The organism is Pedobacter anseongensis, from assembly GCF_037482965.1.
GTDB classification, from domain to species: Bacteria; Bacteroidota; Bacteroidia; order Sphingobacteriales; family Sphingobacteriaceae; genus Pedobacter; species Pedobacter anseongensis.
Window position 1 is genome coordinate 115344 of the sequence record NZ_JBBHKB010000001.1, and the last position, 230686, is coordinate 346029.

The 230686-nt window shown below is 37.2% G+C and carries 230 protein-coding genes (2 of these 230 only partly in view); 96 read left to right on the plus strand and 134 right to left on the minus strand.

Going from position 1 to position 230686, the window contains the following annotated elements; translation table 11 throughout:
- The 5 genes from WG904_RS00530 to hemA form a co-directional block, all read right to left on the minus strand.
- Nucleotides 1-608, minus strand: partial view of a sensor histidine kinase gene (locus WG904_RS00530; protein ID WP_339577347.1) — the 5' portion only. It extends 259 nt beyond the left edge of the window; only the first 608 of its 867 coding nucleotides appear in the window; its start codon is at nucleotides 606-608; the stop codon falls past the left edge of the window.
- Between the two features lie 29 nt (nucleotides 609-637).
- A complete protein-coding gene (hemL, locus tag WG904_RS00535) occupies nucleotides 638-2008 on the minus strand; it encodes a glutamate-1-semialdehyde 2,1-aminomutase (RefSeq protein ID WP_339577348.1) in 1371 nt (456 codons plus the stop codon).
- A 3-nt stretch (nucleotides 2009-2011) separates the two neighbouring features.
- Nucleotides 2012-2980, minus strand: a complete 969-nt coding sequence (gene hemB / locus WG904_RS00540; RefSeq protein WP_339578600.1) for a porphobilinogen synthase — start codon at nucleotides 2978-2980, stop codon at nucleotides 2012-2014.
- Nucleotides 2981-3079: 99 nt separating this feature from the next.
- The gene (hemC, locus tag WG904_RS00545) at nucleotides 3080-4651 is read right to left on the minus strand and encodes a hydroxymethylbilane synthase (RefSeq protein WP_339577349.1); all 1572 of its coding nucleotides are present in this window, start codon (nucleotides 4649-4651) and stop codon (nucleotides 3080-3082) included.
- Nucleotides 4652-4797: 146 nt separating this feature from the next.
- Nucleotides 4798-6024 carry a glutamyl-tRNA reductase gene (gene hemA / locus WG904_RS00550; RefSeq protein WP_339577350.1) on the minus strand — a complete coding sequence of 409 codons (1227 nt, stop codon included), beginning with the start codon at nucleotides 6022-6024 and terminating at the stop codon, nucleotides 4798-4800.
- A 262-nt stretch (nucleotides 6025-6286) separates the two neighbouring features.
- On the opposite strand from hemA, the gene WG904_RS00555 reads away from it, so the two are divergent.
- The 4 genes from WG904_RS00555 to WG904_RS00570 all read left to right on the plus strand — a co-directional run bounded on the left by WG904_RS00555 (nucleotide 6287) and on the right by WG904_RS00570 (nucleotide 11540).
- Complete coding sequence (locus WG904_RS00555; protein ID WP_339577351.1) at nucleotides 6287-6886, plus strand: GNAT family N-acetyltransferase; 600 nt, start codon at nucleotides 6287-6289, stop codon at nucleotides 6884-6886.
- A gap of 336 nt (nucleotides 6887-7222) precedes the next feature.
- Nucleotides 7223-9538 (plus strand): glycoside hydrolase family 3 N-terminal domain-containing protein, encoded by a 2316-nt coding sequence (locus WG904_RS00560; protein WP_339577352.1) that lies wholly within the window; start codon nucleotides 7223-7225, stop codon nucleotides 9536-9538.
- Between the two features lies 1 nt (nucleotide 9539).
- A complete protein-coding gene (locus tag WG904_RS00565; RefSeq protein WP_339577353.1) occupies nucleotides 9540-10979 on the plus strand; it encodes a glycoside hydrolase family 30 protein in 1440 nt (479 codons plus the stop codon).
- Nucleotides 10980-11087: 108 nt separating this feature from the next.
- Nucleotides 11088-11540, plus strand: coding sequence for a hypothetical protein (locus WG904_RS00570; protein ID WP_339577354.1), 453 nt, complete (start codon nucleotides 11088-11090; stop codon nucleotides 11538-11540).
- 59 nt (nucleotides 11541-11599) lie between these two features.
- On the opposite strand, the gene WG904_RS00575 is transcribed toward WG904_RS00570, so the two are convergent.
- The 3 genes from WG904_RS00575 to panB form a co-directional block, all read right to left on the minus strand.
- Nucleotides 11600-12070, minus strand: a complete 471-nt coding sequence (locus WG904_RS00575; RefSeq protein ID WP_339577355.1) for a hypothetical protein — start codon at nucleotides 12068-12070, stop codon at nucleotides 11600-11602.
- 310 nt (nucleotides 12071-12380) lie between these two features.
- Entirely contained in the window at nucleotides 12381-13067 is a 687-nt protein-coding gene (locus WG904_RS00580; protein ID WP_339577356.1) for an RluA family pseudouridine synthase, read from the minus strand.
- A gap of 55 nt (nucleotides 13068-13122) precedes the next feature.
- The gene (panB, locus tag WG904_RS00585; protein ID WP_339577357.1) at nucleotides 13123-13938 is read right to left on the minus strand and encodes a 3-methyl-2-oxobutanoate hydroxymethyltransferase; all 816 of its coding nucleotides are present in this window, start codon (nucleotides 13936-13938) and stop codon (nucleotides 13123-13125) included.
- A 193-nt stretch (nucleotides 13939-14131) separates the two neighbouring features.
- Between panB and carA the strand changes: the two genes are divergently transcribed.
- From carA to WG904_RS00620, 7 genes are all read left to right on the plus strand, one after another.
- Complete coding sequence (gene carA, locus WG904_RS00590; RefSeq protein ID WP_339577358.1) at nucleotides 14132-15244, plus strand: glutamine-hydrolyzing carbamoyl-phosphate synthase small subunit; 1113 nt, start codon at nucleotides 14132-14134, stop codon at nucleotides 15242-15244.
- 128 nt (nucleotides 15245-15372) lie between these two features.
- Nucleotides 15373-16140, plus strand: a complete 768-nt coding sequence (locus WG904_RS00595) for an ABC transporter ATP-binding protein (RefSeq protein ID WP_339577359.1) — start codon at nucleotides 15373-15375, stop codon at nucleotides 16138-16140.
- Between the two features lie 57 nt (nucleotides 16141-16197).
- Nucleotides 16198-17289 carry an ABC transporter permease gene (locus WG904_RS00600; RefSeq protein ID WP_339577360.1) on the plus strand — a complete coding sequence of 364 codons (1092 nt, stop codon included), beginning with the start codon at nucleotides 16198-16200 and terminating at the stop codon, nucleotides 17287-17289.
- 83 nt (nucleotides 17290-17372) lie between these two features.
- Complete coding sequence (locus tag WG904_RS00605) at nucleotides 17373-17939, plus strand: NADPH-dependent FMN reductase (protein ID WP_339577361.1); 567 nt, start codon at nucleotides 17373-17375, stop codon at nucleotides 17937-17939.
- Between the two features lie 110 nt (nucleotides 17940-18049).
- Entirely contained in the window at nucleotides 18050-19345 is a 1296-nt protein-coding gene (gene eno / locus WG904_RS00610) for a phosphopyruvate hydratase (protein ID WP_339577362.1), read from the plus strand.
- A gap of 90 nt (nucleotides 19346-19435) precedes the next feature.
- A complete protein-coding gene (locus WG904_RS00615) occupies nucleotides 19436-19723 on the plus strand; it encodes an FtsB family cell division protein (RefSeq protein WP_339577363.1) in 288 nt (95 codons plus the stop codon).
- Nucleotides 19724-19730: 7 nt separating this feature from the next.
- Nucleotides 19731-20240, plus strand: a complete 510-nt coding sequence (locus WG904_RS00620; RefSeq protein WP_339577364.1) for a hypothetical protein — start codon at nucleotides 19731-19733, stop codon at nucleotides 20238-20240.
- A gap of 43 nt (nucleotides 20241-20283) precedes the next feature.
- Here WG904_RS00620 and WG904_RS00625 read toward each other — a convergent pair whose 3' ends face one another.
- The 7 genes from WG904_RS00625 to WG904_RS00655 form a co-directional block, all read right to left on the minus strand.
- On the minus strand, nucleotides 20284-20895 hold the full coding sequence (locus WG904_RS00625; RefSeq protein WP_339577365.1) for a trimeric intracellular cation channel family protein: 612 nt from the start codon (nucleotides 20893-20895) through the stop codon (nucleotides 20284-20286).
- On the minus strand, nucleotides 20895-22979 hold the full coding sequence (locus WG904_RS00630) for a hypothetical protein (protein WP_339577366.1): 2085 nt from the start codon (nucleotides 22977-22979) through the stop codon (nucleotides 20895-20897). The genes WG904_RS00625 and WG904_RS00630 overlap by 1 nt, the downstream gene beginning before the upstream one ends.
- A gap of 76 nt (nucleotides 22980-23055) precedes the next feature.
- Nucleotides 23056-23799, minus strand: a complete 744-nt coding sequence (gene fabG, locus WG904_RS00635; protein ID WP_339577367.1) for a 3-oxoacyl-[acyl-carrier-protein] reductase — start codon at nucleotides 23797-23799, stop codon at nucleotides 23056-23058.
- Between the two features lie 128 nt (nucleotides 23800-23927).
- The gene (locus tag WG904_RS00640) at nucleotides 23928-25025 is read right to left on the minus strand and encodes an agmatine deiminase family protein (protein ID WP_339577368.1); all 1098 of its coding nucleotides are present in this window, start codon (nucleotides 25023-25025) and stop codon (nucleotides 23928-23930) included.
- A 92-nt stretch (nucleotides 25026-25117) separates the two neighbouring features.
- Nucleotides 25118-25303, minus strand: a complete 186-nt coding sequence (locus tag WG904_RS00645; protein ID WP_339578601.1) for a four helix bundle protein — start codon at nucleotides 25301-25303, stop codon at nucleotides 25118-25120.
- Between the two features lie 84 nt (nucleotides 25304-25387).
- Nucleotides 25388-26263: a carbon-nitrogen hydrolase gene (locus tag WG904_RS00650; protein WP_339577369.1), complete on the minus strand. Its 876-nt coding sequence runs from the start codon at nucleotides 26261-26263 to the stop codon at nucleotides 25388-25390.
- Between the two features lie 42 nt (nucleotides 26264-26305).
- Nucleotides 26306-26926 (minus strand): response regulator, encoded by a 621-nt coding sequence (locus tag WG904_RS00655; protein ID WP_339577370.1) that lies wholly within the window; start codon nucleotides 26924-26926, stop codon nucleotides 26306-26308.
- Between the two features lie 150 nt (nucleotides 26927-27076).
- On the opposite strand from WG904_RS00655, the gene WG904_RS00660 reads away from it, so the two are divergent.
- A complete protein-coding gene (locus WG904_RS00660; RefSeq protein ID WP_339577371.1) occupies nucleotides 27077-28981 on the plus strand; it encodes a tetratricopeptide repeat-containing sensor histidine kinase in 1905 nt (634 codons plus the stop codon).
- 47 nt (nucleotides 28982-29028) lie between these two features.
- On the opposite strand, the gene WG904_RS00665 is transcribed toward WG904_RS00660, so the two are convergent.
- The 5 genes from WG904_RS00665 to WG904_RS00685 all read right to left on the minus strand — a co-directional run bounded on the left by WG904_RS00665 (nucleotide 29029) and on the right by WG904_RS00685 (nucleotide 35854).
- Nucleotides 29029-30969 (minus strand): SPFH domain-containing protein, encoded by a 1941-nt coding sequence (locus tag WG904_RS00665; protein WP_339577372.1) that lies wholly within the window; start codon nucleotides 30967-30969, stop codon nucleotides 29029-29031.
- A gap of 257 nt (nucleotides 30970-31226) precedes the next feature.
- Entirely contained in the window at nucleotides 31227-31430 is a 204-nt protein-coding gene (locus WG904_RS00670; protein ID WP_339577373.1) for a cysteine-rich CWC family protein, read from the minus strand.
- 184 nt (nucleotides 31431-31614) lie between these two features.
- Nucleotides 31615-33999, minus strand: coding sequence for a ribonucleoside-diphosphate reductase subunit alpha (locus WG904_RS00675; protein ID WP_339577374.1), 2385 nt, complete (start codon nucleotides 33997-33999; stop codon nucleotides 31615-31617).
- Nucleotides 34000-34138: 139 nt separating this feature from the next.
- The gene (locus WG904_RS00680) at nucleotides 34139-35116 is read right to left on the minus strand and encodes a ribonucleoside-diphosphate reductase small subunit (protein WP_339577375.1); all 978 of its coding nucleotides are present in this window, start codon (nucleotides 35114-35116) and stop codon (nucleotides 34139-34141) included.
- A 357-nt stretch (nucleotides 35117-35473) separates the two neighbouring features.
- Nucleotides 35474-35854: a septal ring lytic transglycosylase RlpA family protein gene (locus tag WG904_RS00685; RefSeq protein ID WP_339577376.1), complete on the minus strand. Its 381-nt coding sequence runs from the start codon at nucleotides 35852-35854 to the stop codon at nucleotides 35474-35476.
- Nucleotides 35855-35999: 145 nt separating this feature from the next.
- Between WG904_RS00685 and WG904_RS00690 the strand changes: the two genes are divergently transcribed.
- Nucleotides 36000-37313, plus strand: coding sequence for a hypothetical protein (locus tag WG904_RS00690; protein ID WP_339577377.1), 1314 nt, complete (start codon nucleotides 36000-36002; stop codon nucleotides 37311-37313).
- 62 nt (nucleotides 37314-37375) lie between these two features.
- Here the strand turns inward: WG904_RS00690 and WG904_RS00695 are convergent, their stop codons facing one another.
- From WG904_RS00695 to dctA, 3 genes are all read right to left on the minus strand, one after another.
- Nucleotides 37376-37861, minus strand: a complete 486-nt coding sequence (locus WG904_RS00695) for a methionine-R-sulfoxide reductase (protein ID WP_339577378.1) — start codon at nucleotides 37859-37861, stop codon at nucleotides 37376-37378.
- 460 nt (nucleotides 37862-38321) lie between these two features.
- Complete coding sequence (gene sucD / locus WG904_RS00700) at nucleotides 38322-39194, minus strand: succinate--CoA ligase subunit alpha (RefSeq protein WP_339577379.1); 873 nt, start codon at nucleotides 39192-39194, stop codon at nucleotides 38322-38324.
- A gap of 155 nt (nucleotides 39195-39349) precedes the next feature.
- Nucleotides 39350-40624 (minus strand): C4-dicarboxylate transporter DctA, encoded by a 1275-nt coding sequence (gene dctA / locus WG904_RS00705; protein ID WP_339577380.1) that lies wholly within the window; start codon nucleotides 40622-40624, stop codon nucleotides 39350-39352.
- 174 nt (nucleotides 40625-40798) lie between these two features.
- Between dctA and WG904_RS00710 the strand changes: the two genes are divergently transcribed.
- A complete protein-coding gene (locus WG904_RS00710) occupies nucleotides 40799-41248 on the plus strand; it encodes a hypothetical protein (RefSeq protein WP_339577381.1) in 450 nt (149 codons plus the stop codon).
- Here the strand turns inward: WG904_RS00710 and WG904_RS00715 are convergent, their stop codons facing one another.
- Together WG904_RS00715 and truA are read right to left on the minus strand one after the other, a co-directional pair.
- Entirely contained in the window at nucleotides 41249-43039 is a 1791-nt protein-coding gene (locus WG904_RS00715) for an ABC transporter ATP-binding protein (protein ID WP_339577382.1), read from the minus strand. It abuts the gene before it with no gap.
- Nucleotides 43040-43057: 18 nt separating this feature from the next.
- Nucleotides 43058-43843, minus strand: a complete 786-nt coding sequence (gene truA, locus WG904_RS00720) for a tRNA pseudouridine(38-40) synthase TruA (RefSeq protein ID WP_339577383.1) — start codon at nucleotides 43841-43843, stop codon at nucleotides 43058-43060.
- 61 nt (nucleotides 43844-43904) lie between these two features.
- On the opposite strand from truA, the gene WG904_RS00725 reads away from it, so the two are divergent.
- The 3 genes from WG904_RS00725 (at nucleotide 43905) to WG904_RS00735 (ending at nucleotide 47497) form a co-directional block, all read left to right on the plus strand.
- On the plus strand, nucleotides 43905-44366 hold the full coding sequence (locus WG904_RS00725; protein WP_339577384.1) for a DUF4293 domain-containing protein: 462 nt from the start codon (nucleotides 43905-43907) through the stop codon (nucleotides 44364-44366).
- A gap of 75 nt (nucleotides 44367-44441) precedes the next feature.
- Nucleotides 44442-45140, plus strand: coding sequence for a hypothetical protein (locus tag WG904_RS00730; protein WP_339577385.1), 699 nt, complete (start codon nucleotides 44442-44444; stop codon nucleotides 45138-45140).
- Between the two features lie 428 nt (nucleotides 45141-45568).
- Nucleotides 45569-47497 carry a DEAD/DEAH box helicase gene (locus tag WG904_RS00735; protein ID WP_339577386.1) on the plus strand — a complete coding sequence of 643 codons (1929 nt, stop codon included), beginning with the start codon at nucleotides 45569-45571 and terminating at the stop codon, nucleotides 47495-47497.
- 238 nt (nucleotides 47498-47735) lie between these two features.
- Here the strand turns inward: WG904_RS00735 and WG904_RS00740 are convergent, their stop codons facing one another.
- The 3 genes from WG904_RS00740 to WG904_RS00750 all read right to left on the minus strand — a co-directional run bounded on the left by WG904_RS00740 (nucleotide 47736) and on the right by WG904_RS00750 (nucleotide 51623).
- Nucleotides 47736-48734 carry an NAD(P)H-dependent glycerol-3-phosphate dehydrogenase gene (locus WG904_RS00740; protein ID WP_339577387.1) on the minus strand — a complete coding sequence of 333 codons (999 nt, stop codon included), beginning with the start codon at nucleotides 48732-48734 and terminating at the stop codon, nucleotides 47736-47738.
- A gap of 114 nt (nucleotides 48735-48848) precedes the next feature.
- Nucleotides 48849-50198, minus strand: a complete 1350-nt coding sequence (locus WG904_RS00745) for an efflux RND transporter periplasmic adaptor subunit (RefSeq protein WP_339577388.1) — start codon at nucleotides 50196-50198, stop codon at nucleotides 48849-48851.
- Between the two features lie 63 nt (nucleotides 50199-50261).
- Nucleotides 50262-51623: a TolC family protein gene (locus tag WG904_RS00750; RefSeq protein WP_339577389.1), complete on the minus strand. Its 1362-nt coding sequence runs from the start codon at nucleotides 51621-51623 to the stop codon at nucleotides 50262-50264.
- 82 nt (nucleotides 51624-51705) lie between these two features.
- Here WG904_RS00750 and WG904_RS00755 point away from each other — a divergent pair, with 82 nt between their 5' ends.
- Nucleotides 51706-52362, plus strand: coding sequence for a polysaccharide deacetylase family protein (locus WG904_RS00755; RefSeq protein WP_339577390.1), 657 nt, complete (start codon nucleotides 51706-51708; stop codon nucleotides 52360-52362).
- 160 nt (nucleotides 52363-52522) lie between these two features.
- On the opposite strand, the gene WG904_RS00760 is transcribed toward WG904_RS00755, so the two are convergent.
- On the minus strand, nucleotides 52523-54736 hold the full coding sequence (locus WG904_RS00760) for a glycoside hydrolase family 95 protein (RefSeq protein ID WP_339577391.1): 2214 nt from the start codon (nucleotides 54734-54736) through the stop codon (nucleotides 52523-52525).
- 164 nt (nucleotides 54737-54900) lie between these two features.
- Here WG904_RS00760 and WG904_RS00765 point away from each other — a divergent pair, with 164 nt between their 5' ends.
- The gene (locus WG904_RS00765; RefSeq protein WP_339577392.1) at nucleotides 54901-57183 is read left to right on the plus strand and encodes an aconitate hydratase; all 2283 of its coding nucleotides are present in this window, start codon (nucleotides 54901-54903) and stop codon (nucleotides 57181-57183) included.
- Nucleotides 57184-57304: 121 nt separating this feature from the next.
- A complete protein-coding gene (locus WG904_RS00770) occupies nucleotides 57305-58486 on the plus strand; it encodes an aspartyl protease family protein (RefSeq protein WP_339577393.1) in 1182 nt (393 codons plus the stop codon).
- A gap of 64 nt (nucleotides 58487-58550) precedes the next feature.
- Here WG904_RS00770 and WG904_RS00775 read toward each other — a convergent pair whose 3' ends face one another.
- The 4 genes from WG904_RS00775 to WG904_RS00790 form a co-directional block, all read right to left on the minus strand.
- Entirely contained in the window at nucleotides 58551-58775 is a 225-nt protein-coding gene (locus tag WG904_RS00775) for a putative signal transducing protein (RefSeq protein WP_339577394.1), read from the minus strand.
- Nucleotides 58776-58784: 9 nt separating this feature from the next.
- A complete protein-coding gene (locus tag WG904_RS00780) occupies nucleotides 58785-59174 on the minus strand; it encodes a hypothetical protein (RefSeq protein ID WP_339577395.1) in 390 nt (129 codons plus the stop codon).
- Nucleotides 59175-59236: 62 nt separating this feature from the next.
- Entirely contained in the window at nucleotides 59237-60574 is a 1338-nt protein-coding gene (locus WG904_RS00785) for a GH1 family beta-glucosidase (RefSeq protein ID WP_339577396.1), read from the minus strand.
- 137 nt (nucleotides 60575-60711) lie between these two features.
- Nucleotides 60712-62526 carry a MutS-related protein gene (locus WG904_RS00790; protein WP_339577397.1) on the minus strand — a complete coding sequence of 605 codons (1815 nt, stop codon included), beginning with the start codon at nucleotides 62524-62526 and terminating at the stop codon, nucleotides 60712-60714.
- A gap of 44 nt (nucleotides 62527-62570) precedes the next feature.
- On the opposite strand from WG904_RS00790, the gene rlmH reads away from it, so the two are divergent.
- Nucleotides 62571-63044, plus strand: coding sequence for a 23S rRNA (pseudouridine(1915)-N(3))-methyltransferase RlmH (gene rlmH / locus WG904_RS00795; protein ID WP_339577398.1), 474 nt, complete (start codon nucleotides 62571-62573; stop codon nucleotides 63042-63044).
- A 207-nt stretch (nucleotides 63045-63251) separates the two neighbouring features.
- On the opposite strand, the gene WG904_RS00800 is transcribed toward rlmH, so the two are convergent.
- Both WG904_RS00800 and WG904_RS00805 read right to left on the minus strand, forming a co-directional pair.
- Nucleotides 63252-63791: a DUF5606 family protein gene (locus tag WG904_RS00800; protein WP_339577399.1), complete on the minus strand. Its 540-nt coding sequence runs from the start codon at nucleotides 63789-63791 to the stop codon at nucleotides 63252-63254.
- A 75-nt stretch (nucleotides 63792-63866) separates the two neighbouring features.
- Entirely contained in the window at nucleotides 63867-64328 is a 462-nt protein-coding gene (locus WG904_RS00805) for a peptidylprolyl isomerase (RefSeq protein WP_339577400.1), read from the minus strand.
- Between the two features lie 174 nt (nucleotides 64329-64502).
- Here WG904_RS00805 and WG904_RS00810 point away from each other — a divergent pair, with 174 nt between their 5' ends.
- Nucleotides 64503-65765 (plus strand): asparagine synthetase B, encoded by a 1263-nt coding sequence (locus WG904_RS00810; RefSeq protein WP_431844401.1) that lies wholly within the window; start codon nucleotides 64503-64505, stop codon nucleotides 65763-65765.
- Between the two features lie 91 nt (nucleotides 65766-65856).
- Here WG904_RS00810 and WG904_RS00815 read toward each other — a convergent pair whose 3' ends face one another.
- The 3 genes from WG904_RS00815 to lpxK are packed head-to-tail and all read right to left on the minus strand — an operon-like array spanning nucleotide 65857 to nucleotide 69711.
- Nucleotides 65857-67872: a putative porin gene (locus tag WG904_RS00815; RefSeq protein ID WP_339577401.1), complete on the minus strand. Its 2016-nt coding sequence runs from the start codon at nucleotides 67870-67872 to the stop codon at nucleotides 65857-65859.
- A complete protein-coding gene (locus tag WG904_RS00820) occupies nucleotides 67872-68687 on the minus strand; it encodes a purine-nucleoside phosphorylase (RefSeq protein ID WP_339577402.1) in 816 nt (271 codons plus the stop codon). Before WG904_RS00820 ends, WG904_RS00815 begins: the two co-directional genes overlap by 1 nt.
- Nucleotides 68659-69711: a tetraacyldisaccharide 4'-kinase gene (gene lpxK / locus WG904_RS00825; RefSeq protein ID WP_339577403.1), complete on the minus strand. Its 1053-nt coding sequence runs from the start codon at nucleotides 69709-69711 to the stop codon at nucleotides 68659-68661. The genes WG904_RS00820 and lpxK overlap by 29 nt, the downstream gene beginning before the upstream one ends.
- Before the next feature lie 84 nt (nucleotides 69712-69795).
- On the opposite strand from lpxK, the gene pruA reads away from it, so the two are divergent.
- Nucleotides 69796-71427, plus strand: a complete 1632-nt coding sequence (gene pruA, locus WG904_RS00830) for an L-glutamate gamma-semialdehyde dehydrogenase (protein ID WP_339577404.1) — start codon at nucleotides 69796-69798, stop codon at nucleotides 71425-71427.
- 52 nt (nucleotides 71428-71479) lie between these two features.
- Here pruA and WG904_RS00835 read toward each other — a convergent pair whose 3' ends face one another.
- The 4 genes from WG904_RS00835 to WG904_RS00850 form a co-directional block, all read right to left on the minus strand.
- Nucleotides 71480-72139 carry a carbonic anhydrase gene (locus tag WG904_RS00835; RefSeq protein WP_339577405.1) on the minus strand — a complete coding sequence of 220 codons (660 nt, stop codon included), beginning with the start codon at nucleotides 72137-72139 and terminating at the stop codon, nucleotides 71480-71482.
- Nucleotides 72140-72198: 59 nt separating this feature from the next.
- Nucleotides 72199-72834, minus strand: a complete 636-nt coding sequence (locus tag WG904_RS00840; protein WP_339577406.1) for a carbonic anhydrase — start codon at nucleotides 72832-72834, stop codon at nucleotides 72199-72201.
- A gap of 5 nt (nucleotides 72835-72839) precedes the next feature.
- Entirely contained in the window at nucleotides 72840-74444 is a 1605-nt protein-coding gene (locus WG904_RS00845; RefSeq protein ID WP_339577407.1) for a SulP family inorganic anion transporter, read from the minus strand.
- Nucleotides 74445-74693: 249 nt separating this feature from the next.
- Entirely contained in the window at nucleotides 74694-75032 is a 339-nt protein-coding gene (locus tag WG904_RS00850) for a hypothetical protein (protein WP_339577408.1), read from the minus strand.
- Between the two features lie 149 nt (nucleotides 75033-75181).
- On the opposite strand from WG904_RS00850, the gene WG904_RS00855 reads away from it, so the two are divergent.
- The 16 genes from WG904_RS00855 (at nucleotide 75182) to WG904_RS00925 (ending at nucleotide 88074) form a co-directional block, all read left to right on the plus strand.
- On the plus strand, nucleotides 75182-76420 hold the full coding sequence (locus WG904_RS00855) for a porin (protein WP_339577409.1): 1239 nt from the start codon (nucleotides 75182-75184) through the stop codon (nucleotides 76418-76420).
- 62 nt (nucleotides 76421-76482) lie between these two features.
- Complete coding sequence (locus tag WG904_RS00860; RefSeq protein WP_339577410.1) at nucleotides 76483-76902, plus strand: BRO-N domain-containing protein; 420 nt, start codon at nucleotides 76483-76485, stop codon at nucleotides 76900-76902.
- Between the two features lie 6 nt (nucleotides 76903-76908).
- Nucleotides 76909-77121, plus strand: a complete 213-nt coding sequence (locus WG904_RS00865; protein WP_339577411.1) for a hypothetical protein — start codon at nucleotides 76909-76911, stop codon at nucleotides 77119-77121.
- A gap of 151 nt (nucleotides 77122-77272) precedes the next feature.
- The gene (locus WG904_RS00870) at nucleotides 77273-78814 is read left to right on the plus strand and encodes an acyl-CoA carboxylase subunit beta (RefSeq protein WP_339577412.1); all 1542 of its coding nucleotides are present in this window, start codon (nucleotides 77273-77275) and stop codon (nucleotides 78812-78814) included.
- A 25-nt stretch (nucleotides 78815-78839) separates the two neighbouring features.
- On the plus strand, nucleotides 78840-79280 hold the full coding sequence (locus tag WG904_RS00875) for a GNAT family N-acetyltransferase (RefSeq protein ID WP_339577413.1): 441 nt from the start codon (nucleotides 78840-78842) through the stop codon (nucleotides 79278-79280).
- 68 nt (nucleotides 79281-79348) lie between these two features.
- Entirely contained in the window at nucleotides 79349-80488 is a 1140-nt protein-coding gene (locus tag WG904_RS00880) for a M42 family metallopeptidase (protein ID WP_339577414.1), read from the plus strand.
- Nucleotides 80489-80645: 157 nt separating this feature from the next.
- Nucleotides 80646-80912, plus strand: a complete 267-nt coding sequence (locus WG904_RS00885) for a hypothetical protein (protein WP_339577415.1) — start codon at nucleotides 80646-80648, stop codon at nucleotides 80910-80912.
- 6 nt (nucleotides 80913-80918) lie between these two features.
- Nucleotides 80919-81086 carry a DUF1398 family protein gene (locus WG904_RS19600; RefSeq protein WP_431844402.1) on the plus strand — a complete coding sequence of 56 codons (168 nt, stop codon included), beginning with the start codon at nucleotides 80919-80921 and terminating at the stop codon, nucleotides 81084-81086.
- Nucleotides 81083-81691 carry a CDP-alcohol phosphatidyltransferase family protein gene (locus tag WG904_RS00890; RefSeq protein WP_339577416.1) on the plus strand — a complete coding sequence of 203 codons (609 nt, stop codon included), beginning with the start codon at nucleotides 81083-81085 and terminating at the stop codon, nucleotides 81689-81691. The genes WG904_RS19600 and WG904_RS00890 overlap by 4 nt, the downstream gene beginning before the upstream one ends.
- 118 nt (nucleotides 81692-81809) lie before the next feature.
- Nucleotides 81810-82574, plus strand: coding sequence for a YHYH protein (locus WG904_RS00895; RefSeq protein ID WP_339577417.1), 765 nt, complete (start codon nucleotides 81810-81812; stop codon nucleotides 82572-82574).
- Nucleotides 82546-83136 carry a toxin-antitoxin system YwqK family antitoxin gene (locus tag WG904_RS00900; protein WP_339577418.1) on the plus strand — a complete coding sequence of 197 codons (591 nt, stop codon included), beginning with the start codon at nucleotides 82546-82548 and terminating at the stop codon, nucleotides 83134-83136. Before WG904_RS00895 ends, WG904_RS00900 begins: the two co-directional genes overlap by 29 nt.
- Complete coding sequence (locus tag WG904_RS00905; protein ID WP_339577419.1) at nucleotides 83108-83764, plus strand: SCO family protein; 657 nt, start codon at nucleotides 83108-83110, stop codon at nucleotides 83762-83764. Before WG904_RS00900 ends, WG904_RS00905 begins: the two co-directional genes overlap by 29 nt.
- 41 nt (nucleotides 83765-83805) lie before the next feature.
- Entirely contained in the window at nucleotides 83806-85356 is a 1551-nt protein-coding gene (locus WG904_RS00910) for a helicase HerA-like domain-containing protein (RefSeq protein WP_339577420.1), read from the plus strand.
- A 50-nt stretch (nucleotides 85357-85406) separates the two neighbouring features.
- Nucleotides 85407-86306, plus strand: a complete 900-nt coding sequence (locus WG904_RS00915; RefSeq protein WP_339577421.1) for a nucleotidyltransferase family protein — start codon at nucleotides 85407-85409, stop codon at nucleotides 86304-86306.
- Nucleotides 86297-87376 (plus strand): phosphotransferase enzyme family protein, encoded by a 1080-nt coding sequence (locus tag WG904_RS00920; protein ID WP_339577422.1) that lies wholly within the window; start codon nucleotides 86297-86299, stop codon nucleotides 87374-87376. Before WG904_RS00915 ends, WG904_RS00920 begins: the two co-directional genes overlap by 10 nt.
- An 11-nt stretch (nucleotides 87377-87387) precedes the next feature.
- On the plus strand, nucleotides 87388-88074 hold the full coding sequence (locus WG904_RS00925) for a TMEM175 family protein (protein WP_339577423.1): 687 nt from the start codon (nucleotides 87388-87390) through the stop codon (nucleotides 88072-88074).
- 86 nt (nucleotides 88075-88160) lie between these two features.
- Here the strand turns inward: WG904_RS00925 and dnaK are convergent, their stop codons facing one another.
- Together dnaK and WG904_RS00935 are read right to left on the minus strand one after the other, a co-directional pair.
- The gene (gene dnaK / locus WG904_RS00930; RefSeq protein WP_339577424.1) at nucleotides 88161-90068 is read right to left on the minus strand and encodes a molecular chaperone DnaK; all 1908 of its coding nucleotides are present in this window, start codon (nucleotides 90066-90068) and stop codon (nucleotides 88161-88163) included.
- A 416-nt stretch (nucleotides 90069-90484) separates the two neighbouring features.
- Complete coding sequence (locus tag WG904_RS00935) at nucleotides 90485-91690, minus strand: class I SAM-dependent methyltransferase (protein ID WP_339577425.1); 1206 nt, start codon at nucleotides 91688-91690, stop codon at nucleotides 90485-90487.
- Nucleotides 91691-91808: 118 nt separating this feature from the next.
- Here WG904_RS00935 and WG904_RS00940 point away from each other — a divergent pair, with 118 nt between their 5' ends.
- Genes WG904_RS00940 through WG904_RS00950 form a run of 3 tightly spaced genes read left to right on the plus strand, consistent with a single transcriptional unit; the run spans nucleotide 91809 to nucleotide 94974 of the window.
- Entirely contained in the window at nucleotides 91809-93548 is a 1740-nt protein-coding gene (locus WG904_RS00940; RefSeq protein WP_339577426.1) for a GMC oxidoreductase, read from the plus strand.
- A gap of 1 nt (nucleotide 93549) precedes the next feature.
- Nucleotides 93550-94173 carry a gluconate 2-dehydrogenase subunit 3 family protein gene (locus WG904_RS00945; protein WP_339577427.1) on the plus strand — a complete coding sequence of 208 codons (624 nt, stop codon included), beginning with the start codon at nucleotides 93550-93552 and terminating at the stop codon, nucleotides 94171-94173.
- 9 nt (nucleotides 94174-94182) lie between these two features.
- On the plus strand, nucleotides 94183-94974 hold the full coding sequence (locus WG904_RS00950) for a TIGR00266 family protein (RefSeq protein ID WP_431844403.1): 792 nt from the start codon (nucleotides 94183-94185) through the stop codon (nucleotides 94972-94974).
- Nucleotides 94975-95051: 77 nt separating this feature from the next.
- On the opposite strand, the gene rplQ is transcribed toward WG904_RS00950, so the two are convergent.
- From rplQ to WG904_RS01110, 32 genes are all read right to left on the minus strand, one after another.
- Nucleotides 95052-95657: a 50S ribosomal protein L17 gene (rplQ, locus tag WG904_RS00955; RefSeq protein WP_339577428.1), complete on the minus strand. Its 606-nt coding sequence runs from the start codon at nucleotides 95655-95657 to the stop codon at nucleotides 95052-95054.
- A 99-nt stretch (nucleotides 95658-95756) separates the two neighbouring features.
- Nucleotides 95757-96749 carry a DNA-directed RNA polymerase subunit alpha gene (locus WG904_RS00960; protein ID WP_090992908.1) on the minus strand — a complete coding sequence of 331 codons (993 nt, stop codon included), beginning with the start codon at nucleotides 96747-96749 and terminating at the stop codon, nucleotides 95757-95759.
- A gap of 76 nt (nucleotides 96750-96825) precedes the next feature.
- On the minus strand, nucleotides 96826-97434 hold the full coding sequence (gene rpsD, locus WG904_RS00965) for a 30S ribosomal protein S4 (RefSeq protein WP_339577429.1): 609 nt from the start codon (nucleotides 97432-97434) through the stop codon (nucleotides 96826-96828).
- A 70-nt stretch (nucleotides 97435-97504) separates the two neighbouring features.
- Nucleotides 97505-97894, minus strand: a complete 390-nt coding sequence (gene rpsK / locus WG904_RS00970) for a 30S ribosomal protein S11 (RefSeq protein ID WP_339577430.1) — start codon at nucleotides 97892-97894, stop codon at nucleotides 97505-97507.
- Between the two features lie 117 nt (nucleotides 97895-98011).
- Nucleotides 98012-98389 carry a 30S ribosomal protein S13 gene (rpsM, locus tag WG904_RS00975; protein WP_339577431.1) on the minus strand — a complete coding sequence of 126 codons (378 nt, stop codon included), beginning with the start codon at nucleotides 98387-98389 and terminating at the stop codon, nucleotides 98012-98014.
- Nucleotides 98390-98459: 70 nt separating this feature from the next.
- The gene (ykgO, locus tag WG904_RS00980) at nucleotides 98460-98576 is read right to left on the minus strand and encodes a type B 50S ribosomal protein L36 (protein ID WP_082434884.1); all 117 of its coding nucleotides are present in this window, start codon (nucleotides 98574-98576) and stop codon (nucleotides 98460-98462) included.
- Between the two features lie 8 nt (nucleotides 98577-98584).
- On the minus strand, nucleotides 98585-98803 hold the full coding sequence (infA, locus tag WG904_RS00985; protein WP_008244555.1) for a translation initiation factor IF-1: 219 nt from the start codon (nucleotides 98801-98803) through the stop codon (nucleotides 98585-98587).
- A gap of 139 nt (nucleotides 98804-98942) precedes the next feature.
- Nucleotides 98943-99737: a type I methionyl aminopeptidase gene (map, locus tag WG904_RS00990; protein ID WP_339577432.1), complete on the minus strand. Its 795-nt coding sequence runs from the start codon at nucleotides 99735-99737 to the stop codon at nucleotides 98943-98945.
- Between the two features lie 39 nt (nucleotides 99738-99776).
- Nucleotides 99777-101114, minus strand: a complete 1338-nt coding sequence (gene secY, locus WG904_RS00995; RefSeq protein WP_339577433.1) for a preprotein translocase subunit SecY — start codon at nucleotides 101112-101114, stop codon at nucleotides 99777-99779.
- Between the two features lie 3 nt (nucleotides 101115-101117).
- Complete coding sequence (gene rplO / locus WG904_RS01000) at nucleotides 101118-101564, minus strand: 50S ribosomal protein L15 (RefSeq protein WP_090992914.1); 447 nt, start codon at nucleotides 101562-101564, stop codon at nucleotides 101118-101120.
- Nucleotides 101565-101659: 95 nt separating this feature from the next.
- Nucleotides 101660-101839, minus strand: coding sequence for a 50S ribosomal protein L30 (rpmD, locus tag WG904_RS01005; protein ID WP_339577434.1), 180 nt, complete (start codon nucleotides 101837-101839; stop codon nucleotides 101660-101662).
- Between the two features lie 4 nt (nucleotides 101840-101843).
- Entirely contained in the window at nucleotides 101844-102362 is a 519-nt protein-coding gene (gene rpsE, locus WG904_RS01010; RefSeq protein ID WP_055130468.1) for a 30S ribosomal protein S5, read from the minus strand.
- 16 nt (nucleotides 102363-102378) lie between these two features.
- Nucleotides 102379-102732, minus strand: a complete 354-nt coding sequence (gene rplR / locus WG904_RS01015; RefSeq protein WP_339577435.1) for a 50S ribosomal protein L18 — start codon at nucleotides 102730-102732, stop codon at nucleotides 102379-102381.
- 5 nt (nucleotides 102733-102737) lie between these two features.
- A complete protein-coding gene (gene rplF, locus WG904_RS01020) occupies nucleotides 102738-103295 on the minus strand; it encodes a 50S ribosomal protein L6 (protein ID WP_339577436.1) in 558 nt (185 codons plus the stop codon).
- A gap of 18 nt (nucleotides 103296-103313) precedes the next feature.
- Nucleotides 103314-103712 carry a 30S ribosomal protein S8 gene (gene rpsH / locus WG904_RS01025; protein WP_090992919.1) on the minus strand — a complete coding sequence of 133 codons (399 nt, stop codon included), beginning with the start codon at nucleotides 103710-103712 and terminating at the stop codon, nucleotides 103314-103316.
- Nucleotides 103713-103872: 160 nt separating this feature from the next.
- Nucleotides 103873-104142 carry a 30S ribosomal protein S14 gene (gene rpsN, locus WG904_RS01030; protein ID WP_339577437.1) on the minus strand — a complete coding sequence of 90 codons (270 nt, stop codon included), beginning with the start codon at nucleotides 104140-104142 and terminating at the stop codon, nucleotides 103873-103875.
- Entirely contained in the window at nucleotides 104142-104708 is a 567-nt protein-coding gene (gene rplE, locus WG904_RS01035; protein WP_090992921.1) for a 50S ribosomal protein L5, read from the minus strand. Before rplE ends, rpsN begins: the two co-directional genes overlap by 1 nt.
- Entirely contained in the window at nucleotides 104708-105046 is a 339-nt protein-coding gene (gene rplX, locus WG904_RS01040; RefSeq protein ID WP_339577438.1) for a 50S ribosomal protein L24, read from the minus strand. The genes rplE and rplX overlap by 1 nt, the downstream gene beginning before the upstream one ends.
- A 1-nt stretch (nucleotide 105047) precedes the next feature.
- Nucleotides 105048-105416, minus strand: a complete 369-nt coding sequence (gene rplN, locus WG904_RS01045) for a 50S ribosomal protein L14 (RefSeq protein WP_041878524.1) — start codon at nucleotides 105414-105416, stop codon at nucleotides 105048-105050.
- Nucleotide 105417: 1 nt separating this feature from the next.
- The gene (gene rpsQ / locus WG904_RS01050; RefSeq protein WP_055130475.1) at nucleotides 105418-105672 is read right to left on the minus strand and encodes a 30S ribosomal protein S17; all 255 of its coding nucleotides are present in this window, start codon (nucleotides 105670-105672) and stop codon (nucleotides 105418-105420) included.
- A gap of 13 nt (nucleotides 105673-105685) precedes the next feature.
- Nucleotides 105686-105895, minus strand: coding sequence for a 50S ribosomal protein L29 (gene rpmC / locus WG904_RS01055; RefSeq protein ID WP_339577439.1), 210 nt, complete (start codon nucleotides 105893-105895; stop codon nucleotides 105686-105688).
- A 75-nt stretch (nucleotides 105896-105970) separates the two neighbouring features.
- Nucleotides 105971-106393, minus strand: coding sequence for a 50S ribosomal protein L16 (gene rplP, locus WG904_RS01060; RefSeq protein ID WP_090992924.1), 423 nt, complete (start codon nucleotides 106391-106393; stop codon nucleotides 105971-105973).
- Between the two features lie 34 nt (nucleotides 106394-106427).
- Nucleotides 106428-107273, minus strand: coding sequence for a 30S ribosomal protein S3 (gene rpsC / locus WG904_RS01065; RefSeq protein WP_339577440.1), 846 nt, complete (start codon nucleotides 107271-107273; stop codon nucleotides 106428-106430).
- A 2-nt stretch (nucleotides 107274-107275) separates the two neighbouring features.
- Nucleotides 107276-107641, minus strand: coding sequence for a 50S ribosomal protein L22 (gene rplV / locus WG904_RS01070; protein WP_339577441.1), 366 nt, complete (start codon nucleotides 107639-107641; stop codon nucleotides 107276-107278).
- A 7-nt stretch (nucleotides 107642-107648) separates the two neighbouring features.
- Nucleotides 107649-107915, minus strand: a complete 267-nt coding sequence (gene rpsS, locus WG904_RS01075) for a 30S ribosomal protein S19 (protein ID WP_055130480.1) — start codon at nucleotides 107913-107915, stop codon at nucleotides 107649-107651.
- Nucleotides 107915-108739, minus strand: coding sequence for a 50S ribosomal protein L2 (gene rplB / locus WG904_RS01080; RefSeq protein ID WP_339577442.1), 825 nt, complete (start codon nucleotides 108737-108739; stop codon nucleotides 107915-107917). Before rplB ends, rpsS begins: the two co-directional genes overlap by 1 nt.
- Nucleotides 108740-108758: 19 nt before the next feature.
- On the minus strand, nucleotides 108759-109049 hold the full coding sequence (gene rplW / locus WG904_RS01085) for a 50S ribosomal protein L23 (protein WP_090992928.1): 291 nt from the start codon (nucleotides 109047-109049) through the stop codon (nucleotides 108759-108761).
- Between the two features lies 1 nt (nucleotide 109050).
- On the minus strand, nucleotides 109051-109680 hold the full coding sequence (rplD, locus tag WG904_RS01090; RefSeq protein ID WP_339577443.1) for a 50S ribosomal protein L4: 630 nt from the start codon (nucleotides 109678-109680) through the stop codon (nucleotides 109051-109053).
- A gap of 4 nt (nucleotides 109681-109684) precedes the next feature.
- On the minus strand, nucleotides 109685-110302 hold the full coding sequence (rplC, locus tag WG904_RS01095; RefSeq protein ID WP_339577444.1) for a 50S ribosomal protein L3: 618 nt from the start codon (nucleotides 110300-110302) through the stop codon (nucleotides 109685-109687).
- A 270-nt stretch (nucleotides 110303-110572) separates the two neighbouring features.
- A complete protein-coding gene (locus WG904_RS01100; RefSeq protein WP_339577445.1) occupies nucleotides 110573-110968 on the minus strand; it encodes a DUF1634 domain-containing protein in 396 nt (131 codons plus the stop codon).
- Entirely contained in the window at nucleotides 110965-111801 is an 837-nt protein-coding gene (locus WG904_RS01105; protein WP_339577446.1) for a sulfite exporter TauE/SafE family protein, read from the minus strand. The genes WG904_RS01100 and WG904_RS01105 overlap by 4 nt, the downstream gene beginning before the upstream one ends.
- A 78-nt stretch (nucleotides 111802-111879) precedes the next feature.
- Entirely contained in the window at nucleotides 111880-113139 is a 1260-nt protein-coding gene (locus WG904_RS01110) for a prephenate dehydrogenase/arogenate dehydrogenase family protein (RefSeq protein WP_339577447.1), read from the minus strand.
- A gap of 167 nt (nucleotides 113140-113306) precedes the next feature.
- On the opposite strand from WG904_RS01110, the gene WG904_RS01115 reads away from it, so the two are divergent.
- Complete coding sequence (locus WG904_RS01115) at nucleotides 113307-114002, plus strand: hypothetical protein (RefSeq protein WP_339577448.1); 696 nt, start codon at nucleotides 113307-113309, stop codon at nucleotides 114000-114002.
- A gap of 68 nt (nucleotides 114003-114070) precedes the next feature.
- Here WG904_RS01115 and rpsJ read toward each other — a convergent pair whose 3' ends face one another.
- The 4 genes from rpsJ to rpsL all read right to left on the minus strand — a co-directional run bounded on the left by rpsJ (nucleotide 114071) and on the right by rpsL (nucleotide 117482).
- Entirely contained in the window at nucleotides 114071-114376 is a 306-nt protein-coding gene (gene rpsJ, locus WG904_RS01120; protein ID WP_008244591.1) for a 30S ribosomal protein S10, read from the minus strand.
- Between the two features lie 69 nt (nucleotides 114377-114445).
- Nucleotides 114446-116560, minus strand: a complete 2115-nt coding sequence (gene fusA, locus WG904_RS01125) for an elongation factor G (protein ID WP_339577449.1) — start codon at nucleotides 116558-116560, stop codon at nucleotides 114446-114448.
- A 24-nt stretch (nucleotides 116561-116584) separates the two neighbouring features.
- The gene (gene rpsG / locus WG904_RS01130) at nucleotides 116585-117052 is read right to left on the minus strand and encodes a 30S ribosomal protein S7 (protein WP_339577450.1); all 468 of its coding nucleotides are present in this window, start codon (nucleotides 117050-117052) and stop codon (nucleotides 116585-116587) included.
- A 16-nt stretch (nucleotides 117053-117068) separates the two neighbouring features.
- On the minus strand, nucleotides 117069-117482 hold the full coding sequence (gene rpsL, locus WG904_RS01135; RefSeq protein WP_008244597.1) for a 30S ribosomal protein S12: 414 nt from the start codon (nucleotides 117480-117482) through the stop codon (nucleotides 117069-117071).
- Between the two features lie 314 nt (nucleotides 117483-117796).
- On the opposite strand from rpsL, the gene WG904_RS01140 reads away from it, so the two are divergent.
- Nucleotides 117797-118447, plus strand: coding sequence for a class I SAM-dependent methyltransferase (locus WG904_RS01140; RefSeq protein ID WP_339577451.1), 651 nt, complete (start codon nucleotides 117797-117799; stop codon nucleotides 118445-118447).
- A 9-nt stretch (nucleotides 118448-118456) separates the two neighbouring features.
- Here the strand turns inward: WG904_RS01140 and WG904_RS01145 are convergent, their stop codons facing one another.
- On the minus strand, nucleotides 118457-118915 hold the full coding sequence (locus tag WG904_RS01145; RefSeq protein WP_339577452.1) for a hypothetical protein: 459 nt from the start codon (nucleotides 118913-118915) through the stop codon (nucleotides 118457-118459).
- Nucleotides 118916-119060: 145 nt separating this feature from the next.
- On the opposite strand from WG904_RS01145, the gene WG904_RS01150 reads away from it, so the two are divergent.
- The gene (locus WG904_RS01150; protein WP_339577453.1) at nucleotides 119061-119690 is read left to right on the plus strand and encodes a Pr6Pr family membrane protein; all 630 of its coding nucleotides are present in this window, start codon (nucleotides 119061-119063) and stop codon (nucleotides 119688-119690) included.
- On the opposite strand, the gene WG904_RS01155 is transcribed toward WG904_RS01150, so the two are convergent.
- From WG904_RS01155 to WG904_RS01185, 7 genes are all read right to left on the minus strand, one after another.
- The gene (locus tag WG904_RS01155) at nucleotides 119691-119873 is read right to left on the minus strand and encodes a hypothetical protein (RefSeq protein WP_339577454.1); all 183 of its coding nucleotides are present in this window, start codon (nucleotides 119871-119873) and stop codon (nucleotides 119691-119693) included.
- A 4-nt stretch (nucleotides 119874-119877) separates the two neighbouring features.
- Entirely contained in the window at nucleotides 119878-120615 is a 738-nt protein-coding gene (locus WG904_RS01160) for a ThuA domain-containing protein (RefSeq protein WP_339577455.1), read from the minus strand.
- A 153-nt stretch (nucleotides 120616-120768) separates the two neighbouring features.
- Entirely contained in the window at nucleotides 120769-120990 is a 222-nt protein-coding gene (locus WG904_RS01165) for a VF530 family protein (protein WP_339577456.1), read from the minus strand.
- 102 nt (nucleotides 120991-121092) lie between these two features.
- Nucleotides 121093-123348 carry a M1 family metallopeptidase gene (locus WG904_RS01170; RefSeq protein WP_339577457.1) on the minus strand — a complete coding sequence of 752 codons (2256 nt, stop codon included), beginning with the start codon at nucleotides 123346-123348 and terminating at the stop codon, nucleotides 121093-121095.
- A gap of 157 nt (nucleotides 123349-123505) precedes the next feature.
- Nucleotides 123506-124222 carry a hypothetical protein gene (locus WG904_RS01175; protein WP_339577458.1) on the minus strand — a complete coding sequence of 239 codons (717 nt, stop codon included), beginning with the start codon at nucleotides 124220-124222 and terminating at the stop codon, nucleotides 123506-123508.
- Nucleotides 124223-124292: 70 nt separating this feature from the next.
- Nucleotides 124293-124682, minus strand: a complete 390-nt coding sequence (locus tag WG904_RS01180; protein ID WP_339577459.1) for a response regulator — start codon at nucleotides 124680-124682, stop codon at nucleotides 124293-124295.
- A gap of 159 nt (nucleotides 124683-124841) precedes the next feature.
- Complete coding sequence (locus WG904_RS01185; protein ID WP_339577460.1) at nucleotides 124842-125189, minus strand: Spx/MgsR family RNA polymerase-binding regulatory protein; 348 nt, start codon at nucleotides 125187-125189, stop codon at nucleotides 124842-124844.
- A gap of 217 nt (nucleotides 125190-125406) precedes the next feature.
- Between WG904_RS01185 and WG904_RS01190 the strand changes: the two genes are divergently transcribed.
- From WG904_RS01190 to WG904_RS01215, 6 genes are all read left to right on the plus strand, one after another.
- Nucleotides 125407-126921, plus strand: a complete 1515-nt coding sequence (locus tag WG904_RS01190; protein WP_339577461.1) for a sensor histidine kinase — start codon at nucleotides 125407-125409, stop codon at nucleotides 126919-126921.
- Nucleotides 126922-126925: 4 nt separating this feature from the next.
- Nucleotides 126926-128431 (plus strand): TlpA family protein disulfide reductase, encoded by a 1506-nt coding sequence (locus tag WG904_RS01195; RefSeq protein ID WP_339577462.1) that lies wholly within the window; start codon nucleotides 126926-126928, stop codon nucleotides 128429-128431.
- Between the two features lie 7 nt (nucleotides 128432-128438).
- Entirely contained in the window at nucleotides 128439-129116 is a 678-nt protein-coding gene (locus WG904_RS01200) for a LytR/AlgR family response regulator transcription factor (RefSeq protein WP_339577463.1), read from the plus strand.
- Between the two features lie 82 nt (nucleotides 129117-129198).
- Nucleotides 129199-132663: a response regulator gene (locus WG904_RS01205; RefSeq protein ID WP_339577464.1), complete on the plus strand. Its 3465-nt coding sequence runs from the start codon at nucleotides 129199-129201 to the stop codon at nucleotides 132661-132663.
- Entirely contained in the window at nucleotides 132660-133481 is an 822-nt protein-coding gene (locus WG904_RS01210) for a CheR family methyltransferase (protein ID WP_339577465.1), read from the plus strand. Before WG904_RS01205 ends, WG904_RS01210 begins: the two co-directional genes overlap by 4 nt.
- Before the next feature lie 7 nt (nucleotides 133482-133488).
- Nucleotides 133489-135081 carry a response regulator gene (locus WG904_RS01215; RefSeq protein WP_339577466.1) on the plus strand — a complete coding sequence of 531 codons (1593 nt, stop codon included), beginning with the start codon at nucleotides 133489-133491 and terminating at the stop codon, nucleotides 135079-135081.
- An 85-nt stretch (nucleotides 135082-135166) separates the two neighbouring features.
- Here the strand turns inward: WG904_RS01215 and pth are convergent, their stop codons facing one another.
- From pth to WG904_RS01230, 3 genes are all read right to left on the minus strand, one after another.
- Nucleotides 135167-135727, minus strand: a complete 561-nt coding sequence (gene pth, locus WG904_RS01220; protein ID WP_339577467.1) for an aminoacyl-tRNA hydrolase — start codon at nucleotides 135725-135727, stop codon at nucleotides 135167-135169.
- A gap of 153 nt (nucleotides 135728-135880) precedes the next feature.
- On the minus strand, nucleotides 135881-136462 hold the full coding sequence (locus tag WG904_RS01225) for a 50S ribosomal protein L25/general stress protein Ctc (RefSeq protein ID WP_339577468.1): 582 nt from the start codon (nucleotides 136460-136462) through the stop codon (nucleotides 135881-135883).
- A 65-nt stretch (nucleotides 136463-136527) separates the two neighbouring features.
- Nucleotides 136528-137469 carry a ribose-phosphate pyrophosphokinase gene (locus tag WG904_RS01230; protein ID WP_339577469.1) on the minus strand — a complete coding sequence of 314 codons (942 nt, stop codon included), beginning with the start codon at nucleotides 137467-137469 and terminating at the stop codon, nucleotides 136528-136530.
- Between the two features lie 372 nt (nucleotides 137470-137841).
- Between WG904_RS01230 and WG904_RS01235 the strand changes: the two genes are divergently transcribed.
- The 3 genes from WG904_RS01235 to WG904_RS01245 all read left to right on the plus strand — a co-directional run bounded on the left by WG904_RS01235 (nucleotide 137842) and on the right by WG904_RS01245 (nucleotide 142220).
- The gene (locus WG904_RS01235; protein ID WP_339577470.1) at nucleotides 137842-140946 is read left to right on the plus strand and encodes a glycosyltransferase family 117 protein; all 3105 of its coding nucleotides are present in this window, start codon (nucleotides 137842-137844) and stop codon (nucleotides 140944-140946) included.
- Between the two features lie 121 nt (nucleotides 140947-141067).
- Nucleotides 141068-141664, plus strand: a complete 597-nt coding sequence (locus WG904_RS01240) for a YceI family protein (protein ID WP_339577471.1) — start codon at nucleotides 141068-141070, stop codon at nucleotides 141662-141664.
- A gap of 157 nt (nucleotides 141665-141821) precedes the next feature.
- Entirely contained in the window at nucleotides 141822-142220 is a 399-nt protein-coding gene (locus tag WG904_RS01245) for a response regulator (protein ID WP_339577472.1), read from the plus strand.
- 213 nt (nucleotides 142221-142433) lie between these two features.
- Here the strand turns inward: WG904_RS01245 and WG904_RS01250 are convergent, their stop codons facing one another.
- Entirely contained in the window at nucleotides 142434-143198 is a 765-nt protein-coding gene (locus WG904_RS01250) for an MBL fold metallo-hydrolase (RefSeq protein ID WP_339577473.1), read from the minus strand.
- A 97-nt stretch (nucleotides 143199-143295) separates the two neighbouring features.
- Between WG904_RS01250 and recJ the strand changes: the two genes are divergently transcribed.
- The 4 genes from recJ (at nucleotide 143296) to WG904_RS01270 (ending at nucleotide 147830) form a co-directional block, all read left to right on the plus strand.
- The gene (recJ, locus tag WG904_RS01255) at nucleotides 143296-144993 is read left to right on the plus strand and encodes a single-stranded-DNA-specific exonuclease RecJ (RefSeq protein WP_339578604.1); all 1698 of its coding nucleotides are present in this window, start codon (nucleotides 143296-143298) and stop codon (nucleotides 144991-144993) included.
- A 40-nt stretch (nucleotides 144994-145033) separates the two neighbouring features.
- The gene (lptB, locus tag WG904_RS01260; protein ID WP_339577474.1) at nucleotides 145034-145768 is read left to right on the plus strand and encodes an LPS export ABC transporter ATP-binding protein; all 735 of its coding nucleotides are present in this window, start codon (nucleotides 145034-145036) and stop codon (nucleotides 145766-145768) included.
- Nucleotides 145769-145778: 10 nt separating this feature from the next.
- Nucleotides 145779-147287, plus strand: coding sequence for a GH3 auxin-responsive promoter family protein (locus WG904_RS01265; RefSeq protein ID WP_339577475.1), 1509 nt, complete (start codon nucleotides 145779-145781; stop codon nucleotides 147285-147287).
- Between the two features lie 114 nt (nucleotides 147288-147401).
- The gene (locus WG904_RS01270) at nucleotides 147402-147830 is read left to right on the plus strand and encodes a CBS domain-containing protein (protein WP_339577476.1); all 429 of its coding nucleotides are present in this window, start codon (nucleotides 147402-147404) and stop codon (nucleotides 147828-147830) included.
- A gap of 98 nt (nucleotides 147831-147928) precedes the next feature.
- On the opposite strand, the gene WG904_RS01275 is transcribed toward WG904_RS01270, so the two are convergent.
- The 3 genes from WG904_RS01275 to WG904_RS01285 all read right to left on the minus strand — a co-directional run bounded on the left by WG904_RS01275 (nucleotide 147929) and on the right by WG904_RS01285 (nucleotide 151543).
- Nucleotides 147929-149380 carry a M28 family peptidase gene (locus WG904_RS01275; RefSeq protein ID WP_339577477.1) on the minus strand — a complete coding sequence of 484 codons (1452 nt, stop codon included), beginning with the start codon at nucleotides 149378-149380 and terminating at the stop codon, nucleotides 147929-147931.
- Between the two features lie 139 nt (nucleotides 149381-149519).
- Complete coding sequence (locus tag WG904_RS01280; protein ID WP_339577478.1) at nucleotides 149520-150572, minus strand: TerC family protein; 1053 nt, start codon at nucleotides 150570-150572, stop codon at nucleotides 149520-149522.
- Nucleotides 150572-151543: a polyprenyl synthetase family protein gene (locus WG904_RS01285; RefSeq protein WP_339577479.1), complete on the minus strand. Its 972-nt coding sequence runs from the start codon at nucleotides 151541-151543 to the stop codon at nucleotides 150572-150574. Before WG904_RS01285 ends, WG904_RS01280 begins: the two co-directional genes overlap by 1 nt.
- Before the next feature lie 62 nt (nucleotides 151544-151605).
- Here WG904_RS01285 and WG904_RS01290 point away from each other — a divergent pair, with 62 nt between their 5' ends.
- Complete coding sequence (locus WG904_RS01290) at nucleotides 151606-152604, plus strand: alpha/beta hydrolase (RefSeq protein ID WP_339577480.1); 999 nt, start codon at nucleotides 151606-151608, stop codon at nucleotides 152602-152604.
- On the opposite strand, the gene WG904_RS01295 is transcribed toward WG904_RS01290, so the two are convergent.
- From WG904_RS01295 to WG904_RS01325, 7 genes are all read right to left on the minus strand, one after another.
- Complete coding sequence (locus WG904_RS01295) at nucleotides 152601-154016, minus strand: MBL fold metallo-hydrolase (protein WP_339577481.1); 1416 nt, start codon at nucleotides 154014-154016, stop codon at nucleotides 152601-152603. The two genes, WG904_RS01290 and WG904_RS01295, sit on opposite strands and share 4 nt — an antisense overlap.
- A gap of 167 nt (nucleotides 154017-154183) precedes the next feature.
- On the minus strand, nucleotides 154184-155200 hold the full coding sequence (locus WG904_RS01300; RefSeq protein ID WP_339577482.1) for an asparaginase: 1017 nt from the start codon (nucleotides 155198-155200) through the stop codon (nucleotides 154184-154186).
- A 41-nt stretch (nucleotides 155201-155241) separates the two neighbouring features.
- Nucleotides 155242-155406, minus strand: coding sequence for a GxxExxY protein (locus WG904_RS01305; RefSeq protein ID WP_339577483.1), 165 nt, complete (start codon nucleotides 155404-155406; stop codon nucleotides 155242-155244).
- 130 nt (nucleotides 155407-155536) lie between these two features.
- A complete protein-coding gene (locus WG904_RS01310; protein ID WP_339577484.1) occupies nucleotides 155537-156304 on the minus strand; it encodes a TatD family hydrolase in 768 nt (255 codons plus the stop codon).
- 71 nt (nucleotides 156305-156375) lie between these two features.
- Complete coding sequence (locus WG904_RS01315; protein ID WP_339577485.1) at nucleotides 156376-157368, minus strand: FKBP-type peptidyl-prolyl cis-trans isomerase; 993 nt, start codon at nucleotides 157366-157368, stop codon at nucleotides 156376-156378.
- A gap of 43 nt (nucleotides 157369-157411) precedes the next feature.
- Complete coding sequence (locus WG904_RS01320; RefSeq protein WP_339577486.1) at nucleotides 157412-158404, minus strand: FKBP-type peptidyl-prolyl cis-trans isomerase; 993 nt, start codon at nucleotides 158402-158404, stop codon at nucleotides 157412-157414.
- Nucleotides 158405-158431: 27 nt separating this feature from the next.
- Complete coding sequence (locus WG904_RS01325; RefSeq protein ID WP_339578605.1) at nucleotides 158432-159442, minus strand: DHH family phosphoesterase; 1011 nt, start codon at nucleotides 159440-159442, stop codon at nucleotides 158432-158434.
- A 113-nt stretch (nucleotides 159443-159555) separates the two neighbouring features.
- Between WG904_RS01325 and WG904_RS01330 the strand changes: the two genes are divergently transcribed.
- The 3 genes from WG904_RS01330 (at nucleotide 159556) to WG904_RS01340 (ending at nucleotide 161105) form a co-directional block, all read left to right on the plus strand.
- Nucleotides 159556-159975: a nucleoside-diphosphate kinase gene (locus WG904_RS01330; protein ID WP_339577487.1), complete on the plus strand. Its 420-nt coding sequence runs from the start codon at nucleotides 159556-159558 to the stop codon at nucleotides 159973-159975.
- 100 nt (nucleotides 159976-160075) lie between these two features.
- Entirely contained in the window at nucleotides 160076-160870 is a 795-nt protein-coding gene (gene bamJ / locus WG904_RS01335) for a BamJ family beta-barrel-assembly machinery protein (protein WP_339577488.1), read from the plus strand.
- Between the two features lie 61 nt (nucleotides 160871-160931).
- Nucleotides 160932-161105: a hypothetical protein gene (locus WG904_RS01340; RefSeq protein ID WP_339577489.1), complete on the plus strand. Its 174-nt coding sequence runs from the start codon at nucleotides 160932-160934 to the stop codon at nucleotides 161103-161105.
- A gap of 16 nt (nucleotides 161106-161121) precedes the next feature.
- Here the strand turns inward: WG904_RS01340 and WG904_RS01345 are convergent, their stop codons facing one another.
- Both WG904_RS01345 and recF read right to left on the minus strand, forming a co-directional pair.
- Entirely contained in the window at nucleotides 161122-161412 is a 291-nt protein-coding gene (locus WG904_RS01345; protein ID WP_339577490.1) for a DciA family protein, read from the minus strand.
- Nucleotides 161405-162508, minus strand: a complete 1104-nt coding sequence (gene recF, locus WG904_RS01350; protein ID WP_339577491.1) for a DNA replication/repair protein RecF — start codon at nucleotides 162506-162508, stop codon at nucleotides 161405-161407. The genes WG904_RS01345 and recF overlap by 8 nt, the downstream gene beginning before the upstream one ends.
- A 226-nt stretch (nucleotides 162509-162734) precedes the next feature.
- Between recF and WG904_RS01355 the strand changes: the two genes are divergently transcribed.
- From WG904_RS01355 to ytxJ, 3 genes are all read left to right on the plus strand, one after another.
- Nucleotides 162735-163403: a tetratricopeptide repeat protein gene (locus WG904_RS01355; protein WP_339577492.1), complete on the plus strand. Its 669-nt coding sequence runs from the start codon at nucleotides 162735-162737 to the stop codon at nucleotides 163401-163403.
- Between the two features lie 34 nt (nucleotides 163404-163437).
- Nucleotides 163438-163929 carry a 6,7-dimethyl-8-ribityllumazine synthase gene (ribH, locus tag WG904_RS01360; RefSeq protein ID WP_339577493.1) on the plus strand — a complete coding sequence of 164 codons (492 nt, stop codon included), beginning with the start codon at nucleotides 163438-163440 and terminating at the stop codon, nucleotides 163927-163929.
- A 193-nt stretch (nucleotides 163930-164122) separates the two neighbouring features.
- Nucleotides 164123-164455: a bacillithiol system redox-active protein YtxJ gene (gene ytxJ, locus WG904_RS01365; protein ID WP_339577494.1), complete on the plus strand. Its 333-nt coding sequence runs from the start codon at nucleotides 164123-164125 to the stop codon at nucleotides 164453-164455.
- On the opposite strand, the gene WG904_RS01370 is transcribed toward ytxJ, so the two are convergent.
- The gene (locus tag WG904_RS01370) at nucleotides 164452-164856 is read right to left on the minus strand and encodes an OsmC family protein (RefSeq protein WP_339577495.1); all 405 of its coding nucleotides are present in this window, start codon (nucleotides 164854-164856) and stop codon (nucleotides 164452-164454) included. The genes ytxJ and WG904_RS01370 overlap by 4 nt on opposite strands.
- A 165-nt stretch (nucleotides 164857-165021) precedes the next feature.
- Between WG904_RS01370 and lipA the strand changes: the two genes are divergently transcribed.
- The 3 genes from lipA (at nucleotide 165022) to WG904_RS01385 (ending at nucleotide 167353) form a co-directional block, all read left to right on the plus strand.
- A complete protein-coding gene (lipA, locus tag WG904_RS01375; RefSeq protein ID WP_339577496.1) occupies nucleotides 165022-165903 on the plus strand; it encodes a lipoyl synthase in 882 nt (293 codons plus the stop codon).
- A 63-nt stretch (nucleotides 165904-165966) separates the two neighbouring features.
- Entirely contained in the window at nucleotides 165967-166518 is a 552-nt protein-coding gene (locus tag WG904_RS01380; protein WP_339577497.1) for an RNA polymerase sigma factor, read from the plus strand.
- A gap of 1 nt (nucleotide 166519) precedes the next feature.
- The gene (locus WG904_RS01385) at nucleotides 166520-167353 is read left to right on the plus strand and encodes an anti-sigma factor (protein ID WP_339577498.1); all 834 of its coding nucleotides are present in this window, start codon (nucleotides 166520-166522) and stop codon (nucleotides 167351-167353) included.
- 35 nt (nucleotides 167354-167388) lie between these two features.
- On the opposite strand, the gene WG904_RS01390 is transcribed toward WG904_RS01385, so the two are convergent.
- On the minus strand, nucleotides 167389-168876 hold the full coding sequence (locus WG904_RS01390; protein WP_339577499.1) for an NAD(P)H-hydrate dehydratase: 1488 nt from the start codon (nucleotides 168874-168876) through the stop codon (nucleotides 167389-167391).
- A 294-nt stretch (nucleotides 168877-169170) separates the two neighbouring features.
- On the opposite strand from WG904_RS01390, the gene WG904_RS01395 reads away from it, so the two are divergent.
- Genes WG904_RS01395 through WG904_RS01420 form a run of 6 tightly spaced genes read left to right on the plus strand, consistent with a single transcriptional unit; the run spans nucleotide 169171 to nucleotide 174114 of the window.
- Nucleotides 169171-170319, plus strand: coding sequence for an NAD(P)/FAD-dependent oxidoreductase (locus WG904_RS01395; RefSeq protein ID WP_339577500.1), 1149 nt, complete (start codon nucleotides 169171-169173; stop codon nucleotides 170317-170319).
- Complete coding sequence (locus tag WG904_RS01400; protein WP_339577501.1) at nucleotides 170294-171004, plus strand: methyltransferase domain-containing protein; 711 nt, start codon at nucleotides 170294-170296, stop codon at nucleotides 171002-171004. Before WG904_RS01395 ends, WG904_RS01400 begins: the two co-directional genes overlap by 26 nt.
- Nucleotides 171001-172053 carry a type III polyketide synthase gene (locus WG904_RS01405; RefSeq protein WP_339577502.1) on the plus strand — a complete coding sequence of 351 codons (1053 nt, stop codon included), beginning with the start codon at nucleotides 171001-171003 and terminating at the stop codon, nucleotides 172051-172053. Before WG904_RS01400 ends, WG904_RS01405 begins: the two co-directional genes overlap by 4 nt.
- 1 nt (nucleotide 172054) lies before the next feature.
- The gene (locus tag WG904_RS01410; protein ID WP_339577503.1) at nucleotides 172055-173338 is read left to right on the plus strand and encodes a beta-ketoacyl-[acyl-carrier-protein] synthase family protein; all 1284 of its coding nucleotides are present in this window, start codon (nucleotides 172055-172057) and stop codon (nucleotides 173336-173338) included.
- Nucleotides 173331-173594: an acyl carrier protein gene (locus tag WG904_RS01415; protein ID WP_339577504.1), complete on the plus strand. Its 264-nt coding sequence runs from the start codon at nucleotides 173331-173333 to the stop codon at nucleotides 173592-173594. Before WG904_RS01410 ends, WG904_RS01415 begins: the two co-directional genes overlap by 8 nt.
- Nucleotides 173581-174114 carry a 4'-phosphopantetheinyl transferase family protein gene (locus WG904_RS01420; RefSeq protein WP_339577505.1) on the plus strand — a complete coding sequence of 178 codons (534 nt, stop codon included), beginning with the start codon at nucleotides 173581-173583 and terminating at the stop codon, nucleotides 174112-174114. The genes WG904_RS01415 and WG904_RS01420 overlap by 14 nt, the downstream gene beginning before the upstream one ends.
- A gap of 16 nt (nucleotides 174115-174130) precedes the next feature.
- Here WG904_RS01420 and uvrA read toward each other — a convergent pair whose 3' ends face one another.
- The gene (uvrA, locus tag WG904_RS01425) at nucleotides 174131-176971 is read right to left on the minus strand and encodes an excinuclease ABC subunit UvrA (protein WP_339577506.1); all 2841 of its coding nucleotides are present in this window, start codon (nucleotides 176969-176971) and stop codon (nucleotides 174131-174133) included.
- Between the two features lie 314 nt (nucleotides 176972-177285).
- Here uvrA and fabV point away from each other — a divergent pair, with 314 nt between their 5' ends.
- Together fabV and WG904_RS01435 are read left to right on the plus strand one after the other, a co-directional pair.
- Complete coding sequence (gene fabV, locus WG904_RS01430; RefSeq protein WP_339577507.1) at nucleotides 177286-178491, plus strand: enoyl-ACP reductase FabV; 1206 nt, start codon at nucleotides 177286-177288, stop codon at nucleotides 178489-178491.
- A 34-nt stretch (nucleotides 178492-178525) separates the two neighbouring features.
- Entirely contained in the window at nucleotides 178526-179401 is an 876-nt protein-coding gene (locus WG904_RS01435; RefSeq protein WP_339577508.1) for a pirin family protein, read from the plus strand.
- Nucleotides 179402-179431: 30 nt separating this feature from the next.
- On the opposite strand, the gene WG904_RS01440 is transcribed toward WG904_RS01435, so the two are convergent.
- On the minus strand, nucleotides 179432-180490 hold the full coding sequence (locus WG904_RS01440) for a 2Fe-2S iron-sulfur cluster-binding protein (RefSeq protein WP_339577509.1): 1059 nt from the start codon (nucleotides 180488-180490) through the stop codon (nucleotides 179432-179434).
- A gap of 79 nt (nucleotides 180491-180569) precedes the next feature.
- Complete coding sequence (locus WG904_RS01445) at nucleotides 180570-181343, minus strand: lytic transglycosylase domain-containing protein (protein WP_339577510.1); 774 nt, start codon at nucleotides 181341-181343, stop codon at nucleotides 180570-180572.
- Between the two features lie 219 nt (nucleotides 181344-181562).
- On the opposite strand from WG904_RS01445, the gene WG904_RS01450 reads away from it, so the two are divergent.
- Nucleotides 181563-182963, plus strand: a complete 1401-nt coding sequence (locus tag WG904_RS01450; RefSeq protein ID WP_339577511.1) for a pseudouridine synthase — start codon at nucleotides 181563-181565, stop codon at nucleotides 182961-182963.
- A gap of 267 nt (nucleotides 182964-183230) precedes the next feature.
- Complete coding sequence (locus WG904_RS01455; protein WP_339577512.1) at nucleotides 183231-184325, plus strand: lactonase family protein; 1095 nt, start codon at nucleotides 183231-183233, stop codon at nucleotides 184323-184325.
- Nucleotides 184326-184363: 38 nt separating this feature from the next.
- On the opposite strand, the gene bshA is transcribed toward WG904_RS01455, so the two are convergent.
- The 4 genes from bshA to tilS form a co-directional block, all read right to left on the minus strand.
- On the minus strand, nucleotides 184364-185500 hold the full coding sequence (bshA, locus tag WG904_RS01460; protein ID WP_339577513.1) for an N-acetyl-alpha-D-glucosaminyl L-malate synthase BshA: 1137 nt from the start codon (nucleotides 185498-185500) through the stop codon (nucleotides 184364-184366).
- Nucleotides 185501-185578: 78 nt separating this feature from the next.
- Nucleotides 185579-186043 (minus strand): hypothetical protein, encoded by a 465-nt coding sequence (locus WG904_RS01465; protein ID WP_339577514.1) that lies wholly within the window; start codon nucleotides 186041-186043, stop codon nucleotides 185579-185581.
- 44 nt (nucleotides 186044-186087) lie between these two features.
- On the minus strand, nucleotides 186088-186570 hold the full coding sequence (locus WG904_RS01470) for a hypothetical protein (protein ID WP_339577515.1): 483 nt from the start codon (nucleotides 186568-186570) through the stop codon (nucleotides 186088-186090).
- Nucleotides 186571-186576: 6 nt separating this feature from the next.
- The gene (tilS, locus tag WG904_RS01475; protein ID WP_339577516.1) at nucleotides 186577-187899 is read right to left on the minus strand and encodes a tRNA lysidine(34) synthetase TilS; all 1323 of its coding nucleotides are present in this window, start codon (nucleotides 187897-187899) and stop codon (nucleotides 186577-186579) included.
- Nucleotides 187900-188233: 334 nt separating this feature from the next.
- On the opposite strand from tilS, the gene WG904_RS01480 reads away from it, so the two are divergent.
- Nucleotides 188234-190372 (plus strand): OstA-like protein, encoded by a 2139-nt coding sequence (locus WG904_RS01480; RefSeq protein ID WP_339577517.1) that lies wholly within the window; start codon nucleotides 188234-188236, stop codon nucleotides 190370-190372.
- A gap of 84 nt (nucleotides 190373-190456) precedes the next feature.
- Here WG904_RS01480 and rdgB read toward each other — a convergent pair whose 3' ends face one another.
- Nucleotides 190457-191029: an RdgB/HAM1 family non-canonical purine NTP pyrophosphatase gene (rdgB, locus tag WG904_RS01485; RefSeq protein ID WP_339577518.1), complete on the minus strand. Its 573-nt coding sequence runs from the start codon at nucleotides 191027-191029 to the stop codon at nucleotides 190457-190459.
- Nucleotides 191026-191526 carry a hypothetical protein gene (locus WG904_RS01490; protein WP_339577519.1) on the minus strand — a complete coding sequence of 167 codons (501 nt, stop codon included), beginning with the start codon at nucleotides 191524-191526 and terminating at the stop codon, nucleotides 191026-191028. The genes rdgB and WG904_RS01490 overlap by 4 nt, the downstream gene beginning before the upstream one ends.
- Before the next feature lie 132 nt (nucleotides 191527-191658).
- Between WG904_RS01490 and WG904_RS01495 the strand changes: the two genes are divergently transcribed.
- From WG904_RS01495 to WG904_RS01505, 3 genes are read left to right on the plus strand one after another with little or no spacing between them, the layout of a single operon-like run.
- Nucleotides 191659-192213: a hypothetical protein gene (locus tag WG904_RS01495; protein WP_339577520.1), complete on the plus strand. Its 555-nt coding sequence runs from the start codon at nucleotides 191659-191661 to the stop codon at nucleotides 192211-192213.
- Between the two features lie 57 nt (nucleotides 192214-192270).
- Entirely contained in the window at nucleotides 192271-193632 is a 1362-nt protein-coding gene (locus WG904_RS01500; protein ID WP_339577521.1) for a peptidylprolyl isomerase, read from the plus strand.
- Between the two features lie 5 nt (nucleotides 193633-193637).
- Entirely contained in the window at nucleotides 193638-194600 is a 963-nt protein-coding gene (locus WG904_RS01505) for an AAA family ATPase (RefSeq protein WP_339577522.1), read from the plus strand.
- On the opposite strand, the gene WG904_RS01510 is transcribed toward WG904_RS01505, so the two are convergent.
- The 8 genes from WG904_RS01510 to mutL form a co-directional block, all read right to left on the minus strand.
- A complete protein-coding gene (locus tag WG904_RS01510; RefSeq protein WP_339577523.1) occupies nucleotides 194597-195538 on the minus strand; it encodes a glycerophosphodiester phosphodiesterase family protein in 942 nt (313 codons plus the stop codon). The two genes, WG904_RS01505 and WG904_RS01510, sit on opposite strands and share 4 nt — an antisense overlap.
- Nucleotides 195472-196326: a nuclear transport factor 2 family protein gene (locus WG904_RS01515; protein ID WP_339577524.1), complete on the minus strand. Its 855-nt coding sequence runs from the start codon at nucleotides 196324-196326 to the stop codon at nucleotides 195472-195474. Before WG904_RS01515 ends, WG904_RS01510 begins: the two co-directional genes overlap by 67 nt.
- A gap of 36 nt (nucleotides 196327-196362) precedes the next feature.
- On the minus strand, nucleotides 196363-197367 hold the full coding sequence (locus WG904_RS01520) for a M28 family peptidase (protein WP_339577525.1): 1005 nt from the start codon (nucleotides 197365-197367) through the stop codon (nucleotides 196363-196365).
- On the minus strand, nucleotides 197364-198824 hold the full coding sequence (gene cysS, locus WG904_RS01525; RefSeq protein WP_339577526.1) for a cysteine--tRNA ligase: 1461 nt from the start codon (nucleotides 198822-198824) through the stop codon (nucleotides 197364-197366). Before cysS ends, WG904_RS01520 begins: the two co-directional genes overlap by 4 nt.
- 30 nt (nucleotides 198825-198854) lie before the next feature.
- Nucleotides 198855-199961: an endonuclease/exonuclease/phosphatase family protein gene (locus WG904_RS01530; protein WP_339577527.1), complete on the minus strand. Its 1107-nt coding sequence runs from the start codon at nucleotides 199959-199961 to the stop codon at nucleotides 198855-198857.
- Complete coding sequence (locus WG904_RS01535; RefSeq protein ID WP_339577528.1) at nucleotides 199961-200803, minus strand: rhomboid family intramembrane serine protease; 843 nt, start codon at nucleotides 200801-200803, stop codon at nucleotides 199961-199963. Before WG904_RS01535 ends, WG904_RS01530 begins: the two co-directional genes overlap by 1 nt.
- Nucleotides 200796-201524, minus strand: coding sequence for a rhomboid family intramembrane serine protease (locus WG904_RS01540; RefSeq protein WP_339577529.1), 729 nt, complete (start codon nucleotides 201522-201524; stop codon nucleotides 200796-200798). The genes WG904_RS01535 and WG904_RS01540 overlap by 8 nt, the downstream gene beginning before the upstream one ends.
- An 84-nt stretch (nucleotides 201525-201608) precedes the next feature.
- Nucleotides 201609-203447, minus strand: a complete 1839-nt coding sequence (gene mutL, locus WG904_RS01545) for a DNA mismatch repair endonuclease MutL (RefSeq protein ID WP_339577530.1) — start codon at nucleotides 203445-203447, stop codon at nucleotides 201609-201611.
- Nucleotides 203448-203589: 142 nt separating this feature from the next.
- Between mutL and WG904_RS01550 the strand changes: the two genes are divergently transcribed.
- The 4 genes from WG904_RS01550 (at nucleotide 203590) to WG904_RS01565 (ending at nucleotide 208066) form a co-directional block, all read left to right on the plus strand.
- Nucleotides 203590-205221, plus strand: a complete 1632-nt coding sequence (locus WG904_RS01550) for an amidohydrolase (RefSeq protein WP_339577531.1) — start codon at nucleotides 203590-203592, stop codon at nucleotides 205219-205221.
- Nucleotides 205208-207025: a serine hydrolase domain-containing protein gene (locus WG904_RS01555; RefSeq protein ID WP_339577532.1), complete on the plus strand. Its 1818-nt coding sequence runs from the start codon at nucleotides 205208-205210 to the stop codon at nucleotides 207023-207025. The genes WG904_RS01550 and WG904_RS01555 overlap by 14 nt, the downstream gene beginning before the upstream one ends.
- Before the next feature lie 429 nt (nucleotides 207026-207454).
- Entirely contained in the window at nucleotides 207455-207664 is a 210-nt protein-coding gene (locus tag WG904_RS01560; protein ID WP_339578606.1) for a helix-turn-helix domain-containing protein, read from the plus strand.
- A 180-nt stretch (nucleotides 207665-207844) separates the two neighbouring features.
- Nucleotides 207845-208066, plus strand: coding sequence for a zinc ribbon domain-containing protein YjdM (locus WG904_RS01565; protein WP_339577533.1), 222 nt, complete (start codon nucleotides 207845-207847; stop codon nucleotides 208064-208066).
- A 45-nt stretch (nucleotides 208067-208111) separates the two neighbouring features.
- Here the strand turns inward: WG904_RS01565 and WG904_RS01570 are convergent, their stop codons facing one another.
- Nucleotides 208112-209074 carry an isopenicillin N synthase family dioxygenase gene (locus WG904_RS01570; RefSeq protein WP_339577534.1) on the minus strand — a complete coding sequence of 321 codons (963 nt, stop codon included), beginning with the start codon at nucleotides 209072-209074 and terminating at the stop codon, nucleotides 208112-208114.
- A gap of 134 nt (nucleotides 209075-209208) precedes the next feature.
- Between WG904_RS01570 and msrA the strand changes: the two genes are divergently transcribed.
- Nucleotides 209209-209808, plus strand: a complete 600-nt coding sequence (msrA, locus tag WG904_RS01575; protein WP_339577535.1) for a peptide-methionine (S)-S-oxide reductase MsrA — start codon at nucleotides 209209-209211, stop codon at nucleotides 209806-209808.
- A 44-nt stretch (nucleotides 209809-209852) separates the two neighbouring features.
- Here the strand turns inward: msrA and WG904_RS01580 are convergent, their stop codons facing one another.
- The 6 genes from WG904_RS01580 to WG904_RS01605 all read right to left on the minus strand — a co-directional run bounded on the left by WG904_RS01580 (nucleotide 209853) and on the right by WG904_RS01605 (nucleotide 216459).
- Nucleotides 209853-210818, minus strand: a complete 966-nt coding sequence (locus tag WG904_RS01580) for an acetyl-CoA carboxylase carboxyltransferase subunit alpha (protein ID WP_339577536.1) — start codon at nucleotides 210816-210818, stop codon at nucleotides 209853-209855.
- Nucleotides 210819-210939: 121 nt separating this feature from the next.
- Nucleotides 210940-211797, minus strand: a complete 858-nt coding sequence (locus WG904_RS01585; protein ID WP_339577537.1) for an SPFH domain-containing protein — start codon at nucleotides 211795-211797, stop codon at nucleotides 210940-210942.
- A 1-nt stretch (nucleotide 211798) separates the two neighbouring features.
- A complete protein-coding gene (locus tag WG904_RS01590) occupies nucleotides 211799-211972 on the minus strand; it encodes a hypothetical protein (RefSeq protein ID WP_339577538.1) in 174 nt (57 codons plus the stop codon).
- A 111-nt stretch (nucleotides 211973-212083) separates the two neighbouring features.
- Nucleotides 212084-213658, minus strand: coding sequence for a S10 family peptidase (locus tag WG904_RS01595; RefSeq protein WP_339577539.1), 1575 nt, complete (start codon nucleotides 213656-213658; stop codon nucleotides 212084-212086).
- 188 nt (nucleotides 213659-213846) lie between these two features.
- Nucleotides 213847-215172 (minus strand): alpha-L-fucosidase, encoded by a 1326-nt coding sequence (locus WG904_RS01600; RefSeq protein WP_339577540.1) that lies wholly within the window; start codon nucleotides 215170-215172, stop codon nucleotides 213847-213849.
- Between the two features lie 15 nt (nucleotides 215173-215187).
- Entirely contained in the window at nucleotides 215188-216459 is a 1272-nt protein-coding gene (locus WG904_RS01605; protein ID WP_339577541.1) for an alkaline phosphatase family protein, read from the minus strand.
- Nucleotides 216460-216741: 282 nt separating this feature from the next.
- On the opposite strand from WG904_RS01605, the gene WG904_RS01610 reads away from it, so the two are divergent.
- Entirely contained in the window at nucleotides 216742-217893 is a 1152-nt protein-coding gene (locus tag WG904_RS01610) for a fatty acid desaturase family protein (protein WP_339577542.1), read from the plus strand.
- 67 nt (nucleotides 217894-217960) lie between these two features.
- The gene (locus WG904_RS01615) at nucleotides 217961-218323 is read left to right on the plus strand and encodes a response regulator (protein WP_339577543.1); all 363 of its coding nucleotides are present in this window, start codon (nucleotides 217961-217963) and stop codon (nucleotides 218321-218323) included.
- Between the two features lie 96 nt (nucleotides 218324-218419).
- On the opposite strand, the gene WG904_RS01620 is transcribed toward WG904_RS01615, so the two are convergent.
- Nucleotides 218420-219460, minus strand: a complete 1041-nt coding sequence (locus WG904_RS01620) for a LacI family DNA-binding transcriptional regulator (protein ID WP_339577544.1) — start codon at nucleotides 219458-219460, stop codon at nucleotides 218420-218422.
- Nucleotides 219461-219584: 124 nt separating this feature from the next.
- Between WG904_RS01620 and WG904_RS01625 the strand changes: the two genes are divergently transcribed.
- The 6 genes from WG904_RS01625 (at nucleotide 219585) to WG904_RS01650 (ending at nucleotide 225765) form a co-directional block, all read left to right on the plus strand.
- A complete protein-coding gene (locus tag WG904_RS01625; RefSeq protein WP_339577545.1) occupies nucleotides 219585-221060 on the plus strand; it encodes a xylulokinase in 1476 nt (491 codons plus the stop codon).
- Nucleotides 221061-221088: 28 nt separating this feature from the next.
- Nucleotides 221089-222399, plus strand: coding sequence for a xylose isomerase (xylA, locus tag WG904_RS01630; protein WP_339577546.1), 1311 nt, complete (start codon nucleotides 221089-221091; stop codon nucleotides 222397-222399).
- 133 nt (nucleotides 222400-222532) lie between these two features.
- Nucleotides 222533-224221, plus strand: coding sequence for a sodium/sugar symporter (locus WG904_RS01635; RefSeq protein ID WP_339577547.1), 1689 nt, complete (start codon nucleotides 222533-222535; stop codon nucleotides 224219-224221).
- A gap of 89 nt (nucleotides 224222-224310) precedes the next feature.
- On the plus strand, nucleotides 224311-225204 hold the full coding sequence (locus WG904_RS01640) for an SDR family oxidoreductase (RefSeq protein WP_339577548.1): 894 nt from the start codon (nucleotides 224311-224313) through the stop codon (nucleotides 225202-225204).
- A gap of 10 nt (nucleotides 225205-225214) precedes the next feature.
- Nucleotides 225215-225400, plus strand: coding sequence for a hypothetical protein (locus tag WG904_RS01645; RefSeq protein ID WP_339577549.1), 186 nt, complete (start codon nucleotides 225215-225217; stop codon nucleotides 225398-225400).
- The gene (locus WG904_RS01650; RefSeq protein WP_339577550.1) at nucleotides 225400-225765 is read left to right on the plus strand and encodes a response regulator; all 366 of its coding nucleotides are present in this window, start codon (nucleotides 225400-225402) and stop codon (nucleotides 225763-225765) included. Before WG904_RS01645 ends, WG904_RS01650 begins: the two co-directional genes overlap by 1 nt.
- Here the strand turns inward: WG904_RS01650 and WG904_RS01655 are convergent.
- Both WG904_RS01655 and WG904_RS01660 read right to left on the minus strand, forming a co-directional pair.
- Nucleotides 225746-226228: a MarR family winged helix-turn-helix transcriptional regulator gene (locus tag WG904_RS01655; RefSeq protein WP_339577551.1), complete on the minus strand. Its 483-nt coding sequence runs from the start codon at nucleotides 226226-226228 to the stop codon at nucleotides 225746-225748. The two genes, WG904_RS01650 and WG904_RS01655, sit on opposite strands and share 20 nt — an antisense overlap.
- A gap of 41 nt (nucleotides 226229-226269) precedes the next feature.
- Nucleotides 226270-228717, minus strand: coding sequence for a TonB-dependent receptor domain-containing protein (locus tag WG904_RS01660; RefSeq protein WP_339577552.1), 2448 nt, complete (start codon nucleotides 228715-228717; stop codon nucleotides 226270-226272).
- Between the two features lie 227 nt (nucleotides 228718-228944).
- Between WG904_RS01660 and WG904_RS01665 the strand changes: the two genes are divergently transcribed.
- Complete coding sequence (locus tag WG904_RS01665; protein ID WP_339577553.1) at nucleotides 228945-229868, plus strand: metallophosphoesterase family protein; 924 nt, start codon at nucleotides 228945-228947, stop codon at nucleotides 229866-229868.
- Nucleotides 229869-229906: 38 nt separating this feature from the next.
- On the opposite strand, the gene arsB is transcribed toward WG904_RS01665, so the two are convergent.
- Nucleotides 229907-230686: the 3' portion of an ACR3 family arsenite efflux transporter gene (arsB, locus tag WG904_RS01670; RefSeq protein ID WP_339577554.1), read on the minus strand. It continues 291 nt past the right edge of the window; 780 of the gene's 1071 nt are visible here — the last part of the coding sequence; its start codon lies off the right edge, out of view; the stop codon is at nucleotides 229907-229909.

Genomic DNA, 230686 nt, shown 5'->3' on the forward strand with positions numbered 1-230686 from the left:
GCACAAGGCCCTGAGTATTTAACTGCATTTTCGACCAAATTGGTGACAACAGATGAGAGTGCAAAGCGATCGCCCACCACTTTAATCCCAGATTGGATGTTAGTTTTAATTAATTGCTCGTTCCCACACGAATGTACCTGCAAACGATCTGTAATTTTTGTAACCAATTCAGAGAAATCGAATTCTTCTTTTGGAAAGGAATAGGTACGGCTTTCAATCTTAGTGGCCAACAGCATATTTTCCACTAAATCGTCTAATCGCTCGATATCTTTCAATGAATTATTTAATAGCGAAAGTTGCATTTGCTTTTCTAAATCTCTTTTTACAATAGTTTGTAAAGAAAGTTTAATTGCCGCCAAGGGCGATTTTAACTCATGGGTAACCGAAAGCAAAAAGTTTTGTTGCCTTTCATGCAATTTATCCTCCTTTTTAATAGAGGCATGAATAAAATAGGCACCAACACATAATAAAAAGAGAAAAACAGAACCTTCTCCCATTACCATAGCCATACGTGCTGGGTCAAGATCAATCACCACAGTTCCCCACCAAAACATTTCGAGCAATGCGTAAAGCAGGAGGAAGTAGAAGATTAAAAGTGATTTTTTCATTTTTTTGGCTTAGACATAGCGTTGAAACCCTATTTTTTAAAAACTAAATCTAAAGCATCAAATATAGCTCTTTTTGCCTTTTCCAATTCTATTTTGGTATGAGCTGCTGAAACAAAGCCTACTTCGTAACCTGAAGGACCTAGGTAAATCCCCCGATTTAACAACTCCCTATGCATGATTTTAAATTTCTCCATACTCGAAGGATCAATTGCTTCGGCAGTTTGAATCTTTTCGGCATCTGTAAACGCAAACCAAAATATAGAACCTACAGTAAATACTTTAAACTTATAGTTTCTTGCGGTTGCAAAACGTTGAATGCTATCTGTAAATTCTTGAGTCTTTACCGATAAATCTTTATAAAATCCAGATTTTAAGAGCTCTGTTAACGTTGCAATACCAGCGGCCATGGCCACTGGATTACCAGAAAGTGTTCCGGCCTGGTAAACACCGCCATCGGGCGATATATGCCCCATAATTTCTGCTGATGCCCCGTACATACCTACTGGCATTCCACCACCGATTATTTTACCGTAAGTTAAGATATCAGGCTTAACGCCATAAAAGGCGGCAGCTCCTTCAATGCCCACCCTAAAACCAGTGATTACCTCATCGAAAATAAGCAATGCACCATTCTCGGTACAAGCAGTGCGTAAAAATTCAATATAGTCTTGATCTTGTATAAGCAATCCGTTATTTGCTGGGATACCTTCTATAATTACAGCCGCCACTTGGTCTTTAAATTGTGCAAAGGCTTTAGTAATTGCATCCTTATCGTTTAAAGCAATTACTATAGTTTCTTCAGCAAAAGATTTAGGTACACCTGCCGATGAAGTTTCGCCAAAAGTAACTAAGCCAGAACCTGCTTTAACTAAAAGTGAATCGCTATGGCCGTGATAACAGCCTTCAAATTTAATAATTTTATCACGTTTAGTATATCCTCTAGCAAGGCGAATAGCCGACATTACCGCTTCAGTTCCTGAGCTGGTAAAACGTATTTTTTCTACGTATTTATTGTTTTTTATAATTAATTCGGCCAATTCATTTTCGAGTGCAGTAGGCGCTCCAAAACTCATCCCATTTTGCATTACCTCGATTACTTTTTCCTTTATTTTGGGATTATTATGGCCCAAAATTAATGGACCCCAACTTGCACAAAAATCGATAAATTGATTGCCATCTGCATCCCAAATCATACACCCATCCCCTTTTTGGATAAAAAGTGGGGTACCATATACCGATTTAAACGCCCTAACCGGAGAATTTACTCCTCCAGGGAAAAAAGATTTTGACTTCTCGTATAATTCAGCAGATTTTGCCCTACTAATATCCGGCTTACTGCTGGTATTAACTGGCATTTCTAATTCATTTGAGGAAAATATTTTTTTTATTGATCCTAGCATCTTTTACATCCAATTATTCTCTACAATATCTCTTATATGGTAGGTAGTGATAATACTTGCTCCTGCTCTTGCAAAGGCATGCATCGTCTCCATTACCACCTTTTGTTCGTCAATCCATCCCTTTTGTGCCGCAGCTTTAATCATCGAGTACTCCCCCGAAACATTATAGCATGCGATGGGTAAATCTGCATGTTGTTTCAGGTTAGAAATTACATCCAAATAAGCCAGAGCAGGTTTAACCATTAACACATCTGCTCCTTCGCTTTCATCCAGCATGGCCTCTCTTATCGCTTCATTACCATTTCTAAAATCCATTTGATAAGCCTTTCTGTCGCCTTTATTAGGAGCACAGTCTGCCGCCTCTCTAAACGGACCATAATAAGCAGAGGCGAATTTTGTAGCGTGCGACATGATAGCCGTATTTACAAAATTATTCGCATCCAGTTGTGTTCTTATGGCAGCCACCCTTCCATCCATCATATCAGAAGGTGCCAACATATCTGCCCCCGCCTCGGCATGATTTAAAGCCATTTTCGCAATTAATGCTACCGATAAATCGTTTTGGATATAGTTATCTTTCATAATCCCACAATGGCCATGGGTAGTATATGAACACACACAAACATCAGTTACAATATATAAATCATCACCAAAATTTTTCTTAAGTGCGCTCACCGCTACAGGCACCAAAGAATTCGGATCATATGCCGAACGTGCATCTTCACTTTTTTCATCACCTACACCAAAAAGCATAATTTTATTTACGCCTAATTTTAATCCCTTTTCTACATCTTTTATTAAGTTATCTGTAGAGAAATGATTTATACCTGGCATTGCATCAATTGCTTTCGTTACACCCGACCCTGGCACTACAAAATACGGATAGATAAACATATCTTTAGCTAATCGCGTTTCGGCAATCATCTCTCTTACAACTGGATTTTTTCTTAACCTACGAGGTCTCTGCATAATGTTACAAGTTGCGGGTTGTGTGTTGCGGGTCTAAAACCCTCTATTAAACTCAACGTTATGAATCATGACTTGCAACCCGCAACTCACAACTCACAACTTTTATATTCCAAATACCGCTTCCGCCAATCCTATTTCGTCTGGTGAGTAGGGCAAGGTATATTTTACGCCCATTTCTTCAAATTTTTTGCCGGTGGAATTGCCAATGGCGATAACTTTTTGCTCAGGTTCCAATAAATTTTCTGCAAAATAAGCATCCACGTTCGATGGACTGGTAAAAATTAAAATTTCTGCTCCCGTTCCATCAATATTATCGGCCACTACGGTTTCGTAGATTGGCAAATCGACTACTTTAGTATCAGTTTTTAATGACTTCTGGATACTCAAAAGCGAATCTTGTGCTCTTGGGAATAAAACCGTTTGTTCCGTAACCAACTTTGCAAATTCTTCCGCAACTTCAGTAATATCTCCACTTTCGCCAACAAAATCGGCCAGGTGACCAAATTTTCGAAGTGTATCTTCAGAACCCCTTCCAACTACGCCGAATTTTACTTTTTTCGCTAAAACTGGATTTAATTTAAAAAAATATTCCACACCATTTCTGCTGCTAAAGAAAATCCAATCAATATTCTTTAAATAAAAAGGGTCTAAAATATTTACAATAGGAAAGGTACGAATTAGTGATCTTCCGTCTATTTCTATTTCATGCTTAGCCAAAGCTTTTCTAAAATAACTATGCTCGCCAATTTCTCTAGAAATGAAAACTTTAGCTGGCATTTTCCGTTCTTTGCTAAACTTCTCAACTATTTTCTCGGCCAAACCTTCTGTATCCGAAGCCCTTAAAAATAATCGATCCGGAAAATCTTCATCCGTTTCGGCCTTCGATGTCCACACCTCGAAAAGTCCATTTTCCTTTTTGCAATAACAGCCCAGTGGCATGTGGCACCCCCCTTCAAATAAATTTAACACTTTACGTTCTACTGCTATTTCATCGGCAGTTGCCTGATGATTAATTTGTTGTAAAACGTTAAACAATTCATTATCGTTTTCGCGAATTTGAAAAGCTAGTGCCCCTTGCGCCGGTGCCGGAACAAGCGCTGTCGTATCGACCACTTCGACATGAAATTCAGATAAATCGATATTCAACCGATTTACACCTGCTTTGGCAAGCAAAATGGCGTCATAATCTTCATCGCGTAACTTTTGAATGCGTGTAGGTACATTACCACGAAGATCTTCGATGTTTAAATCGGCACGCAAAGCAAGCAACTGTGCTTTTCGTCGATTAGATGATGTACCTACCATTGCGCCTATTTTTAAGGATAATTTCTGACTTACATCTACACAATCTTTAAGAATTAGCAAAAGCTCTGAAGGGTCTTCGCGTTCACTAACGGCAGCAATAATTAATCCCTGGGGATTTGTTGTTGGTAAATCTTTATGCGAATGAACCGCAATATCAATACTCCCATTCAACAATTCTTCTTCTAACTCTTTAGTAAAAAAGCCTTTACCTTCTAATTTATCAAGGCGAAGATTTAATATTTTATCGCCCTGCGTTTTTATGATTTTTAATTCTGCATCAACTCCAATTTCGGCTAGCCTATCTTTAGTATAGTTAGCTTGCCATAATGCCAAATCGCTTCCGCGTGTACCGATAATTAGTCTTTTCACCTTGTTCTAGTTTTTTCAGCAAATTTAATCTTTTTTTAATTGGACATCGACTTTTTTAACTGCAAAGGACGCAAAGTGCGCAAAGCAACGATATAGCTATTGCGATCTGTCTCAAATCTCATATCTCACTACTCAAATCCAAGAGTTTAGCTGTTTTTAACCAAGATCTCCTTCGCCATTACCATAGGCACACTAATGCATTTCTTTTCCATATAATCCATCACCCGCTCCAAAACTGCTCTAGAATTCTCGTCCAATGTGTTAATCTCATCGGCAAAAACACCATTAATGGCCGTATGCCTAATCTCTTTTATTTTTTTAGGGACATCGCTCATCGCGATTTCTATTTTACGTTGACGCAATACCAGTTCAAAATCTTTGATGTTGGCATCGATAATATGCTCGGCATTGATAAGCTCGTCGTAGCGTTCTTGAATATTTTTTCGAGCAATCTCTTTCAAGGTCTCCACTTCGATATAATGAACAGGGAAATTTTGTATCACCTCGATGGCAGTATCGTTTGGAATAGCCAAATCAACGATTACCTTTTTACCAGTTTCTCCGTTTAATAATTTAGCATAAACTTCTTCAGTAAGAATAGGATCGATTGCTCCGGTACAAGTAATGATTACGTCAAATCCCTTGTTATAGGTGGCTAAATCTGCTAATGGATACGCTTTACCATTTAGCTCTTTGGCTAAACATTCGCCCTTTTCTAAGGTTCTGTTAAAAATAGAAAAATTTGCGTATTTATGTTTTTTTAAATATTGAGCAATATTTTTATTCGTTTCCCCTGCACCTATAATCAATAAGCGGGAATTGGGACTCATATTTAACTGCCTAAGTTTACGATAGGCTAAAGAAACGATAGAAACCGGATTTTTTGAAATATTGGTATGGGTGTATACTTCCTTGGCTGTTTTAACAACACGATTCATAATCATTCGCATATAATCGCCAGTAAAACCCGCAATCCTACACGCTTCATAAGCCTTGCGAACTTGAGCTAAAATCTCTTTCTCCCCTACCACCAGGCTCTCTAATGAGCATGAAGTACGCAACAAGTGATTAAAGGCCGCTGTCTTTTCATACGTAGAAACATTTTCTACAAACTGCTCCATATATTCTTGGGGCAACCCCATATCTAAAACAGTTAAAAACTGGGTGATAAATGCCTTATCAACCTCATCAGCAGATGTAAAAACAAATTCGACACGATTGCAGGTACCCACGTAAAATATTTCCTTAATATTTAACTTAGATTGTATATTCCTCAACCTATCATCTAGCGTTTGATCACATATTACCAACTTCCCTAATGCTTTTAGGTCAATTTGTTTATGCGTAAATGCAATAATCTTTAAATATTCCAAAATCGGTACAGCCTGTTATTTTTTGCGTAACAAAAGTAACAACGCACATCCATATCACTGTCATTAGGCTGTAATTTAGGCTAATTTAGAAAGATTTTAAATTAACCTCAATTTAACACGAGATCCCATTTCAATGACCTCGTTTTTGTTACCTCTTGTTTTATCACTATTACATCATTTGCTATAAAAAAAACTTGGTCACAAGAAATCATTTCTAAATTGATTATCTTATATTTATTGTATTCATATAAAAAAACCTTAAATGTCTCTTTTTGAATTTTCAAACGATATCACGTTAGAAAACCAACGTGTCTTACTCCGTCCTTTAGCATCACCAGATGTAGAAAATTTGCTTTATTTTTCGCTAAACGAACCCGCCATCTGGAAATATTCATTAATTCGAGCAGATGGGGAAGATAATTTAAAAAAATACATCGACATCGCACTAAAATCTAGGGAAGAAAAAAAAGAATATCCTTTTATTGTGTTCGATAAGTTAAAAAACAAGTATGCTGGTAGTACTCGTTTCTATGATATTCAATTAACTAATCAGAGTTTACAATTGGGTTTTACTTGGTATGGAAGTGAGTTTCAGGGTACCGGATTAAATAAACACTGCAAATTGCTTTTACTCGAATATGCTTTCGAAAAAATGAATATGGAAAGGGTAGAGTTTCGTGCAGATAATGCAAATGAACGAAGCATTGCGGCCATGAAAAGTATTGGTTGTAAAGTGGAGGGCATTTTACGGAACCATGGTTTAAAACCCGATGGCACCCGTAGAGATAGTATTATACTTAGCATTTTAAAAGAGGAATGGGAAAATGGTATTAAAGAAAACCTATTAAAGAAAATAAGTTAAACGAAATATGGAGGAGGAGACAATTTTATAGCGCATAAATTTTAAAAACACTAAACATTTGGTTTAATTTTTTTAAAAAAACACCTGCATTTTACCACAACAAACGGCTGTTACTTATTCGGATTACATCTGCATTTCAATTTCACTACGTAAAAATGCTTAGCAGCTCATTATCAACACTTAACAGGGTATTACGCTTGCGAATTAAGCGTATCAAAAAACATATAATCAATTAAAAATCAAATAATTATAAATAAGAAAATTTCCATCAACGTTAGATTTTAAGACAAAATCAAAGTATTTTAGGGATTCTAAAACCCAAATACTTAATTGATCATGAACACTAGAAACTATAGCCTTGCGCTATTGCTTATTTTTACGAGCTTCCAAATTTCTGCACAGCAAAAACCAAAACTCTCCCCTATACAACAAAAAGTTAATGAATTGCTTTCCAAAATGACACTTGAAGAAAAAGTTGGTCAGATGGCACAGGTAACACTCGATGTTATTGGCAAAGGAAAAGATCGTTTTTCGAGCGATGAACCCTTCTCGCTAGATGAAAAAGAAATGCACAAGGCGTTGGTTCAATACAAATTAGGATCTGTATTAAATACCTCTAACAACAGAGCCAGAACACCTCAAGTTTGGTTCGACATTATAAGCAAGATTCAGCAAACAGCGATGACCCAAAATAAAAATGGCATTCCCGTTTTATATGGCATTGATGCCATTCATGGCGAAACCTATACTGCTGGAGCAACGATGTTTCCTCAACAAATTGGTCAAGCTGCAACATTTAACCGCGCTTTAGTCCGTAAAGGTGCCGAAATTACTGCTTACGAAACCCGTGCAAGTTCTATTCCTTGGGCATTTTCACCCCTATTAGATTTAGGTGCCGACCCTCGTTTCCCTCGTCAGTGGGAAAGTTTTGGGGAAGATCCTTATTTAGTTACACAAATGGGGGTACAGATGGTAAAAGGCTTTGAAGGCGAAAAAAATGATGTGGCTAATCCGTTTAAAGTGGCCTCTTCAATAAAACATTTTTTAGGCTATCAAGTTCCCGTTTCTGGAAAAGACAGAACGCCAGCAGTGATTTCTGACCAGGCTTTAAAAGAATATCATTTACCATCGTTTAAGGCCGCAATTGAAGCTGGCGCGAAGACCATTATGATTAATTCTGGATTAATTAATGGCGTTCCTGTACACTCAAACTACAAAATATTAACTAAACTTTTAAAAGAAGAACTTGGGTTTAAAGGTTTAGTGGTTACCGATTGGGGAGATATAGAAAACCTAGAAAAGCGTGATCACGTGGCCAAAGACAATAAAGAGGCGGTAATGATTGCCATTAATGCAGGAATAGACATGAGTATGATTGCTTACAACTACGAACCATTTTGCGATAATTTAATTGCCTTGGTTAAAGAAGGAAAAGTAAAGCAAGCGCGTATTGATGATGCAGTAAGAAGGATTTTAAACGTGAAATTTGAACTCGACCTATTTGATCATCCCACAACAAATAGTAAAGATTATCCTGAATTTGGAAGTAAGGCTTTTGAACAAGCGGCTCAAAATACCGCAGCAGAATCGATCACTTTATTAAAGAACACTAATCATGTGTTACCCCTCACAAAATCATCAAAAATCTTAATAACGGGTCCTAATGCAAATTCGATGAGAACGCTAAATGGGGCGTGGACGTATTCGTGGCAAGGCGAAAAAGTGGAGGAATTTGCTGGTCAGTACAACACCATAGTAGAGGCTATTCAAAATAAAATAGGCAAAGAAAATGTAAACTACGTACCAGGAGTGAGCTATAAAATGAACGGTAAGTATTGGGAAGAATATGCCGATAAAATGGAAGAAGCAGTTGCAGCTGCTAAAAATGTTGATGTGGTGCTTCTGTGTTTGGGCGAAAATTCTTACACCGAAACACCAGGCAATTTGAGTGATCTTTATTTAAGTGATTTACAAACCGAACTAGCACAAAAACTTGCGGCTACCGGAAAAACAATTATTTTAATCTTAAACGAAGGGCGCCCAAGAATTATTAGCAAATTTGAAAACAAAATGAGTGCGGTTGTACAAACCTATTTACCAGGCAATTTTGGCGGTAATGCATTGGCAGATATTTTATATGGCGATGTAAATCCTTCGGGTCGCTTACCCTATACCTATCCTCAATTTCCGAATGCGTTATTTACCTACTATCATAAACCTTCGGAAGCAAGAGAAACTACAGAAGGGGTATATAATTATAATGCTGATTATAATCCACAATACCTATTTGGACATGGATTAAGCTATACCACTTTTAAGTATGGCGATATAAAGTTAAGCAGCACGACCTTAAAAAAGGGTGAAACATTAACCATTAGCGTAGAGGTAACCAACACGGGGAAATTTGCCGGAAAAGAAGCGGTATTGCTATATATTTCTGATTTGGTAGCAAGTACAATAAGCCCTGATGCCAAAAGATTGCGAGGTTTTGAAAAAATCGACTTAAAAGTGGGTGAAACAAAAACAGTTAATTTTAAAATAAAGCCCGAAAACATTGCTTACGTAAATCCCGATGGTAAATGGATAACTGAGCCTGGTAAATTTTCTATTCAACTGGCCGATAAACGTATCAAATTTAACTACGAACAATAAAATGAAACTAATTTTCTATGCCGTTGCGGTACTTTCGATTTCTTGTGCATGTAAAAAAGGAACTACAGCCGATCCTTCAACTTCAACTCCTCCGGTTGTAGCGCCTGTTTTAGCTAGCGATGTTAGCTTTTGGTTAACTACTGGAGATCGATCAGCCCTTTTAGAAAAACAAAATGTAACGCTGAATTTTTCGTCAATAATAAATGGCAATACTACAATAGAGGTTGATGAAAGCCAAGTTTTTCAAACTATCGATGGATTTGGCTATACGTTAACTGGGGGTAGTGCGACATTGATAAATAACTTAGGTGCAGTTGAAAAGGATGCGCTAATTAATGAACTTTTTTCTACAAAAGGCGACGCAATTGGGGTAAGTTATTTACGCATAAGCATAGGTGCATCCGATTTAAGCGCAAATGTTTTTACCTATAACGAAAGACCTACAGGACAAACCGACATCAATCAGGATAATTTCTCTCTAGCTGCAGAAATGACCGATTTAGTTCCTGTTTTAAAGAAAATTTTAGCCATAAATCCATCCCTTAAAATTTTGGGTTCACCGTGGACGGCCCCAACTTGGATGAAAACGAATAAAGCCTACAAAGGCGGGAGCTTATTGCCTGAATATTATCAATCGTATGCAAAATACTTCGTAAAATACATTCAGGCAATGAAAGCGCAAGGAATACCCATTGATGCCATTACCATTCAGAATGAACCCTTACACCCTGGCAATACGCCAAGTATGTACATGGAAGCAGCAGATCAGGCCATTTTTATAAAAACAGCATTAGGACCCGCTTTTAAAGCTGCTGGCATTGCTACAAAAATTATCGTGTACGATCATAATGCCGATAGACCAGATTACCCTATGTCTATTTTAGCAGATGCTGAAGCAAATCCTTATGTAGATGGTTCGGCTTTTCACTTATACGGAGGAAAAATTTCTGCATTATCTACCGTGCATGATGCTTATCCAAGTAAACACGTCTATTTTACCGAGCAATGGGTAGGTGGACCAGGTAATTTCGCGGAGGATTTAAAATGGCACATTTCTACCTTAATTATTGGTGCCACTAGAAATTGGAGTAGAAATGTGCTTGAATGGAACTTGGCAGCAGATGCAAACTATAACCCACATACCCCAGATGGAGGATGTACCACTTGTTTAGGTGCAATTACAGTCGCACCTGCCGTAAGTAGAAATGTTGCTTATTACGTAATCGGTCATGCATCTAAGTTTGTTCGCCCAGGGTCGGTTCGCATTGGTTCAAATGTTGTTGGCACGCTAAGTAACGTTGCCTTTAAGACACCTGATGGCAAACGTGTATTGATTGTAATGAATACCAGTTCGGATACTCAGCTGTTTAACATTAAGCACAATGGAAAAATCGTAACAACGAGTTTACCTGGGGGCGCTGCTGGAACTTATGTTTGGTAAAAAAGTGCAAAACATCTATCCTATTTTTTTGTTTTCTTACACGAACCGTCCATTGTTAAATCATCATGGGAAAGAAAATTTTGCCACTAAAACAAAAATTATAAACAGATGAAATTACCGCATTATTTCTTCATACTCGCAGCAATCTTCTTTATGGCCTGCCAAAACAATCAGCAATCCCAAAAAAACGAAGAATCAAACACGAAGATCCCAACAGAACAAACGTGTTATAGGTATACAAAAAACAACGATACGGCTTCGCTAATGTTAATCAGTAGTGGCACTATTGTAACGGGACAGCTAAATTATCAACTCTTTGAAAAAGATAGTAATAACGGTGTTATTAAAGGCGAAATGAGAGGCGACACTTTAATTGCTGATTATTCCTTTGATTCTGAAGGAATGCAGTCGACAAGACAAGTAGCCTTTCTTAAAAAAGACGGAAAATTACTTGAAGGTTTTGGCGATGTAATTGAAAAAGACGGAAAAACAGTTTTTAAAGCATTATCAGACTTAAAATTTGGAAATGCTATTGAATTTACAAAAGTTAATTGTAACTGAGGTAAAAACGGTCAACACCTTGAAAAGTTATATAATTTGTCAAGGTGTTGACCTGTAGTCTATTTTTTTACTTTTAACGATAATTTATCCCACTGGGTCGTTAATGTAGTATAGTGGTCAATATAGATTTGATTCTCACTACTTGGCAATTTACTTCCCCATTTGGAAGCCTCCAGTACCCATGCATTGTATTTTGCAGTTACCTCTTTGATTTTTGCTGCATCGTTACTGGCTATGGCTTTACTATATTCTTCCTTTAAAGGTTCAAACTTAGCAAAGCCTGCATTTACATCCTCATTCGAAAATTGTGGCGCTTTTACCTTTATAGCTGGTGAAACGTCTAATATTGGGCTCCCTGTTGCAGCAATTGAAGGCCCTGACGGTTTAGTTGTAGTTGAGGCTGAAGTTGCCTTTGTTGTAGTTGTTGTATCATCGCCGCCCTCTGCTGTACCTTTTTGATTACTCTGGCAAGAAATTAGTGTTGTAGCAAGTAAGCTCACTGCTACTAGTGAAAATAATACTGTTTTCATTTGTTTAAATTTTGTTTTCATTTGTAATGAAGCTGCCATGACTTAATCATTCCACTTTTTGATTTGAAAATCATGGCGGTTTCATTTGTTTAAATTTTGTTTTCATTTGCAATGAAGCTGCCATGACTTAATCATTCCACTTTGTGATTTTGAAAATCATGGCGGTTTCATTTATTTAAATCTGTTTTTTTTGGTTGATAAATCAATAAACTGCACCGTAAACGATTAAAATCATCATAACGATACACTTCCTGATTTTTTTTTGTAAAAATACTAAAATTCGTAGAAATAATGTGTTGTAGCTTTGCAATTAAAAATTTTCAAATCTTTCCCAAAAACCATCTACTGGCAAGGGGGCAAAAATAGTAATCGGCTCTTTCTGAACAGGATGGATAAATTCCAATCTCCTGGCGTGCAGACAAATGCTTCCTTTTTTACTCCCGCGTGGATAGCCATATTTATTATCACCCACAATTGGACAGTTCATTGTAGAAAGTTGAACCCGTATTTGATGTGATCTGCCCGTTAAGGGATTAACTTGCAATAAATAAAAACCTCCCAATTCCCCTATCAATTTATAGTCGAGTTCAGACCGCTGACTTCCAACCATTTCCTTATTAAATGCAGTTACTACATTTTTTTGAGGATTTTTAATTAACCAATGTACCAACTTTCCTTCGGGCAAAGCAGGTTTATGCCGAACAACCGCAAAATAGGTTTTACGAACCTCTCGGTTTTTAAAAATAGCATTCATCCGTTCTAGGGCCTTACTGGTTTTCGCAAAAAGAATTACTCCACTAACTGGCCTATCTAATCGATGAACTACCCCTAAAAAAGCACCATTTGGCTTTTTGTATTTTACTGCGATGTACTTTTTCACCTGCTCATCTAAAGGCTCATCGCCCGTTTCATCAATTTGCACAATGTCTCCAGATCGTTTATTAACGGCAATTAGGTGATTGTCTTCGTATAAGATGTCTGTTTCGGTTATTGGCATCGATAAATTGGTTGATTGGTAAATTTGCAAATTAGCTAATTAACTAATCTGCTAATTAATACTGCTCCTTTTCATTAGGAAAATCATTTGCCTTTACATCGGTGATGTAGTCTTTTGCTGCAGCTAATATCCCATCGTATAAATTAATATATTGGCGCAAAAAACGAGGCTTGAAACCCTTGGTTAACCCAATCATGTCATTCACAACTAAAACCTGTCCATCACAATCGGGTCCTGCCCCAATACCTATGGTTGGGATATGTATACTTGCTGTAACTTCCTTGGCTAATTTTGCTGGAATTTTCTCTAAAACCACAGCAAAGCAACCTGCTTCTTGTAAAGCAATTATATCTGTTTTTAACTTATTCGCTTCTTCCTCATCTTTTGCCCTAACCGTATAGGTACCAAATTTATAGATAGATTGAGGTGTTAAACCTAAATGGCCCATTACAGGGATACCTGCTGTAATAATACGTTGAACGGATTCGGCTACTTCTGCTCCTCCCTCCAGCTTAACACCATGAGCACCAGATTCTTTCATAATACGAATAGCAGAATTTAGTGCTTCTTTAGAATTTCCTTGGTACGAACCAAAAGGCAAATCGACCACCACAAAAGCACGATTTGCCCCTCGAACTACGCCTTGAGCATGATAAATCATTTGATCTAAGGTAATGGGCAAGGTAGTTTCGTGACCTGCCATTACATTAGAGGCCGAATCGCCTACCAATAAAACATCTAAGCCAGCGTCATCCAAAATGGTAGCCATCGAATAATCGTAAGCCGTTAACATTGCAATTTTTTCCCCACGCTGCTTCATCTCTTGTAAGATGTGGGTGGTTACTCGTTTTATTTCCTTATTTACAGACATGGTCTATGATTTGAAAACAAAATTAGGTTTTATTCTTCGAAAAAACTACCTTTGTATCCTGAAATGAATGAGTTCAATCAGATTTACTTTTCTCCCAATCAAAACGGTCAAACCGTCAAGAATTTCCATTTTTTATTGAATTTATTCAGCCCTGAGAAAAGAGTATTTACACTAAATTTTTATCGTACAACACATGACTAACTACACCAAGTTACCTGCAATTTTGTTATTGGCCGACGGCACCGTTTTTTATGGCAAAGCGGCTGGAAAAATCGGAACCACAACAGGCGAAATTTGTTTCAATACTGGGATGACGGGCTATCAAGAAGTATTTACAGACCCTTCTTATTTTGGACAAATTATGGTAACTACCAATGCTCATATTGGTAATTATGGGATGCATAAAGAAGAAGTCGAATCGGAGTCTATAAAAATTGCAGGTTTGGTTTGTAAAAATTACAACATCATTTATAGCAGAAAAGAAGCAACCGAATCTATACAAGATAATTTTCAGAACGAAAACATTGTTGGCATTTCTGAAATCGACACTCGTGCATTGGTACGTCACATCAGAAATAAAGGAGCTATGAACGCTATTATTTCTTCAGAAATTACAGATCTGCAAGAATTAAAAAAGAAATTAGCAGAAGTTCCAGCAATGGATGGATTAGAGCTTTCTTCTCAAGTATCTACTACCACCCCTTATTATTATGGTAACCCTGATGCCAATTACAAAATTGCCGCATTGGATTTAGGGATTAAGAAAAATATCTTAAAAAACTTCGACGATAGAGACATTTACGTAAAAGTTTATCCAGCTAAAACTACATTCGAAGAAATGGATAAATGGGGAGCAAATGGGTATTTTATTTCAAATGGCCCTGGTGATCCAGCAGCTATGCCTTACGCTATCGAAACGGTTAAATCTATTCTCAACGCAGATAAGCCATTATTTGGAATTTGCCTAGGGCATCAGTTATTAGCAGAAGCAAATGGTATTGGTACCATGAAAATGTTTAACGGTCACAGAGGGTTGAATCACCCTGTCAAAAATATCATTAAAAACCATTGTGAGGTAACCTCGCAAAATCATGGTTTTGGTGTTATTCCTGAAGAAGTAAGGAAATCTGATAAAGTTGAAATAACACATGTTAACTTAAACGACAATTCTATTGAAGGAATTCGCGTAAAAGGAAAAAAAGCTTTTTCAGTTCAATATCACCCTGAATCTTCTCCTGGGCCGCACGACTCGCGTTACCTATTCGATGATTTTGTTAATTTAGTTAAAGGCGACCTTGTTTGGTAATTTTATAATATTGTAATCGTATTAATCCTAGTCCGGTTCATCGCTAAATTTCGACAGTTTATCGACATTTTACTGCCATTTAGCTAAAATTGATTTTCTATTGCGCTAAACCTTCTTACATTTAGGGCATGAAGAATAGTAATGTAATCATAAGTGTAAAAAATCTAGTAAAAAACTACGATGATTTTAAGGCCGTGCAAGGCCTAAGCTTTGATGTGTATGAAAATGAGATATTTGGTTTATTAGGCCCGAATGGCGCAGGAAAAACCACAACCTTAGAAATTATTGAAACACTCCGACAAAAAACTTCAGGAGAAGTAACGGTAGACGGCTTTTCTATCGACCATGATTCTAGTGCTATAAAACGCATTATTGGGGTTCAATTACAAGCAGCAGGGTATTACCCTAATCTGAATTTAGTAGAATTATTAGAGCTTTTCTCCGGGTTATACGGCGTTGAAGTAAAGCCTATGGAAATGCTCGAAAAGGTAAATTTGCAAGATAAAGCAAAAGCAAAATATAAAGCTTTATCGGGCGGACAAAAACAGCGCTTTTCTATTGCGACTACTTTAATTAATTCGCCAAAAATTATCTTCTTAGACGAACCTACTACGGGGCTCGACCCTCAAGCACGTAGAAATTTATGGGATTTAATTACCGAAATACGTGGCAATGGGACAACAGTTGTGCTTACCACACATTATATGGACGAAGCTGAACAATTATGCGATCGCGTTGCTTTTGTAGAACGTGGGCAAATTATTGCTTTGGACACACCTGATAAATTAATTGATAATTTACTTGCAGGTGGTTTTGAACGAAAAAAAGAGGTAAAGAAGGCAAATCTAGAGGATGTATTCATCAATTTAACAGGAAAAGAATGGCGCGAAGGATAGGCTAATCACCTAAACATTCAAACTTTTCACCCTTAACACTTTTCAACGCAAATAAAAATGCAAACACCATACAGTCACACCAAAGCAACACTAGCACTGGCTAAAGCAAGTTTCAGATCAATTATGCGCAGTCCCTCTGCAGTAGTTTTTACTTTAGCGTTCCCCTTAATATTTATTTTGGTATTTGGTTTTTTAGGAGGGGGAGGCACTAAATTGGACGTCGCTATCGCACCTAATTCCGATTTGCAAAATCCTATCGTTGCGTCTCTTGAGAAAATGCCAATTATTCGGTTAACAAAAAATGATAATTTCGACAACATTAACAAAAACTTAGAAAAAGGAAATTACGATGCTTTAATTACGGTCGAAAAAAATAAAAATGGGGTACCGGCTTATTTCACAACGGTTAAATACACTTCAGCATCATTAGATAAAGGAAATATCTTAAAATCTATCCTTAATGAACTTAGCTACAATCTGAACACACAAAACATTAAACCAACGGTTACAGAAATTAGATCCAGTATGGTAAATGGGCGATTATATCGCACGATCGACTTTATATTACCTGGTCAGCTTGGGTTTTCCCTATTGAGTACAGGGGTTTTTGGTACTGCTTTCGTTTTCTTTAGCTTACGCCAAAATCTGGTGATTAAACGTTTCTTTGCTACCCCTGTAAAACGTTCGAGCATTGTTTTAGGTGAAGGGATTGCTAGAATTGGCTTCGCCTTATTGGGTGCCCTATTTATTATCCTAATTGGGCATTTTTGTTTTAATTTTACCTTGGTAAATGGGTTTACGACTGTAGCAAATATGCTTATTTTAGCAACCATGGGCGTTATCGTCTTCATGGGCTTTGGTTTCGTAGTTTCCGGTATCGCAAAAAGTGAAAGTACAATCCCCCCTATTTCGAATATTATCACTTTGCCTCAATTTCTATTATCTGGCACCTTTTTTAGCATCGATGCCTTTCCAACTTGGCTTCAGCCCATAAGCAGAGCATTACCCCTAACTTATTTAAACGATGCAATGCGAAAAGTTGCCTTCGAAGGGGCAGGTTTATGGGATGTTAAACATCAGATGTTGATTATACTTATTTGGGGAATCGTGATTTATGGCATTGCGGTTAAAACCTTTAAATGGGAATAGCCTAGAATGCCAGGATTTTAGGATTTTAGGATTATATTGCATAACGGTTAACATTAAAATCCTATTATCCTATAAATTCCAATATGAATACAATCAGTATCCTTTCCTCAAGCGTTAGACTGGGCCGAAAAAGTCACCGAGTTGCCTTATTTCTAAAAAATTACTTAGAAGAAAACAATTTGGCAGAAGTTAATATTATTGACCTCGCTCATTACAATTTTCCGATTTTTGAAGAACGATTGAGACTTATCCCCAATCCAACAGAAGAAGTGTTAGATTTTACAAAGAAAATTACTGCGGCTGATGGCATTATAATTGTAACTCCGGAATACAATGGCGGTTATCCGGCAAGTTTAAAAAATGTAATTGATTTGCTTTACACAGAGTGGAAAAGGAAGCCCATTGCCATTAGCACTGTTTCTGAAGGAGGGTTTGGAGGCACACAGGTAATTACTTCGCTGCAATTTAGTTTATGGAAGATTGGAGCTTTAGTGATCCCAGCAATGTTTCCCATCCCCACAGTCGACAAAATGTTCGATGAAACCGGACAACCTAGTGATCCTGAAACGACGAAAAGAAAAGCATCTAATTTCATTAAAGAGCTAATCTGGTGGATGGAAGCTAAACAAAAACAGGAACGTATGCATTAAAAAAAAGCAACATATCTCCTTATAATTTAAAAATTATTTTAACTTTGGAAAACCCCTAGCTAATTGTACTTTTTACACTAAGGGTAATTTTTAATCAAAACCAAAATAAAATGAGTTTAATAATCGATGTGCATGCAAGGCAGATCCTCGATTCGAGAGGTAATCCAACAATAGAGGTTGAAGTAATCACAGAAAATGGCAATTTAGGTCGTGCGGCTGTTCCATCTGGAGCAAGCACTGGTCAACACGAAGCAGTAGAGCTTCGCGACGGCGACAAAAAAACCTATATGGGAAAGGGTGTATTAAAGGCTGTAGAGAACGTAAATACAACTATTGCCAAGGCTTTGCAGGGTGTTGATGTGTTTGAGCAAAATTTAATCGATCAGTTAATGATTGATCTTGATGGTACAGAAAATAAAGGAAAATTAGGTGCAAATGCAATATTGGGCGTTTCATTAGCGGTTGCTAAAGCGGCCGCACAAGAAAGCAGGCAGCCTTTATACCGTTACATTGGTGGCGTAAATGCAAATACGCTTCCTATTCCAATGATGAATATCATCAATGGCGGATCACACTCTGATGCACCAATTGCTTTCCAAGAGTTTATGATTATGCCAGTTGGCGCTCCTTCTTTCTCCGAGGCCTTACGCTGGGGAACTGAAGTGTTCCATAACTTAAAAGCAATTTTACACAGTAGAGGTTTATCAACTGCGGTTGGCGATGAGGGTGGTTTTGCTCCTACTTTTGAAGGCACAGAAGATGCCATTGAAACCGTGTTAAAAGCAATCGAAAAAGCAGGATACAAACCAGGTTCAGATATCTATTTAGCTTTAGATTGTGCTTCATCTGAGTTTTATAAAGATGGAAAATACGATTATACTAAATTTGAAGGCGATAAAGGCGCCATTCGCTCTAGCGAAGAACAAGCGCAGTATTTAGCAGAACTATCTGTAAAATATCCAATCATTTCCATTGAAGACGGCATGGACGAGAACGATTGGGCTGGATGGAAAACATTAACTGAAAAAATTGGCAACAAAGTTCAATTAGTGGGCGACGATTTATTTGTAACCAATGTAAAACGTTTGCAAACCGGAATAGATACCCATACTGCTAATTCGATTTTAGTAAAAGTTAATCAAATTGGTTCATTAACTGAAACGATTAATGCAGTAAGTTTGGCCCAAACCAATGGTTATACTTCGGTAATGAGCCACCGTAGTGGTGAAACTGAAGATACGACCATTGCAGATTTGGCAGTTGCGTTAAACTGTGGTCAAATAAAAACCGGATCGGCTTCTCGTTCTGATAGGATAGCAAAATACAATCAATTGTTACGTATAGAAGAAGAGTTGGGAAATGCAGCACGTTTTATCGGCAAAAATTTCAAATACGCCAAGAAATAATGTACTGTTAACAAGTTGAAAAACTAATTTGTAAACACCGAAAACTTTGACAAACTTTAGAAGTTTGTCAAAGTATCTTAAAACGCCGTTATGAAACACTTATTAAATCTCCTAAAGAATAAATATTTTTTAGCGATTATTATTTTTGCGGTGTGGATGTTGTTTTTCGATAAAAACGATATGGTTTCTCAATATGGTTACAGCACAAAGGTGAGTAAACTGAAACAAGAGAAAGAGTTCTACGTTGAGCAAACTGCTGCTGTTAAAAAAGATCTTAATGAACTCGACAGTAATTTAAATATGGTAGAAAAATTTGCGCGAGAAAAGTACTTCATGAAAAAAGACAACGAAGACGTTTTTGTGATCGTAAAAAAATAATGTAGCAATGAAGAATAGTGTATTCTTTTCTTTCTTTTTCTTAATTGCCATTGGTTCTTCTTCCGCTCAAGAACTACCTAATTTAAAACATATTAAACTCACCAAAAAGGTACATTATAAAGAAATAGAGCCCGTAGTCCTTAAAGTAACTGATTATTTATTTGCCACTCCAATTAATCATAAAAATGCTTATAGAAAAGAAGCAGGACAATTCTTACTTCGCTGGATGAACGATACGCCATTTGATACCTTTGTGCTAGAAGAGAAAGAAACTAATTTTTTTAATACGGATACTGAATTAATGATGATGTACATGGCTGCACTCACCAAGTTTGCTTTAGAAAATAAGTTGATCACTAACCAAAAAGAAAAAATTTTAGGGGCTATGCAACTTGTTCTGCCCTATCTTGATAAACAAGAAAACAAAAAAACGTGGTCCAAAGAACTTTGGCAACTCGTTGATTCTTATAAAACAGGAAAGCTAGAAACCTTCTTGAAACAAGATATATACGAGTAGACCAAGCCCTCTTCCATTTTACCTTTTACATCTTCCATTTTTTTTAATATCCAAATTTCGGCAAAGCCAATTTATACCTCACTACCACAATTCTTAGCGTAAAAATAAATGAGATTACAATAACCTTAGCTACATCGGCCTCGAGGTTAAAACGCACCAATGCAAAATACAGCACACCACCTAAAATACAAGCAGTGGCATAAATTTCTCTTCTGAAGATCAGCGGAATGGTATTTAGCAGGGTGTCCCTAATTATTCCTCCAAAACATCCCGTAATTGTACCTAATGCAACGCAAATACCAGGACTTAAGCCAAAAATAATTCCCTTTTGAACGCCAACTAAGGTAAATAGACCTAAACCTAAAGAGTCGAATAAAAAAAGTGTGACTTTAAACTTTTTAATATAGCTTTTAAAGAAAATGGTTAACAGGGAAGTAACCAAAATGAGAAGACAATAATTTACATCTCTCATCCAGGCTACTGGTGTATCGCCCAATAATAAATCGCGTACAGTACCCCCACCAATAGAAGTAACAAAGGCAATAATCAACACCCCAAAAGGATCTAACCTACGTTGCATCGCCGCAAATGAGCCAGAAATAGCAAATGCTATTGTCCCTAGTGTTTCAATGGCATAAGTGGTAGTAATTTCCATTATACTTCTCCATTACGTTTTCGCAAAAACCATTCTATACTTAATAGTACCATAATAAAGGCGAATAACCATTTAAAGTTAATGAGTTCTTCGTATTTCCGGTCTTCGTAACTAATGGTTTTTATATTCTCATTTTTACTCAATTCATCAGCTATGCTTAATAATTGTGCTGGCATAACCATTTTTCCGCCATTCTGTTGTGCCATGGTATAAAGCAATTGATGGTTAGCTGTAGTTTGTTGGAATTCAGTAATTAATGTATTTACATAGAAGGAACCGGTGGCCGTATATTTCTGACTTCCTAAAGTTGTACTTGCAAAGTAAGTATAATTACCCTCAGGTAAACTACCTGCATCTAAACGATAAGCAGCTCCAAACTTCGAAAATGTATAGTTAAATATTTTTCCATTTTCGGGTTTAAGTTGAACGGTAACATCTGATGTGTTTACAGCCTCGTAAGCATCGTTGTATAAAGTAGCATTTAAAATAACATGCTCGTTTTCATCGAATGTTGGCTTACTGGAAGATACTTTGAATTTTCTTTTATCATCTTTCACAGAAAGGTACTGGATCGTTTTCGAAACTAATTCGTTTACTAAAGGTAAGTTTTTGACATCTTTTGCTTCTTCCAATTTCCATTTCCAAATCCCTTCTCCTAACAAAAATCCCATTTTTCTCCCCTGATCATCCATAAAAAATAATAAGGGCGATTGTGTATTTATTCTTCCGATTTTTTGGTTTAAAATAGCAGAATAGCTCCCATTAATAGCCAAATTGGCAAAGGGCGATTGCAGGGGATCGTAATCTATCAACTGTTTCATCGCATTCGGATCTATCGTAAACAGCGTAAAATTTGGCTCCGAAAGCGGGAATATTTCTTGCATCGATCCACTTGCTCTATTTAGTTTCACCAATCGCTGTACCTGGTTAAAACCGCTAACATTGCTCTGTGCTCCCAATATAAACCACATGGGCATTTTACTCCCGCTTAACTGATTAACAAAATCTTGATTCGCCGTAGTTTGACCAGGGAATTGGTAGAGGATGGCCAAACTAAAGGTGTTTAAGTCGAACTGATTTAGATCGTCAGGCAAAGCCACGGTTACTTCGTAGTGTTTATTTAGTTCAATTGCTTGCTTTAGAGTTGAAATGTCGGGATGAGCACTTCCTGCAACCAGCAAGATTTTCTGTCGTGCATCAATCACTTCTACAAAAATGGTTTGAGTATTGTTTTTGGTGGTGATTTCGTTTTTTAGATTTGAAACGCTAATGCTATATTTCTGAATACCAACTTTATTTGCTTTAAGCTTAATCGAAATGTTTTTTATAAATTCTACGGAATTTACTGCAACATTTTCTTCTTTTACCTTTACCCCATTTTCGGCAACTGTTAACTTTGTGTTTTCTCCCTGGGCTTGATATCCCTGAACTTCAATATCCAGTGTAAATTCATTATCTAGATATACGAGGTTATTATAACTTACATCGGCAATTAATACGTCTTTTTTGGGGATGGTATCGCCCATAGCTATCGTATAAACTGGTGCATTTAATTCCTTTAAATCGTATAGTGGATTACCACCTCGATTAAAAATACCGTCACTAGCAATAATTACCGCACCCAAATTTCGGTTTAACACCTCGTCTTTAAGCTGTTCGATTAGCACAGCGCCATTACTTAATTTTCCAGTTCCCGAAAACGCTAAGCCCGATTTAACGCTATCGCTAAAGCTATAGGTTTTTACCTCGTACTTCGAAGAAAGTTTGGCAACTAATTCGTTCATATCTCTTTGATAGGCCTTTTCATCAAAGCCTACAGGTTTAATTTGAGCAACCGAAAGGGAGTTATCGTGTGCTAAAATAATGATGGGCTTTTCGGGAGTGTAGGCTATTTTTTTGAAAAGTGGCGCAAAGAGCATCCAACTAATTAAGCTTACGGCAATTATGCGTAAGGCGCTTAAAACTATTCTTAACGGTAGGGGTAGATGTGCAAGTTTACCATATAAAAGCCAAGCACATAAGACACCTAATGCTAAGCAGGCTAAAAAAGAAACTACAGAAGAGAAGGTGAAAAAATTTATCATGTACTAAATTATTTCCCTCATCCGATGAGTATTTGTATCCTGTCGATACTCATGGGATGAGGAAATTTCTTACAGCTTATAGCATTCCGCCACAAACCGATAAGGTTTGCCCAGTTACATACGCGCTCATATCTGAGGCTAAAAACACACATACATTGGCAATATCTTCAGTTTCACCTGCACGCTTTAGCGGAATGCCCGCTTCCCAACCTTCAACAACTTTAGGATCTAACACTTCGGTCATTTCGGTACGGATAAAGCCTGGAGCAACCACATTTGCACGTATATTTCTTGAGCCTAGTTCTTTTGCAATTGATTTAGTAAAGCCTACAATGCCTGCTTTCGAGGCGGCATAGTTTGCTTGCCCAGCATTACCAGTTACACCAACTACTGAACTCATGTTAATGAAAACACCTTTACGCGCTTTCATCATTGGTTTTGAGGCGGCTTTGGTGATGTTGAAAACCGACTTTAAGTTCACGTTAATTACATCGTCCCAGTTCTCCTCGCTCATACGCATCAACAAACCATCTTTTGTAATGCCAGCATTATTCACAACGATATCAATTGCGCCAAATTCTGCCACAATATCGTTAATTAATTGTTCAGCTTGATCAAATTTAGAGGCATCAGAACGATATCCTTTAACTTTAGTGCCAAAGCTTTGTAATTCTTTTTCTAAAGCCTCACCTTTTTCTACAGATGATAAATAGGTAAAAGCGACATTCGCACCTTGCTCTGCAAATTTTTCGGCTATTTTGCGACCTATTCCTTTAGATGCACCGGTTACCAGTGCCGTTTTTCCTTCGAGTAACTTCATTTTTAAATGTTTATAATGGTAAAGTTAATACTAATTGGTTAACTGTTGAACTGTTTTAATTGGTTAATTGGTTTACTTAGTTACTAATCAAATTAAACTATTAATTTTTACTATCAATAGACTCAAGACTAACAAAAAGGTTCTTGCTGGCTTAAACAATGAAAACTGCCCAATCCCCAAATAATGTCTGTAGAATCTATTCCAACAACTTCTCGATCTGGAAAAGCTTTTTTAATAATTTCTAAAGCAATTTTATCGTTTACATCTCTAAAAGTAGGCACAATTACTGCAGCATTAGCAATATAAAAATTAGCATAAGATGCTGGCAAACGTGTGTCTTCATGTATTACTGGCGAGGGCATCGGTAATTTAATGATATTTAACGGTCGGCCATCGACTAAGCGCATTGCTCTTAAAGCAACCAAATTCTCTTGCAACAATAAATAATTTTCGTCTAGCGGATTACTTTCCACTACCGTAAGAACGGTGTCTTCATTTACGAAACGGGTAATATCGTCGATATGTCCGTCGGTATCATCACCAACAATACCATCTCCTACCCACAAAATCTGTTCAGCACCATAAAACTCCTTCAAATAGGTTTCAATTTGCTCTTTACTAAGATGTGGATTTCGATTTTCGTTTAACAAACATGCAGTGCTGGTTAAAATGGTTCCGGCACCATTAAATTCAACTGAGCCCCCCTCCATTACTATATCGGGTGTAAACAAAGGCAAGTTAAAATGTCTAGCAATTTTAGTCGGAATTACATCATCCAAATCAAATGGTGGATACTTGCCACCCCAAGCATTATAACCCCAGTCTATCACTGCCTTTTCATTTCCTCGAATTACAAAAGCTGGACCATGATCGCGGCACCACGCATCATTACTTTCGTTAAAATAAAATTCAATTTGATTTAAATCGGCTCCTGCTTTTTCCAAATGCGCAAGGGCGAATAATTTCATCTGCTCATCCCTCACATTTATTCTAACTTTTTCTCCCGTAGCAACAATTTTAATAAATTGGCAATATGGCTCGTAAATAGTTTCAATTTTACCAGGCCACGATTCTTCTTTATGCGGCCAACTTAACCAGGTGGCTTCATGTTTTGCCCATTCAGCAGGAAAAGAATACCCTAGCTTTTTTGGGGTATTAATCTCCGAAAGTCCGGAAGTCGGAAAGTTGGATGGATTAGGGCGGGTATTTTTATGGTGTTCTTGCATGGTATAAAAATTTTATTAGGCCATTTATCATTACTAAAATCTGCTCGCAATTGGCATATAGGTCCTCGAAAAATGTTCCTTTAACAAATAATTTATAGCGAAAAAATTATGTATTCTGCATTATTCAAACCAACAGAGTCTGCTGCCCTTCCCATTTGGGAGGTTAGCCCAAAAATTTCATCTTTAGGAAAAGATTTTGTTTGTAAGTTTATGTTATCGGCCAAGGCTAAAGCGCTCTGCCATACTGTAAGTTTTTCAAATTTAAAAGCCGCATCTATATTTTAGACCGGGATAACTTTGCATTGCTAACTTACAAACTTTCTTTTAAACTTTGGCCTCAGTATTTCGGACTTTCAAACTAATCAATCCCCATCTAAATACCTTTTTGTAATCGGCTGATAAGAATCAATTCTACGATCTCTTAAAAATGGCCAATGTTTACGCATAAAATCACTTTGATTTAAATCGAGTTCTACCACTTCGGTTTCTTCTTTATCATGCGAGGCCAGATAAAGCAGTTTTCCCTGAGCATTGGTGGCAAAACTTCCGCCCCAAAACTTCATGGCACCATCTTGCTCAAAGCCAACACGATTTACACTTACTACGGGAACACCATTAGCTACAGCATGCGAGCGCTGTATGGTTTGCCAAGCATTGTATTGATCTTGATTGGTCTCTTCGTCTTGATCGGTTGCCCAACCTATAGCGGTGGGATAAAATAGAATATCGGCACCCATTAAAGCTGTAATACGAGAAGCTTCTGGATACCATTGGTCCCAACAAATTAAGATTCCAATTTTGGCAAATTTGGTTTCAAAAACTTTATAACCTAAATCACCCGGTGTAAAATAAAATTTCTCGTAAAAAGCAGGATCGTCTGGAATATGCATTTTACGATACTTACCTAAATACGAACCATCGGCATCAAGAACGGCTGTAGTATTATGATATAAACCCTCGGCTCGTTTCTCAAATAGCGAGGCAATAATTACTACACTTAGCTCCTTTGCTACTCGTTGTAAGGCATCTGTAGAAGGACCAGGAATTTTCTCTGCTAAATCAAAATTGTCGTAATCTTCAACATCGCAGAAATATAGAGAAGTAAAAAGCTCTTGCAAGCAAATAATTTGCGCTCCTTTTGCAGCGGCTTCCCTCACTTGTACAATCGCTTTATCTAAATTTTCTTGTTTATCCTTCGTGCAACTCATTTGCACTAGACCAATATTTACTTTGCTCATCTTTAGAAATTATATTGCAAAGTTAAGGAAAAAGCCGATACCCTAAAGTAGCTTTTTGCTATATGCATAACGCATCAAGCCGATGCCATTATTCGCACCTGTTTTTCTCATTAAATTTTTGCGATGGGTTTCTACCGTTCTTTCACTAATGAACAATTTATCGGCTATTTGTTTACTCGTTAATTCCTGAGCCAACAAACGTAACACTTCGAGTTCTCTATCGGTGATTTGGTTCTCTGGCATTTCTTGAGGCAATAACGAGCTCAATAACGCCTTATTCACTTCTGCACTCCAATATTGCCTACCGTTGCTTACCATTTGGATGGCATTAACTAATTCTTGTTGCGCATATTTTTTAAGCACATAACCATCTACACCCGCCGAAAGCATTTCGCGAATCATTACCACCTCGTCATGCATACTTAGCACGATAATTTTTAATTCAGGCTTAATTTGTTTTGCCTTTTTTACCAATGTGATACCATCCATATCCGGCATCGAATAATCGGTAATCAACAAATCAACCTCATGCTGTTTAAGGTAAGCCAGGGCAAAATCTCCCGAGGTGATTTTACTTACGACTTTAAGGCCGTCTACTGCAAGCAAAAGGGCTTGTAATCCATCAGAAACTATCGCATGATCATCAACCAAGAGGATCTTCATAATTATTAATTTAGTAGTGTAGTAAAAATAAATATAGTAATTTAATACTAAAATTAGTATTAGATCTAATGCTGAAAATACGTAATAGTACGGATATGAAAAATACTTTTCACTCCTTAAATTTAATTCGAATTTGGCTCATTTAATTACATGAAAGATTACCGCAAAACACTGATTATACTTCTTATTCTTTTCCTCCATCAAACTGTATTTTCTCAAGATGCACATCTCAAAGAAAAAGTAGACCAGTTAAATGCGACGGGAATGAAATTCTTGATAAAGCCAGATTCATTAATTATATACGCCAATAAAGCCTATGATTTAGCCAAAACTGGGAATTATAAAAATGGCGAAGCTGTTTCGTTAAAATTAAAAGGAATATATGAGCATAGAAAAAGTAATTTTCCAAAAGCAATTTTGCTCTATAAGCAAAGTTTATCGATTTTTACGGAGCTAAATATTCCTTTAGAAATTGGAAAAGCTAACTTAAACATTGCTACCTCTTATAACAGTCAGCACGATTTTGTGAACAGCATACAATTTGCCTTAAAAGCATTAAAAATATTTGAAGAGCTAAACGAAGACAATGGGAGTGGCAGGGTTTTAAACTTACTCGGCATTAGCGCTTCTGCTCAGGAAGATTACAAAGAAGCCCTAAAATATTTTAAAAATTACAATGCTTTAGCAAAGAAGGCAAAAGACTCAATAGAAATTGCAACGAGTTATAATAACATAGGTAGTACTTTTCAAAAACTTAATCAACTCGATTCTGCAATTCATTACCTTAAACTTTCATCTCAAATACATCAAAGAAAGGGCAATATTACTGGTTTAGGAACTAATTATGAAAACATTGGAAGCATTTACAATGAGAAAAGAGATTACAAGAATGCGCTTAGTTATTTTTCTAAAAGCTTAGTTGCCTATACCAAAAGTGGTGATCGAAAATTCATCAGTCATAGTTATTATAACATTGGTATAGTACACAAGCAGTTAAAAGATACGACTAATGCTATAAAATGGCTTGATAAAGCAATTAAGCTTGCAAACGAAGTTAGTGAAAAGGTGATTTTAAAAAACGCTTACGAAAAATTGTCAGAAATTAAAGCGGGCCACAATCAGTACAAAATTGCATATGAACATTTAAAAAAATCGGCAGAAGTAGGAGATTCAATCCTAAATTTAAGCAAAAACAAAATTGTTGAAGAGCTTAAAACGAAATATGAAGTCGACAAGAAAAATTTACTTCTTAAAAAGAATGAAGTAGAAATAGCCAATCAGAAACTCAAAGTCCAAAAAAGAAATATACAGCTTATTGCCTTAGTAATAATTCTTTTTATGGTGATCATATTAGCCTACTTTGTATATAATCGAAGAAAACTGAAAGCAAAATCTCAACTACAGGAAGAAGTAAACAAACAGCAGGATCTTGCAGCCAGAGCAGTTTTAGATGCCGAAGAGCGAGAAAGAAGAAGAATTGCTGGCGATTTACATGATGGTGTTGGGCAAATGTTATCTGCGGCATTAATTAATCTTAATGGTCTATTCCAAAAATTAAAATTAACAGGAGAAAATAGTTTACAGGCCGAACACACACTCGGTTTGGTAAACGATTGCTACGACGAAATGCGCAGTATTTCGCATCAAATGATGCCAAATGCGCTAATCAAAGCAGGCTTAGCTTCTGCTATTAAAGAGTTTTTAAATAAGATAGATAAAGACATTCTCAAAATCAATTTAGAAACTGTTGGACTAAACCAGCGTTTAGATGAGCAAACTGAAACTGTAATCTACCGCATGATTCAAGAAACGGTTAATAATGTGATTAAGCATTCGGGTGCTAGCAAACTAAACATTACCGTAATTAAAGATAGTGATGGCATTTCTGCCACCGTAGAAGATAATGGCAAAGGTTTCGACAAAACCAAAATCGCTCTTAAATCTGGTATTGGCATCGCTAATATGTATTCTAGAGTAGAATTCTTAAAAGGTACAATAGATTTTGATACGGCTCCGGGAAAGGGTACGTTAGTAGCGATACATATCCCAGGCTAATTAAATAAAAACCTGCCAAAATAGTTGGCAGGTTAATTTTAATCATGCTATTTGGATTTTGGTTTCTCTATAATTTCAATAGCTTTCATCTCTCCTTTCTTTTTTTCAGGATCCATTAATTCCATTAATTTCAAACCTAAAAGTCCATCCATAGCCGAGCCACCAGTATTACTACCACCAATTAATACGTCTGGAATTAATTTAACATTACCTTTAGATAGTTCCTCCGTAATTTTATAACGGGTAAAGTTTTCGCCACCCAAAGCTTTAACCGCCAACTCATACGCTTCTGCAGTGGATTTACCAACCGCTAAAATTTTACCTGCCTCGGCCGAACCTGTTAGCGAAATTTGCTCGGCTTGCGCCGATGCTTTTAACTTAATGGCCTCTGAATCTGCCTGTGCCCTGGCTTTTGTAGCTTCTGCCTCAGCATGTGCTCTCATTTTTGTGGCTTCTGCTTCTGCTCCAACAGCCAATTTTACGCCAGCAGCATCACCTTCAGATTTTTTAACTGTAGCACTCGCTGTTCGTTCTGCAATCTCAACACTTTGTTGGGCTTTAACAATATCTTTCTGCATATCGGCAATAGCAGTTTCTTTTTCCACACCTTGACGTTGCTCTTGTGCCATTTTTTGCGTTTGATACGTTTTTTGCTCTTCCTCAGCAATTTTCCTATCTGTTAACGTTTTCATTAATGCTTCTGGTGGTACAATATCACCTATTAATGTGTCAACAGCATTCACATTGTACTCATCAAGAACTTTACGAATGTGTTCCTTTGCAGATTCTTGGCGTTCTTTACGAGTGCTTAAAAAGGCAATCACATCGCTATCTTGAGCAGAATTTCTGAAATAGTTACCTATGGTTGGCTCTAAAACCTGTGAAACTAAATTAACCATATTTCCAAAACGAGCAATTACTTTAGGCGCTTCGGTAGTTGGCACATGAATAATTTGAGCCACATCTAAATTAAAAGGGAAACCATCTTTTGAACGAACGGTTATGGTAGAAAGGTTTTTATCTAAATTATGAGCTTCGCTTCGGGCTGATGCCCAATTTAAAACCAAATTTGTGGTTGGCACAAGTTCTACCTTCATAATGTACTTATTAATTGGGTATTTACCAGGGCCAAGCGGCTCAAGCCAAACTCCTTTTGATCCTTTAGCCACAATATTACCATGCTTAAAATCTGCACCTGTTAAATCGTTTCCATCGCTACCGATAAAAGAAATCACTACCCCAACATAACCAATAGCAATTTCGGTCATCGGTATTTCTTCCATCTGAATTGCCCACGGATTTAGGTTATAGGAACCCGCCAAAACAACCTGTGGTTGCAAGCCTCTATTACCACCTCTTTGTATAAAGGCATCAAAATCTTGGAAATTATTGTGCCCATCAATTAGCTTTCCTGCTATCTGATTGGCCTCAATTGGCAAACCATCTAATGTGGTTATGATACCCACCATGCTTTCTTGGATGCGGACCATATTGGTTAAAGAAACTTGGAACAACATGGTATTAATACGATACGAACCTGAAGTGATATAGGAAGTTTGACGACCTCGTTGTCCTCCATTTTCTAAGAATTTAACTGCGTCTTGAAAATTATCAGAATCTACCCACTGCCCTAATATATTTCCTGTTGGTATTTCAGCACCATCTTTAGCCATTATTAAACCAATTTGTCCCTCAGGAATAATGGTAAACTGCTCCATCGTTACGCTATATTGCCAAAACCACATTCCAAAGTACAATCCAGGCGCTAAGGTTTTACCTTGAAAACCTGCTTCGCCCTTAAGAGCAATAATACGCCCATCTGGCAGTTCTTTATCTGCACCAAATAGCACGAATTTCTTTGTAATTAAACCAATTTTGTCTTCTGGAACAATAACCATCCCAAAAAAGAAACGTAAAATATATTTGTATAAAACGATGCACATCAGTGCCACCAAAATCCCCCAGTAATTAAAAATGAGCGCTTCCATAATTGTATTTATTTAATGTTTTTATACGTGATAATTCATTTATCAAGCCCAATATTGACATCAAATAAAATGCATTGTTACAACATTTTACAACTATTTCGACCCTATAATTTTTTTGATTTTAAGCCCTTAAAGACCATTTAAGAGCGATTTTCAGAAAAACACGATCTATACTTGACATTTCCCGAAATCGCATATTAGCGTGTCAAAAAACCACCATATTTGACATTTTTGAATTCGCATATAAAGTGAGAAAATTAACCTCCTAAATCTTCGCGGTATTCGTGTTGAAGTTCGGTTAGGCACTTTGCACATAAACATCCGTCGTATAACTCGCTAATATGTTGTACTTCATTGATGCTTAATTGTACCTCACTACATTGACATTTCGTAAACGAATTTGCTTTACATTCAATTGCTGTATTACAGCGTTCACAAGGAATAACTTCGTGCTTTGTCATGTATGCAAAGTTAGGGGTTTAATTGGGAAGTCGGGAAGTTGGGGAACTGCAAGACAACGGGCTTTCGAACTAATAACTTTCGGCCTTATTAAACTTGGTAATCCTATAATCCTAAAAATCCTAGCACAAAAAAGGAGTACGATGTTTCCACCTTACTCCTCCGTACTTATGGTAAAACTAAAAACTAGCCAGAGCAACTAATGCAACCATCTTCCATTGAGCAAACTGGTCCATCGGTAATCTCTTCAGCCACTTGATCTTGTGCAATTACATCAGGTATTACGGCTTCAATAGCTTTACCTCCTTGGTTTTCGACGGTAAACTTAACCGCTTGTGATGCAGCTTGAGTACGCAGATAATACATACCTGTCTTTAAGCCCTTCTTCCAAGCATAAAAGTGCATTGAGGTTAATTTCGAAGTATTTGGCGCATTAATAAATAGGTTTAGGGATTGCGACTGACAAATATATGCTCCTCTATCGGCAGCCATATCGATGATGTTACGCATTTTAATCTCCCAAACGGTTTTATACAATTCTTTAATATAATCAGGTATTTCTGCAATGTCTTGGATTGAGCCATTCGCTAAAATAATTCTGTCTTTCATAGCAGGGCTCCACAAACCTAAGGAAACTAAGTCTTTCAATAAATGTTTGTTTACCACTACAAACTCTCCACTTAACACTCTTCTAGTATAAATATTTGAAGTATAAGGTTCAAAACATTCATTATTCCCTAGAATTTGCGAGGTAGAAGCAGTTGGCATCGGTGCAACTAACAGCGAGTTATAAACTCCAGTTTTTACAATGCGTTTACGCAAACTATCCCAGTCCCATCTTTTGCTTTTTGGTGTTACATTCCAAAGATCGAATTGGAATTTACCTTTCGATAATGGAGAGCCTTTAAAGGTTTCATAAGCTCCGTGTTTCACCGCTAAATCAGCTGATGCAGTCATTGCAGCAAAATAAATAGTTTCGAAAATATCGGTATTTAAATCCTTCGCTGCATCGCTTTCGAAAGGCAAGCGCATTAAGATAAATGCATCTGCTAAGCCTTGTACACCTAAACCAACTGGACGGTGACGGAAGTTAGAATTTTGAGCTTCGATTACTGGGTAATAATTATGATCGATGATTTTATTTAGGTTTAAAGTAGCCTGATACGTTACATCATATAATTTTTGATGATCAAATTCGCCATTAATTACAAAGCGTGGTAGTGCTAATGAAGCTAAATTACATACCGCAACTTCGTCTTTCGAAGTATACTCGATAATTTCGGTACAAAGGTTCGAACTTTTTATGGTGCCTAGGTTCTGTTGGTTCGATTTGCTATTCGCTGCATCTTTATACAGCAAATAAGGGGTGCCTGTTTCAATTTGAGCATCTAAAATAGCAAACCATAATTCTTGAGCTTTAATGGTTTTACGGGCTCTTCCTTCTTGTTCATAGCGCGTATATAATGCGTTAAATTCTTCGCTATGGCAATCAGACAAGCCAGGGGCTTCATCTGGCGAAAACAAACTCCAATCGCCATTGTCTTCTACACGTTGCATAAATAAATCGCAAATCCAAAGTGCATAGAACAAATCGCGTGCACGCATTTCTTCCTTACCATGATTTTTACGTAAATCTAAAAAGGCGAAAATGTCTGCATGCCATGGCTCAATATAAATGGCAAATGCACCTTTGCGCTTACCTCCTCCTTGATCTACATAGCGGGCCGTATCGTTAAATACCTTTAACATTGGCACAATACCGTTGCTTGTACCATTTGTACCTCCAATGTACGCCCCTGTTGCACGAATATTGTGGATACTTAATCCGATACCACCCGCACTTTGAGAGATCTTAGCGGTTTGCTTTAGTGTATCGTAAATACCTTCAATGCTATCGTCTTGCATGGTTAGCAAAAAACACGACGACATTTGGGGTTTTGGGGTAGCTGCGTTGAATAATGTTGGTGTAGCATGAGTAAACCAACGCTCACTCATTAAGTTATAGGTTTTAATTACACTATCAATATCTCCCTTGTGAATACCCACTGAAACACGCATAAATAAGTGCTGAGGGCGTTCTACAATCTGACCATTTACTTTTAATAAATACGATTTTTCTAAGGTCTTGAACCCGAAATAATCGAAACCAAAATCTCTATCGTAAATGATTGTACTATCTAAAATATCAGCATTTTCTTTTATTACTTCCCAAACATCATCGGCGATTAACGACGATGGTTTTTCAGTTTTAGGGTCTACATAAGTGTATAACATTTCCATCGTTTTTGAAAACGATTTTACGGTATTCTTATGCAGGTTAGAAACGGCAATACGTGATGCTAACAACGCATAATCAGGATGTTTTGTAGTTAGGGATGCTGCTGTTTCTGCGGCAAGATTATCAAGTTCTGAGGTTGTAACACCATCGTACAACCCTTCGATTACCTTTTTGGCAACATCAATTGGATCTACCAACTCCGCATTAAAACCATAACACAACTTCTCAATACGAGCGGTTATCTTATCAAACTTTACCGCTTCTTTGCGGCCATCTCTTTTTAGTACAAACATCCTTTACAAGTATTTTGGTGCATATTTAGCATAGCGGCACCAGGTTTTAAAATATATTTATTAGTATCAATTAGTTAGTATCGAGTAATTAAGACTGGAGCCCTAACCTTCCATCTTTATTTCTACTAACTACCTTTTTTTAAAAATCGTCGTCTAACGAAAATGCTGCCGCTTTATCTTCAGTAGAAGTTAGCACTCCGCTTTTTTGGTAATCTCCAACTCTCTTCTCGAAGAAATTGGTTTTACCTTGCAATGAAATCATTTCCATAAAATCGAATGGATTGGTCGAATTGTAAATTTTTGCGTAACCCAATTCCAGTAACCATCTATCCGCCACAAATTCTATATATTGACTCATTAATTTAGCGTTCATGCCTATTAAGGCTACAGGTAATGCATCGGTTATAAATTCTTTTTCAATCTCTACCGCATCTTTAATGATACCGTGCACTTGTTCTTGACTTAATTTATTACTTAGCATACTATATAATAAACAAGCAAATTCGCAATGCGAACCCTCGTCTCGCGAGATTAACTCGTTGCTAAAGGTTAAGCCGGGCATTAAGCCACGTTTCTTCAGCCAAAAAATGGAGCAGAAACTTCCGCTAAAGAAAATTCCCTCTACTGCCGCAAAAGCAACCAAGCGTTCTGCAAATGTTCCATTTTCTATCCACCTTAAGGCCCACTCTGCTTTTCTTTTTACTGCAGGTACGGTATCAATGGCGTGGAATAATCTATCTTTCTCATCCGGATCCTTAATATACGTATCGATCAACAACGCATAGGTTTCGGCATGGATATTCTCCATCATAATTTGGAAACCATAAAAGCAACGTGCTTCAGGCAATTGAACTTCGCTCATAAAGTTCACCGCTAGGTTTTCGTTCACAATACCATCACTAGCAGAGAAAAAAGCAAGGATATGAGAAATGAAATGTCTTTCGCCGTCATTTAAATTATCCCAATGCTTTTGATCATCAGATAAGTCAATTTCTTCTGCTGTCCAAAAACTTGCTTCAGTTTTTTTATACATTTCCCAAATAGCGGGATACTTAATAGGCAAAAGCACAAAACGGTCCTTATTTTCCTTTAGCAATAATTCTTCTTCCTGCGGCATATCATTTAATTTAACTTTTAAAACTCTATCAAAATCAATCCGCCAACAAAAACTATTCAGCTTGGTATAGTTTAAAAACGTTCAAATTTCAATCGTTTTTAATCAACTAAATGTTAAGTACTTAAATAATATTATGAGTGGATTCTTTTAAAGAACTTTGTTTAACAAATATAGAAGTTGAGGGATTTTTTGCCTTACAAAGTTGTTAACATCTTAACGAAACAGGGCTTAGTTTTCATCAAAATACGGTCAGAAACGATATAGAAAAAAGCTAATTATTTCTTTTTAAGCACTTACAGAATCAAAACGAGTGTTAATAATTTTAAAAAATAGGGTGTAACATTAACTACTTTAATGCTATTTTAATACATACGAAATTTCTACTTTAGCATAGCCTAGCCTATAGATACCCAGTGCTTTAGCTGCACTTTCTGATAAATCAAGTTCAAATTTTTTACTGAATGGCCCGCGGTCGTTAACCCTTACTTCAACAACTTTACCATTATGTAGATTTCGAACCTGTATTATTGTTCCAAAAGGTAGTTTTCGATGCGCAGCGGTTAATTTGGCCGCCCTATAGCGTTCGCCGCTTGTTGTTTTTCTGCCTTCAAACTTTTTGGCGTAGTAAGTGGTAAAAATTGTTTTAACCACCGTGTCGGGATCTTTAACCGGCATCACCTGAGCTTGCACTCCAAAAGCCAAAAAGCACAAGAACAGTAAAAGTTTAATCCTCAACATCATTTAGTATTTAGCGCCTTAAAGCGGAGGGCAAATATACAAAACTATATTTAATCATCTTCCGCACACCCTTTGGTGGGTATATTGTCCTGTACTATTTGAATAAATTATTTATTTTTTTGATATTGCAATAAATTAAAGCTTCATGAAATTACATAATTACTTACTTGCTCTGGCAATGTTACTATCGACCATTGCGCATGCTCAAAAAATAAAAATTAGTGTTCTTCCCGCCGATGCCACCATCTATGAGGTAAAAACAGGTGGTTTAGAAGAACTAATCGGAACAGGCTCGGCCGAGATTAAAATCAACAAAGACTTTCCAACTCAAGTAATTTTTAAAAAACCTGGGTTTAAACCCTTCACTAAAACCTATCAAAGAATAAAGGGTGTAGACGTTAAAAAAGAAGATCTTGTTGAATTAAAAGAACGCATGGTTACCATAACTGCAGAGCCCTATGATGCAAAGATTTTTGTAAATGGAGTAGAAATCGGAACCCGAAAAATATATGTATATATAGCCGATAACAGCTCAACAACGGTTGAAGTAAAAAAACCGGGATATTACAAAAAGAGCAAGACGTATTACAATCAACCTGGCAGAGATTTATCTCCAGTTGATGATATTATTGTTTTAGAAGACAAGGCCGTTAAGGTAAAGCTGTTTCCTAACGATGCACAAATTTTTGTTGATGGTAAAAAACTACCAGACAATTCAGATGAAATCATCGTCCCAAGCAAAACCAATGTAGCAGTAGAATATAGAAAAGAAGGCTATGTTCCGGTAGAACGCACCTATTATAACAAAGAAGGAATGCCTCAAACTCCTTTATTCGAAACCATTAGCTTAAAAGATAGGGTAGTAAGAGTAAATACCACGCCAACCGATGCCACCATTAAAGTAGATGGTAAACCGGTTGCTACTGGAGAATATAGCATTAAAGTAGTAGAGGGCGCCTGTGTTGAAGTAATTATAGAACGAGCAGGCTATGTGTCCATTCTTAAAAACTTCTGTAACCAAAGCAATATGCAAGTTCCACCGGTAAACGAACATATTGCCTTAAAAACAGACGAAGCTTACACCTCATCTATACAAAGCGATCAAGCCAACGTAAACTTTACCATAGCAGTAGGCGAAACCAGAACTCCAGAAGATGCATGGAAAATTATCAATGGCATTGTAACCAATTATTTCGACGTAATTGAAATGGCTGATAAAGAAACCTCTTACATACGTACCGCTTGGTCGATGAAAAATTTTCCGAATAACACGATCCGTACACGTGTAATTGTTAAACCTGGGAATACAGGCACCTTGCAATATGTGGTAAAAATACAAAGCGAATCTTCTGGCGAGGCAAATACAGGGGCAAAAGACGATGAAAAGTTTAAAGAGTGGGAGCGATTACTCAATACCTACAAAGATGTAATCAGCGAAATGCAAGCTAGGCTCAAATAAAAAAAGCCGCTTTGATAAAAAAATCAAGGCGGCTTTTTTAAGCACTAGGCTAAAGTGTTATATTACTTCTTTTTCTCAGGCACAAAAATCATCGAAACCGAATTTACACAATGGCGAGTATTGGTTTTCGTAAACCCTTCACCTGTAAAAACGTGACCCAAATGTGCTGCGCAATTCGCACACACAATCTCAACACGCTGTCCATCTGCATCAGGAATACGTTTCACCGCCCCTTTAATCTCATCATCAAAAGCTGGCCAGCCACAATGTGCATCGAACTTCGAATCTGATTTATAAAGTGGCGCATTACATCTTTTGCAGATATAGGTGCCCTTTTCATAAAACTTATCGTATTTTCCAGTACCAGGATACTCTGTTCCTTTTCGTACAATAATATCTTCTTCTTCTTTTGTTAATTTATTCCACTCCATGTTTTTTGTTGTTTTAGAAGGTGTAGCTTTTTTTTCTTCCTTTTGGGCGCAAGCAGTTAATGATGTAATTAATAACACGCTTATTACCATTATCGTTTTATGTATTGTCGTTTTCATCTTTTTATAAATTTGTTTTATTGAAGTTCATTTTGTTTTCAATGGTTTCAATGAGCTCGCAAGCTCGGTTTAATTGTTAGATGGAGCCTGTGATGATTAAAATGATCATTACTAGGTGTGTTTAATAATTATTTTAATCATGTCGGGTTCATTGTATGTTGTTTTATATCATAATATACGCTTTGTCGCGCAAATTGGATTTTGCTTACAGCTATTTACAAATATAATTGATTTTCTTAACAGAGCGTGCACAGCGAGATTTCACAGAGACACAGAGAAAACCTTTTCATTTCTTTGCGCGTTTCGCGGTTGATAAAAAACCAAAGGCCTGAAACACCGAAAGACTAGGCGAAAAACCTCATCTAACTCTGTGTAAAACTCCTTTTCTCTACGTTAAAAAAAGCTCAAAACAAAAACGCCTCATGTTTCCATGAAGCGTTCTTAACTTATATTAAATCTCTTACTTTTTTAACAACGCCGCCATTGCAGCACCAATTTCAGCCGGGCTTTCTACTACCGTAATTCCGCATTCAGCCATAATTTTCATTTTTGCTGCAGCAGTATCATCAGCCCCGCCAACAATTGCCCCTGCATGCCCCATTCTACGTCCCGGAGGCGCAGTTTGACCAGCGATGAACCCAACAACAGGTTTGGTGCCATTTGCTTTGACCCAAAGGGCTGCTTCGGCTTCCATTCCACCGCCAATCTCACCAATCATAATGATACCTTCAGTTTCTGGATCGTTCATTAATAACTCAACTGCTTGTTTTGTAGTAGTACCAATAATTGGATCACCACCGATACCAATAGCTGTAGTAATACCTAAACCTGCTTTTACCACCTGATCTACTGCTTCGTAGGTTAGTGTACCCGATTTAGAAACTACGCCCACAGTGCCTCTTTTAAAGATAAAACCTGGCATAATACCGATTTTAGCTTCATCGGCCGTAATGATACCCGGACAATTCGGACCAATTAAACGGCAATCTTTATCAGCGATATATGATTTAACAGCAATCATATCCTTTGTAGGAATGCCTTCTGTAATACATACAATTACTTTAATCCCTGCCTCAGCAGCTTCCATAATTGCATCGGCAGCAAATGCTGGTGGCACAAAAATAATAGACACGTTAGCTCCAGCTTTATCCACTGCATCCTTAACTGTATTAAACACAGGTTTATCAAGGTGTGTTTGACCGCCTTTACCAGGAGTTACCCCACCAACAACGTTTGTACCGTAAGCTATCATTTGCTCAGCATGGTATGTACCTTCGTTTCCGGTAAAACCCTGAACAATTACTTTTGAATCTTTATTTACTAAAACACTCATTCTATCTATTTTTTGTGCAAACTTAAGCTAAATGCAAGGGATTGTCAAATGCTAAAGACAGATTTGTGAAAAAAGTGCAGAGTCTGCAGTACTCAGTCCAAACTCTAATTCTCGAACAAAAATTAGAGTCTGGACTAGCGACTTAAAACACAAGACTAAAAATGATCCTCCTCTGCCCTCTCAATCGCCGCTGGCTTAATGGCTCGTAAATATTTCTGCTGGTCAAATTCGTTTTCGCTTTTGGCAATTACAATGGTAGCAATTCCATTTCCAATCATATTTGTTATCGCTCTCGCCTCGCTCATAAAACGATCTACGCCCAATAATATCGCAATGTGCTCTACAGGCATAATTTTTAACGCAGTAAGTGTACTGGCCAATACTATAAACCCGCTCCCGGTAACACCTGCTGCTCCCTTCGAGGTAACCATCAGCACCGCCATAACCGAAATTTGCTCACCAACACTTAAATCAATATTAAAAACCTGGGTTAAAAAGATAACTGCCATCGCTAAATAAATAGCCGTACCATCTAGGTTAAATGAATAACCCGTTGGGATTACTAAACCTACAACCGACTTATCGCAGCCAATATCTTCCATTTTTTTCATCATACTTGGCAACACCGATTCAGACGATGAGGTACCCAATACAATTAATATTTCTTGGCGGATGTATTTTAAATATTGCCAAAGACTGAATTTATAATAGCGGCAAATAGCATTTAACACCACAAAAATAAAAAGAAAACAGGTTAAGTATACGGAGCCCATTAATTTTGCCATAGGCAACAATGTACCCAGACCATATTTTCCAACACTAAACGCCATTCCACCAAATGCTCCAATAGGAGCCACACGCATCACCACTTTCATGATGTTGAAAAGCACTTTTGAAATTTTATCAAATGTACCGATTAAGGAGTGCCCCTTCTCTCCCATCTTACTTAATCCATATCCGAAGAGAATAGCAAAAAATAAAATTTGCAGAATATCGCCCTTTGTGAATGCTTCAAAAATGTTTTTTGGAATAATGTGCGCAACAAACTCTAACCAATTAATTTCTCCAGCTTGTGCAGTATACGTTTCTATTTTAGCCACATCTCCAGCTGGAACATTTACATTAATTCCAGGTTTAAGCAAATTAGCCACAAGCATGCCAATGATAATGGCTAATGTGGTAACAATCTCAAAATAGAGTAAAGCTTTGCCCCCGACTCTTCCCACTTTTTTCATGTCGCCCATATGGGCAATCCCTAATACAATGGTAAAAAAGATGATTGGCGCAATTAGCATACTAATCATGTTGATAAAACTCTTGCTAATTAACTCTGCGTAAGATGCAAAGCCTGGATAGAACACACCCACCAAAACACCTAAGGCAATGGCTACTAAAACTTGAAAGGTTAAATTAGATAAAATGGTCTTCATAATTTGAAGATATAAAATTTTATGCTTTAACTGGCGTTTTTAAGAAATAGCATTGTTATTGGATAAAATACTATCGTTAACTTTTAGTTAATGGCCCATACTCTGGAAATTTATGAATCCAAGCTATGGACTATTAGCTATTGACTATCAGCCATTATTCTTATCTTTGACCTTATGAAGAAAATACCTAGGTTAATTTTTCTTTTTGCCTTAGCATCCATTATATTCAATGCCTGCAAAGAAGAAGAAATAAATAATCAGCAATTTGTACAGAATTATATTGTAGGCAAATGGCCATTTAAAGCCATGATTTATATAAACCGTAAAAACGGAACAATCACAAAAAATGACACGGTAATTTATGGTTTAGATAGCCCAAATGTAGTTTTAAAGCTAGATACCGTTCAGTTTACTGCAGAAGGCAAGTATATTCAGAAAAACGTAGATACGCTTAATTATACCATCGATGCCACAGGCGATAACATCACATACAGCAGAGATTCAATCGGTACCTGGAACATAAAATTCTTACGTTTAAAAAGCATTATTTTAACGCAGGAGAAAACCGAAAAAATAGGGTTAGATACCTATAGCTATTATAAAGAACAGCAGTTAATTAAATAATCAATTTTTGGCTATCCCTACCGACGAGAATTGCAAATCGTATAAACGCTTATAATAGCCATTCATCTTAAGCAGTTGCTGATGCGTGCCCTTTTCTTTAATTTCTCCCTTATCTAACACCAGAATTAGATCTGCCTTTTGAATAGTCGACAAACGGTGGGCAATAACGATTGATGTTCTGCCCTGCATCAATTGCTCAATTGCTTTTTGGATGAGTATTTCGGTTTCTGTATCAACGGATGAAGTAGCTTCATCAAGTACTAAAATAGTTGGATTATACACCAAAGCCCTAATGAAAGAAATAAGCTGCGCCTGTCCCGATGAAAGAGTAGACCCACGTTCCATAACATTATAATGATAACCTCCAGGTAAGCGCTCTATAAACTCATGGGCTCCAACTTTTTTCGCTGCATCAACCACCTCGTCTAATGCTATAGCTGGATTATTAAGTGTTATATTGTTGAAAATAGTATCTGAAAAAAGAAAAACATCCTGTAAAACCGTAGCAATCCTACTTCGTAAATAACTCAATTCATAGGTTTTAATACCAACCCCATCTATTTGTATCGTTCCTTTTTGAGTTTCATAAAACCGATTTAATATATTTATGGTTGATGATTTACCAGCCCCTGTAGCGCCTACCAAAGCAACCGTTTGCCCAGCTTTTACTTCAAACGAAATATCCTTAAGCACATATTGCTCCTCTGTAACTTCTCCATCTTGATTATAACTAAACCATACCTGATCAAAGCGAATGGCTCCCTGCAATTTTAAGGGTGCAAAAGTCCCCGTATTTTCCGTAGTTTCTTGCGTGTCCAATACTTTAAACACGCGTTCGGCACCTACCATACCCATCTGTAAGGTATTAAATTTATCCGCCAGTTCACGAATAGGCCTAAACAACATATTAATAAACAAGATAAATGAAGTAATGGTTCCGGGCTGTACATCTAATGGTTTTGCCAATATACTTTTCGAACCATACCAAATCAATAAGCCCAAAGAAAGCGCTGAAATAAGCTCAACAACAGGAAAAAAGATCGAGTAATACCAGTTCGAACGTATGTTGGCATCCCGGTAACGAGAATTAATTTTCTTAAACTTTGCATATTCTTGCTCTTCCCTTGCAAAATATTGAATAATCGAAATGCCACTAATGTGTTCTTGCAAATAGGTATTTAAATTGGCAACTTCGGTCCTTATTTCCTGAAAAGCAACTTTTATAGATTTTTGAAAAATACGTGTAGCAATCACCAAAAAAGGAATGGGCAATAAAACAATTAGCGTTAACTCCCAATCGATATAAAACATTACACAAGTAATTACAATAACTTGTAGTAAATCGCCAATCATAGCAATTAACCCTTCAGAAAATATATCAGCAATAGTTTCCAAATCCGATACCGTACGGGTGATGAGTTGACCGATCGGCGTTTGATCGAAATATTTTAACCTTAATCTGCTGATATGATTAAAAACATTAATCCGCAAATCGCGAATGGCCGATTGACCTATCGTATTGGTTAACAAGGTCTGGCTGTATTGAATAATAGATTGAATCACCAATAACACCACCATTAAAATCGTCATTTCTACCAATCCAAAGTAATTTCCTTCTAGGATAAAATGATCCAATGTATAACCAATTAGCCAAGGCCGAACCGGAGTAATGGCTGCAAGCGATAAAGTTAGTACAACAGACCATATAAACGTAGTGCGATAAGGCTTTACATACTCAAAAACTCGTTTAAGAAGGCCTACATTAAAGGTATCTCCTGTTATTTTAGACATTTATTTAATTTGTTTTTATTATACCTCGAAGGTTTTAAAATCCTGCGAAGTCTTAACATACAGATATTCCACTTTCACTAAATACAACCCACAAGCAGGTACCGATTGCCCAGCATTGCTTCGGTTTTTACTTTCTATAATAGTTGCTAAGTCGTTGACTGTAATTTCGCCTTTTCCAACCAAAACTACGGTACCCACAATTGCCCTCACCATATTACGCAGAAACCGATCTGCAGAAATGTTAAAAATCAGTGAGCCCTCTTTTTGCACATCAAAATAAGCACTCGTAATTTTGCAGTTGTTTGTAAATGTTTGGGTGTTTGACTTGCTAAAACACGAAAAATCAGTAAAATTTAACAAAATAGCCGCTGCTTTATTCATTTCCACCACATCTAATTCGCCTTTATACAACCATGATCGATCGAGTTTAAAAGGGTCTTTTTCGAAATGAATATGATATTGATAGGCTCGTAAAGTAGCATCAAAGCGAGCATGGGCATCATCTGCAACTGCAAAAATCCTTTTCACCGCAATAGCATAGGGAAGTAAGGAATTAATTCCAGTTACTGCTTTTACCATTGCATCAGTAGCAAGATCTAGTAAATCAAAATGCGCAAAAAATTGAGTCGCATGAACACCTGCATCTGTTCGTCCACATCCCAACGTTACCACATCTTGCCTAAAATAAACCGATAATGCCTTATTTAAACATTCCTGCACAGTTAATGCGTTTGGCTGTGTTTGCCAACCATGAAAATTTGTTCCATTATAACTGATTTCAATAAAGTATCTTTTGCTGCTCACGAACTACAAAAATACTTACAACTACATAATCTTTTACTATTTTTGTTCATATTTAAATATCATGATCCAAAGAATACAATCGATATGGCTATTCCTAGCCGCTTTAAGCATTAGCTGCTTATTATTCCTTCCAATTGTTACCACTACAGATTTAATAGGGATGAAATTTTATATCATTGCTGGTGGTTTATATCAACAACTTGGAGAGGTAACCAAAAAAGTCGACAGTTTTTTACCCCTCCTCATCAGTGTTACGGCCGTTGCCATTATGTGTTTCTTTAATATTTTTAACTTCAAGAAGAGAAAATTGCAGAAGCAACTCGCCTATGTGAGCATTGCTTTAATTATTGGGCTTTCTTTTTGGTGCAGCGTTTATGCTAAAAAAATCCCGGGCGGACTAGAAACTGCAAATTACGATACCGGTATGTTTTTACCGCCTCTAGCCATTGCATTTTGTCTATTAGCAATTAGAGGAATTAATCGCGATGAAGCATTACTGAGAAGTGCAGATCGGTTGAGATAGCTAATGACTTCCTAATGATACCAGAACAATTGCATATTGCGCAAAAGAAATTTCTGATTCTTGGTTGACTAGATAGTGACCGTTAAACCTCATCCACTTTGTTTGTTAGCTGTAGAAGAATTACAAGAATACCTTCGTACGCAACAACAATGGGTGCATAATTTCGGCCTAGATGACCGTCAAGAAGGAAACATAATCGGCAAAATGTTTGGCGTTTTAGTAGTCGAAACTCCTCAAAAAAAAATCGAATATTTATGGGCATTTTCTGGAAAATTAGCCGACCGAAATCTATTTATCCGATTTGTTCCTCCAGTTTTTGATACCTTATGCCAAAATAGTTTTCTAAGCGCAGGAATGAAAAGGCTTAGTGAAATGGGCCTAAAAATCGAGAACTTAAAAGAACAACAGTTTGATGGTTATGAAAAGCAGGTGCAATCTCTCCAGAAAGAACGACGAAAATTTTCGGTCGCTTTACAACATCGACTCTTCGAAAGTTATCATTTCCTTAATCAAGAAGGAGATGAAAAAAGTTTAATTCAACTTTTTAAGGAGGCAGGCTATAAAAACCCGCCAGCGGGAGCCGGGGAATGCGCTGCGCCAAAGCTCTTGCAATACGCATTTCAACATCAGCTAAGACCACTTGCTTTAACCGAATTTTGGTGGGGGAAATCGCCAAAATCGGCAACGTGGAAACATGGGCACTTTTATGCACCCTGTAAAGAAAAATGCGAGCCTATTTTAAGTCATATGCTTAAAGGGATCAATGGAATCTAACTAGTAGATAATCATCCGTTTACTCATCGTGCTCTCCCTTTTCTATTATGCATATACTCAGAAAGATGCAGTAAAAACACACCTATTACTTGGAAATTCAGTGCAAGAGCAAAAAGCTAATGCAGACCTACTTTTGAAAAAAAATTGGAAGCCCTTGCTTCTTTCTCTGCGCCAATTTTCTTAAAAATAACCAATATTGCATTTTTTATAGCTTCTATTATGGCTATCGATGTGGCGAAGATGAATTGATCCTTTATAAACAAGATGATAATAGGTCTCAAAAAAAGCAAAGACGCATTACAGCTGGATAAATTAACCCATTAATTCTCAATAATTTGCTAACCTTTCAGAATAAAAACTATTTACCTGATTCCCTGTGAAATACCGAAAATTATCCGTACCTTTGCGGCTTAATTAAAAATGTTATAATGATAAACCCATTTAGTAAATTGGGGATAAGTGATGACGTTGTTAGTGCCGTAAAAGAGCTAGGTTTTGAAAACCCTACGCCTATTCAGGAGCAATCTATTCCTGTACTGTTAGAAGGCAATAACGATTTCGTTGGTTTGGCCCAAACAGGAACAGGAAAAACAGCCGCATTTGGTTTGCCGCTGTTAGAATTAATAGACTTTAAAGTAAATAAGCCGCAAGCACTAATTCTGTGCCCAACGCGCGAACTTTGTCTACAGATTACAAACGACATCAAGAATTTCTCAAAAAACACGCCTAATGCACATGTGGTTGCCGTTTACGGTGGCGCAAACATTATGCAACAACTACGCGAAATACGCAATGGCGTACAAATTGTAGTGGCCACGCCCGGCCGTATGTTAGACATTATTGGTCGCAAAGCCATTGATTTCTCTAGCGTTAAATATGTAGTCTTAGATGAGGCTGATGAAATGTTAAACATGGGCTTCCAAGAAGACATTAACGACATTTTATCGACTACACCAGACGATAAAAAAACCTGGTTATTCTCTGCAACGATGCCTCCTGAAGTTCGCCGCATCGCTAGAAACTACATGGAAAACCCTGTAGAATTAACCATGGGCACAAAAAATACAGGTAACGTAAACATCGAACACGAATACTATATTGTTCGTGCACGCGATAAATATGCTGCCTTAAAACGGATTGTCGATTATAATCCTGAAATCTTTGCCGTAGTATTCTGTAAAACCAAAATGGATACCCAGGATGTTGCCGAGCATTTGATTAAAGATGGTTACAATGCAGATTCATTACATGGCGATTTATCACAACAACAACGTGATAAAGTTATGCAACGTTTTCGCGATCGTAACATGCAGTTGCTAATTGCTACTGATGTTGCAGCGCGTGGTATTGATGTAAATAACGTAACGCACGTTATCAACTATTCACTACCTGATGAAATCGAAAGTTATACCCACCGTAGTGGTCGTACTGGCCGTGCTGGTAAAACGGGTGTCTCAATCTGTATCATTAATGCTAAAGAAACTGGTAAAATTCGTCAGATCGAAAGAATTATCGGCAAACAATTTACTAAAGCAGAATTACCTACTGGTTTCGATGTTTGCGAGAAACAATTGTTCGCTTTAGTTCATAAAGTTCACAACGTAGAAGTAAATACTGAGCAAATTGATCAATATATCCCTCGGATTATGGATGAATTTGCCGAACTAAGCAAGGAAGAAGTAATTAAACGCTTTGCATCACTAGAATTCAATCGTTTCTTAGATTATTATTCGAATGCACCTGATTTAAATGCGAGTGCCGACGATCGTGGTGATAGAGGTGGCGAACGTGGCGATAGGGGCGAACGTGGCGCAAGAAGCTTTAACAACAGCGATTATACTCGTCTATTCATTAATGTTGGTTCTGTTGACGAATTTACTAGAGGTGATTTATTAGGTTTTGTTTGTAATAATGGTAAAATTAGTGGTAAAGCGGTTGGTAAAATCGATTTAAAAGGAGTTTATTCTTTTATTGAAGTTGAAAACGATACCGTTGAATCATTATTTACCAACTTCAAAGACGTTAAATTTAATGGTCGCGAAGTGCGCATCGAAAAAAGCGGTGATGCCCCAGTTGGTAGCCGTGGTGGCGATGGCGAGAGAAGAAGTGGAGGTGGAGGCAGAAGCGGTGGTAGCAGAAGCGGTGGTGGTGAGCGAAGAGGCGGTGGCTTTGGCGGCGGAAGAAGCAGTGGCGGAGATAGAAGGAGCTCAGGCGGTGGAAGCGGAAGACGCGAAGGCGGAAATTCCGGAGGTGGTTTTAGAGATTTTTCAGGCCGTAGCCGTGACGATAAAGGTGGAAATGCCGGTGGAAGTGGAAGACGTGAAGGTGGCGGCGGCGAAAGAAGACGCAGATCTTAACAGCACGTTGAGATTAAAGAATTTTAAGGCCTTTTTCTCCTAAAAATTCAAAAAGCCGATTAGAAGATCTAGTCGGCTTTCTTATTTTAAAAACTTGTCTTTTCGTATAGTCAACTGAATCTTGATCAATTAAGAAACGTAATTTAAAGAGTCTTTATATGACCACAAAAAGCAGCTCCCCTTAGCTCTCGCTAGTTCTATGAGCAACTATGTTTAAAAATGTGAATATTTTCCATAGCTAGTTCAACTTATCCGTTAATATTCTCATTTCTCTGACTGGAGAGGCATTCTCATATAAAATATGATAAACCGCCTCGCTAATTGGCATTTCTATCTTGTATTTCTGATTAATATGATGCATGCAACTCGCGGCATAAAAACCCTCCGCAATCATATTCATTTCAAGTTGCGCCGACTTTACCGTATAGCCCTTGCCTATCATATTCCCAAACGTACGGTTCCGACTAAATTGAGAATAAGCAGTAACCATTAAATCGCCCAAATACGCCGATTCGTTAATATCTCGATCGATAGGATGAACCGCATCCACAAAATTCTTTATTTCTCGAATGGCGTTAGAAATGAGAACCGCTTGAAAATTATCTCCATAACCCACCCCGTGACAAATTCCGCTAGCTACAGCATAAATATTCTTTAAAACCGCAGCATACTCTGTTCCAAAAATATCGTCAGATATGTTGGTCTTTATATATCGAGTAGCTAAAAGATTAGCAAAATAAGCCGCTGATGTCACGTCGGTACCTGCAATAGTTAAATAAGATAGTTTTTCTAAGGCGACTTCCTCAGCATGACAAGGACCGCTTATTACCAAAATATCTTCTAAGGCAACGTCGTATTTCTGATTTAAAAATTCACCAATAATTAAATTTTCATCAGGCACAATTCCTTTAATTGCCGATACTATTCTTTTACCGCTTAAATCAGCCGCACTTATCCCTTTTAAGGTTTCAGTTAAAAAAGCTGCGGGCACATTTAAAACTACATAATCTGCCTGTTTTATGATCCACCTAATATCGGATGAAATATGGTCTTCAGATAACTTAATCTCTACAGAACTTAAATAATTGGGATTGTGCTTAAATGTCTTAATGTGTGAAATGGCCTCTTCATTCCGCATCCACCAATAAATTTCCTTTTGCGAAACATTATCAGACAGCATCTTGATAATTGCTGTTGCCCAACTTCCGCCCCCTATCATTGCAACCTTAGCCACCATAGTTTATATTATTAAAAACGATCTAAAAAGCAAAAGGCTTAAGTAAAATGCCCAATGAACATTTCACTTAAACCTTACGTACAAAAATACTTAAATATTATGATTTGAAGCCAACTACTTTTTAGTATCCGAGCTAAAAAGCTTATCCTTCGTGGTTTTTTCCACTTTCATACCATCTTTTAATTTATTTTGGATGGCAGAGTACGGACCGCTAACAACTTCTTGTCCTGCTTTTATACCTGTTTTAACAATAATAAACTGATCGTCTTGGATACCTGTAGTTACCTCAACTTTTTTAACTGTTGATGATTTACTATCAAATAAATAAACATATTGTTTGATTTTCTTATCGTTTAGTTTACTTTTTTGCTTATTCATGTTTTCGTCGTTTCCTGCTGACGGCCCTTTATCATCTTTACCTTTATCACCTGCATCACCTGTAAATACCGACTGTATTGGTACCGATAAACCTGTTAACGACTCACTTTCGATATCAACAGTAGCCGATAACCCTGGTTTAAATGTCGAAGTTCCTTTATCAGCATTATTTTCAGCTATTAAACGAACTTTAACTGAGAAATTCGTTACTTGATCAACTGAAGAAGTTGCTGCGCCAACGCTGGTTGATGAACTCGCAATTTCAGTAACGATGCCTTTAAATTTCTTGTCTGCAAATGCATCCACCTCGATATTCGCACTATCGCCAACATTAACACGATTAATATCGTTTTCGTTAACTTCCACATTTACTTCCATGGTTGTTAAATTAGAAATACGCATAATTTCGGTACCGGCCATTTGCGAAGTACCTAAAATACGGTCGCCCAATTCAATCGACAACTTCGAAACTACCCCGTCTACTGGAGCATAAATAGTTGTTTTAGCTAAGTTTGCACCTGCTTCCTTTACGTTAGCACCAGATTGCTCCAATCCGAATTTTGCGCCGGTTACGTTCTCTTTTGCACTTGCTAAATTTGATTTAGCTGTTAAATAAGCCGCTTTAGCCGCATCAAATTCAGATGCAGAAATTACTTTTTTATTAAATAATGCCACATTTCGTTTATAAGTTGCATCTGCATTTACAAAATTAGCTTGAGATTGAATTAACTGCTGCTCTGAGGCTGCAACGCTAGATTTTTGCGCATTATAAGAAGCTACCGCACGCTCATAGCCCGATTGCAAAACATCTGGCCTAACCTTACAAAGCAATTGACCCCTTTTAACCACATCACCCTCTTTTACCAAAAGTTCGGTAACCTCTCCAGAAACCTCAGAACTTAATTTCACTTCTGTTTCGGGCTGTATTTTACCACTAGCAGTTACGGTTTCAATTACCTTTTTTTCGCCAGCTTTATCAATAGTAACCTTTTCAGGTTTATCACCACCGATTAAACCGGCAAATTTTGCACCAAAGCCGATAATGATTAATACCCCAATGCCAATTAATATGTGTTTAAGTTTCATTTGTTTTCTTTTTATCTTGTTTTAATGTTGTATTGTTAAATGTTGTAATATAATCGCCTCGTCTTAAAAAGTAATCTGTTTTCCCAAATAATAATCAATAACTTTCGCTCTGAATAATAAATCGTATTTCGCTTGTATCATATCAATTTCTGCTTTGTTTCTATTCGTTTGCGCCGTACTATATTCTAATGAATTTACCAAACCTACTTTATATCGCTCTTCAATTACATAATACGCATCTTTTTGAGCTAAAAATGCATTGGTGGTCGACTGGTAACGCGCTTCTGCTGCCTTTAAATCGGCAACGGACTGATAAATAATCTTACTTAAATTGTTCTTGGCTAATTGCTCTTGTGTTTCTGTCTGCATCAAATTAATCTTAGCACGATTTACGCCACCTCTAGCTTGTAACCCGTTAAAAATAGGAATTTGCAAGCTAAGCGAAACACCCTTTCCTAAGTTATTTTGAAATTGATCGCTCAATGTTTGATTTGGCACCAAAGAATTGTAGCTATAAAAATAGCTCGTACCATAACTTCCATTTAATGATAATCGAGGATACAAACTTCCTTTTGCTACCTCAACGCCAATTTTTGATGCAGCAGTATTTAAGGCTGCCAATTTAATATCAGGATAAGTGCTTAATGCATCACTATAAATTTGCTCAGGATTAACCGCTGTATTTGGATTAGTAAAACTATTTACCGTAGGCAATTGTACATCGTAAACTGTTGATGAGGGAATATCCATCAATTGCGCTAAGGTTAAATAAGAAATTGATAAGGCATTCTCAGCATTCGTTACATTTAACTCGGCGGTAGCTACCTGCGATTTAGCCTGAGATAAATCGGCAAGGGTTTTATTTCCTTCGTCGAGCAATTGTTGCTGTTGATTGGTTAATTGTTTAGCAACGGTTAATTGATCTTGCGCTGCCTTTAAAAAATCTTTGTTGTATAAAATCTGTAAATACGAAGTTACTACTTGTAAGATAAGATCATTTTTAACCTTCTCCGTATTGGTTTTATTCGCATCTAATAAAATTCTGTTTTGTTTAATCTGATTAATCTTAGCAAAACCACCAAAAACATCGATACCCGTACTTAAGTTCGCACTTAAACTGTAACGTTGCGTATTTTCGAATAAACCCGAAGCACTTTGATTTCTTCCCCAGTTCATATTTTGACTAACGCCAGAATTTAAGGAAGGATATAAATCGTACTTAGATAACTTTAAATTCTCTTCCGATAAACTTTCGCTTAGCTTAGATTGCTTAACTTGTAAGTTATTGGTTAAGGTTTTATCGATAGCTTGTTGTATGGTAATTACTTCCTGCGCCGAGCTTAGTATACTAAAGCCTGTTAGAAAAACGGTAGAGAAAATAAACGTTAGCTTTTTTAAAAAGCTGGTATTGGTAACTTGTCTCATAAAAATTTGTTTCGCAATATTAAATAAACAATCAATTGAATTTTTAAATTTCGTAAGTGCAACCTAAATATTACTTTTGGGTATGTACCTCGTTAAATCTCCACTTTTACTAAAATGGCTCTATTCCGCTTTAACATGGAACAAATCCCGCTCAGAAAAGATTGTTTATTTAACCTTTGACGATGGACCTATACCCAATGTTACAGAATTTGTTTTAAATACTTTAAAAACCTTTAATATAAAGGCTACTTTTTTTTGCATTGGCGATAACATCATCAAACATCCCGAAGTCTTCGAGCGACTTAAAAATGAAGGTCACGCTATTGGCAACCACACATTTAACCATCTTAACGGCTGGAAAACCGACGACGAAACCTACCTCAACAATATATTAAAATGCCAAGAACTTACTCAGTCTAATCTTTTTCGCCCGCCTTTTGGGAGGATCAAAAAGAGTCAGGTTCACAGTCTGCAGTCAAAATTTTTCGATCTTCAGCCTAACTCACAACTGGCAACTCACAACTCACAACTCCATATCATCATGTGGGATGTGCTCAGCGGCGACTTCGACACCAACCTTTCTCCCAAAAAATGTTATCACAATGTAATTAAACATACCGAAAATGGCTCCATCATTGTTTTTCACGATAGTTTAAAGGCATTTGAAAGATTGAAGTTTACACTTCCCAAAGCCATTGAATTCCTGATTAATGAAGGATACCAATTTGGCATACTCTAATTTATCGCCTATTATACTAACATAGTGCCAAGTTAGATTTATTAATCAACATACTAATTATCAAATTTTTAGACGAAAATTTATACCAGAAACTGTTCGTTATTGTACAAAAGTGTTCGAAAATGGCCAGTACTCTTGTAGGTGCCAGTCGATTGCATTTTCACGGTTTTTTTTGAACGGTAGTTACCTCTTCCTTTAACTCCCCATTAACACGAACTTTTACTTTCTCAACTTGCTTACCATAAATCTGATAACTGAGAACTTTACCATTTTTCCATGTGCAGTTAACAGCATATCCTCCCCTTGCTTTCAGGCCTTTAAATGACCCTTGTTTAGCCCAAGTTTCTGGTATAGAAGGCAATAATTGGATTTCGCCAGCATGGCTTTGCAAGAGCATTTCGGCTATTGCCGCACTAATTCCAAAATTTCCATCCAATTGAAAAGGAGGATGATTGGCAAATAAGTTGGGCAAGGTATTATAGGTAAGTAGCCCTCTAATCATCATTCCTGCTTTTTGGCCGTCGCCCAATCGTGCCCATAAAGCAGCTCTCCATGGCCAAGTCCAAGAACGACGGCTATCGCCAATAGTCGATTCGACCGTAAAAGGTTTGTCTATATTTTTACCATAATTACCACTCCGGCTTCTTAAGGTTACGATTGCTGCATTTGCCAAGGCTGGTGTAGTGCTTATGCTAATTTCACGACCTGGAAAAACAGCAAAAAGCTGCGAAGTATGCCGATGCTGATCGTTAGGGTCGTCGCGATCTTCTTGCCACTCTTGCAGTTGCCCCCACTTGCCAATTTTATTTGGCGCAAGTTTTTGCTGCATTGAGGCTATTTTTCTTTGATAAGCCGTATCTATACCAAGTTCTTTGGCGGCTATGAGGTAATTTTGAAATAAATCCCATACCAACTGCTGGTCGTGCATTACACCATCTTCTCGGGGGCCATGCTCGGGCGACCAGCCATTGGGCACCATTAATGTGCCTTCTTTACTTAGCTTTAAGCGATCTTCCCAAAACTGGCAAATTTCTTTCAAAATAGGATACGCGGTATCTTTTAAATACGATTTATCTCTCGTAAAATCCCAATGTTCAAATACATGTTGGGTGTACCAAGCACTAGAGGGAATATTCCATTCCCATCCGTTACCTCCAAAAATGCTTTGGCTTGTTCTGGCGGTCCACCCTCGCGTATGCTCGCCAAAGGCCTTCCGTGTAGCTATGCGGCAAGGCTCTTGCGCTGCCACAATAAAATCGATTAAGGGTAGATGACATTCAGACAAATTAGTAGTCTCAGCTGCCCAATAATTCATCTGAATATTGATGTTATTGTGATAATCGCTTGCCCATGCAGGTGTATTGCTATTGTTCCATAAACCTTGCAGATTTGCAGGTAAACCGCCTGGTCGCGAAGAGCTTACCAAAAGATAACGACCGTATTGGAAAAGCAATTCTTCAAGATCCGGATCTTTAGCACCTTGTGCATATTGCTTTAATCTGGCATCGATGGGAAGGATTAGCTGCGATGGCTCTGTTTTTCCAACGTCGATCGTAGCAGCCTGTGTGAGTTTGGTAATATCTTGTAGGTGACGACTTTTTAAGTTAACATAACCTAATTTTTTTGCAGCTTTTAACTCCTTATCCATCCTTGGCATTGGATCTTCTCCTCTCCAGCGCGAAGCATAATCGGCCTTGTAATTGGTGCGTGCATCTAGATATAATGTAATGGAGTTGCAGTTTTTAAAGTGGATAACATTACCTTCAACCCTTACCAAACCGCCCTCTTTAACGAATACCAGTTTTGCCGCATATTTTAATTGATTGGGCATTTCTCCACTAAAACTCAATCCATCTGTACTTGCAGTACTTAACGCGCCTTGTGCCGACCGCATCGAAAGCTTGCCCGATAAAACTGCCTTCTTAGTAGCCTTATACTTAAAAACGATAACTTGATCTGGATAACTGGCAAATGCTTCACGCGTAAACGTTGCACCATTTACTTCGAAAGTAGTAGTATGAATGCCGGTTCGAACATCCAATTCTCTATGGTATATTTTTGCCCCTTCTAGCCCATCAAAATCGAAGATAAACTCCCCGAAATTACGGTAAGAACCGAATCCACGATCGCCAGTCTCATATGCACCGTCCCAATTGTTATCGCCCGACCAAAGACTTTGCTCGTTAAATTGAATACGTTCTGTTTTAATGCCCCCATAGAACATTGCGCCCATTCGTCCGTTACCAATAGGCAACGCTTCCGATTCCCATTTTTCAGCAGGTTGCTGATACCAAAGTTTATCGGTAGGCAAGGATTGTGCTTTTACAGCAATGATACTTAAGGAGAGTAGAAAGGTAATTAGTCGGTTCATCATAAACAAAAGTATAATTTTTCATAGGTATTTAACATTTAGTCTATTCGTACCTTCTTTAGAATCTCTCTAAATAAGATAATGAGATACAGATGATAGCGTTACGCCTTATTTTTTTGTAAATTCGCTACTTAATTGAAGAATAGATTAACTAATTCAGAATATAGATGGCATTTGACATAGAAATGATCAAAAAAGTGTATGCTAATTTTAGCAGTCGTGTAGAAGCGGCTCGCAAAATTGTGGGCAGACCTTTAACCCTTTCAGAGAAAATATTATACACCCACCTTTGGGATGGGAATGCAAAAACAGCTTTCGTTCGCGGAACAGATTATGTAGATTTCGCACCCGATAGAGTAGCTATGCAAGATGCAACGGCTCAAATGGCATTATTGCAATTTATGCAAGCCGGCCGCCCGCAAGTTGCCGTACCCTCTACTGTGCATTGCGATCACTTAATCACTGCTAAATTCGGTGCGGATATCGATTTACCTCATGCCAATACAGAAAGTAAAGAAGTATTCGATTTCTTAGCTTCGGTTTCTAACAAATATGGAATAGGATTTTGGAAACCTGGCGCGGGTATTATTCACCAAGTAGTGTTAGAAAACTATGCTTTCCCTGGTGGGATGATGATTGGTACCGATAGTCATACGGTAAATGCCGGCGGTTTAGGGATGGTTGCTATTGGGGTTGGCGGTGCCGATGCTTGCGATGTAATGGCAGGTTTACCTTGGGAGCTAAAATTCCCGAAATTAATTGGGGTAAAATTAACTGGAAAGTTAAATGGCTGGGCCTCTGCAAAAGATGTAATTTTAAAAGTGGCAGGTATTTTAACTGTAAAAGGTGGTACTGGTGCTATTGTTGAATATTTTGGCGATGGAGCCGAAAACTTAAGCTGTACTGGAAAAGGAACCATTTGTAACATGGGTGCCGAAATTGGCGCTACAACCTCTACCTTTGGGTACGACGCAAGCATGGAGCGCTATTTACGTGCTACTAATCGTGCTGATGTGGCAGATGCAGCGAACGAAATTGCCGAGCACTTAACAGGCGATGCCGAGGTATATGCAAATCCAGAACGTTATTTCGATCAGTTAATCGAAATTAACCTCAACGAATTAGAGCCGTATTTGAATGGCCCTTTTACACCAGATTTAGCAACGCCTATCTCTCAAATGAAAGCAGCGGCCGAAGCAAATGGCTGGCCACTAAAAGTAGAATGGGGGTTAATTGGGTCATGTACTAATTCTTCTTACGAAGATTTATCACGCGCAGCTTCAATTGCAAAACAAGCAATAGATAAAGGTTTAGGTATCAAAGCCGAATTCGGTATTAATCCAGGTTCTGAGCAAGTGCGTTATACTGCTAATCGCGATGGTTTATTAGGCACATTCGAAGATTTAAACGCTACCATCTTTACGAATGCCTGCGGCCCTTGTATCGGAATGTGGGACCGTACTGGCGCAGAAAAAGCGGAAAAAAACACCATCGTTCACTCGTTTAACAGAAATTTTGCGAAACGTGCCGATGGGAATCCGAATACTTTCGCCTTTGTAACTTCACCAGAAATTGTAGCTGCCATTGCGATTGCCGGAAATCTCGGATTTAATCCGTTAACAGATACCCTGACGAATGATAAAGGCGAGCAGGTTAAATTAGATCCACCTCTTGGTGATGAATTACCATTAAATGGTTATGCTGTTGAAGATGCTGGTTTTCAGGCGCCAGCCGAAGATGGTTCTGGTGTACAAGTAATCGTTTCTCCTACTTCTCACCGTTTACAATTATTAGATCCATTTAAAGCTTGGGAAGGCACCGACTTAAAAGGATTAAAACTTCTAATTAAAGCGAAAGGTAAATGCACAACCGATCATATTTCGATGGCTGGTCCGTGGTTAAAATTCCGTGGTCACCTCGATAACATCTCTAACAACATGTTAATTGGTGCGGTAAACTACTTTAACGATAAAACAGACGAGGTTAAAAACGCATTAACTGGCGAGTATGGCCCTGTTCCTGCTACACAGCGCGATTACAAAGCCGAAGGATTAGGTTCTGTAGTGGTGGGTGATGAAAACTATGGCGAAGGCTCATCTCGTGAACACGCAGCCATGGAGCCTCGTCACCTGGGTGTTCGTGCCGTGTTAGTTAAATCTTTTGCCCGCATTCACGAAACCAACCTTAAAAAGCAAGGGATGTTAGGCTTAACATTCGCCGATAAAGACGATTATAACAAAATTTTAGAAGACGATACTATCGATATACTTGGTTTAACCAGCTTTGCACCCAATGTACCTTTAGAAGTAGTTTTACATCATGCTGATGGCACCAAAGAAAGCATCGTAGTAAACCATAGCTACAATGCTCAACAAATAGAATGGTTCAAAGCCGGTGGTGCGTTAAATATTATAAGAAAAGAAGCGGCATTGAAGGCAGCAGGACTATAGATTTTTTCGTCATCTGATGAAGATAATAGGCTAAAACCCCATTGTGAGTAACATCACAATGGGGTTTTTTATTTTAAACGAATTTTTTAGTTGATCTGGAAAAAATTGCTTAGTTTTAACTATGCCTAGTTTCATTCAATCTTTAAAAATTTTCTCCTTTTTGCTATTCATTGCTCTTTCGACCATTAGCAAAGCTCAGATCGTTCTTCCATTTATCGAGAAAGGGGATTTAGTGGTGGTTAATTTGAGTATCAATAATTTGAAAGGTGAGTTTATATTCGACACCGGGGCATCTAATACCGTACTCGACTCGGCTGTTGCAACGAAGTTAGGCTTAAAAGCAGAGGGTACAAATCGCAATTCAAGTACGGGAGGCTCGGCGAATTTTAACTATATCAGTAATCAAAAAATAAGCCTTAACAAAGAAAATGAAATTATTTGTAAGAAAATAATTTTCACCAATCTTAACTCCTTACAAGAGTTGGTTGGTGCGGAGTTCGTTGGCATTATTGGCTACGATATCTTAAAGAATTATATCACTAAAATAGATTATGAGGCACAAACCATTTCACTCTACACTCAGTTAAACAAAACCGAAACAAGAACCTATACTTCTATATCTTTTAATTTTAACAACGGCATTCCAATTCCCCAATTCGATGTTTCCTTCACGTTAAATAATGGAGAGAAATTTACTGGACCAATATTATTTGATAGTGGTGCAGCAGCTACTTTGATGGTGAACACACCTTTTAAAGAAAAAAATCAAATCGCAAATAAAATTGGAAAAACCATTACTTATCAAGGCCAAGATTTGTTCAAGGAAAACAAGTTAGAACAAGGTGGTATAAAATCGATACAAATGGGAACTTATATGTTCGATAATTTACCGGTTACGCTAACGAGTACAAAAGCAGGCGTAAATTCATTCTCTTACTATTTGGGCATTTTGGGAAATAAGGTCATTAATCGTTTTAACGTAATCATAGATTACTCGACCAAAGTAATTTATTTTAAGCCAAATAAGAATTTCGGTTTACCTTTCGAATACATGCTGAGTGGAGTACGCTTTAAAAAAGTTAAAAATCAGATCCAGATTGCATATGTGGTTGTAGGTACTGAAGCCGAAAAACTTGGATTAAAAAAAGACGACCATATCGTATCGGTTGATGGCTATACTGGAAATGATATGGAAGTAATGAGAAAATTAATTCAACAGGAAGGAAAAACGATAAAAATAGCCGCTAAAGGCGTTGATGGAAAAGTGAAAGAAATAAGCTTATTGTTAAAAAAGCTTATTTAATATTTGCCTCTGTCGGATTATCGTAGGTGCTGCAAACACTATTTTTTTTCTACCTTAATACGTACTAAAGCTCGCTTTCTTCTGCCAATAATTTTGTAATTGCTTCTACCTCATTCTCAAAAACATGCAACTGGATTCCACTAATAGAGGCGTCGAACAGAGGCCTTAAACTTGCTGTTGTTTCTCCAGATAAAAAACAACCAAAACCCGCATCTTTTAAACGCGTTAGAATAATATTTGCTTCAATTGGATTTTCGAATGTTTTGTAAACGACAATTTTATCTTTCATAGGGCTAAGTTAGTAAACTAACTTTGGTTTACCATCAACACATTCAATACTTTTAGGTGGAACCATGAACATGCAATCTGACACCATGTCCCATTTCAGGTTAAAAGCCTTTTGTTTATCGGTATAATCTTTAACTTTTTTCAGAAATTCGGCTTCATCTATTTTCGTTGAATAAGCTACATAACCCGTTGGCCCGCCACAAGCTTTATCGCCAAGAGGGGTGAACTTCCAATCAGCTGCATTGGTACATTCAACTTTCGACGACCATTCATCAATATCCTTTTTCAGATTGGCCAATTCTTCTAAATCTTTTTGTTTTGAACTTGAAAAAACTCCTTTTTCGCATGCGGCTAAGCAAAGAAGTAGCAAAATGGGTAGGACTAAAAAAGGTTTCATCATCTTTGTTTATAGTAAAACGAAATTTAGTTTAAAAATGTGACATTCATTTTAGGTACTTGCAACTAGCTCTTCAAAAACCGCTGCCACCAATAGCCTGATTCTTTAATTGTTCTCTTCTGCGTCTTAAAATCATTATGAACTAGCCCAAATCTTGTTTCATATCCCTCGGCCCATTCGAAATTATCCATAAGGGTCCACGCCATGTAACCTGTAACAGCAATGCCTTCATTTTTAGCCCTGAGTAAAGCGGTTAGATACGCTTCAAAATAAGCAATTCGTTCTTGATCGTTAATTATCCCATCAACCAACCTATCGTGAAAAGCAGCTCCGTTTTCGGTTATCATGATATTCTTTACCCCCGGGTAGGCCGCAAATTGTTTAATACTTGTATAGAAACTATCGGCATTAATTTCCCAGCCCATAGCGGTATGTGGTTTTTTTCGGCTTTTTGCCTTTACTTCCCAAGCTTGGATAATGGGCACAAACGCATTAAACTTTATAACTAACGGAAAATAGTTTTGTAGACCGATAAAATCAAAATCGAAAGTCATGCGCTCTTTATGTCGCCAAGTAGAGTTGCCGATGTTAAACTTCTCGAGCACATCCCATTCGGCATCTGGAAATCCCATACCCAATGTAGGTTCAATAAATAATCTATTTATTAGGCAGTCTACTCGTTTTGCAGCGAGTGCATCAGCCAAACCCTCGGTGTACGGAATAATTTCTGAGCACGAAAAAGTAGTTCCTATGTTTGCGCCGTTAACTTCTGCTCTTATTACCCTACCTCCATCGGCCTGTGCAATGGCGGTATGTTGTACCGCAGCAAGGAAATTATGCAAGCCTGTTTCGCCAGGTGCATGAATGCCTAGCATATAGCCTAATGAGGTAAAGCCAAAAGGTTCATTAATGATGATCCAATTTTTAACTTTATCGCCATATGTTTTTGCACAAAGTAATACAAACTCATTAAAATAAGCATTGATGCTAAAGGAAGTCCACCCCCCCTCTCTAGAAAGTGCCTCAGGCAAATCCCAATGGTACAAGGTGATATAAGGTGTTAATCCTAACGATAAACACTCATCAATAACCTGATGATAAAATAGTATGCCATCTTGATTAACCTCTCCTGTACCCGTAGGTAAAACCCTAGACCAGGCTATCGAGAAACGAAATATTTTAAATCCTAACGTTTTTACTAAAGCAAGGTCTGCTCGGTATTGATGATAAAAATCGCATGCCATTTCAGGATGGTGACCCTTTTTTATTTTGCCCTTACGCTTAGAAAACGTATCCCAAATTGATTGGCCCCTTCCATCCGTATTTGCTGCACCTTCTATCTGAGCAGCTGCCGTCGCAATTCCCCACAAAAAATGATCCCCAAAATCAGTAGCTTTTATCATGAGATTTAATTAACTAAGGTGGTGATCTATTATTAACTTAGTGTTAAGTGATTGGTATCATACGCTTTAACCACCGAGAACAAGAGTTAACTCAGTGAAAAAAGAGGTTTACACCCCATTCTCAGTGTAAACGATATTTATTCCAGCGATAACCCAATCTCTTTCAATAAAATCGCCGCATTAAAAATGGTACACGGCCCACCCTTTAATTTATAGTCGAACTCCATTTCGCCTTGGTTAATCTGTATATCAAAATGAAAATTACGGATACTTCGATCATATAGGTCTTTTAACTCCGACAATTGTAAATCGTGCGTTGCAAATAGCGTTGAGGTTTTTAAGTAGATTAATCGTTCAATAAACACCTTCGAACCCATAAATTTATCCCTACTATTGGTACCTCGCAACATTTCGTCAATTAAAACGAAAGCATTTTCATGCAGAGCAACTTGGGTTAATATCATTTTTAATCGATTTAACTCGGCTTTAAAGGTCGACGTATTCTCATTTAACGAATCTTTAATTCGCATATAGGTTAGCAACTTAAAAATAGAAAGTTGCATTCGTTCAGCACAAACAGGTGCGCCAAGGTAAGCTAAAACCATATTAATACCTACCGTACGCAGAAATGTACTTTTGCCAGCCATGTTCGAGCCGGTTATGATATCGACAGTTGGTGAAGCAGATACATCAAAGTTATTGTCTACTCTTTTTATGGAGGGAATGAGTGGGTGGCCAAGTGCCTGTGCAGAGAAGAAAAAATCATCTTCGATAACTGGAAATGTCCAATTTGGATGGTTATGTGTTAACGTGCTAATGGCAATCAGTTCTTCAAAACTGCCAATACGATCTAAACCATTCTCAACTTTTGACGCGGCCGCTTTATGCCATTGATCTATTTTAATACAGCACCTTAAATCCCATAAAAAGAAAAAATTTAATAATGCACCTAGTAAAATATTTAACCTAGCATCAAAAGCTTGGATAATTTTGGCTAACTTTTTAATCTCTTCGCTTACTTTATCACTCGATTCAAAAAGATTTTTTATGTAAGGGCTTTCCCATGCTTTTGCTTCTGTCCAGCCAATAGCCTCTGCATAATCGTTCAACACCAAAGCACTTCCGCTAAAACCATAATACACTGCATTAATCCATTTTGTGTAATAATACATGATAGATGCATGAATTAAGGCCACCAACGACAAAAATCCCCATAGTTTTCCGCCAAATAAAACCGCTAAAACCAACAAAGAAATAGTAAGGATTGGGAGTAATTTTACATACATCCTCAAAAGTTTGTTTTGGGTAAAAAGTAACTGCTTAGCCAATTGCTCTTTCAATTTATATTTTAGCTCTTCGATCTTACTAACATTGTGTCCTTTTAAATTTGCTCTAAACTTAAAAGTAGTATCAATTTCGGTTAAAATTTCTTTTACCGCAGCTTGCCTGTCCAAAATGGTATGTTTATCCATTTCTTTACTCAGGTGGCGTGCCAATTCCTCGAGGCCCCTTTTTGTGGTGCAACGATTAATTAGTTCGTATAAGGATGAGTTCCCAAAAATATCTAAATCTGATTCGTATGGATGATTGTTGTCTGCAAAATCACCACCATTGGAATAGCCATTTTCTTTTCCATTTATTACAAGTATTTCGTTTTGATAAATCCATAACAAATTTTTCAAATACGTTTCGTGTTTGCTTAATACATTCTGATTTTTAACAACCACTACAAAAACTGCAATTGGTATAGCTAAAGAAATCCCTAAAATAAATGTTATTGTATCACTATCGGAACTTACAAACCCAATAAATAAAGCTATTTCTACGATCAATAACGCAACTCTAATAAAAGAAAAGCGATCGATTTTTGCCTTAACTGCCGTGATATTGATTTTAGTATCTGATAATAAACTTTCGTATTTGGTTAATATTTCTTGCTGAGTTTTAAACATTATATTTGGGAAGATTATTTGGTAAAGATAGCTATTAAACTAAAATGAAGATTACGTTAATTGCCATAGGTAAAACCGAAGACAAATATTTAATTGAGGGGATTGAAAAATACCTTAATCGATTAAAACACTATATAAATTTTAACTTGGTAATTATTCCTGATGTTAAAAACACAAAAAATTTAACCGAAGCACAGCAGAAAAACAAAGAAGCCGAAGCCATTCTTAAACAAATTACAAATAGTGATGTTGTGGTATTAATGGATGAGAAAGGTAAAAAGCACAGTTCGGTTTCCTTTGCGAATTATTTAAACAAGCAAATGGTTGGCAGTGTGCAACATTTAGTGTTTACTATTGGTGGCCCTTATGGTTTCGACGAGAGCATTTACAAACGAGCAAACGCGACTATTTCTTTATCGGATATGACATTTTCACATCAAATGGTACGGTTATTTTTTGTGGAGCAATTATACCGGGCGTTTACGATTTTAAAAAATGAGCCCTATCACCATGCGTAAGTATGGAATCAAAACAATTTAAACATCATTCTTAAAAAAGAATCTATGTTACCTAGCGATTATAAAAGAAAATATAAATTCAGAACGAATACGTCTAAAGAGAGAAGGTACTTCAATATAGCGATTTGGGTTACGCTTATCGTGTTGATGATCTTGTGGTATTTGATTAACTAATTAGCAAATTTGCTAATTAGCTAATCAAGAAAATTAAACGCCTTTCTTACTTGTCATGCTCGCCTTTTTCGGCGGTGCCGACGATTTTGCGGTTGGAGCTTTTGCGTTATTAGGTTTAGCTTTTATAGTAGCTTTTGGTTTCAAATCTATCTTATCTTCTACGTTTACTGCTTCTTCTTCTAAACTTGGTGCAGCTTCAGTAAATAAGGGTAAATCCTTTAACAAATTATACCATACTATTATTTTCTTCATATCTGAAGAATATACTTTTTCTTTGTCGTACCCTGGGGCAACCTCGTCAAAAAATGCCTTTAATGCATTTCCATCAACTTTAGCGTCGGGAACATTTTTATGACCTGCAATTTTAGCAAGTACATCAATTAATTTTATTTCTTGTTCTTCACCGTAAATGGTAATATCTTCTAATGAAGCCAATTTCGTTGTCGAAACGTTTGCAACAATTTTTAATTTTTGTGCATCTAAGCCTTCTAAAACATAACCGCCTTTGTTCTGACCAATTAGTTTAAATAATCCAGGCCTACCCGATACTGCTACAATTCCTCTTAAGTTCATATTTATTAGTATAGCGTAGTGAGTATTTCGTAGTGCGACTGATCTCAGCACGCAATACGCTACACTCATTACTATTTAGTCTTCTATAAGTTCAATACTCGTAATCTTATCGCCTTGTCTAATCTCGTCTACAATGTCAACATTCTCAACAACCTTGCCAAAACAGGTATGATTACGGTCTAAATGTGCTGTATTTGCTCTGCTATGGCAGATAAAAAACTGCGATCCACCAGTATTTCTACCTGCATGAGCCATTGATAACACACCGCGATCGTGATATTGATTTTCGCCATCCAACTCACAATCTATCTTATACCCTGGGCCACCAGTTCCCGCCAAATGTGCTTTTGCAGGATCTTTCGAATTCGGGCATCCACCTTGTACCATAAAATTTGGAATTACACGATGAAAAGAAATACCATCATAAAAGCCTTCACTAGCTAGCTTTTTAAAATTTGCAACGGCTTTTGGAGCATCATTTTCATAAAACTCAACCGTCATATTGCCCTTTTCGGTTTTAATTATTGCTTTACTCATAAATCTATTTGTGAGCGGCAAATTTAGTAAATAGAAACGATTAGCTACACTATTCGTGTATAAATCCTGTTAAGAAAGTTAAATTCATATAGAATAGTGTATTTTAACGTTTTAAAAGCAATATAATTTTAAAATGGACTGCAAAAAATTTACATTCGTTTGGGATTTCATATGATGAACTTGAAGAAATTTAATCTTTTACTGTTATTTACGCTTTTCTTTTTTGTGGCGCGGGCATCTTCTATTCTAATTTATATGGACGAGGGCCAGAAAAACCATTTAAAGGCTTATGGAATTGCCTATTGGAGCATAAAGCAAAAAGTTGAGGTAGATTGGCTACTTAATTATCGTGGGGGCAGCTTTTTAGTGAAATATGTAAAAGCAGTAGAAGATGAGTGTAAAATACGTGGGGTTTCTTACGAGGTTCTTGCCGACGGCAAAACAAATGCAATACTAAACGAAATCAGTAATCCAGATGTGAACATGGAGATGGTGAAGTTAGAAAAAGAGCCTAAAATTGCCGTATACTCTCCAAAAAGCAAATTGCCATGGGACGATGCGGTAACTTTAGTACTTACGTATGCCGAAATACCGTACGATATTATCTACGATGATGAGATTTTAAGAGATAAGCTAACCTCATACGATTGGCTACATTTACACCATGAAGATTTTACTGGGCAATATGGCCGTTTTTGGACGAATTATAGAAATGCCTCCTGGTATCAAGATGATGTAAAGTATCAAGAAGCAGCAGCAAAACGGAATGGATTTAAAAAGGTTTCTGAGATGAAACTTTCCGTAGCAAAGCATATCAAAGAATTTTGCGCCGGAGGAGGGTTTCTCTTCGCCATGTGCTCTGGAACGGATAGCTTCGACATTGCTCTGGCTGCCGAAGGCGTAGATATTTGTGAAAGTATGTTCGATGGTGACGGAACTGACCAAAATGCACAACAGAAAGTAGATTACAATAAAAGTGTTGCTTTTAAAGATTTTAGATTGGAAATGAATCCTGAGCAATATGAATTTTCCGATATCGATGTCACCCGATCACGTAATTTTAATGAATCGAACGACTTTTTTACGCTATTCGATTTCTCTGCGAAATGGGATTTAGTACCTACTATGCTAACCCAAAATCACGAAAAGGTAATCAAAGGCTTTATGGGACAAACTACAGCATTTAAAAAGAGCTTAATTAAGCCAAGTATCACGGTTTTAGGCGAAAATAAAGGCGGTGCCGAAGTACGCTATTTGCATGGAGAAATTGGCAAAGGACAATTTACATTTTACGGCGGTCACGATCCCGAAGATTATCAACATCAAGTAAGCGACCCCCCTACAGATCTAAGTTTACACCCCAACTCTCCTGGTTATCGTTTAATTTTAAATAATGTATTGTTTCCTGCCGCAAAGAAGAAGCCGCAGAAGACGTAGTCTTTATGTAATCTTAAGTCTGTAGTCATACGTCTTAAGTCAATTTTACCTCTTGATATACACTCCAGACTGACGACTCAAGATCCCCTTCCTAGTCATAAAAATTCCAAGTTAACCCAAACTTAAATAACTTATCTTGCATGGGATAATCGTTAACAGTATAATATCCGTTAGAAAATAACTTTTGGTTGGCATAATCATATTTAATAAACAAATTTGCTCTACGTAAGCTGGCTTTTACCCAAACATCTATAACGGGCTTCGAACTAAAACGAACAGAGGGGCCATTATAAAACTGGCTTGCTGCTGGCGAATAAGACAAAGCAGTATACATCGTATTGTATCTTACATCGAAACCAATTTGCGTTTTCAACACCTTAAAAAAGGTTTGATCCTTATATAAACTGTTAAAGGTATACACTTCTGGTGTTCTTAATAGGTTTTCGCTATCGGTTTTTTGATAAACCACATAACCATCGAGGTGATAGCTTCTAAAGGTAAATCTTTTACCAACACTAACTTTTAACAGATTAATTGGTGAACTTTCTTGCATTGGGATAATACTTTTGTCGGTAGCTCCCTGGCCAAAATATAAATAGTTATCAATCAAATAATACCCTGCACTTGCATCAAATTTTAATGCGTCGTTTACATAGGCAAAAGATAAATTTACAATTTTAGTACGATCCAAATTATTTCGTTCATTCCATTGGTAATGATTACCTTTATACTCGTTAAAAATTTCTTCTGGAGATTTATTTTGAACATAGGCACCCATTACAATTCGCCCTGCTTTTTTACTAAGGAGCAAATTACTTTTTGCCTCATACATAAAATCGCCTATATTTCTGCCTTGGAAAATCTGTTGTACGTTTAAATCAAGATCTACTTTGTTGCTGAAACGATAAGTTAAATCGCCCAACAAAGTTACATTTTGAAAAGTATCATATTCATCAAAGAAATTTGTCATATCTCTTTTTACACCGAATTGAGCATAATAGTACAAATCGTGTTTAATTCCAGCATCAATTTTAAGTTCGTTCTTAATGATCGAATTCCCTTTTGCACGCAGAAAAAAACTATAGATAAACTCGTTTTGAATATGCTTTACACTCGTGGAGTCGTTTGTGAAAACCGGATCATATAGCGTTGCTACAGGTAAAACTCTGACTACATCCGATTCAGTTTCATCCTTTTTAAAAGAGTAAGCGCTATTGTCGTAAATAAATGTATGCGAAATTTTATTCGTTGGTAAAATATTCTGTGCGGTATTTTTTCCTGTACTATCTATTCGGCCCACAAAATAGCTTTGCTTTATTAAGAAAGAATTCTTTTTCCAAAACTGCTTTGCAGTATAAAGGCGAACTGATTCGGCTAGTTTATCTACCAGTTGATTGCCGCCTGGCGAGAAAATTTCTTGATTAATAATGGAGCCGTTTTCTTGCGCTTTTAATGTATTGAAAACGCCATCTACCCATAAATTATATCGGTTATTTGGCGATTCATACCAGGTAAAGAACGAAGCATTTAAGTGGTCACCCCGCTGATGATTATACACCCCATTTGCACCGATGCGATTATAATTCGCTCCAGCATTCCAGTTTTTCTTGATATTTTGGGTGTGGATAAGCTTCAACATTTGCTCTTTATCTCCACCACTTAGATAAAATACACTGGTAAATTGTGTTCTTGCTTTGTAGAAACGAACGTCTTCGTGATTTAGCACATAATAATCAAACGAGTGAAAACCAGCGTCGAAACCTATGGTTTTAGGAGGGTCGAACAAAAGGGATTTTGCAGCTAGGCCTAAATTGCCTGTACCCACAGTTGGGCTTCTGGGTTGAACCAGCGGACTAAAATTTTGTACACCAACTAAACTGGTATCGATCGGAAGAGTTTGGATACTATCTTTTGTTAATTTTAAGGTAGTGTAGCGAATGTACTTTGAATTAAATACAATCGAGTCTTTTTCGCCATCTACTACTTTACGCAACGAATCTTGCACTTTTCTATTTGCATTAATCGTAGTCTTTAAGTCCTGCGAAAAAGCAGTCGAAAAGCAAACAAATAGTCCTAAAAAACTAAATATAGCTGTTATCTTACGCATTATAAAACGGAGATTAATTTGCTCAAAATCGTAGTCATTTTAGGCTCTGCCTTTGCTGCCGTTTCTATTATTTCTTCTAAACTAACAGGCAATAAAATTTCTGGAAAACCCTCATCGGTTAAAACCGAAATGGCAAAAACTGGCAAGTTCATGTGATTAGCAACGATAATTTCGGGTACCGTACTCATTCCTACAGCATCCCCACCAATAATTCTTAAATACTTATACTCTGCTTTTGTTTCTAAATTCGGGCCAGTAACGGCTACATAAACACCTTGGTGACAGGTAATGTTTTGATCCTTTGCAATTTTTAACCCTTCGTTAATTAATTTTCGATTATAAGGTTCGCTCATATCTGGAAAACGCGGACCAAGATCCGAATCGTTTATTCCGCGAAGTGGACTTTCAGGTTGGAGGTTAATATGATCGTTTATAATCATTAAATCTCCTTTCTTAAACTGCGGATTTAATGAGCCCGCAGCATTTGAAACCAATAGATGTTTTATTCCTAAAGATTTTAACACACGAATTGGGAAGGTAATTTGCTTCATACTATAACCTTCGTAATAATGAAGCCTTCCTTGCATCGCTACTACTTTTTTCCCTTCTAATTCTCCAAAAATCAATTTCCCAGAATGAAATTCTAAGGTCGAAATTGGAAAATTCGGAATACTCGAATACATAATACTATGCGAAACTTTAATCTCCCTCACCAAACCGCCAAGGCCAGTACCCAATACAATTCCAACTTCTGGCTCAAAATCGCCTATTTTACGCTTTAAGTATTCAATCGATTCGTTTAGCGCTTGCAACATAGTCTAATATATTTTTATCAAAGGTAAATTTATCCTTTTTGGCCAGTTCAATTTCAATTGGCAAGTAGAATATTGGCAAATTTAACAGTAAATCTCTTAAATTAACATCTAATAAACGCTTACTATCCTTTTCTGTTGTGATGATGGTTTTTTCCTTTGCAGGATGTGCACGAAAAGCATTAACCAAACCTTTTATATTATCGCTCGTAAATTGATGGTGATCTGGATATCGGAAGGAAATAATTTGATCGGAAAGTTGTTTCAAATGATCAAGCAGCGGTTTTGGATTCGCAATTCCTGTAAGCAAAAATATAACCTGACCGTTAACTTCTGGTCCAATTTGATGATCCATCACCCCCACGAGTTGTCCATATCGTATTGAAGAAAAAGAGATTCTTTGCTCTATTGTTAAATCGATTTTTTTACGAATAGCAATCTGGTCTACAATATTAACCGGTACTGGACTCTTAGTTACCAAAACAGCATTAGCCCGATTATATCCTGAAAAAGATTCGCGCAAATTGCCGGTTGGCAATAAAAATTGCCATCTAAACAATTTATCGAACTCGAACAATACTAAATTAAATCCTGCTTTTACAGCCCGGTGTTGGTACGCATCATCCAGTAAAATCACATCATGGGTGCTTATTAATTGATTAATTCCATACACTCTGTCTTCACAAACGGCTACCGTTACATTTTTAAACTTATGATAGTATTGCAAAGGCTCATCACCCACGGTTTGTGCTGTAGAATGTTGATCGGCCAAACCAAAACCCTTTGTTTTACGACCATAACCACGACTTAAAATCGCAACTTTATAATCAGCTAACAATCTAACCAGGTACTCGGTTGTAGGCGTTTTTCCAGCTCCACCAATCACCAAATTGCCAATACAAATAATCGGAATATCGAACGATGTGGATTTAAAAAAACCCCAATCATACAGCTTGTTCCTTATTTGAGTAATGAAACCATAAATAATGGAAATAGGAAATAGGAAATAGCGTAAAATAGAAATCATATCTGCGCTCAAAAGTAGGGATAAAACTATAAATCCTATAATCTTAAAATCCTAGTCCTTATCTTTGTATCCAAATTAATTTTTATGCTTAAAGGATTTTTCAACGTACCAACCCCTATCAACGAACCAATTTTAGGTTATGCACCTGGAAGTAAAGAGCGAGAATTGTTAAAAACTGCATTAGCTGATGCACGTGCAACTGTAATTGATATCCCGATGTATATTGGAGCAGAGGAGGTTCATACCGAGCAAAAAGGTAAAGTTACCCCCCCTCACGACCATCAACATGTGTTGGCTCATTTTAGCAAAGGAAATAAAAGTCATGTTACTCAAGCAATTGATGCAGCTTTAGCCGCAAAAGCAGATTGGGAAAATTTAGCATGGGAACATCGCGCTGCGATTTTCTTAAAGGCTGCCGATTTAATAGCTGGCCCATACCGTTATAAATTGAATGCTGCCACCATGCTTGGTCAGAGCAAAAATGCTTATCAGGCAGAAATCGACTCAGCGTGTGAATTAATAGATTTTCTACGTTTCAACGTAAGTTATATGTCTGAAATCTACAAACAACAACCTCCAGTTTCGCCAAAAGGCAGCTGGAACAGAGTTGAGCAACGTCCGCTAGAAGGATTTATCTTTGCCTTAACACCATTTAACTTCACCGCAATTGCAGGTAACTTGCCTACTTCTTGTGCCATGATGGGCAATGTAGTGGTTTGGAAACCAGCTAACACGCAAATTTTTGCAGCCAATGTATTGATGCAAATTTTTAGAGAAGCAGGTTTGCCAGATGGTGTAATTAATTTAGTATATGTATCTGGTCCAGATGCCGGTGATGTGATTTTTTCTCATCCAGATTTTGCAGGTATCCACTTTACAGGCTCAACTGGTGTATTCCAAGATATATGGAAAACCATTGGCAATAACATCCATAAATACAAAACTTACCCTCGTATTGTAGGCGAAACCGGCGGAAAAGATTTTATTTTAATACATGGCTCTGCTGATCCAGAAATTTCAAGCACAGCCATTATTCGTGGCGCTTTTGAGTACCAAGGACAAAAATGTTCGGCAGCGTCAAGAACTTATATCGCCAAAAGCGTATGGCCAAAAATTAAAGAATACATGCTTCGCGATTTAGCGACCTTTAAAATGGGTGGAACTGAAGATTTTAGCAACTTCATTAATGCAGTTATCGACGAAAAATCGTTCAACAGCTTAACTAAATATATCGATGCCGCCAAAAAAGATAAAGGCGTAGAAATTATTGCAGGTGGCAATTACGATAATAGCAAAGGATATTTTATCGAACCTACGGTATTAGTGGTCGATGATCCTAAATACACCACCATGTGCGAAGAGCTGTTCGGACCAGTGTTAACCGTTTTTGTATATGATGATAAAGACTTCGATAAAACATTAGACATTATTGATACTACTTCTATATATGCTTTAACAGGCGCTGTAATTGCTCAAGATCGTTATGCCATAGAAAAAGCTACACAACGCTTACGTAATGCAGCGGGTAACTTCTATATTAATGATAAATGTACTGGAGCAGTAGTTGGTCAGCAGCCATTCGGTGGTGCTAGAGGAAGTGGAACTAACGATAAAGCAGGCTCGATGATTAATTTATTACGTTGGGTTTCACCTCGTACCATTAAAGAAACTTTTGATCCACCAAAAGACTATAGATATCCATTTTTGGCAGAGTAAAGTTTAATTAGCTAATTAGCGGATGTGCTAATTAGCTAATTAAAATTTTTTTTTACAAACTTACCTTAAACGCTGGAGAAACATCATCACCACTATAACTGCTTACCTTTAAATCTTTAATTAAGCCTGTTTTTAAGCTATAGACCCATGCATGAACAGCCAATTCTTGTCCGTTTGCCCACGCATTTTGCACAATAGAGGTATTAACTACATTGGCTGCACCTTCTATAGCATTTAATTCTACCAATCTATTCGATCTTGCTTCAGGATCTTTAATTGTTCCCATTTCTCGCTCGTGCATGCGATAAACATCTCTGATATTCCTTAACCAGTTATCAATAATACCCACTTGCTTATTGCCTAAAGCCGCATTTACACCTCCACAGCCATAATGTCCGCAAACAATTACATGTTTTACTTTTAAAACATTAACCGAGTAATCCAATACGCTCAACATATTCATGTCTGTATGAACCACTACATTGGCAATATTTCGGTGAACAAAAATGTCTCCAGGCAAAGTATTCGTAATTTGATTTGCTGGTACACGACTATCAGAACAGCCTATCCACAATACTGGTGGATTCTGACCAGCTGATAATTTATCGAAATAGTTAGGGTCTGATTTAATCATATCCTCAACCCAGTCTACATTGCCTTGTAATAAACTTTTATAGGTAATATCTTTAGTTTCTATTGTTTTTGCGCACATAATTTACTTATTAACCATTTAATATATTTAGCAACAATCAAATATCTTCGTCATTAATGCTATAACCAACTTACAATACCTGTTTCAACATCGTAATTGGCACCCACTATCTTTATCTTCCCATCTTTTTCCAATTGATTTAAAGTGGTACTTTGGCTACGAATATCTGCAATGGTTTGCTTAACATTATGCACGTTCAACCGCTCCAACAACTCATCATTTTTAGATGAGCGCTCCTCTCCTTCTGTGATAATTTTTTCAATAATTGGGTTAAAATGATCTACTAAATGCTTTAGATTTTCCATTCCTGTTTCGCGAATGGCAGCAGCATCTAATCCTCCTTTTAAAGCACCGCATTTTGAGTGCCCTAAAACAACAACTAATTTAGACCCTGCTACGTTACACCCAAATTCCATTGAACCCAAAATATCTTGGTTTACAAAATTCCCAGCAATTCTCACACTAAAAATATCACCTAAGCCTTGGTCAAAAATCAATTCTGCTGAGGTACGACTATCAATGCAACTCAATATTACTGCGAAGGGCCATTGCCCTGCTCTAGTATCATTTACTTGAGCTAATAAATCTCTGTTAGCTTTTAAATTTTGTACAAACCTAGCATTACCCTCCTTTAATATTTCAAATGCTCTTTCTGGGGTAATTGTTGCTTGCGTTTCTGAGGTATGTGCCTTCATTTTTCTTAATTATTAATTTCTTCTACAATCTTGTTATTTAATTTAGGCACATTGTAATGGCTTTTAATATGCTCTAAAGTTACAATAATGCCTTTGGTATACGCATTATGTTTGTAATTAAATATAGTTTCTAAAACATCAGGATCTATGTATCGTGAATTAGATCCATCTATAACTACATTCGTTTCGGCAGGTATTCCAGTTAGCAATACCTGTATTGCCGCCTTGTTTAAGAATGAGACTTCTTCTGCAAGTTTAATTCTGAGGTTCTTTTTATTTCCTTCTTCCTGTATTTTATAAAAATATGGATTTCGCATATTGGTACGAAGCAAGTAAAAAATAGAAACTAACATCCCTACTGCAACACCTTTTAATAAATCGGTAAATACCACTGCCACTACCGTTAACACAAATGGAATAAACTGGTTCCATCCTTTATGATACATGTGTTTAAACAGCGATATTCTTGTTAATTTATAACCTGTAACCAAAAGTATGGCGGCTAGACAGGCAAGTGGAATCATATTAATTAGCGTTGGAATAAACAACAACGACAGCAAGAGCATTAAACCATGATAAACCGCCGACATTTTTGTTCTTGCTCCAGAATTTACGTTTGCCGAGCTTCTCACAATCACAGAGGTCATAGGCAAACCACCCAACATACCGCTCGTAATATTTCCTATCCCTTGTGCAATTAGCTCCCTATTTGTAGGGGTTACCCGTTTAATAGGGTCAATTTTATCTACAGCCTCCACACCGAGCAGGGTTTCTAAACTCGCCACAATAGCAATTGTTCCGCCTATAATCCACACCTCCTTATTCCCTATCGCGTTAAAATCGGGCATACTAAATAGGCTCGAAAACTCACTCCAACTATTCACCACAGGAATAGCTACCATTTGCTCTGGTTTTAAGGCATAAGGTGTGCCTTGAAATACTAAACTTAACACAACACCAAGCACGACCACCACTAATGGAGCAGGAACTACATTTAGCTTTTTAACTTTTGGCCAAAACACAAGGATTAAAATAGCCATTAGGCTGATCACTATAGCTGCTATGCTGAAATGGCTTAATGCATTCCCAATTGCTGAGAATGTATTTTGATCATCGCCTTGAAAAAATTCTTCATCTCCCAAGAAATCACTATCCACACCTAAAGCATGAGGCAATTGTTTTAAAATTAGAATTAATCCAATTGCCGCTAACATGCCTTCGATTACACTCGAGGGAAAATAATTTCCAATAGTGCCGGCCTTAATAAGGCCGAGCACCAATTGAAACGCACCCGCCAAAACCACAGCAAGTAAAAAGGTGGGGTAACTCCCCAACTGGGCAATTGCACCCAATACAATAACGGTTAAGCCAGCTGCCGGACCACTCACACTTAATTGCGAGCCACTCAGAAAGCCTACAACTATTCCGCCTACTATACCCGCAATTAACCCTGCAAATAAAGGTGCACCAGACGCCAATGCAATTCCTAAACATAGTGGTAATGCTACCAAGAATACAACAATACTCGAGGGTAGATCGCGCTTTAAATTCTTTTTTAATATATATTTTTTCACTTCGAACCTAGATGTATTCGACTTTCCACTTTCCATAAAACATGCGTTAAATTTTGCTAATTAATATGAAGGTAAGTTTGTTTTACCTGTTATATTGACTACGCAATGCAACTAGGTATACTACCAGTAAGCTACATCGCTATTTCTTAAAATACTACATCGCTTCGAAAAAAACCCCGAATAAACGACGTAACCATCACAAGTATTTTGCTAAAATCGTAATGATGAACTTATGATATGTTCATCACTGATTAAAACCTACTTGATACTGATGGAAATAAAAAATTATGAAAAGTTGGGTGGAGGTGTGGGTACAGAAGGATGATAGGGATCTACGTACCGTCTTGAATGATTGATAAAGCTATTGGTTATTCCTTTTGAAATGAGTAAGGGAATATAGCTTAAATCATAGCGTTGAAACATTAATTTTTGATCACCAAACTTAACACTTGCTTTACTGGTATCGTCTCCACTGTTTTCGTTTTCGAGCTGCATAATGACAGCATTCATCAAATTCTTATCCAAATGGGCAAAAAATACCGGTGCACCAGAAATTACCATCTTTGCAGTAAAGATGCCCATGAAGGCTAATACAATAAGTACTCGATATTTTCTTAGAAACATTTTTGTTAGTCGGTTTTCTTCAATTCTTCAAAAGTAGTTCCAAAACAATCAGAATGACAAATTTTTAAGTAATAAAAATGTAATATAAAACGGATTTTTTACAAAAAAGGATTTTCTTAACTGTAATTTAGCCGTTCAATCCTGTAAATATGATGAGAAAACTTCTATCTTTTTTATTCCTAACGTGCCCTATTTTAGTCTGTGCCCAAAATAATAATGCACCTTCATCTTACGATGTGCACGATATTAAAATAACTGGCTACTTACAAACTCAGTTCCAAAAAGCACAATCTCCAGGCATTTCCTCTTGGTCTGGGGGCGATTTCGACAAAAATGCAGATAATCGCTTTATGATTAGACGTGGCCGATTAAAAATAGATAGAGTTGATAAATTTTCGAGTATTGTTTTTCAATTAGATGGTACACAAGATGGGGTACGATTAATGGATGCTTTTATCCAACTTCATGCGCCAACACTTCCGGATTTCCGCTTTACTGCTGGATTATTTAATCGACCTTTTGGTTATTCCATTGTTTATTCTTCGGGTTATCGAGATTTTCCTGAGCGTGCAAGAGTCTTTCAAACCCTCATGCCCAGAGAAAGAGACTTAGGTGCAATGATTAGCTTTCAGCCGAAAAAAATCGCCAAATTTTTAACTGCAGAGCTGGCGATGGTAAACGGTAGTGGTTTAAGTGCAAAAGACTACGATTCGGGTAAAGATTTTATAGGTAATCTGAATTTTAAATTTGATAGCCTTGCCAACAAAAAACTACAACTAGGCTTTGGCGTATCCTTTTATAATGGCACGGTTCGAAGCAATACCAAAACTTATTACACTCCCAAAAATGATGGTTTTGATGTAAATACATCAGCCAAAAATGAAAATAGCCACGTGAGGCGCGATTATTACGGTGCAAATTTTCAAATCGAATACGATAGCCCTTGGGGCATCACCGCATTCAAAACCGAATACATTTATGGCAAACAACCGGGAGTTGGTGCATCTGCAAGCATCACAGGACCAGCGGCAAGTACGAGTTTTAATACACAACCCACTGGAAATTTGTATTTACGAAACTTTAATGGCTATTACTTTTGGCTAACACAACGTATCGCTAAAACAAAGTTTACCGCATTAATAGCCTATGATGTTTATGATCCAAATACAGATGTAGAGGAAGATGAGATCGGAATACTAAGCAACAACACTACGGCAGGAGATATAAAATTTAGTACGCTTGGTTATGGAATTACCTATGGTATAAATGCTAGGCTTAAGCTAACTTTGTATAATGAAAATGTAACGAATAAAGCGACACAGCTTAGTAATTATACAAGTGATTTAAAAGACGATGTTTTTACAACACGTTTGCAATACAGATGGTAAAGTTATCAACCATTACACAATAAGTGACTCTTTAAATTTATCTTTATTTAAATAAGGATGTGATGGGCAATATTAAACTTTTTGAGCAAAAACAGGTGCGAAGTTATCGGGATGAAAAAGAAGAGCAATGGTATTTTTCTGTTATTGATGTGGTTGAGGTGTTAACTGGGAGTACAATTCCGAAAAGGTATTGGAGTGATTTAAAAAAGAAGCTTGCATTAGAAGGAAGTGAAGTGTACGATAAAATCGTACGGTTGAAAATGCTTGCAGAAGATGGAAAAAGCAGGGAAACCGATGTCGCAAATACAGCAATATTACTCCGAATTATCCAATCTATCCAAAGCCCAAAAGCCGGACCCTTTAAACAATGGTTGGCGAAAGTCGTTTACGAACGAATGCAAGAGATTGCAAATCCAGAACAAAGCTTAGCACGTGCCAGAGAGAATTGGCAAAAGCTAGGTCGCAGTCAAAAATGGATTTAACAAAGAATGACTGGACAAGAAGCTCGAAATAAACTTACTGATTATTGGAAAGATAATGGGGTCGCAAAAAATAATGAATTTGCATTAACTAACATCATACATGAAAAAGGTTTAAAATCTCATAACCTAAGCGACCACATGTCTGAAGCCGAGCTAATTTTTACTGCTTTAGCCGAACTTTCGACAAGACAAATAGCAGAAACAGATGAGGCTAAATGAGTTGTTGAGAATGCTAAAGCAAGCAAGAAAGGCGGCGCTATCGCAAAAAATGCTAGATTTGCTTTGGAAGCAAAAACTGGAAAAAATGTGGTAACTGGAGAGAACCTTTTGCCTCCAACACATCAAACCAAAAAATTGAAACCGAAATTCGATGAAGAATAAAATAGAAACCCTCCAAAACAAAATAAAAGAAGCCAACTTAGGTGGTGGCGAGGCCAGAATTGAGAGTCAGCATAAAAAAGGTAAACTTACAGCCCGTGAGCGCATTCATTTTTTATTAGATGAAGGCAGTTTTGAAGAAATAGGCATGTTAGTAACTCACCGCAGCACTGATTTTGGGATGGAGCGTGAAAAATATTTAGGTGATGGCGTGGTAACTGGCTATGGAACCGTAAATGGTCGCCTAACCTATGTTTTTTCTCAAGATTTTACTGTTTTTGGGGGATCATTATCAGAAACACACGCTGAAAAAATTTGCAAATTAATGGAGATGGCTATGAAGAACGGTGCGCCATTAATAGGGTTAAATGATAGTGGAGGCGCTCGTATTCAAGAAGGTGTAGTCTCATTAGGCGGTTATGCGGATATTTTTTATCGCAATGTACAAGCATCGGGTGTAATCCCTCAACTTTCGGCCATTATGGGGCCATGTGCAGGCGGCGCAGTTTATTCACCCGCCATAACCGATTTCATCTTAATGGTAGAAAACACCTCTTATATGTTCGTTACTGGACCGAATGTGGTGAAAACGGTGACGCATGAAATTGTAACTTCTGAAGAGCTAGGTGGCGCAACTACCCATGCAACCAAATCGGGTGTTACGCATTTTGCGTGTGCAAACGAACTCGATGCCATCAACCATGTGAAAAAGCTATTGAGCTACATGCCGCAAAATTGCGAAGAAACCGCCAGTGCTTTTCCTTATGAGTCGGGAGATGAAAATCGTCCTTCACTTAATGATTTGATGCCTCAAAATGCCTCTCAACCTTACGATATTCGTGAAATTATTAACACCGTTGTTGATGAAGAGAGCTTTTTAGAAGTTCATGCCGCCTATGCCGAAAATATTGTTGTGGGATTTGCACGATTAGCAGGCAGAAGTATTGGCATTGTGGCCAACCAACCTGCTTATTTAGCTGGGGTACTCGATAGCAATTCATCCACAAAAGCCGCTCGTTTTGTCCGCTTTTGCGACTGCTTTAATATTCCATTATTAGTATTCGAAGATGTACCTGGTTTCTTACCTGGCACAGATCAAGAATGGAATGGAATTATTACCAATGGTGCAAAATTATTATTTGCATTTAGTGAAGCCACAGTGCCAAGAATAACTGTAATTACCAGAAAGGCTTATGGAGGTGCTTACGATGTGATGAATTCTAAGCACATTGGGGCCGATATGAATTATGCTTGGCCAAGTGCCGAAATTGCCGTAATGGGTGCCAAAGGTGCTGCAGAAATTATCTTTAAGAGAGAAATTAGTGCTGCTGAAAATCCTGAAGAAAAATGGCTAGAAAAAGAAAAACTATATTCAGATATTTTTGCTAACCCTTATCGGGCGGCCGAACGAGGGTTTGTAGATGAGGTAATTGAGCCCTCGCAAACTAGAGCAAAATTGATAAAAGCATTTAAAATGCTCGAAAATAAAGTCGTAAATATGCCAAGAAAGAAGCATGGAAATATTCCATTGTAATGGAAAATAGACTTAACTCTTCAAAATGGCAGTCGTAGAACAAATCTTCCCATCCTTAACTTGGCGCATTAGGCACATTACCATGTACCCAGATCAACCGTTCGATTTTGTAAAGCTAGAACATGATTTTGAAGGCATACATTTTGGGATCTATGTGAACCATGAGTTAACCGGCGTAGTCTCACTTTTTATGGATGATGGAATTGGTCAGTTTCGCAAATTAGCGATATTACCAGAGGCACAAAGTAGTGGTTTAGGCTCGCAACTGATGCTTTATTTAATCGACTTTTGTAAGGTGCAAAAACTGACAAAACTTTGGTGCAATGCAAGAGTAAATTCAAAAGAATTTTATACTAAATTTGGCTTCCACGAAACCAATCAAACCTACTCCGCAGCAGGCTTCGATTTTGTTAAGATGGAACTAGAAATACAAGATCGTCATTTCGACGAAACGAGAAAACTATAGAAACAATTAAATAGATTTCTCTTCGCGACAAGCTCATTCGAAAGGACGTTCAACTTAAAAATTTAAAAATGGCAAAGAAGAAACAAGAAGATAGCCTGCCGAAAGCGCAGGAAAACAAGAAAAAGCACGTACCTGTAGTAAACAAAAAATCAGTACAGTTTTTCGAAAAATATATCAATAACGCCGCACCCACAGGTTACGAATGGGAAGGGCAAAAATTGTGGTTAGATTATTTGAAACCTTATATCGACGAAAGTTTTATCGATAATTATGGCACTGCAGTTGGCGTAATTAATCCAAAAGCAAGTTATAAAGTAGTAATTGAAGCGCATGCCGATGAAATTTCGTGGTATGTAAACTATATAACTAGCGACGGCTTAATTTATGTTATTCGCAATGGCGGATCAGATCATCAAATTGCTCCATCTAAGCGGGTAAACATCCACACCGAAAAAGGGTTAGTTAAGGCCGTATTTGGCTGGCCAGCAATACACACGCGCCACGGGGAAAAAGAAGAAGCACCTCAGATAAAAAATATCTTTTTAGATTGTGGCTGCACGAGCAAAGAAGAAGTAGAAAAACTAGGTATTCATGTGGGCTGTGTTATCACCTACGAAGATGAATTTATGATTTTAAACGATCGATATTATGTTGGACGCGCACTAGATAACCGTGCTGGTGGCTTCATGATTGCCGAAGTTGCCCGTTTATTAAAAGAAAACAAGAAAAAATTACCTTTCGGTTTATATATCGTGAATTCGGTTCAAGAAGAGATTGGTTTACGTGGAGCAGAAATGATTGCTCAACGCATTAAACCAAATGTAGCCATCGTAACGGATGTAACCCACGATACCACTACGCCTATGATCAGCAAAATTACCCAAGGTGATTTAGCCTGCGGTAAGGGACCCGTTGTTTCTTATGCACCTGCGGTACAAACCAATTTAAATAAACTGCTGATCAAGGTTGCTGAGAAAAACGACATTCCTTTTCAACGTCAGGCCTCATCACGCTCTACCGGAACAGATACCGATGCCTTTGCCTATTCGAATGGTGGAGTACCCTCTGCTTTGATTTCATTACCTTTACGCTACATGCATACCACTGTAGAAATGGTACACAAAGAAGACGTAGACAATGTAATTAGCTTAATTTATGAGAGTTTACTAAACATTAAAGCTGATCAAGATTTTAGAGAGTTTTCTTAAGGGGAAAAACGGAAAGTCAGAAAGTTCGTAAGACCAAGTGCAAAGAACAACAAGGAAATACCTTTGCGTTCTTTGCGCCCTCTGCGGTTAAAAAATCTAGAAAAAACTCATACCCTCTGTGAAACCCTCAGTGGCCACTGTATTAAAAACTACAAAAATGGAAAAAATTAATCACAAAAAAATCTTAATGATTACGCTCATCAAGATTGTGGGAATGCTCGTTATATTTTTCACAATTAATAACTGGGTGAATATTAAACAGAGTGTTAATGGGGATGTTCCGGTTTTAAATGAATGGATGAACCACGCTTTCACCCCTAGCAATCTTATTGTTGCTGTTATGTTAAGCATCGTTTTTTATATGAATACCCTAAAACACCATAAAGAATTGGCCGAAAAACGTTCAAAATACACAGAAATCTAGCAAATAATGTCTTCCTTTCCTAACGCACGCCCTAAAATTGCGCATTCAAAAGTGAAATCTGAGACTGATTTCAGCAGTTACCTCAAAAAAAGAAAAGCGTTAAATGTAACTACCTATGAGCAATTCGTATCAGACGGAGGTTTTCTGCGTACGTTAATTGACGCGAAATTTTGAAAAGGTACAAAATCCCAATTATTTTAATATACAGCAGATTATTCCTTGGGCTCCTTGCCATTCTATTAAGTGCGCTAAACATTAAGAATTATCCTTTTATCGCTTTCGGAATATTAACTTTGGGCTTTCTTACCGATGTTTTTGACGGCATTATCGCCAGAAAATTTAACATCTCCACACCTAAGTTACGCAGGTTAGATTCAACAATTGATGTTGTATTTTTCTTAAGTATTTCCATTGCAACTTACCTCCAATGTTCCGTCTTTTTTACAGCTAATGCAACCAAGGTATGGATATTACTAGCTTTTGAAGCGCTGACCTATACCATTAGCTATTTTAAATTTAAAAAGGAAATCGCAACCCATTCTATAGGAGCTAAAATATGGACTCTCTTTTTATTTGCTACCCTTGTAGAAGTTATATTTCAGTGCCAATCTATTTTACTGTTTAATTTATGTTTTTGGATTGGCCTGATTACTCGTTTAGAAATTATATGCATTATAGTCGCTATTAAAAAATGGACTAATGATGTGCCTACATTTTATCATGCATTACAACTTCGTAAAGGCAAAGAAATTAAAAGAAATAAATTGCTTAATGGATAATTAATCAGTTCAGCCATTCATATAGGCAGTTCGTCGATAAATTTAAGGCCTAACTAGATGCGCTATTCCATTTTGTGGTAAAAACCATTAACTTTATGTAACCCAATATAACTCTATCATGAAGAAATTAGCACAACTCTTAACCGCTTCTCTAATGGTGATTTCTACTTTTGTAACCTGCAAGAAAAATAACACTGCCGAAGTTACAAATCCCATGGGAACAGCAGAGGTTCCGGCAATCTATAAAAAAATATATGGTGCCCTGAGCATAACCTCAGACGGCACTTACATCACCATTAAAACCAATGGGTTACCCGACCATAAAAGCGTATACTACCCTACTTCAAATGCCCTGTATGAGAATTTTAGCGGAACTACTTTTGGCAACACTACTTTTAATAAAAATCCGAACTCCATAACGTCACAATCGTTAACCTTTAAAATTCCAGCTGATCCTAAACAAGCATCCATCCATGCATCAACCCCATTGGGCCCAATTGGCGTTTCTATAAATGGCGTTCCATTTTTTAATCAATATGCCGCTATGGGGGCTCCACTAACTAATGAAGTTACTAGTTTCGATAAGTACTGGGGGCATCCACAGCAAACTGGACAATACCACTACCATGCAGAACCGCTCTACCTTACTACCGTAAAGGCTTCTAAGTCGGCCTTATTGGGTTTCCTTCTAGATGGATTTCCAGTGTATGGACCCGAAGAAAACGGCACAACCGTAACCAATGCACAATTAGATGCCTACCATGGCCATACAAGTGTAACGTCCGACTATCCGAATGGCATTTATCACTATCACATTACCATTACAGACCCTTATTTAAACGGAACTGGATTTTATGGAACTGCAGGTACGGTTACGCAATAAGATTTTCATCTGCTTGGTTGTATTCACTTTTGGCTGCAATTTGCAAGAAAAGGAACAGCTTTTAATCATCAAGCTAAATGGTACCGATTTAAATTTTACTTCGCAAAACGGGATTATTTTTTATAAACAAAACCCCTATACAGGATTTATTTTCAGGCTTTTTCCAAATCAGACAGATACGGCTATGATAAACGGATATCTTAACGGCAGGGAGCATGGTACTTGGAAAAAATTTTACCCCAATAAAACCCTCCAGGAGATAAGGGTGTACCGCAATGGGAAAAAAGTAGAGAAACTTAATGCCTATTGGGAAAATGGGACAAAAAAATTGGCCTATTCTTTTAATAATGACGAATATGAGGGTCTTTGCCAGGAATGGAATAGAGAAGGCTTATTAATTAAATCTATGCATTACAGCAAAGGCTATGAAGAAGGGGAACAAAAAATGTTTTTCGACGATGGTAAAATACGGTCGAACTATGTGATGGTAAATGGCCGCCGTTATGGTTTGTTAGGCACTAAAAATTGCATCAATGTATCAGACAGTATCCCTAAAAAATAGCTTTTGGTTATTTATGATCTGCTTTATCGGCTGCATAAATAAATCAAATGAAAATCAGTTACCCTATTACAATACGCCAGATTTTAGCGCGGTATTTTTAAATAGTAAAGCGGATGTAGACAAAAAAATTAATCATAAGATTAGTTCATTTTCTTTAACTGACCAACATGGCGATAAAATAACCGATCAAATGATGGAAGGGAAAATTCATGTGGCAAATTTCATTTTCACCAGTTGCAATAGCATTTGCCCTATAATGACCAAACACATGAAAAAATTACAAAGCGAATTTGGGAATAACAAGGAGGTAGCCATGCTTTCTTTTAGTGTAATGCCGTGGATTGATAATGTTGACCGATTAAAAAATTATGCAACCGAAAATCAAATAAAAGCGAAAAACTGGCATTTATTAACGGGCAACAAAACTCAAATCTATAATTTAGCTAGAAAAGATTATTTTGCGGAGGAAGATCTAGGCTATAGTAAAGATAGCACCTCTTTTTTGCACACTGAACATATTGTTTTAGTAGACAAAACGAGGCGCATTCGAGGAATTTATAATGGAACACTCGAATTAGAAGCCAATCAGTTAATCAAAGACATTAAACTATTGTTAAAAGAAGAATAATCCCATAACTTTAGTAATTTAGGTTCGAAAACGAGTAATTTATGAGCGATCAAAAGACCCTCTTTACGGAAAAGATAAAGGCTTCCTATGCACCAATAGGTGCATCTATTTATTTAGGAGCTGGAATATTAAATGGAGAAGTATTAGCAGAGGCCGAGGTAAATTTACCGTTGCGCATGATGAATAGGCATGGATTAATTGCCGGAGCAACCGGAACTGGGAAAACCAGAACCCTACAGTTATTAGCCGAACAATTATCAGATGCCAATGTTCCTGTTTTTATGCTCGATGTGAAAGGCGATCTTTCAGGGCTTTATCAAGAAGGAACGAGCAATCCTAAAATTGAAGATCGCGCCAAACAACTAAACAAGCCCTTTACCCCCACCAGATACCCCGTAGAGTTATATTCGTTAAGTGGTAAACTCGGCACCCAAATGCGTGCAACAGTTACCGAATTTGGCCCGGTTTTGTTGTCGAAGATACTCGAACTTAATGATACCCAAACAGGGGTGCTATCGGTTATTTTTAAATATGCCGACGATAATAAAATGCCTATTGTGGATTTAAATGACCTAAAAAAATTATTAGGGTATTTATCAGAAGGTGCGGGAGCTGCCGAAATTAAAAGCAGCTATGGATCTATTTCTACATCCACATCCAGCACTATTTTACGAAAAATTGTAACCGTTGAACAGCAAGGTTTAGCAGGACTATTTGGCGAGATTTCTTTCGATATTGAAGATTTATTTAATAGAATAGATGGAAAAGGTGTAATTAGTTTATTAACTATTGCTGATGTACAAAATCAACCCAAACTCTATTCTACTTTTCTATTAAGTTTATTGGCCGAAATTTATCAGGCCATGCCAGAGGCTGGTGATTTAGATAAACCCAAATTAGTTTTCTTTTTTGATGAAGCCCATTTACTGTTTAACGAAGCTCCCAAGGCATTTTTAGAACAGGTAAATACCATTATTAGGCTAATCCGCTCAAAAGGAATTGGGATATTCTTCTGCACACAATCGCCAATGGATATACCAGAAACGGTACTAGCCCAACTTGGCAATCGCGTACAACATGCCTTAAGGGCCTTTACTCCAAATGATGTAGATGCCCTGAAAAAAACAGTAAATACCTATCCAAAATCCGATTTCTATGAGATTGATAAGGTGCTTACGAGCTTAGGGACTGGACAAGCACTGGTAACGGTCCTTAACGAAAAAGGTATTCCCACAGAAGTAGCGGCAACGCTGTTAACTCCGCCGAAGGCGGTAATGGGACCTATGGCAGCCATAGATTGTGAAAAATTGATGCAAGCCAGTCTCCTTTACACTAAATACCAAAAAACTGTAGACCCGATTAGCGCATTTGAACTGCTTACCGATCGGATAAACGAGAAAATGGCCGAAGAGCACGAACAAAAAGCTGCCGAAGAAGAACATCAACCACGAGCCGGAGAAAAAACAATTGTAGAACAAGTAATGGGTGCAACCATTACTCGACAAATAGGGAAAGAGATTGTCCGCGGACTTTTTGGTATGCTAATAGGCAAAAAACCACGTTCAAGAAGGGGTGGCATTTTTGGCTTTTAAAACTTACCTTTGAATGATTATAAAATTATCCTTCTATATTAAAAATAAAGATGAAACCTACCTTACTTATTCTGGCTGCAGGAATGGCCAGCCGTTACGGAAGCATGAAACAGATAGATGGCTTTGGCCCAAATGGGGAAACCATTATCGATTACTCCATATATGATGCAATTAAAGCCGGTTTTGGCAAAGTTGTATTTATCATTAAAGAAGAATTTGTAGAAAATTTTAAAGCCATTTTCGACCCTAAATTGAAAGGAAAAATTGAAACCGATTATGTGTTTCAGAATTTCGATCTAAAACAATTCGGTATCGACGAAGAAATCTACAGGGAAAAACCTTGGGGCACTGCACATGCTATTTTATCGGGCAGAACAGTTGTAAAAGAGCCATTCTGTGTAATCAATGCCGACGATTTTTATGGCTTCGATGCCTATAAAAAAATGGTCGACTTCTTAAACACAGAAGCAACAGATAGCAATTATTCTATTATCGGCTATCAGATTGGGAAAACGTTATCCGATTTTGGAGCAGTTTCTCGTGGTGTGTGTAAAGTAGATGCAAGCGGAAATCTGGAAGAAATTGTGGAACGCACTAAAGTTTACGAAGAAGATGGAACCATTGTGTTCGAAGAAGACGATAAAAAGTATCCTTTAGCTTTTGAAACACCTGTTTCTATGAATTTTTGGGGGTTTACACCCGCTGTTTTCAAGATTACCGAAGAATTATTTAAAGAATTTGCTTTGGCAAATAAAGACAAACCTAAAGCGGAGTTCTTTATTCCATTAATTGGAGAAAATTTAGTAAAAAGCAATACGGCTAGTTTTAAGGTGGTACCCACCTCAAATCAATGGTTTGGAGTTACCTACAAAGAAGATAAGCCTTTTGTACAAGCAAGCATCGATCAATTGATCAAAGATGGAGCTTATCCAGAAAAACTATGGAGCTAAATCTTGATGAAGAAATTTTTAAAGCATATGGCTTTAATGCTACTACACTAACCATACAACAAATAGGTTCGGGACATATTAACCGAACCTATTTGCTTTCTACCTTATCCGGAGAGAAATACATTCTTCAAAATATCAATACATCTGTTTTTAAAGACCCCAAGGCCATTGCTAACAACATTAAAGCGGTAGCTGATGAGTTAAGAGAAATTGATCCTGACTATCTGTTCCCTACACCTATTTCTACAGCTCATGGCGATTTAATGGTTCATCGCAACAAAGAATATTGGCGCTTGCTTCCCTTTGTAGCGGATACGGTTGCACTCGATACCCTTAGCTCACCTAATCAAGCATACGAAGCGGCCAAACAATTTGGGAAGCTTAATCGCCTACTTAACCACTTCAACACCTTGCACCTAAAGCCAACAATCCCAGGGTTTCATGATTTATCTTGGCGCTATGAGCAATTTATTGAAGCGTTAACTAAAACATCCGATCGATTAAAAAATAATGCTCAACGTGAAATTGATGTTGCTTTACGTCACCATTTCATTGTTGCTTACTACCATTCTTACGAAAATCGTAAAGATTTCCCCAACCGGGTGATGCATCATGATACAAAAATTAGTAATGTACTTTTAGATAAGGCGAACCATCATGGGATTTGCGTGATTGACCTAGATACTTTGATGCCGGGCAAATTCATTTCAGACTTAGGTGATATGATGCGTACCTACCTTTGTGCATTTTCAGAGAATGAAAAAGATCTTCAAAAAATAACTATCAGAATTCCCTATTTTAGAGCAACTATTGAAGGCTATTTATCGGAAATGGCATCGATTTTAACGCCGACCGAGAAAGAATTAATCTTATTTGCAGGTAAATACATCATTTACATGCAAGCATTGCGATTTTTAACCGATTATCTAAACGGTAGTATATATTATCCGATTTCTTATCTTGAACAAAATCTAGATCGGGCTAAAAATCAATTTAAATTGTTGAGTGAATTGTTCGAAAACGAGAAAATTTTACAAGATATAATTGAAGAATGTTTATCTTCATTATAATTTAAATTAACATGTCTCAAATCCATAATGAATTAAAAAAAGAATTTCAAATAGAACGGATGATTCTATTTACTGATGCCGTTTTTGCAATTGCAATTACTTTGTTGGTGATAGAAATCAAACCACCTCATATTCATGCTGGTATGAGCAATAATGAAATTTTAAGTCAATTATCCGATTTAACGGAGCTCTTTATTGGCTTTATTGTGAGTTTTTTTGTCATCGCCATTTATTGGCGTTCTCACCATCGCTTATTTTCATTTATAAAAGACTATAACGACAAGCTTATCTGGCTAAATTTTCTATTTCTATTTACGATTATCTTAATGCCTTTCAGTTCGGCCTATTACAGCGAGCATTTTGGTTATAACATTCCTTTTTACTTTTATTGTTGTAATGTTGCGGCTACAGGTTTTGCTAATTATGCATTACTATCCTACATCATTAAACACAGAGGTAAAATAGCAGAGGGTTTTGATGAATTAAGAAATAGACAGTTGGCAAGGTGGAGGACTTTAATTGTACCTTCGGTTTTTATCCTAGGAATTTTAACTACTATGGTTCTTCCTGCGAAAATAGGAACGTTAAGCAGGCTATTACCAATGCTTATTTGGCCAGCATTAACCATTTTAAATAAAGTTTACGCCACAAAGTCGAAAAAAGTAAATACTTCGGCTAAAAGAGTAAAAACCTCATAGGGTTTTTACCGACCAAGTTTACAACCAACAAAAAAAGCGTTGCTGAACTTAATCAACAACGCTTTTTTATATTCCAAGATTAAAGACTATTTCTTGTCTTCGTCTTTCACTTCTTCAAAATCAACATCAGTAACTGTATCGCCACCTTGACCTGCATCAGCTTGTGGAGCACCTTCTTGAGGGGCACCCTCTTGACCAGCTTTGTACATTTCTTCTGAAGCAACGTTCCAAGCATTTTGCAATTCTTCTTGAGCTGCATCGATATCCGCAAAGTTACGCGCAAGGTGAGCTGCCTTTAATTTCTCTAAACCAGCTTCGATTGGTGCTTTTTTATCAGCAGATAACTTATCACCAAATTCTTTTAATTGTTTTTCAGTCGAGAAGATTAACGCATCAGCACCATTAATTTTATCGGCTTCTTCTTTTTGCTTAGCGTCTGCTTCAGCATTTGCTTCTGCTTCTTCTTTCATTTTTTTGATTTCATCATCCGTTAAACCAGATGAAGCTTCGATACGAATTTTTTGCTCTTTGCCAGTCGCTTTATCTTTTGCGCTTACATGTAAAATACCGTTCGCATCGATATCAAAAGCAACTTCTACTTGAGGCACGCCACGAGGTGCTGGTGGAATTCCGTCTAAAATGAAACGACCAATGGTGCGGTTCTGAGCTGCCATAGGGCGCTCGCCTTGCAAAATATGGATTTCTACAGATGGCTGGTTATCAGCTGCAGTAGAGAAAGTCTCTGCTTTTTTAGAAGGAATGGTTGTATTTGCTTCAATTAATTTAGTCATTACACCACCCATGGTTTCAATACCTAAAGAAAGTGGAGTAACATCTAATAATAATACATCTTTAACCTCACCAGTTAATACACCACCTTGAATAGCAGCACCAATAGCTACCACCTCATCAGGGTTTACTCCTTTACTTGGCTCTTTACCAAAGAAAGCTTTAACCGCTTCTTGAATTGCAGGAATACGCGTAGAACCACCAACTAAGATAATTTCATCGATATCACCCACTTTTAGTCCTGCATTTTTCAAAGCAGATTTACATGGATCAATGGTACGTTTAATTAAATCACCAGCCAATTGTTCAAATTTAGCACGACTTAACGTTCTAACTAAGTGTTTTGGTCCGCTAGCATCGGCAGTAATATAGGGCAAGTTGATTTCTGTAGAAGTTGTGCTCGATAACTCAATTTTAGCTTTTTCAGCAGCTTCTTTTAAACGTTGTAACGCCATTGGATCTTTGCTCAAATCCATTCCGTTTTCGGTTAAGAATTCTTGCGCTAACCAATCAATAATAATGTGGTCAAAATCATCACCACCTAAGTGTGTATCACCATCGGTAGATTTTACTTCGAATACACCATCGCCTAATTCCAATACAGAAACGTCGTGTGTACCACCACCGCAATCGAACACTACAATTTTCATGTCTTTATGCGCTTTATCTAAACCATAAGCTAAAGCAGCCGCAGTTGGCTCGTTGATGATACGTTTAACCGTTAAACCAGCAATTTCACCAGCTTCTTTTGTTGCTTGACGTTGCGCATCGTTAAAATATGCAGGAACAGTAATCACCGCTTCCGTTACTTCTTGGCCTAAGAAATCTTCAGCCGTTTTTTTCATTTTCTGCAAAATCATAGCAGAAATTTCTTGTGGAGTATATTTACGATCGTCTATTTCTACACGAGGCGTATTGTTGTCACCTTTAATTACTTTATAAGGTACTCTGCCTACTTCTTTCGAAACTTCGGCAAAGCTAGATCCCATAAAGCGTTTAATAGAATAAATTGTTTTTGTAGGGTTCGTTATCGCCTGACGTTTAGCAGGTTCACCCACTTTACGCTCGCCGTTTTCTGCAAAAGCAACAATAGATGGCGTTGTACGTTTACCCTCACTGTTGGCTATAACTACAGGTTCGTTACCTTCCATTACAGAAACGCAAGAGTTTGTTGTTCCTAAGTCTATACCAATTATTTTTCCCATTTTATTTTTAATTTTACTTTTAAATTTTACTGTTTACAAGCTTAATAACAAGCAATGTGCCAATTAGGTTTTGGCAGGAATTCTAGAGGGTTGACTGTTAAAATAGGATAAATGTAGGGTTTTGGCGCTGACACGTTGGCAGAATGGCGGTTTTCAGTTTACCATTTTGAATGGACAGACAATTGGAAAAGCAAAGTCTGTAGGGCTTGGGTTATAACGGCTCTTCTGTTCGCTTTACTTTGTGCTCGCTACCATAAGGTTTAAGCTCGCTAAACTTATCTATCCTTCAATTACTTATAAAGTTAAATTTTTCTTGGTCATACCGACACATTACAACCATAAAATACAGTCTTAATTCTCTAAATGCCTTAATGTTAAAAACGCTGCATTATATAAAATTTCACCGTTGTAAAAAACTATAGTTCCACTAACCGCTCCAAATGATGATACCCAATCCCAAAGTAAGCCTTGGTGTCTTTTATTTTTTGTAAAATCTCTTTCTGCGCCTCACTCTCTAAACTCCGAACTCCCGACTCCAAACTTTTCTTCACCCCCACTACCAACACATTCTTTGGCGTATGCGCATCCGAGATAAACTCAAACACCTTCGTTTTATACCCAAAATACTCCAAAATCAACGCCCTAATACCATCCGTAACCATTTCGGCCTGGCGCTCTAAGAAAATTCCATATTTCGTTAAAAAAGAAACATCATTCTTAACTTTATGCTTTTCGATTTCTCTTCTAATTTGTTTATGGCAACATGGAGCCACAACAATTAATTCCGCTCCTGCTTTAATGCCTTTATAAATGGCATCGTCAGTAGCCGTATCGCATGCATGAAGAGCAATCAACAAATTAATATCTTTAACCTGATAATCATCTATCGTACCTTGTACGAAATGCAACTGATCAAATTTAGATTCTGCAGCAATACCATTGCACAAATTCACTAAATCTTCTCGATATTCTACACCCGTAACTTTTGCAGTTAAATTTAACTGCTTATGCAAATAATCATACAAAGCAAAGGTTAAGTAGCCCTTGCCCGAACCCATATCTGCCACATTTTTTATCGTTCCTTCAGGTAATTCCTTTATCAGAGAACTTAGAATTTCTATATATTGATTAATCTGTTTGTACTTATCTTGCGCGTTTTTAAACACATTACCTTCAGCATCGCTAATTTTTAAGGCACGTAAATAGGCATTTCCAACTGGCTTAATGATGCGCTTTTTTTCCTTATCATGGGTAGTAGAAACGGATAAAGCATTAACATTCTTTTTAGAACGAATTAAAATCTCTCCTTTTTTACTGTGTTCGATGATGGTTTCTTCTTCTGTAGTAAACAAGGTGCAAACCTTAAAATCGTTACTCACATACTGCATTACCTTAGCCACACCATCTTCGATTCCAAAATTTTTAAAAATATCTCTCGTTTTATAGCGATAATTAAAGGAAAGCATGTCTTTACGCTTAATTAAAACCTTTCTTACATACATATTTTTCAATTCATTATCGTTGCCTTGATAATTACCAAGTGAAAGTTTTATAAAGTTATTCTTAGCAATAGCTGTCTTTAATCGCTCATTGAACTGTGCTAAAATATCAGCGTTTCCCATATATATAAATCGATTTAGTTAACATTAAGGCTACATTTGAAAAATACCTAGCTTAACGTTTCCATTTCACAAAATTAAGCTTTAAATTAGGTAATCGTTAAAATTCTAACCATTTATAATGAGTGATTTTCAAATAAAAAAATCGTCTACTGTATATGATGCCATTGTTGTGGGTTCAGGAGCAGGTGGCGGGATGGCTGCCTATGTGTTGGCAAATGCCGGACAAAAAGTGTTAATGCTCGAAGCCGGGCAATATTTCGATCCAAAAATTGACTCACATCAATTAAAATGGCCTTGGGAATCGCCCAGAAGAGGTGCGGGCACCACCCGTCCATTTGGCGATTTTGATGCCTCTTATGGAGGATGGGAGTTAGAGGGCGAACCTTATACCAAGAAAGATAAAACCGAATTCGACTGGTTCAGGTCGCGTATGTTGGGTGGCCGTACAAACCACTGGGGTAGAATATCACTCCGCATGGGCCCAGATGATTTTAAGCCAACAGATGGTCTAACAGATGCTTGGCCAATTACCTATGATGATGTGAAACCCTTTTACGATAAGGTAGATCGGATGATTGGAATATATGGGACGGTTGAAGGGATAAAAAATGAGCCAGATGGCATTTTCATGAAACCACCAAAACCAAGGCTAAACGAACTTTTCATTAAAAAAGGAGCTGAAAAGGCAGGTGTAACGGTAATTGCTGGAAGAGGTGCCGTGATGACAGAATCGATTAAAGGAAATAATGAGCGTCAACCTTGTTTCTATTGCGGTCAGTGCGGAAGAGGATGTAAGGTATACGGCGATTTTTCGGCATCATCGTGTTTGGTTATCCCGGCAGTAAATACCGGTAATCTAACAGTGATCACCGATGCCATGGTAAGGGAAGTAATCACCAATAAAGATGGATCAGCTAAAGGTGTTTCATATGTAAACCGCAAAGATTTACAAGAGTACCAAGTAACTGCAAAATTGGTAATCTTAGGAGCAAGTGCCTGCGAATCGGCTAGAATTCTCCTAAACTCAAAATCTTCTGCCCATCCAAACGGCCTGGCAAATAATAGTGGAGTGGTAGGTAAATACCTGCACGATTCTACTGGAGCAAGCGTTTCGGGCTTTTTACCTCAACTTATGGACAGAAAGCGCTATAATGAAGATGGTTTGGGAAGTATTCATATTTATTCCCCATGGTGGCTTGATAATAAGAAATTAGATTTCCCACGTGGTTATCACATCGAATATGGGGGTGGCATGCGTATGCCATCTTACGGATTTGGTGGCGATGTGCCTAAAATAAATGGGTTGGTTCCTGGTAAAGATGGAAAAATGAAAGATGAAGGAGGGTATGGCGCAGCATTGAAAGATGACTATCGTCGCTTTTATGGAACTGGAGTAGGGATGGCTGGTCGCGGTACAGCAATTGCCCGAGAAGATAATTATTGCGAAATCGACCCGAATGTGGTCGACAAGTTCGGAATTCCAGTGTTGAGATTCCATTACAAATGGGCAAACGAAGAAATCCTCCAAGCAAAGCACATGCAAGAAACTTTCTTATCGATCATGAAAGAAATGGGAGGCATTGTTACTTCAACTATTCAAGGCCCGGAAACGAACTATGGTTTATTAGCTCCAGGAAAAATCATCCACGAGGTAGGCACCATCCGCATGGGCGACGATCCTAAAAAATCGGCCTTAAACAAATATTGTCAGGCACACGATTGCAAAAATCTATTTGTAGTTGATGCAGGCCCATTTGTACAACAGGGAGATAAAAATGCCACGTGGACCATTTTAGCACTGGCCATGAGAACGGCAGAATATATTTTAGCAGAAAAGAAAAAACAAAACTTAGCGTAGTATGAATAGACGTGAATCTTTAAAGGCATTAGGCCTTACCGCATTAAGTACAACTGTATTAGTTGGCGCCTGTAAATCTACAGGTGATAAAGAAGAAACAGCAGCAGCTGGAAAAGAAGCTGGTCGTGAGCCATGGGAAACCGAACGTGATGCCAAACTAAAAGCGGAAACTTTTTTCACCAAGCATGAAATGGCTACGATAACCGTTTTGGCTGATATTATTATTCCAAAAGATGCCGTTTCGGGAAGTGCTTCAGAAGCCAAAGTACCAGAATTTATCGAATTTATTGTGAAAGATATGCCAGATCATCAATTGCCCATGCGTGGCGGATTAAAGTGGTTAGATCTTCACTGTTATCATCGTTATGAGAAGTCTTTCATTGATGCTTCTGCTGCCGAACAAATCTCCATTATTGATGAGATTGCCTATCCTAAAAAAGCGAAACCAGAAATGCAGGCGGGCGTAGCATTCTTTAACAAAATGAGAAGCTTAACGGCATCAGGTTTTTACACTACTGAAATGGGCGTGAAAGATATTGGTTATGTAGGGAATTCGCCTAATCAATGGGAAGGTATACCGGCTGATGTGCTAAGGCAGTATGGAATGGAAGGTGTGAAAATATAAAAAAAAACAATGATAAGTAATCACGAAATAGACTATCGAATTTTCGGAGAAGAAATGCAATATGTTGAGGTAGAACTCGACCCCAATGAAACTGCCATTGCAGAAGCTGGTGCATTTATGATGATGGATGACGGTATCCAAATGCAAACCATTTTTGGAGATGGAAGTCAGCAGCAAGAAGGATTATTAAATAAACTATTTAGCGCTGGAAAGAGGCTCTTGGTAGGCGAAAGTTTATTTATGACTGCTTACACTAACCTTGCCCAAGGAAAAAAACGGGTTAGTTTTGCCTCACCCTATCCAGGCAAAATCATTCCACTCGATTTACAGATGTTAGGCGGCAAGATCATTTGTCAGAAAGACGCTTTTCTCTGTGCCGCAAAAGGTGTGGCAATTAGCATCGAATTTCAGCGTAAATTAGGTACGGGGCTTTTCGGTGGCGAGGGTTTTATTATGGAGAAATTAGAAGGCGACGGAATGGCCTTTGTACATGCTGGTGGCCACGTTTTTGAAAAGCAATTACAATATGGCGAAACCATTAGAGTGGATACAGGGTGTATTGTTGCCTTTACAAGAGAAATTAATTATGATATTCAATTTGTAGGGGGAATTAGGAATACTATTTTTGGTGGTGAAGGTGTGTTTTTTGCTACCCTGAGTGGCCCAGGAAAAGTATGGATACAAACCTTACCCATCAGTCGTTTAGCAAGTAGAATACTACAGTTTGCTAATGGTTCTAGAAAAGAAGAAGGAAGTTTATTGGGTGGACTTGGAAACTTACTTGATGGCGATGGTAGATAAAACCGAAACTAATAAAAAAGAAAACCCTTTAGAATTTTTCTAAAGGGTTTTAAATCCTAAAATCTTACAATCCTAGTTTATGCTTTCGGAGCTTCTTCTTCGTCAGTCGATGCTTCAGGAGTAGCTTCTTCAGTAGCAGGAGTTTCTTCAACAGCCTCAACAGCTGGCGTAGCTTCTTCTTCAACTACAACTGCATCTTCAACTACAGCTTCAGCTTTTGGAGCTTTAGCATCAGCGGCAGGAGCGTCAGCTTTTTTTGACGATTTACTTCTACCTCTACGTGTAGTTTTCTTCTCAGCAGCAGCAGTATCTTGACCATACACTTCGTTGTAATCAACAAGTTCAATTAATGCCATTTCAGCGTTATCACCTAAACGGTTGTTTAATTTGATAATACGAGTATAACCACCTGGACGGTTGGCAACTTTTGCAGCTACATCACGAAACAATTCTGTAACTGTTTCTTTGTCTTGTAAGTAAGAGAATACAATACGACGAGAGTGCGTAGTATCGTTTTTTGATTTTGTAATAATTGGCTCAACATATACACGTAAAGCTTTTGCTTTCGCTAAAGTAGTTGAAATTCTCTTGTGCTTGATTAGTGATGAAGCCATGTTAGCCAACATCGCTTTTCTATGTGATGTAGTTCTGCCTAAATGGTTGTGTTTTTTACCGTGTCTCATTTTTTGTTTTGTAAAGTGTATACCGTCTCTTTGAACTTAATCTGAGGGAATTATACACAGTGAAAAAATACGCCAGCGCATAGCGCTGAGCGATTGTATTTACTCTTCGTCTAACTTAAATTTAGACAAGTTCATTCCAAACGATAATTGTTTAGATTTAACTAGTTCTTGAATTTCAGTTAACGATTTTTTACCGAAGTTTCTGAATTTTAACATATCAGCAACATCGTAAGAAACTAAATCAGCTAAAGTACGAATATCAGCTGCTTTTAAGCAGTTTAACGCACGTACAGAAAGATCTAAATCAACCAATTCAGTTTTAAGGATTTTACGCATGTGTAAAATTTCCTCATCAACTTCTTTTGTTTCTTCTTTAGCTTGCGATTCTAATACTAAATTCTCATCAGAGAACAACATAAAGTGCTGGATTAAAATCTTAGCTGCTTCTTTCAAGGCTTCCTCTGGATGGATAGATCCATCAGTAGAAATATCTAGGATTAATTTCTCGTAATCTGTTTTTTGCTCAACACGATAGTTTTCGATCGTGTATTTTACATTTTTCATTGGGGTAAAAATCGAATCGATTGCAATTACACCAACTACAGTATCCGTAATTTTATTCTCTTCGGCAGGAACATAACCACGTCCTTTATTAATGGTTAATTCAACCTCTAAAGTAACAGATTTCTCCATGTTACAAATTACGAAATCAGGGTTCAACACCTCGAAATTGTTAGAGAATTTAGTAATATCGCCAGCCAAGAATTGATCCTGACCATTAACAATGATGAATACTTTTTCTGAATCTCCAGAATCGCCAACTTTCTTAAAACGAACTTGTTTTAAGTTTAAGATGATTTCTGTTAAATCTTCTACAACACCTTTCATGGTAGAAAATTCGTGAGAAACGCCAGAAAAACGAATACTTGTGATGGCAAAACCTTCTAATGAAGAAAGCAAAATTCTTCTTAGGGCGTTACCAATTGTTACACCGAAACCGGGCTCTAAAGGACGAAATTCAAATTGACCATCGAAATCAGTTGATTTCTGCATGATTACCTTATCGGGTTTCTGAAATGCTAAAATTGCCATTTATAATGTTTTTAGATCGTAATTAATGTTGTGTAACGTAAAAAAGTTAAAGCCACTAGGGCTTTAACCTTATTGATTACTTCGAGTAAAGCTCGACGATTAAGTTCTCTTTAATGTTTTCTGGGATTTCATCACGGTTAGGATAAGTTAAAAACTTACCTGATAACTCGCTAGCATTCCAATCTAACCAATTAAATTTATTGATCATTCTTCCTGCTACAGAATTTGTAATTGCCTCTAATGTTTTAGATTTCTCGCGAACTGCAACTACATCGCCAGCTCTTAACTGATATGATGGAATATTTACAACCTCACCGTTAACAGTTACGTGCTTATGGCTAACCAATTGACGAGCACCTGAACGGGTTGGAGCAATACCTAATCTGTATACTGTATTATCTAAGCGCGCTTCTAATAATTGTAATAAATTATCACCAGTAATACCTTCGCGTGATGACGCTTTGGTAAATAAGTTACGGAATTGTTTTTCTAACACACCATAAGTGTATTTTACTTTTTGCTTTTCCATTAACTGTACTGCGTACTCAGATTGTTTTCCTCTTCTTTTCGAAGCGCCATGTTGGCCAGGAGGATAATTTTTTCTATCTAATACTTTGTCAGGGCCAAAAATTGGCTCTCTGAACTTACGCGCGATTTTGGACTTCGGTCCGGTATATCTTGCCATTGTTTGTGATTTTAAAGTATCATCCCAACTTAAATCGGGAGACTCTTAGCTTTAAAAATTAATTAATTGATTAAACTCTTCTTTTCTTAGGAGGGCGGCATCCGTTGTGAGGAAGTGGAGTAATATCTTTAATAGATGTTACTTCGATACCTGCTACCTGTAAAGTTCTGATGGCCGACTCACGACCCGATCCTGGACCTTTAACAAATACTTCTACTTTACGTAAACCTAAGTCAAACGCTACTTTACCGCAATCAGAGGCCGCTTGTCCAGCAGCATATGGAGTGTTCTTTTTAGAACCTTTGAAACCCATTTTACCTGCTGAAGACCACGAAATAGTTTGACCATTGTTGTTTGTTAAGGTAACAATGATGTTGTTGAACGTAGCATTGATGTGTGCCTGACCAACAGACTCAATAACAACAATACGTTTTTTGGTAACTTTTTTAGTTTTAGCCATTTTTTCTTTTAGATTTTAGATGTGAGACTTGAGACTTTCTCCGCCTCGGCACTCTACATCCTAATTTTTATCTTAATATTCCAAGTAATTCTTATAAAAAGAATTACTTATCAGTTATTATTTAGTAGCTTTTTTCTTGTTTGCAACTGTTTTTCTCTTTCCTTTACGGGTACGAGAGTTGTTTTTGGTACGTTGACCACGAACAGGTAATCCTTTTCTGTGACGCAAACCACGGTAACATCCAATATCCATTAAACGTTTAATGTTCAATTGAACTTCCGAACGTAAAGCACCTTCTACTTTGATACCATCGTTGATAATTGTACGAATTGCTGATAACTCATCATCAGACCAATCTTGTACTTTTTTATTGAAATCTATCCCTGCTTCAGTTAAAATATTCTGAGCAGTTGCTTTACCTATTCCGAAGATATAAGTTAATCCGATCTCTCCTCTTTTGTTTCTTGGTAAATCAATACCTGAAATCCTTGCCATATTTGTGTTTTTGTTTAGAAGAACGATCGAACGGCGGGCCACCGTTGTGCGAATACGTTCAATTTTTTAATTATCCCTGACGTTGCTTAAACTTCGGATTTTTCTTGTTGATTACGTAAAGTTTACCTTTACGGCGAATAATCTTACAATCAGCGCTACGTTTTTTAATTGATGACCTAACTTTCATTATAATATTTATTTATATCTATAAGTGATTCTACCCTTTGATAAATCGTAAGGCGACATCTCTAATTTAACTTTATCTCCAGGTAAAATTTTGATGTAGTGCATCCTCATTTTTCCTGAAATATGAGCAATAATCTCATGGCCATTCTCTAGTTCAACCCGAAACATGGCATTTGATAATGCTTCTCTTATTACTCCGTCTTGCTCAATTGAGGCTTGTTTAGCCATATTATCTTGATTTTTACTTAATTAGCTGCCATTAAACAGGGTTGCAAAATTAAATAAAAATTTTTACTTTTTTATCTTTTTTATCTGTTATTTTTTTATTTCTTTTAATTGCCAGTTAAGTCTTACTAAATTTAAATGATCATTTAAATTTAGACGAGTCTTTTAAAACTTCTTCAATCAACGAAAATGTAGATAAAACATCTGCTTTTCCCTTTTTGATAGCAACCGTATGTTCGAAATGAGCAGATGGTTTATTATCAATTGTGGTAACCGTCCACCCATCCGACCAAAATTTCACTCCAGCTTTACCTGCATTAATCATCGGTTCAATAGCAATCACCATCCCCTCTTCCAACTTAATTCCACTTCCCCTCTTACCATAATTAGGCACTTCCGGTTTCTCGTGCAATTTTACGCCAACTCCATGTCCTACCAGTTCTCTAACCACACCAAATCCATTTGTCTCAGCATGATGTTGTACTGCAAAAGCAATATCACCTATCCTCATTCCTACTACTGCTTTTTCAATAGCAAGATTTAAACACTCTTGGGTTACTTTAGCTAATTTCTGTTTCTCAGAATCCACTTCTCCAATTGAAAAAGTATATGCTGAATCCCCGAAATAGTTGTTTTTAATTACTCCACAATCTACAGAAATCAAATCTCCCTCTTTAATCACATGATCGTTAGGGAAACCGTGTACCACTTGCTCATTAGGCGAAATGCAAAGTGAATTCGGGAACCCACCATAATTTAAAAAAGCAGGTATTGCACCATGATCCTTAATAAATTCAAATGCCATTTTATCTAACGAAAGCGTTGTAACCCCTGGCTTAATGATTTTGGCCACCTCAGCCAGGGTTTTAGAAACAAGTAAAGAACTTTCTCTTATTAATTCGATCTCTTCCAGAGATTTATAATAAATTTTAGACATATCAATTATTAGCTAATTAGCAAATTTGATAATAGCTAATTATAACGGAGCAGGACTACCACCAGCAGCAGGAATTCCTGTACGACCGGTAACTCTACCTGTTTTCATCAAACCATCATAGTGACGCATTAAGAGATAACTCTCGATCTGCTGTAAAGTATCTAATACTACCCCTACTAAAATTAATAATGAAGTACCACCAAAAAAGTGTGCAAATTCTTGCTGAATGCCAAACTTAACCGCTAACGAAGGTAGGATCGCAATAATTGCTAAGAATAACGAACCTGGGAAGGTAATCTTAGAAATTACGTCATCTATAAAAGTAGAAGTTGCCAAACCTGGCTTAATGCCTGGGATAAAGCCACCATTCTTCTTCATATCATCAGCCATTTGTGTTGGATTAACTGTAATTGCAGTATAAAAGAAAGTAAATGCAATAATCAAAAACGCGAATGTTAAACTGTATGTCACCGAAGTGATATCGCTATACTGGTGCAACCAACTATCCTGTAAAGACGGAATTACACTAATCAACGCATTTGGAATAAACATTAAGGCTTGAGCAAAAATGATTGGCATTACACCAGCTGCATTCACTTTCAAAGGAATGTACTGTCTAACACCTCCAACTTGTTTGTTGCCAACAATTCGTTTCGCGTATTGCACTGGAACTTTACGTACGCCCTGAACAATAAGAATAGTGAACATCACAACGGCAAACAAGGCAACCGTTTCTAATACAAGCATAATCAACCCGCCGTCGTTACCGGTAAATCTCGATTGAATTTCTTGCTTTAAAGCGATTGGTAAACGTGCAATAATACCCACCATAATAATGATTGAAGTACCATTACCAATTCCCTTATCCGTTATTTTCTCACCTAACCACATTACAAACAAGGTGCCAGCAGTTAATACAAATCCTGATAACACATAAAACATTGTGTGATCGATCATGATAGCCGTCTCAGGCACTTGAGTTCTCACGTAACCAACAGCTTGTACAGCGGTAATGGCAACGGTGAGGTAACGTGTAATTTGAGTTAGTTTTTTTCTGCCACTCTCTCCTTCTTTTTGCATTTTTTGGAAAGAAGGTACTGCAATACCTAATAACTGAACCACAATAGATGCAGAGATATAAGGCATCACACCTAAAGCTAGAATTGACACTTTCGAGAAAGCACCACCAGCAAACATATCTAATAAACCTAATAGGCCACTTTTTTGGGTATTAACTAACTGAGCAGGATCTACACCAGGTAGAACCACTTGACAAACGAACCTGTAAATTACAAGAATCATTAACGTAAATAAAATACGTTCCTTTAATTCTTGAATTTTCCAAATATTACTTAAAGTAGTAAATAGCTTCTTCATTAATTACAATTTTACGATTGAGCCTCCAGCAGCTTCGATAGCTTTTTGCGCAGTTGCAGAAAAAGCATGAGCTGTAACTTCTAACTTAGCTTTAACTTCACCACGACCTAAGATTTTTACTAAGTCGTTTTTAGATGCCAAACCATGCTCTTGTATAGCAGCAAAGTCGATACTTGTTAAGTTAAATTTCTCAGCTAGATTTTGAAGTACATCTAGATTAACGCCAACATATTCAGTGCGGTTAATAGGTTTGAAACCTACTTTAGGCACACGACGTTGCAATGGCATTTGACCACCTTCGAAACCAATTTTAGTAGAGTGACCTGAACGTGAACCAGCTCCTTTATGACCACGCGTAGATGTACCACCACGACCAGAACCTTGACCACGACCAATTCTTTTAACTTTTTTTACAGACCCTTTTGCAGGTTTTAAATTACTTAAGTTCATTCTTTAAACTTGTTGTGTTGCCCCTTCGCTTTCACTAATCAGGAAACAACGATAAATAAAATTAGGTCTACTCCGCAAAGAGCAGACCTTTAAAATTATATAGCTTCAATCGCTATTAAGTGATTAACTTTTCTAACCATCCCAATAATGGCAGCGTTAGCCTCAACTTCAACACTTTGGTTCATTTTAGTTAAACCTAATGCTTTCATTGTTCTTTTTTGGCGTTCGCTTCTATCGATAATGCTTTTTACTTGGGTTATTTTAATTTTAGCCATGATCTTATCCGTTAAAAACTTTGTTTAAATCTACACCACGGTGCTGAGCTACCGTATAAGCATCACGCATTTTAGTTAAAGCATCTACTGTTGCTTTTACCACGTTGTGTGGATTTGATGAACCTTTTGATTTTGCTAATACATTATGTATACCAGCACTCTCTAATACTGCACGCATTGCACCACCAGCAATTACACCGGTACCTACAGCTGCTGGTTTAATTAGAACGAAACCACCAGAAAATTTACCGATTTGCTCATGAGGAACCGTGCCATGCAAAATTGGAACTTTTACCAAATTCTTTTTCGCATCATCAATTCCTTTTGCAATCGCTTCTGTAACCTCTTTCGCTTTACCTAAACCATAACCAACCACACCTTGCTCATCACCTACCACTACGATAGCTGAAAAGCTGAAAGTACGACCACCTTTGGTTACTTTGGCAACACGTTGTATGCTAACTAATCGATCTTTCAACTCGATTTCGCTAGTCTTAACTCTTTTTATATTGATAGTTGACATCTTACCTTTTCTTAGATTAAAATACTAAACCAGCTTCGCGGGCACCTTCTGCCAACGATTTAACACGACCATGGTATAAATAACCATTTCTGTCGAAAACAACTTCTTTTACACCAGCCGCAATTGCTTTTTCGGCAACTAATTTGCCTACAGCTACTGATTGTTCAGATTTGTTTCCTTTACCAGTAAAATCTTTAGATAAAGATGATGCTGAAACTATTGTATTACCAGTTACATCGTTAATAATTTGAGCATAAATACCTTTATTGCTTCTATAAACGGATAAACGTGGACGGCTTTCAGAACCTGTAAGTCTTTTTCTGATACCTTTTTTTATACGATCTCTACGAGATAATTTTTTTCCTGCCATTTTGATTATTTTTTAGAAGCTGATTTACCTGCTTTTCTTCTTAACACTTCACCAACAAACTTGATACCTTTTCCTTTGTAAGGCTCTGGTGCGCGTAACGAGCGGATTTTTGCTGCTACCTGACCAATTAATTGCTTGTCAATACTTTCTAAAATGATTTTTGGAGTCTGACCTTTTTCTGATGTGGTGGTTACTTTAATTTCTTCCGGTAATTGGAATACATAATGGTGAGAATAACCTAAAACTAAATCCAAAGTATTTCCTTGGTTAGTAGCACGGTAACCCACACCTACTAATTCTTGCTCGATTTTAAAACCATCTGTTACTCCAACAACCATGTTATTGATTAAAGAACGATATAAACCATGTAAGGCTTTATGTCTTTTTTGCTCTGATGGACGTTTAACAGTTAAAACGCCTTCTTCTTGGCTTATAATAATATCACTATCTACCGCTTGAGTTAATTCTCCTTTTGGGCCTTTAACGGTTACCACATTATCTTTCGATACAGTAACTGTAACACCTGCAGGGATATTAATCGGATTTTTTCCTATTCTTGACATTGTGCTATCCTCCTTTAATTAATAAACGTGACACAATACCTCACCGCCAATGTTTAATTTGGCTGCTTCTTTATCGGTCATTACACCTTTAGAAGTAGATAAGATTGCGATACCTAAACCATTTAATACTCTTGGCATGTTATCCACACCAGCGTATTGTCTTAAACCTGGTTTGCTGATACGAGTTAACGTACGAATTGCCGAGATTTTAGTAATTGCATTGTATTTTAATGCAATTTTAATCACACCCTGAACGGTTGTGTCTTCAAACTTGTAGTTTGCAATGTAACCTTTGTCGAAAAGTACTTTAGTAATTTCTTTTTTTAGGTTAGAAGCAGGAATCTCTACAATTCTGTGATTTGCCTTAATGGCATTTCTTACTCTTGTAAGATAATCCGCTATTGGATCTGTATTCATTATTGTTGAATTGTGATAGTGGTATCCAAGGAGTCACCCGACTTTTGGACCTGCTATCGGTTAATAATCTTTTTTTACGTTATACGCTAAAGAGCCATAAGCTGTAAGGGCTGCAAAAATACAACTTACAACTTATAACTCCAAACTTATACCTTCTTTATTACCAGCTTGCTTTTCTAACGCCTGGTATTTTACCTGCTAAAGCCATCTCACGGAAAGTAACCCTAGAGATACCAAAGGTACGCATGTATCCACGAGGACGACCAGTTAATTTACAACGATTATGTAAACGTACTGCTGATGAGTTTTTTGGTAACTTATCTAATCCTTCGAAATCACCTGCAGCTTTTAATTCTGCACGCTTGTCTGCATATTTAGCAACTAATTTTTGACGCTTTACTTCGCGAGCTTTTACACCTTCTTTTGCCATTATTGCTCTGTTTTTTGATTTTTAAACGGTAATCCAAATTGTTTTAAAAGTTCCAATGCTTCAACATCGTTAGTAGCAGAAGTTACAAATGTAATATCCATACCTAAAATCTTGTTGATTTTGTCAATGTTAATCTCCGGGAAGATAATTTGCTCAGTTATACCTAATGTATAATTACCTTTTCCATCGAAACCTTTATCATTGATACCTTTGAAATCTCTAATACGCGGCAAAGCTACGGAAATTAATCGATCTAAAAACTCATACATGTTATTATCGCGTAAAGTTACACGTACACCTACTGGCATGCCTTTACGTAATTTAAAGTTTGAGATATCTTTTTTAGATTTTGCACCTACAGCTTGTTGACCAGCAATGGTCGACATTTCTAAGATAGAGCTATCCATAACTTTCTTATCAGTTACAGAATAACGGCCAACACCTTGGTTGATGGCAATTTTCTCTAATTTTGGAACCTGCATTACGCTTTTGTAATTGAACTTATCTTTAAGTGCAGTTACAATTTCCTCTTTATATTTGCTTTTTAATCTTGGTACGTATGCCATTATTTGATTTCCTCCCCTGATATTTTAGCAACTCTAACTAATTTTCCGTCAGCGTTTAATTTACGACCAACACGGGTAGTTTTACCAGTTTTAGGATCAACCAACTGTACGTTAGAAATATGAAGAGCAGCTTCTTTTTTAATAATACCACCATTTGGAGTGGCAGCATTTGGTTTTGTATGTTTTGAAACAAGATTAATACCCTCTACAATAACTCTGCTTTTCGCAACAATTACTTCTTGTACTTTACCTTGTTGGCCTTTTGAATCGCCAGCGATCACCTTTACTAAATCTCCTTTACGGATCTTTGCCTTGGCCTGTGTTACTTTATTTTTCATATTATAATACCTCCGGTGCTAATGATACAATTTTCATGAATTGTTTTTCACGCAGTTCTCTAGCTACCGGGCCAAAAATACGTGTACCACGTGGCTCGTCTTGAGCATTTAACAATACTGCTGCATTGTCGTCAAAACGAATGTAAGAACCGTCCTTACGTCTGATTTCTTTTTTAGTTCTTACTACAACTGCTTTAGAAACTGTTCCTTTTTTAATGTTACCAGATGGCAAAGCGCTTTTTACAGTAACAACAATTTTGTCACCTATAGAAGCATATCTTTTGCCAGTCCCACCAAGTACACGGATAACCAATACTTGTTTTGCGCCGCTATTGTCGGCTACGTTTAATCGTGATTCCTGTTGTACCATCTTATTTAGCTCTTTCTAAAATTTGTACCAATCTCCAGTTCTTGTTTTTGCTTAGCGGACGAGTTTCTTGTATCAATACCGTATCACCGATACCACATTCGTTTTTCTCGTCGTGAGCCATAAATTTGGTAGTTTTCTTAACAAACTTACCATAAATCGGGTGTTTCACTTTACGTTCTACCGCCACAACAACAGACTTGTCCATTTTGTTGCTTACTACCAACCCTGTTCTTGTTTTTCTTAATTGTCTTTCCATTTCGACTCTAAAGTTATTTAGTTTCAGTTGCAGACTGCGCTTTAAGCTTAGTCAATTCAGTAGTTAATCTTGCGATATCTTTTCTTACCTTAGTGATACGGGCAGGATTTTCGATAGCCGAAATTGTATGAGCAAATTTTAACTTTACTAAGTTTTCTTTTTCTTCTGCAATTTTAACTACTAGGTCTTCTTTTGAAAGTCCTATGATTTCTGAGTTCTTCATTTTATTAATTTTTATGTTTGGGGCGTCTAGCGGTTATAACAACAAGTTATTTATAACATTGATCCCAAATCTCTTTTATGCTTCTACGTAATCTCTACGTACTACAAATTTTGTTTGAATTGGTAATTTTTGAGCGGCTAATCTCAATGCTTCTTTAGCAATTTCTAAAGGAACACCTTCTGCTTCAAAAATAATACGTCCGGGTCTAACAACAGCTACCCAATATTCTGGAGCACCTTTACCTTTACCCATACGTACTTCAGCTGGTTTTTTAGTTACCGGTTTATCCGGGAATATTCTAATCCAAACTTGACCTTCACGTTTCATGAAACGAGTTACCGCAATACGGGCTGCCTCTATCTGGCGACTTGTAATCCAAGTGGCCTCTAAAGATTTAATCCCGAAAGAACCGAATGACAATTCAGCACCACGAGTTGCTAAACCTTTCATTCTGCCCTTTTGCATCTTTCTGAACTTCGTTCTTTTTGGCTGTAACATTTTATTTTAATATTATCGTTAAACGATCTGTTAACTATTTGCGTGGGCCTCTATTGGCGCCACCACCTTTATTATCTCTTCCTGGGCCATTTTGACCTGGACGACCGGCACCACCTGGGCGCTTGTCATTCCTTCTGTCGCCACCGCCTCTGTTATCTCTACCGCCATCACGGCCACCGAATGCACCTTGAGGTCTGTCGCCACCTTTGCCTGGGGCATTGCTGGCAGCTCCAATGTTTGGAGAAAGATCACGTTTACCGTAAACTTCACCTTTACAGATCCAAACTTTAACACCTATTTTCCCATAGGTTGTTAATGCTTCCGCCAATGCATAATCAATATCTGCACGGAAGGTGTGCAAAGGAATTCTTCCTTCTTTATATTGTTCGTTACGAGCCATCTCAGCACCACCTAAACGACCAGAAGTCATTATCTTGATACCTTCTGCACCCATACGCATTGTTGATGCGATAGTAGATTTCATTGCTCTACGGAAAGAGATTCTAGCCTCTAGTTGTTTCGCAACACCTTCTGCAACCAATTGCGCATCAAGCTCAGGGCGTTTTATCTCAAAAATGTTAATTTGAATTTCCTTTTTAGTCAATTTCTTTAACTCTTCTTTGATTTTATCCACCTCAGCTCCTGCTTTTCCAATTACGATACCGGGACGCGCAGTGTGGATAGTAACGGTGATACGTTTCAACGTACGTTCGATTACTACTTTAGCTACACCGCCTTTTGCGATACGTGCTGACAGGTATTTTCTTATTTTTTCGTCTTCAACTAATTTATCAGCATAGTTGTTGCCTCCGAACCAGTTAGAATCCCATCCTCTGATGATTCCTAACCTGTTACCTATTGGATGTGCTTTTTGTCCCATGTTTATGAATTAGTTTGTGTTTCAACGTTTTTACTATCTACTACTAAGGTAACGTGGTTTGAACGCTTACGTATTCTGTAACCACGACCTTGTGGTGCTGGTCTAAGTCTCTTTAACTGACGACCACCGCCTACCATTATCGTTTTCACGTATAATTGGTTTTCCTCAGGGCGAGAACCTTCATTTTTAGCTTCCCAATTTTTGATGGCAGATAACAAAAGTTTTTCAACTCTAATTGCTGCTTCTTTATTGGTGAATTTCAAAATGCTTAATGCTTTCTCAACACGCTCACCTCTGATTAGATCTACAACCAAACGCATTTTACGTGGTGAGGTTGGACAATTGTTTAATTTCGCTAGTGCTTCCATCTCTTAATTATTTTTTCTTATCAGAGTGACCCCTAAATGTTCTGGTTGGAGCAAATTCTCCCAACTTGTGACCAACCATGTTTTCTGTTACGTATACCGGAATAAATTTATTACCGTTATGTACTGCAAATGTATGACCAACAAAATCTGGTGATATCATTGATCTACGAGACCAAGTTTTGATCACAGACTTTTTGCCTGAATCATTCATAGAGACAACTTTTTTCTCTACGTTATGGTCAATATAAGGTCCTTTTTTTATCGAACGAGCCATTATTTCTTCCTTTTCTCTATGATGAAACGATTTGAGTATTTTTTAAGTGAGCGGGTTTTGAAGCCTTTAGCGTAAACTCCGTTTCTTGAACGAGGCTGACCTCCTGAAGAGCGTCCTTCACCACCACCCATTGGGTGATCTACCGGATTCATCGCTACTGGACGAGTTCTAGGACGGCGACCTAACCAACGGCTACGGCCTGCTTTACCTAATACTTCATTAGCGTGATCTGAATTAGAAACTGCACCAATTGTTGCTAAACAGGTAACTAAGATAGATCTTACTTCGCCTGATGGCATTTTAATGGTTGCATATCGACCATCTCTAGCTGCAAGTTGTGCATAAGCACCAGCACTACGTGCTAATTGAGCACCTTTACCAGGATGAATTTCTAAATTGTGTACAATAGATCCCAAAGGGATATTTGCCAACGTTAATGTGTTACCTACTTCTGGAGTAGCTTTTTCACCCGAAAGCAATGTTTGTCCTACTTGCAATCCCTCAGGTGCAATAATGTAGCGCTTCTCACCATCAGCGTAATGCAATAGTGCAATACGTGCGGTACGGTTTGGATCGTATTCAATAGTAGCTACAGTAGCTGGAATATCAAACTTATCACGTTTAAAATCAATTAAACGGTAAGATTTTTTATGACCACCGCCAATGTAGCGCATCGTCATCTTTCCTGTATTGTTACGACCTCCCGATTTCTTAGAAGATACAACCAATGATTTTTCGGGCTTGGTTGCTGTAATCTCCGTGAAGCTTGCGCCTACCCTAAAACGGGTTCCGGGAGTGACTGGTTTAAATTTTCTTAAGCCCATAGTTATAATTATATTCGTATTAAATATTTGCGTAATAATCTATTGTTTCACCATCTTTCAAGGTTACAATAGCTTTTTTGTATTTCGGACTACGTCCCGACACTAAACCACCTTTAGTGTTTCTTGATTTAGCTTTACCATCAACTACCATTGTATTCAATGCCACGATGTTAACGCCATACATTTTTTCGATGGCAGCTTTAATCTGCAACTTATTAGCTCTGTGATCTACTCTAAAAGTAAAACGGTTAGCTTTTTCAGTTAATGCAGAAGCTTTTTCAGTTAATATTGGTTTTTGTAAAATTTCCATATTACTTGGCAAATGCCTCCTCCAATGTTTTAAGCGAATCAGCCGTTAATAAAAGTTTACCTGCATTTAATACATCGTATGTATTTAAATCTGCTGCAGTAATAACTTTAGTTTTCTGAATGTTTCTGCTTGATAAATAGATATTGTTATTTTGAGTAGGTAAAACTAATAATGTTTTCTCTCCAGCTAAATTTAATGCATTAACCAAATCGATATAGTTTTTAGTTTTAATGCTATCAAAAGTAAAATCTTCTAATACGACCACGTTGTTATCAATTGCTTTATAAGATAAAGCCGATTTACGAGCCAATGATTTTAATTTTTTATTCAATTTAAAACTGTAATCTCTTGGTTGTGGACCAAAAACACGACCACCGCCATTAAATAATGGAGATTTAATGCTTCCGGCACGCGCACCGCCAGTACCTTTTTGTTTGTATAATTTACGGGTAGAACCTGCAATTTCGTTACGTTGTTTAGACTTGTGCGTTCCTTGACGTTGGTTAGCCAAATATTGCTTTACATCTAAATAAATCGCATGGTCACTTGGTTGGATACCAAATACCGACTCAGAAAGTTGCACCTTGGCACCTGTCTCTTTTCCTGAAATGTTTACTACTTTAACTTCCATCTGCTTACTTATCTAAGATTACGTAAGAACCCTTAGCTCCTGGAATGGAACCACTAACTACAACCAGATTTTGCTCAGCATAAACTTTCAATACTTGTAAGTTTTGAATTTTTACTCTGTCGCCACCTGTTCTTCCAGCCATACGCATACCTTTAAATACACGAGCCGGATAAGATGCAGCACCTAATGAACCTGGCGCACGCAATCTGTTATGTTGACCGTGAGTTTGACCACCCACACCGCCAAAACCATGACGCTTAACTACACCTTGAAAACCTTTACCTTTTGAAGTACCAACAACATCAACAAAATCGCCTTCGTTGAAAATGTTTACAGTTACTGTATCGCCTAAACTTACAGATTCTTCAAACTGCTCAAATTCTACCAACTTGCGTTTTGGAGTGGTATTTGCTTTCGCAAAGTGACCTTTCAAAGGCTGTGTAGTGTTTTTTTCTTTGGCTTCGTCGTATCCTAATTGAACCGATACGTAACCATCTTTCTCTTCGGTCTTAACTTGTGTTACAACACAAGGTCCAGCTTCGATCACCGTACAAGGAATGTTCTTTCCTTCGGCGTCAAAAATGCTGGTCATTCCTACTTTTTTTCCAATAATACCTGACATTTTCTATTTTAAATTTAACACCCATCGAAGCAGTAGGGCTTCGTTCAAGGTGGATATACATCCCCGCTAAGGGACGGCAAAAATAGGAAAGATTTCTTAATTTTCAAATAGTTAGCTGATTATTTTTCATCTATTTATGAAATTTTTTTTCAATGGTGATGAAGCGATCATGATTTTATTGCCCATGCGATACTTTAAAGGCAAAATCAGATGGTTTTCAAATAATTGCGATTATTTTTCTAAGACAGGGCCAAATTGTAAAAAATATAGCTAATGAGCAATATCAAGGTATAAACTGGTGATTATCACGCATAAAACAATTATTCCAATTAGCACGTACATATAATCCTTTTCCATTAAAAAACTGAAAATCGAAAACACCACTCGAGCGATTGGCGTGAATATGAGTAATAAAACCCCAAATTGGATAATTGCCAGTCCATCGAAGGTTCTTAAACCCCTAAAAATGGAAGCTATAGATGAAAACTTTGCTTCTTCAGGCTTAAAATGCCCAAAAAAAACTTTTTGGTTAGAATGGCTAGCTATAAAAATTATTCCACCTATTAATACAATACTAGTAGAAAGGATAACTCCAACACGTAAAAGTGTACCCAATAATATTTGTACATCTCTATCTGCTAAATAATGTTTAACCTGTTTTTTCATGCTATTCCGGCCAATCCTTTATAAATCATCTGCAACGCCAAAAAGGTTACCACGATTGCAAAAACAATTTTAAGTTTATCGGTTTTAGTTCTAACTAATATTTTTGCGCCAAGTGTTGCGCCAAGAATTACCCCTATGGTTACCGGCATTGCAATGGCAGGATCAATCTGCCCACGATGTAAATACACCAATGCGCTTGCAGCAGCAGTAACCCCGATCATGAAGTTACTAGTGGTAGTAGAGACTTTAAAAGGTATTTTCATGATGTTGTCCATACCAATCACTTTTAATGCACCAGAGCCAATGCCAAGCAGTCCAGAGAGCGTTCCTGCAACGAACATCATCGCAAAGCCGCCCATAACATGGTGAACTGCATATTTCTTCATCCCATCTTCAGTTGGATAGCTACCATTTAATTTAAAGTAATTCGCCAATACACTCGTTTCTTCATTATTAGAGTGATCTACCTTTTTCTTCAGCATCATAAGCGCCGAAAACAATAAAATAAGTCCGAAAATTACAATAATATAATCTGCTTTAATGTAGGTAGCAATTATAACCCCTACTATAGCGCTCAAAGTAGTAGCCATCTCAAGGAACATCCCTATCCTTACATTGGTAATGCCTTCTCTTACATACGCGGCCGCAGAACCCGAAGAAGTAGCGATAACCGATATAATCGATGCCCCAATTGCATAATGAATATCAACACCTAAACCTAAAGTTAATAATGGGATAATGATTACTCCACCGCCCAAACCGGTAAGAGAACCTAAAAGGCCAGCTAGAAATGCACCCAGCAAAACAACAGTAGTAAATAGCAAAACAGTCATCCCTGCAAATATAACTGACTCTGGTTGGCATAATGAAACAAAAGCCGAATTAAATAAAGTCTATATATCTACTAGAAATTACGAATCAAACAACTTTTTAATCATTTCTGTACTTTGCTTTAGGCCCTTTTCTAGTCGCCCAGAAAAAAAAAATTTTGCTGCTTCAAAATGTTCTTTGTACCCTTTCATGTCGCCATACTCAATCAAAGATGCCCATTCATGCACAGCTGTATGAAATTCGAGATCGTCGGCTCGGATGCTTTTATCATAAAGTGCAGCTTGAATTGATTGCGCTAACATTTCATCATTCTTAAAAAGATATTCGGCGATACCAAGTCTTAACCTAAATGGAGGTGTTTGACAAATGAGGCTATCATAAGGATTAATCCCCATTTTGTACCAGGCATATACCATGCTTAAAATACTTAGGTGGGAGTTTGCCTTGACTTGACGGTGTGCATTTGACAGGCTAAATTCTTTCATCACATCGTCGTTGAGCAACAGAAATTCGGTTCGACCGTTAAAAAGAAAATCCCTAGCTGCATAAATTATTACCTTAAACTCTTTCTCCTTTTCACAGATCATTAATTTAAACAATTCGGCTTCGGCTTTCGCATACGCTCTTACTTGCTCGCGAGCATAGGGGTTTAGGATGGCCAATCCGGCGTAAATATGCGATTTATAGCTAAAAATTCTTAAGGTTATTAAAATTTTAACGTTGTCTATTCCGTTGCCATAGGCTCCATTTTCCCACGGAAAAAAACCAGCGTTTTTCCATGCCGAACCCATACTTTCGAAACCCATGTGGGTAATGGCTTGGGTATCGGCCATTATTTTATCGTGCGTTTGATAATCATTCATTTCAATAATGTTCGACTTGAGCGAGGTGTAGACATCCAAGGCTTTGTCATAACTTTCGTTGCTCGCACGGTGTCGGATTACAATTAACGTTTGTCCCTCTGGACTAAAGCCTGGACCATGTAAAGAATGACAGGTAATAATTTGAACATCGTCTGACAGGTATTTTTCGAATGCTTCAATTTCCGGTGTTTTAACTGAAGTTTGCCCAGAAACAGTTGCGCCGAATTTTATCGACTTTGCATAGATTTGAACAACACTGGCTATATATTCTGCCTCTACGCAAAAAATCAGAAAGTCGGCACGCCTTGCTACTTCATGGCCATTTACCATCACATTAACATTTTGGGGTTGTAATGCGATTCTTAACTGGTTATTTAATTCTTCGAGATCTGCACCATAGACTTCATATCCTGCTCTTGCAAAGGATAGCGCATAAAGCTGACCCATATCACCTAACCCAATAATACCTATTTTCATGATACAAAACTACGTGTGAGGGCTACATCAGAAATGATCCAAATCACTTTAAAAGCTGACTTATCTATTTAGTAAAAAGGACTTTAAAATTATGTTAAAGGGTAATGTCTTACTAAATACAAGCTATTTTTTTGTTAATATTGCTAAATATAACCAATGAAATTGCGATGAACCGAAAACTTTCCCTTTTAATTGCAGCGTTAATGATGATGGCTTACGCTCAAAATACATGGGCCCAAACAACCGTAAAAGCTCCTATTAGCAAATCGTCAAGAACTCAAAACCCTGTAAAAAAGCCACTTTACACCCGAAAAGCATATAGGGTTGATACCGTAAAAAACACAGATTTTTCATTAAATGGTCAATATCAATTTATGCTATCTCGATCTAAAACCATCAACGGGTATAAATTAATTAATCCTGGTCGACTCGCTGGAGTTTGGCAAAGCGCTTTAGATACCTTAAAAAAAGAACGCACGGAATTCAAATCCACAAAAAACAAATTAGCAGAACAAGAAAAAACTATTGTTAATCTTCAGGCGCAAATTAATGGACAAGAAGACAGTTTAAATACATCGAATGCTAAGCTAAATGAAATTTCATTCCTTGGGATGTCGCTCGAAAAAGGAACTTATCACACTATTGTTTGGTCTATTATCGTATTACTTGCGATTGGTTTAGTAGTAGTGATTGCTCGTTCGAGCAAAAACATTAGTGAGGCTAAGCATCGTACTGCTCTTTATGATGAGATTACGGCCGAGTATCAAGCTTTCAAAAGCAAAGCGAACGAGCAGCAGCGAAAATTGGCAAGAGCGCTACAAGATGAACGAAATATTGTGGAGGAACTGAAGAATAAGTCTTAAATCTGTTAAAAACTACAAAACAAAAAACCCTTAACATTGCTGCTAAGGGTTTCTTTTTCGTCAAATCATTAAACTTTGATTTCAACTTCAACGCCGCTAGGCAATTCAAGTTTCATCAGGGCGTCAACTGTTTTAGAGTTTGAACTATAAATATCTAATAGACGTTTATAGGCGCATAATTGAAATTGCTCACGTGCTTTTTTGTTTACGTGTGGTGAACGCAAAACCGTGAAAATTTTCTTTTCTGTTGGCAACGGAATTGGTCCGCTAACTACTGCACCCGTAGGTTTTACAGTTTTAACGATTTTCTCAGCAGATTTATCTACTAAGTTGTAATCGTATGATTTTAATTTAATTCTAATTCTTTGGCTCATGTTATTTTAAATTATGACTACTTGTTAGAGCTATTAATAACAAGGGGTCGGTTTATTTTTGAGTATGTACTAATCTTCTGTTTTAACTTTTCCTTTTGATTTGGCAATTACCTCATCTTGTACGTTCTTAGGTGCTGCTTCATAGTGATCAAATTCCATGGTTGAAGTTGCACGACCAGAAGTGATGGTACGTAATTGAGTTACATAACCAAACATTTCCGAAAGAGGCACAGTTGCTTTAATTACTTGCGAACCTGCACGAGTATCCATACCTAAAAGCTGACCACGACGGCGGTTCATGTCACCAATTACATCACCCATGTTTTCTTCTGGGGTTAAGATTTCGATTTTCATGATTGGTTCCATCAATGTAGGTTTACATTTTGGCAATGCTTCACGATAAGCCATTCTAGCTGCAAGCTCAAATGACAAGGCATCTGAATCGACTGCGTGGAATGAACCATCAATTAAACGAACTTTCATATCAGGAAGTGGGTAACCTGCCAATACACCATTCGCCATTGCCGCTGCAAAACCTTTCTCTACAGACGGGATAAACTCACGTGGAATTGAACCACCTGTAATTTCATTCACAAACTGTAAACCACCTTTTTCGTAATCTGCATCAATTGGTGAAATCACAACTTGGATATCTGCGAATTTACCACGACCACCAGATTGTTTTTTATACGTTTCACGGTGTTGAGTAGTGCCGAAAATGGCCTCTTTGTAAGCCACCTGTGGCGCACCTTGGTTTACTTCTACTTTAAATTCACGTTTTAAACGATCAATTAAAATATCTAAGTGAAGCTCGCCCATACCTGAGATAACCGTTTGTCCTGTTTCTTCGTCAGTTTGAACTCTAAATGTAGGGTCTTCTTCAGCTAATTTACCTAAAGCCATACCTAATTTATCAACATCTGCTTGAGTTTTGGGCTCAATCGCTAAACCGATTACCGGCTCAGGGAAGTTCATCGACTCAAGGATAATTGGGTTTTTCTCATCACAAAGAGTATCTCCAGTTTTAATATCTTTAAAACCTACAACCGCAGCAATATCACCAGCACCTACGTTAGGGATTGGGTTTTGCTTATTTGCATGCATTTGGAAAATACGTGAAATACGCTCCTTGTTTTCAGAACGTGTATTATACACATAAGAACCTGCTTCGAGGTTACCTGAATAAACACGTATAAAGCATAAACGACCTACGAAAGGATCTGTTGCAATTTTAAAAGCTAAAGCTGCAAATGGCTCTTTTTCTGATGGTTTTAATAATACTTCCTGATCAGTGTTAGGATTTGTACCTGTAACACCTTCGCTATCCAATGGTGAAGGCAATAATTCCATCACATAATCAAGCATGGTTTGTACACCTTTGTTTTTGAAAGATGAACCACAAACCATAGGAACAATTTTAGCATCAAGTACCGCTGCACGTAAAGCATCTAAAATTTCACGCTCAGTAATGGAATTTGGATCTTCGAAGAATTTCTCCATCAAAGTCTCATCATAATCAGCAACTGATTCTAGTAATTTCTCTCTCCATTCAGCAACCTCATCTAACATATCATCTGGAATTGGCACTTCAGTAAAGGTCATCCCTTTATCATGTTCATTCCAAACAATACCACGGTTGTTGATCAAATCAACTACACCTTTAAATGAATCTTCAGAACCGATAGGTAGTTGCAATGGAACTGCGTTACTACCTAACATATCTTTAACTTGTTTAACAACTTTTAAGAAGTCTGCTCCAGAGCGGTCCATTTTATTAACAAAACCGATACGAGCAACATTATAGTTATTAGCTAAACGCCAGTTAGTTTCAGATTGAGGCTCAACACCATCAACAGCTGAAAACAAAAACACTAAACCATCTAATACACGTAGTGAACGATTTACCTCAACGGTAAAATCAACGTGTCCAGGTGTATCAATAATGTTAATGTGGTATTTGCTACCTCTATAGTTCCAATTAACTGTTGTTGCAGCAGAAGTAATAGTAATACCACGTTCTTGCTCTTGTGCCATCCAGTCCATCGTTGCAGCACCTTCGTGTACCTCACCAATTTTGTGACTAACACCAGAATAATAAAGAATACGCTCAGTTGTGGTCGTTTTACCCGCATCAATGTGAGCAGCGATTCCGATATTTCTTGTGAATTTTAAATCTCTTGACATTATAATCTGTGTAATCTTCTTTAATTAGAATCTAAAGTGTGAGAACGCTTTATTAGCCTCAGCCATTTTATGCGTATCTTCTTTCTTTTTAACTGCTGCACCTTCGCCCTTAGCTGCTGAAATAATTTCACCTGCTAATTTTTCTTTCATGGTTTTTTCACCACGTTTACGAGCATAAGTGATTAACCATTTCATGCCTAAAGCAATTTTACGGTCTGGTCTTACCTCAGTAGGTACTTGGAAGTTTGCACCACCAACTCTACGAGATTTAACCTCTACAGCGGGACTGATATTTACTAAAGCACGTTTAAATACTTCCAATCCATTCTCACTAGTTTTTTTCTCAGCTAATTCAACTGCATCGTAAAAAATAGCGTAAGCGATAGATTTTTTACCATCGAACATCATATTATTTACAAATCTTGTAACCTGAACATCGTTAAACTTAGGATCAGGAAGAATAATTCTCTTTTTTGGTTTTGATTTTCTCATTTCTGTTTCCTCCTAATTATTTTTTCTTACCTTTTGTTGGTGCTGCAGCTACTTGCCCTGGTTTAGGACGCTTAGTACCATATTTACTACGACGTTGGTTACGACCAGCTACACCTGATGTATCTAATGCACCACGGATAATGTGGTAACGTACACCTGGTAAATCTTTAACACGACCACCACGGATTAACACGATTGAGTGCTCTTGTAAGTTGTGACCTTCTCCAGGAATGTAGGCATTCACCTCTTTTCCGTTGGTTAAACGTACACGTGCAACTTTACGCATTGCTGAGTTTGGTTTTTTAGGGGTAGTAGTATATACACGTGTACATACACCTCTTCGCTGTGGACAGCTGTCCAACGCCGGAGACTTACTCTTGAACTCCAGTGCTACTCTACCTTTTCTAACTAATTGTTGAATGGTTGGCATTTCTTGCTTTTTGCTTTTTCTATTTTAATTTAAAAACTGCCCTAATGGCCAGCCTACAACGAGGCCACATTAAGGGATTGCAAAAGTACGAACTTAATTTTTGATTATCAAGCGATTGGGAGAGATTTTTTTGGATGGAAGATGGAAAATGGAAAATGGAAGACGGAAGTTGTAAGTTAAAATGTTGGAACGTTTGGGCGAAAATCGCAAAAAGCATATTTTAAATAGGGCTTGAATGCCAAAATGTTGAAATTTTGTAATCATATGGCAGATGGCGAACTGCCAGCGTTTAAAAAATTTACCTACTTTTGAAGATGATTAAAACGTTACGATGGCGTACTGCACAATTTTTCGAATCACTTTGGTGGAAAAATTACTTAGCTAAAAAGGATGTTGCTGAATACTTAAGGCTCAAAATAATTTACTGGAACAAAGTATTAGAAAGTATTTCATCATCAGTTAAACTTAATCAAAACGATAATATTTTAGATGCAGGCTGTGGTCCGGCAGGTATATTTATTGCGTTAAAAGATCATAACGTAACTGCTTTTGATCCGTTATTGGACACCTATCATCAAACCCTTCAACATTTCAAATTCGAAATGTATCCTGATGTAAAGTTTAAAACAGACACGCTCGAATCTTTTAAGAGCGCGGATGAGTTCGATGTTGTTTTCTGCATGAATGCGATTAATCATGTTTCTGAACTCGATAAAGCCTTTTTAACACTTCATAAGTTTGCTAAAACAGGTGGTAAAATTATAGTTTCGATAGATGCTCATAACAGACAATTTTTCAAGCATGTGTTCCGCTTACAGCCAGCAGACATTTTGCACCCCCACCAATACGATTTAGCGGAGTACAAAGAAATGCTTACCTCACTTAACTGTGAAATTATTTTAACCAGTTTGGTAAAAGAGGGTTTTTTATTTAACCATTATATTTTAGTGGCAGAAAAGAAATAGACCAAACTATTAATTACAGTTTTTAAAGGTTTCTTTTAGTTCCCTTAATTTAACCACAGCAGCAGCTAGCTCAGCTGGCGCTTTGCCATATTCGAAAATAACTTTGTGTGTTTTGCCCTCAGTAGTTATCGATACCCATTCCGCTCCCCCATCGGCACAATCTGGACAGCCAATGATTTCGGGCAATTTTGCCACCTTATCGGCATCAATTAATCCCTTAATGGCACTTAAATCCATAGTAGAAATTGTAGACGTACAGGTTTTGGTATCTGGTGTTTGCCCGTTTTTACTTTTAGTGAATGTTACTTCATCATTATTGATCGAAAGATTATTCACGCAATACCCAATACACATTCCAAATGAAGTGCCATACACAATATTATCCACCTTCTCTACACTAGCCTTTTCACATGAAATGAAATGGAGAGATAAACACAATAAGCAGGCAAAGCTGAAAAATTTTAACATGATATAAGTTATTTATTTCACGAATACGAAAAAAAGAGGCTCACCGTTACAGCGATTCCAAAATTGTTCTTTAGTATACCGAGTTTGATTTTATTTATAAAGATTCTTATATTTAGTTTAATCTTTAACAATTAAATTTAAATACTTGACCGCATTTAACCAAGCTGAATCATCCTCCTCAAAAAAAGCAGCTGAAATTTTACTATTACTTATTACATGGTTCGCCGTTCTCTTACAATTGGCAATACTGAAAGATAGCATTTTCAACTTCATCAGCTATTTTACCATTTTATGCAATTTGTTAGTGGCACTTAGTTTGAGTGCAAAAGTAGCTTCACCTCGATCTAAAATAGGCAGATACTTTTCTTTAGTAACTGTACAAACCGGTATTGCGCTTGATATATTTATTGTGGGCTTGGTATATAATACGGTATTAAGGGGAATTTGGGAGCCTAAGGGCTGGCAGTTGGTAGCAGATAATTTACTGCACGTTATTGTCCCATTTCTCTATGTACTTTATTGGATTATTTGTACAGCTAAAGGAGCGCTAAAGTGGAAAGACGGATTTGCTTGGGCCTATTTTCCATTCGTATACCTCATTTATTCCTTAATTCGAGGGCATTTTGTAGATTGGTACCCCTACCCGTTTTTAAATGTTATGGAGTTGGGTTATGCTAAAGTATTTATAAACGCTGGGTTTGTGTTAGTGGCTTTTCTACTTTTTGGAAGCCTATTTATTTGGGCAGATCGTTTATTAAAAAGCAAGAAGTACTAATTACCTTTTGGCCACAATTACCCGTCCCGTTACAAGATTAAATTCATAAATCCGATATAGACCATCATCAGAAATCTCAATTCGTTCTACCAAGCCGGTTTTGCTGAAAGTATCGGTAACTAAATCGCCAATTTTAATATCTTGAAGTTGCGCTGTTGGAGTTTCGTCGTTTATTCTAATCATAATTTTATTTCATCGCCCAGGTCATGCCTGCCCATAAATGTTTAAGGAACAGTGTATCCGTGTAACACTCCTTCGTGTGGCCTAAAGCAGTATAAAATACTTTTCCACCCTCAAATTTATGGTACCAGCTAATCGGATGATTATTACGCATCTTGCCTCCTACATATGAACTTTCATCGGCCTTAATCAACACCTTTACATCAGGATTCATTGTTTTAAAATTATACCATTCGTCTTTATGCATCCATGGTTGTGGTAAACCTTTTACCATTATATTCTTTGGCATTACGATATCTAATTTTACCTCTTGTATTTTGGGGTGGCTTTCGAAATACCCTCCTACCATTTTCCCGTACCACTCCCATTCGTAACAAAAATCGCTAGCCGCATGAATGCCCACAAAACTACCCCCATTATTGATATATCCTTTTAGCGCCTGCTTTTGCACCGGACTAAATACATCAGAACCTGTTGGACTTAAAAAAACCAATAATTTATATTTCTTTAAATTTTCGTCGGTAATCGAATTTACATCTTCGCTCGTATCTACTATGAGATTATTTTCGGCACCCAATTTTCGTATAGCTTTAATACCGTCGAGAATAGATACGTGACGAAATCCCTTTGTTAAAGAGAAAACTAATATTTTTGATGGAGCCTTTCTAGTGGCAGTAAAGCCAAAAAACATACTTGTGATTAAGAAAAACGGAAGTATTGCTTTTTGAATGTTCAATTTATACATGGCTTAATTGGTGAGTGTTAGCTGTTAAATATACTAATTTTTTATTAACCTATAAATAATTCATTTACCAGTGAATTTAATTGAAATTAAATAAGGGCAAAATTCTTTGTTCAGGAGGCAATAACCATTAAGCGATTAAGAAAATTAAGCTAATTAGTGAAATGTATTTAAATACAATTTCTCTACTTTTTTTCGAGCCCAATCTGTTTTGCGCAAGAACTTTAAGCTCGACTTTAAGGTTGGATTATTTTTAAAACAAGCAATGTTCACCAAGTTACCCATTTCTTCCCATCCATAATGGAAAAAAAGTTGTTTAACGATAAATTCTAAAGTTAGGCCATGTAATGGATTATTTTTTTGCTCTAGGGGTGCCATGATGCAAAGATAGGTGTTTAATGACAAAGAGCAAGAGGTTTAAAAGGAAAAAGGCTCTCCCGATAATCGGGAGAGCCTTTTTATTTGAAATATAATGAAAGACTATTTATCTTTTGTAAAAACGAATTCCTGTCCTTGTGCTGAAAGGGTCATTTCGTTTTTAGTTGGATTAAAATTAAATTCCAAGGCTGGTTGTTCGACAGCAAATCTATTACCGCTTACAAATTTCAAAGCAAGTGCCGGTTGAGCACCCATTTGAACCATTAAGCCTCCATTAGCCTTAGTAACTGTTATTTTAATTGGCGCTTCAGGATTCGAATAGCTACCTAAAAAAACATCCAAATTCGCTGGCGGAGTAGTCGACACTTTTGTTGCTCCATCTGCACTCCATTTGTTATTATCGGGATTTCCATCGGGCAATAATTTATCTGGATCGATGGTTACCTCTACCACTTCTTCTGTGGTAGGATAGCGAACCAGCCAACTGGTATTTTTCATCCACACATCGACACCAATCTTAATGGTCTCTGTTTTGCCACTTTTGGTTTTAACTTGAAGGATAATTGGCATTGGCATTTTCTCCAAGTTTTTTACCTGAATGGTATAACCTGATATTTTTCCATCTGTTAACACAGGTTTAACCTCGCCTAATGCTTGATCATTTTTCCAACTGTTCAAGAACCAACTTCTCCAGAACCAAGATAAATCTTCGCCTGTTCCGTTGTCCATCGATCTAAAGAAATCGAATGGGGTTGGGTGTTTATACGCCCAATTTTTAATATATTGTCTAAATGCATAGTCAAATCGGTCTTTGCCCACGATTTGCTCTCTCAAAAGTGTTAGTGCATTTCCTGGCTTGCTGTAAAGGTTATATCCGATATTACGTTCTGCCATTCCATCGGGCATAAGCATCATATTTTCTAATGCTGGGTTACCTAAACCTCTCCCAATATTTTGCCAATTTGTTGGACGTTGGGGTTTGTACTCTCCTTTGTTAAATTCTTGCTGCGAAATACCATTAATGAATGTGTTAAAACCTTCATCCATCCAACCGTATTTACGTTCATTAGAACCTACAATCATAGGAAACCATGAGTGACCAAATTCGTGATCAATAACACCCCATGCTCCAGCTCCTTTGGCAGTCCACCCACAAAAAACGATTCCTGGATATTCCATTCCGCCAATATTTGTAGCAGCATTTACAGCCATTGGATATGGGTATTCGAACCACATCTTCGAATAGTGCTCAATAGTAGTTTTTACATATTCTACGCCTCTTCCGTATGCATTTAATCCATTGCTTTCTACGGGATGGGCAGAAACCGCTAATGATTTTTTACCACTCGGCAAATTAATGCGAGCAGCATCTAACACAAATGCTTTTGAGGAAGTCCAAGCTGCATCACGTGCGTTCGTAATTTTAAATCTCCAAGTTAGCTTATCTTTTGCAGGGCGTGATTTTGGATCCGTTACCTCTGCTTCTGAACGAATATGAACAGTTGCATCACTTAATTTCGCTGCATTCCATCTTTTTAATTGCTCGGCAGTAAATACTTCTTGTGGGTTTAACAATTCTCCAGACCCCATTACGATATGGCTTGCTGGTGCAGTAACTGCAAAATTGATATCGCCATATTCGCAATAAAACTCGCCACCACCCCAATAAGGCAATGTATTCCATCCTAAAACATCATCGTATACACACATACGTGGAAACCATTGGGCAATGGCAAAGATTTCTCCATTTTTTGTGGTTAAGTGACCTGTTCTATCCGAGCCTTCTTTTGGCACTACATAAGAATAATTCATTTTTATGGTTACCAAATCGCCATTTGCTGCCATCGGATTAGCTAAACGAATTTGCATTCTCGTATCTTCAATTAATGATGTAAATTTCACAGGAACTGCTTTTTGCGAGACACTTATGTTTTCGATTTTATAACCCCCGTCAAATTTTTCGCCCTGGGCACCGTAGCGACTACGTGCTGGTGTTACGGCATAGCCCCTAGAGGTTTCTTTAAAAGAGTTTTGATCTAATTGCAACCATAAATAGGGCAACTTATCGGGACTATTATTTTTATAGGTAATGGTAATTGTTCCGCTAACGGTGTTTTTAACATCATCTAATGCAACTGAAATATTGTAATCTACCCTATTTTGCCAATATTTTGATCCGGGTGCTCCATTCGCTGACCTAAACTCATTACCATTTTGAGTATAGAATAAAGGACCAAAAGCCTCTGATGGATTATAATTTGTAGACGATGGTGCAGGTGTTTGTTGAGCAAAGCTGGTTAAGCTCCACATACACACCATAACTGCACAAAGAAAGAATTTTGTATAGGTTTTAAACATGTTAGTTAGTTTTTTTGATAAAGGTAATTCCTAATTAAATATTTCCAAATTATTAGTTAAGATTGTTACGCGTTAAAATTTCATTGATTCATTAGTCATTGGTAATAAACTAATAGTTAGCTAAACATCCAAACTCATTTACACCTGAACGAATGAACTAATTATCTCCTTTCGCCTTAAGCAATGAAGGAGGTTTACGTTGATCTGGCGGGAGTTTTATCCAAGTACTATAACATTGAGCAGTATAAAGTTCGTAATTAAAGGGGCGTTCAGATTTAATTTGAGCTACCGTCGGCCTATACATCCCCATAAAATTCTTTAAATCGGCACTATCAATTTTTAGCAAATTCTTCACAAAGTCTACCGTAAAGTTCCTGCTGATTTCTTCATTAAATTGATCGTATTCTTCCAGTTCACTTACTTTTTCGCGCTCTCTTTTGAACTTTCCAAAACCTAAATTTAATCGCAACCCCCCTCTTTCTTTAGAATAATCTACCTGTCGAGAAGGCATTGCTGTTGGGTCTTTTAAATCCAAAAACCTGGATAATTTGGCACCAGAAATATTTACGGTATTTAAATTATTAACCGAGAAACGTAGATACACATTTTTAGGAAATAAATTAATCAGATATACCGTATCGGTTTGGTAACCCACCATACCAAAAGAAACCAAATCGCCAATCTTTGCTGAAAGCACATAATGGCCATCTTTATCCGTTAAGGTTACTGATTTTGATGTTAGATTTTTAACTGTGGCACCTTCTAAGGAAATAGATCGATTTGCATAATCAAAGATGTTACCAGTTAATACGCTTTGGGCATTTGATACGATTGGAATGAGCAATATAAATAAAAAAAATACCTTTTTGAACATAGCCAAATTTAACGCACTTTTGTTTACGTTATCTTCTTTTAACAAAATTTAACAGAAAAAAGTTTATCGCCTAAGCCAATAAAAGCATATGGATAAAGTCTTTAAATTTTGTAACATTAAGCGGTTTTGCTAAAAAATAATCGATACCAATGTCTTTTTTAAGATCGTCTTCTGCTATGGTGGTGGTAGAGATTACTATAATCGGAGTTTCTTTCGATATTTCCTTTATTCGCTTAGAAGCCTCAAAGCCATCCATTTCTGGCATATAAAGATCCATAATAACCAAGCTAATCTCTGTATTTTTAAATTTTTCGATCGCATCTAACCCATTGGTAGCAACAATCAATTCAAATTGATAACTTTTAAGAATCTGCTGTATTAGCAAAACACTCATCGGTTCGTCTTCAACGATTAATATCTTCTTCTTTTTGGTTGAATTATCTCTAAAATTGAATTTCACTTAGCTCGTTATATTGTTTGATGTAAATATAAATAATGAAAAGTTAATTACAACATTAACTTTTCAATGAATTAACATTTAAAGAATAATAATACATAAGTCGCTATTAATCAAGACCTTATTAACAATCAAAAGTACACAATCGAATGGCATCACTATTTATTGTAGCGCTTTCTGATACCCCTCTTCGTCAAATCCTATGATTATTGGACGTTCATTTATCTCAATAATAGGGCGTTTAATAGCACTGGTATTATTTATTAAATAGGAAATTGCCTTTTCTGGAGAGTTAATAGCTAACCGTTCATGTTTATTTAATTTCTTAAAAGTTAATCCATTTTTATTGATGGTTTTTTCCCAGCCAAACGCATTAAACCATTCGTTTAATTTTGCTGCAGTAATACCTTTCTTTTTAAAATCGTGGAATTCAAAGGCTATGGAATTTGCCTTTAACCAATCCTGCGCTTTTTTTACCGTATTGCAATTTGGGATTCCGTATAGTTTCATGGTTATTGTGTTAGGGGTTGCGTGTCTGGGTTCATAAACACCTTGCAAGTTTAACGTTTCAACTTGAATTTGCCTAAAATTCTTTTCAAAAATCCGGTCTTTCAACTTGTAACTCGCAACACGCAACAGAATTCTATCACATTTTTTAACTCTTTGGTCACATTTTTTAAATTAATAGCACGATCCTTCTTAAAATTGCATCATCAAAAACTAAATTATGAACAGTAAAGATTTACAAAAGATCGAATTTTGGGTTGCTACAGGAATATACTTATTAACGCTATTCTTGATGGTTGTTAATATCGATCAAGATACGTCGTCTGGAAACTTTTATTCTTATCAGATGTATCCATTTAGAAATTCTGGTATTAATTTTTCGTATTTACCTCATTACTTTCTTCCAAAATTAATTAATGCCACTTCATTTTACTTTGTTTTTTTACTCTTGAATTTTTATTTGATCCCGGCACTCATTAAGCAAGCGAATACATTATTAAATGTATTTTTACTGTTTTCGGTACTCTTTCTATATGGACTTTTTACTAGCATTGGGTATACCTATAGTAAGGCGTATTTGTTGGTAGAGTATAGCAATATTACAGAAGCCTATTTCCACCTTTTTGTGAAGGGTTATACCTTTGCTATGTATACAATGGCGATGTTTGCATTATATGTTTTAGTAAAAACCTATGCTCCGGCCGCACTAAAGCACATTGAATTCAACTATAAATATCCTAAAATCATGCAAGAGTGTGCATTTGCCGCCGTAGTATGGTTATTTATTTTGTTTTTGCTCATTACACAAGCCAGGAAAGATGACTATGCAATTATTTGGGCCTTTGTAGTTCCACTTGGAATTTTACAATACGGCTATTCTCTTTATAGGCTACTCCCGGACTTAAAAAACATGAATATTGGCTTTTGGGGATATTTATGGCGTAGCATTTTATTAATTGCATTAACCGCTAGTTTTATTGCATTAATTGCCACACTACTTTACCAGGACGGAGATACTTGGCCAATCATATTTACCTTTAACATGGGCGTTCATTGCTTATTTACCACTCCATTTACATGGTTAATTTATAACTATCGCTTAAAAAACAAATCTGAAATTAGCTACCTAAAGCAAGAGCTTGGCAAATCTGACGCAAGTTTAAGCTTCCTACAATCGCAGATTAATCCTCACTTCTTATTTAATGCCCTTAATACCTTGTATGGAACTGCTTTGCAAGAAAATGCCGAGCGTACTGGCGAAGGCATACAAAAGCTTGGCGATATGATGCGTTTTATGTTACATGAAAACGTGCAAGAACGAATTTCGCTTACACGTGATGTAGACTACCTTGAAAATTACATCGCATTGCAAAAATTGAGAACCTCTCGCTCAGCCGACATTGTTATCGATGTTCAAATTGAGCCTCAATTGAACAACTTAGAGATAACCCCTATGTTATTAATCCCATTCGTAGAAAATGCATTTAAGCATGGTATAAGTCTACAACACCCATCATACATTAAAGTAACGCTTCAAACGAAAGACAAAACTCTATATTTTGATGTTCATAATAGCATTCACATCAAGCCCGATACTGACCCTGAGAAATTTAAAAGTGGCATCGGTTTGCAAAATGTGAAACAACGTTTGGCTTTATTATATCCTGGCAAGCACGAGTTAATCATCCGCGAAAGCGCTAAAGAATTCTTTATCCATTTAACTATGCAATTGTAATCGTATGAGACTTTTAAAAATGATCACATTTGTTTTACTAATGGTGGCATCTGTTCAGAGCAATGCCCAGTTCAATTTGAGCGGAAAAATTGCAAACTATTCAGGCAAAGAAACGTTAAAAGTTAACATCCCGATTGTTTACGGTTATAATGGGGACACCGAAATTAACATTCCCATTGATAAAAACGGGAATTTCAGCATCGACCTTCCGATTAAGGAGAAAAAATTTGGCGACCTCATTTTCGAAAAAACATTTTATACGTATTTGTTAACGCCAGGGAAGTCTTTACACGTATTATGTAAAACACAAGATAGCACCGTTAGTACAGTCTCGGGGACCTCGGCAAAAGAAAATCAATTACTAACACAGATAAACCTTAATGAACAACCTTTCTTCATGTTAAAAGGAAAGGTTTTCAACGATTCGCTTACTAGCATTTCTGCAGTCGAAGAAAAAGCAATCAAACCTATGATGAAAATCAGGGACAGCAATATTGAATTGGTAAAATCTTCTTCAATTTCCAATCAAGACAAATCTTTAATTATAGCTGAAATAAAGTACCATACTCTTAATATTTTACAAGAAATAAGATATATTATACCCGACAAAAAAATTGCAAATGATTTTTATTTACATCTGTACGATCCTCTATCAACTAAACCTGAAGTCTTTCCGGCTGGACCACAATATTATGCGTTTATAAGATACTATTTAGGTTATTTGGGCCCAAAAACAATAGCTAATAAAGATAAAAAAGGATTGTCGGACAAGGAGCCTCTCGATTTTTATAAAATTAGTTACGATAGTGCAAATGTAGTTGAGCGCAAATTTGGCAAGCCTTATTTGAGATGGATGCTGGCTAATAATATCCAATTACCTCTAAAGGTAATTGAACAGTTAACCTATAAAGAAATTATTGATGTATATAATTCTAATGATATTCGGTTGTTAGCACCTTTAGTTGATGCCTATACCAAGCAATTTAAAACCGGAGCGTTAGTTTTGGATGCAAAAAAACGGATAGCAAAGCTAAAATTACAATGGGCCATTAATGAGAAGAACAAGAACATCCAAATTGTTAACAATTTCGAAACAACACGTTCCATCTATGATGTCATTAAGCCCTTAAAAGGCAAAGTAGTTTTATTAGATGTATGGGGTACTTGGTGTGGGCCATGCAAGGAGGAATTAAAGTATGTTCCCGATTTAAAGGCAAAATTTAAGGGTAAAGAGGTGGCTTTTGTTTATTTAGATTTAGACGAAGAAAGTCTAGATCCTAAGTGGAGGGAATTTATCATTACCAACAACATGGAAGGTTTGCATCTCCGCAAAACCAGGCAAACCATTGTTCCTTTCTGGAAAGAACTTTTGGCAAATGCAGAAGACAAGGCTGAATATTATCCGCAATACTTTATATTTGACAAAGCGGGTAAACTTGTGGTAAGTAAAGCCAAAAGACCTAGTCAAAAAGAAGAACTTTATACACAAATTGAACAATTCTTGAAGTAATACTAAAATGATTGCCATTGCGATAGATGATGAACCCATTGCACTCGATATTGTAGCTGCACATGCCTCAAAAGTTCCCTTTGTAGAGTTAAATGCATGTTTTACCAATGCATTTGATGCCATTACCTATTTGCAACAACACAAAGTAGATCTTATTTTTCTCGATATCAAGATGCCAGATATTAGTGGAATTGATTTTGTGAAAACCCTAAGCAGGCCTCCGATGATTATTTTTACAACAGCTTATAGCGAACATGCCGTTCAAAGTTTTGAATTAGATGCGGTAGACTATCTGTTAAAACCCTTTTCGCTCTCTCGTTTTCTAAAAGCTTGTCACAAAGCGAAAGAATTGTTTGACTTACGCACCAACTCTGGCGAATTTAAGCCAGCCTTTATCTTTGTCAAAGATGGCTATGAACAGATAAAAGTATTTTTAGACGATATTCTATACATTGAGGCGTCTGGGAACTATACCCAACTCCACCTTAAAGAGGGTAAAATGCTGAGTTCAAGAATAACAATAAATGAAATCGTCGATCTTTTACCTCCTAAAGAATTTATCAGAGTGCATCGAACATTTATAGTAGCTAAGAATAAAATTACCAAGTTCGATCGCTCTCAAGTTTGGGTCAACGATAAGGTTGTTCCAATAGGTGCAACTTATGCTCAAGCCTTGCAATTATAGGTGTATTTTCTTTTTTCCCATTTGCAATTGATTAATCTCCGATTATGTTTATAATTGTTTAAGATTTATCAATCACTAACAGATGTTTAAACTCTCTTTTAAGCAACAAGTTCTCACTGGCTTTGCGGTTACTTTAACTTTTGTGTTAATTTCTGCAATAAGTTCTTATCTAAGTATTAAAAAGTTAAATGATGATGGTGCTTGGCAAACGCACACCTATGAGGTAATTGATAAATTAAGGCAAACTGAAGGTCACCTATTGAATTCAGAAAGTGGGATGAGAGGGTATATTCTAACCCAAAAAGAGAGCTATCTTACTCCATTTATACAAAGCACTAAAAAAATTGCGCCTATTATTAATGAATTAAAATTAATTATTAGCGATAATCCAACTCAATTAAGCAATGCTGATTCGCTCTTGTATTATGCAGAACTGAAAATTGCTAATATGGAACAGGTGGTTTCGGTTAACGATACGCAAGGTAAAGAAGCTGCAACTCGTCTAATTTCTACTGATAAAGGTAAGTTTTACAAAGATCAAATGCTAAAAATTAGTCAGCAGATGATTAAAGATGAAACTGTGCTTTTGGAAGAAAGAAAAGCAGAAACCCTAAGAAGTAGTAAACAAACTACACTTATTGTACTTTTAAGCTCGGTTATCATATTTGGATTAATTTTATTTCTTCTTTCTTATATAAGGCGAACCTTTGATCAGCAAAAAGAGACAGAGATTCAAATTAGAGAAAATAATGCTCAATTAAAAATGCTCTCTTCAGAGAATGAGGAAAAAAATTGGTTGTTATCGGGAGCTGCAAAAGTAAATGAATCGCTCAGGGGAGAGCAGGAAATGGACGAATTAGCTAATCATATTATTAGCAGTATTTGCACTTATGTTGATGCCCCAATCGGCGCCATTTTTCTCAGCAATGTTAAAGACAGGAGTTTAACACTCACTGGAGCCTACGCCTATCCTTTAAAGAAACAAAAAGAACGTTTCCTTTTTGGCGAGGGGTTAGTGGGACAAGTTGCATTAGAAAAAGAACAAAAACTTTTAAGTAATGTACCAAGTGACTATGTAAAAATAAGTTCGGGCTTAGGTCAAACTCCTCCAAATTTTATCCTTCTAACTCCCATCTTATTCGAAAATGAAACCATTGCTGTGATCGAACTAGGCTTAAAAGATTCTCCTCAAGTATCTACGCTTTTATTTCTAAAAGGCGTTGCCGAAAATATTGGTATTTCCATTAATAGTGCGTTAGCAAGGATTATATTAAGAGAATTATTCGAGCAAACCCAACAGCAAGCTGAAGAACTTGAAACCCAACAAGAAGAACTAAGGGCTACGAATGAAGAGTTACTTCATAAATCGGAAGAATTACAAGCTTCGGAAGAAGAGTTGAGAGTACAGCAAGAAGAATTGCAACAAACTAATGCCGAACTCGAAGCAAAAGCACAATTACTTGAGGAAAAAAATGTTTCGATTAGCCAAGCACGAGAAGCAATTAGCTTAAAAGCACAGGAACTAGAAGCCTCAAGCAAATATAAATCAGAGTTTTTGGCTAACATGAGCCATGAATTACGTACACCTTTAAATAGTATCCTTATCCTTGCTCGGATTTTAAAAGAGAACAAGCCTTTTAATTTGAATGAAGACCAGATAAAATATGCTAGTGTAATTCAAAATGCTGGAACCGATCTCCTAAACTTAATTAACGACATTCTAGATTTATCGAAAATTGAATCAGGAAAAATTGATTTAACCATCGAGAAAGTGACACCTCAAGATGTAAAAAGAGATATAGATGCCTTATTTACGGAAGTAGCAAAAAATAAGAAAATAAAATTTGAGGTCGACTTATCACCTAACCTACCTGCTGATTTAACGACCGATTTATCGCGTTTAGCTCAAATCATTAAGAATTTGTTGTCAAATGCTTTTAAATTCACCCCTGAAAAAGGCAGTGTAACCTTAACTTTAGCGAAGGCCAATGAAGATGCATTTTATTATTCCAACCATTTAAAAACCAGTACCGAAACCATTATTTCGATTGCCGTTAAAGACACAGGAATTGGGATCCCGGAAGATAAACAAGCTGTTATCTTTGAAGCTTTTCAACAAGCAGATGGGTCTACAAGTAGAAAGTATGGAGGAACAGGCTTAGGTTTATCGATCAGTAAAGAACTGGCTCATATTTTGGGCGGCGAAATCCAAATCAAAAGCGAGCCAAATAAGGGAAGTACATTTACTTTATTCATCCCCCAACATTTAGAAATTAAAACTGAAACTGAAGAATTTGAAGGGGTTAACGATTTAGAATTAAATGAGCCAAGCATCACCTTTGCGCAACCTTTAAATTTAAACTCTGATAAAAACACCTTATTAATTGTTGAAGACGATTTAAATTTCGCTGAAATTTTAAAAAATTATGCTATCGAGAAAGGATTTAACCCCATACTTGCACATAGTGGAGATGTAGGTTTGGACTTGGCGACCACTACCTTACCAAACGCCATTATTTTGGATATTATGTTGCCAATTATGGATGGATGGACCATTCTAAAAAAGCTGAAGAGTAACCCAATTACTAAGCATATTCCAGTACATATGATGTCGGCAGGCGACGAAAAAGTGGAGAAAGCGAAAAGGGAGGGCGCTATTGGTTTCTTAAAAAAACCAATTGGCGAAGATGAATTGGCGACTGCATTTCATCTTTTTGCTCAAATCCCAGACGATTTTATTCTAAATACCGTTTTACTAATCGAAGATCAAGAACTTCAAAGTAAAATTCTAACCCAGCAACTATTAGACAAAGGCGTTAATGTTACACAAGCCTATACCGGAGAAGAAGCCTTAGCTGCCTTAAAAACATCTTCTTTTGATTGTATCATTCTCGACCTTAACCTACCAGATATATCTGGATTTGAGTTATTAGACCAAATTAAATCCCAACCTAAGCTTCAGTCTATTCCGGTTGTAATTAACACAGCGATGGAACTTCATAAAGATCAGATGGATAAAATTCTTCATTATTCGGAAGCCATGGTTCTAAAGTCTAATAAATCTAACGATAGACTAATTGATGAAGTTAGTTTATTCATGAATAAGCTAAAAATAGAGCACAAAAAGAACACTAAGACAAAAAGTCCTGCAATTTCTGTAGCAGAAAAGTCGCTGTATGGCAAAAAAATCTTAATAACAGACGACGATATGAGAAATATTTTTGCGCTTTCTACCGCATTGCAGTCCTACGAAATGCAAATTGTAATTGCTAACAATGGAAGAGAAGCGATAGAGAAGCTCGACAAGATTCACGATATCGATTTAGTGTTAATGGACATTATGATGCCGGAAATGGATGGATATGAAGCGATGACTCTAATACGACAGAAAAAAAGCTTTGCTAACTTGCCAATTATTGCATTAACAGCAAAGGCGATGAAAAATGATCGAGAAAAATGCATTGAAGCTGGTGCAAGCGACTATATTTCTAAACCAGTTGATGTGGATGAATTATTATCAATGATGAGGGTTTGGTTAAGCAAATGATAAGTGAGCATATTAGTAGCGAGCAACTAGATGATTTAATTCATCTGATAAAAAATGTGCATGGATTCGATTTTAGTAATTATTCGCCTGCCTCATTTAAACGTCAGGTGACTAAAATTTTGCACTTGCAAAAACTAAGTGTATTTGATTTACGTAATTGCATTATAAATGATGAAGAGTATTTTGAGGATTTCCTATGCAAAGTAACTGTAAATGTTACCGAAATGTTCAGAGACCCGCTCTTTTACAAATCGATTAGAGAACATATTATTCCTTATCTTCGTTCTTATCAACGGATTAAAGTTTGGAATGCTGGATGTTCTACCGGAGAGGAACTCTATTCTTTTGCCATATTGTTTTCGGAAGAAAATTTATACAATAGAAGTTTTTTTTATGGTACAGATATTAATACAGAAGTTTTAAAAATCGCGAAAAGTGGGATTTATGAATTAACGAAAATGAAGCAAAATTCTGAGAATTATAGTGCATCTGGCGCGTTAAATTCACTTTCAAAATACTATACAGCGAAATACGATGCAGTTTCGATTAAACACTCTATTAAAAAAAATGTGCTTTTTTCAGCACACAATCTGGTGTCGGATGGCATCTTTAACGAATTTCAGATTATTTCTTGTCGAAATGTGCTTATTTATTTTAATGTGGAGCTCCAAAATAAAGTGATTGAACTATTTTATAATAGTTTAGCTAGGTTTGGCTTTTTATGTTTGGGCTCAAAAGAAACCATTAGAAATACCGATTTAAAAAATAGATTTAAAGTGGTGGATAAAAAGAATAATATCTACCAACGAATAGATTAATAGGCACATGGAAAAAATTAATATTCTAATCGTTGACGATAGAATCGAAAACATTATTGCACTCGATGCGCTTATTAAACGAGATGATGTAAATATCATTTCAACAACCCTCCCCAATGAAGCTCTTCGGATATCTTGGGAGCACGATATAGCGATTGCATTGGTAGATGTTCAAATGCCCGAAATGGATGGATTTGAACTGGTAGAAATTTTAAAAAGCAACCCGCGCACAAAAGATATTCTTGTAATTTTTGTTACCGCTATTTCAATGGAAACAAAATATGCTGTTAAAGGATTAAATGCTGGTGCAGTAGACTACTTATATAAGCCGCTAAATCCTTTTGTAACCTCGGCTAAAGTCGACTCCTTTATTCAGATTGTTCGTAACCAACGAGAAATCAGAAAGAAAAATACTCAACTCGAAAAATATCAAAAAGAGTTAATTCAAGCTAAAGAACTTGCCGAGCAAGGCAAAAGAATTAAAGAGAATTTTCTAGCCAATATGAGCCACGAAATACGCACGCCCATTAATGGGATTATTGGTCTTATTAACTTGCTATCCCAAACAGAGGTAAGTGATAACCAGGCAGAAATGCTAACCCTTTTAAAAACTTCTTCTTCTTCTTTACTGGGCGTAATTAACGATGTATTAGATCTTTCAAAAATCGAATCAGGTAAATTCAAAATTAATAGAAGCGAAACAAAAATTATCGAACTGTGCAATGCGGTTATCAATTTGTTAAAAATCGGTGCAAAAGAAAAGAACATCGATCTAATTATAACAATAGACCCTAACTTGCCCGAAAAAATTATCGTCGATTCGTTACGTTTAAATCAAATCTTGATGAACCTGGTTGGGAATGCAATCAAGTTTACAGACAAAGGCTCAGTATCCTTAAAAGTTGAGGTATTAGATAAAAAAGGAAACAATTTGAAAATTCAATTTTCGGTTATCGATACCGGAATTGGGATTGCCAAAGAAAATATAGATAAAATATTTGAAGTATTTGAACAGGCCGACGAGCAAACAACGGTTAAATTTGGCGGAACTGGACTAGGTTTATCCATTGTTAAAAAATTAGCGAAGCTGAAAGGTGGCACGTTGAATGTGGAAAGTGAAGAAGGCAAAGGAAGTCTTTTTACTTTTACAAATTGGTATGAAGTTGTATCTTCACCAGCTAACCAAAATCATGCAAAAATTAAAAGTACCGTGTTGAAACCATTTAATAATGTTAAAATCCTGCTAGCCGAAGACAACCCAATAAATACCTTTCTAATTCTCCGAATTCTAAAAGGCTGGAATATAGAGGTTGAAGTGGTAGAAAATGGCCAAGATGCGATAGATAAACTTCATAAAAACGAGTATGATTTAGTGCTAATGGATACATACATGCCCGTTATGAATGGGCTTGATGCGATTAAATTAATTCGAAGTGGGGCTGTTCTCGGTAAAGAAAATATTCCGATTATTAATTTTTCTGCTGCGGTAATGGAAGCAGACAAGCAGGTTGCTATGGATGCAGGTGCCAACGATATTTTAAATAAATCGTTTGATCCTCAACTTTTACATGATAAAATTAGTCGATTCTTATTAAAATAAATAACATCGGGTAGGCTAATTTTTTAAAAAAAGATAAATTTATTGAGCTGGTAAAAAAGTAAGTTACTGGTAAAAAAGTGAGTGTCTATTTATTAAATAAGGTCATGGTTTGGGCGGCGCCAATGCTCACAAAACTTTTAATCATCGTTACTCCACGATTAATTAAAACGGGCAATTCTTTTTGCTCGTCTTTATCAAATGGGCCGAGTACATAATTCGCTTGCATTCCTTTTCTAAAGTTATCGCTAATTCCGAACCGGAGACGAGCGTAATTTTGTCCACCACAAAGCTCTTCAATACTTTTTAGCCCGTTATGTCCAGCACTACTTCCCTGCAATTTCATTCTTAATTTACCTAAAGGTAGGGCTAGATCATCTACAACAACCAGTACATTTTCGGGCAGAATTTTAAGTTCTTTCATCCAATAATTAACCGCCTTGCCACTCAAATTCATGAATGTGGTGGGTTTTATTACGTGCAACTTTTTGCCTTTAAAACCAACTTCGGCGTAATAAGCGAGCTTTAAAAGTTCAAAATTGCCTCCAAGATCTTTAACTAACTCATCGGCAATGTTAAAACCAATATTATGCCTTGTATTTGCATATTCTGGTCCGATATTACCAAGGCCAACAATTAGGTATTTCATTTTGTAAAGATAATTTAAAAAGTTTGCAGTCGAAAGTTCTGGATCTAGAGTCTCCTTTAAGAATTGATGAAATCTTGTATTCCACTATATTCCCAAATAAAAAAACGGCATAGAATGAATTCTATGCCGCCTAATCTTATAAGAAACCTGTAATTACTTACCTTTAGCGGCTTCAGTCTCTGCTTGTTTTAATGCTCTAGACATAGCCACAGAAACGATCGTATCTTCTGGAGTATTGGTAACTACGTAGTCGCCTTTTTGCAAATCGCGTACGCGGAATAAATTTCCAACTTCCATTTTGGCAATGCTTACTTCAACTACTTGTGGCATGCTTTTAGGCAATGATTTAACACGTAATTTACGTAATTTTTGAACCAATTTACCACCCATTTTCACACCTGGAGATGTTCCGGTTAGTTTAACAGGAATTTCCATTACAATTTCTTTATCATCAAATAATTGTAGAAAATCTACGTGTAATAATAAATCAGTTAGTGGGTGAAATTGTACTTCTTTAATAATAGCTTTAGTTTTAGTACCGCCGATAGTAATTTCTAAAAAGTTAGCTTCTGGAGTATAGATAGCTTCGTTTAAATCGGTTCTTAATACTGCAAAGTGCACTTGCTCTTTACCACCATACAATACTGCGGGAACTTTACCTTCATAGCGAAGCTCTTTAGCATCGCGTTTCCCTACGTTCTCTCTTGGAGAACCGCTAATTGCGATTGTTTTCATCTTGTTATATATTTATTTTAATTGTTAAATTAATTAGCAAATTGGCTAATTAGCTCATTTGCTAATTAAACCCGAAATAAGTCACTTATCGAACCATGCTCATTTACATTAGCAATGGCCTTTGCAAATAATGGAGCGGTGCTAAGCACTCGTATTTTATTGCTCTCTTGTTTTAATGGAATAGTATCGGTTACGATCAATTCTTCTAACATAGAGTTCTCTACCGTTTCGTAGGCCTTACCTGATAAAACAGCATGTGTACAAACCGCTCTAACACTATTTGCACCATTTTCCATAATTAATGCAGCAGCTTTGGCTAATGTACCTGCGGTATCGCAAATATCATCCATCAACACCACATCTAAGCCTTTTACATCTCCAATAATCGACATCGATTCGATTTCGTTGGCCCGTAAACGACGTTTATCACAAATTACCACTTCCGCATTAAAAAACTTCGCAAAAGTACGTGCTCGGTAAGACCCACCCATATCTGGAGAAGCAATTGTTAAATTCTTCAAGCCTAAGCTTTTGATATAAGGTACAAAAATAACCGATCCATCTAAGTGATCTACCGGAATATCAAAGAAACCTTGTATCTGTGCAGCATGTAAATCCATTGTCATGATGCGATGAATTCCTGCAGTTTTCAGTAAATTAGCAACCAACTTTGCTCCTATTGCTACACGAGGTTTATCTTTTCTATCTTGACGCGCTAGGCCATAATACGGAACAACTGCGGTAATGTAATGTGCCGATGCTCTTCTTGCTGCATCAACCATTAACAGAAGTTCCATTAAATTATCGCTAGGCTGATAAGTAGATTGGACTAAGAAAACATCACTACCCCTTATCGATTCGTCAAAAGAAGGCTGAAACTCGCCATCGCTGAACCGACTTAACGTTACGCTTCCTAGAGGCTTGCCGTAATCTTCGGCAATTCTATTCGCTAATTCCTTTGTACCGCTTCCGGCAAAAATCTTAACTGGGTTAAATTGCAATGGCATGATTTGCGGGTATCAATGCTGGTTAAAAAAAATCGGATTGCGGTTTTATTCACAATCCGAAAAAAATTTGTTGTCCGACCTGGATTCGAACCAAGACAAACGGTACCAAAAACCGTTGTACTACCCTTATACTATCGGACAATTCTCCATTACCTAACGTTGTTCTGAAATGGAATGCAAATTTACGTTTATTTTTTTTAGCTGCAAGTCTGAATTCAAAAAAAATTAAATATTTCTTAAAACCCCGTTTTACACCCCTTTAAACCCTTAAAAAATGTTAAACGTATTAATTATTTATAGTTATATCAATCTATTTCTTTATTTTCGGCAGCATTTAAGCGCAAAACATTTTTGTAATTATCAATTTATACAATGAATTATTCAAAAACGAACAACATTATAGGCTGGATTTGTTTTTTCATCGCCACATTAACCTATATTTTAACTTTAGAACCATCGGTTAGTTTTTGGGATTGCGGAGAGTTCATTGCTTCTGCGCTCAAAATGCAAGTTGTTCACCAACCAGGCGCACCACTTTTCTTAATGATTCAACGCTTCTTTTCGCTCTTCGCCATGGGCGATGTAAATAAGGTAGCGTATTTTATGAATGTTGGATCGGCAGTGGCGAGTGGTGCTACGATATTGTTTTTGTTTTGGACCATTACTGCTTTAGCGAAAAAGACGCTTATTAAAGTAGGCGAAGAGGTAACCACTTCGAAAATGATAAGTATAATGGGTGCTGGAGCCGTAGGTGCTTTAGCGTATACTTTTTCAGATAGTTTTTGGTTCTCTGCTGTAGAATCGGAAGTTTATGCACTTTCATCGCTCTTTACTGCAATCGTATTTTGGGCTATTTTAAAATGGGAAGCCATTGCTGATGAACCTCATGCTGATAAATGGTTGTTGTTTATTGCCTATATTATGGGTTTATCAATAGGTATTCACTTATTAAACTTACTAACTATACCTGCAATCGCATTTGTATATTACTTCAAGAAAACTAAACAAGCTACTACAAAAGGTATTTTAAAAACATTTGGTATCGGGATTTTAATCTTAGCGGTTATTCAATATGGTATTATTCAGTACCTAGTGTCGTTCGGAGCGTATTTCGATTTATTTTTTGTAAACACACTCGGATTAGGTTTTGGAACAGGTGTACTCGCCTTTGCATTCCTTTTAATTGCTGGCCTTACGTTCGGAATTCGCTATTCAATTAAGCATCAAAAAAGAATTTTAAACCTTGCACTTGTATCAACCGTCTTGGTTATTTTTGGTTACGGTTCATTCGCAATGATTGTAATTAGGGCGCAGGCTAAACCTAATTTAAATAATAGTGATCCAGATAATGCTTTTTCATTTTTAAGCTACCTTAACCGTGAACAATATGGCGATAGACCACTTTTATTTGGCCCGAATTATAATTCTCAGCCTAAATATGATGAGAATGGTCGCCCCGTTTATAAAGAAACAGGGATTAGTTATAGAAAAGGAATTGATAAATACGAAATCGCTGGTAAAAAGACAGAACAAGTATATGGAGTAAATGAAGACTTTCCAGATAGTATAAAACGATTACAAGGCACGGTATTTTTCCCTAGAATGTATAGCGATGAAGCGGCTCATGTAAATTATTATAAAGACATGATGAACCTCAGCGATTCGGATGTTCCGGGCTTCGGAAAAAACTTTGGCTTCTTCTTAAAATACCAAACTGGTTTGATGTATATGCGTTACTTTATGTGGAATTTCGCTGGTCGCCAGAACGACGATCAGGGTCAAGGTAGCGTGTACGAAGGGCAATGGCTAAGCGGAATAAAACCTATAGATGGAATTCTGTTGGGTGATCAAACTAATTTACCTCCATCTATAGTAGAAAGCAACTCGTATAATCGATTCTTCTTTTTGCCTTTAATTTTAGGGATTTTAGGTGCTTTATGGCACTTTAAACGTAACCAAAAAGACGCAGGCATTATCGGCTTATTATTCTTCTTTACCGGAATGGCCATCGTACTCTACCTTAACCAGAAGCCTTTAGAACCTAGAGAAAGAGATTATGCTTATGTAGGTTCGTTCTATGCATTTGCCATTTGGATTGGTTTAGGAGCATTAGCCATTAAAGAATTTTTAGAAAAGAAATTAACTGCTAAAACCGCAGCAATTGGTGCTACAGCTATTGCTATGGCCTGCGCTCCGGTACTTATGGCTGCTCAAGGTTGGGACGATCATGATCGTTCTAGCAAAATGGTGCCGCACGATATTGCGGTAAGTTACCTCGAATCATGTGCTCCTAACGCTATTTTGTTTACCTATGGAGATAATGATACGTATCCGCTTTGGTATGCACAAGAAGTGGAAAATGTTCGTCCCGATATTCGCTTGGTAAATTTAAGTTTATTTGATACCGATTGGTACATCAACAATATGAAGCGAAAAGTTCACGAATCAGAAGCGTTACCACTGTCCATGAAACCTAGTCAGTATGTTGCGGGCGTTCGCGATGTAATGTACTACCAGGATTATAAAATTGCAGAATCTGTAGAGCTTAAACAAATTGTAGATCTGTTACTTTCTGATAGCGAATCGGATAAATTAGCATTAAGTGATGGTAGCAAAACTAATTTCATTCCAACCAAGAATTTAAAATTAACGGTAAATGCACAAGATGTAATTAAAACGGGAACGGTTCCTGCAGCAGCAGCTGATAAAATTGCCTCTACAATGGAATGGAAATTTAATAAGGGCTATGTAACTAAGGGTACCCTAGCTTTCTTAGATATTTTAGCACATAACAACTGGAAGCGTCCTATTTATTTTTGTAGTACGGTACCTTCGTCGCAATTTAACGGACTTGATAACTATCTATATAGCGAAGGATTAGCACTTCGTTTATTGCCTTTGAAACAAGATAGCTTAAACAGCGCTGAACGTACCGGTGAGCAACCTATTAACTTAGATCCCATGTATGCCCATGTAATGAATAAATTTAAGTGGGGTAATGTAAAAACGGCAAGTTATTTAGACTCGCAATCCGCTGATGACATTTCAATATTCAACAATATTTTTAACAGCTTAACTACAGGTTTGATTAAAGCAGGAAGATTGGAAGATGCCAAAAAAGTGGTTCGTAAATACGATGAAGTAATGCCTACAAAAATCTATGGTATTAGAACCATGATGGGCGTTCCTGAAAGGGCACAAAATTTATATATTTTGGGCGAAACAGAGAAAGCAAACGAATTGATCAAAAAATCAGCCCTCTACATACAAAAGGAGGTTGGCTATTTAGCCGATGTTTCGAAGAGTAAAGGCATATTAGTTGGCGGAAGGAATGTACAGATGGCATTAGTATATGGATTAGATCCAATGGCAAAAATTGCAGCACAATATCAACAAACAAAACTAGCTAAAGATTTAGAGAACCAATATAATACGCTATATGCTAGATTTAATTTGTTTTTTGGTCCGCAGCAGTAAATTAAACGTGGAAAATTTTTATCAATTAAACCTTATTACTTTTTTTAATTCTTAACATAGGATAAGTAAGCGTCCAATTAAAATAGATACCTTTACTTTAATTAATCAAAAAAAAATAAAAATGAAATTAAAACTTAGTGCAATTTTAACAGTAGCTGTTTTAGCCAGCATATCATTCTTAGCTTTTACACCAAAAGCCGACACGTATACCGTAGACTTAACAAAATCTACTATTTCTTGGGAAGCAAAAAAATTAACCGGTGGTCACACTGGTTTTATAGATTTAACTGCTGGAAGTTTAGTATTTAATGGTAAAAAATTAACTGGAGGTAACTTTGCAGCAAGTATGAGTACGCTTAGAGTTATGGATAACGGCAGACCAAATGCTTCATTAGATAGACATTTAAAATCAGACGACTTTTTTGGTGTAGATAAATTTCCTGGAGCTAGCTTCGTAATTAAAAAAGTAGCGGGTAACGGCACTAATGTAACTGTAACTGGCGATTTAACAATGAAAGGGGTTACCAATTCTATTACTTTCCCTGCAACTTTAACATGGAATGCAGATAAAACAATTTCAGCAAATGCTGATAAAATTGAAATTGATAGAACTAAATTCGGCATTCAATATAGATCTAAATCTATATTCTCTGATATAGGTGATAAAATGATTGAAGATAATTTTACCATCGCAGTAAAATTAGTTGTTAAAAAATAAATACATTTTATTTTTTGAAAGGCAATCACTTCAACAAACTTTAAACGTTTGTTAAAGCGATTGCCTTTTTTATTTAAATCCGTTTGCGAATTCAATTTGCAATATATACCTTTAGCACTATAAGAAAACGCTTTCTTATGGCTATACAACCGATTGCATGTTAGACCATACGCTGAACCTTTTAGTGATAGACGATGACGATATTAACATATTCATCATAAAAAAGATTGTAGAAAAAACAGGGTATAATATCGAGATGGTGGCCCGAAACAACGGTCAACAAGCTATAGATTATTTAAACGAAACTATTTCTCAAAATAAAGAATTACCCAGGCTGGTTTTGATAGACATTAACATGCCCGTAATGAATGGTTGGGAGTTTATTGAAGCCTATGAGACTTTGGGCATTGAGCAGAAGGTAGACATGTATATTCTTTCTTCGTCTGTTTATGAAAACGACATCGAAAAAACCAAAAGCTATAAAGCGGTAAAAGGATTTATTTCAAAACCTCTTTCAATGGAGCGTTTAACTGAATTGGTTAACGCTATACGATAATAAATTTTCTATTTTTTATCGCCATCTAATGCTATTTGGCTAGTTATCAACATCTAAGACATCTCAGAAAATCTTAGGCCTATTGTTTAGTTCTTACCACCTAAATATCTAAGAAAGCCCAAGATTAAAACGAATGAAGGCTCTTGAAAAAGCTAAGCTGTTCTAAGATTTCTTAGATGGTAAAAGCATAAACCTTTATTTTAATTGTAGAAGTTACACAATCTTAAATCGATCATCCTCAAGCTCAACAAAAGCCTGAGATTTAGATTTTGAATGGTAAAATAAACATTTCCAATGTTCTGCTGCTGCTTTCTTGCCAAATTCGTCACGCAATTCCATTGCTTTTCTTCCATCAAAATCGTACTTAGCAATAAACTTCCGAATCAGTTCTTCAGGCTCTGGCAGTACATCACCACCAAAGAAAACCTTATCTCCCCCATCTTCAATCAAAAAGACTTGATGATATGGGCAATGTGCTCCTGTTAATTCAAAGCTAATTCTATCGTTTAGCCGACCTGTATTCTCCACAAAATTTAATTGCGCATTACGCTGTAAAAATTCGAAGATCTCGGTATGGTAAGAGGAAGAAGTACTGGTAAAAGAGGTTTCCCACTCTCCTCTTTGCATTACATAGGTTGCATTTGGAAAACTCAACTCCATTTTATCGCCCACATGATGTACCATTCCTCCTGAGTGATCAAAATGCAAATGCGACATCAATACTAAATCTACATCATGTGGATCAAAGCCTGCTTTTTTAATGTTTTTATGCAAATGCAGTTCACCATTTTCATCACTATAACCCAAACCGGTATCCAATAAAATTAATTCGTTATCTAATTGAATTAAAAAGGGCTGGACGTGAATAAATAGTGAAGCAGGGCGGTCTTTCGGGTTATCTTTTGCAGGATCGAAAGGAATAAATTTTTTAGTGGAATCTACGGAGTACGAACCTTCGTGTAAGGTGAAAACTTGCATGGTATAAAGTTAGGAATAATTTATTCAACCAAAATAATTCATCCCTTTTTTGTATCTATGCTTAACCAATTAAAAATACGTACAAAAGCGAATGGAAATGGAGAAAAGATGGGCTATGGTAAACACAGGCAACCTGAACACCACCGAGGCACTTGCCCTCGAATTGAATATTGACCCAAGTTTAGCCCAAATTTTAACGCAAAGAGGCATTTCTACATTTGAGGAAGCTCGTCATTTCTTCCGTCCTCATTTGAACCAATTGCACGATCCCTTTTTGATGAAAGGTATGGAGAAAGCTATTGAACGGATCAAATTAGCACTAAACAAAGAGGAAAAAATACTAATTTATGGCGATTACGACGTTGATGGGACTACTGCAGTTGCACTTACCTTTAGCTTTTTCAAACAATTTACCAACAAAATAGAATATTACATTCCCGACCGGCACAAAGAAGGCTACGGCATCTCCATAGCAGGAATTGATTATGCCAACACCAATGGTTTTAGCTTGATTATTGCGCTCGATTGCGGTATTAGATCAATAGATAAAGTAGATTATGCAGCAGCGTTAAACATCGATTTTATCATTTGTGATCATCACCTCCCTGGAGAAGAAATTCCATCAGCTGTTGCGGTACTCGATCCTAAACAAGTAGATTGCGCTTATCCTTTTAAAGAATTATCGGGATGCGGAATAGGATTTAAATTAGCTCAGGCCTATTGTATGGTCATGGATTTACCAAATTCGAATTACGAGCAGTATTTAGATTTAACGATGGTAAGCATAGCAGCAGATATTGTTCCAATTGTTGATGAAAATCGGGTTCTCGCTCATTTCGGCTTATTAAAATTAAACGAAAATCCCTGTGCTGGTTTAAAAGCCCTAATGGCAGTGGGGGGTAAAACTACCTCTTATACCATTACCGATGTGGTGTTTATTTTAGCGCCTAGAATTAATGCGGCGGGGCGAATGGCGCATGGTAATGAAGCTGTAAAAATGTTGCTTTGTGAAACTGACATGGCGCTAGACCAAAGTACCTTTATTAACACACAAAATACAGATCGTAAAACGTTCGATCAAACCATTACCCTTGAAGCTTTGGCCATGATCGAAGAAAGTGAAGAGCTCATCAATAGAAAAACGACGGTAGTTTATCACGAAACTTGGAATAAAGGCGTTATTGGCATTGTTGCTTCACGATTAACTGAAAAATACTATCGTCCAACAATTGTATTAACTGAATCTAATGGCAGTTATACGGGGTCGGCACGTTCAGTTGCAGATTACGACCTTTATGAAGCGTTACTCGAATGCTCGGATCTTTTAGAGCAATTTGGCGGACATAAATTTGCTGCTGGCTTAACCTTAAAACCCGAAAACTTAGTTTCTTTTTCTGATAAATTTGAACGCGTAGTGGCAGCTACCATCAGTCAGAATGCACTCATTCCTGAAATTGCTATCGATGCCGAAATTAACTTAACACAGATCGACGCAAAGTTTTTTCGGATTTTAACGCAGATGGGACCATTCGGGCCACAGAACATGAACCCAACTTTTGTTAGTCACGGTGTTAGTTTAGCAGGCTTTCCTCAAATTGTTGGGACAAATCATTTAAAATTAAGTGTAAAGCAACAAAATTCAGCTATTTTTGAATGCATTGCTTTTAACCTAGCCAGCTTTGAAGAAAAATTGAAGGCTAACACCCTTTTCTCTATATGTTATACCATAGAGGAAAATGTTTGGAAAGAAAAGAGGAAATTGCAATTAAATATTAAAGGAATAAAACTAACATAATCTCGTAGGGTTTTAACCTGTGAGGTTTGACAAAAAAGATATGATTTTAAAAGCCGAAAACCTGGTAAAAAAATATAAGCAAAGAACCGTTGTGAACAATGTTTCTTTCGACGTAAGTCAGGGTGAAATTGTGGGCTTACTCGGCCCAAATGGAGCCGGAAAAACCACGTCTTTTTATATGATTGTGGGATTAATAAAACCAAATGAGGGAAATATCCTTTTAGAAGGAGAAAATATCACAAAAGACCCCATGTATCGTCGCGCACAAAAAGGAATAGGTTACTTGGCGCAAGAAGCAAGTGTTTTTAGAAAGCTAACTGTTGAAGATAACATTTTGGCTATCTTAGAAATGACTGCGCTGAGCAAGGAGGAACAAAAAGACAAGCTCGAAGAGTTAATTAACGAATTTAGTTTACATAAGGTTAGAAAAAACAGAGGCGATTTACTCTCTGGTGGCGAGCGAAGGCGTACTGAAATTGCTAGAGCCTTAGCTGCAAATCCCAATTTTATCTTATTGGATGAACCTTTCGCAGGGGTAGATCCAATTGCGGTAGAAGAAATTCAGACCATTGTAGCACGCTTAAAAGAAAAAAACATTGGCATCCTCATTACCGATCACAACGTGCAAGAAACCTTATCCATTACCGACCGGGCTTATTTGCTATTTGAAGGAAAAATCCTCGAATCGGGTACACCAGAAGTGCTTGCAGCAAACGAAATGGTGAGGAAAGTTTATTTAGGTTCGAATTTTGTATTACGCAGAAAAAAGCTATAATCTCGATTAAATGGCAATTGTTAATTCGATATTTGCATGGTACATGAAAAAGCGCATTCATCAGATTGAGCTTTTTATGAAATACCCCTTAGATGTTCAGGAAGAATGGTTGCATAGTTTAATTACAAGTGCGCAAAATACAGAGTGGGGAAAACAATACGACTACAAATCCATTCTCACCATTGCTCAATTTCGGGAACGTGTTCCGATCCAAAACTATGATACGCTAAAGCCTTACATCGAGCGAATGCTAAAAGGTGAACAAAATGTATTATGGCCATCAGAAATAAAATGGTTTGCCAAATCGTCTGGCACCACTAGCGATAGAAGCAAATTTATTCCCGTTTCAGAAGAAGCACTCGAAGAATGCCATTTTAAAGGCGGTAAGGATATGATTTCGATCTATTGCAACAATAGGCCCGACACTCAGATGTTTACCGGGAAAGGCTTAGTATTAGGCGGGAGTCACCAAATCAATCAACTTTGTGACGACATCCATTTCGGTGATTTATCAGCTGTGCTGATTAAAAATTTACCCATGTGGGCCGAATATTATAGAACACCTAATATTTCTATTGCCTTAATGGATAATTACGAAGAAAAGATGGATAAAATGGCAGAAGCCACCATCAAAGAGAACGTAACTAATATTGCCGGCGTACCCACGTGGACTATCGTGCTAGCCAAAAAAGTACTCGAAATTACAGGAAAGAAAAATTTATTGGAAGTTTGGCCAAATTTGGAATTGTATTTTCATGGCGCTGTAAATTTCGCTCCATACCGCGAACAGTTTAAAGAACTTATTCCTTCCTCTACTATGTACTATTTGGAGACATATAATGCCTCTGAAGGTTTTTTCGGTATACAAGATCGAGATCATTCTGAAGAATTATTGTTAATGCTCGATTATGGTATTTATTATGAATTTCTGCCAATTGAAAATTTAGCCGATGAGCAGCCTAAAACACTTTCGCTAGATCAAGTAGTACTAAATAAGAACTATGCGATTATTATTTCTACGAATGCTGGCTTGTGGCGTTATTTAATTGGCGACACGGTTCAATTTACGTCGCTTCATCCATTTAGGATTAAAATTACGGGCCGAACAAAACATTTTATCAATGCTTTTGGTGAAGAAGTAATTATCGACAACGCTGAACAGGCGCTTGCAAAGGCTTGTGCGGCAACATCGGCCAAAGTGAGAGATTATACTGCTTGCCCTATTTACTTCAAAGGAGAGGAAGCTGGGGGGCACGAATGGATCATAGAATTCGAATCGCAACCTACTAATTTCGATTTATTTGTAGATGTGATGGATCAAACCTTGAGGGAGATTAATTCAGATTACGATGCTAAGCGCTTTAAAGATATGGCGCTTCGCAGACCAAAAGTACACAATGCACCAGTTGATACATTTTATAAGTGGCTCAAACACCGTGGCAAGTTAGGCGGTCAGCATAAAGTTCCTCGTTTAGCGAACGATAGGCAGTACGTAGATGAAATCTTAGCCCTACTTTAGGAATTAAGATTTGCTGATTTGTGAATTAAATTAGCTAACCAGCACATCCTCAAATTAACTTTTTGAAATCCCATTTCTTTTAGCTAAATTTAAGTAGCTTATAAACAAATCATTATGAAGACCGTAAAACAAGTATTAAGCACAAAACCTGTGCAAATTTACAGCGTTACTGCAGCCACGTCTGTTTTAGATGGCTTAAAAATGATGACCGAAAAGAACATCAGTGCGTTATTGATTATGGAAAACGAAATTTTAATGGGCATTTTTACTGAACGAGATTATGCAAGGAAGATTATTTTGCACGGAAAATCGTCTAAAGACACCCCAATAAGCGAAGCCATGACCATTGCCCCAATAACGGTAAGTTCTACAGACAGTATTGAATTATGCATGCAAATCATGACCGACAAGCACATCAGGCATCTACCTGTTGTAAACGAAAACCACGTTATTGGAATGGTTTCTATAGGGGATGTGGTTAAATTTATTATTGCTGATCAAAAGCAAACCATATCTCAGTTAGAGAGTTATATTAATAGTTAATGTTTGAATGTTGAAAGTTGTAATGTTCTGATTTCATAAGTGTATTTCTTAAAAATCATAAACGTTTCAACCTTGCAACGTCTTAACCTTGTAACTAGTTAGTCTTTCCAACGCCATTCGCCAGCAATCTTTAGGGGCTCTTTTAAGTTTTGCGCTCTTAAGAAAGCTTCCAAATCGACTTCATTCTGTTTGCTTACTGGAATTTTTGGCGTATTTGCCAATGCGTAGGTCTGCATCGCAGAAAAACGAACGGTATTTTTCATTCCCTGCTCGTCTACCAATTTAAATAAGTCGCCATCTGAATGATAGTATGGACCAGAATTGTTTGGCAATCTTCCACCTGCCCCCCCTCCAGTAGTTATGCCTTCTAACATAAAGGGTTGATGATCACTGTGCAAACCAGCACCCGACTGGATTAAATTTCTATAAGAGGTATCGACTTTAGTTATCTGTTCTCCCCAACCTCTAAGCAGGGGTTCCATTTCTTTTCTTGTAGTTGAAAAACCCTTAGGATCATTTGTCATGTCGTAGTTTAACATGTAACTAATTTGATCTATTGTTTTGTCTTTTTTAGCCTGATCAACATAGGCTTTTGAACCTAATAATCCTTGTTCCTCGCCCATAAATAGTACAAACTCTACCGTTCTTTTGGTACTTAAGTTTAACGTTTTAAATGTACGTGCCATATCCATAATGGAGAAAGATCCTATCCCATTATCAATTGCACCAGTGGCTAAATCCCAGCTATCTAGGTGGCCGCCAACAACGATTTTCTCTTTTGGAAATTCCGTTCCTTTAAAAGTTGCAATAACATTACGCGCTTTTATTAGACCAGAAAAATTGGTCATTGTAATTGAAGCAATCTGATTACTGGCTTTTAATTTTTCTTTCAACTCCATACCGCTTTCTAATCCGATGCAAACAGCGGGAATTGGAATTAATTTACCCGTTACCGAAGCAGTTCCAGTTAATAATACACCATCTTTAACCGTATTTATAATAATTACACCAATTGCACCATTTTTTGTGGCGATTGCCGTTTTTTCAGAGCGATGCAATGAACGCGTTCCTTGTGGAGAACCGGGCAAAACACCAAGGTAAATTAATGCAATTTTACCTTTCACCTTATCACCTAACTCCCGATAGTCTGCTTCTAATCCATTGCCTACATCAATTAAGCTAGCCGTTACATTTGAAGTTACAGGAGAATGTGCCAAGGTTACTGCTTTTATTGGGAGTAAACTACCTGCAGAACTTCCAATTTTAACGGCGAGCGTTTTTCTATCCCAGCTTTCTACTTCAAACGGTTGATACTTAACGTCACATCCGTATGATTTAAGCAAATTGAATGCATATTCTTCCGCCTTAGCACCATTTTTCGAACCAGTTAAACGGTGACCGATGGTTAATGACGCATCTTTTAACGTGCTATATGCTTTAGAATTAGCCTGAACTTCAGTATTAATTTTTGTAAAAACTGATTCAAAATTATCTTGTGCGCTTGCAGATAAACAAAGGCTAGTGAGCGCTAATAAAAAGAAATTCTTCATTGTTGTTATTTTTTGCGTTAAAATAAGGTTTTTTTTGAAGATGATTACACAGATTTTGTGATTTCACTGATTAGTTACACTTTATGTGTTTTTTTAACCAAATAGAAACATAGCACACATAGGTATGTGGTTATAAACTTTAAGCCTTATGCGCTGTCTTCTTCGGAAACACCAACGACGCCACAATACTCGTCGTTAAAATAAAAAGAATTACCAATAGCGAGTGCTCAGTAGTGAAGCCCCATAACTTTAAATAATCATGCGCTAACATTTTAATTCCAATAAAGGTTAACAAAAATGCTAATCCCGTTTTTAGGTAATGGAACTTATGAATAATATTAACAAGTAAAAAGAACATCGATCGTAGTCCCATAATGGCAAAAATGTTTGAGAAAAACACGATATAAGCATCTTTGGTGACCGCAAAAATAGCCGGTATAGAATCTACCGCAAAAATGAGATCTGTAAACTCAACGATTAGCAGCACGAGGAATAATGGAGTGATCATTTTTCTTCCATCTACGCGATGAAAAAAATTTTTGCCTTCATATTTCGGGTGAATAGCAAAAAATTTAGAAGCTATCTTTACGATTTTATGATTTTCGGGGTCAATTTTATCGTCTTCATCCTTAGAAAAAAACATTTTTAAGCCGGTAAATATTAAGAATGCACCAAATACATATAATATCCAAGAGAATTGGTTGATTAAGGCTGCGCCAGCAAAAATAAAGATAAAACGCATCACAATAGCACCTAATATGCCCCAAAACAAAACACGGTGATAATATTTCTCAGGAACAGCGAATGCAGAGAAAATAAGCACAATTACAAAGATGTTATCAACAGAAAGCGCATACTCAATTACATAACCCGTTAAAAACTCTATTCCAAGATTTTGGTTATAAATCTTCAAGCTCTCTACAAAATTTCCAGGTATAAGTGTAATTTGATGCTGATGGGCTGCGACAACCCTTTCTAGCTGCACAAAATTTCGAATGCCATGAAGCTCCTGCCCTTCTAAAATCAATAAAAAATAAAAGCCAAGTGCAAGTAAAACCATGATAAAACTCATGATTCCTGCCTGCTTTAAACTTACAATCTTTTCAGTTTTACTGAATAAGCCCAAATCAAGTGCTAAAATCAGCACGATGAAAAGCAAAAAACCAGAAATAAATAAGAGTTCGTTCGACATTATTTTTTACGTTCGGTAGTGTATCTAACTAATTGTTCGAGACCATTTCTAGCTTCGCTTTCTTTAAATGTATACAATATATCGAATGCCTGTTGTTGATATTCGAGCATTTTTTGATTGGCATAATGAACACCTTCCCTAGCATTTACGAAATCGATGATCTCTTGTATTTTTTTGGGATCGTCTTGGTGATTTTTAACTAAGTTGATAATTCTCTTCCGTTCCGTTTTATTGACTCCATTTAAGGCATAAATTAATGGCAACGTAACTTTCTTTTCTTTAATATCAATACCCAATGGCTTACCCACGTCATCCGTTCCAAAATCGAAGGTATCGTCTTTAATTTGAAATGCTATACCCACTTTTTCGCCAAATAAGCGCATTTTTTCGATCGTTTCTTCATCAGCACCAGCTGAAGCAGCTCCACAGGCACAACAAGAGGCGATTAAAGATGCCGTTTTTTGTCGTATGACATCAAAATATAGGGCTTCGCTAATATCCATCCGTCTAACCTTTTCGATTTGCAACAATTCCCCTTCGCTCATTTGTTGTACAGCTTCTGACACAATCTTCAACAGCGCAAATTCTTTGTTGTTTACCGACAGTAATAAACCCTTAGCTAATAAAAAATCGCCCACTAAAACAGCAATTTTATTTTTCCATAGGGCATTAATAGAGAAAAAGCCTCTTCGTTCGTATGCATTGTCTACCACATCGTCGTGAACAAGTGTTGCAGTATGCAATAATTCTACCAATGCTGCGCCACGATGGGTAGATTCGATAATACCACCACACAGTTTAGCTGCAAAAAAAACAAACATTGGGCGCATTTGTTTACCCTTACTTTTAACGATATAATGAGTAATGCGATTAAGCAGTGGAGCATCGCTTTGCATCGAAGCTTTAAATTTAGCTTCAAATGCATCGATTTCGGCAGCGATAGGGAGTTTTATCTGATTTATTCCAGGCATTCAGCAAAAAATGTGTTTGCAAACTTAGGGATTAAAAGCGTATTTTTAATCAAATTATTAACGTGAAATCATTTGTTTTAACACTTATAGCATTGCTAACCATTTTGGTGGTGCTTTATTTTGTGGGGCCGAAACCAGCAAAACCAAATTACGCTACCAGGCTCCCCAAAGTTCCAGAACTTTTAAACTTGCCCAACTATGTTTCTTTGCAGGAAACTAAGTTTAAGGTGAAGCCTGGTAATGAAGCTGAAATTGTATGGGCTGATACTTCTAAAAAGGAGCAAACCGAATATGCAATCGTTTATTTACATGGCTTTTCGGCCTCGAAAGAAGAAGGAAATCCAGCGTATAGTTACCTTGCAAACGCGTTAAAAGCGAATATGTATTTGGCTCGTTTGGCCGATCACGGACTTGATACCATTGCGCCTATGGAATATTTCACAGCCGATCGTTTATGGGAAAGTGGCAAAGAAGCCTATGCTATTGGAAAAAAATTAGGCAAAAAGGTAATTTTAGTGGGTACCTCAACAGGTGGAAGTTTAGCGCTACAACTAGCTGCAACTTACCCAGAAGTGAATAGTTTAGTGTTGATGTCGCCCAATATCGCCATCAACGATAATAAAGCGTGGTTATTAAATAATCCATGGGGCTTACAAATTGCTAGAAAAGTAACCGGGAGTGATGAGCGAAAGGTTGACGGAAGAAGTCCGGCCTACAAAAAGTTCTGGTACACGAATTATAGGTTAGAATCGGTGGTACAGCTCGAAGAAATGTTAGAAAGTAGCATGACGACAGCACTTTTCAAAAAAGTAAAGCAACCTGTGCTGATGCTGTATTATTATAAAAGCGAAACGGAACAAGACCCGGTGGTAAAGGTAGATGCGATGTTAAAAATGTTTGATGAGTTGGGAACTCCAGCAAAAGACAAACAAAAAATTCCGATTCCGAAGGCAGGAAACCATGTTATTGGTTCAGCTATTACTTCAAAAGACATTGAGGGTGTTGAACATGCCATGGATGGATTTATTGCAGAGCGACTAAAAGATACAAAGATTCCTTAAACCTTCATTGCTTTAGTCGGACAAGCAAAATCTGTTCGTTTTAATCCCGTTTCTTTTAGGGCACTATAACCCCCTGCAACATCAATTACATTTTCGATACCACGGGCTTTTAATATGGATGCGGCAATCATTGAGCGATAGCCACCTGCGCAATGGATATAATAGGTCTCTTGCGGATTTAAATCAACAGTCCACTCGTTAATATAATCTAGGGGCCGGGTTAACGTATTTTCTAAATGCTCGGATTCATATTCTCCAGGCTTACGCACATCTAAGGCTTTGAGGTGCTCATCGGCCACTACGGCGGCCTCGAATTGAGCCGCTGATATAGAGCTGATCGTATCGATCTCTTTACCTGAGGCCTCCCATGCGGCAATACCGCCTTGCAGATAGCCAATCGTATTGTCGTAGCCTACTCGAGCTAAGCGCGTTATGGTTTCTTCTTCTTTGCCATCATCAGTAACCAAAAGAATTTCTTGTTTTAAATCGGTAATTAATGCACCCACCCAAGGGGCAAATTGACCATTTAAGCCAATGTTAATCGAGTTGGGGATAAACCCTTTTGCAAATACCTGAGGATCGCGAGTATCGAGCACTAAAGCGCCCGTTAAATTAGCCACATCTTCAAACGCTGCTGGATCAAATGCAATTAAGCCTTTTTTATACACATCGTCTATGCTTTCATAACCACCTTTATTCATGGCAACATTTTTAGCAAAATATTGTGGGGGCGGCAAAATTCCATCTGTTACTTCTTTTATGAACTGCTCTTTTGAACTTGCTTTTAACGCATAATTTACCACTTTTTGGTGGCCTAAGGTATCGAAAGTTTCTTTGCTCATACTTTTACCGCAAGCAGAGCCTGCGCCGTGGCCGGGATAAACAATCACATCATCGGCCAGTGGTTTAATTTTTTTTGCTAATGAATCATATAACAAACCCGCGAGATCATTCATCGTTAAATCTCCCTTTTGGGCTAAATCTGGCCTACCAACATCCCCAATAAATAGTGTATCACCACTGAAAATACAATACGCTTTACCATTTTCGTCATTTAATAAATAAGTGGTCGATTCTAAGGTATGTCCGGGTGTATGTAGTGCAATAAGCGTAAGTTTTCCTATTTTAAATTGCTCGCCATCTGTAGCGATATGGGCTTTAAAATTAGTCTGGGCTGTTGGCCCATAAACTATAGTTGCTCCCGATTTTTCGGCTAAATCGATATGTCCCGAAACGAAATCGGCATGAAAATGAGTTTCAAATATATATTTAATGATTGCTCCGTTGTGTTCAGCCTTATTTAAATAGGGCGTTACTTCACGCAATGGATCAATAATTGCAGCCTCTCCCTCACTCTCTATGTAGTAAGCCGCCTCTGCTAAGCATCCCGTATATATTTGTTCAATTTTCATATTATGGGTATTGAGTACAAGCCGCCTGCCAGATGGGCAGGTATCAAGACTAGGTTAAACAGTACAAAAATAAGAGTTAATCTATAAAAATGATGTGAGCTTCATCATAATATTGTTTTTTTATCTGTATCCCCTCTCTATTTGCAATACCAGCTTCTCAAATTTTCCTAATTTGTAAGTTCCCCGGCAATCGAAACTTCCATTAAGTGTTTAATTTCTTCAATGGATAAATCCTGACCCATTAAGAACATCAACTTTGTAACAGTGGCTTCGAAGGTCATATCATAACCACTTACAACTCCCATTTCTTGGAGCTTCTTACTGGTTTCATATACCCCTAAGTGCACCGACCCCCCTTTACACTGAGAAATATCGATAATAATTTTGCCTTGTGTGATAGCATTTTCTAAACAGTTAATAAACCAGGTTGCTGTAGTGGTATTTCCAGAGCCAAAAGCTTCGAGAATAATGGCATCTACCTTCGAATCGGTAATGGCCTTAACGGCTGATTCAGTTATACCGGGATACATTTTTAAAACCCCAATATTGGAGTTTAAGTGGGTATGTATGGAAAATTCTTTATCTGAACAAGGCAGGATATAGTTATTGTAAAAAGATAAATTTACCCCTGCTTCTGCTAAAATCGAATAATTGGGGGATTGAAACGCTTCAAATTTTTCTGAGTTGTATTTAATTGATCGGTTACCCCTAAATAATTGATAATCGAAGTAAATGCAAACTTCTGGCACCATGGCCTGATCACCATTTTTTGTTGCTGCAATTTCTAAAGCGGTAATTAAATTTTCTTTAGCATCAGTTCTAATCTCACCAATCGGTAATTGAGAGCCTGTAAGCACGACGGGTTTGGCCAAATTTTGTAACATAAAACTCAGGGCAGATGCGGTAAAGGACATGGTATCAGATCCATGCAGAATCACAAAACCATCGAAATCATCGTATTTGGCCTCAATTAAAGTGGCAAGCTCTGCCCATATTTCAGGATTCATATTTGAGGAATCTAAAATAGGTTTAAAAGAATGAACTGATAGTTGATAGTCTAACCTCGCTAATTCAGGTACATTTTCTTTGATTTGTGAAAAATCGAAAGGAATTAAGCTTCCTGTTTTAGAATCGTTTACCATTCCGATGGTACCGCCCGTGTAGATGATGAGAATTTTTGTCATTTGGTTAACACAAAGATAAATGGTTTTGTTATCTTATTTCTTCAAAAAATACTGGAATGCGCTTTTTTTTTAACTTGAAATTCCTCTTTAACCAATTTAAAATATAAGCATTCCTTATAAACGCTCTCTAATAAGCCAGGTAATAATGCTATATGAACTTGAATAGCTAACCCTATAATTTCTTTTGTTAACAAATCTTCTATCATGTCGACAAGCTACAAAAAAATTCTATCTAACTGAAAAACAAATAGTTAACTAATTAAAAGCTTAAAAATTGACACTCATTATTCTCTGCGTAAAACTCTGTGCCCTCTGTGGTAAAAAATATATCAATATTTAAATCCCAAACACCTTCCTCGAGTTCTCCGTAGTAACTTCAGCCACGTCTTCAACACTTATCCCATAAATATCCGCTACTTTTTGAGCGATATGAACAAGGTAACTACTTTCGTTTGGCTTACCTCGAAAAGGAACAGGTGCCAAATAAGGCGAATCCGTTTCGAGCACAACATGTTCTATAGAAATCTCTTTTAAAACTAAATCAAGTCCCGCCTTTTTATACGTAATTACCCCCCCAATACCCAAGTAAAAATTCAAATCAATCGCTCTTTTAGCTTGCTCCAAATTTCCTGTAAAGCAATGAAAAATGCCTCTTAATTTTTCGTCCTTTACCGAGTCTAAAACCTCAAAAACCTCCTCAAATGCTTCACGGCAGTGGATAACAATCGGCAACGCCAAAGCTTTTGCCCAGGCAATTTGTTGCTTAAATGCATCCTGTTGAATTTGCAATGTAGTTTTGTCCCAATACAAATCGATACCGATTTCGCCAATTGCATAAATTTTACGATCGGCTATACTTTTATAAATCGCGGCCAGCTGAGTGATATAATCTTCCTTTACATCACAGGGATGTAAACCTGACATCGCATAGCAATTTTCGGGATAGCGATTTACCAAATTATCAATCATTTCGATCGATTTCACATCTACATTAGGCAAAAAAAGTCGTTCAACACTATTAACAAAGCAACGTTCCATTAATTGCCCCTGCTTTTGGGCATCTGTTTCGTAATAAAGATGAGTATGCGTATCGGTTAAAATCATATACAAAAGTAACGAAAAGGGCATAAAAAAACCCCGATGTAATTCGGGGTCTTAGCTATTTTTATCTTCTTTTATTTTACTACTGCTCCGGGCGCTACTGGTGCAGGTGGTGTGGTAGCAACTCCTTTTTTAATATCCTTAAGTTCAATATCAAACACTAGAGGTGCATATGGAGGGATTGGACCACCACCCTGTTCGCCATAACCCAACTTAGAAGGCATAATAACGGTGATTTTACCGCCTTTAGCAATGAGTTGTAAAGCTTCAACAAAACCTTTTGCAATGCCTTCACCTAATGGAATTGCAGCTGGGCCAAATTGTTTCATGGGGTTAGGTGTCATGTGTTCTTTCGCTACTTTCTCAATGCTTGTATCGAAAACATTCATTTTGTCTCCATTAGCTTTCCCAAAGGTTAACTGACCAACATAATCAACCATTGCAGTATCGCCCATAACGGGCTTCGGACCGGTTCCAGGTTCCGTAATCACATATTGTAGGCCACTAGCTGTAGTCGTTACTTTAAGGTTATGGTCTTCTACATATTTCTTCATTTTACCAGCTTCTGCAGCTTTCTTCTTATCCATGGTAGCCTTTAAATCGGCCATGTAAAATTCATTTGCTCTTTTTTGGAATAACGAATCAGCCTCATTTGGTTTTTTAGGCAACACCTTTTGAATTTTTATGGTGTACGTTAAATATTTTTGGTCTTTAAATTCTTCTGGACGGGGTTGTTTGTTGTAAAACACCATCGTATCGATATTTATTTTAAACGTAACACTATCGCCTTCTCCAAACAAAGTTAATACATCGTTCATATCTCCAGCATATGCTTTTTTACCAACAGGGAAAAACCGCGATTGGTCGTGATCATAGGTTGCATCAAGAACAGAATCTTTATCATTTTTTTGGATAAAATCTATTTTGATGAAATCACCTTCCTTAATTTTTGCATTACCAGCATCCTTATGAACGGTATACAGCAACCCTCCTTTACCTTTTTGTTCTTTGTTACATGCAGCTAAAGCAATTGATGCTGCGAAAAGAATTATTAAACCTTTTTTCATTACTATTTATTTTTCTATTTGATTTTATGTTTCTATTTATTACCTATTTCTTTGTTACTGGACCGGGAAAAGCACCTGGAGGAGGGGGAGCAAGCATTCCTCTTTTAATGTCTTTAATTTCGATATCGAAAACAATTGGATTATTGGGAGGGATTGGTCCACCACCCTCTTCTCCATAGCCTAAATTATACGGTAAAATCGCTGTAATTTTACCTCCTTTAGCAATTAACTGCAACGCTTCTACAAATCCTTTAGCAATCCCTTCAGATAATGGAATTGGTGTTGGGCCATATTTTTTCATCGGATTTGGCGGCATATTCTCTTTCGCAACTTTCTCTATGCTTGTATCGAAAATGTTCAATTTTCCACTCACTTTCTTATAGGTTAACTGGCCTGTATAATCTACCAATGCTGTATCGCCCATCATCGGTTTTGGACCAGTACCAGGCTCTTGAATTACGTATTGCAAACCGCTTGGTGATGTGGTTACCTTAAGGTTATTATCTTCAGCATACTTTTTCATCCTTGCGCTTTGAATCTTTCTTTTCATTTCAATAGTAGCTTTCATATCTGCATCATAAAATGCCTGTGCTCTCTTTTGAAAGACCGAGTCAACTTCATTTGGTTTCTTAGGTAATACTTTTTGAATTTTCACCGAATACACTAAGTACTTTTGATCTTTAAGTTCTGCAGGACGAGGTTGCTTACTATAGAAAACCAGCGTATCAATGTTTATCTTAAATGTTAAGCTATCTCCTTCACCAAAAAGCGTTAACACATCGCTCATATCTCCCTGGTAATTTCGTTTACCTACTGGGAAATATCTGGATATATCGTGATCGTATGTTGCATCTATAATAGAATCTCTATCATTCATTTGGATATAGTCTATTTTAACAAAATCACCTTCTTTAATTTTTGCCTTTCCGGCATCCTTATGAAGGGTATACAACAGGCCGCCTTTGCCTTTTTGCTCTTTACTGCAGGCAGCAAGAATTGCCGAGGCAGCTAAAAGAATTACTAAACTTTTCTTCATTATACTATTAATTTATTCTCTATATTTTTATTGTAATAATTGTGTTTTATACTCTGGCAATATCGATTTAAATGTATCGATGGTTCGCGCTAAATCCGTTTCAGAAACTCCTCCAGCAGCATTCCTATGCCCTCCTCCTTCAAAATATTTTTTACATATTTCATTTGCTGGAAAATCGCCAGTAGAACGCAAAGATAATTTAACTTTATCAGTTCTTTCAATAATAAATGCAGCGAGCTTTATTCCGTTAATCGAGAGCGCATAATTCACTATTCCTTCGGTATCTCCCGTTGCAATATCATAATTTTTTAGCTCATTTGCATCAACAGAAATAATGGCCGTATTAAACTCTCTTAAGATTTCAAGTTTATTAGATAGACAGTGTCCTAAAAAACGTAATCTATTTTCTGAAGCATTATCGTATACCAACTGATGAATACGCCAGTGCTCTGCACCTAAATCGATTAAATCTGCGCCAATACGATACACTAAAGAGGTTGCCGACGGAAATCGAAACGACCCAGAATCGGTCATAATTCCTGTATATAAACAAGTAGCCACATCTTTATTGATTAATGTAGCATCATTAAGTTCATTTACAATAAAATCGTATACCAACTGCGCTGCTGCACAAGCATTAATATTCCAATGCCTAAAGTCATCAAAATCTTCGGGTTCTAAATGATGATCGATCATCACTTTTATAGCATTTGAAGCACGAATATGTTCTCCAAGTTGATTAATTCTACTCAACGTATTAAAATCTAGGCAAAATATCACCGCAGCTTCATTCACCAATTGCTGTGATTTATCAACCGCCTCTGTAAAAATAACAACATCCGAATTATTGGGCAACCAATGCAAAAAATCGGGATAATCGGTTGGGGTAATTACCGTAACATGATGGCCCTTTTGAATTAAATAGGCATATAAACCCAAAGAAGAGCCCATTGCATCTCCATCTGGCTTATGATGGGTTGTAATTACAATCTTTTGTGGCGTAGCCAATATTGTTTTTAATTCGCTTAAGGATACCATAATTTTAGCCTGCAAAGCTACAAATTTTAGCCTTAATTGGTAGCTTTTATTAATGAAGCTATAATTTTAATGATATAAAGTGTATTTTTGCAAAAAAAATGACTTAAAATAGTATGGCTACAAATAGAACATTTACCATGATAAAGCCTGATGCGGTTGCAAATGGCCACATTGGTTCGATTATTAACGACATTACAAATGCAGGATTTAAAATCATTGCATTAAAATACACCAAACTAACAGCTGAAACGGCTGGCGATTTTTATGCAGTTCACAAAGCGCGTCCTTTTTATGGAGATTTAGTTAGCTTTATGTCTTCTGGACCAATTGTGGCGGCTATTCTAGAAAAAGAAAATGCAATTGAAGATTTTAGAACCTTAATTGGCGCTACCAATCCAGCAGAAGCAGCTGAGGGAACTATCCGCCAGAAATATGCTAAATCTATTGATGCAAATGCGGTTCATGGATCTGATTCTGACGAAAATGCACAAATCGAAGGCGATTTTTTCTTTACTGCTGCTGAGCGCTTCTAGCTCATTGGGATCTTTAGTTCATAAAGAGTCATTTCGCTTATCGGAATGACTTTTTTATTTACACATTTTATTATCTTTCGACCTTAAACTTAATTTTATAATGAAGAATTTATATGTAGCCGCCTTAATTTCCCTAATCGGATTTTCTGCAAATGCGCAAACCCCTGCTAAAAATACTACACCCGCTAAAAAAACGGTTATTGCTTCAACAAAAAAACCGCTTCCTAAACCTGTTATTAAACCCATAGTCTTTAAAACCAAACTCGATTCGGCTAGCTATGCCTTAGGCATAAATGTAGCAAGCAGCTTCAAATCTGGAGGTTTAAAAACGATTAACTACGACCTTTTAACTAAAGGGATGAAAGACGCTTTTTCTGGGGTTAATCCAACATTAACCCAGCAGCAATGTCAAGAAGCCATTCAAACACTTTTCGAAAGCTTTAGTAAGGAACGTGAAGAAATGGCCAAAAAGAACGAAGAATTAGAGAAACAAAAAAATATGCCAACCATTAAAGCGGGAGAGGCATTTTTAGCGCAAAATAAAACGAAGCCAAACATTAAAACTACAGCAAGTGGCTTACAATACGAAGTGTTGATGCCCGGTACTGGTGCTAAACCTGTAGCTAGCGATCAAGTTACGGTTAATTATAAAGGCACGTTATTAAGTGGCTTAGAATTCGACAGTTCGTACAAACGCGGCGAGCCGATTACTTTTGGTTTAAGTGAAGTTATCGCTGGGTGGACAGAAGGTGTGCAATTAATGCAGGAAGGTGCAAAATATCGTTTTTTTATTCCTTATAATTTAGCGTACGGTGGTAGAGAAGCCGGAGAAATCCCTCCTTTTAGCACGTTGATCTTTGAAGTCGAGCTGATTAAAGTTGGCGGTAAACCTTAAAAAATTAAAACATTAACGATTTAGGTTTGTTCTAAGAAAAATCAAACTTAAATCGTTTTTTATGAGAAGATATATTCCATTATCATTGGTTGCACTTGTTTGCTCTGTATTAACCAGCTGCGAATTAATTGGCGACATTTTTAAGGCAGGGATGTGGACGGGGGTAATTGTAGTTGTACTCGTTATTGCCTTGGTAATTTGGTTGGTTTCGAAAGTTTTTGGAGGTAAAGGGTAGTTAGTGCGTGTTAATCCTACAAAAACACAATCTCCGTAATCACTTCAGAGCCGGCTCTTTCGTTCAATTTCTGAATAATACCTGTTCTCACCATCAATAATTCATTTTTAATCACAGAAGATTCTATCCTAACGAAAAGTTTCTTCTGTGCTACATAAATCTGTGTAGTTCGATTGGCAACTGCTGTACCCATGAGTTCTGGCCAGTGGGCCACTACACCGGTTTCGTCGTATTTACCACGTAAACGGTACACCGATAACATCTTTGTGATGGCATCTTTTAGGCTAATATCGTTCGGTTTACGCATGTTTAATTACCCCACTTTCTACTTCAAATAAAGTTACCTCAACGTTAATGGCATTAAAAATAGATAATACTCTTTCTTTACCGGTATCGGTGATGAAAATTTGCCCAAAATCGTGATGCGAAACCATTTCCATCAATTTATGCACACGCAAGTCGTCTAACTTATCAAAAATATCATCCAGCAACAAAACCGGCTTAAATCCTTTAAATTTTTGAAGATAAGCATATTGCGCCAATTTTAAGGCAATTAAGAACGATTTCTGCTGTCCCTGCGAGCCAAAACGTTTCAATGGCATTTCTGATATGGTAAAAATCAGATCGTCTTTATGGATCCCCGTTGTTGTTCGTTCTACAATTCGATCACGCTCAATAGTGTTGGTTAACAGTTGTTCGAAAGCCTGGTCATTTAATTGCGATTGGTAGGTTAAGGCAACCATTTCGGCATCATCCGTAAGGAAACGATAATAGGTATTAAAAAGGGGAATAAACTCTGCCATAAATTGCTTCCGCTTTTCGAAAATTTTATCGCCCGAGTTAACAAGTTGGGCATCAAAAATTTCAAGCAAAGAAACATCTAACTTCCTGGTTAAGGCAACTTGTTTTAAAAGTGCATTGCGGTTTAAGAGATGTTTATTATAGGTAATGAGCTCATCTAAATAATTAGAATCGGTTTGCGAAATTACATTATCGATAAAACGGCGACGCTCTTCGCTCCCATCCATAATAATATTTACATCGTATGGAGAAATCATCACCAAAGGAAAAAGCCCAATATGATTAGCTAGTTTATCGTATTCTTTCTTGTTTCTTTTGAATTGCTTTTTCTGATTACGTTTTAAGCCACAAGTAATTTTTTCATTTTTTTCTTTACGCTCAAAATCGCCCTGAACTAAAAAAAGATCTTCATTGCTTTTTATTTGGTGACTATCTATCGGATTAAAATAACCCTTACAAAGGCATAAATAGTGAATTGCATCCAATAGGTTGGTTTTCCCAGCCCCATTATTCCCTACAAAAACGTTTACCGTTTTTGAAAAGCTAAGTTCTGCAGTAGCGTAATTTTTAAAGTTAAGAAGGGTGATGTTTTTTAGCCACATAATTCGATTTCAAATATAAGTTTTTCAGACCGTATTGAGATGTGAGTATTGCGTATTGAGGCATTTTCCATAGCATGTACACGTTAAAGCAGCCAATCACAGTATACTATACTGCATACCCTATACTAATAATTATCAAATACTTAAAAAAGGGGTTGATACTTCCGTTGAAAAACGTATTTTTGCAATCTCAATTTTTAAACCGAACGTATAATAGATTAAATACATGTCTACAAAAGATAAAACAGTAACACCACCTGTGAAAAAAAATTCTTTCGTTGAAGAGAATGGCAAAAGTTTGCTTTTTATAGCAGCTGCAATAGTTGTTTTGGGTGCAATTGCACTTTATTATTTTGCCTCTTACTTGCCTGGCCGGGCAAATGAGGCTGCTGCTCAAATGTTTAAAGCAGAGCAATATGTAGGTGTAGATTCGTTAGCTAACAAAGCAATTGATGGCGAAGGTGGTTATCCGGGATTAGCAAAAATTGCTGAAGAATATGATAATACTAAGTCTGCAAACTTAGCTAACCTTTATCTAGGCGGTATTTATTTACGTAAAGGCGAATATAAAAAAGCAACAGAAGCATTAGGAAAATATACGGCAACAGGAAGTCCAGTAGCCGATCCATTAGCATTAGGTTTATTGGGTGATGCCTATAGCGAGTTAAAAGACTATAAGCAAGCAGCAACTTATTATCAAAAGGCTGCAGATAAAGCGAGCAATAAATTTACTTCGCCAATGTTCCTTAAAAAGCTAGGCTTGGTAAACGAAAACCTTAAAGATTTTAAGGCAGCTGAAGAAGCGTATACTAAAATCAAAACGCAATTCCCTGAGAGCCAAGAAGCTGCTATGATCGATGCCTATATCGCTCGTGCACAAGGCCAAATCAAATAATTTGCTAATTAGTAGCAAATTAGTAAATTAATCTATGGCATCGCACTTAAAAAATCTTTCAGACTTTTCGCATACCACCATTCCAAATGGTCATGCTTTTAAAATAGCAATTGTAGTGGCCGAATGGAATGCGAAAATTACTGGAGCATTGTACCAAGGAGCCTTACAAACTTTATTAAAGCACGGGGTTAAAGAAGAAAATATCATCACGGCTGCTGTTCCAGGAAGTTTTGAACTTACGGTAGCTGCAGAAATTTTATTAACCAAACAAAGCCATCTTGATGCGGTAATTTGTTTAGGCTGTGTAATCCAAGGCGACACCAAGCATTTCGACTTTATCTGTGATGCAGTAGCAAATGGCATTACAAATGTTGGCATTAAACATAGTAAACCCGTTATTTTCGGCGTGCTTACCACAAATGATGAACAACAAGCCCTGGATAGAGCAGGAGGTAAACATGGGAATAAAGGCGATGAAGCTGCGATAACTGCGCTCAAAATGGCAGATTTTTCAGCAACAATTTAAAGACATATTTGTTATTCATCAGTTGATAAAAATATTTATTAGTACATTAGGGGCTTAACTTTTATACAAATGAAGAAAATTGCTATTCTATTATTAGTTGTATTTTGTGCAATTATCGTTCTAGAATCATGCTCATCTCGTCTTTGTCCCGCCTATAGTACGTACCCAGAGGGAAAAAGAAAGAGACCGTAAAATGCAATGGATTAACCTTAGTGATTTAGCACAGCTAAATGCCATCAAAAACGATGAGAATTATAACCTCATTTTTAAACACAGCACACGTTGTTCCATAAGTTTAATGGTAAAAAAGCGCTTCGAGCTAGACTGGGATGCTTTACCAGAAGGAATTAACCTTTATTTTTTAGATTTAATTAGTAACCGAGATATTTCTGCAGCGGTAGCCGAAGTATTTCAAGTGCATCACGAATCGCCACAGCTTTTACTCATTAAAAATGGCGAATGTGTTCTAGACGCTTCACATGGTGATATTTCGGCAGAAGAAGTAGTAGAAATGGTAAAAGGCTAAAACCCAAACGTAATATTCTGCTTAATATCGGGATGTAGGCTATAGGCTACCGGACAAGTTTTTGCCGATCGTTCGATAATTTCTTTCTCCTTTTCGCTATAATTAGTTGAGGGAAATTGGAGGTTTACGATAATTTCGGTTACGCGGCGAGGATTTTCGCCCATAATTTTTGTGATTTCGGCAGTAGTGCCATCTATGTTAAACCCATGGGTTCTCGCTGCAATACCTACAATCGTTAACATACAATTTCCCAATGAAGTTGCTAATAAGTCGGTCGGAGAAAATGCCTCTCCTTTTCCTTGATTATCTATTGGTGCATCGGTGATAATTTGTACGCCCGATTTTAAATGAACAGAATTCGTTCTTAAATCGCCAGTGTACGTGATTTTTGAAGTTGCCATGTTGTAAAATTTAAGTCAAAATTAGTAATTTTTATGCGTATTTTGATAGGAGTATTGCGTATTTAGATATGATTCAAAATCAAAAAGTTTCCTAGTACACTCCAACTCAATACGCAATAATCATTACGCCATACTATTTACATTCCTAATTCGTAACTTTGTAATATGATTGAACTTCCTGTAGTTGCAGCCGTTACAGATAAACCTCGTAAACCCGATTGGTTAAGAGTAAAATTACCTGTTGGAAAAGAATATGCACAGGTACGCAGTTTGGTTGACACCCATAAATTACATACCATTTGCGAAAGTGGAAATTGCCCTAATATGGGCGAATGCTGGGGTGCTGGTACTGCTACTTTTATGATTTTAGGTAACATTTGTACGCGTTCTTGCTCTTTTTGTGCGGTTGCGACTGGCCGACCATTAGCAGTTGATGTGGATGAGCCCAATCGTATCGCCAGTTCGGTAAAACTGATGAATGTAAAACATTGTGTAATTACTTCAGTAGATCGCGACGATTTAAAAGATGGCGGCTCTATTATTTGGGCCGAAACCCTGCAAGCAATTAGAAGAGAAAGTCCAGATACTACTTTAGAAACCTTAATTCCAGATTTTAAAGGCCAATGGGATAATTTATATCGGGTTTTGGAAGAGCGCCCAGAAGTAATGTCTCATAATGTTGAAACGGTAAAACGGTTAACTAAACAAGTTCGTATCCAAGCCAAATACGATCGCAGTTTGGAAGCGCTGAAAAGAATTTCTGAATTTGGGCTAAGAACCAAAACTGGCATTATGCTTGGCCTAGGCGAAACAGAAAGTGATGTTTTAGAAGCAATAGACGATTTAGTAGAAAATGGGGTTCATATCTTAACCTTAGGGCAATATTTGCAGCCAACAAAAAACCATCATCCGGTGGTAGATTGGATACATCCCGATCAATTTGCGAAATACAAAGAAATCGGCTTAGCAAAAGGATTGAGATATGTAGAGAGCGGCCCGCTAGTTCGTTCCTCATACCATGCAGAAAAACATTTATTTGATTTTTAGAGCCTGAGGTTGTATCTTTTATTAAAAGTATTTTTATCATAATTTGATTGTATATTAGCAGTCTTGGCACCAACAAAGAAAATATCTCTATCTGAAGAAGAATTGGTTAATGCACTGAAGAGGCAAGAAACCATTGCTATTAAGGCCCTGTACGATATGTACTCTGGTGCTTTGCTTGGTGTAATATCGAGGATTGTAATTCATACAGAAGTTGCGGAAGATCTTTTACAAGAAACTTTCTTAAAAATCTGGAATTCTGCTTCGAGTTATGATTCTTCAAAAGGGCGGTTATTTACATGGATGATGAATGTGGCACGTAATCTATCGATAGACAAGTTGAGGTCTAAAGATTTTAAAAACGCTACCAAAAACCAAGACTTGGAAAATAACGTAGATTTCATTGACGAGCAAAAGAAGGTAGTTTTTAATGCAGATACTTTAGGGTTAAAAGAGTTGGTAACCAACCTGAAACCCGAATTTAAAAGCGTGTTAGATATGGTCTATTTTAAGGGCTATACGCATGTTGAGGCTGCAGAAGAATTAAACTTACCTTTGGGCACTGTAAAAACCCGTGTTCGAATGGCAATTTTAGAATTAAGGAAAAATTTTAATTGAGGTGGAAGAAGCAAAAGCATATATCGAATCAGGCATACTTGAACTTTATGTTCTAGGGCAGTTATCTGCAATAGAATGTAGTGAAGTAGAAGAAATGGCCAGCAAACATCCTGAGGTAAAAGCAGAGATATTAGCGATTGAGCTTGCTTTAGAAACCTATGCTATCCAAAATGCAATTGAACCAGCTGCCAAAACAGAAGAAAAATTATTTGCAGCGCTAAGCCCTAAAGAAACCGAACAAATAGTAACTGATACGAAAATTATTTCTTTATACGATAATGCTAATGATGGTAAAGTAAGAAGATTGCGTTATGCCTTGGTTGCTTGTAGCATTTTATTAGCCATAAGCTTAGGCGCTTTATTTTCTGCCCATAAAGAGCTTAAAGATGCTAACTTCCAAATTGCAAATTTAAGTTCAGATAAAGAGAAATTTGCAAGCACGGCTTCTAAATTAGAGTTTGAGAATGCAGGAATGGAAAATAGAATTGCCATGACAGAAACTGATGAGTGGACTACCGTTAAACTCTCAGGTGTTAAAAATTCTCCGAAAGCTAAGATGTTGGTGTACTGGAATAAAACCAATAAAAATATACTCATTAACTATTCGGCAATGGAGTTGCCTAAAACAGATCAATCGCACGAATATCAATTATGGGCCTTAGTGGATGGAAAACCCGTTAGTTTAGGTGTATTTACCAGTAATGAAAGCGCTAAAGAAGCGGTTCTACAAATGGAAACTATAGAAAAAGCTCAAGCATTTGCAGTTACCATCGAGCCAAATGGTGGAAGTGCAAATCCTACCATGGAAAAAATGGTAGTGATGGGAGCTATATAGTGCAAAGTCTTAAGTCCAAAGTGCTAAGTCTTGAGTCAGAATTCGGCCACTAACTTTTTCATTATTTTTGCTATCCTCTTCGCAACTTGCGATGCACCTACTGTAAACCTTTTCTCAGCCAATTCATCACCTGCTTTACCGTGCACATAAACCGCTAATGTTGCCGCATCCGTTGCTGAATACGATTGTGCTAACAAACCTACCATTATTCCCGTGAGCACATCGCCCATCCCTCCCGACGCCATGCTGGGATTGCCCGTTTGATTAATACATACTTCACCTGTGGGTAAGCACACAAAGGTGTATTGATTTTTAAGTACAATGATTAATTTTCTTTGTTTAGCATGTTTTCTCGCCGTTTCTACACGGTCCCACCAGCTTTGATGTTCGCCAAAAAGTAGATCGAATTCTTTTACATGTGGGGTTAAAATCGTTTGCCAAGGTAATTTGTCTAGTAAATCTTTTCGTTTCGCTAACATATTAAGCGCATCTGCATCAATAACCATCGGTTTTTTCAGCTCGATCAATTTCGAAAACAATGCTTCATTTTCTTCTTCTATTCCAAAACCAGGGCCAATTGCAATGCTCGTAAATTTCTCAAAAACTTCGATCGCTAAATATTCAGTCCTAGGCAAGGCCATCACCTCCGGTAACGTGCTATTAAGTGCAATTAGTCCACCAGAAGGAAGGCAAAGTGTTGTTAAGCCCGATCCCGCATATAAACACGCTCTTGCGGCTAATAAAGCAGCGCCCATGGTACTGGTATTTCCGGCCACAATTAAAGCGTGACCGTAAGTGCCTTTATGCGTAAAATTCTTTCTTTGTCGAATACTTGGTTTTACTATTAATTTCCAATCAGCCTTTGCATTCTCCAAATAATCTTCATCCAATCCAATATCCACCACTACAAACCGATCAAATGCAGCGATTGATTCTGGAAAGAAAAAATTGATTTTCGGGCGTTGAAAACAAATCACCAAATCGGCCTTAATGCCTTTATAGTTTCTATCAATCAAGCCCTCCCCAGGAAAACCGGTGGGTACATCAACTGAAAGTATGGTTTTGTGCAGTGCATTCAATTTACTAGCCAATTCGACATATTTACCTGTAAATGGCTTATTTAACCCTGAACCTAAAATGGCATCAATAATTAAATCTACATCCTTATTTTCGAATTGCTCAGCCGCTGTGATTACAATTGGCTTAAGTTTAGTTTTTGCAAGTCGTGCTAAATTTTCAGTGTAGTCTTTACTTTGTCGAGTGCCGAAATTGATTAAGAACACTGAAATGTTTTCGTATTCTTCGTTATGCAACAAACGTGCAATGGCCAGTCCATCTCCGCCGTTATTTCCATTTCCACATAAAATTGAAATCTGCTTCTCCTTATCAGGAAACTTCTTCTTAAAGAATTTTACAAATGCCTTAGCCGCATGTTCCATTAAGTCGACTGACGAGATTTCTTGCTGTTTAATGGTGTACGCATCTGCATCATGCATTTGAGTAGCAGTTAATAAATTTTTCATAGCATCTCAACAAAATTGAAACCTTAAACTTCAAAAAAATAAATGAAATGATTCAGCTACCTTTATTAGTTTACTCTGCTTGTTCAAGCCTAAAATCTTTGATGTTATTCTCTGTTAATTGAGATTTATGACCTTTGGAAAATTGATAAAGTTGATTAAGATCTAACAAGGTAAATGGCAGCTGTAAAACAATATAAAGTTAACAAATCAAGATTAAAAACTAGAATGGTTTTATCAACAAATTCTCCGTATAAATTCTTCTCATCGAAGCATAAAATAATGTACTTTTAAAATATGCATGCAGAGGTAGACGTTTTAATTATAGGTGGCGGACTAGCGGGTTTAACTGCAGCACTTCATTTACAGAAAAGCGGGCTGCAAGTTACCTTAATAGAAAAAAATTCTTTTCCTAGCCATAAAGTTTGTGGCGAGTACATTTCTAACGAGGTTTTGCCGTATTTAAAATGGCTTGATGTTGCTATCGAAACCTTACATCCGAACGCTATTAACCAGCTGCACTTTACAACAGCTAATAACAAAAGTATAGTCTCAAAATTACCCCTTGGTGGTTTCGGAGTTAGCAGATATGAATTAGACCATTTCCTTTATAAAGAATTAATTAAGCGAGGAGTTAATGTTTTAGAAGATACCGTAACAAGCATTGCGTTCGATAATGATAAATTTATGGTTACCCTACTTTTAGGTAATGTGTTAACCGCTCATCATGTTATGGGTGCCTATGGGAAACGTTCGGCGATTGACATGAAGCTAAATCGGTCATTTATCCAAAAAAAATCTCCTTTTTTAGCAGTTAAAGGGCATTACAGAGGTAATTTTTCAAAAAATGTAGTTGCAATACACCATTTCAAGGGCGGATATTGTGGGGTTTCTAAAGTGGAAAATGATAAAATAAACATTTGTTATTTAGCAGACTACAGCTCTTTTCAACTGTACAAAAACATTGCTAGTTATCAAGAAAATGTTCTTTACCAGAATAAGAATTTAGAAAGTATATTCGAACAATGTACTCCACTATTCGAAGAACCATTGGTAATTAGTCAGCTTTTTTTTGGAGAAAAGCAAAAAGTAGAAAATCATATGCTTATGATTGGAGATAGCGCCGGACTTATTCATCCGCTTTGTGGAAACGGCATGGCGATGGCTATTCACAGTGCCAAAATAGCATCAGAACTACTGGTAGCATTTAAAAGAGGCATCCTTACCTCTAGAGGAGCACTCGAACAAACCTATATTAGCTATTGGAATAATGAATTTAAGACAAGGTTAAGGATGGGCAGTCTACTATCTACCCTGTTAAGAAAAGAAAGGCTCTCAAATATTGTACTAACGGGGTTAACACATTTTCCAACGTTAATGGGCCAAATGATTAAATACACACACGGAAAACCGATATTAAATGATGTGGATAAATACAACGCATAGAAGCAATGCGCCAGAAACGATGGACGATTTCGATATGGAGGGCGAAATATTAAGAGATGCTTTAGATAAAATTGCAAAAATTAATCAGTTATTAGGGGGAAATAAAATTACCATCGATGGCGTAAAATTATTGCTTAAAGACAAACCAAAACAAGCACAAATACGTATTATCGATGTAGGGTGTGGCAATGGAGACATGCTAAGAGCCTTGGCCAATTATGGGATTAAAAATGGAATGAATTTTTCGCTCCTTGGAATCGATGCAAACAATTTTACGATAGCCTATGCCAAGAAGTTATCAATAGGCTATCCAAATATTAGTTATACATGCAAAGATATATTTGAAGATTTAAGTGTTGATTGCGATATTATGTTATGTACATTAACACTTCACCATTTTAAGGATAAAGAAATAATACAACTATTATCAAACATTAAGCAACAAGCAAAGGTTGGTATAGTAATTAACGATTTACATAGAAGTGCGTTGGCCTACTATTTATTTAAAGCACTTTGTTTTGTATTTAACTTAAATGAAATGTCTAGAGAAGATGGTCTGATTTCGATACTTAGAGGGTTTAAAAAAGGCGATTTACTTGCCTACACTAAGGCATTGGAAGCAAAGCTCTTCTCTGTAAAATGGAAGTGGGCTTTCCGTTACCAATGGATTATTAAAATAGAATGAGCGTAAGGATAAAAACAGCAACTAAGACATTGCCAAAATTTTCGAGGTCCACTGCCGAAATTATTCCCTTTTTTAAAGCATGGCTGCACGGACAAGATGAGCGATTTGTACGGAAAGTTATAAAAATTGTAGAAAATGCTGCAGTAGACAGACGTTACTCTTTTTTATCGCCAGAAGAAGTATTTAGTGAGCTAACTTTTGAAGAAAGAAATGACATCTATTGTAGAGAAGGAATTAAATATGGAGCAGCGTGTTTAACTTCCGCCCTAGAAAAAGCAAACTGGAAACCTGAAGATTTAGATTACATTGTTACGGTAAGCTGCACGGGAATAATGATTCCATCATTAGATGCCTATTTAATTAACGAATTAAACCTCAGGCAAGACATTGTAAGGCTACCTGTTACAGAAATGGGTTGCGCAGCGGGGGTTTCGGGGATCATCTATGCCAAGAGCTTTTTAAAATCTAACCCAGGTAAAAGAGCTGCCGTAATTGCTGTAGAATCGCCAACTGCAACGTTTCAACTCAATGATTATTCGATGGCAAATATTGTTAGTGCTGCTATTTTTGGTGATGGCGCAGCCTGTGTGCTGCTGAGTGCTAATGATGATGATCAGGGCCCTGAAATAATCGATGAAGAAATGTATCATTTTTTCGAAGCTACGCACATGATGGGTTTTAAAATGGGCAATACCGGATTGCAAATGGTTTTAGATCCAGATGTACCCGAAACCATAGCTTTAAATTTTCCTGCTATTATTCATCCATTTTTAGCTAAAAATAATCTAGGAATAAAGGATATTGACCATTTGATTTTTCATCCAGGTGGGAAGAAAATCGTTCAACTTGTAGAAGAATTATTTTCTGATTTAGGAAAAAATATTGATGATACCAAAGAAGTTTTACGGTTATATGGAAACATGTCTAGCGCCACCATTTTATACGTTTTAGAAAAATTCTTAGATTCAAATCCTAAAGGTGGAGAAAAAGGATTAATGTTAAGCTTTGGCCCTGGTTTCTCTGCACAACGGGTTTTATTGCAATGGTAATATGGAAAAGTTGAACAATCGTGTAGTGATTACTGGATTAGGTGTGGTGGCGCCAAATGGAATTAATCTTACCGACTTCACTTATGCCATTAAAAATGGTATCTCCGGAATCAAACATAGCCAGCAATTGGCGGCATTAAATTTTTCTTGCCAGATTTCTGGCGAACCCACATTAACCGAAGCACACATTTCGAAATACTTTTCTGCGCTCGAACTCAAAAATTTAAATAGCACTGGTATTGTATATGGCGTAATTGCAGGTTTAGATGCATGGAAAGATGCAGGCCTCGAGATTGCGACAACTGAACCTGATTGGGAACGCGGTACCATTTTTGGTGCTGGAACTTCGGGTCTCGAAAAATTTAAAGCCGGAGCAGAAATGATCGACCTTGGTTTAGTAAGAAAGATTGGAAGTGGAACGGTTATACAGACCATGGCAAGCGGCATAAGTGCATTCATAAGTGGAAAATTAGGTTTAGGAAATCAGGTTAGCACCAATTCTTCGGCCTGCACTACCGGAACAGAGAGCATTCTAATGGCCTATGAGCGCATAAAAAATGGTTACGCATCGATTATGTTAGCCGGAAGTACGAGCGATAGCGGTCCGTATATCTGGGGAGGATTTGATGCCATAAAGGTGTGTACCTATAAGCATAATTCAGAACCAGAAAAAGGGAGCAGACCCATGAGCGCCACTGCGAGTGGCTTTGTACCGAGTGCGGGAGCGGGCGCATTGGTTTTAGAATCGCTTGAAAATGCGCTTAACAGAGGTGCGAAAATTTATGCCGAAGTTTTAGGAGGAAATCTTAATTCTGGCGGACAACTTGGACTAGGATCAATGACTGCACCCAATCCCATTGCAGTGCAAAGATGTATAACCCAGGCGATCGCGAACGCAGGAATTAAGGCCGATGCCATTGATACAATTAATGGGCATTTAACTGCCACTTCAAAAGATGCTTTAGAAATCGAAAATTGGGCAACAGCATTAAATCGGTTTGGAGACGACTTTCCTTTTATAAATTCGATTAAAAGTATGATTGGTCATTCTTTGAGTGCAACAGGAAGTATTGAGTGTATAGCTTCAGTTCTGCAATTAGAAGGCGGATTTATTTTCCCCAATATTAACTGTGAAGATTTGCACCCAGAAATTGAAAAAATAATAAGTAGAAATTCTATTCCAACTGCATTAATCCATAAGCCAATCTCTATCTTAGCAAAAGCGAATTTTGGCTTCGGTGATGTAAATGCCTGCATCATCTTTAAAAAATATACCGGTGAATAACGACAAGCTAATTGATAAATTAAAAGAAATTATAACTCCGTATGCTGAAAACAAAGCGGCGTTAGCCACTATTTCTGAAGAAACAGATTTTCTAGCCGACTTAAAAATCAACTCCGCCAATCTGGTAGATGTGGTTTTAGATATTGAAGAGAAATTTGGAATTGAAATCGATAATGACTCGATGGAGAAAATGCTTACGGTAAAAGCAACTATTGCTATCATTAAAGAAAAGCTGGCCAATAATGCTGGGGAATGATATTGTCGATTTAAAAAGTGCGCAAGCTCAAAGTAATTGGAGAAGAAAAGGGTATTTAGCCAAAATCTTTACTGCCGAAGAGCAAGAACACATAGGTAGGGCAACTCATCCAGATCAAATGATTTGGTTGTTATGGAGCATGAAAGAGTCTACTTACAAAATCACCAATAGAGCGTGTTTACAACGATTTTATAGTCCAACAAAATTTTCGTGTCAACTTAGTGGCGCCGATGGCCTTGTGCATTTTAAAGGTCGAAAATATTATACAAAAAGTGTAATTAATGACGATTTAATACACACTATAGCATCTTCAAAAAAGGAAAAGCTGAAGGATATTAAAACGTATTATTCAGCAAACAAAACTGAATATGCTTTAGAATTTAACAGTAAATTCCCTGCCTATTTTCTAGAAAAGGATATAAACGGGATTCCCAATCTTATCAATAAATTAAATGGGGAAAGTTGTCTTGCCTCAATTTCGCACCATGGAAAGTATGTAGCAATTGTTTACATGCTTTAGTCTTCATAAGTGGACCTTACATTTCCTTTTTCAAAAATTTCCCAGTTAAACTAATGGGGTTTTGAATTAATCCTTCTGGTGTACCTTCGAAGATAATCCTTCCGCCACCTGCGCCACCCTCTTCTCCTAAGTCGATTACCCAATCGGCCACTTTTACCACATCCAAATTATGCTCGATTACCAGAACGGTATTCCCTTTCTCTACCAATTCATTTAACACGCCTAAAAGCACATTAATATCTTCAAAGTGTAAACCAGTGGTTGGTTCGTCGAGAATATAAAAAGTTTTACCGGTATCTTTTTTTGAGAGTTCTGTGGCCAATTTTACTCGTTGAGCTTCACCACCCGATAAGGTAGTAGACGACTGGCCTAATCTAATGTAGCCTAAACCTACATCATTTAGGGTTTTAATTTTCCGATAAATGGCAGGCATATGTTCGAAAAAGACACAAGCTTCTTCAATACTCATATCGAGCACATCACTTATGGATTTGCCGCGGTAACGAACTTCTAAGGTTTCACGATTATATCTTCTTCCTCCACACTCTTCACATGGAACAGATACATCGGGTAAGAAATTCATTTCAATTACTTTCATTCCTGCACCTTGACAGGTTTCGCACCTCCCCCCCTTTACGTTAAACGAAAAACGGCCAGGCTTATAGCCACGAATTTTCGCCTCAGGCAAGAGTACAAATAGGTTACGAATATCAGAAAACACGCCAGTATAAGTAGACGGATTAGAGCGAGGTGTTCGTCCGATAGGTGCTTGATCAATTTCAATGACCTTATCGATTTCCTTTAACCCATTAATTTTCTCGTAAGGCAAAGGATGTTTCTTGGCTCTAAAAAAGTGATGGTTTAAAATGGGGTACAACGTTTCTGTAATCAAACTCGATTTCCCACTTCCAGAAACACCTGTTACTGCAATAAATTTTCCCAAAGGAAAATCTACAGAAACTTCCTTTAAATTATGACCAGTTGCTTTGATGATCGAAAGTTTATGACCATTTCCCTTTCTTCGTTTTTTAGGGATTTCGATTCCTTTTTTTCCGTTTAAATAAGCTGCCGTAAGGGTGCCCGATTTTAAAATTTGAGCTGGAGTTCCCTGTGCCACAACTTCGCCACCACGCACCCCTGCTGCCGGACCAATATCAATAACATGATCTGCTTCCAAAATCATGTCTTTATCATGTTCTACCACTAAAACCGTGTTTCCCAAATCACGTAGATTTTTTAAAGCACCGATAAGTCGTTCATTATCTCGTTGATGCAAACCAATACTAGGTTCATCCAAGATGTACATCACATTCATCAACTGAGAACCAATTTGAGTAGCTAAACGGATCCGCTGGGCTTCGCCACCAGAAAGTGTTCGAGCTGTTCGGTCTAACGAAAGATAGGTTAAGCCCACATCCGTTAAGAAGCCTATTCGTGCTCTAATTTCTTTTAGAATTTCTTTGGCGATGATATTTTGGCGTTCATTTAATCGATCTTCGACGGCAGAAAACCACATTTTCAAACTGTTGATATCCATTGCTGCCAATTCGAAAATGTTTTTACCATCTACTTTAAAATGAAGACTTTCTTTTTTCAATCGAGCACCATTACATTCTGGACAAGTTTTTAACTTTCTGAATGCATCCATATCGTCGGCATTCGCTGTATCACTTCTTTTGTCCTGCTGTTCTTCCAACAATTTAATAATGCCATCAAACGTAATTTGATAGTTCTGTACATTCCATTTGTTGTATTCGACCGCCACACTTAATAAATCGTGTGTTCCGTTTAAAATGATGTCAATATTATCGTCGCCAAGCTTTTCGAGTGGAGTAGAAAGCGAAAAATTGTATTTTTTTGCTAGTGCCTTCAACACTTGAAACATCCACACATCGCGGTATTCTCCCAATGGTGCTAAGCCTCCATTCAAAATGTTTAATTTCATGTTCGGCATCACCGATTCCTTATCTACCACAAAAATATAGCCTAAGCCATCGCAACGTTCGCACGCACCGTAGGGCGAATTGAACGAAAAACTGTTAGGTTGAGGCTCATCGTAAGAAATGCCTGTAGTTGGGCACATTAAAAACTTACTGAAATGAGCTACATTATTTTCTTTGTCGCTGATTTTTATAATTCCCTTACCAAGACGCATTGCCGTTTGAATGCTATCTAATAAGCGTTTGTGGTCTTTTTCATCAACAATTAAACGATCAACTACAATCTCTATATCGTGAATTTTATAGCGATCTACCTGCATTTTTGCCGTTAAATCTTTAATTTCTCCATCTATACGTACTTTCACATACCCTTGTTTGCGAACTTGCTCAAACAATTCGCGGTAATGCCCTTTTCTTCCTTTAACTATGGGTGCAAGGATATTTACGGGTAAGGTGTCGAATTTCTTATAAATATTTTTTAAGATTTGATCTTCGCTCATGCGTTCCATTTTCTCACCGGTATGATAAGAAAAAGCATCTGCCACACGCGCATAAAGTAAACGCATAAAATCGTAGATCTCAGTAATGGTACCTACGGTAGAGCGAGGGTTCTTACTGGTTGTTTTTTGTTCGATAGCAATTACCGGACTAAGTCCAGAAACCTTATCTACATCTGGCCTTTCCATTCCGCCCATAAATTGCCGTGAATAGGCACTAAATGTTTCCATATACCGGCGTTGACCTTCGGCGTAAATAGTATCGAAAGCAAGCGACGACTTCCCACTTCCACTTAAACCTGTAATTACTACTAGCTTATTTCGAGGAAAACTAACATCGATATTTTTAAGATTATGCACCCGAGCACCATACACTTCTACATCTTTTTGCTCACCTAGGTCGATATTCTTTTTGCTCATAAATTTCAGGGATGTCTGTGTAAAAAAACAGCCTGCAAAAATAACGAATTTTAAGGAAAAAAGCTACTGTTTCTACCACTTTGACAATCTTTAAAGATTGTTAAAGTGGCAATAGTGATCTCCTACCAATAACGGCAACCTAAAAATAAAATTTCTACTAAACAAGCCGCCAAGTTTAACTATTAGCCAATGAACAAACACTCAAACAACAAAACAACCAAATATTTGGAACGCAAGAAAATTAAGGATAGTTTTGAGGAACAAAGCCGTTAAAATTTGAACGGCAACATTGAGTTACTATTAGCTTAGAAATTATGATTATTGAACCAAGAATGCGAGGATTTATATGTTTAACTGCACATCCTAAAGGCTGTGAGCAAAACATCATCAATCAAATTAATTATATAAAATCAAAAGGTCCAATTGCTGGACCAAAAAAAGTGCTAGTTATTGGTGCTTCAACAGGCTTCGGACTAGCCTCTAGAATTACAAGCGCATTTGGATCAGATGCTGCCACAATTGGCGTTTACTTCGAGAAACCTCCAAAAGAAGGAAAAACCGCCTCTCCGGGCTGGTACAATACGGCAGCTTTCGAAACCGAAGCTATAAAAGCGGGATTATATGCAAAAAGTATTAATGGTGATGCGTTTTCTAACGAAGTGAAGCAACAAACAATCGACCTCATTAAGGCAGATTTAGGGCAAATTGATTTAGTTATCTATAGCCTGGCGTCTCCTGTTAGAACAAACCCAAATACAGGGATAACACATCGTTCGGTTTTAAAACCAATTGGCAGCACCTATACGAATAAAACAGTCGATTTTCATACTGGAATAGTATCAGAAGTATCTATTGAGCCAGCAAATGAGGAAGAAATTGAAAATACAATTGCCGTAATGGGTGGCGAAGATTGGGAAATGTGGATTGATGCATTAAAGGCCGAAAACTTATTGGCTGATGGGTTTACTACCGTTGCTTACTCGTATATAGGGCCTAAGGTTACTGAACCTGTTTATCGTAAAGGTACAATTGGCAGCGCAAAAGATCATTTAGAAGCAACAGCATTTACGATTGCCGATAAATTGGCGGCGTTGAACGGAAAAGCTTTCGTTTCGGTTAATAAAGCGTTGGTTACACAAGCGAGCTCGGCGATCCCAGTTATTCCACTCTATATATCGATATTGTATAAAATCATGAAAGAAGAAGGCATACACGAGGGCTGCATCGAACAAATTCAACGGTTGTTTAAAAATAGACTTTACAGTGGCGAAGCAGTTCCCGTTGATGAAAAAGGCAGAATAAGAATAGACGACTGGGAAATGCGCGATGATGTACAAGTTCGAGTTGCAACGCTATGGGAACAATCAACCACAGAAAATTTACCGTCAATTGGTGATTTAGCAGGTTATAAAAGTGATTTCTTGAACCTGTTTGGTTTTGATGTTGCTGGAGTAGATTATCAGGCAGATGCCAACGAGATGGTTGATGTACCAGGTTTGGTTGAGGCACCACTAGGCTAATCTACAAATTTTCTAATTAGCTCTTTCATTTCAAATGTCGAATATTAAACTCATTATCGAAGAACGCCCAAGTAACATTGGTAATTTTATGGTGGGCCGATTATTACCTTTTCGCGAAAAGAGAATGGTGGGCCCATTTTCGTTCATCGACCACATGGGTCCTGCGGCAATGAATGACCATCAAAATATCGACATTCCACCTCATCCACATATCGGCTTATCTACCCTAACCTACTTGTTCGAGGGTAGTATAATGCATAAAGACAGTTTGGGCACGGCTATTGAAATAAAACCGGGGCAGGTAAACTGGATGACAGCAGGAAAGGGGATTGCACATTCAGAACGTACACCAGAATATCTTCGCCATAGTGATAAAATGCTCCATGGACTGCAAATTTGGGTAGCTCTCCCTAAGCAATTAGAACAAATGGAACCCGAATTTTTTCACGCAGAAGCAGACGAACTTCCTAGTTGGGAAAATGAAGGCATACGGTATAAACTTATTGCCGGAAAAGCATTTGGTCATCAATCGCCCATTCCGGTTTATAGTCCACTTTATTTACTAGAATTAAAAAGCACAACAAAAACTCCTGTTAAAATAGGCCATGAACTTTTTGGCGAAAGTGGAATTTATATTCTCGAAGGGGGAATAGAAAGTGAAGAAAATAGGTTCGGTCCAAAACAACTTTTAGTCGCAAATGATAGCTCACTTTGTGAATTTACCCTACAAGAGAATACCACCATTTACATTTTTGGAGGCGAGCCTTTTGCCGAAGAACGATTTATTTACTGGAATTTTGTGGCCACAAGCAAAGAATTAATTGAAGCTGCTAAAGAAAAGTGGCTGGCGAAAGGTTTTGATCTAGTGCCTGGCGAAACGGAGTTTGTACCGTTGCCGCAGCAGCGATAGGTATAACTTTAAACCATATAATGTTTCGACTTACTCGGAAGCCCAGGTTATCGTAGTCCCGTTTTCCATAGGATGTCCCGTACAAACTAAAACTCTTCCTCGAGCTACTTCATCATCAGTTAACACTTCGTTGTAATCCATCCGTACCTTACCGCGTATACAAGTTGCCGTGCAGGTACTACAAACTCCTCCACTACAACTGTAAGGTAAATTGATTTTATTTTCGAGGGCTACTTCTAATATTCGTTTTGGATAGGGAACTTCCAAATGATGTACCTCCCCCATAAAATGCAAAACTATCGAGTAGGTATTTCTATCCACTACTTTCTCAGTCCCATCATCTTCATCAAGCTCATCCTCGGGCAAAACAAAAGTTTCACGTTTAATTTGAGACGGTTTTATGCCCGAGCTCAGCAAGGTAATGCGGCATACATCCATATAATCAACCGGCCCACAGGTAAAAAATACCGCTTCACTCTTTTCGAATGCTAAATTTTCTTTTACCAACTGGTTGATTAAAATACCATTCAACCTTGCACGTAATAAATTTTTTGAATTGCTATACAGGTGGATAACCTTTAACCGGCCAACATAAGCGGCTTCCCATTTTGCAATTTCATCGGCAAACAAAGTGTCTTCCGCCGTGCGACTGCTATAAACAAGCACAATTTTCGAAGCCCACTCTTTAATTAGCACTGTTTTTAAGATAGAGAAAAGTGGAGTAATCCCCACCCCGGCAGCAAACAGAAATACAGTTCGTTTCATTTCAGGATCTGGATGATAGATGAACTGGCCATTAGGTTCCGCTATTTCGACTACATCGCCGCGTTGCAACTGATGATGGATAAACCTCGATATTTCCCCGTTCTCTACCAGTTTTACGGCAATGGCAATTGGTTCATCCACGTCTGGAGAACTACAAAAAGAATAGGAACGCCTTAACTCCCTTCCATTAACTTGAAATACAAAGGTTAAAAACTGCCCAGCTTTGTAGCTTAACTTCTCACCATTAAGGATTTCGAACTCAATCTTAATCACCTCAGTGGGTTGTTTAGCAACAGAAATAACACGGAGCTTTTGCAAAGACATTATGCAAAATAATGAAAAATAAGCCACAGATGCGCAGATTAAAAAATTAATCTGCGCATCTGTGGCTAAAAAAGAAATACTATTCTACTGTTGCGCTTGTAGGTGCAACAAAAGCAATTAATGCTTTCTGATTTGCATAACCATTACGTGCAGGATTTTCAAGAATTTCTTTCATCGAAATTAATTTGTAAACATATCCTCCTGTTTCGCGGTTTAATTTCATTTTGAAATAATTGTCTTGGTTTTGTTTGTTAATCTGCCTCTTCATGTGCACATCACCAACATTATAAGCAGCCGCAACTAAAGTCCAACTGTTAAAAATACTGTGAAGCTCTTTCATGTACTTACACGCGGCAATGGTAGACTTTCGTAAATTCTTACGCTCATCTACGCGGCTATTCACTTTCAAACCATACATGCGCGCTGTTCCAGGCATAAATTGCCAAAAGCCCGCTGCTCCTTTAGGTGATGTACCGCTTTGTAAGCCAGATTCAACCAAGGGCATGTACTTAAAATCGTTAGGGATACCATACATCGCAAGAATGGGTTCAATAATAGGGAACCACTCTGCTGCTCTGCGGTGTAAACGATTAGTTTGTAAATTTTGATAACCATAAGAAGCTAAAATTCGCTTCATTTTACCAGCTACTTTAGCATCGCCCAAAGGCAAAGTTTCGTTGGCAAATTCTAATTGAGCTATTGTAAATTCCGGCTCTTCGGTATCTTCTTTTATAGTAGTGAGATTGTTATTCTTTAGCGTTGTTTTTTCATTTGGCAGTGTGTAAGCAAACACTTTTGCCATCACCAGTAAGATTATAATTACTGAGAATGGGATGAGGTGTTTCTTTATCATCTTCCTCCTTTTTTTGGTAAACAATTATAATTGATTCCACAAAGGTACGATTTATTAATCTAATTATCAAACACTTAGCTATTTTTACGTTAAAATCAAGGTTTAAACTATTTTAAAGCAAGATTTCATTTTGATAATTTTAGTCTTATTTTTACTAAATAGATCATTATATTTTTCTTATTTTTGCAGCCGCATATTCTATGCGAGTAAATGCGTATCATGATAAAAAAAGATAATAGGAACAGTCGAGATGACAAGTCCAAATCGGGCGAAGCGGGTAAAAGCAGAAGACCTGCTGGTACTGATAAGCCCAAAGTAAGATATAGTGATAAAGACGGAAAAAACAATTCCGACAAAGACGATAAAGATAAACGCAAGGCTACTTTTGCATCAGATGGAAAAGCTCCATACAGACCAAGAGCGGCTAGAGAAGGTGATTTTAAATCTAGACCTTCAAGAGATGGCGATTCAAAACCTTATCCATCGCGACTACCAGGCGGAAAAGATTTTAAACCACGTACTGAGCGGGGTGGCGAATCGAGAGAATACAAGCCGAGAGCTTCGAAAGAAGGCGATTATAAACCTCGAACCGATAGTAAAGGCGGATTTAAGCCATGGGAGAAAAAAGATAGCGGAAATGCTAACTATAAACCAAGAGCATATAAAGAAGGTAGTTCAAGAGACGAATCTTCCGAAGGAAAACGCAGTTATGTTAAGAAAGACAATTTTATAACAGACGGCGATAAATCAAAATTTGCAGATAAAAAGGGAACAGCATCAAGAAGTACTGATAGCCGTCCTTACCGCAAACGTGAAGCTGGTGATTTTAAAATCAAAGATGATAGAGGAGAACGTGTAGCGCCCACTACAAGAAGTAGAAAAATTGCCGAACCTAAAGACGACGGCTTAATTCGCTTAAACCGGTATATCGCTAATTCTGGCATCTGCTCTCGTCGCAAGGCGGATGAATTAATTGCCGCAGGTGTCGTTTCCGTAAATAATGTACCAGTAACCGAATTAGGGCACAAGGTAGATCCTTATAAAGACGAAGTACGTTACAATGGCGAACTTTTAAAACGTGAAAAGAAAGTTTACGTTTTATTAAATAAACCAAAAGATTATATCACTACTACAGACGACCCACAAGAACGTAGAACCGTAATGCAGCTGGTAGAAAAAGCGAGCAGAGAGCGTATTTATCCCGTTGGGCGTTTAGATAGAAATACTACAGGATTAATTTTAATGACCAATGATGGAGAACTTGCGGATAAATTATCACATCCAAAAAATGGCATTACCAAAATTTATCATGTAGAATTAAGTAAGAATTTAAGTCAAGGCGATTTCAATAAAATCCAGTTTGGCCTAGAGCTCGAAGACGGATTGATTAAACCTGACAATATATCTTACGTTGCAGGAGCAAGCAAAAAAGAGATTGGCATCCAAATACACAGCGGAAAAAATCGTATCGTTCGTCGCATTTTCGAACACTTAGGCTACGATGTGGTAAAATTAGACCGAGTAGTCTATGGCAATTTAACTAAGAAAGACTTACCACGCGGAAGATGGCGTTTCTTAGAAGAGCACGAATTGATTCAGATTAAGCATTTGATAAAGTAATTTGATAATTAGATTTAAAAGGCCACAGTTTTGTGGTCTTTCTGTTTTCGCAGACATTTACCTCAATATTTATCGCAAAGGTAGCGAAGTACTCAAAGGTAATATCGACTTCTTTGAGCGGCCCGTAAATTATCCGGCCTTGATTGCCCACTTAGTGTACTCTACGATTAAAAAAACGCATTTAGCAGATAAGCTCGTTGTTAATATAGTGTTTAAATTTAGTTTTGCTTTGCATTTCTTTGCGTACTTTGCGTTAAAATAATCGCTATGACAAAAAAAATTCTATTTATTTTATGCCTTGCCTTTACCATGCACGCTAACGCTCAAAATTATAACCTATTAATTGGAACGTACACTAATAAAGGCACCAGTGAGGGTATTTATGTTTACGATTATAATCTCAAAACTGCGGAAACCAAATTAAAAAGTGTTACAAAAACAACTAACCCAAGTTATTTAGCTATAAGTGCGAATAAAAAATTTGTGTATTGCGTTAACGAAGACGGAAAAAGCAGTACGGTAAGTGCTTTTGATTTCAAATCAAAGAGTGGAACATTAAAATTCCTGAATAAAATACCATCTGGAGGTGCCGACCCCTGCTACATAACTACGATTGGACCAAGAATAATGGCAGCTAATTATTCTGGTGGAAGTATTGCTACATTTTGGACAACTTCAAACGGTTTTACAGGAGCAAGCCAAGTGGTACAACACACTGGTAAAAGTATAGATCCAAAAAGGCAGTTGAGTGCTCACGTGCATCAAGTACAACCAACTCCAGACAAGAAATATGTCGTGGCAACTGATTTAGGCGAAGATCAAATCTATATTTACGCATATGGTGAAGGGCACGGCAGGAAGCTAGTACCCCACAAAATAATCAAAACCAATCCTGGCTCTGGACCAAGGCATTTAACCTTTAGTAATGATGGAAAATTTGCTTATTTAGTGCACGAGTTTAATGGAAAGATAACCGCATTTGCTTATTCAGATGGAAATTTAACTAAAATACAAGAGATAGAAACAACACGTAAAGATTTTACTGGAAAAATCGATGGTGCAGATATTCATGTATCAACTGATGGGAAATTTTTATACGAAACCAACCGAGGCGACGCCAACAGCATCAATGTATTTGCAATTGATAGTGATGGCATGCTAGAATTGATCGAAAGCGTAAGCACTTTAGGAAAAGGGCCTCGAAATTTTGCCATCGATCCAAGTGGAAATTTTTTATTGGTTGCGCATCAATATACTAATGATGTAGTGATTTTTAATCGAAATCAAACCAGTGGCAAACTCACCGATAGTGGTAAAAGAATAAGTGTTGGCGCTCCCGTTTGTTTGGTCTTTAGTAAGTAGACCTAAAGTTTTTGATCTGTAAGTGCCAGGGATGAGCACTAATGAACCAATGATTGTTTTAGCACTTCATTATAATAGGCAATATACATCGGTAAAATCTTTTTCAGATCGAAATCCTGCGCCCTTTTAAATGCATTTTCTTTAAAATAACGCAAAGTCTCTTCATTCGTTAGAATGGTAATCGCCTTTTTAGCCATATCTTCTATATCACCAACATTACACATGTAACCACAAAAATCATCGATATTTAGCTCTGGTAAACCTCCAGCATTTGAAGTGATAACGGGCACTTTACATGCCATGGCCTCTAATGCCGCCAAACCAAAACTTTCTGACTCAGAAGGCATAATAAATAGATCCGATACCGATAGAATTTCTTCAACCGCATCTTGTTTACCCAAAAACCGTACATGATCACTTATACCTAATTCTCTGCACAAGGCCTCATTTGCTGTACGCTCAGGTCCATCACCCACCATTAATAATTTTGACGGAATTCGTTCTAGAACAATCTTAAACATCTTAATTACATCTTCAGTACGCTTTACTTTTCTAAAGTTTGAAGTATGGATTAAAATACGTTCGTTATTGGGTGCGATAGCTTTCTTAAAGTGGTCTTTAGGCTGTAAACTAAACCGAGTAAAATCGATAAAATTGTGAATAACCTTTATCTCCTTTTTAATATCGAAATGTTTGTAGGTGTCTTGTTTTAAATCTTCAGATACCGTCGTTACTCCATCGCTCTGATTAATCGAAAAGGTTACAACTGGTTTATAGGTAGCATCCTTACCTACCAAGGTAATATCGGTTCCATGCAACGTCGTTACAAATGGAATATTGATGCCATAGGTAGCTAAAATCTGTTTCGCCATAAAGGCTGCTGATGCATGGGGAATAGCGTAATGAACATGCAGAATATCTAATTGTTCGAAGCGAACCACATCTACCAGTTTACTGGCTAAGGCCGATTCGTAAGGCGCATAATCAAACAAAGGATAGTCCCTTACTGAAACCTCGTGATAAAATAAATTCGCCGAAAAAAAATCAAGTCTTGCGGGTTGACTATAAGTTATAAAATGAACCTGATGACCTTCATTAGCTAACGCTTTACCCAATTCGGTAGCAACAACACCACTTCCGCCAAATGTTGGGTAACAAACAATTCCAATTTTCATTAACGCTTATTATTTACAAGCAAATTAACCTATATCTTATTTAAGTTGTGTTATCTGTTGGTAATAATATTGATGGTATTACTTATAATTAAAAATTATAAGTGGCTTCATGCCCAGAAGTTTTCCTTCCTCAACACGAATGTCGCTTCGTATAGATTCTACACGCTTAATTTGCTTATTGTACAAATCCAATGCTCTTTGGGCGTCGTCCATATCTTTTTTAGCATTTTTGGCCGCCCTTTCAATTGCTTTAGCATCTACTGTGGCTATTTTTTTTGAAACACTGCTATTTTGAGCCGCCGATTCCTTTGCTCTTGCATTTGCTGCAAGCAACCTTATTCGAAGTTTTTCTACATCACCCTCCTCTTCAGATTCCTTTATTTTAAGTTCATGAAGTTTTAAGGTTGTTTTTAAAATTGTTACTCTGTCTTTTAAAATCCCTAAGGAATCTTTAGATACATTTGGTGTATACGTTTGCGCTTTCCCATTTACAGAAAACAGCAATACAATAGCTACAATGAAGTAGGGAAATTTTGCGTTCATAAAAATAGATTTAATTAAATATACGAATTTAGCTTCAGTACAGATTAACTTCGCATTTCATTTTGAATAACCAAATACATTTCGTTTGGTCGTTGCGTTCCAATATGATATTCTAAGCCATCGCGATCGGTTAACACTACGGCATCTTTGCCCGACGAATAAAAACGGATACTTCCCTTTCGGTGTAAATTATAAACGGGATTGTTAAAAATATAATTACTATAGGTGTCTTTACGCACCTTAACAATACTGTTTAAATCTATTTTAACTTTTTTTGCCGTCCATAAGCCATCAATAATTACACTCTTATTTTCAATAATTGTTTTATACTGAATAAGGAATAAAAGTGCGATTGAAACGCCAATAATACCAAAGCCTACTACTAAAAAAAGATCAACGGTATTATCTCGATCTCGTTCGTACACATACGCTGCAAAGCAAAAAGCCGCCATAATTAGCCGAATACAAATACGAATGTAGTCGCGGCCAATGTACTGTTTCTCAATAAAGACGTGTTTTTGCTCCATGATATTTTAACATTCGAATATAGCAACTTTTTTCGTTGTTACCTTTACTTTATATCTATTGTCTTGCCTAAAACCCACTACCCAAATGATTTCGCCATTTCCATTTATAAGAAGTGGTATTTTCGATTTATGAGGAATTGCAACCTTTTGGTCAATAAAAAAATCGCTCAATTTCTTATAATGCTTCATTCCCAAGGGCATAAACTTATCTCCATCTTGCTTAAAGCGAATAACGAGCGGAAATATCAATTTATCGGCATCAACAAAAGCTTTGTTAGCATTCGAATCTATGCTAATCGAATGCGAGTAAGAAAGCAGAAGTTTTTTCTCGCCTACCCCTACATATTCATCATGAGGGTGCATAAAAAAAATATCCTCTTTAATGGCAGCAATTGGTGAAATAACTAGATCTGTTCTATTAATGGTTGCACGATAATTTGGGCTATAAAATGAAGTACCACTTTGTTTAGCAAGGGAGCTTAAAATCTCATCCACTACAGAAGATGTAAACTGATAGGGCTTAAGCAATTCAAAAAAAAGCAATTTTTGTGGTGATAATGCTACAATTTTCTCAATAGAAAAATAAATATCGTCTCCCCTCTTTTCGCACACGTTTTGTCGAGTTTGTTCTACAACTTGTTGCAACACCGCTTCAGTTTCGGCGAAGCGGATAAAGTTCCTTGCAAAAGTTTCTTCCAGGTTGGGATTTATTTCTTTTAAAACGGGAATTACATTCAATCGAATGTTGTTTCGGGCATAGGTATCGGTTAGGTTTGAGCTGTCCTCTACATAATCGATGTTATGCTCTTCTACGAGTGCTTCGATTTGCTGTCGCGACAGAAATAATAAAGGACGAACCAGATAATCTCTTTTAGGCAAAATACCATGCATGCCGCTAATTCCGGTTCCTCTGGTTAAGTTAAGTAGCAAGGTTTCGATCGAATCGTTTTGATGATGTGCTAGGGCGATGTAATCATATCCATTGGCCAGCCTTAGCTCTTCAAACCATCGATAACGCAGATCTCTCGCGGCCATTTGCGTCGAAACATGATTTGCTTTTGCATAGGCTTTAGTATCAAAATGTGTAGTATAAAAAGGAACATCCAGCGTATGTGCCAACAACCTTACAAAGGCTTCATCGCGTTGCGATTCATCCCCTCGCAAATTAAAATTACAGTGTGCTATACTAAATTTAAAACCTGTGAGTTTAAATAGCTGAGCCATAAGCACCGAGTCTTTACCACCGCTTATGGCCAATAGTATGTTATCCTCTTGTGTAAAGAGGGCATTTTTTTTGATATACGCTATAAAACCAGATGCAGGTAACATGGCTCAAAAATATTTAATTTAAACCAGCAAAGCTTAGAAACTATTAAAATTTATTTAGGAATTTGTTTATACTTCTTTTCGGCTGCAATTTCGTTGTGTTTTTTTCGTTAATTCTGTTGTTTTCATTTGTACTCAAGAGGGCTTGGCCGTTCTTGAGGTAGAAGCCCCGCTATATCTTCGAAAAACACGCCTTATTTCGCACAAACCTGCGGAGCAAGCTTGAAGACAGATAAAAACCTAATTGCTACTGAAAAAATAAGTGATAAACATTTTTACAACATAAATTTAAACAGTTTCTGTATCAATAAAAAAAAATTAAACCTAACTTTGTAACGTGCAGAAATTACGTTTTTTCTTTCTTTTAATGCTCCTTCCCAGTCTGTTGTATTCGCAACAGCTGACGAAAATAATTATTAGGGAATCTGAGTTTATAAAAATTGACAACATTAGTAAGATCACCCATATTAAAAAACCAGTTTTTGAACACGATGGGGCAATATTAACCTCTGATAGTGCCCGTTTATGGCAAGAACTAAACTATTTTGAGGCTTTTGGAAATGTTCACATCAACCAAGATACTATAAATATTTATTCAGACTTGCTCAACTACGATGGAAATGCGAAGATGGCACATTTGATTAATAAAGTGCGTATGTCTGATCCATCATCCCTACTCACTACCAATGTTTTCGATTACAATATGGCAACGAAAGTAGGGATCTATATGGACAATGGGAAAATTGAGAACAGAAAAGAAGGCACCACGGTAACCAGTAAAAAAGGGTATTACCTCTCGAGTACCAAAGATGCCTATTTCAGGCATAACGTTAAGGTGGTTACCGATTCGGTTACGATTACGTCCGATTCATTGCGCTATAATACCTTTAGCAATCAAACTTATTTTTACGGGCCAACCGATATAAAAGGCAAAAATGATAATCTTTACACCGAAAATGGTGAATACAATACCAAAACTAAAAAGGCCTTTTTTGGAAAGAAAAACCTCTACACACAAGGCACAAAAAGTTTAAAAGGCGATAGTTTATATTACGATGGCATAAAAGGATATGGAAAAGCTGTTAAGAATATTACCTATAACGACACGCAAGATAAATTACTTTTAAAAGGTCAATTAGGCGAGTACTTTAAGGAAGGGGAACGAATTATCGTTAAAATTAATGCCTATGTAGGCATGGGTTCTTCTGATTCTGTAACGGTAGATGGGAAACTTATCCCCGATACCTTATGGCTTGGTGCCGATATACTCGAAGCAGAGCGGTCACTACAAAAATCGTTAAGTCTTATTCAAAAACCAACGGTGCTACAAGATGATGAAATTGGCGTGGAAGAAGAAAAACCAAAAACTGATGCACTAGCACCGAATAAACAACCCCTAGAGGCATCCTCTAGTGCTAAACCAACAGCGCCTAAAGTTGCTTCAAAAGTAAGTGCGAAGCAAAGTAAAAAAGACCAGGCAAAAGAAAAAGCAAAAAAAGATAAGGCACCTCCTCCAGATAGCTTAGAAACTAAACTGGATTCCGTTAAACGCTTAGCAGATTCTACCAGCTTGGATTTAAATATAGTGATCAAGAAAGATAGCTTGACGAAAGACAGCTTGCTTACCAGTAAACAGGCATTGATTAAAGATTCAACAAAGCTCGATTTATCTAAAAAAGTTCCTGACAAAAAAGATACTTCAAAAGTGGCACCTAATAAAGCCGCAATAACCAATCCTAAGGCCCCGGTATCCTTAACTAAACCCATTGCGGTTAAAGATTCATTGCCGTTTAATCCGGCCGATACGGTAAGAACTCGAACCATCAAGGCATATCACAATGTACGAGTTTATAAAACCAATTTGCAAGCAAAATCCGATTCGCTATTTTTTACAGCGGCCGATTCTACATTAAGGTTATATAAAAATCCGATTTTATGGGCAGATAGTTCTCAACAAACGGGAGATACTATTCATGTACAATTTAAGGACAAAAAAATAAATAGTGCTCAGGTTATTCAAAATGCATTTATTGCAGATCAAGAAACAGACACTACTAAATTCAATCAGATAAAAGGGAAAATTATTACTGCTTTCTTTAACAAGGGCGAGATTAGAAATATGTATGTTGATGGGAATGCCGAAAGCATTTCTTACGATAAGAAAAAGGATGGGCAATATCAACAAAATCAAACCCTTAGCGCTAGGATAAAAATCACTTTCGAAGATAAAGAAATTTCGATTATCAAGGAGGTGAAAGGGATTGAAGGTACATTTTCTCCCCCCAATAAGGTACCAAAAGAAGGATTATTAACGGGTTTTATTTGGAAACCCGAACTTCGACCAAAAAGCAAAAATGACATTATCAAAGGGAATACTATTAAAGCACCAGATAAGGATAAGGTGGCGTCTCCTAAGCCCAAAGTTCCCCAAAAAACAACTACAAAAAAGCCAGTGACGACTGTCAAAAAAGCTTAAAATATTCATCGTGGCATCATTGCTAGGCACGAAGCGATCTCCTATAATTAAGTACGTAGATTGCTTCGTAACTCGCAATGATGCTCAAACCTTCAAGAACGCAATCAATTTCTTCATGGCTAAAGCCCTATGACTAATTTCATTTTTTTTCTCCATCGTCATTTGCGCAAAAGTTTCTGCATAACCATCGGGCTGAAAAATGGGGTCGTAGCCAAATCCTTCCTTACCAATCGGTTCAGTTCTTAATTCTCCATAGATAACTCCTTCAAAAAGGTAGTTCTTTCCATCTTTTATTAGCGAGATTATGGTTTTAAATCTAGCTTTACGATTGGTTATGCCCTGCATTTTCGTTAATAGAAAGTTTAAGTTAAGTTCGTCTCCTCTCGAACCACTATACCTTGCCGAAAAAATGCCAGGTTCGTTGTTTAGCGCTTGCACTTCTAAACCGCTATCATCTGCAAAACAGTCTAGCTTAAAATGTTGGTGTACATAACTACTTTTCAGCGTTGCATTTTCAGCAAAACAAGTTCCAGTTTCTGCAATATCGGTTAAGCAACCAATATCAGTAAGATTTAGTACTTGATATTTCGGCCACAATAAGGCTTTAACTTCTTCGGTTTTGTGTATATTATTTGTAGCAAAAACTAATTGCTTCATATCTTCAATTGTTGCAGGCTTGCCCATAAAATTTTCTTACTTGTTAAATCAGAATCCAACTCATGTAGATTTTTCGCAAATACATGTTTAGCCTCATTGTAGGTAACAAGTTGATGCATTGGGTGGGTTGGTAAATCAAGTTCCATTGGCTCCACTCCAAATGCAATCATAATTCTACAGCCAAAGAAAGACTCTAATTTTTTATATTTTGCTGAGGTGTAATCTGCATAATTAACTAAAGCAAAATCATTGTTAGTTAAATTAATTGCCTTAAGCAATTTCCTTAATAATTTCTTTCCCTGTTCGGTACTTACATCATTTAGGGAATCATTCACCAGAATTAAAACATTCTTTTGGTTTTTACCTAAAAATTTAAATTCCACCACATCCAACCCATTAACTATTTTGTCAATCGCTATACTTTCGGTAACCAAATAAATATCCTCAGTAAAAAATAAACGTAAGGCTTCGGCGTTACTTGTAAGTTGGGTGTCCATAACAGAAAAAATTTCTGTTAAAATTAGTTAAATATCTTATTATAGTGCCTTAAATTGTTATTTTTATCCATTAAAACTATATAGCTGTTGTCTTTTGTGAGAAAAGTCTGTTGCCTTTTTATTTTGTGTGGTTTGAATTTCGTTGCTTTTGCACAAAATGTTGCATCAGTAAATGGAAAATCGATAAGCAGCAAGGAGTTTATGTGGGTATATAAAAAAAATCATGGTGGTGTAGCAAATGCATCCTATCCTGAGTTATCATCTTACCTAGAACTTTATGTCAACTTTAAATTAAAAGTTCTCGACGCTAGATCTATGGGCTTAGATGCAGATACAGCGTATAAAGCAGAAATTAATGGCTATGAAAATGCATTAAAAGCACAAAGAAAAACATCCCCGAAAAATTTGGAATATGCGTACATTATGAATGAATACCGTGAGGGAGTACTAATGTTTAACGTTTCTGAGCGAAAAATCTGGAGTAAGGCTTGGGACAACGAGAGTAAGTTACGTGAATATTACAGTGAAAACGCATCGAATTATGCGAATAAAGGATTTGATGAAGTGAGGGGGCAAGTAATTGCAGACTATCAGCAAAATCTAGAAAACGAATGGATAAAATTATTAAGAACAAAATACCCGGTAAAGATTAATAACGATGAGTTAAGGAAGTTAGCCAAGCTGTAGCTAAATACTTACACGAATAATAGTAACTTTGCAAATAATTACAATTGAACAATTAGAATGAAGAAATCTCTATACATAAGCTTTGCATTAATTTGCCTGTTTATGAATGTACAAGCACAAAAGAAAACGATAGATAAAGTAGTTGCAGTAGTAGGTAGCAATATTATCCTATTATCTGAATTGAACCAGCAATATGGCTTTTATTTAAATCAAGGTAATCCGGCCGATGACCGCATTAAATGCATTTATTTGCAGCAAATGCTCATTCAAAAACTTTTAAAACAACAGGCAGAAATCGACTCGATTGTGGTTGAAGAAGCCCAAGTTGATGATGAATTAGACAAGCGTATGCGTTATCAGATCCAACGTATGGGCGGTCAAGAGCAATTAGAGCAGTTTTTACACAAATCTGTTTTGCAATATAAAGACGAAATGAGACCTGACGTTAAAGAAGGCTTAATTGCAAACAAGATGCAATCAAAAATTACAGAAAACGTTAGTGTTACGCCTTTAGAGGTTAAGAAATATTTCGAAACCTATCAAAAAGATAGTTTGCCCGATATTGGTACTGAGGTAGAAGTAGGCGAAATTGTTTTATATCCTAAATTAAACAAGGCCGAAAAACAAAAGTATTACGATAAACTTGAAGAAATTAGAACTCGCATTAAAGATGGTCAAGATTTTGGGTTTTTAGCAAAGAGTTATTCAGAAGATCCGGGTTCTGCATCTGAAGGTGGAGATTTAGGCTTTTTTGATCGTTCCCAAATGTTTAAAGAATTTACACAATGGGCTTTTAAATTAAAACCAGGAGAACTATCTCCGGTTTTCGAAACCGAAGCAGGTTATCACTTCCTACAGGTAATCGAACGCAGGGGAGAGCAAGTTCATGCCCGTCACATCCTAATTCGACCAAAAACTACGCCTGAGAGTTTAACCCGATTGCATTTAAAAGCAGATAGTATCTATAAAGACATTACGGTAAATAAAATGCCTTTTGCCTATGCAGCATCCAACTTTTCAGACAATAAAGAAACACAATACAACGGAGGCATGATGTTATATGCTGATAACGTTACGGCTAGAACAACCTTTATTCCGGTTGAAAAATTAGATCCGAGTGTTTTTGTGGTGATTGATACCATGAAAGTTGGAGAAATTTCTAAACCCGTTGCCTTTTCGACTCCTGAACAAGGAAAAGAAGGTTACAAAATCTTTTTCCTTAAATCGAAAATTCCACCTCATAAAGGAAATCTAGAACAAGATTATCCAAAATTTAAAGAGCGTGCGCAGAAAGAAAAAGAAGATCGCATTGTAAGTGAATGGTTCGAAAAACGCAAAGAAACTACCTATATTAAAATTGATGAAGAGTTTGCTACCTGCGACGAATTGAAACTTTGGTTTAAAAACGAAAAGAAATAAGTTGCATGCAATTCGAAAATGAGGTAAAAGCTGTTGATGCCCTGCATCAGTCTTTCAAGAAAATCCAGTCAGAAATCAGCAAAATTGTAATTGGCCAAGATGAGGTTATTAAATCGGTATTAGTTGCTATTTTTAGTAACGGCCACTGTCTATTAGTAGGCGTACCAGGTTTAGCGAAAACACTTTTGGTGCAAACTGTATCGAGTGTATTGGACCTTTCTTTTAACCGTATTCAATTTACACCCGACTTAATGCCGAGCGATATTATCGGAGCCGAAATTTTAGGCGAGGATCGTCATCTTAAATTTATAAAAGGACCCATATTTTCGAATATCATTTTGGCCGACGAGATTAATCGTACACCTCCAAAAACGCAGGCGGCTTTGTTAGAAGCCATGCAAGAGAAAGCAGTTACCACCGCCGGTCAAACGCATAGCTTACCGCAGCCATTTTTTGTGTTGGCTACGCAAAACCCCATTGAACAAGAAGGAACATATCCGCTCCCGGAAGCGCAGTTAGATCGTTTTATGTTCAACATTTTCTTAGATTACCCAACATTTGCTGATGAATTAACGATTGTTAAAAACACCACTAGCAATAGTGAGGTTACCCTTGAGAAGGTAATTAACGCAAGCGAAATCCAATATTTTCAGAAACTTATCCGTAGCATTCCTATAACCGATAACGTTTTAGAATATGCTGTTACCTTAGCTGCTAAAACTCGCCCAAATACCCCATTAGCATCGGCAGCAATAAATAACTATGTAAGTTGGGGTGCTGGTCCTCGTGCTTCTCAGTTTTTAGTATTAGGCGCTAAATGCCATGCTGCCATTTCAGGTAAATATGCTCCAGATATCGAAGATGTACAAGCCGTTGCAGAAGCCATTTTACGTCACCGTATTGTACGTAACTATAGGGCAGAAGCTGAAGGCCTATCCATTGAACAAATCATTAAGGATTTGTTTTAGTTTAACTGTCCCATTATATTGGGATAATCGGTAATGATCCCATCTATCCCTAATTTCATTAAATAGGTAATATCCTTCGTTGAGTTAAGAGTCCATGGAATAATTTTAATGCCCAAAGCATGGCATTTATCAACCAATGTTTTACCAACCAAAACCGAATATGGGCTATAAATTGTTGGATTGAAACCCAGCTCTTTAAGATTATTTTCAAAATTCTCCTTTTCGTCAATTAACAAAGAAGTTCTAATTTTAGGATAATTTTCGTGTAAATATTGAAGTGTTCGTACATCAAATGATTGAATGATTACCCTCTTTTCTATTTTCTTCTTCTTTACGATAGTCATAATTAAGTCTACATAAGTAGCTGGATCGGGCTGAAACACATTATCTCCTTTTGGGATTAATTTTGTCTCGATGCTATAATCAGGTTTTGCCAAGCGATACAATTTAATGTAATTTTCTACCGAATCGATCATTTCGGAAAGCAGTGGTTTATAGGCCTTAAATTTTTGCTGTCCTGGAAATCGGGGATGAGTTTTACTGCCAACATCAAACTTTTTAATCTCTGCATAATTCATTTTATAGATATTATGCTTTTTTTCGTCCTTCAAGGAAATTGGCTTTCCATCGGGAGATAGGCTAATTTCGTGATTAAAATAGGGTTCTTGCGACAACACCACCTGCTTATCTTTGGAAATTACTGCGTCCATTTCCAAAGTGGTAACCCCTAATTGAATAGCCTTTATCATTCCAGCAATCGTATTTTCGGGCATAATACCACGACAACCTGCCTTGCCCTGTACATCGAATTTTTGTTGTGCAAAGCTGTTAAATGCAACAAGCAGGGCAACAATTAAAAGTGTAAGTTTTCTCAACGCTCTGCCAACGTATAAATTTGTACCAGAATATTCCAAGTAAAATCGGGCTGAAGTTCCCATATGTACAAATAATTAAAACTCTCGCGTAAATCAGTCTTATAATCGATGGTAGCTACACCATAAGAATAAGCAAGATCTCCGCCCAATGCCTTATCTGCTGCTACTGTCTTTAGATTAATCTTATCGATCATCCTGTTATTAAAGGCTTGGATATTTTCTTTACCTAAAACAGGTTCAGTACCTGGAAACAACAAACGAGAATTGGCACTCAAAAAGCCAGAAAATGCAGTAGGTCCGTAGGTTTTTAAGGTAGTGTTTAATATTTTTTCTGTTGTATAGATAATATCTCTTTTGGTTTTAAGATCTTTTTCGGTTGCAAAAACAGGCGAGAACTTGTCTTTCGGCTCAATCACCGTTGGAACTACCTGTTTCAACGGCTTATTAGATTCGGCACCCATATCTAAAATAAGTTCCCAATTCCCATTATTTCCCCTCCAAACCGACACATATTGTCCGTATGATTTTTGCTCTCCATCTACCATATAGGCGCCGGTGGTAAAGCCCCAATCTCTACTCCTCGACATTCGCGTGTAGCTTGGCTTCCAGGATAAATTTTTCATATCGGGCGCAGTACTATAAAATTTACGCGCATTAACAGCATTTGGCCTAAAAACAACCGCATCTGGTGCAGCGAAAGAAGTGAATGCTGCATTTGTTCCATTCTTTAATGCACTAGCTGAAAATGCGAGTTCAGCAGCAGCTAACGATTTAGCTGAACCATCAGATTTTTGGGCATAGCCAGAAAAACCAATAGACCATGCAAATAAGGTGTAAACAATTTTCTTCATTTTTTAAATATTTAACGAATATACCAACAAATACCATTAAGCTGCAGGTTTTTCGCGATAAACTGTCTCCAATACAACTTGTCCTACTGCTTTTAACGTGTTACGATCAATGTTGTTTAAGTTATCGAATTGGGTATGCCAATTTTTATAAAAACCAGTTGCGTCCGTAAAATCGATAATATCGATACAAGGGATACCTGCTTGATTTACCCAATAATGATCGTCTATTAGATTACCGGAATTTTGGTTGATAAAGTACTTAGAAAAACCAATCTCATTGGCAATGCCCCAAACCTTTTGCACCACAGTGGGCGCATAGTGTCTAGACACTTCATCCATTGCAAATTGCGCATTTGAGCCCCCAACCATATCTAAATTAATTGCATAAAGGGGTTTATATCCAATTACGGGTGGATTTTTTACCCAATACTGAGATCCAATACACCACGTAGTTTCATGCGGTGTATCATCATTTGCCTTGCCATAATCTTCAATGTCCCATAAAATAAAATCGACCCCAATGTTGGGTTGTTTACGTTCAATCTGGCGAGCCATTTCTAAAATTATCGCAACACCACTTGCACCATCATTTGCTGCATCAAAAGGTTTATCTCTATTAAGTTCATCGGCATCCTGGTCAGAAAAAGGACGAGCATCCCAATGAGCAGTAATTAAGATGCGCTGTTTTTTTTCGGGATAAAAAGCAGCAATGATATTTTTTAATTGATGTGTTTTGCCATCGTAGGTTTGTGCGGCAGCCTGTTGCACAAATACATCACCACCAAAAGACTTCAATTTTTGTTGTAAATACGTTGCGCATTTCGAATGTGCCAAGGTAGAAGGGATGCGAGGTCCAAAATCAACCTGGGCCTTTGTGTAGGCAAAAGCACTATCGGCATTAAAATCTGGAGAAATTAAGGTTACTGTACTTTGTTTTTCGCTGTCTGTTGAAGTTTGCTTTTGATCAGAATTGCAAGCCAGCACGATGCCGATTAAAATCGCAATAAAAAGGATATATTTTTTACTCATTTTATTCATCATATTTTACTCCAAGTGGTGCCGTCTTTACTATCTTTCAATTGTATCCCCATCTCTTGCAAACCGATACGGATTTTATCAGAGGTTGCATAATCTTTATTTTCTTTCGCTTCTTTTCGTAACGCAATTACCATTTCTAATACACTATTCAGTTCAACATTACTGCTTTCTTCGTCCTTTAGGCCAAAAACATCGTATACAAAATCAATCATTAAGGCCTTTAATTTATCTAATTCTACAGCAGAAATCTTTGCGGCGCCATCATAAACCGTGTTAATGATGCGAACTGCTTCAAATAATTCGGCAATAACTATCGGACTGTTAAAGTCATCGTTCATTGCATTTATACAATTTACACGAAGTGCGTCGATCTCGAAATCGCTCTGTTCGCTCGGAGCCAATTTTGACAATAAATTCATTGCGCTCATTAGCCTTCTGAACCCCTTTTCCGAAGCGTCTAAAGCTTCGTTCGAAAAGTCTAACGTACTACGGTAATGAGCTTGCAACATAAAAAACTTAACCGTCATCGGGCTATATCCTTTTTTCAGCAAAGGATGGTTACCTGTGAACAATTCGCCAGGCAAAAAACCGTTGCCAGCAGATTTAGACATTCGTGTACCGTTAACCGTTAACATATTGGTATGCATCCAATATTTAGCAGGTTGATGATGGCTGCAGGCTTCTGATTGGGCAATTTCATTGGTATGGTGCGTAGCCGCTAAATCTAATCCACCGCCATGGATATCGAACTCTCGACCTAAATACTTCGCACTCATTGCAGAGCACTCGATATGCCATCCTGGAAATCCAGCACCCCATGGAGATGTCCATTGCATTAAGGTTTCTGGTTTCGCTTTTATCCATAGTGCAAAGTCTAACCGGCCATGCTTATCGTCTTGTCCGCCCAACTCACGAGTATTGGCAAGCATATCTTCCAAATTACGATTGGTTAACACCGTATAATTGTATTGCTGACTATACTTCTCTACATCGAAATAAATCGTTCCATCTACTTCATAGCCATAACCATTTTCTATAATGGTTTTTATCATCTCAATTTGCTCAATAATATGCCCCGTTGCCGTAGGTTCAATGCTGGGTGGTAACGTATTAAACATCCGCATTACTTCATGAAACCCCAGGGTGTACTTTTGTACAATTTCCATGGGTTCAAGCTGTTCAAGTTTTGCTCTTTTTGCAAATTTATCATCCCCTTCGTCTCGATCGCCCTCCAGATGGCCAGCATCGGTTAGGTTACGTACATAGCGAACTTTATAGCCACTAAACTTTAAGTATCTAAAAATTAAGTCGAACGAAATAAATGTTCTACAATTACCTAAATGCACATCACTATAAACCGTTGGCCCACATACATACATACCTACATGGGGTGCATTTAGGGGTTCAAATTTTTCCTTTTTCCGTGAAATGGTATTATATAATTGAAGGTTTTGTATCATGGTAATCTCGATGATTTGTTAATTAGATGGTTAGTTTTTTAGTCGAAGATCGCTTCGCACCGGAAAATGATCGGATAGCTTCGCTTCAATAATCTTATAGTTAATTACGTCGATATTTTTGGTCGTTGCAATATAATCTATCTGAAAGTTTGGAAATTTTCCATTATAAGTTTTACCAAATCCTTGGCCTTTCATAATGAATGCATTATTTAATGAATCTGTCATTTTTGTTACCACATAGGATGCAGGAGTATCATTAAAATCGCCCGCAACAATAAAAGGCGTTTCGCAACTGGCCATATGTGCTTTCATGACATCAACTTGTTCGCTACGTTTCTTAAATGCACCCTTTATCATTCTAGCAATTCTTTTTGAGGAACCCATTTTGGCGTCCATATCTTTAACCTGATCGATATAGCTATAATCTTCACTTCCGAAAGAAATCGATTGTAAATGCACGTTATACACCCTAATTACTTTGTTCCTAATCTGTAAATCAACAAAAACACTCATATTTCCAGTTACGCCCTTAAAATCTATTCGTCCTGAATCCCTTATTGGAAATCGAGAAAAAATAGCCATTCCGATAGATTCTCTTTCACTTTTCATAGTAGGTATGAAATAATAATACTTCACATTGAGTAAGCGCTTTAAGCTGTCAACAATGTCGTAAGGTCCTTTTTTTCGAGTATAAAATTCTTGAAAACACACGATATCTGGTGCTTGTTCGGCTACTACATTTAGCATCTTCTCTTTCATTGAGAGCGACAACTCTTCACCATATGGGGTAAAATTGTGGACGTTATATGTCATTACTCGAACCAGAGACTCATCTTCCTTTCGTAGTTCACCCTGATTGCCGAAGAAACCGAAAGTAGCGATTAAGGTGTGCCCACCATAAGCAATTACAACCACAGTTACCGCTACAATTGCCCATTTTGTTCGTATTATCCAATAAACTAACGATAAAATATTACCTAAAAGAAAAAATGGATAAGCAAGGCCAAAAAAAGCAAAAACCATATGCTGCCTCGGATCGCTAACCCCTGCTCTTATTCCCATAAACATTCCGACTGCCATTACCAAAGCAATTAAGAACATTAATTTATCAAAAATGGTTATCCTTTTCGTCTTCATTAATTCTTACTTGCCTTAAACAAAGTCTCCTTTTCTTCTTTGCTTAGTTGATCATAGCCCGATTTAGAAATTTTATCTAAAATGGCATCAATATCTTTTTGATTTACAAAGATCTCGCTTTTTTCTGGCGCTTTATTTCGTACTACTTTTAGTTTGGGTTTCCGTTTAAAGATCGTACTCCAATCTTTTCCATTTTGCAGCAATTTTATAAAAATAAATCCAAATAAAGCTCCTCCAAGATGAGCAATACTTCCACCAGCATTATCACCTGCTGTTCCCAAAATATCGAGAAAAACATAAGCTAAAGCGAGATATTTTAATTTAACCTCTCCAATTAATAATAGTCTGAAACTATAATCGGGAACCAAGGTGGTAGTTGCTCCTAAAATTGCCATTACACTTGCCGAAGAACCAATTAAGGTAGCTTTTTGGGCAGAAAATGCTGGAACAAAATTAAAAAGTAACATAAAAAACAATGCTCCAAAAATGCCTCCACCAATATAAACGAAATGAAACTGACGGGGTTTTAAGAAATCTAAAAATATCTGCCCAATCCAGTATAGCCATAACATATTGAATAAAATATGGAAAAGGCCATCATGAAAAAATTGATAAGTTAAGAGAGTATAAAAACGAGTTGGTAGACTATCTAAATCTGCAGGAAATGCAAAGTAAGTTTGAATTTGAAAATCGGCCCAACCCCTATTTCCAGCAAATACGGCAAAAACGCCAAGCAAAGATGCCAAAATAAATATAAGTACGTTAATACCTATATATAACATGGCTGGACTCCCAGACTTAAAAAACTTTAGATGCAAATCGTGCAACAATCCTCTATTCATAATAATCGAAATATGTTGTTTTATTTCGCCAATACTTAACCAAAATATAGCCTACTAATGCCCCACCCAAATGAGCGAAATGGGCAATCGAATCGCCTTCTACCCTACTTACGCCAGAGATTAACTCTATAACGATGTAGCCAGTAATAAAATATTTAGCTTTTACGGGTACAGGTAGAAACATAATATACAGTTCCATGTTTGGGTATAGTACGGCAAAGGCTGTCATAATACCAAAAATAGCTCCCGAAGCACCAACCATTGTGCTGAAGTAGACAGAAGCTATTTTACCAGAATCAACTGCTGAAAAGAGTTGTGGGTTATACCTTTCTTGAGCAAACAAATCTAGGGGCAAATTTCCTTGATTTATAACATGACCTGTTAATTGATAAAGCTCGAATGCCTGCACCCCCCATTGTAATGCTAATGCACCTAAACCTGTAAGTAAATAAAAATTGATGAATCGCTTAGCTCCCCAATGATTTTCGAGAATGGGCCCAAACATAAAGAGACTGAACATATTAAAAAAAATATGACCTATGCTTCCATGCATAAACATGTAGGTAATGGGTTGCCATATCCCAAATTTCGGTGAGTCAAAATAATGTGCTCCTAAAATGCTTCCTAAATCTATACCTTGATTTTGAAAGAATAGTGTAGCCAAATAGAATATAACATTAATTATTAGCAGATTCTTTACAACTGGCGTAAGGTTATTCATATTTTGTTGTTTGATTTTCTCGTTTATTAGTTGGTTAGTTTTACAAAATTAGACTCAAGACTAATGACTCCCGTCTCCAGACTGTTAGCTAAATCGCTGTGCAATTTCATTCAAAGTAATCGTTTGTATTACAGGTTTTCCATTAATGCTAAAGTTAGGGGTTTTGCAGGCAAAAAGTTCTTCAATTAGTGTATTCATTTCTTGTTGCCCCAAAGAGGTACCCGCTTTAATCGCACTATTCCTTGCCATACTTCTTGCTAATGAATCTCTTTTATCTAATTTCAGCTCTTGTTGTGAGTTCTTATATCCTTCAATTAAATGTTCAAATAGTTGAGTTTCATTAATATTTGCACTCCCCAAATCTACCGGAATGCCTTCGATTACTAACGTATTTTTACCAAATTCACGTACTTCGAAGCCTAAGCTTTTAATATCATCGAGTAAATTTTTTGCCAATTCGTAGTCGTTCGGACTCAATGTTACCGTTTGAGGGAATAAACTTTGTTGAGAAGCCCCTTTCCGGTCTTCTAAATGAAGTAAAAATCGTTCATACAAAATCCGCTCGTGCGCCGCTTGCTGATCAATTACCATTACACCAGATTTAATCTGTGAAACAATGTAACGGTTGTGCACCTGCATAAATTGTTTCTGTGAAGGTTCAAATTGATTTTCTTGATAAGTTTCGTGCAAGGAAACCTGCTGAGCAGGTTTAGTTTGCGTAACTTCATATAATGAACCCCAATTTTGCGTACTGGTTCCTGCATTTCCGTGATTTCTTAAATAAGCAGGTTCTTTCGGAGACGATTTGCTTTGTCCGAATGGATTAAACTCTGGGTTAAATGTTATACTTGGCGGTACAATATCTTCATGGGCAAGTGGACTTATCATCTGGTTAAATCCTGTTTCTTGATTAAAATCGATAGTTGGGGTAATGTTAAAGCGTCCTAAAGATCTTTTCACTGCCGAATGAATAATGGCATAAATCGATTTTTCGTCCAAATACTTAATCTCTGTCTTCGTTGGATGCACATTTACATCAATCTTTGCTGGATCGATATCGATAAATAATACGTACAAAGGAAAATTATCATCAGGTAAAAGTTCTTGGTACGCTTTATTAACTGCATGATTTAAATAGGCATCCTTGATAAAACGATCGTTCACAAAGAAGAATTGCTCACCTCTTGTTTTTTTTGCAAATTCTGGCTTACCAATATACCCCTTAAGGTTAATAATAGTGGTTTCTTCTTCAACCGGAATTAATCTTTGATTATAATTATTTCCGAATAAATGAACAATTCGCTGTTTTAGTGCCGATGCGGGCAAACGGTAAATTTCCACGCCATCGTGATGTAAACTAAAAGCGATATTAGGTTTCGCAAGCGCTACACGCTGAAATTCATCAATAATATGACGCATTTCTGCAGGATTACTCTTTAAAAAATTACGTCTAGCAGGGGTATTATAAAAAAGATTTTTAATCGAAATGCTACTCCCATTTGGAGTGCCAACCGGTTCCTGTTTAATAAAATTAGCACCTTCTATCTGGATTAGGGTGCCGACCTCATCTTCATGTCGCTTCGTTTTTAACTCTACTTGGGCAATAGCAGCAATCGAAGCCATGGCTTCGCCTCTAAAACCCATGGTACGAATGGCAAATAGATCTTCCGCCTTGCGCACTTTAGAAGTAGCGTGACGCTCAAAGCACATCCGAGCATCGGTTATAGTCATACCACAACCATTATCGATCACTTGAATTAATGCCTTTCCAGCATCTTTTATAATCAATTGAATCTTATCTGCACCAGCATCAATTGCATTTTCGAGCAATTCTTTTACCGCCGATGCAGGTCGCTGCACCACCTCTCCAGCTGCAATTTGATTGGCAACACTATCGGGTAAAAGTTGTATAATATCAGACATTTATTCTTATCGTAAGGTCGCTAATTTAGCGAAAATTAGCCTTATCGTTAAGCCTGTTTTTACATTATTGATACTAAATGACTTAACTAGGATTTTTTTAGTGCTTTTCAAACATTCCGACTATATTTTATATATTTAAAAAATGAAACAATTCTCCTTCTTCATCCTATTTCTTCTGCTCTTAATGGGTTGCAGCAAGAAAAAAGTAGATTTAATTATCTATAATGGAAAAATTTATACCGTTAACGAGAAGTTTGACTTGGCCGAGGCAATGGCTATTCAGGATGGAAAAATTGTTGGCGTTGGCACTAACAGCGATATTCGCTCAGAATTTAAGGCGAACGAGGAAGTAGACGTACACGGAAAGGCTGTATATCCTGGTTTTATAGATGCTCATGCACACTTTTTTGGCTACGGACAAAGCTTGCAAGCTGCCGATTTAAAGGAAACTACTAGTTGGGATGAGGTAGTATTGCACTTAACCGAATTTGCCAAAACGCATCCCGATGGATGGTTAATTGGCAGGGGCTGGGACCAGAACGATTGGGCAGATAAACGATTCCCAACGAAAGAAAAATTAGACCAATTATTTCCTGATCGACCGGTTTTTTTGGAACGAATAGACGGTCACGCTGCTCTGGTTAACCAAAAAGCACTAGATGAAGCAGCCATAAGTAAATCTTTTGCCTTAACCGGGGGCGATATTGTAGAAAAAAATGGAAAATTAACTGGTTTATTAATTGATAATGCGGTTGGGTTAGTTCAAAATAAAATTCCATCACCAAATGAAAAACAAGCGGAAAAAATATTTCTTGATGCTGAAAAAAATTGCTTCGCTGTGGGCTTAACAACCATAGACGATTGCGGTTTAGATTTCGAGGCGGTAGATTTTATCGAGAAATTGCAAGCCCAGAAAACGCTAAAAATGCGATTATATGTGATGTTATCTGATACCGAGAAAAATTTCGATTATTTATTTAAACGGGGTGCTATTAAAACCGATCGACTAAATGTTCGCGCCTTTAAAGTTTATGCAGATGGTGCTTTAGGCTCCAGAGGAGCTTGCTTGTTGCATCCTTATAGCGATATGCCTCAAAAAAGCGGATTTTTATTAAGCGAAGTAAAGCATTTCGAAGAAGTGGCAAAAAAAATAAACGACCATAATTTTCAGATGTGTACCCACGCCATTGGCGATTCTGCAAATCGTACCATTCTAAAAATTTATAATCAGGTTTTAGGTGCAAAAAATGATAAAAGATGGAGAATTGAGCATGCTCAAGTGGTGGCACCAGCCGATTTTAAACTGTTTGGAAAATCAAGTATAATACCTTCGGTGCAACCTACCCATGCCACTTCAGATATGTATTGGGCAGAAGATCGTTTAGGCCCTCAAAGGGTAAAAGGTGCCTATGCCTATAAACAGTTGATGAATGAAAATGGATGGATTCCATTAGGCACCGATTTTCCGGTAGAACAAATTAACCCCATGTTTACATTTTTTGCTGCAACGGCTCGAAAAGATGCGAAAGATTATCCAGCTGGAGGATATCAAATGGAAAATGCATTAACTGCCGAGCAAGCCTTAAGAGGGATGACGATTTGGGCAGCCAAAGCCAACTTTGAAGAAAAGGAAAAAGGGAGTATTGAAATCGGTAAATTTGCCGATTTTATTGTGCTCGAAAATGATATCATGAAAGCCACTTCGGCACAGATTTTGAATAATAAAGTATTAAAAACATACGTAAACGGAGAAAAAGTATATGAACATAAATAAACTGAGTACAATAATTGCCGCATTCCTAATTTTAGTATTCACATTAAGTGCTTGCGCTCAGGATCATAAACAAAATGAAAATAGATTAAAAACGATTAATGCCATTTCGAAAAGCGCTGTGTTGCTTAATAATCAAAAAAAGCTAATCCCTATTACAGGCCTGGCCGATAAGCGGTTTGCTTCGGTTAACTTAGGGTTTAATTATCAATTAGAATTTGATAGTTTATTGAATAAATATGCCGATGTAAAAGCGATAGATGCCGGTGTATATAAAGACTCCACTACCTTAAATGATCTAGAAGACGACTTAAAATATTTTACTACTGTTGTGATCGCACTTACCGACGAGATGACAACCAGCGGAAAATATTTACATTTCATTACCAATATGGCCAAAAGCAAAGAGGTAGTGGTAGCCCTATTTGGTGAGGGCAAAAGCTTAGCTGTTTTTGATCAATTGAACATACCAATTGTCTGGACTTCACAGATTAATACCGAATCGGCAATGGTTATTCCGCAACTAATTTTCGGGGGGATAGCGGCTCAAAAAACCTTAAGCAAATCCTATTCTTCAACATACAAAGTGGGCGCAGGTTACAGAACAAACGTTATTCGTTTAAAGTATTCAGTTCCTGAAGATGCTGGTGTAAATACCGAAGAACTGAAAGAAATTGATAACATCGTGAATGAAGGTATAGCAGGTAAAGCCGCACCAGGGATGGTGGTTTTGGTAGCCAAAGATGGTAAAGTAATTTACAATAAAGCTTTTGGATACCATACCTACGATAATTTAAGACCGGATAAAGTAACCGACATTTTCGATATGGCTTCAGTTACTAAAGTTACAGCAACCACACCCAGTGTGATGCGCTTAGTAGAACAAAACAAACTAAAACTCGATACGAATATTGGTTTTTACATTGCCAAAGCAAGAAATACACCAATGAATGCCATAAATGTGCGTGAGGTAATGTTGCATCAGGCAGGATTTATTCCGTACATCCCTTTCCACAACTACATTAAAGAAGGGGACTATAGCCGAGATTCAAGCGCTGCTTTTCCAACTAAAGTTGCAGATAATTATTATGTTAAAAAAGGGTTCTTTAACGACTTCATGTGGCCTAAAATGCTAAACTCGCCGATAAAAACGCGTGGAAGTTACGTTTATAGCGACATAAGCATGTATGTAATGCAAGATATTGTCGAACATATTGCCAAAAAGCCTGAAGACCAGTATGTATTGGACAATTTTTATACCCCACTAGGAATGCATACCGCTGGCTATTTACCGCGAAACCGTTTTGATAAAGATAGAATTGTACCTACTGAGGATGATAAAGTATTTAGAAAGACATTATTAGAGGGCTATGTTCATGACCAGGGAGCAGCCTTAAAAGGTGGTGTTGCGGGCCATGCAGGTTTATTCGCAAGTTCGAACGATTTGGCAATCTATTATCAGCTGATGTTAAATAAAGGCACCTATGGTGGCGAGCAGTATTTTAAACCCGAAACGGTAGAAATGTTTACTAGCAAACAATCTAATGTGAGCCGAAGAGGTTTAGGTTTTGATCGCTGGGATCCAGACTTGACGAAAAAATATCCTTCTTCTTTAGCGTCACCACAAACCTTTGGACACACTGGGTATACGGGTATTGGTGTTTGGGTAGATCCGTCGAGAAACTTGATTTATATCTTCTTATCTAATCGTGTTAACCCAACGGTTAGCGAGCAATTAGGAAGATTGAATATCCGTCCAAGGATACAGGATGCGATTATTAAGGCGGTGGATAAAGGATTGGAGTAATTTAATTTAGTCCGCACTTAACAAACCTTTGATCAATTTCCTTAATTCGGGGCTACTTGGCGATGGGTATGTCTCACCTATGTGATAAACAGAGTTTGATAAACAGCAGTTGTAATCAGCCGACGGATTCGTTAATCCACAGTTGGGATTAAACTCTGTACCTCCCAATACTTTTTTCATCTCAGCTCTGCTGAGTAAATTTACTTTTTTCATGTTTTAAATTTTAATTTTATTTTGATTATTTATTATCAACTAAGTTAAAGTAGGTTAACTGGCGTAAAGAATTATTCAGGAATGAATATATCTGAAATGGGAATGAATTTATTAGTATTAGGAATAATTTTATTCCTACGCCTTTCTAAAAAAGTAATTAACTTGTATTTATGCCACTCAAAAGAAATAAATTATCAAAAACAGAAATGAAATGAAATCAGAAAGTACAGAGACGAAAAATGCTTAACACAGAGTTATATGGCTAACGAACTGGGTATTGGCCAAAGCGCTTATCAAAAAATAGAAGCCGGAGAAAGTAAGGTTTCTATTGAAAGGCTAAAGCAAATTGCCGATATACTAGGCAAACCATTAGAAGTATTTCTAAACAAGGAGCAAGATAATAGAAGCCTTGCCGAAAAAGAATAGCCAATTACCTTTACAGAAAATGAATTGCTCCAAAAAATCATTCTTCAACAAGAAAAACGAATTGAGGAGCTTGAAGAAAAAAGGTAAAAAGAAAGAACAGCAAAATAGAAGAACTTAAATTAATGCTAGCCCCAAAAGGAAATAAATAAGAATTAACCTACCTTTGCAAAAACCATAATCATGCAAGAAGAATTAATTGTAAAAGACAGTAACGGTAACCAATTAAAAGATGGCGATTCGGTAATCCTCATCAAAAGCTTACCTGTTAAGGGCACATCTATCACCTTAAAAAAAGGAATGGTGATTAAGAACATCAAGCTTACTGATGATCCTAGAGAGGTTGACTGCAAGGCAGATAAAATGCGGGTGGTATTAAAAACTGAATTCTTGAAAAAAGGATAATTTTACGAAGTCTTAAAGACTTCGTAAAATTTCTTGTCTGACAAGCTATTTTTTCAACCCTATCTCTCTCAACCTTTCATCTAAATACTCTCCAGCCGTCATATCGCTGTATGCTTTCGGATGTTCGGCATCAATAGTTGAAGGCAAACTTGTTAAATCCATATCGCTTCGAGGATGCAAAAAGAAAGGAACCGAGAAACGTGAAGTTTTCATCAATTCACGAGGTGGATTAACCACACGATGAGTAGTTGATTTGAGTTTGTTATTGGTTAAACGTTGAAGCATATCGCCAACATTTACCACAATATCGGTATGATGCGCTTTTATTGGCAACCACTCGTTACTACGGGTTAAAACTTCCAATCCATCGGCACTTGCACCAATTAATAAGGTAATCAAGTTTATATCCTCATGTGCACCAGCCCGTACAGCATCATCAGGTAACGAATCAGGATCGTCTATCGGAAAATAGTGTATCCCCCTTAAAATCGAATTTCCATTATGTACGTGTTGATCAAAATAATTGATAGGTAACTCTAAATAGGTAGCAATGGCACGCAACAAATGCTTACCATTTTCTTCCAGTTTTTGATAAATCTCTCTTGTAACTGCGTTAAACCCATCTATTTCTTCGAGCACTTCATTATCGGGATATTCATTTTTAATCGGATCTCCATCGCTTACTTCTTGCCCAATCTGCCAGAATTCTTTTAAATCGGCCGTTTTTGCACCTTTAGCCGTTTCTTTTCCTGCACTGGTATAGCCCCTTTGACCGGCCAACTCTGGTTTTTCGTACTTACGCTTTACCTCTACAGGCAAACTAAACACCGCTTTGATGTTGGCATACAACTTATCAATTAATTCTTGACTAACCCCGTGATTGGTAATGGTTACAAAACCCGAATCGTTAAAAGCTCTTCCAAGTTCGTCTGAAAATTTTTTGCGTTGTTCTTCATTTCCATGAATATAAGTACCCAGATCGAGGCACGGAATATAAGGTGTAGACATAGTATTTGATTTTTGTTTAATGTATAAATTTAGAAATTAATGTTTATAAAGTGTAAATAATAGTTAGCATTTTAGGTAATACAAACTATAAGCTGTTGTTTTACGTATACTTATAAAATATAAATTTTACTAACATGCGCTATATCACCGTCTTAATTTTAATCCTTTTCACATTACAGAGTTCAAATGCTCAACAAAAAAAACTACAAAAAGCCACTTTCGGAATGGGCTGTTTTTGGTGTACAGAAGCTATATTTCAGCGTTTAAATGGAGTAAGCAATGTTAAATCTGGTTACGAAGGAGGCAATGTACCCAACCCCACCTATGAGGAAGTTTGTACGGGCACCACCAACCATGTCGAAGTTACCCAAATGGAATATGATCCAGCAAAAATTAGCTACGACGAATTGTTGGAGGTTTTCTGGAAAAGTCACGATCCAACTACCTTAAACAGACAAGGTGCCGATGAGGGTACGCAATACCGATCGGTAATATTTTATCATACTGCAGAGCAAAAAGAAACAGCCGAAAAATATAAGGCTGCTCTTAATAAAGATAATGCTTTCGGGAAACCGGTAGTAACCGCAATTGAAAAGGCCGCACCCTTTTATGTAGCCGAGAATTACCATCAAGATTACTTCTTCAAAAACGGCGAAGCGCCTTATTGCAGGTTGGTGATTTTACCAAAAATGGAGAAATTAGAGAAATTATTTAAGGCGAAGTTAAAAAATTAATTTTACACCTCGCAGGTTGCGAACCTGCGAGGTGTAAAAATGTACTATCCTTCAACCACTACCCCCATACTGCAGAATTTATCAATTCGTGCACCAATAAGTTTATCGGTATTGGTTTTTGATAACTCCTTAAGATCTTTTAAAATTTGCCTTTTTAAGGTTTGCGCCATCAATTCTGGATTTTGATGCGCACCGCCTAGTGGTTCCTTTACCACGCCATCGATGAGTTTGTTCTTAAACATATCGTCTGATGTTAATTTTAAGCATTCGGCCGCCTTTTCTTTAAAATCCCAACTTCTCCATAAAATTGATGAGCAAGATTCTGGCGAAATTACCGAATACCAAGTATGCTCTAGCATATATACTTTATCGCCAATTCCAATGCCTAAGGCTCCGCCTGATGCGCCCTCGCCTACCACAAAACAAAGAATTGGCACTTTTAGCACCGACATTTCTAGCAAATTACGCGCAATGGCTTCGCCTTGTCCGCGTTCTTCTGCCTCCAAGCCTGGGTAAGCTCCCATGGTATCGATAAATGAAATTACAGGTTTATTAAATTTCTCGGCTAAGCGCATTAAACGTAGCGCTTTACGATAGCCTTCGGGATTAGCCATACCAAAATTCCGGTACTGACGTTCTTTGGTATTTTTTCCTTTTTGGTGACCAATAATCATCACGGTTTGACCATCAATGGTAGCAAAACCACCCACAATGGCTTTATCGTCTTTTACTGTTCTGTCGCCATGCATTTCAATAAAATCATCGCATATAAGGCCAATATAATCTAAAGTTTGCGGCCGTTCGGCATGGCGAGACATTTGCACTTTTTGCCATCCGGTTAGGTTATGGTAAAGATTTTTGCTTGTTTTAGCTACTTTTTCATCAAGTTCTGCTAAGGTAGCCGACATGTCTACTTTAGTTTTATCAGCCACTTGCTTTACCTTTTCAATTTGCTGCATTAAATCAGCTAAAGGTTTTTCGAAATCGAATGATGTTTTGATCTGTTCCATATGCGGGCAACAAAAATACGGAATTAATTTAATTGATTCCAACCTTTGTTAGATATGCTCAACTTTTCGTCATCCGATGAGAATTAGCATGGCGCAAAAACTCATCGGATGATGATTCAACTTATTTTATCGGCATCATTAAACTGGTATTACTGCCAGCCTGTGTAGTTGGCAATTTACCGTCCCATTTTTTAATCCACTCTTGCTGTATCAGCATTGGGGTTAGCGATGCTTGTCTTAACCGATTCGCCTCGGCCTCAGATTTCGCCCTTACCAATAGCGCTTGCGCCTCTCCAGTTGCGGTTGCCACCTTAACTTTTGCCTCTGCATCGGCTTGTTTGGCTTGATTTTCTGCTTTCAATCTTGCTTGTATCGATGCGTTTTTCTCATCAATCATCTGCCTTAAACTTTCTGGCGGGGTAATTGCCGAAGTTAACTGATCGTAAACAAAACCATCTTTACTCAGGTTTTTGGTTAAGATAATTTGAATGCGATCTTCAAATTTCTCGCGATTAGACATTACCGAATCGGAACTAAATGAGTTGGCTACAATACGGTAGGCATCGTAAATGGTATTGCGCATAAACTGCTGTTCAATTTCAGTCAACGATTTTCGGTATTGTCTATAAATTTGCGGCACCATTGCTGGATTTACGTGATAGTTTAATTTCGGATCTACTTTAAATTCGGCCGCATCTTTGGTGGTTACCACAAAAGGATCGTAATCTACCGATTGGGTAAAGGTTGGGAACTCAATAATTTTGGTCGTCCAAGTATTATACCAAACCCTTCCCGTAACAATAGTAATGTTATCAACCCCACGATCCGAGCCGTATAAATTAATTTTTATACCCACATTACCTGCGTCAATATTCTCGTAAGTAAAGGGTTGCACAACAAAAAGCACTAGAACACCAGCAAGGATTGCCACATACTTAATAATTTTCTTCGTCATAGAGGTTTTATAGTCTTGTTCCATTTTAAAGTTTTTTAAATAAAGAAGTAATCGGCCTAAATACAATGGCTAGTCCGAGTAAAATTTCGAAAACACCAAGCACTACTAAAGTATTAGACGGCTCGCTTACATTATCTGCACCTAGCGTGATGAGTATAATCGCTGCGATTACCCGAATTAGGATGATGATTTGTTTCATAGTTACAGTTTTTTGGTCGATGGTTAATGGCTAATGATTAGAATAATGATTTGTTTTATTGTTACACTATTTTTAACCAATACTCATGAACTACAGACTATCAGCTGTGGACTAAAACTTTGCTGGCTCCCCTTTCTTAGGTAAGGTTTTCTCAATAAAATCACGAATGTGATCGTTTCCTAATACCAAATCTGGTTTGCGCAAATACATCATGTGTCCGCTTTCGTAACCTTCCCAACTCATTCTGTCTTTTAATTTGCCACTTGGATCCATTTGCCACATGTTATACTTTGCATTAAAATAGTCACAAGCGCCATCATAATAACCCGACTGCACCAATACATGCAGGAAAGGATTTTGCGCCATAGCAGCACGTAAATTCTCGCCTGTACGGTCGCCAGAGTTATCCCATGGGTTTACTGGGCCGAACATATTGTATTTCAAATCTGTTTTGTAATTGAGTTCATTACGGATATACATGTTAATTGCGGGTGTAAATGAATGCAACCACGACGTTAATTCGGCGTTATAATCAGGGCCGTTACCTGCGTCGGCCTTATCAATTCCTTTATAACGAGAATCCAGTCTTCCAACGGTAAATCCTTTATCGCGAAGCAATTCTTTCCAAAACAAATTAGTTGATACATCGAGATTATTTTGAAGAATAACTTTTTCAGAAATACCCGAATAACGAGCCATTTTAGCTGCAATTTTCTGCTTTTCGGCAGCAGGTAAAAATCCACCTTTGGTAATGGCCGGGATAAGTTCGTTAACGGTAAAATTTTCTACTTCTGGCAACATATCTGCCAATTTTTTGCCCTGTAAATCAGCCGGTTGCATTTTATGATACCATGCAGTTGCGGCGAAATACGGTAAACGCAACGCAGCATCCAACACTGTACCTCTCTCTATACCCAGTTCTGTTGGTGACACTAAAATAACACCATTTAAATACATCCATTGGTTACTTTGCAATTCTAGCGCTAAGCCCGATACACGTGTAGTGCCATAGCTTTCTCCTATTAAATATTTTGGTGAAGCCCAACGGTTGTTGCGCGTTACAAACGTATTTAACCATTCCGCCAAATAGCGAATATCGGCTCTCACCCCAAAAAATTTGCTGGTTGGCACATCTTTACTGGTTGCACGAGAATAGCCTGTATTTACAGGGTCTATATAAACAATATCGGCAACATCTAAAATTGAAGCACTGTTATCTTTATATCCATAAGGCTGTATCGGGTAACCCTCATCATCAATATTTAATACAACAGGCCCCGTATAAGCAATGTGCATCCAAACCGATGCAGAGCCTGGTCCGCCATTAAATGAAATTACCAACGGCCTCGTTTCTTTATTCGACACATCGGTACGTTCATAATAGGTATAAAATAAACCTGCAATCGGTTTTCCTTCCTCGTCCCACACGGGCAAAGTACCTGTTGTGGCTTTGTATTGAACCTGTTTGCCTTTAATGGTAACGGTATGATTGGTAATTACAGCACTTTCAGGAACGATCGTTCGTGATGCAGTTGAAGGTGTTTTTGCTGCTGGTTCTTCTCTAACAGCGGTACCATTTGGTGCAGTTGCGGGGCGTTGACCACCATTTTGGCCTTGTGTTCGTTGTTGAGCTTGTGTTAGACCTATAAAGCTTAATGCAATAAGTGTTAAATAGATTTTCTTCATGAGTTTGTTTTTGGTTATACAAATATAAACTTAGATAAATTCCTTTTTATGTGCAATATAATTGCGTTGCATATAAAAAGAATTTATCGATCTCTCCTCAACCGCTGAAGATATCGTTTTATAGAGGAAATATCAAAAGTTGAAAAGCGTAATACGAATAAATATGTTACCCCCTGTGGACCGTTTTACTATTGAACTTCCAACACCACAACCCGATCTTCATCATTACTTGAACCCACTGTAAGCGTTAGCTCTCCATTCATCAACTTTGTTGGCACTGCAGAATTATCCTTCAATAAATAAGCCTTTTTTATTTTCTTATTTGGAAACTGTGGCAATACAATGGTATTTGTTTTTGCATTTAGCAAATGGACATACATTTTATCTCCCTTTTTGGTAATGCTTCCCCAAGTTTGAGGTTTTAAATACCCCGCTTCGGTTTCATAAATGCTTTCACCATAGATTTTAAGCCACTCGCCCATCGCCCTTAACCGCTCTTCGAACTCAGGTTGTACTTTTCCGTTTGGCATCGGACCAATGTTAAGCAATAAATTTGTGCCTAATGACGCTGCTTTTACCAAATAATCGATTAGTTGTTTATTCGATTTATAAGTGGTATCTGTTAAGTTAAATCCCCACGAACCGTTAATGGTTTCGCAGGTTTCTAAAGGCAATTTATCAGATGCCTCCTGAAAACTTAAGCCCGATTTATTCTCTCCGGGTAAATCCTTTTCGAACATCTGAAAATCTTCGCCAGCAAAGGGCGTTAAGTGGTGATTGTTGCCGATTAAACATTGCGGCTGTAATTTATGGATCAAACTATAAATTTCTTCGTATTTCCAATCTATCCTAGAGCTTCTATCTTTTTCGCCCTCTGGATTAGTTTGATCCCAATGCCCATCGAACCAAATGCCTGCAATCTCGCCATAATTGGTGAGCAATTCGGTTAGCTGATTTTTCATAAATTTTAAATAACTAGGGTAGTTTCCTTTGCCTTTGCGACCACTCGATTGACCAGTTCTGCCGGTTTCGTGTGGATAATCTTCACGGCGCCAGTCGACCAGCGAATAATATAAAAACAGTTTTATTCCCTGCTTATGGCATTCGTCGGCCATCATTTTTACAATATCCTTTTTATAAGGCGTATTCATGATGTTAAAATCAGAATATTTGGTGTCCCACATGCTAAAACTATCGTGGTGACGGGTAATCAATGTAATATATTTCATGCCCGCATTTTTAGCCATTGCCACGTAAGCTGCCGCATCGAAAGCCGTAGGGTTAAAGAAATCTTTTAACCGGGTATAATTGTAAACCGTAATTTTTCGCTGGTTCATTACCCATTCTCCAGAGCCAGGTATGCTAAATGGGCCCCAGTGAATAAACAATCCGAATCTAGCTTCATTAAACCACTTTCTAGCTGCTAAATTTGAAGCAGATGGGGTATAGGTTTGGGCTATGCCCGATAAAGAAAGGAGTAAAATTAAGCAGACAAATAGTGTTCTTTTAATCATAATTTAGCGTTTAAATTATTTCAATATAGGCAATAAAACATTAATCTTTCCATCGATTTTTTGAGAATAGGTTAAGCCTAACAATTTAGCAATTAATGGATAAATGTGTACATTATCGAAAGCTGCGATTTTTAAGGTATTTTTAAATTGTGGACCCCAGGCATAGAAAATGGCATGCATATCTTCGATAGCTGGATCGAAACCATGCTGACCTCCATCTGGTTTTGTGCCAGTGATGTTAAAAACCTTAGGCAAGTGTGGAACCAAAATCAAATCGCCCACCCTTCTATGTTGGTCTTCCTTCTTATTGTAATGCCAAGCTTTGGGAATATCCTTTAGCAGGTACACATCGTAATCTTCTGCCTCTGCTTTTAAAGCTTTGAAGGCAGGTTTAATATCCTTTTTTTCTTTAGCATACACATGAAGAATTGAATTGCCTGGCGGCACAATGAATTTTTCGGAGTTAATGGCCTTAGGTAAGGGAATCGTATGTTCACGATCAATGGTAGTCATCCCATGATCAGAAACCACTATAAAATTAATTGCTAAGCCTGTGGCCTTGGCTGTTTCGATTAGTTTTCCAATGGCATTATCAACGAGTTGTACTGCTGCTTTGGTTTCTCCGGATTCGGGAGTAAAGTTATGCTCAGCTTTGTCGACCTGTGGAAAATAAAGCGCTATAAAATGAGGCCGCTTTTCTATGGGCAAATGAAGCCAATTGTTCACAATGGCCACGCGATTAGCTATCGGAATAACTTCGTTGTAATTATAATAATAGGTGGGCCTAATGCCGTCCATCGAAATCTCAGAACCTGGCCAATAAAACACCGCACTTAGCATTTTTTGCTGCTCGGCTATCACCCAAAGTGGCTTTCCACCGTACCAAGAGCTATCGACTGCCATTTTTTTATCCGATTTTTGATACAGTAGTCCTCTGTCTTTATCGTAAAAAATATTATCTACAATACCATGATGTGATGGATATAATCCAGTTGCAAGGGTATAATGATTCGGAAAAGTTAATGATGGATAAGAAGGTTTTAAGTAATCGGCCTGCACGCCAGCAGTTCTTAGCATTTTTAAATGCTTGGCGTCGTATTTATCGGCCAAATCCCATCGAAAACCGTCGATAGAAATTAAGATTACATAGGGCTTTTGTTGTTGTTCGAAACTATTTGTTCTATTCGGTGTTATCTTTTGGACGGTATCAATTTGGGCTACAGACGAGAAAGAAATTGCTGATAAAAGTATAATTTGCAAAAATCGGTTCATTGGTTCAATAGTCATTGGTTTATTGGGCCATTCGTCGTTCAGACTTTAGACTTTCGGATTTGAGGACGACAAACTTTATCCACATCCGAAAATAAGCATTTTACGTTTGTTATTTTAATGTTTATGAACACGAAAGCTTAAAAGTTTCATTTTTAACTCATCAAAGGCTCCATTTATCCATTAAAGGCCCTAAAAATTGCGAAATGAAATTAATATGACAATTGTGCAATATAACCCATTATTTAAACTACATTAGCTAAAATATAAAAACCGTCTAAACAACGCTCTACACCAAATATGACAAAGAAAGTCAAGTTTACCAACGTCAATAAATCCACTTTTTATGCTACTGTACGTAAACGAGTTGATGCCCATTTTGAGGATCAAAACTTAAGTGTTCATGCAAACGGGGCGATGTGGTTTAAAGCATTTTTCTTTTTGGCAACCTTTATTACCTTGTATTTATTGATTTTATTGGGCAATTTTAGTCCACCCCTTATGCTTTCGATGGCCATGGTATTAGGAATTTTTGGTGCTTTTGTAGGCTTTAACATTTGTCACGATGCCATTCATAAAGCATTTTCAGACAAGCCTATTATTAATCAATCTTTCAGTTTTTTATTTAGCCTAATCGGTGCCAGTGCTTATGTTTGGAGCATTTGCCACAACATTGTACATCATACCTACACCAATATTTCGGGGCACGATGAGGATATCGACGTAGCTCCAGGTTTAATTCGCTTTTGCGAGAAGGAGCCTGTAAATAAACTTCAGCGTTATCAGCATTTTTATGCTTTCGGATTATACAGTTTAGCTATGCTATCGTGGGTATTTAGAAAGGATTATAAAAAGTTTTTTCAAACTAAAATTGGATGCCAGGTAGCCAATCATCCTAAAATTGAATATTTCAATCTATTTTTCTTCAAATTTTTATACTATTTCTTGTTTATCATTTTACCTTTTATGGTATTGGATATTACCTGGTGGCAATTCTTAATTGGCTTCTTAGCGATGCAATTTGCACAAGGATTGGTACTTGGCTTGGTTTTCCAATTGGCACATGTAGTGGAAGGAACAAGTTTTCCACATCCAAATGAAGATGGAAATATTGAAGAGGCTTGGGCTGCACACCAGATGATGACCACGGCTAATTTTGCGGTAAATAGTAAATTAGCTGGCTTTTTTTGTGGCGGATTAAATAGACAGATTGAACATCACTTGTTTCCAAAAATTTGCCATATCCACTACCCTGCCATTGGCAAGATTGTAAAAGATACAGCGTTAGAGTTCGATCTTCCTTATATCGAAAGCCCTACTTTCCTTAATGCATTGGGTTCACATTACCGTATGTTGAGGAAACTTGGCAAAGAGGCGTATCATACTAAGCAAATTGCCGTAAACGCACCATGTTTGCTATCCGCAAAGATGAATATTGGCAGAACTACATAAATTTAACTTCAATTTTCTATATAGAAAAAGCAATTTAATTTGTTAATTGCATTGATTTTTTGATGCGATGGATAAACAAAAGAGAATTACGGTTGCCGACGATGATCCGGGTATACTAGATGCCGTGGGTATGATGCTCGAAATGGAGGGTTATGAAGTAAATTCGACCTTAAATGGCAACACTATATTTACACAAAACGTAGCGCCAGATATGTACATTTTAGATATTTGGATGTCGGGTTCTGATGGAAGAGAGCTCTGCAAACGGTTAAAAAGCGACGAAAAAACCAAAAATATTCCGGTTATATTAATCTCTGCCAGTAACGATTTAAAACGTTCGGCAGAAACAGCTGGCGCTGATGATTTTTTAGCGAAACCCTTTGAAATCGATGCGCTGTTGGAGAAAGTTAAGAAAGCATTGGCGAATTAAGGTTAGTTTTCACAGCCTTACTTAGCTATCGTAACGGCGAGATTAGCACCGAAAAATCTATACAATCGATTGCATAAAAATACTTGATAGGTGGTTTTAAAGTTCCCGTGATCTCTTAAGGGTAGACGATCTGATGATTAATTTTGGCTTAATACTTACAATTTTCGGCACCACCTCGCTATTCCCTGGCTTAATTTCCTGGAAAAAAAGATTAGCAATTGTTTTACCCATGCTTACGCTATATTGATCAACGGAAGTAATTGAAGGTGTGGTAATTTCAGTAAACGACTCGTTCGAATACCCGCAAATACCCAATTGATCGGGCACCCCTACACCCATCATATTAGCCACTTGTAAAACTCCCAAAGCCGAAAAATCGGATGTAGAAGCAAATATCGCATCCGGTGGATGAGGTAAACTAAGCAATTTCCGTGTGGCAAAAGCACCCAATTCTTCAGTCCACGCATTTTCGATCATTAGTTCAGGCAGCACTTCAAAACCGTGCTTTTGTAGGGCGGTGATATATCCATTTCTTCTTTGCTTAAATATATTTAAGTTCTGAGGCCCTTCTAACAAGGCTATTCGTTTATATCCCTCAGCAATTAAATGGCTAACAGCCTCCATTGATGCCTGCTCATTGTCGTTTAACACTTTAAATGTCTCTAAGTTATCTGCAACCCTATCGAACTGAATAAGTTGAATACCCTGCTCAATTATATTTTTTAAATGGCTATCGTTGTCAAAATCGGCACTTACCGAAATAATGATACAGCTTACATCTTGATTGATTAACGTATTTACACATTCTACCTCTCTAGCATACGATTCGTTGGATTGGCAAATAACTAAATTATAGCCCTTCTGATAAGTCACCTCCTCTAAACCAGCAATAATATTCGAGAAAAAATTCTGATTTATACGTGGCACAATTACCCCGATCGTTTGGCTGGCGCCCTTTCTTAAGTTAGAAGCCAAGCTGTTTTGCTTGTAGTTCATTTCTTTTGCCGTTTTTAAAATCAGATTGCGAGTTGCTTCGCTTACATTACCATTATTACTTAATGCCCGCGATACCGACGAAGCATTTACATTTAGCTTCTTTGCAATATCATAGATTGTTGTCCTTTTCTGATTTTTCACGTTATGGCGTTATTTGGTAAAAGTAAATATTATTAAATAATTTTACGGCAATCGATTGCGAATATTAAAAATATGTTTATTTTCGTCAACCCATTCTGTATTTGAAGAAAAATTAAAAAAAGCAATGTTGTTACTCGGCATCGATGTAGGTACATCTTCTATAAAAGTTTCAGTAGTTGATTCGGGATCAGGCAACATCCTTTCAACAGCACAATATCCTGATAGGGAAGCCGAAATTCTTACACCTAAACAGGGTTGGGCCGAACAATCGCCCGAGTTATGGTGGGAGCACGTGCAACGAGCCATCCTAATTTGCCATTCACAAAAGAAATACAACCCCCTATCCATTGTCGCCATCGGCATCGCTTATCAGATGCATGGACTAATTATTGTAGACGAAAATCAACAAAATTTACGCAACAGTATTATCTGGTGCGATAGCAGGGCAGTTAAAATCGGCGAAAAGGCATTAACCCATTTAGGCGAAGATTTCGCCCTAACACATTTGCTTAACTCGCCAGGCAATTTTACGGCCTCAAAACTTGCTTGGGTAAAACAAAATGAACCTGAAGTATATGATAAAATCTCAAAAATGATGCTTCCGGGCGATTATATCTCTATGAAACTAACCGGAGAAATAACCACCAGCATATCGGCGTTATCTGAAGGAATATTTTGGGATTTTGCTACCAACTCCCTATCAAACGAAGTTATGAATTACTTTGGCTTTAATGCTTCGGTAATTCCAACCCTTAAACCCGTTTTCTCAGAACACGGGCAATTAAGAAAAAATGTGGCGCAAAAACTAGGATTAAAAGAAGGGATTCCAGTAACGTACAAAGCGGGCGACCAACCCAATAACGCCCTTTCCCTAAATGTTACGAAACCCGGAGAGGTTGCTGCAACAGCAGGTACTTCGGGCGTAATTTATGGCGTAACCGATCAATTAGTTAGCGATAAACAATCGAGAATAAACACTTTTGCTCATGTAAATCATACCCTAAACGAACAACGCTTAGGGGTGTTGCTTTGTATTAATGGTACAGGAAGCATGAATAGGTGGACAAAAGGCCTGTTCGAATCAAACATCAACTATGAAACCATGAACGCCCTTGCTAAAAATATCGCTCCAGGCAGTAACGGACTTTTGGTTTTACCCTTTGGCAATGGTGCCGAACGCATGCTTAATAATAAAATATTGGGCGCGCATTTTCAAAACATCGACTTAAATTTACACACTAAAGCACATATTTTTAGGGCTTTACAAGAGGGAATTGCATTTGCCTTTCGTTACGGGTTAGATATTTTAAGAGAAAATGGCATGCAGCCTTCTATCATTAAAGCGGGCCGATCTAACCTATTCCTCAGCACTATTTTTACCCAATCTTTCGTAAACATTACAGCAATACCGGTAGAATTGTATGAAAATGATGGCAGTTATGGAGCGGCAGTAGGTGCTGGTATTGGGGCAGGCATTTTTAAATCTGCCGATGAAGCCTTTACCACTAAAAAGCCCCCGCAATTAATTGTGCCCAATCACGAAAACATAGAAGAACAGTATCAAAAATGGAAAGAACTGCTCGAACTTCAGTTAAAATAAACACTAAAAAAATTAGCGTAAACTAAATATGGAAGAATATTTTAAAGGAATATATCAAATTAAATTCGAAGGAGTAGAAAGCGATAATCCCCTCGCATTCAGATGGTACGATGCGAACAAAATGGTTGCAGGCAAAACAATGACTGAGCATTTCAAATTTGCTTGTGCGTATTGGCACTCCTTTAATGGTACAGGTGCAGATCCATTTGGTGGCCCCACGCATTTATTTGCATGGGACGAAAAAAAAGATGTAATTGATCGCGCTAAAGCTAAAATGGATGCCGCTTTCGAATTTATTAGCAAAATGCAATTGCCCTACTACTGCTTCCACGACGTAGATGTGGTAGATTATGGTGATAATGTTGCCGAAAACGAAGTTCGACTTCAAACTTTGGTTGAATATGCGAAGCAAAAACAGGCCGAAACGGGAATTAAGTTATTGTGGGGAACGGCCAATCTATTTAGCCATAAACGCTATATGAATGGTGCATCTACTAATCCCGATTTTCATGTATTAGCACATGGGGCTGCACAGGTTAAATCGGCTATCGATGCCACCATCGCCCTTGGAGGCGAAAACTATGTTTTTTGGGGAGGTAGAGAAGGTTACATGAGCTTGCTTAACACCAATATGAAGCGCGAACAAGAACATTTAGCTAAATTTTTACATACGGCTAAAGATTATGCGCGCAAGCAAGGCTTTAAAGGAACATTTTTAATCGAACCCAAACCGTGTGAGCCCTCTAAACACCAATACGATTATGATGCAGCAACAGTAAGAAGTTTCTTGCAACAATACGATTTGATGGGCGATTTTAAGTTAAACTTAGAGGTTAACCATGCAACCCTTGCAGGTCATACCTTTCAACACGAACTTCAGGTAGCAGTAGACAATGGTTTATTAGGTTCTATTGATGCCAACCGAGGTGATTATCAAAATGGATGGGATACCGATCAATTTCCAAACGACATCAATGAATTAACAGAATCTATGCTGATTATACTTGAAGGAGGCGGATTACAAGGCGGAGGTGTTAATTTTGATGCTAAAATTCGTCGCAACTCTACCGATGCTGCCGATTTATTTTATGCACATGTGGGAGCAATGGACGTTTTTGCACGTGCTTTGATTACCGCAGATGCAATTCTACAAAAATCAGCTTACAAAAAAATCAGAACCGAGCGTTATGCTTCATTTGATAGTGGCAAAGGAGCTGAATTTGAAGAAGGCAAGTTGAGTTTGGAAGATTTAAGAGATTATGCTGCCGCAAATGGAGAACCAGAAATGCGAAGTGGAAAACAAGAGTTTTTAGAAAACTTAATTAATCGATATATCTAATTTTTTATGTTGCCGTAGATTTGAAGATTAAAAAATTAATAATTAAAAATCTGCGTATCTGCTGCCTAAACATATAAAGTGTTAATCAATTTTCACTACTTTTAAAATACTATAACTAAAACCAACTATTTTTATGAAAACACTGGGTACTTTGGATTATGCCGTATTTCTAATCTACTTTCTTATCGTTGCGCTTTATGGCTGGTGGATTTACCGTAAGAAAAAAGCAGATAAAGAAAATTCAAAAGACTTCTTCCTTGCAAAAGATTCATTAACCTGGTGGGCCATTGGTGCTTCATTAATTGCCTCAAATATTTCTGCAGAGCAGTTTATCGGCATGAGTGGTTCGGGATTTAAAATGGGACTCGCCATTGCTACCTACGAGTGGATGGCTGCTGCTACACTAGTTATCGTTGCTGTGTTTTTCATCCCCGTCTATTTAAAAAATAAGATCTATACCATGCCCCAATTCCTGCATCAGCGCTATAATGGCACGGTTGCAATGATAATGGCTATATTTTGGTTGCTATTATATGTAGTGGTAAACCTAACCTCTATTCTCTATTTAGGGGCACTGGCAATCCATAGCATCTCGGGCATTAACCTTACCGGTTGTATGTACCTGTTAGCAGCCTTTTCTATCATTATTACCCTAGGGGGGATGAAAGTAATTGGTTATACGGATGTCATTCAAGTGTTCTTTTTAATTTTAGGCGGATTAGCCACCACTTATCTTGCTTTAGATTTGGTAGCTACGCATTTTGGCACAAGCGGGGTGTTAAGTGGGTTTAATATCCTGAAAGAGCAAGCAGGCGATCATTTTCACATGATCTTTAAAAAAGACAATGAAAATTATATCGATTTACCTGGTTTAACTGTACTTATTGGTGGTATGTGGATTGTAAACCTAAACTATTGGGGCTGTAATCAATACATCACCCAAAGGGCGTTAGGAGCAGATTTAAAAACAGCTAGAAGCGGAATTTTATTTGCTGCTTTCTTAAAACTATTGATGCCTGTTATTGTAGTATTGCCAGGTATTGCAGCTTATGTTTTATACAAAGAAGGGTTTGGCGATTTTAAAACAAGTATGATGCAAGGTGGCGAAGTCGCCCCAGACACCGCCTACCCTGTTTTATTGAATTTATTGCCTGCCGGACTAAAAGGCTTATCATTTGCGGCACTTACCGCAGCCGTAGTCGCTTCATTAGCGGGTAAAGCAAATAGTATCGCTACAATTTTTACCTTAGATATTTATAAAAAAGTTCTTAATAAAGAGGCGAACGAAGATAAGCAAGTGGTTATTGGACGATATACGGTAATCGCTGCCATGTTAATCGCTATCCTAATTGCTCCACTATTGGGTATTGATAAAAAAGGTGGGTTTCAATTCATTCAAGAATATACAGGCTTCTTTTCGCCTGGTATTTTCGCTATGTTTATTTTAGGTTTCTTTTGGAAAAAAACCACTTCGAATGCAGCATTGTTTGCAACCATTGGGGGTTTTGCCTTATCGGTATTCTTAAAATTCCTTCCATTTTTAATGAATCTAGAATTCTTAAACACCATAGGCTTCTCGAAACTGGTGCAACAAAAAAATGGGACTATGCTTTACGAAATTCCGTTCTTAGACCGAATGGGCTTTGTATTTTTAATCTGCATCGTGGTAATGTATTTCATCAGCCTATTCGAAACTAAAAGAGGTGTGGTGGCTAAAGGATTGGAAATTGATTCGAGTATGTTTAAAACGAGTAAAGGTTTTACAGTTGGTGCACTACTCATTGTTGGCTTATTAGTAGCATTGTATACGGTGTACTGGTAATTGTTTCTCCATACGCTTTATTGTTTAAAATAGTAGTGTTCCAAAACATTCTTCAACGCTATCTGTTTTTCTATCAAAAAAACAAGGGCATGGGGAAATTAAAAAACATACAACATCCAGATCAGAAGTATCCTATTCCTCCTTTTCCAAAGCAAAAACAAAATACGCCAGGAATAGAAAAAAACATGAAGCCTTTGGCAGATCATGGAGAAGAAAGTTACAAAGGGTGTGGTAAATTAATTGATAAAACCGCAATTATTACAGGCGGCGATTCGGGCATTGGGAAAGCAGTTGCTATTGCCTTTGCAAGAGAAGGTGCAGATGTGGTAATTAGCTATTTAGCTGATAGGGAAACTAAGGACGCAGAAGATACTGCAAAATATATTGAAGCTTCGGGTAGAAAAGCCATTTTAATTAAAGGCGATATTCGAGAAGAAAGTCACTGCAAAAAAATCGTAGCCCAAACCGTTAAAACATTTGGGAAAATTGATATTCTAGTAAACAATGCCGCTTTTCAGATGGCCCGAGATTCGATGGAAGAAATTTCTTCAGAAGAATGGATAAAAACCTTCGAAACGAACATCCACGCCATGTTTTATTTGTGCAAAGCAGCAGAACCCTACATGAAACCAGGAAGTAGCATTATCAATACCACCTCGGTAAATGCTTATTCACCTTCACCGGGTTTGTTACCCTACGCAGCCACCAAAGGAGCTATTCAAAATTTTTCGGCAAACCTTTCCCAAATTCTATTAATGGGAGGCAAAGGAATTAGAGTAAATGCCGTAGCTCCTGGCCCAATTTGGACACCTTTAATACCATCAACCATGCCAGATGCTCATATATTTGGACAAGATACCCCAATGGGGCGCCCTGGTCAGCCTGTAGAAGTAGCACCTGCTTATGTGTTTTTAGCAAGTGAGGATGCGAGTTACATTGCCGGTGCAACCATTCCAATAACCGGAGGCAGAATAACCATTTAAAACATAAATCATGGGAAAACAACAAAACGATAAAGAAACACCTAAACAAACAGGCAACGCTAAAGGAAAAGCAAGTTTCGATCAAAATGGAGAGGGAAATTCACCTAAATATGCACAATCTGGAGAAGAGCCCACTGAAAATGGAGCTTTAGAGGATCAGGCCTTTAATAAAGATAAAAGTAAAAAAGAGGAATAATGGAGAAGACGGTCCTAATAATTGACGATGACTCGGCGATATTAGATATGCTTGATACGGCATTATCCGAAAGTTTCAGTGTACAATTAATTGGCAATCCAGAACAATTAACCTTGCATTTGGCTAATTATTTACCCGATTTGTTTCTTATCGACTATGGTTTGCCTTTCAAAGATGGTTTTACAGTTTGCAAAGAATTAAAAGAAGATGAGCGAACTAAAAATATTCCAGTAATCTTATTTTCGGCCAATCGGATTTCAGAAATTTTACTGCGCGAATCACATTGCGACAGTTACATCCAAAAACCATTTGATTTATGGGAATTGGAAAGAACAATAAAAAAATTTATTGCTGCAGAATATTAAGTTTTATCCTATGGTACATCGTTTGATCGTCTAATGCCGCTTCTAATTCCGTTAAAATGCACAGCAGGTTTGCACTAGCCTGTTCGATCCACTTTTTATTTTCTTCTTTAATACTTGTTAAAATAGGCGCAATTTGCGCTAAGGTTTTTTTGCCACCGGCCGTTAACGATACCATCCTTTTTCTTCCATCTTGCTTGTCGGCCGTAGCTTTAATTAAGTTTTTTTGTTGTAATTCTTGAACAAGCTGTACAATTGCAGGGTGAGTAAGTTGAAGCGAATCGGCGATTTCGGTGATAGCCATTAATTTTTTACGCTCCAAAAGCGACAAAATAAGGAACCATCTTGCTTCGAAATCGACGTCAGATTCTTTATAGATCTTGCTTACATCGATAGAGAGCCGCTCGCTTAATCGTTTTAAGCGAGTGGCAACGGCTAATTCTGCTAATTCGTTCACTAAATCCATCTTTCTATTTTTGAACCTAAGTTAGAAATTTTACCATAAAATTAACCTGCTCTTCTTTTCTCTTCATCGGCCGCCCCTACTCTTCTTGAGCTTGCTACCTGCGATCGGCCAAAACGGTAACTAAAACTCAGTGTACCTACTCTACTATCCCTGCTCTGGTAAAACTGTTCGGTATAGCCGGTTAGTGCTGTATAAGCATCGGTTTTTGAAGTGTAGAAAATATCACTAAAATTGAGTTTAATCGAACCTTTCTTATCCAATACTTGCTTTTGAATACCCAACGCTACACTCCAATTTCCTTTAATATCGAGTGGGCCATAATAGCTTCTACTTTGATAACTGCCTATTACTTCTGCAGTTGTAGAGGCATTAATCTTTAATTGATTGCTCGTATTAAAATTAAAAGTAACGCGACTTGCACTAAGGTCTGTGTTGGCCAAATTGCCGCTGTACTTTCCATAGTAGGCCAATGCATTATTGGTACTCGTTAACCAGTTTCCTATACTAATTGGAAAACCAAAGCTAAGGTTATAGTAGTCGTATTCGGCCAAATTACGGTTGGTTTGGATTACGCTATTTGGCTGGCCATCGGGCGATAGAATAGTTAAAATATTATCTATTGTTTTACTATAACCTAGCTTAGTGATGTATTTTTGCTTATAGGTGTGTGTTAATTCGAATGAGTTGCTTAATTCTGGTTTTAGATAGGGATTCCCCGTCGAATACGTTAAAGGATCTAAGAAAACCTTAAATGGATTTAACTGACGATAAGAGGGACGATTTATTCTTCGGCTGAGTGATACCCCCAGATCGCTATTTTCAGTAAATTTATACCCCACATACCCGCTTGGGAATAGCTGTGTATAGTTTCGATCGAATGTGGTATTGTCGGTTACCTGGAGTCCGCCAGCATTCGTGTTTTCTAGCCTTAAACCTAACTGGAAGCTAAATTTTTTCAAAGATCGATTCGCATTTAGATACGCCGCATTTATATTCTCATCATATATAAAATGATTACTTTTCGAAGCATCTAGAACGGGGCTACCTGAGCTTAAATTGTAAAATTGCACATCGTTATCTGAATTTACCCAACTGCTTTTAACTCCGAGTTCGACTTTAGCTTTTATCCATTTAATTTGTTGTTGGTAATCGATCTTAAATGATTTTATGGTTAAATCGCCACTTAAATTTCCACGAAGTTGATAAGGGCTTTGTGCTGAAGTACCGTTAACATTTGCATAACTAGTTAAATTATTCTGAGTTTCGTTAGAGCTGAAACTGGCAACATCAAAATCTGCCGAAAGTTCTTTGCCAGTGGTATCAATAGCATGCCTATAGTTTACATTCAAGCTATTATTGCTTCTTTCAGGGGTATTGGTTCCAACCGTTTTAAATGAGCCTGTTGCTTGTGAAAGGCCATTATAAGAATTTGCAAGACTGTTTGTGCTCACATTTCCGGCACTATAGTTTCCATTTGCAGAAAAACCAATCACTATATTTTTATTTACATAAAAATCGCTTCCAACCCTGGCATTGTGGTTATCGAATTTAAATTTAAAATAATTATTATAATTATTGGTTCCTGTTAACTGATTAGTAGGCGAATAAAAATCCCTAAGAATATCGAGTTTATTAAAATTTTGGTTGAAGCCATAGCTGTAGGAGCCAAAAACATTTGCCACTTTGGTACGGTGATTAAAATTAACAGAAGGATTTATCTTTGCATATTTACCTTGCCCAAAGCTTAGGGTTACATTCGCATTTGTACCTACATTATTTCCTTTTTTTAATCGGATATCGATAATTCCGGCATTCCCGGCTGCGTCGTACTTTGCCGATGGATTGGTAATGAGGTCGATTTTTTCGATTTGGGTAGCTTGCATACTTTTTAGCATATTGGCTAAATCTTGGCCCGACACAGGCACTTGCTTACCATCAATCATTATCAAAACACCTTGCTTACCGCGCATAGCGATGTTATCATTCTGGTCGAGCGTAATACCTGGCGCTTTTGCCAACACTTCTAAAGCCGTATTGCCAACAGCAGTAATAGAATTGGCCACATTTAGCACGGTTTTATCGAATTGCTGCTGTACAAAGGGTTTGCTAGCCGTTACCGTAACCTCCTTCAGATTTTTTAAAATCGCCTGAAGCGAAATCTTACCCAAATCTATATCCTTATCTAACACAATTTGTGTGGATTCATACTTTACAAAATTCATGCTTTGGGTAATCAATAGGTAATTGCCTTCCTTGATTTTTTCGAAAATAAAGGAACCGTCGGCACCGGGCGATTCAAGTTTAACTAATACTTTATCACTCGCCCTGAGCAAATGAATAGCTACACCATCGAATTTTGACGATTGCTCACTTGTTATTGTCCCCCTAAGGGAGAAGGATCGTTTTTCTTGTGCATTTACAATATTTACGTAAGTACTTACGTAAAATAAAAAGAAAAAGGAATACAAAAAAATTTTTTTCGATTTCATAATTATAAGGGTGATTTGTGTGTTTTAGATGTTAAAAAAATAAAATAGTTACATTTTAAGCTTCAAATTTAAAATTAAATAAATAAATCAATTGTTAAAGTTTGTTAATTACGTAAGTTATTACATAATTTTTATTGGGAAAAATAGTTTAATTGAATTTTAACTTCTTATTCATAAAGAATGTTTAATTTAGGTACATCAATATCGAAGACAAAAATTATAATCAGATGAAAAGAAAAGAATTTCTTAAATCGGGTTTTGCGGCGGCGGGATTATCTGTATTACCAAATACACTAGCTGCAGAACCAATTGCTGCAAAACGATCGCTTCGCTTTGCTTTTATGTCTGATATACATATTAAACCTGGAGCTGTTCCAGAAGCTGGATTGGCTAAGGTGTTGCAACATATTCAGCATTTAAAACCGAAAGTTGATTTTATCATTAACGGTGGCGATTCGATTATGGATGCTTTGGCTGCAACAAAAGAATCGACACAAACGCAATGGGACCTTTTTCATAAAATTATGGAAAAAGAAAATCGTTTGCCTGTATATCCCTGCATAGGCAATCATGATGTATATGGCTGGTTTCAAAAAACACCCGATTCATTAAATCCACTATATGGTAAAAATTGGGCGGTAAAAGAACTCAAAATGACAGATCGGTATTATCATTTCCAAAAGGGAAAGTGGGAATTCATAGTTTTAGATAGTACGCAAAATAATCCTGCCGGCGGTTATATTGGAAAAGTGGACGACCAACAATTCGAATGGTTAAAGAAAAAGCTATCCGAAATTCAGAAAGATCATTTTATCTGCATCGTTTCTCACATTCCTATTTTATCAATTTGTTCAGGTTTGTTTTTTGACAAAAATGAGCCAAATGGCGACTTACTGATTAAGCGAAACCTGATGCATTCTGATTTTTTTGCGCTAAAAAGGCTATTTAATCAATACCCTAATCTTAAAACCTGTTTAAGTGGGCACATTCATCTTCAAGACGAGGTGCATTACCATAACATCAACTATTTCTGTAATGGCGCTGTTTCGGGCAATTGGTGGGGTGGCGCATTTCAAGAGTTTGATCCTGCGTACGCAATTTTTGAGTTTTTTGAGGATGGAACGTGTACTCGAGAAATGGTAAATTATTGATAGTTAAGCGAACTATATCAGTGAAAATTAGCTTAATGTTATGCTTCTACGGCGAAATACTTTTTTCTAAACCAAAAGGCAAGGTTCACTAACGCAATCAATGCTGGGACTTCCACGAGCGGCCCAATTACACCTGCAAATGCCTCTCCAGAGTTTACTCCGAACACGCCAATGGCAACTGCAATGGCCAGTTCAAAATTATTGCCCGTTGCCGTAAAGGCGATAGACGTGCTCCTCGAATAATCGGCCCCAAAGTGCTTACCCGCAAAAAAACTGAAGACGAACATAATTGAGAAATAGATTACCAGCGGTATCGCAATACGAACCACATCCATTGGTATGCGAACAATTAGGCTCCCTTTAAGGCTAAACATGATTACGATAGTGAAGAGCAAAGCGATTAAGGTAATCGGAGAGATCATTGGCAAAAATTTATCTTGGAACCATTTCTCCCCTTTTAACCTAATCAAGCTGTACCTGCTGATTATGCCTAGTGCAAAAGGCAGTCCAAGATAAATGCCAACGCTTTTAGCGATTTCACCAATTGTAATGTTCACTTCCAAACTTTTTAGACCAAAATAGGGTGGGAGTACTGTAATGAAAAAATAGGCAAATACACTATAAAGCAATACCTGAAAGATGCTGTTCAACGCAATCAGCGCTGCTGCATAATCGCGATTTCCCTCAGCAAGCTCATTCCAAACCACTACCATGGCAATACAACGAGCAAGTCCAATCAAAATCAATCCGACCATATATTCTGGGTAATCCCTTAAAAAAGTTATGGCTAGAAGAAACATTAAAAAGGGCCCGATAAC

What these genes read in the sequence shown, in the direction of transcription:
- fabG (WP_339577367.1), bottom strand. Translation starts at nt 23,799, where the DNA reads ATGAAGTTACTCGAAGGAAAAACGGCACTGGTAACCGGTGCATCTAAA.
- WG904_RS01605 (WP_339577541.1), bottom strand. Translation starts at nt 216,459, where the DNA reads ATGACTATTGAACCAATGAACCGATTTTTGCAAATTATACTTTTATCA.
- WG904_RS00810 (WP_431844401.1), top strand. Translation starts at nt 64,503, where the DNA reads ATGAACTTGAAGAAATTTAATCTTTTACTGTTATTTACGCTTTTCTTT.
- WG904_RS01175 (WP_339577458.1), bottom strand. Translation starts at nt 124,222, where the DNA reads ATGTTCAAAAAGGTATTTTTTTTATTTATATTGCTCATTCCAATCGTA.
- WG904_RS00575 (WP_339577355.1), bottom strand. Translation starts at nt 12,070, where the DNA reads ATGAAAACAGTATTATTTTCACTAGTAGCAGTGAGCTTACTTGCTACA.
- ribH (WP_339577493.1), top strand. Translation starts at nt 163,438, where the DNA reads ATGGCATCGCACTTAAAAAATCTTTCAGACTTTTCGCATACCACCATT.
- msrA (WP_339577535.1), top strand. Translation starts at nt 209,209, where the DNA reads ATGCGCTATATCACCGTCTTAATTTTAATCCTTTTCACATTACAGAGT.
- WG904_RS01540 (WP_339577529.1), bottom strand. Translation starts at nt 201,524, where the DNA reads ATGAATAACCTTACGCCAGTTGTAAAGAATCTGCTAATAATTAATGTT.
- WG904_RS00880 (WP_339577414.1), top strand. Translation starts at nt 79,349, where the DNA reads ATGGCAAAGAAGAAACAAGAAGATAGCCTGCCGAAAGCGCAGGAAAAC.
- WG904_RS00750 (WP_339577389.1), bottom strand. Translation starts at nt 51,623, where the DNA reads ATGAGACAAGTTACCAATACCAGCTTTTTAAAAAAGCTAACGTTTATT.
- WG904_RS00570 (WP_339577354.1), top strand. Translation starts at nt 11,088, where the DNA reads ATGAAATTACCGCATTATTTCTTCATACTCGCAGCAATCTTCTTTATG.
- WG904_RS00895 (WP_339577417.1), top strand. Translation starts at nt 81,810, where the DNA reads ATGAAGAAATTAGCACAACTCTTAACCGCTTCTCTAATGGTGATTTCT.
- WG904_RS00780 (WP_339577395.1), bottom strand. Translation starts at nt 59,174, where the DNA reads ATGATGAAACCTTTTTTAGTCCTACCCATTTTGCTACTTCTTTGCTTA.
- WG904_RS00620 (WP_339577364.1), top strand. Translation starts at nt 19,731, where the DNA reads ATGAAGAATAGTGTATTCTTTTCTTTCTTTTTCTTAATTGCCATTGGT.
- WG904_RS00850 (WP_339577408.1), bottom strand. Translation starts at nt 75,032, where the DNA reads ATGTTTCTAAGAAAATATCGAGTACTTATTGTATTAGCCTTCATGGGC.
- WG904_RS01655 (WP_339577551.1), bottom strand. Translation starts at nt 226,228, where the DNA reads ATGGATTTAGTGAACGAATTAGCAGAATTAGCCGTTGCCACTCGCTTA.
- WG904_RS00835 (WP_339577405.1), bottom strand. Translation starts at nt 72,139, where the DNA reads ATGTGCGCAAAAACAATAGAAACTAAAGATATTACCTATAAAAGTTTA.
- rplP (WP_090992924.1), bottom strand. Translation starts at nt 106,393, where the DNA reads ATGTTACAGCCAAAAAGAACGAAGTTCAGAAAGATGCAAAAGGGCAGA.
- rplD (WP_339577443.1), bottom strand. Translation starts at nt 109,680, where the DNA reads ATGGAAGTTAAAGTAGTAAACATTTCAGGAAAAGAGACAGGTGCCAAG.
- WG904_RS01170 (WP_339577457.1), bottom strand. Translation starts at nt 123,348, where the DNA reads ATGTTTAAAACCTATACAAAATTCTTTCTTTGTGCAGTTATGGTGTGT.
- sucD (WP_339577379.1), bottom strand. Translation starts at nt 39,194, where the DNA reads ATGAGTGTTTTAGTAAATAAAGATTCAAAAGTAATTGTTCAGGGTTTT.
- WG904_RS00760 (WP_339577391.1), bottom strand. Translation starts at nt 54,736, where the DNA reads ATGATGAACCGACTAATTACCTTTCTACTCTCCTTAAGTATCATTGCT.
- WG904_RS01145 (WP_339577452.1), bottom strand. Translation starts at nt 118,915, where the DNA reads ATGTTAAAATTTTTCAGCTTTGCCTGCTTATTGTGTTTATCTCTCCAT.
- WG904_RS00855 (WP_339577409.1), top strand. Translation starts at nt 75,182, where the DNA reads ATGATGAGAAAACTTCTATCTTTTTTATTCCTAACGTGCCCTATTTTA.
- rplO (WP_090992914.1), bottom strand. Translation starts at nt 101,564, where the DNA reads ATGAACTTAAGTAATTTAAAACCTGCAAAAGGGTCTGTAAAAAAAGTT.
- WG904_RS01310 (WP_339577484.1), bottom strand. Translation starts at nt 156,304, where the DNA reads ATGATTTTAACCGATACGCATACTCATCTTTATTACGAAACAGATGCC.
- WG904_RS01445 (WP_339577510.1), bottom strand. Translation starts at nt 181,343, where the DNA reads ATGATAAAGAAACACCTCATCCCATTCTCAGTAATTATAATCTTACTG.
- WG904_RS00920 (WP_339577422.1), top strand. Translation starts at nt 86,297, where the DNA reads ATGGAGCTAAATCTTGATGAAGAAATTTTTAAAGCATATGGCTTTAAT.
- WG904_RS00650 (WP_339577369.1), bottom strand. Translation starts at nt 26,263, where the DNA reads ATGAGCAAAGTAAATATTGGTCTAGTGCAAATGAGTTGCACGAAGGAT.
- WG904_RS00605 (WP_339577361.1), top strand. Translation starts at nt 17,373, where the DNA reads ATGAATACAATCAGTATCCTTTCCTCAAGCGTTAGACTGGGCCGAAAA.
- map (WP_339577432.1), bottom strand. Translation starts at nt 99,737, where the DNA reads ATGTCTAAAATTTATTATAAATCTCTGGAAGAGATCGAATTAATAAGA.
- WG904_RS01225 (WP_339577468.1), bottom strand. Translation starts at nt 136,462, where the DNA reads ATGAAAACAATCGCAATTAGCGGTTCTCCAAGAGAGAACGTAGGGAAA.
- WG904_RS01470 (WP_339577515.1), bottom strand. Translation starts at nt 186,570, where the DNA reads ATGGAGCAAAAACACGTCTTTATTGAGAAACAGTACATTGGCCGCGAC.
- WG904_RS00905 (WP_339577419.1), top strand. Translation starts at nt 83,108, where the DNA reads ATGTATCAGACAGTATCCCTAAAAAATAGCTTTTGGTTATTTATGATC.
- WG904_RS00860 (WP_339577410.1), top strand. Translation starts at nt 76,483, where the DNA reads ATGGGCAATATTAAACTTTTTGAGCAAAAACAGGTGCGAAGTTATCGG.
- WG904_RS01280 (WP_339577478.1), bottom strand. Translation starts at nt 150,572, where the DNA reads ATGTCGAACGAACTCTTATTTATTTCTGGTTTTTTGCTTTTCATCGTG.
- WG904_RS01625 (WP_339577545.1), top strand. Translation starts at nt 219,585, where the DNA reads ATGTTGTTACTCGGCATCGATGTAGGTACATCTTCTATAAAAGTTTCA.
- WG904_RS00675 (WP_339577374.1), bottom strand. Translation starts at nt 33,999, where the DNA reads ATGTTTGTACTAAAAAGAGATGGCCGCAAAGAAGCGGTAAAGTTTGAT.
- rplF (WP_339577436.1), bottom strand. Translation starts at nt 103,295, where the DNA reads ATGTCAAGAATAGGAAAAAATCCGATTAATATCCCTGCAGGTGTTACA.
- WG904_RS01645 (WP_339577549.1), top strand. Translation starts at nt 225,215, where the DNA reads ATGGGAAAACAACAAAACGATAAAGAAACACCTAAACAAACAGGCAAC.
- WG904_RS01205 (WP_339577464.1), top strand. Translation starts at nt 129,199, where the DNA reads ATGTTTAAACTCTCTTTTAAGCAACAAGTTCTCACTGGCTTTGCGGTT.
- rpsE (WP_055130468.1), bottom strand. Translation starts at nt 102,362, where the DNA reads ATGTCAACTATCAATATAAAAAGAGTTAAGACTAGCGAAATCGAGTTG.
- WG904_RS01660 (WP_339577552.1), bottom strand. Translation starts at nt 228,717, where the DNA reads ATGAAATCGAAAAAAATTTTTTTGTATTCCTTTTTCTTTTTATTTTAC.
- bshA (WP_339577513.1), bottom strand. Translation starts at nt 185,500, where the DNA reads ATGAAAATTGGAATTGTTTGTTACCCAACATTTGGCGGAAGTGGTGTT.
- rpsL (WP_008244597.1), bottom strand. Translation starts at nt 117,482, where the DNA reads ATGCCAACCATTCAACAATTAGTTAGAAAAGGTAGAGTAGCACTGGAG.
- WG904_RS01515 (WP_339577524.1), bottom strand. Translation starts at nt 196,326, where the DNA reads ATGAAGAAAATTGTTTACACCTTATTTGCATGGTCTATTGGTTTTTCT.
- WG904_RS01455 (WP_339577512.1), top strand. Translation starts at nt 183,231, where the DNA reads ATGACAAAAAAAATTCTATTTATTTTATGCCTTGCCTTTACCATGCAC.
- rpsD (WP_339577429.1), bottom strand. Translation starts at nt 97,434, where the DNA reads ATGGCAAGATATACCGGACCGAAGTCCAAAATCGCGCGTAAGTTCAGA.
- rpsJ (WP_008244591.1), bottom strand. Translation starts at nt 114,376, where the DNA reads ATGAGCCAAAGAATTAGAATTAAATTAAAATCATACGATTACAACTTA.
- WG904_RS00915 (WP_339577421.1), top strand. Translation starts at nt 85,407, where the DNA reads ATGAAACCTACCTTACTTATTCTGGCTGCAGGAATGGCCAGCCGTTAC.
- WG904_RS01535 (WP_339577528.1), bottom strand. Translation starts at nt 200,803, where the DNA reads ATGAATAGAGGATTGTTGCACGATTTGCATCTAAAGTTTTTTAAGTCT.
- WG904_RS00870 (WP_339577412.1), top strand. Translation starts at nt 77,273, where the DNA reads ATGAAGAATAAAATAGAAACCCTCCAAAACAAAATAAAAGAAGCCAAC.
- WG904_RS01165 (WP_339577456.1), bottom strand. Translation starts at nt 120,990, where the DNA reads ATGGCACCCCTAGAGCAAAAAAATAATCCATTACATGGCCTAACTTTA.
- WG904_RS01595 (WP_339577539.1), bottom strand. Translation starts at nt 213,658, where the DNA reads ATGAAGAAAATCTATTTAACACTTATTGCATTAAGCTTTATAGGTCTA.
- WG904_RS00925 (WP_339577423.1), top strand. Translation starts at nt 87,388, where the DNA reads ATGTCTCAAATCCATAATGAATTAAAAAAAGAATTTCAAATAGAACGG.
- WG904_RS01435 (WP_339577508.1), top strand. Translation starts at nt 178,526, where the DNA reads ATGTCGAATATTAAACTCATTATCGAAGAACGCCCAAGTAACATTGGT.
- rplC (WP_339577444.1), bottom strand. Translation starts at nt 110,302, where the DNA reads ATGTCAGGTATTATTGGAAAAAAAGTAGGAATGACCAGCATTTTTGAC.
- WG904_RS01355 (WP_339577492.1), top strand. Translation starts at nt 162,735, where the DNA reads ATGTCTACAAAAGATAAAACAGTAACACCACCTGTGAAAAAAAATTCT.
- WG904_RS01340 (WP_339577489.1), top strand. Translation starts at nt 160,932, where the DNA reads ATGAGAAGATATATTCCATTATCATTGGTTGCACTTGTTTGCTCTGTA.
- xylA (WP_339577546.1), top strand. Translation starts at nt 221,089, where the DNA reads ATGGAAGAATATTTTAAAGGAATATATCAAATTAAATTCGAAGGAGTA.
- ykgO (WP_082434884.1), bottom strand. Translation starts at nt 98,576, where the DNA reads ATGAAAGTTAGGTCATCAATTAAAAAACGTAGCGCTGATTGTAAGATT.
- WG904_RS00820 (WP_339577402.1), bottom strand. Translation starts at nt 68,687, where the DNA reads ATGTTGCAAGCGCTAAACGAATCGATTGAATACTTAAAGCGTAAAATA.
- WG904_RS00815 (WP_339577401.1), bottom strand. Translation starts at nt 67,872, where the DNA reads ATGCGTAAGATAACAGCTATATTTAGTTTTTTAGGACTATTTGTTTGC.
- fusA (WP_339577449.1), bottom strand. Translation starts at nt 116,560, where the DNA reads ATGTCAAGAGATTTAAAATTCACAAGAAATATCGGAATCGCTGCTCAC.
- WG904_RS00775 (WP_339577394.1), bottom strand. Translation starts at nt 58,775, where the DNA reads ATGAAAGATAAAATTGTCGTTTACAAAACATTCGAAAATCCAATTGAA.
- WG904_RS01295 (WP_339577481.1), bottom strand. Translation starts at nt 154,016, where the DNA reads ATGAAAATTGAACAAATATATACGGGATGCTTAGCAGAGGCGGCTTAC.
- WG904_RS00935 (WP_339577425.1), bottom strand. Translation starts at nt 91,690, where the DNA reads ATGGGAAACGCTGATATTTTAGCACAGTTCAATGAGCGATTAAAGACA.
- rpsK (WP_339577430.1), bottom strand. Translation starts at nt 97,894, where the DNA reads ATGGCTAAAACTAAAAAAGTTACCAAAAAACGTATTGTTGTTATTGAG.
- WG904_RS00565 (WP_339577353.1), top strand. Translation starts at nt 9,540, where the DNA reads ATGAAACTAATTTTCTATGCCGTTGCGGTACTTTCGATTTCTTGTGCA.
- rplB (WP_339577442.1), bottom strand. Translation starts at nt 108,739, where the DNA reads ATGGGCTTAAGAAAATTTAAACCAGTCACTCCCGGAACCCGTTTTAGG.
- WG904_RS01665 (WP_339577553.1), top strand. Translation starts at nt 228,945, where the DNA reads ATGAAAAGAAAAGAATTTCTTAAATCGGGTTTTGCGGCGGCGGGATTA.
- WG904_RS01370 (WP_339577495.1), bottom strand. Translation starts at nt 164,856, where the DNA reads ATGGCAACTTCAAAAATCACGTACACTGGCGATTTAAGAACGAATTCT.
- WG904_RS00770 (WP_339577393.1), top strand. Translation starts at nt 57,305, where the DNA reads ATGCCTAGTTTCATTCAATCTTTAAAAATTTTCTCCTTTTTGCTATTC.
- rplV (WP_339577441.1), bottom strand. Translation starts at nt 107,641, where the DNA reads ATGGAAGCACTAGCGAAATTAAACAATTGTCCAACCTCACCACGTAAA.
- WG904_RS01100 (WP_339577445.1), bottom strand. Translation starts at nt 110,968, where the DNA reads ATGAAAAAACAGGTTAAACATTATTTAGCAGATAGAGATGTACAAATA.
- WG904_RS01510 (WP_339577523.1), bottom strand. Translation starts at nt 195,538, where the DNA reads ATGGGAACTTCAGCCCGATTTTACTTGGAATATTCTGGTACAAATTTA.
- WG904_RS01215 (WP_339577466.1), top strand. Translation starts at nt 133,489, where the DNA reads ATGGAAAAAATTAATATTCTAATCGTTGACGATAGAATCGAAAACATT.
- WG904_RS00580 (WP_339577356.1), bottom strand. Translation starts at nt 13,067, where the DNA reads ATGCCAATAACCGAAACAGACATCTTATACGAAGACAATCACCTAATT.
- WG904_RS01465 (WP_339577514.1), bottom strand. Translation starts at nt 186,043, where the DNA reads ATGAACGCAAAATTTCCCTACTTCATTGTAGCTATTGTATTGCTGTTT.
- WG904_RS01505 (WP_339577522.1), top strand. Translation starts at nt 193,638, where the DNA reads ATGCAATTCGAAAATGAGGTAAAAGCTGTTGATGCCCTGCATCAGTCT.
- WG904_RS00690 (WP_339577377.1), top strand. Translation starts at nt 36,000, where the DNA reads ATGAAATTACATAATTACTTACTTGCTCTGGCAATGTTACTATCGACC.
- WG904_RS01250 (WP_339577473.1), bottom strand. Translation starts at nt 143,198, where the DNA reads ATGCAAGTTTTCACCTTACACGAAGGTTCGTACTCCGTAGATTCCACT.
- WG904_RS01245 (WP_339577472.1), top strand. Translation starts at nt 141,822, where the DNA reads ATGTTAGACCATACGCTGAACCTTTTAGTGATAGACGATGACGATATT.
- WG904_RS01580 (WP_339577536.1), bottom strand. Translation starts at nt 210,818, where the DNA reads ATGGAACAGATCAAAACATCATTCGATTTCGAAAAACCTTTAGCTGAT.
- lpxK (WP_339577403.1), bottom strand. Translation starts at nt 69,711, where the DNA reads ATGATTTCTATTTTACGCTATTTCCTATTTCCTATTTCCATTATTTAT.
- rpsG (WP_339577450.1), bottom strand. Translation starts at nt 117,052, where the DNA reads ATGAGAAAATCAAAACCAAAAAAGAGAATTATTCTTCCTGATCCTAAG.
- carA (WP_339577358.1), top strand. Translation starts at nt 14,132, where the DNA reads ATGACTAACTACACCAAGTTACCTGCAATTTTGTTATTGGCCGACGGC.
- WG904_RS00800 (WP_339577399.1), bottom strand. Translation starts at nt 63,791, where the DNA reads ATGAACTTAAGAGGAATTGTAGCAGTATCGGGTAGGCCTGGATTATTT.
- WG904_RS01570 (WP_339577534.1), bottom strand. Translation starts at nt 209,074, where the DNA reads ATGTCTACACCTTATATTCCGTGCCTCGATCTGGGTACTTATATTCAT.
- WG904_RS01285 (WP_339577479.1), bottom strand. Translation starts at nt 151,543, where the DNA reads ATGCCTGGAATAAATCAGATAAAACTCCCTATCGCTGCCGAAATCGAT.
- ytxJ (WP_339577494.1), top strand. Translation starts at nt 164,123, where the DNA reads ATGCAATGGATTAACCTTAGTGATTTAGCACAGCTAAATGCCATCAAA.
- WG904_RS00885 (WP_339577415.1), top strand. Translation starts at nt 80,646, where the DNA reads ATGGAAAAAATTAATCACAAAAAAATCTTAATGATTACGCTCATCAAG.
- rplQ (WP_339577428.1), bottom strand. Translation starts at nt 95,657, where the DNA reads ATGAGACACGGTAAAAAACACAACCATTTAGGCAGAACTACATCACAT.
- WG904_RS01410 (WP_339577503.1), top strand. Translation starts at nt 172,055, where the DNA reads ATGGAAAAGTTGAACAATCGTGTAGTGATTACTGGATTAGGTGTGGTG.
- WG904_RS00740 (WP_339577387.1), bottom strand. Translation starts at nt 48,734, where the DNA reads ATGGTGGCTAAGGTTGCAATGATAGGGGGCGGAAGTTGGGCAACAGCA.
- rdgB (WP_339577518.1), bottom strand. Translation starts at nt 191,029, where the DNA reads ATGAAGCAATTAGTTTTTGCTACAAATAATATACACAAAACCGAAGAA.
- WG904_RS01325 (WP_339578605.1), bottom strand. Translation starts at nt 159,442, where the DNA reads ATGGTATCCTTAAGCGAATTAAAAACAATATTGGCTACGCCACAAAAG.
- WG904_RS00945 (WP_339577427.1), top strand. Translation starts at nt 93,550, where the DNA reads ATGAATAGACGTGAATCTTTAAAGGCATTAGGCCTTACCGCATTAAGT.
- WG904_RS00600 (WP_339577360.1), top strand. Translation starts at nt 16,198, where the DNA reads ATGCAAACACCATACAGTCACACCAAAGCAACACTAGCACTGGCTAAA.
- WG904_RS01520 (WP_339577525.1), bottom strand. Translation starts at nt 197,367, where the DNA reads ATGATGAATAAAATGAGTAAAAAATATATCCTTTTTATTGCGATTTTA.
- rpsH (WP_090992919.1), bottom strand. Translation starts at nt 103,712, where the DNA reads ATGAATACAGATCCAATAGCGGATTATCTTACAAGAGTAAGAAATGCC.
- lipA (WP_339577496.1), top strand. Translation starts at nt 165,022, where the DNA reads ATGATTGAACTTCCTGTAGTTGCAGCCGTTACAGATAAACCTCGTAAA.
- WG904_RS00560 (WP_339577352.1), top strand. Translation starts at nt 7,223, where the DNA reads ATGAACACTAGAAACTATAGCCTTGCGCTATTGCTTATTTTTACGAGC.
- WG904_RS00755 (WP_339577390.1), top strand. Translation starts at nt 51,706, where the DNA reads ATGTACCTCGTTAAATCTCCACTTTTACTAAAATGGCTCTATTCCGCT.
- rpmD (WP_339577434.1), bottom strand. Translation starts at nt 101,839, where the DNA reads ATGGCTAAAATTAAAATAACCCAAGTAAAAAGCATTATCGATAGAAGC.
- cysS (WP_339577526.1), bottom strand. Translation starts at nt 198,824, where the DNA reads ATGATACAAAACCTTCAATTATATAATACCATTTCACGGAAAAAGGAA.
- rpsM (WP_339577431.1), bottom strand. Translation starts at nt 98,389, where the DNA reads ATGGCAAGGATTTCAGGTATTGATTTACCAAGAAACAAAAGAGGAGAG.
- WG904_RS01270 (WP_339577476.1), top strand. Translation starts at nt 147,402, where the DNA reads ATGAAGACCGTAAAACAAGTATTAAGCACAAAACCTGTGCAAATTTAC.
- WG904_RS00595 (WP_339577359.1), top strand. Translation starts at nt 15,373, where the DNA reads ATGAAGAATAGTAATGTAATCATAAGTGTAAAAAATCTAGTAAAAAAC.
- WG904_RS00630 (WP_339577366.1), bottom strand. Translation starts at nt 22,979, where the DNA reads ATGATAAATTTTTTCACCTTCTCTTCTGTAGTTTCTTTTTTAGCCTGC.
- WG904_RS01650 (WP_339577550.1), top strand. Translation starts at nt 225,400, where the DNA reads ATGGAGAAGACGGTCCTAATAATTGACGATGACTCGGCGATATTAGAT.
- WG904_RS01190 (WP_339577461.1), top strand. Translation starts at nt 125,407, where the DNA reads ATGAACAGTAAAGATTTACAAAAGATCGAATTTTGGGTTGCTACAGGA.
- WG904_RS19600 (WP_431844402.1), top strand. Translation starts at nt 80,919, where the DNA reads ATGTCTTCCTTTCCTAACGCACGCCCTAAAATTGCGCATTCAAAAGTG.
- rpmC (WP_339577439.1), bottom strand. Translation starts at nt 105,895, where the DNA reads ATGAAGAACTCAGAAATCATAGGACTTTCAAAAGAAGACCTAGTAGTT.
- WG904_RS00680 (WP_339577375.1), bottom strand. Translation starts at nt 35,116, where the DNA reads ATGCCGCAGGAAGAAGAATTATTGCTAAAGGAAAATAAGGACCGTTTT.
- rpsQ (WP_055130475.1), bottom strand. Translation starts at nt 105,672, where the DNA reads ATGGAAAGACAATTAAGAAAAACAAGAACAGGGTTGGTAGTAAGCAAC.
- rpsC (WP_339577440.1), bottom strand. Translation starts at nt 107,273, where the DNA reads ATGGGACAAAAAGCACATCCAATAGGTAACAGGTTAGGAATCATCAGA.
- WG904_RS00640 (WP_339577368.1), bottom strand. Translation starts at nt 25,025, where the DNA reads ATGCAAGAACACCATAAAAATACCCGCCCTAATCCATCCAACTTTCCG.
- tilS (WP_339577516.1), bottom strand. Translation starts at nt 187,899, where the DNA reads ATGTTACCTGCATCTGGTTTTATAGCGTATATCAAAAAAAATGCCCTC.
- WG904_RS00655 (WP_339577370.1), bottom strand. Translation starts at nt 26,926, where the DNA reads ATGAAGATCCTCTTGGTTGATGATCATGCGATAGTTTCTGATGGATTA.
- WG904_RS01590 (WP_339577538.1), bottom strand. Translation starts at nt 211,972, where the DNA reads ATGAAACAAATCATCATCCTAATTCGGGTAATCGCAGCGATTATACTC.
- WG904_RS01400 (WP_339577501.1), top strand. Translation starts at nt 170,294, where the DNA reads ATGATGTGGATAAATACAACGCATAGAAGCAATGCGCCAGAAACGATG.
- WG904_RS01155 (WP_339577454.1), bottom strand. Translation starts at nt 119,873, where the DNA reads ATGATTAGAATAAACGACGAAACTCCAACAGCGCAACTTCAAGATATT.
- WG904_RS00805 (WP_339577400.1), bottom strand. Translation starts at nt 64,328, where the DNA reads ATGAGTAAAGCAATAATTAAAACCGAAAAGGGCAATATGACGGTTGAG.
- dctA (WP_339577380.1), bottom strand. Translation starts at nt 40,624, where the DNA reads ATGAAGACCATTTTATCTAATTTAACCTTTCAAGTTTTAGTAGCCATT.
- WG904_RS00875 (WP_339577413.1), top strand. Translation starts at nt 78,840, where the DNA reads ATGGCAGTCGTAGAACAAATCTTCCCATCCTTAACTTGGCGCATTAGG.
- WG904_RS01450 (WP_339577511.1), top strand. Translation starts at nt 181,563, where the DNA reads ATGATAAAAAAAGATAATAGGAACAGTCGAGATGACAAGTCCAAATCG.
- WG904_RS01265 (WP_339577475.1), top strand. Translation starts at nt 145,779, where the DNA reads ATGGCAATTGTTAATTCGATATTTGCATGGTACATGAAAAAGCGCATT.
- WG904_RS01315 (WP_339577485.1), bottom strand. Translation starts at nt 157,368, where the DNA reads ATGAAAAAAGGTTTAATAATTCTTTTCGCAGCATCAATTGCTTTAGCT.
- lptB (WP_339577474.1), top strand. Translation starts at nt 145,034, where the DNA reads ATGATTTTAAAAGCCGAAAACCTGGTAAAAAAATATAAGCAAAGAACC.
- WG904_RS01345 (WP_339577490.1), bottom strand. Translation starts at nt 161,412, where the DNA reads ATGCGTAAACCGAACGATATTAGCCTAAAAGATGCCATCACAAAGATG.
- WG904_RS01210 (WP_339577465.1), top strand. Translation starts at nt 132,660, where the DNA reads ATGATAAGTGAGCATATTAGTAGCGAGCAACTAGATGATTTAATTCAT.
- WG904_RS00725 (WP_339577384.1), top strand. Translation starts at nt 43,905, where the DNA reads ATGATCCAAAGAATACAATCGATATGGCTATTCCTAGCCGCTTTAAGC.
- rplN (WP_041878524.1), bottom strand. Translation starts at nt 105,416, where the DNA reads ATGGTACAACAGGAATCACGATTAAACGTAGCCGACAATAGCGGCGCA.
- WG904_RS00785 (WP_339577396.1), bottom strand. Translation starts at nt 60,574, where the DNA reads ATGATAAAAGCTACTGATTTTGGGGATCATTTTTTGTGGGGAATTGCG.
- WG904_RS01395 (WP_339577500.1), top strand. Translation starts at nt 169,171, where the DNA reads ATGCATGCAGAGGTAGACGTTTTAATTATAGGTGGCGGACTAGCGGGT.
- uvrA (WP_339577506.1), bottom strand. Translation starts at nt 176,971, where the DNA reads ATGAGCAAAAAGAATATCGACCTAGGTGAGCAAAAAGATGTAGAAGTG.
- WG904_RS00790 (WP_339577397.1), bottom strand. Translation starts at nt 62,526, where the DNA reads ATGTTTAAAACTCAGCAAGAAATATTAACCAAATACGAAAGTTTATTA.
- WG904_RS01275 (WP_339577477.1), bottom strand. Translation starts at nt 149,380, where the DNA reads ATGAAGAATTTCTTTTTATTAGCGCTCACTAGCCTTTGTTTATCTGCA.
- WG904_RS01305 (WP_339577483.1), bottom strand. Translation starts at nt 155,406, where the DNA reads ATGATAGAAGATTTGTTAACAAAAGAAATTATAGGGTTAGCTATTCAA.
- WG904_RS00615 (WP_339577363.1), top strand. Translation starts at nt 19,436, where the DNA reads ATGAAACACTTATTAAATCTCCTAAAGAATAAATATTTTTTAGCGATT.
- WG904_RS01105 (WP_339577446.1), bottom strand. Translation starts at nt 111,801, where the DNA reads ATGACTGTTTTGCTATTTACTACTGTTGTTTTGCTGGGTGCATTTCTA.
- rplW (WP_090992928.1), bottom strand. Translation starts at nt 109,049, where the DNA reads ATGGAAATTTTACAAAAACCAATATTAACTGAAAAAGCTTCTGCATTA.
- WG904_RS01600 (WP_339577540.1), bottom strand. Translation starts at nt 215,172, where the DNA reads ATGATTAAAAGAACACTATTTGTCTGCTTAATTTTACTCCTTTCTTTA.
- WG904_RS00865 (WP_339577411.1), top strand. Translation starts at nt 76,909, where the DNA reads ATGACTGGACAAGAAGCTCGAAATAAACTTACTGATTATTGGAAAGAT.
- recJ (WP_339578604.1), top strand. Translation starts at nt 143,296, where the DNA reads ATGGAGAAAAGATGGGCTATGGTAAACACAGGCAACCTGAACACCACC.
- hemL (WP_339577348.1), bottom strand. Translation starts at nt 2,008, where the DNA reads ATGCTAGGATCAATAAAAAAAATATTTTCCTCAAATGAATTAGAAATG.
- WG904_RS01195 (WP_339577462.1), top strand. Translation starts at nt 126,926, where the DNA reads ATGAGACTTTTAAAAATGATCACATTTGTTTTACTAATGGTGGCATCT.
- WG904_RS00845 (WP_339577407.1), bottom strand. Translation starts at nt 74,444, where the DNA reads ATGGAAAGTGGAAAGTCGAATACATCTAGGTTCGAAGTGAAAAAATAT.
- WG904_RS01140 (WP_339577451.1), top strand. Translation starts at nt 117,797, where the DNA reads ATGATTAAAACGTTACGATGGCGTACTGCACAATTTTTCGAATCACTT.
- WG904_RS01420 (WP_339577505.1), top strand. Translation starts at nt 173,581, where the DNA reads ATGCTGGGGAATGATATTGTCGATTTAAAAAGTGCGCAAGCTCAAAGT.
- pth (WP_339577467.1), bottom strand. Translation starts at nt 135,727, where the DNA reads ATGAAATACCTAATTGTTGGCCTTGGTAATATCGGACCAGAATATGCA.
- WG904_RS01300 (WP_339577482.1), bottom strand. Translation starts at nt 155,200, where the DNA reads ATGACAAAAATTCTCATCATCTACACGGGCGGTACCATCGGAATGGTA.
- panB (WP_339577357.1), bottom strand. Translation starts at nt 13,938, where the DNA reads ATGTCTGTAAATAAGGAAATAAAACGAGTAACCACCCACATCTTACAA.
- WG904_RS00625 (WP_339577365.1), bottom strand. Translation starts at nt 20,895, where the DNA reads ATGGAAATTACTACCACTTATGCCATTGAAACACTAGGGACAATAGCA.
- WG904_RS00695 (WP_339577378.1), bottom strand. Translation starts at nt 37,861, where the DNA reads ATGAAAACGACAATACATAAAACGATAATGGTAATAAGCGTGTTATTA.
- rplR (WP_339577435.1), bottom strand. Translation starts at nt 102,732, where the DNA reads ATGGCAGGAAAAAAATTATCTCGTAGAGATCGTATAAAAAAAGGTATC.
- WG904_RS01330 (WP_339577487.1), top strand. Translation starts at nt 159,556, where the DNA reads ATGGCTACAAATAGAACATTTACCATGATAAAGCCTGATGCGGTTGCA.
- WG904_RS00900 (WP_339577418.1), top strand. Translation starts at nt 82,546, where the DNA reads ATGGAACTGCAGGTACGGTTACGCAATAAGATTTTCATCTGCTTGGTT.
- WG904_RS00910 (WP_339577420.1), top strand. Translation starts at nt 83,806, where the DNA reads ATGAGCGATCAAAAGACCCTCTTTACGGAAAAGATAAAGGCTTCCTAT.
- WG904_RS01565 (WP_339577533.1), top strand. Translation starts at nt 207,845, where the DNA reads ATGCAAGAAGAATTAATTGTAAAAGACAGTAACGGTAACCAATTAAAA.
- mutL (WP_339577530.1), bottom strand. Translation starts at nt 203,447, where the DNA reads ATGTCTGATATTATACAACTTTTACCCGATAGTGTTGCCAATCAAATT.
- WG904_RS00660 (WP_339577371.1), top strand. Translation starts at nt 27,077, where the DNA reads ATGAAAGATTACCGCAAAACACTGATTATACTTCTTATTCTTTTCCTC.
- WG904_RS01185 (WP_339577460.1), bottom strand. Translation starts at nt 125,189, where the DNA reads ATGAAACTATACGGAATCCCAAATTGCAATACGGTAAAAAAAGCGCAG.
- WG904_RS01110 (WP_339577447.1), bottom strand. Translation starts at nt 113,139, where the DNA reads ATGAAAATAGGTATTATTGGGTTAGGTGATATGGGTCAGCTTTATGCG.
- WG904_RS00715 (WP_339577382.1), bottom strand. Translation starts at nt 43,039, where the DNA reads ATGTCTAAAATAACAGGAGATACCTTTAATGTAGGCCTTCTTAAACGA.
- WG904_RS00940 (WP_339577426.1), top strand. Translation starts at nt 91,809, where the DNA reads ATGAGTGATTTTCAAATAAAAAAATCGTCTACTGTATATGATGCCATT.
- WG904_RS01550 (WP_339577531.1), top strand. Translation starts at nt 203,590, where the DNA reads ATGAAACAATTCTCCTTCTTCATCCTATTTCTTCTGCTCTTAATGGGT.
- rlmH (WP_339577398.1), top strand. Translation starts at nt 62,571, where the DNA reads ATGAAGATTACGTTAATTGCCATAGGTAAAACCGAAGACAAATATTTA.
- WG904_RS01615 (WP_339577543.1), top strand. Translation starts at nt 217,961, where the DNA reads ATGGATAAACAAAAGAGAATTACGGTTGCCGACGATGATCCGGGTATA.
- WG904_RS01440 (WP_339577509.1), bottom strand. Translation starts at nt 180,490, where the DNA reads ATGTCTTTGCAAAAGCTCCGTGTTATTTCTGTTGCTAAACAACCCACT.
- WG904_RS00685 (WP_339577376.1), bottom strand. Translation starts at nt 35,854, where the DNA reads ATGTTGAGGATTAAACTTTTACTGTTCTTGTGCTTTTTGGCTTTTGGA.
- WG904_RS01555 (WP_339577532.1), top strand. Translation starts at nt 205,208, where the DNA reads ATGAACATAAATAAACTGAGTACAATAATTGCCGCATTCCTAATTTTA.
- secY (WP_339577433.1), bottom strand. Translation starts at nt 101,114, where the DNA reads ATGAAGAAGCTATTTACTACTTTAAGTAATATTTGGAAAATTCAAGAA.
- WG904_RS00745 (WP_339577388.1), bottom strand. Translation starts at nt 50,198, where the DNA reads ATGAAACTTAAACACATATTAATTGGCATTGGGGTATTAATCATTATC.
- WG904_RS01235 (WP_339577470.1), top strand. Translation starts at nt 137,842, where the DNA reads ATGAATTATTCAAAAACGAACAACATTATAGGCTGGATTTGTTTTTTC.
- WG904_RS01115 (WP_339577448.1), top strand. Translation starts at nt 113,307, where the DNA reads ATGAACCGAAAACTTTCCCTTTTAATTGCAGCGTTAATGATGATGGCT.
- WG904_RS00840 (WP_339577406.1), bottom strand. Translation starts at nt 72,834, where the DNA reads ATGAAGGCACATACCTCAGAAACGCAAGCAACAATTACCCCAGAAAGA.
- rplX (WP_339577438.1), bottom strand. Translation starts at nt 105,046, where the DNA reads ATGAAAAATAAAGTAACACAGGCCAAGGCAAAGATCCGTAAAGGAGAT.
- WG904_RS01635 (WP_339577547.1), top strand. Translation starts at nt 222,533, where the DNA reads ATGAAAACACTGGGTACTTTGGATTATGCCGTATTTCTAATCTACTTT.
- recF (WP_339577491.1), bottom strand. Translation starts at nt 162,508, where the DNA reads ATGTGGCTAAAAAACATCACCCTTCTTAACTTTAAAAATTACGCTACT.
- WG904_RS01640 (WP_339577548.1), top strand. Translation starts at nt 224,311, where the DNA reads ATGGGGAAATTAAAAAACATACAACATCCAGATCAGAAGTATCCTATT.
- WG904_RS01200 (WP_339577463.1), top strand. Translation starts at nt 128,439, where the DNA reads ATGATTGCCATTGCGATAGATGATGAACCCATTGCACTCGATATTGTA.
- WG904_RS01230 (WP_339577469.1), bottom strand. Translation starts at nt 137,469, where the DNA reads ATGCCATTGCAATTTAACCCAGTTAAGATTTTTGCCGGAAGCGGTACA.
- dnaK (WP_339577424.1), bottom strand. Translation starts at nt 90,068, where the DNA reads ATGGGAAAAATAATTGGTATAGACTTAGGAACAACAAACTCTTGCGTT.
- WG904_RS00960 (WP_090992908.1), bottom strand. Translation starts at nt 96,749, where the DNA reads ATGGCAATTTTAGCATTTCAGAAACCCGATAAGGTAATCATGCAGAAA.
- WG904_RS00710 (WP_339577381.1), top strand. Translation starts at nt 40,799, where the DNA reads ATGAAGAAAATACCTAGGTTAATTTTTCTTTTTGCCTTAGCATCCATT.
- WG904_RS01390 (WP_339577499.1), bottom strand. Translation starts at nt 168,876, where the DNA reads ATGAAAAATTTATTAACTGCTACTCAAATGCATGATGCAGATGCGTAC.
- WG904_RS01405 (WP_339577502.1), top strand. Translation starts at nt 171,001, where the DNA reads ATGAGCGTAAGGATAAAAACAGCAACTAAGACATTGCCAAAATTTTCG.
- WG904_RS00735 (WP_339577386.1), top strand. Translation starts at nt 45,569, where the DNA reads ATGATAAACCCATTTAGTAAATTGGGGATAAGTGATGACGTTGTTAGT.
- WG904_RS01610 (WP_339577542.1), top strand. Translation starts at nt 216,742, where the DNA reads ATGACAAAGAAAGTCAAGTTTACCAACGTCAATAAATCCACTTTTTAT.
- fabV (WP_339577507.1), top strand. Translation starts at nt 177,286, where the DNA reads ATGATTATTGAACCAAGAATGCGAGGATTTATATGTTTAACTGCACAT.
- bamJ (WP_339577488.1), top strand. Translation starts at nt 160,076, where the DNA reads ATGAAGAATTTATATGTAGCCGCCTTAATTTCCCTAATCGGATTTTCT.
- eno (WP_339577362.1), top strand. Translation starts at nt 18,050, where the DNA reads ATGAGTTTAATAATCGATGTGCATGCAAGGCAGATCCTCGATTCGAGA.
- WG904_RS01490 (WP_339577519.1), bottom strand. Translation starts at nt 191,526, where the DNA reads ATGGACACCCAACTTACAAGTAACGCCGAAGCCTTACGTTTATTTTTT.
- WG904_RS01320 (WP_339577486.1), bottom strand. Translation starts at nt 158,404, where the DNA reads ATGAAGAAAAGTTTAGTAATTCTTTTAGCTGCCTCGGCAATTCTTGCT.
- WG904_RS00670 (WP_339577373.1), bottom strand. Translation starts at nt 31,430, where the DNA reads ATGACAAAGCACGAAGTTATTCCTTGTGAACGCTGTAATACAGCAATT.
- rplE (WP_090992921.1), bottom strand. Translation starts at nt 104,708, where the DNA reads ATGGCATACGTACCAAGATTAAAAAGCAAATATAAAGAGGAAATTGTA.
- rpsN (WP_339577437.1), bottom strand. Translation starts at nt 104,142, where the DNA reads ATGGCAAAAGAAGGTGTAAAAGCTCGCGAAGTAAAGCGTCAAAAATTA.
- WG904_RS00665 (WP_339577372.1), bottom strand. Translation starts at nt 30,969, where the DNA reads ATGGAAGCGCTCATTTTTAATTACTGGGGGATTTTGGTGGCACTGATG.
- WG904_RS01160 (WP_339577455.1), bottom strand. Translation starts at nt 120,615, where the DNA reads ATGTATAAATTGAACATTCAAAAAGCAATACTTCCGTTTTTCTTAATC.
- infA (WP_008244555.1), bottom strand. Translation starts at nt 98,803, where the DNA reads ATGGCTAAACAAGCCTCAATTGAGCAAGACGGAGTAATAAGAGAAGCA.
- WG904_RS00555 (WP_339577351.1), top strand. Translation starts at nt 6,287, where the DNA reads ATGTCTCTTTTTGAATTTTCAAACGATATCACGTTAGAAAACCAACGT.
- rpsS (WP_055130480.1), bottom strand. Translation starts at nt 107,915, where the DNA reads ATGGCTCGTTCGATAAAAAAAGGACCTTATATTGACCATAACGTAGAG.
- WG904_RS01240 (WP_339577471.1), top strand. Translation starts at nt 141,068, where the DNA reads ATGAAATTAAAACTTAGTGCAATTTTAACAGTAGCTGTTTTAGCCAGC.
- WG904_RS01530 (WP_339577527.1), bottom strand. Translation starts at nt 199,961, where the DNA reads ATGAAGACGAAAAGGATAACCATTTTTGATAAATTAATGTTCTTAATT.
- WG904_RS01585 (WP_339577537.1), bottom strand. Translation starts at nt 211,797, where the DNA reads ATGGAACAAGACTATAAAACCTCTATGACGAAGAAAATTATTAAGTAT.
- WG904_RS00950 (WP_431844403.1), top strand. Translation starts at nt 94,183, where the DNA reads ATGATAAGTAATCACGAAATAGACTATCGAATTTTCGGAGAAGAAATG.
- pruA (WP_339577404.1), top strand. Translation starts at nt 69,796, where the DNA reads ATGCTTAAAGGATTTTTCAACGTACCAACCCCTATCAACGAACCAATT.
- WG904_RS00765 (WP_339577392.1), top strand. Translation starts at nt 54,901, where the DNA reads ATGGCATTTGACATAGAAATGATCAAAAAAGTGTATGCTAATTTTAGC.
- WG904_RS01500 (WP_339577521.1), top strand. Translation starts at nt 192,271, where the DNA reads ATGAAGAAATCTCTATACATAAGCTTTGCATTAATTTGCCTGTTTATG.